The sequence below is a fragment of the Streptomyces sp. CoH27 genome (assembly GCF_020181035.1).
In the GTDB taxonomy this organism is placed as follows: domain Bacteria; phylum Actinomycetota; class Actinomycetes; order Streptomycetales; family Streptomycetaceae; genus Streptomyces; species Streptomyces camelliae.
The window spans coordinates 78,562-304,134 of the sequence record NZ_JAIQYY010000013.1; the positions used below are offsets into that span (position 1 = coordinate 78,562).

Annotated in this window: 211 protein-coding genes, 1 tRNA gene, 10 pseudogenes and 1 riboswitch; of the genes and pseudogenes, 106 read left to right on the top strand and 116 right to left on the bottom strand. The window is 71.6% G+C overall.

Annotated elements, in window-relative coordinates:
* The 5 genes from LE548_RS22980 to LE548_RS23000 form a co-directional block, all read left to right on the top strand.
* A partial coding sequence (locus LE548_RS22980) for a 4'-phosphopantetheinyl transferase superfamily protein (protein ID WP_225098830.1) occupies nt 1-1,623 on the top strand: 1,623 nt, incomplete at its 5' end.
* Nucleotides 1,624-1,736: 113 nt separating this feature from the next.
* Entirely contained in the window at nt 1,737-1,991 is a 255-nt protein-coding gene (locus LE548_RS22985; protein ID WP_225099021.1) for an acyl carrier protein, read from the top strand.
* Nucleotides 1,992-2,000: 9 nt separating this feature from the next.
* Nucleotides 2,001-2,795, top strand: coding sequence for an alpha/beta fold hydrolase (locus LE548_RS22990; RefSeq protein ID WP_263636473.1), 795 nt, complete (start codon nt 2,001-2,003; stop codon nt 2,793-2,795).
* Entirely contained in the window at nt 2,792-4,000 is a 1,209-nt protein-coding gene (locus tag LE548_RS22995; protein ID WP_225098832.1) for a glycosyltransferase, read from the top strand. Before LE548_RS22990 ends, LE548_RS22995 begins: the two co-directional genes overlap by 4 nt.
* On the top strand, nt 3,997-5,100 hold the full coding sequence (locus LE548_RS23000; protein ID WP_225098833.1) for a class I SAM-dependent methyltransferase: 1,104 nt from the start codon (nt 3,997-3,999) through the stop codon (nt 5,098-5,100). The genes LE548_RS22995 and LE548_RS23000 overlap by 4 nt, the downstream gene beginning before the upstream one ends.
* A gap of 7 nt (nt 5,101-5,107) precedes the next feature.
* Here LE548_RS23000 and LE548_RS23005 read toward each other — a convergent pair whose 3' ends face one another.
* Nucleotides 5,108-6,151, bottom strand: a complete 1,044-nt coding sequence (locus tag LE548_RS23005; protein WP_374116161.1) for a YbhN family protein — start codon at nt 6,149-6,151, stop codon at nt 5,108-5,110.
* 259 nt (nt 6,152-6,410) lie between these two features.
* On the opposite strand from LE548_RS23005, the gene LE548_RS23010 reads away from it, so the two are divergent.
* Nucleotides 6,411-7,058 (top strand): DedA family protein, encoded by a 648-nt coding sequence (locus LE548_RS23010; protein WP_225098834.1) that lies wholly within the window; start codon nt 6,411-6,413, stop codon nt 7,056-7,058.
* A 130-nt stretch (nt 7,059-7,188) separates the two neighbouring features.
* On the opposite strand, the gene LE548_RS23015 is transcribed toward LE548_RS23010, so the two are convergent.
* Entirely contained in the window at nt 7,189-7,716 is a 528-nt protein-coding gene (locus tag LE548_RS23015) for a gamma carbonic anhydrase family protein (RefSeq protein ID WP_225098835.1), read from the bottom strand.
* Between the two features lie 109 nt (nt 7,717-7,825).
* On the opposite strand from LE548_RS23015, the gene LE548_RS23020 reads away from it, so the two are divergent.
* A complete protein-coding gene (locus tag LE548_RS23020; RefSeq protein WP_225098836.1) occupies nt 7,826-8,590 on the top strand; it encodes an acyltransferase in 765 nt (254 codons plus the stop codon).
* A 191-nt stretch (nt 8,591-8,781) separates the two neighbouring features.
* On the opposite strand, the gene LE548_RS23025 is transcribed toward LE548_RS23020, so the two are convergent.
* Nucleotides 8,782-9,639: an EamA family transporter gene (locus LE548_RS23025; RefSeq protein WP_225098837.1), complete on the bottom strand. Its 858-nt coding sequence runs from the start codon at nt 9,637-9,639 to the stop codon at nt 8,782-8,784.
* Nucleotides 9,640-9,745: 106 nt separating this feature from the next.
* Between LE548_RS23025 and LE548_RS23030 the strand changes: the two genes are divergently transcribed.
* On the top strand, nt 9,746-10,318 hold the full coding sequence (locus tag LE548_RS23030) for a helix-turn-helix domain-containing protein (protein WP_225098838.1): 573 nt from the start codon (nt 9,746-9,748) through the stop codon (nt 10,316-10,318).
* A 32-nt stretch (nt 10,319-10,350) separates the two neighbouring features.
* Nucleotides 10,351-10,911 (top strand): YbaK/EbsC family protein, encoded by a 561-nt coding sequence (locus LE548_RS23035; protein ID WP_225098839.1) that lies wholly within the window; start codon nt 10,351-10,353, stop codon nt 10,909-10,911.
* Nucleotides 10,912-10,913: 2 nt separating this feature from the next.
* Here the strand turns inward: LE548_RS23035 and LE548_RS23040 are convergent, their stop codons facing one another.
* Nucleotides 10,914-12,074 (bottom strand): cation diffusion facilitator family transporter, encoded by a 1,161-nt coding sequence (locus LE548_RS23040; protein WP_225098840.1) that lies wholly within the window; start codon nt 12,072-12,074, stop codon nt 10,914-10,916.
* Nucleotides 12,075-12,136: 62 nt separating this feature from the next.
* On the opposite strand from LE548_RS23040, the gene LE548_RS23045 reads away from it, so the two are divergent.
* Complete coding sequence (locus tag LE548_RS23045; protein ID WP_225098841.1) at nt 12,137-12,490, top strand: metalloregulator ArsR/SmtB family transcription factor; 354 nt, start codon at nt 12,137-12,139, stop codon at nt 12,488-12,490.
* On the opposite strand, the gene LE548_RS23050 is transcribed toward LE548_RS23045, so the two are convergent.
* The 3 genes from LE548_RS23050 to LE548_RS23060 form a co-directional block, all read right to left on the bottom strand.
* Entirely contained in the window at nt 12,484-13,725 is a 1,242-nt protein-coding gene (locus tag LE548_RS23050; RefSeq protein WP_374116165.1) for a 4-hydroxybenzoate 3-monooxygenase, read from the bottom strand. The genes LE548_RS23045 and LE548_RS23050 overlap by 7 nt on opposite strands.
* Before the next feature lie 68 nt (nt 13,726-13,793).
* Nucleotides 13,794-15,434: an APC family permease gene (locus tag LE548_RS23055; RefSeq protein WP_225098843.1), complete on the bottom strand. Its 1,641-nt coding sequence runs from the start codon at nt 15,432-15,434 to the stop codon at nt 13,794-13,796.
* Between the two features lie 216 nt (nt 15,435-15,650).
* Nucleotides 15,651-16,100: a CoA-binding protein gene (locus LE548_RS23060; protein ID WP_225099023.1), complete on the bottom strand. Its 450-nt coding sequence runs from the start codon at nt 16,098-16,100 to the stop codon at nt 15,651-15,653.
* A gap of 174 nt (nt 16,101-16,274) precedes the next feature.
* On the opposite strand from LE548_RS23060, the gene LE548_RS23065 reads away from it, so the two are divergent.
* The 5 genes from LE548_RS23065 (at nt 16,275) to LE548_RS23085 (ending at nt 22,680) form a co-directional block, all read left to right on the top strand.
* Nucleotides 16,275-17,171, top strand: coding sequence for a hypothetical protein (locus LE548_RS23065; protein WP_225098844.1), 897 nt, complete (start codon nt 16,275-16,277; stop codon nt 17,169-17,171).
* Complete coding sequence (locus tag LE548_RS23070; RefSeq protein ID WP_225098845.1) at nt 17,168-17,713, top strand: histidine phosphatase family protein; 546 nt, start codon at nt 17,168-17,170, stop codon at nt 17,711-17,713. The genes LE548_RS23065 and LE548_RS23070 overlap by 4 nt, the downstream gene beginning before the upstream one ends.
* 75 nt (nt 17,714-17,788) lie before the next feature.
* The gene (locus LE548_RS23075; protein WP_225098846.1) at nt 17,789-18,418 is read left to right on the top strand and encodes a YigZ family protein; all 630 of its coding nucleotides are present in this window, start codon (nt 17,789-17,791) and stop codon (nt 18,416-18,418) included.
* Between the two features lie 105 nt (nt 18,419-18,523).
* A complete protein-coding gene (locus LE548_RS23080; protein WP_225098847.1) occupies nt 18,524-19,687 on the top strand; it encodes an exonuclease SbcCD subunit D in 1,164 nt (387 codons plus the stop codon).
* Nucleotides 19,684-22,680, top strand: coding sequence for an AAA family ATPase (locus LE548_RS23085; protein ID WP_225098848.1), 2,997 nt, complete (start codon nt 19,684-19,686; stop codon nt 22,678-22,680). Before LE548_RS23080 ends, LE548_RS23085 begins: the two co-directional genes overlap by 4 nt.
* Before the next feature lie 6 nt (nt 22,681-22,686).
* Here LE548_RS23085 and LE548_RS23090 read toward each other — a convergent pair whose 3' ends face one another.
* On the bottom strand, nt 22,687-23,133 hold the full coding sequence (locus tag LE548_RS23090; protein WP_023552479.1) for an Lrp/AsnC family transcriptional regulator: 447 nt from the start codon (nt 23,131-23,133) through the stop codon (nt 22,687-22,689).
* Nucleotides 23,134-23,227: 94 nt separating this feature from the next.
* Here LE548_RS23090 and LE548_RS23095 point away from each other — a divergent pair, with 94 nt between their 5' ends.
* Entirely contained in the window at nt 23,228-23,704 is a 477-nt protein-coding gene (locus LE548_RS23095; protein WP_225098849.1) for a rhodanese-like domain-containing protein, read from the top strand.
* Between the two features lie 26 nt (nt 23,705-23,730).
* The gene (locus tag LE548_RS23100) at nt 23,731-24,246 is read left to right on the top strand and encodes an immunity 21 family protein (protein ID WP_225098850.1); all 516 of its coding nucleotides are present in this window, start codon (nt 23,731-23,733) and stop codon (nt 24,244-24,246) included.
* Nucleotides 24,247-24,263: 17 nt separating this feature from the next.
* Here LE548_RS23100 and LE548_RS23105 read toward each other — a convergent pair whose 3' ends face one another.
* From LE548_RS23105 to LE548_RS23135, 6 genes are all read right to left on the bottom strand, one after another.
* Nucleotides 24,264-25,490 (bottom strand): cytochrome P450, encoded by a 1,227-nt coding sequence (locus LE548_RS23105; protein ID WP_225098851.1) that lies wholly within the window; start codon nt 25,488-25,490, stop codon nt 24,264-24,266.
* Nucleotides 25,491-25,524: 34 nt separating this feature from the next.
* Nucleotides 25,525-26,916 (bottom strand): NAD(P)/FAD-dependent oxidoreductase, encoded by a 1,392-nt coding sequence (locus LE548_RS23110; RefSeq protein WP_225098852.1) that lies wholly within the window; start codon nt 26,914-26,916, stop codon nt 25,525-25,527.
* Nucleotides 26,906-27,154, bottom strand: a complete 249-nt coding sequence (locus LE548_RS23115) for a ferredoxin (RefSeq protein WP_225098853.1) — start codon at nt 27,152-27,154, stop codon at nt 26,906-26,908. The genes LE548_RS23110 and LE548_RS23115 overlap by 11 nt, the downstream gene beginning before the upstream one ends.
* Before the next feature lie 120 nt (nt 27,155-27,274).
* Entirely contained in the window at nt 27,275-27,946 is a 672-nt protein-coding gene (locus LE548_RS23120) for a hypothetical protein (protein ID WP_225099024.1), read from the bottom strand.
* A gap of 684 nt (nt 27,947-28,630) precedes the next feature.
* Complete coding sequence (locus LE548_RS23130) at nt 28,631-30,325, bottom strand: DUF885 domain-containing protein (protein ID WP_225098854.1); 1,695 nt, start codon at nt 30,323-30,325, stop codon at nt 28,631-28,633.
* A 53-nt stretch (nt 30,326-30,378) separates the two neighbouring features.
* Entirely contained in the window at nt 30,379-30,864 is a 486-nt protein-coding gene (locus LE548_RS23135) for an Lrp/AsnC family transcriptional regulator (RefSeq protein WP_225098855.1), read from the bottom strand.
* Nucleotides 30,865-30,924: 60 nt separating this feature from the next.
* Between LE548_RS23135 and LE548_RS23140 the strand changes: the two genes are divergently transcribed.
* Nucleotides 30,925-32,166 (top strand): PLP-dependent aspartate aminotransferase family protein, encoded by a 1,242-nt coding sequence (locus LE548_RS23140; protein ID WP_225098856.1) that lies wholly within the window; start codon nt 30,925-30,927, stop codon nt 32,164-32,166.
* Between the two features lie 37 nt (nt 32,167-32,203).
* On the opposite strand, the gene LE548_RS23145 is transcribed toward LE548_RS23140, so the two are convergent.
* The 4 genes from LE548_RS23145 to LE548_RS23160 all read right to left on the bottom strand — a co-directional run bounded on the left by LE548_RS23145 (nt 32,204) and on the right by LE548_RS23160 (nt 37,173).
* Nucleotides 32,204-33,631, bottom strand: coding sequence for a GNAT family N-acetyltransferase (locus LE548_RS23145; RefSeq protein WP_225098857.1), 1,428 nt, complete (start codon nt 33,629-33,631; stop codon nt 32,204-32,206).
* 193 nt (nt 33,632-33,824) lie between these two features.
* Nucleotides 33,825-35,408: an alkaline phosphatase gene (locus LE548_RS23150; RefSeq protein ID WP_225098858.1), complete on the bottom strand. Its 1,584-nt coding sequence runs from the start codon at nt 35,406-35,408 to the stop codon at nt 33,825-33,827.
* A 148-nt stretch (nt 35,409-35,556) separates the two neighbouring features.
* The gene (locus LE548_RS23155) at nt 35,557-36,387 is read right to left on the bottom strand and encodes an alpha/beta fold hydrolase (protein ID WP_225098859.1); all 831 of its coding nucleotides are present in this window, start codon (nt 36,385-36,387) and stop codon (nt 35,557-35,559) included.
* Between the two features lie 132 nt (nt 36,388-36,519).
* On the bottom strand, nt 36,520-37,173 hold the full coding sequence (locus LE548_RS23160) for an NADPH-dependent F420 reductase (RefSeq protein WP_225098860.1): 654 nt from the start codon (nt 37,171-37,173) through the stop codon (nt 36,520-36,522).
* A gap of 204 nt (nt 37,174-37,377) precedes the next feature.
* Between LE548_RS23160 and LE548_RS23165 the strand changes: the two genes are divergently transcribed.
* Together LE548_RS23165 and LE548_RS23170 are read left to right on the top strand one after the other, a co-directional pair.
* Nucleotides 37,378-38,262, top strand: coding sequence for an RNA polymerase sigma-70 factor (locus tag LE548_RS23165; protein WP_225098861.1), 885 nt, complete (start codon nt 37,378-37,380; stop codon nt 38,260-38,262).
* Nucleotides 38,263-38,404: 142 nt separating this feature from the next.
* Complete coding sequence (locus LE548_RS23170) at nt 38,405-39,166, top strand: GntR family transcriptional regulator (RefSeq protein WP_225098862.1); 762 nt, start codon at nt 38,405-38,407, stop codon at nt 39,164-39,166.
* A 187-nt stretch (nt 39,167-39,353) separates the two neighbouring features.
* On the opposite strand, the gene LE548_RS23175 is transcribed toward LE548_RS23170, so the two are convergent.
* From LE548_RS23175 to LE548_RS23185, 3 genes are all read right to left on the bottom strand, one after another.
* A complete protein-coding gene (locus tag LE548_RS23175; RefSeq protein ID WP_225098863.1) occupies nt 39,354-40,508 on the bottom strand; it encodes an ROK family transcriptional regulator in 1,155 nt (384 codons plus the stop codon).
* A 101-nt stretch (nt 40,509-40,609) separates the two neighbouring features.
* Nucleotides 40,610-41,266 carry a response regulator transcription factor gene (locus LE548_RS23180; RefSeq protein WP_225098864.1) on the bottom strand — a complete coding sequence of 219 codons (657 nt, stop codon included), beginning with the start codon at nt 41,264-41,266 and terminating at the stop codon, nt 40,610-40,612.
* A gap of 14 nt (nt 41,267-41,280) precedes the next feature.
* Nucleotides 41,281-42,435: a sensor histidine kinase gene (locus tag LE548_RS23185; protein WP_225099025.1), complete on the bottom strand. Its 1,155-nt coding sequence runs from the start codon at nt 42,433-42,435 to the stop codon at nt 41,281-41,283.
* Nucleotides 42,436-42,551: 116 nt separating this feature from the next.
* Here LE548_RS23185 and LE548_RS23190 point away from each other — a divergent pair, with 116 nt between their 5' ends.
* Genes LE548_RS23190 through LE548_RS23200 form a run of 3 tightly spaced genes read left to right on the top strand, consistent with a single transcriptional unit; the run spans nt 42,552 to nt 44,670 of the window.
* Nucleotides 42,552-43,472, top strand: coding sequence for an ATP-binding cassette domain-containing protein (locus LE548_RS23190; RefSeq protein WP_225098865.1), 921 nt, complete (start codon nt 42,552-42,554; stop codon nt 43,470-43,472).
* Nucleotides 43,473-43,474: 2 nt separating this feature from the next.
* Nucleotides 43,475-44,185, top strand: a complete 711-nt coding sequence (locus tag LE548_RS23195; RefSeq protein WP_225098866.1) for an ABC transporter permease — start codon at nt 43,475-43,477, stop codon at nt 44,183-44,185.
* A 41-nt stretch (nt 44,186-44,226) separates the two neighbouring features.
* Nucleotides 44,227-44,670: a hypothetical protein gene (locus LE548_RS23200; RefSeq protein ID WP_225098867.1), complete on the top strand. Its 444-nt coding sequence runs from the start codon at nt 44,227-44,229 to the stop codon at nt 44,668-44,670.
* A 207-nt stretch (nt 44,671-44,877) separates the two neighbouring features.
* Here the strand turns inward: LE548_RS23200 and mug are convergent, their stop codons facing one another.
* The 3 genes from mug to LE548_RS23215 form a co-directional block, all read right to left on the bottom strand.
* Nucleotides 44,878-45,423 carry a G/U mismatch-specific DNA glycosylase gene (mug, locus tag LE548_RS23205; protein WP_225099026.1) on the bottom strand — a complete coding sequence of 182 codons (546 nt, stop codon included), beginning with the start codon at nt 45,421-45,423 and terminating at the stop codon, nt 44,878-44,880.
* Complete coding sequence (gene purB, locus LE548_RS23210; protein WP_225099027.1) at nt 45,420-46,871, bottom strand: adenylosuccinate lyase; 1,452 nt, start codon at nt 46,869-46,871, stop codon at nt 45,420-45,422. The genes mug and purB overlap by 4 nt, the downstream gene beginning before the upstream one ends.
* Before the next feature lie 85 nt (nt 46,872-46,956).
* The gene (locus LE548_RS23215) at nt 46,957-47,142 is read right to left on the bottom strand and encodes a hypothetical protein (protein WP_225099032.1); all 186 of its coding nucleotides are present in this window, start codon (nt 47,140-47,142) and stop codon (nt 46,957-46,959) included.
* Between the two features lie 269 nt (nt 47,143-47,411).
* Here LE548_RS23215 and LE548_RS23220 point away from each other — a divergent pair, with 269 nt between their 5' ends.
* The 3 genes from LE548_RS23220 to LE548_RS23230 all read left to right on the top strand — a co-directional run bounded on the left by LE548_RS23220 (nt 47,412) and on the right by LE548_RS23230 (nt 49,243).
* Nucleotides 47,412-47,645, top strand: coding sequence for a hypothetical protein (locus tag LE548_RS23220; protein ID WP_225098868.1), 234 nt, complete (start codon nt 47,412-47,414; stop codon nt 47,643-47,645).
* A gap of 306 nt (nt 47,646-47,951) precedes the next feature.
* The gene (locus LE548_RS23225) at nt 47,952-48,560 is read left to right on the top strand and encodes a hypothetical protein (RefSeq protein ID WP_225098869.1); all 609 of its coding nucleotides are present in this window, start codon (nt 47,952-47,954) and stop codon (nt 48,558-48,560) included.
* Nucleotides 48,560-49,243: a hypothetical protein gene (locus LE548_RS23230; protein ID WP_225098870.1), complete on the top strand. Its 684-nt coding sequence runs from the start codon at nt 48,560-48,562 to the stop codon at nt 49,241-49,243. The genes LE548_RS23225 and LE548_RS23230 overlap by 1 nt, the downstream gene beginning before the upstream one ends.
* Before the next feature lie 170 nt (nt 49,244-49,413).
* On the opposite strand, the gene LE548_RS23235 is transcribed toward LE548_RS23230, so the two are convergent.
* On the bottom strand, nt 49,414-49,824 hold the full coding sequence (locus tag LE548_RS23235) for a helix-turn-helix domain-containing protein (RefSeq protein WP_225098871.1): 411 nt from the start codon (nt 49,822-49,824) through the stop codon (nt 49,414-49,416).
* Nucleotides 49,825-49,899: 75 nt separating this feature from the next.
* Here LE548_RS23235 and LE548_RS23240 point away from each other — a divergent pair, with 75 nt between their 5' ends.
* The gene (locus LE548_RS23240; RefSeq protein ID WP_225098872.1) at nt 49,900-50,781 is read left to right on the top strand and encodes an alpha/beta fold hydrolase; all 882 of its coding nucleotides are present in this window, start codon (nt 49,900-49,902) and stop codon (nt 50,779-50,781) included.
* 194 nt (nt 50,782-50,975) lie between these two features.
* Here LE548_RS23240 and LE548_RS23250 read toward each other — a convergent pair whose 3' ends face one another.
* The 7 genes from LE548_RS23250 to LE548_RS23280 all read right to left on the bottom strand — a co-directional run bounded on the left by LE548_RS23250 (nt 50,976) and on the right by LE548_RS23280 (nt 59,609).
* Nucleotides 50,976-51,824: an SGNH/GDSL hydrolase family protein gene (locus LE548_RS23250; RefSeq protein WP_225098873.1), complete on the bottom strand. Its 849-nt coding sequence runs from the start codon at nt 51,822-51,824 to the stop codon at nt 50,976-50,978.
* A gap of 326 nt (nt 51,825-52,150) precedes the next feature.
* A complete protein-coding gene (locus tag LE548_RS23255) occupies nt 52,151-53,164 on the bottom strand; it encodes a hemolysin family protein (protein ID WP_225098874.1) in 1,014 nt (337 codons plus the stop codon).
* On the bottom strand, nt 53,161-54,504 hold the full coding sequence (locus tag LE548_RS23260) for a hemolysin family protein (protein WP_225098875.1): 1,344 nt from the start codon (nt 54,502-54,504) through the stop codon (nt 53,161-53,163). Before LE548_RS23260 ends, LE548_RS23255 begins: the two co-directional genes overlap by 4 nt.
* Nucleotides 54,505-54,663: 159 nt before the next feature.
* Entirely contained in the window at nt 54,664-55,089 is a 426-nt protein-coding gene (locus LE548_RS23265) for a GNAT family N-acetyltransferase (RefSeq protein ID WP_225098876.1), read from the bottom strand.
* Nucleotides 55,090-55,134: 45 nt separating this feature from the next.
* Nucleotides 55,135-56,022 (bottom strand): LLM class F420-dependent oxidoreductase, encoded by an 888-nt coding sequence (locus tag LE548_RS23270; protein ID WP_225098877.1) that lies wholly within the window; start codon nt 56,020-56,022, stop codon nt 55,135-55,137.
* Nucleotides 56,023-56,191: 169 nt separating this feature from the next.
* Nucleotides 56,192-58,759: an ABC transporter permease gene (locus tag LE548_RS23275; protein WP_225098878.1), complete on the bottom strand. Its 2,568-nt coding sequence runs from the start codon at nt 58,757-58,759 to the stop codon at nt 56,192-56,194.
* A 4-nt stretch (nt 58,760-58,763) separates the two neighbouring features.
* On the bottom strand, nt 58,764-59,609 hold the full coding sequence (locus LE548_RS23280; RefSeq protein ID WP_225098879.1) for an ABC transporter ATP-binding protein: 846 nt from the start codon (nt 59,607-59,609) through the stop codon (nt 58,764-58,766).
* Nucleotides 59,610-59,726: 117 nt separating this feature from the next.
* Here LE548_RS23280 and LE548_RS23285 point away from each other — a divergent pair, with 117 nt between their 5' ends.
* Nucleotides 59,727-59,972: a toxin-antitoxin system HicB family antitoxin gene (locus LE548_RS23285; RefSeq protein WP_225098880.1), complete on the top strand. Its 246-nt coding sequence runs from the start codon at nt 59,727-59,729 to the stop codon at nt 59,970-59,972.
* A 4-nt stretch (nt 59,973-59,976) separates the two neighbouring features.
* Nucleotides 59,977-60,351, top strand: coding sequence for a fic family toxin-antitoxin system, toxin component (locus tag LE548_RS23290; RefSeq protein ID WP_225098881.1), 375 nt, complete (start codon nt 59,977-59,979; stop codon nt 60,349-60,351).
* A gap of 25 nt (nt 60,352-60,376) precedes the next feature.
* Here LE548_RS23290 and LE548_RS23295 read toward each other — a convergent pair whose 3' ends face one another.
* The 4 genes from LE548_RS23295 to bioB are packed head-to-tail and all read right to left on the bottom strand — an operon-like array spanning nt 60,377 to nt 64,345.
* Nucleotides 60,377-61,069, bottom strand: a complete 693-nt coding sequence (locus LE548_RS23295) for a class I SAM-dependent methyltransferase (protein ID WP_225098882.1) — start codon at nt 61,067-61,069, stop codon at nt 60,377-60,379.
* 58 nt (nt 61,070-61,127) lie between these two features.
* Complete coding sequence (gene bioD, locus LE548_RS23300) at nt 61,128-61,844, bottom strand: dethiobiotin synthase (RefSeq protein ID WP_225098883.1); 717 nt, start codon at nt 61,842-61,844, stop codon at nt 61,128-61,130.
* A 1-nt stretch (nt 61,845) separates the two neighbouring features.
* The gene (locus LE548_RS23305; RefSeq protein WP_225098884.1) at nt 61,846-63,135 is read right to left on the bottom strand and encodes an adenosylmethionine--8-amino-7-oxononanoate transaminase; all 1,290 of its coding nucleotides are present in this window, start codon (nt 63,133-63,135) and stop codon (nt 61,846-61,848) included.
* Nucleotides 63,128-64,345: a biotin synthase BioB gene (gene bioB, locus LE548_RS23310; RefSeq protein WP_225098885.1), complete on the bottom strand. Its 1,218-nt coding sequence runs from the start codon at nt 64,343-64,345 to the stop codon at nt 63,128-63,130. The genes LE548_RS23305 and bioB overlap by 8 nt, the downstream gene beginning before the upstream one ends.
* A 147-nt stretch (nt 64,346-64,492) precedes the next feature.
* Here bioB and LE548_RS23315 point away from each other — a divergent pair, with 147 nt between their 5' ends.
* The gene (locus tag LE548_RS23315; protein ID WP_225098886.1) at nt 64,493-65,620 is read left to right on the top strand and encodes an 8-amino-7-oxononanoate synthase; all 1,128 of its coding nucleotides are present in this window, start codon (nt 64,493-64,495) and stop codon (nt 65,618-65,620) included.
* Between the two features lie 36 nt (nt 65,621-65,656).
* On the opposite strand, the gene LE548_RS23320 is transcribed toward LE548_RS23315, so the two are convergent.
* The gene (locus LE548_RS23320; protein WP_225098887.1) at nt 65,657-65,878 is read right to left on the bottom strand and encodes a DUF397 domain-containing protein; all 222 of its coding nucleotides are present in this window, start codon (nt 65,876-65,878) and stop codon (nt 65,657-65,659) included.
* Between the two features lie 15 nt (nt 65,879-65,893).
* Entirely contained in the window at nt 65,894-66,754 is an 861-nt protein-coding gene (locus LE548_RS23325; protein WP_225098888.1) for a helix-turn-helix transcriptional regulator, read from the bottom strand.
* 213 nt (nt 66,755-66,967) lie between these two features.
* On the opposite strand from LE548_RS23325, the gene LE548_RS23330 reads away from it, so the two are divergent.
* The gene (locus LE548_RS23330; protein WP_225098889.1) at nt 66,968-67,405 is read left to right on the top strand and encodes an ATP-binding protein; all 438 of its coding nucleotides are present in this window, start codon (nt 66,968-66,970) and stop codon (nt 67,403-67,405) included.
* A gap of 47 nt (nt 67,406-67,452) precedes the next feature.
* On the opposite strand, the gene LE548_RS23335 is transcribed toward LE548_RS23330, so the two are convergent.
* The 3 genes from LE548_RS23335 to LE548_RS23345 all read right to left on the bottom strand — a co-directional run bounded on the left by LE548_RS23335 (nt 67,453) and on the right by LE548_RS23345 (nt 69,465).
* Complete coding sequence (locus tag LE548_RS23335; RefSeq protein ID WP_225098890.1) at nt 67,453-67,926, bottom strand: C40 family peptidase; 474 nt, start codon at nt 67,924-67,926, stop codon at nt 67,453-67,455.
* Between the two features lie 3 nt (nt 67,927-67,929).
* Nucleotides 67,930-68,166: riboswitch (cyclic di-AMP (ydaO/yuaA leader) on the bottom strand.
* A gap of 341 nt (nt 68,167-68,507) precedes the next feature.
* The gene (locus LE548_RS23340; RefSeq protein ID WP_225098891.1) at nt 68,508-68,813 is read right to left on the bottom strand and encodes a hypothetical protein; all 306 of its coding nucleotides are present in this window, start codon (nt 68,811-68,813) and stop codon (nt 68,508-68,510) included.
* Nucleotides 68,814-68,820: 7 nt separating this feature from the next.
* Nucleotides 68,821-69,465: an ATP-dependent Clp protease proteolytic subunit gene (locus LE548_RS23345; RefSeq protein WP_225098892.1), complete on the bottom strand. Its 645-nt coding sequence runs from the start codon at nt 69,463-69,465 to the stop codon at nt 68,821-68,823.
* Nucleotides 69,466-69,552: 87 nt separating this feature from the next.
* Between LE548_RS23345 and LE548_RS23350 the strand changes: the two genes are divergently transcribed.
* From LE548_RS23350 to LE548_RS23385, 8 genes are all read left to right on the top strand, one after another.
* Nucleotides 69,553-69,840 (top strand): type II toxin-antitoxin system Phd/YefM family antitoxin, encoded by a 288-nt coding sequence (locus LE548_RS23350; protein ID WP_225098893.1) that lies wholly within the window; start codon nt 69,553-69,555, stop codon nt 69,838-69,840.
* 234 nt (nt 69,841-70,074) lie between these two features.
* A complete protein-coding gene (locus LE548_RS23355) occupies nt 70,075-70,377 on the top strand; it encodes an urease subunit gamma (RefSeq protein ID WP_225098894.1) in 303 nt (100 codons plus the stop codon).
* A gap of 11 nt (nt 70,378-70,388) precedes the next feature.
* Complete coding sequence (locus LE548_RS23360) at nt 70,389-70,700, top strand: urease subunit beta (RefSeq protein WP_225098895.1); 312 nt, start codon at nt 70,389-70,391, stop codon at nt 70,698-70,700.
* A complete protein-coding gene (locus LE548_RS23365) occupies nt 70,693-72,414 on the top strand; it encodes an urease subunit alpha (RefSeq protein ID WP_225098896.1) in 1,722 nt (573 codons plus the stop codon). The genes LE548_RS23360 and LE548_RS23365 overlap by 8 nt, the downstream gene beginning before the upstream one ends.
* Nucleotides 72,414-73,088 (top strand): urease accessory protein UreF, encoded by a 675-nt coding sequence (locus LE548_RS23370; RefSeq protein ID WP_225098897.1) that lies wholly within the window; start codon nt 72,414-72,416, stop codon nt 73,086-73,088. The genes LE548_RS23365 and LE548_RS23370 overlap by 1 nt, the downstream gene beginning before the upstream one ends.
* Nucleotides 73,089-73,130: 42 nt before the next feature.
* Nucleotides 73,131-73,808, top strand: coding sequence for an urease accessory protein UreG (gene ureG, locus LE548_RS23375; protein WP_225098898.1), 678 nt, complete (start codon nt 73,131-73,133; stop codon nt 73,806-73,808).
* A complete protein-coding gene (locus LE548_RS23380; RefSeq protein ID WP_374116166.1) occupies nt 73,805-74,563 on the top strand; it encodes an urease accessory protein UreD in 759 nt (252 codons plus the stop codon). Before ureG ends, LE548_RS23380 begins: the two co-directional genes overlap by 4 nt.
* A 141-nt stretch (nt 74,564-74,704) precedes the next feature.
* On the top strand, nt 74,705-76,303 hold the full coding sequence (locus tag LE548_RS23385; RefSeq protein WP_225098900.1) for an alpha/beta hydrolase: 1,599 nt from the start codon (nt 74,705-74,707) through the stop codon (nt 76,301-76,303).
* 66 nt (nt 76,304-76,369) lie between these two features.
* Here the strand turns inward: LE548_RS23385 and LE548_RS23390 are convergent, their stop codons facing one another.
* From LE548_RS23390 to LE548_RS23440, 11 genes are all read right to left on the bottom strand, one after another.
* Nucleotides 76,370-77,095 carry a 1-acyl-sn-glycerol-3-phosphate acyltransferase gene (locus LE548_RS23390; RefSeq protein WP_225098901.1) on the bottom strand — a complete coding sequence of 242 codons (726 nt, stop codon included), beginning with the start codon at nt 77,093-77,095 and terminating at the stop codon, nt 76,370-76,372.
* Between the two features lie 86 nt (nt 77,096-77,181).
* Nucleotides 77,182-78,411, bottom strand: a complete 1,230-nt coding sequence (locus LE548_RS23395) for a PP2C family protein-serine/threonine phosphatase (RefSeq protein ID WP_225098902.1) — start codon at nt 78,409-78,411, stop codon at nt 77,182-77,184.
* Nucleotides 78,412-78,507: 96 nt separating this feature from the next.
* Complete coding sequence (locus tag LE548_RS23400; RefSeq protein ID WP_225098903.1) at nt 78,508-80,964, bottom strand: SpoIIE family protein phosphatase; 2,457 nt, start codon at nt 80,962-80,964, stop codon at nt 78,508-78,510.
* 156 nt (nt 80,965-81,120) lie between these two features.
* Nucleotides 81,121-82,353 carry an ornithine--oxo-acid transaminase gene (gene rocD / locus LE548_RS23405; protein WP_225098904.1) on the bottom strand — a complete coding sequence of 411 codons (1,233 nt, stop codon included), beginning with the start codon at nt 82,351-82,353 and terminating at the stop codon, nt 81,121-81,123.
* Complete coding sequence (ddaH, locus tag LE548_RS23410) at nt 82,353-83,162, bottom strand: dimethylargininase (RefSeq protein WP_225098905.1); 810 nt, start codon at nt 83,160-83,162, stop codon at nt 82,353-82,355. Before ddaH ends, rocD begins: the two co-directional genes overlap by 1 nt.
* 161 nt (nt 83,163-83,323) lie before the next feature.
* Nucleotides 83,324-83,809 (bottom strand): Lrp/AsnC family transcriptional regulator, encoded by a 486-nt coding sequence (locus tag LE548_RS23415; protein WP_225098906.1) that lies wholly within the window; start codon nt 83,807-83,809, stop codon nt 83,324-83,326.
* Nucleotides 83,810-83,847: 38 nt separating this feature from the next.
* Nucleotides 83,848-84,036 (bottom strand): hypothetical protein, encoded by a 189-nt coding sequence (locus LE548_RS23420; protein WP_225098907.1) that lies wholly within the window; start codon nt 84,034-84,036, stop codon nt 83,848-83,850.
* Nucleotides 84,037-84,106: 70 nt separating this feature from the next.
* Nucleotides 84,107-85,057, bottom strand: a complete 951-nt coding sequence (locus tag LE548_RS23425) for a cytochrome c oxidase assembly protein (RefSeq protein WP_225098908.1) — start codon at nt 85,055-85,057, stop codon at nt 84,107-84,109.
* A 102-nt stretch (nt 85,058-85,159) separates the two neighbouring features.
* Nucleotides 85,160-86,185 carry a 6-phosphofructokinase gene (locus LE548_RS23430; protein WP_225098909.1) on the bottom strand — a complete coding sequence of 342 codons (1,026 nt, stop codon included), beginning with the start codon at nt 86,183-86,185 and terminating at the stop codon, nt 85,160-85,162.
* Between the two features lie 212 nt (nt 86,186-86,397).
* Nucleotides 86,398-87,126: a type 1 glutamine amidotransferase gene (locus LE548_RS23435; RefSeq protein WP_225098910.1), complete on the bottom strand. Its 729-nt coding sequence runs from the start codon at nt 87,124-87,126 to the stop codon at nt 86,398-86,400.
* A gap of 29 nt (nt 87,127-87,155) precedes the next feature.
* Complete coding sequence (locus LE548_RS23440; RefSeq protein WP_225098911.1) at nt 87,156-88,394, bottom strand: MurT ligase domain-containing protein; 1,239 nt, start codon at nt 88,392-88,394, stop codon at nt 87,156-87,158.
* A 149-nt stretch (nt 88,395-88,543) separates the two neighbouring features.
* On the opposite strand from LE548_RS23440, the gene def reads away from it, so the two are divergent.
* Nucleotides 88,544-89,089, top strand: coding sequence for a peptide deformylase (gene def, locus LE548_RS23445; RefSeq protein ID WP_225098912.1), 546 nt, complete (start codon nt 88,544-88,546; stop codon nt 89,087-89,089).
* Between the two features lie 4 nt (nt 89,090-89,093).
* Here def and LE548_RS23450 read toward each other — a convergent pair whose 3' ends face one another.
* A complete protein-coding gene (locus LE548_RS23450) occupies nt 89,094-89,738 on the bottom strand; it encodes a TetR family transcriptional regulator (RefSeq protein WP_225098913.1) in 645 nt (214 codons plus the stop codon).
* A gap of 181 nt (nt 89,739-89,919) precedes the next feature.
* Between LE548_RS23450 and LE548_RS23455 the strand changes: the two genes are divergently transcribed.
* Nucleotides 89,920-91,149, top strand: a complete 1,230-nt coding sequence (locus tag LE548_RS23455; RefSeq protein WP_225098914.1) for an acyl-CoA dehydrogenase family protein — start codon at nt 89,920-89,922, stop codon at nt 91,147-91,149.
* On the opposite strand, the gene LE548_RS23460 is transcribed toward LE548_RS23455, so the two are convergent.
* From LE548_RS23460 to LE548_RS23495, 8 genes are all read right to left on the bottom strand, one after another.
* On the bottom strand, nt 91,146-91,667 hold the full coding sequence (locus LE548_RS23460; RefSeq protein WP_225098915.1) for a cupin domain-containing protein: 522 nt from the start codon (nt 91,665-91,667) through the stop codon (nt 91,146-91,148). The genes LE548_RS23455 and LE548_RS23460 overlap by 4 nt on opposite strands.
* A 7-nt stretch (nt 91,668-91,674) precedes the next feature.
* Complete coding sequence (locus tag LE548_RS23465; protein ID WP_225098916.1) at nt 91,675-92,889, bottom strand: cytochrome P450; 1,215 nt, start codon at nt 92,887-92,889, stop codon at nt 91,675-91,677.
* Nucleotides 92,890-92,896: 7 nt separating this feature from the next.
* Entirely contained in the window at nt 92,897-94,009 is a 1,113-nt protein-coding gene (locus LE548_RS23470) for a type III polyketide synthase (RefSeq protein ID WP_263636487.1), read from the bottom strand.
* A gap of 309 nt (nt 94,010-94,318) precedes the next feature.
* Nucleotides 94,319-94,552 (bottom strand): DUF6213 family protein, encoded by a 234-nt coding sequence (locus LE548_RS23475; protein WP_225098918.1) that lies wholly within the window; start codon nt 94,550-94,552, stop codon nt 94,319-94,321.
* Nucleotides 94,553-94,577: 25 nt separating this feature from the next.
* Nucleotides 94,578-95,963, bottom strand: coding sequence for an NADP-dependent succinic semialdehyde dehydrogenase (locus LE548_RS23480; protein ID WP_225098919.1), 1,386 nt, complete (start codon nt 95,961-95,963; stop codon nt 94,578-94,580).
* Between the two features lie 75 nt (nt 95,964-96,038).
* Nucleotides 96,039-96,512 carry an NUDIX domain-containing protein gene (locus LE548_RS23485; RefSeq protein WP_225098920.1) on the bottom strand — a complete coding sequence of 158 codons (474 nt, stop codon included), beginning with the start codon at nt 96,510-96,512 and terminating at the stop codon, nt 96,039-96,041.
* Nucleotides 96,509-98,047, bottom strand: a complete 1,539-nt coding sequence (locus LE548_RS23490; RefSeq protein WP_225098921.1) for an ATP-dependent DNA ligase — start codon at nt 98,045-98,047, stop codon at nt 96,509-96,511. Before LE548_RS23490 ends, LE548_RS23485 begins: the two co-directional genes overlap by 4 nt.
* Before the next feature lie 179 nt (nt 98,048-98,226).
* Entirely contained in the window at nt 98,227-99,171 is a 945-nt protein-coding gene (locus tag LE548_RS23495; RefSeq protein WP_225098922.1) for an NAD(P)/FAD-dependent oxidoreductase, read from the bottom strand.
* A 64-nt stretch (nt 99,172-99,235) separates the two neighbouring features.
* Between LE548_RS23495 and LE548_RS23500 the strand changes: the two genes are divergently transcribed.
* The 6 genes from LE548_RS23500 (at nt 99,236) to LE548_RS23525 (ending at nt 104,452) form a co-directional block, all read left to right on the top strand.
* Nucleotides 99,236-99,811, top strand: coding sequence for a helix-turn-helix domain-containing protein (locus tag LE548_RS23500; RefSeq protein ID WP_225098923.1), 576 nt, complete (start codon nt 99,236-99,238; stop codon nt 99,809-99,811).
* Between the two features lie 97 nt (nt 99,812-99,908).
* Nucleotides 99,909-100,874 (top strand): NADPH:quinone oxidoreductase family protein, encoded by a 966-nt coding sequence (locus tag LE548_RS23505; protein ID WP_225098924.1) that lies wholly within the window; start codon nt 99,909-99,911, stop codon nt 100,872-100,874.
* On the top strand, nt 100,871-102,052 hold the full coding sequence (locus LE548_RS23510) for an acyl-CoA dehydrogenase family protein (protein ID WP_225098925.1): 1,182 nt from the start codon (nt 100,871-100,873) through the stop codon (nt 102,050-102,052). The genes LE548_RS23505 and LE548_RS23510 overlap by 4 nt, the downstream gene beginning before the upstream one ends.
* Nucleotides 102,049-103,122 (top strand): acyl-CoA dehydrogenase family protein, encoded by a 1,074-nt coding sequence (locus LE548_RS23515; protein WP_225098926.1) that lies wholly within the window; start codon nt 102,049-102,051, stop codon nt 103,120-103,122. The genes LE548_RS23510 and LE548_RS23515 overlap by 4 nt, the downstream gene beginning before the upstream one ends.
* A gap of 161 nt (nt 103,123-103,283) precedes the next feature.
* Nucleotides 103,284-104,156, top strand: coding sequence for a phosphatidylinositol-specific phospholipase C/glycerophosphodiester phosphodiesterase family protein (locus LE548_RS23520; RefSeq protein WP_225098927.1), 873 nt, complete (start codon nt 103,284-103,286; stop codon nt 104,154-104,156).
* 101 nt (nt 104,157-104,257) lie between these two features.
* Nucleotides 104,258-104,452 (top strand): hypothetical protein, encoded by a 195-nt coding sequence (locus tag LE548_RS23525; protein ID WP_225098928.1) that lies wholly within the window; start codon nt 104,258-104,260, stop codon nt 104,450-104,452.
* An 11-nt stretch (nt 104,453-104,463) separates the two neighbouring features.
* Here the strand turns inward: LE548_RS23525 and LE548_RS23530 are convergent, their stop codons facing one another.
* Together LE548_RS23530 and LE548_RS23535 are read right to left on the bottom strand one after the other, a co-directional pair.
* A complete protein-coding gene (locus LE548_RS23530; protein WP_225098929.1) occupies nt 104,464-105,654 on the bottom strand; it encodes a phosphodiester glycosidase family protein in 1,191 nt (396 codons plus the stop codon).
* Nucleotides 105,655-105,783: 129 nt separating this feature from the next.
* Nucleotides 105,784-106,143 (bottom strand): DUF779 domain-containing protein, encoded by a 360-nt coding sequence (locus LE548_RS23535; protein ID WP_225098930.1) that lies wholly within the window; start codon nt 106,141-106,143, stop codon nt 105,784-105,786.
* 104 nt (nt 106,144-106,247) lie between these two features.
* Here LE548_RS23535 and LE548_RS23540 point away from each other — a divergent pair.
* Nucleotides 106,248-106,979 (top strand): annotated as a pseudogene (locus LE548_RS23540) (amidohydrolase family protein); the annotation flags it as partial.
* A gap of 44 nt (nt 106,980-107,023) precedes the next feature.
* Nucleotides 107,024-107,068: pseudogene (locus LE548_RS46560) on the top strand (hypothetical protein); the annotation flags it as partial.
* 94 nt (nt 107,069-107,162) lie between these two features.
* Here the strand turns inward: LE548_RS46560 and LE548_RS23550 are convergent.
* From LE548_RS23550 to LE548_RS23565, 4 genes and pseudogenes are all read right to left on the bottom strand, one after another.
* On the bottom strand, nt 107,163-107,789 hold the full coding sequence (locus tag LE548_RS23550) for a DedA family protein (protein WP_225098931.1): 627 nt from the start codon (nt 107,787-107,789) through the stop codon (nt 107,163-107,165).
* Between the two features lie 445 nt (nt 107,790-108,234).
* Entirely contained in the window at nt 108,235-109,176 is a 942-nt protein-coding gene (locus LE548_RS23555) for a hypothetical protein (RefSeq protein WP_225098932.1), read from the bottom strand.
* A 97-nt stretch (nt 109,177-109,273) separates the two neighbouring features.
* Nucleotides 109,274-109,831, bottom strand: a complete 558-nt coding sequence (locus LE548_RS23560) for a hypothetical protein (RefSeq protein ID WP_225098933.1) — start codon at nt 109,829-109,831, stop codon at nt 109,274-109,276.
* A gap of 103 nt (nt 109,832-109,934) precedes the next feature.
* Nucleotides 109,935-110,884: pseudogene (locus tag LE548_RS23565) on the bottom strand (MFS transporter); the annotation flags it as partial.
* A 94-nt stretch (nt 110,885-110,978) separates the two neighbouring features.
* On the opposite strand from LE548_RS23565, the gene LE548_RS23570 reads away from it, so the two are divergent.
* The 6 genes from LE548_RS23570 (at nt 110,979) to LE548_RS23595 (ending at nt 116,889) form a co-directional block, all read left to right on the top strand.
* Nucleotides 110,979-111,386, top strand: coding sequence for a hypothetical protein (locus LE548_RS23570; protein WP_225098934.1), 408 nt, complete (start codon nt 110,979-110,981; stop codon nt 111,384-111,386).
* A tRNA-Arg gene (locus LE548_RS23575) sits at nt 111,377-111,449 on the top strand. The genes LE548_RS23570 and LE548_RS23575 overlap by 10 nt, the downstream gene beginning before the upstream one ends.
* Nucleotides 111,450-111,558: 109 nt before the next feature.
* Nucleotides 111,559-112,692 (top strand): gala protein, encoded by a 1,134-nt coding sequence (locus LE548_RS23580; RefSeq protein WP_225098935.1) that lies wholly within the window; start codon nt 111,559-111,561, stop codon nt 112,690-112,692.
* A complete protein-coding gene (locus tag LE548_RS23585; RefSeq protein ID WP_225098936.1) occupies nt 112,689-114,482 on the top strand; it encodes an ankyrin repeat domain-containing protein in 1,794 nt (597 codons plus the stop codon). The genes LE548_RS23580 and LE548_RS23585 overlap by 4 nt, the downstream gene beginning before the upstream one ends.
* On the top strand, nt 114,479-115,690 hold the full coding sequence (locus LE548_RS23590; RefSeq protein ID WP_225098937.1) for an AAA family ATPase: 1,212 nt from the start codon (nt 114,479-114,481) through the stop codon (nt 115,688-115,690). The genes LE548_RS23585 and LE548_RS23590 overlap by 4 nt, the downstream gene beginning before the upstream one ends.
* 11 nt (nt 115,691-115,701) lie before the next feature.
* Nucleotides 115,702-116,889, top strand: a complete 1,188-nt coding sequence (locus tag LE548_RS23595; RefSeq protein ID WP_225098938.1) for a VWA-like domain-containing protein — start codon at nt 115,702-115,704, stop codon at nt 116,887-116,889.
* A 100-nt stretch (nt 116,890-116,989) separates the two neighbouring features.
* Here LE548_RS23595 and LE548_RS23600 read toward each other — a convergent pair whose 3' ends face one another.
* Together LE548_RS23600 and LE548_RS23605 are read right to left on the bottom strand one after the other, a co-directional pair.
* Nucleotides 116,990-117,748: a FadR/GntR family transcriptional regulator gene (locus tag LE548_RS23600; RefSeq protein WP_225098939.1), complete on the bottom strand. Its 759-nt coding sequence runs from the start codon at nt 117,746-117,748 to the stop codon at nt 116,990-116,992.
* Entirely contained in the window at nt 117,739-118,674 is a 936-nt protein-coding gene (locus tag LE548_RS23605; RefSeq protein ID WP_225099028.1) for an aldo/keto reductase, read from the bottom strand. Before LE548_RS23605 ends, LE548_RS23600 begins: the two co-directional genes overlap by 10 nt.
* Before the next feature lie 42 nt (nt 118,675-118,716).
* Here LE548_RS23605 and LE548_RS23610 point away from each other — a divergent pair.
* Nucleotides 118,717-119,018 (top strand): annotated as a pseudogene (locus LE548_RS23610) (RICIN domain-containing protein); the annotation flags it as partial.
* 36 nt (nt 119,019-119,054) lie between these two features.
* Here LE548_RS23610 and LE548_RS23615 read toward each other — a convergent pair.
* The 3 genes from LE548_RS23615 to LE548_RS23625 all read right to left on the bottom strand — a co-directional run bounded on the left by LE548_RS23615 (nt 119,055) and on the right by LE548_RS23625 (nt 121,986).
* Nucleotides 119,055-119,480, bottom strand: a complete 426-nt coding sequence (locus LE548_RS23615) for an expansin EXLX1 family cellulose-binding protein (protein WP_374116162.1) — start codon at nt 119,478-119,480, stop codon at nt 119,055-119,057.
* A gap of 180 nt (nt 119,481-119,660) precedes the next feature.
* Nucleotides 119,661-120,965 carry a glycoside hydrolase family 6 protein gene (locus LE548_RS23620; RefSeq protein ID WP_225098940.1) on the bottom strand — a complete coding sequence of 435 codons (1,305 nt, stop codon included), beginning with the start codon at nt 120,963-120,965 and terminating at the stop codon, nt 119,661-119,663.
* A 55-nt stretch (nt 120,966-121,020) separates the two neighbouring features.
* Nucleotides 121,021-121,986, bottom strand: a complete 966-nt coding sequence (locus LE548_RS23625; RefSeq protein ID WP_225098941.1) for a glycoside hydrolase family 6 protein — start codon at nt 121,984-121,986, stop codon at nt 121,021-121,023.
* A gap of 277 nt (nt 121,987-122,263) precedes the next feature.
* Between LE548_RS23625 and LE548_RS23630 the strand changes: the two genes are divergently transcribed.
* A complete protein-coding gene (locus tag LE548_RS23630; protein ID WP_225098942.1) occupies nt 122,264-123,280 on the top strand; it encodes a LacI family DNA-binding transcriptional regulator in 1,017 nt (338 codons plus the stop codon).
* 264 nt (nt 123,281-123,544) lie between these two features.
* Here LE548_RS23630 and LE548_RS23635 read toward each other — a convergent pair whose 3' ends face one another.
* Nucleotides 123,545-124,588 carry a LacI family DNA-binding transcriptional regulator gene (locus LE548_RS23635; protein ID WP_225098943.1) on the bottom strand — a complete coding sequence of 348 codons (1,044 nt, stop codon included), beginning with the start codon at nt 124,586-124,588 and terminating at the stop codon, nt 123,545-123,547.
* A gap of 706 nt (nt 124,589-125,294) precedes the next feature.
* On the opposite strand from LE548_RS23635, the gene LE548_RS23640 reads away from it, so the two are divergent.
* The 3 genes from LE548_RS23640 to yicI are packed head-to-tail and all read left to right on the top strand — an operon-like array spanning nt 125,295 to nt 131,862.
* Nucleotides 125,295-128,186 carry a glycoside hydrolase family 3 protein gene (locus tag LE548_RS23640; RefSeq protein ID WP_225099029.1) on the top strand — a complete coding sequence of 964 codons (2,892 nt, stop codon included), beginning with the start codon at nt 125,295-125,297 and terminating at the stop codon, nt 128,184-128,186.
* Nucleotides 128,183-129,583 (top strand): GH1 family beta-glucosidase, encoded by a 1,401-nt coding sequence (locus LE548_RS23645; protein ID WP_225098944.1) that lies wholly within the window; start codon nt 128,183-128,185, stop codon nt 129,581-129,583. Before LE548_RS23640 ends, LE548_RS23645 begins: the two co-directional genes overlap by 4 nt.
* Nucleotides 129,580-131,862, top strand: coding sequence for an alpha-xylosidase (gene yicI, locus LE548_RS23650; RefSeq protein WP_225098945.1), 2,283 nt, complete (start codon nt 129,580-129,582; stop codon nt 131,860-131,862). Before LE548_RS23645 ends, yicI begins: the two co-directional genes overlap by 4 nt.
* 212 nt (nt 131,863-132,074) lie before the next feature.
* On the opposite strand, the gene LE548_RS23655 is transcribed toward yicI, so the two are convergent.
* Nucleotides 132,075-132,455: a hypothetical protein gene (locus LE548_RS23655; protein WP_225098946.1), complete on the bottom strand. Its 381-nt coding sequence runs from the start codon at nt 132,453-132,455 to the stop codon at nt 132,075-132,077.
* 713 nt (nt 132,456-133,168) lie between these two features.
* On the opposite strand from LE548_RS23655, the gene LE548_RS23660 reads away from it, so the two are divergent.
* On the top strand, nt 133,169-133,615 hold the full coding sequence (locus LE548_RS23660; protein ID WP_225098947.1) for an SPW repeat protein: 447 nt from the start codon (nt 133,169-133,171) through the stop codon (nt 133,613-133,615).
* A 96-nt stretch (nt 133,616-133,711) separates the two neighbouring features.
* On the opposite strand, the gene LE548_RS46565 is transcribed toward LE548_RS23660, so the two are convergent.
* Nucleotides 133,712-134,068, bottom strand: a complete 357-nt coding sequence (locus tag LE548_RS46565) for a uracil-DNA glycosylase family protein (protein ID WP_374116163.1) — start codon at nt 134,066-134,068, stop codon at nt 133,712-133,714.
* Nucleotides 134,069-134,321: 253 nt separating this feature from the next.
* Here LE548_RS46565 and LE548_RS23670 point away from each other — a divergent pair, with 253 nt between their 5' ends.
* The gene (locus tag LE548_RS23670; protein ID WP_225098948.1) at nt 134,322-134,684 is read left to right on the top strand and encodes a DUF488 domain-containing protein; all 363 of its coding nucleotides are present in this window, start codon (nt 134,322-134,324) and stop codon (nt 134,682-134,684) included.
* A 99-nt stretch (nt 134,685-134,783) separates the two neighbouring features.
* Nucleotides 134,784-135,118: pseudogene (gene acnA / locus LE548_RS23675) on the top strand (aconitate hydratase); the annotation flags it as partial.
* 52 nt (nt 135,119-135,170) lie between these two features.
* Here acnA and LE548_RS46570 read toward each other — a convergent pair.
* From LE548_RS46570 to xylB, 9 genes and pseudogenes are all read right to left on the bottom strand, one after another.
* A pseudogene (locus LE548_RS46570) lies at nt 135,171-135,341 on the bottom strand (SpoIIE family protein phosphatase); the annotation flags it as partial.
* Between the two features lie 26 nt (nt 135,342-135,367).
* Nucleotides 135,368-135,583: pseudogene (locus LE548_RS46575) on the bottom strand (SpoIIE family protein phosphatase); the annotation flags it as partial.
* Nucleotides 135,584-136,323: 740 nt separating this feature from the next.
* Complete coding sequence (gene adh / locus LE548_RS23685) at nt 136,324-137,847, bottom strand: aldehyde dehydrogenase (protein WP_225098949.1); 1,524 nt, start codon at nt 137,845-137,847, stop codon at nt 136,324-136,326.
* A gap of 57 nt (nt 137,848-137,904) precedes the next feature.
* The gene (locus LE548_RS23690; protein WP_225098950.1) at nt 137,905-139,212 is read right to left on the bottom strand and encodes a GAF domain-containing protein; all 1,308 of its coding nucleotides are present in this window, start codon (nt 139,210-139,212) and stop codon (nt 137,905-137,907) included.
* Between the two features lie 114 nt (nt 139,213-139,326).
* Nucleotides 139,327-139,986 carry an N-acetylmuramoyl-L-alanine amidase gene (locus tag LE548_RS23695; protein ID WP_225098951.1) on the bottom strand — a complete coding sequence of 220 codons (660 nt, stop codon included), beginning with the start codon at nt 139,984-139,986 and terminating at the stop codon, nt 139,327-139,329.
* Nucleotides 139,987-140,048: 62 nt separating this feature from the next.
* The gene (locus LE548_RS23700; protein WP_225098952.1) at nt 140,049-141,062 is read right to left on the bottom strand and encodes an acetamidase/formamidase family protein; all 1,014 of its coding nucleotides are present in this window, start codon (nt 141,060-141,062) and stop codon (nt 140,049-140,051) included.
* 90 nt (nt 141,063-141,152) lie between these two features.
* Nucleotides 141,153-142,637, bottom strand: coding sequence for an APC family permease (locus tag LE548_RS23705; protein ID WP_225098953.1), 1,485 nt, complete (start codon nt 142,635-142,637; stop codon nt 141,153-141,155).
* A 260-nt stretch (nt 142,638-142,897) separates the two neighbouring features.
* Entirely contained in the window at nt 142,898-144,106 is a 1,209-nt protein-coding gene (locus tag LE548_RS23710; RefSeq protein WP_225098954.1) for an ROK family transcriptional regulator, read from the bottom strand.
* Between the two features lie 34 nt (nt 144,107-144,140).
* Nucleotides 144,141-145,595, bottom strand: a complete 1,455-nt coding sequence (gene xylB / locus LE548_RS23715) for a xylulokinase (protein WP_225098955.1) — start codon at nt 145,593-145,595, stop codon at nt 144,141-144,143.
* 121 nt (nt 145,596-145,716) lie between these two features.
* Here xylB and xylA point away from each other — a divergent pair, with 121 nt between their 5' ends.
* The gene (gene xylA, locus LE548_RS23720; RefSeq protein WP_225098956.1) at nt 145,717-146,883 is read left to right on the top strand and encodes a xylose isomerase; all 1,167 of its coding nucleotides are present in this window, start codon (nt 145,717-145,719) and stop codon (nt 146,881-146,883) included.
* 203 nt (nt 146,884-147,086) lie between these two features.
* On the opposite strand, the gene LE548_RS23725 is transcribed toward xylA, so the two are convergent.
* Both LE548_RS23725 and LE548_RS23730 read right to left on the bottom strand, forming a co-directional pair.
* On the bottom strand, nt 147,087-148,427 hold the full coding sequence (locus LE548_RS23725; RefSeq protein ID WP_225098957.1) for an SWF or SNF family helicase: 1,341 nt from the start codon (nt 148,425-148,427) through the stop codon (nt 147,087-147,089).
* Nucleotides 148,424-151,297, bottom strand: coding sequence for a DEAD/DEAH box helicase (locus LE548_RS23730; RefSeq protein WP_225098958.1), 2,874 nt, complete (start codon nt 151,295-151,297; stop codon nt 148,424-148,426). The genes LE548_RS23725 and LE548_RS23730 overlap by 4 nt, the downstream gene beginning before the upstream one ends.
* Nucleotides 151,298-151,618: 321 nt before the next feature.
* Between LE548_RS23730 and LE548_RS23735 the strand changes: the two genes are divergently transcribed.
* Nucleotides 151,619-151,801, top strand: coding sequence for a hypothetical protein (locus LE548_RS23735; protein WP_225098959.1), 183 nt, complete (start codon nt 151,619-151,621; stop codon nt 151,799-151,801).
* 170 nt (nt 151,802-151,971) lie between these two features.
* Here LE548_RS23735 and LE548_RS23740 read toward each other — a convergent pair whose 3' ends face one another.
* Complete coding sequence (locus LE548_RS23740) at nt 151,972-152,850, bottom strand: hypothetical protein (RefSeq protein ID WP_225098960.1); 879 nt, start codon at nt 152,848-152,850, stop codon at nt 151,972-151,974.
* A 313-nt stretch (nt 152,851-153,163) separates the two neighbouring features.
* On the opposite strand from LE548_RS23740, the gene LE548_RS23745 reads away from it, so the two are divergent.
* Nucleotides 153,164-154,078 (top strand): oxygenase MpaB family protein, encoded by a 915-nt coding sequence (locus LE548_RS23745; protein ID WP_225098961.1) that lies wholly within the window; start codon nt 153,164-153,166, stop codon nt 154,076-154,078.
* A 135-nt stretch (nt 154,079-154,213) separates the two neighbouring features.
* Here the strand turns inward: LE548_RS23745 and LE548_RS23750 are convergent, their stop codons facing one another.
* A complete protein-coding gene (locus LE548_RS23750) occupies nt 154,214-154,813 on the bottom strand; it encodes a class I SAM-dependent methyltransferase (protein WP_225098962.1) in 600 nt (199 codons plus the stop codon).
* Nucleotides 154,814-154,963: 150 nt separating this feature from the next.
* Between LE548_RS23750 and LE548_RS23755 the strand changes: the two genes are divergently transcribed.
* From LE548_RS23755 to LE548_RS23785, 7 genes and pseudogenes are all read left to right on the top strand, one after another.
* Nucleotides 154,964-155,737, top strand: a complete 774-nt coding sequence (locus LE548_RS23755) for an MHYT domain-containing protein (protein WP_225098963.1) — start codon at nt 154,964-154,966, stop codon at nt 155,735-155,737.
* 49 nt (nt 155,738-155,786) lie between these two features.
* Nucleotides 155,787-158,351: a nitrate- and nitrite sensing domain-containing protein gene (locus tag LE548_RS23760; protein ID WP_225098964.1), complete on the top strand. Its 2,565-nt coding sequence runs from the start codon at nt 155,787-155,789 to the stop codon at nt 158,349-158,351.
* Nucleotides 158,348-158,785: a roadblock/LC7 domain-containing protein gene (locus tag LE548_RS23765; RefSeq protein ID WP_225098965.1), complete on the top strand. Its 438-nt coding sequence runs from the start codon at nt 158,348-158,350 to the stop codon at nt 158,783-158,785. Before LE548_RS23760 ends, LE548_RS23765 begins: the two co-directional genes overlap by 4 nt.
* Before the next feature lie 18 nt (nt 158,786-158,803).
* Nucleotides 158,804-159,217: a DUF742 domain-containing protein gene (locus LE548_RS23770; RefSeq protein WP_225098966.1), complete on the top strand. Its 414-nt coding sequence runs from the start codon at nt 158,804-158,806 to the stop codon at nt 159,215-159,217.
* A 197-nt stretch (nt 159,218-159,414) separates the two neighbouring features.
* On the top strand, nt 159,415-160,017 hold the full coding sequence (locus LE548_RS23775) for an ATP/GTP-binding protein (RefSeq protein WP_225098967.1): 603 nt from the start codon (nt 159,415-159,417) through the stop codon (nt 160,015-160,017).
* A 177-nt stretch (nt 160,018-160,194) separates the two neighbouring features.
* Nucleotides 160,195-160,608, top strand: a complete 414-nt coding sequence (locus tag LE548_RS23780) for a roadblock/LC7 domain-containing protein (RefSeq protein WP_225098968.1) — start codon at nt 160,195-160,197, stop codon at nt 160,606-160,608.
* Between the two features lie 126 nt (nt 160,609-160,734).
* Nucleotides 160,735-161,565: pseudogene (locus LE548_RS23785) on the top strand (DUF6397 family protein); the annotation flags it as partial.
* A gap of 450 nt (nt 161,566-162,015) precedes the next feature.
* Here the strand turns inward: LE548_RS23785 and LE548_RS23790 are convergent.
* Both LE548_RS23790 and LE548_RS23795 read right to left on the bottom strand, forming a co-directional pair.
* Nucleotides 162,016-162,882 (bottom strand): acyl-CoA thioesterase II, encoded by an 867-nt coding sequence (locus LE548_RS23790; protein ID WP_225098969.1) that lies wholly within the window; start codon nt 162,880-162,882, stop codon nt 162,016-162,018.
* Between the two features lie 40 nt (nt 162,883-162,922).
* Nucleotides 162,923-165,436 (bottom strand): RNA helicase, encoded by a 2,514-nt coding sequence (locus tag LE548_RS23795; protein ID WP_225098970.1) that lies wholly within the window; start codon nt 165,434-165,436, stop codon nt 162,923-162,925.
* A 145-nt stretch (nt 165,437-165,581) separates the two neighbouring features.
* Between LE548_RS23795 and LE548_RS23800 the strand changes: the two genes are divergently transcribed.
* Nucleotides 165,582-166,376 carry a metal-dependent hydrolase gene (locus LE548_RS23800; RefSeq protein ID WP_225098971.1) on the top strand — a complete coding sequence of 265 codons (795 nt, stop codon included), beginning with the start codon at nt 165,582-165,584 and terminating at the stop codon, nt 166,374-166,376.
* An 80-nt stretch (nt 166,377-166,456) separates the two neighbouring features.
* Here the strand turns inward: LE548_RS23800 and LE548_RS23805 are convergent, their stop codons facing one another.
* From LE548_RS23805 to LE548_RS23820, 4 genes are all read right to left on the bottom strand, one after another.
* Nucleotides 166,457-166,723 carry a type B 50S ribosomal protein L31 gene (locus LE548_RS23805; RefSeq protein WP_225098972.1) on the bottom strand — a complete coding sequence of 89 codons (267 nt, stop codon included), beginning with the start codon at nt 166,721-166,723 and terminating at the stop codon, nt 166,457-166,459.
* 42 nt (nt 166,724-166,765) lie between these two features.
* The gene (locus tag LE548_RS23810) at nt 166,766-167,233 is read right to left on the bottom strand and encodes a DUF5709 domain-containing protein (RefSeq protein WP_225098973.1); all 468 of its coding nucleotides are present in this window, start codon (nt 167,231-167,233) and stop codon (nt 166,766-166,768) included.
* A gap of 636 nt (nt 167,234-167,869) precedes the next feature.
* On the bottom strand, nt 167,870-169,651 hold the full coding sequence (locus tag LE548_RS23815) for an ABC transporter ATP-binding protein (RefSeq protein WP_225098974.1): 1,782 nt from the start codon (nt 169,649-169,651) through the stop codon (nt 167,870-167,872).
* A complete protein-coding gene (locus LE548_RS23820) occupies nt 169,648-171,453 on the bottom strand; it encodes an ABC transporter ATP-binding protein (RefSeq protein ID WP_225098975.1) in 1,806 nt (601 codons plus the stop codon). Before LE548_RS23820 ends, LE548_RS23815 begins: the two co-directional genes overlap by 4 nt.
* Before the next feature lie 313 nt (nt 171,454-171,766).
* On the opposite strand from LE548_RS23820, the gene LE548_RS23825 reads away from it, so the two are divergent.
* From LE548_RS23825 to LE548_RS23835, 3 genes are all read left to right on the top strand, one after another.
* Entirely contained in the window at nt 171,767-172,504 is a 738-nt protein-coding gene (locus LE548_RS23825) for a hypothetical protein (protein ID WP_374116167.1), read from the top strand.
* Between the two features lie 52 nt (nt 172,505-172,556).
* A complete protein-coding gene (locus LE548_RS23830) occupies nt 172,557-174,167 on the top strand; it encodes a peptide-N4-asparagine amidase (RefSeq protein ID WP_308030480.1) in 1,611 nt (536 codons plus the stop codon).
* A gap of 166 nt (nt 174,168-174,333) precedes the next feature.
* Nucleotides 174,334-175,710 carry a cation:dicarboxylate symporter family transporter gene (locus LE548_RS23835; RefSeq protein WP_225098977.1) on the top strand — a complete coding sequence of 459 codons (1,377 nt, stop codon included), beginning with the start codon at nt 174,334-174,336 and terminating at the stop codon, nt 175,708-175,710.
* Between the two features lie 64 nt (nt 175,711-175,774).
* Here the strand turns inward: LE548_RS23835 and LE548_RS23840 are convergent, their stop codons facing one another.
* Nucleotides 175,775-176,224 carry a MarR family winged helix-turn-helix transcriptional regulator gene (locus tag LE548_RS23840; protein WP_225098978.1) on the bottom strand — a complete coding sequence of 150 codons (450 nt, stop codon included), beginning with the start codon at nt 176,222-176,224 and terminating at the stop codon, nt 175,775-175,777.
* A 114-nt stretch (nt 176,225-176,338) separates the two neighbouring features.
* Here LE548_RS23840 and LE548_RS23845 point away from each other — a divergent pair, with 114 nt between their 5' ends.
* Both LE548_RS23845 and mltG read left to right on the top strand, forming a co-directional pair.
* Nucleotides 176,339-178,147, top strand: a complete 1,809-nt coding sequence (locus LE548_RS23845; RefSeq protein WP_225098979.1) for an ABC transporter ATP-binding protein — start codon at nt 176,339-176,341, stop codon at nt 178,145-178,147.
* A gap of 43 nt (nt 178,148-178,190) precedes the next feature.
* Nucleotides 178,191-179,087, top strand: a complete 897-nt coding sequence (gene mltG / locus LE548_RS23850) for an endolytic transglycosylase MltG (RefSeq protein ID WP_225098980.1) — start codon at nt 178,191-178,193, stop codon at nt 179,085-179,087.
* 69 nt (nt 179,088-179,156) lie between these two features.
* Here the strand turns inward: mltG and LE548_RS23855 are convergent, their stop codons facing one another.
* The 4 genes from LE548_RS23855 to LE548_RS23870 all read right to left on the bottom strand — a co-directional run bounded on the left by LE548_RS23855 (nt 179,157) and on the right by LE548_RS23870 (nt 183,194).
* A complete protein-coding gene (locus LE548_RS23855) occupies nt 179,157-180,236 on the bottom strand; it encodes an NAD(P)-binding domain-containing protein (protein WP_225098981.1) in 1,080 nt (359 codons plus the stop codon).
* A 142-nt stretch (nt 180,237-180,378) separates the two neighbouring features.
* Nucleotides 180,379-181,392, bottom strand: a complete 1,014-nt coding sequence (locus tag LE548_RS23860) for an ABC transporter substrate-binding protein (protein WP_225098982.1) — start codon at nt 181,390-181,392, stop codon at nt 180,379-180,381.
* A gap of 153 nt (nt 181,393-181,545) precedes the next feature.
* Nucleotides 181,546-182,319, bottom strand: a complete 774-nt coding sequence (locus tag LE548_RS23865) for an ABC transporter ATP-binding protein (RefSeq protein ID WP_225098983.1) — start codon at nt 182,317-182,319, stop codon at nt 181,546-181,548.
* Entirely contained in the window at nt 182,292-183,194 is a 903-nt protein-coding gene (locus tag LE548_RS23870) for an ABC transporter permease (protein WP_225098984.1), read from the bottom strand. The genes LE548_RS23865 and LE548_RS23870 overlap by 28 nt, the downstream gene beginning before the upstream one ends.
* A 434-nt stretch (nt 183,195-183,628) precedes the next feature.
* On the opposite strand from LE548_RS23870, the gene LE548_RS23875 reads away from it, so the two are divergent.
* Both LE548_RS23875 and LE548_RS23880 read left to right on the top strand, forming a co-directional pair.
* A complete protein-coding gene (locus LE548_RS23875) occupies nt 183,629-184,051 on the top strand; it encodes a secondary thiamine-phosphate synthase enzyme YjbQ (RefSeq protein WP_225098985.1) in 423 nt (140 codons plus the stop codon).
* A gap of 63 nt (nt 184,052-184,114) precedes the next feature.
* Nucleotides 184,115-184,576 carry a recombinase family protein gene (locus tag LE548_RS23880; RefSeq protein ID WP_225098986.1) on the top strand — a complete coding sequence of 154 codons (462 nt, stop codon included), beginning with the start codon at nt 184,115-184,117 and terminating at the stop codon, nt 184,574-184,576.
* Here LE548_RS23880 and LE548_RS23885 read toward each other — a convergent pair.
* Entirely contained in the window at nt 184,554-185,303 is a 750-nt protein-coding gene (locus tag LE548_RS23885) for a transposase family protein (protein ID WP_225098987.1), read from the bottom strand. The genes LE548_RS23880 and LE548_RS23885 overlap by 23 nt on opposite strands.
* Before the next feature lie 157 nt (nt 185,304-185,460).
* Here LE548_RS23885 and LE548_RS23890 point away from each other — a divergent pair, with 157 nt between their 5' ends.
* Nucleotides 185,461-185,895: a transposase gene (locus LE548_RS23890; protein ID WP_374116168.1), complete on the top strand. Its 435-nt coding sequence runs from the start codon at nt 185,461-185,463 to the stop codon at nt 185,893-185,895.
* Between the two features lie 80 nt (nt 185,896-185,975).
* On the opposite strand, the gene LE548_RS23895 is transcribed toward LE548_RS23890, so the two are convergent.
* A complete protein-coding gene (locus tag LE548_RS23895) occupies nt 185,976-186,503 on the bottom strand; it encodes an RICIN domain-containing protein (protein WP_225098988.1) in 528 nt (175 codons plus the stop codon).
* Nucleotides 186,504-186,855: 352 nt separating this feature from the next.
* Nucleotides 186,856-187,365 carry an RICIN domain-containing protein gene (locus LE548_RS23900; RefSeq protein WP_225098989.1) on the bottom strand — a complete coding sequence of 170 codons (510 nt, stop codon included), beginning with the start codon at nt 187,363-187,365 and terminating at the stop codon, nt 186,856-186,858.
* A 265-nt stretch (nt 187,366-187,630) separates the two neighbouring features.
* Here LE548_RS23900 and LE548_RS45530 point away from each other — a divergent pair, with 265 nt between their 5' ends.
* Nucleotides 187,631-190,000: a tetratricopeptide repeat protein gene (locus LE548_RS45530; RefSeq protein WP_263636458.1), complete on the top strand. Its 2,370-nt coding sequence runs from the start codon at nt 187,631-187,633 to the stop codon at nt 189,998-190,000.
* Nucleotides 190,001-190,249: 249 nt separating this feature from the next.
* On the opposite strand, the gene LE548_RS23915 is transcribed toward LE548_RS45530, so the two are convergent.
* The 5 genes and pseudogenes from LE548_RS23915 to LE548_RS23935 form a co-directional block, all read right to left on the bottom strand.
* On the bottom strand, nt 190,250-190,690 hold the full coding sequence (locus tag LE548_RS23915) for a recombinase family protein (protein ID WP_225098990.1): 441 nt from the start codon (nt 190,688-190,690) through the stop codon (nt 190,250-190,252).
* Nucleotides 190,691-190,706: 16 nt separating this feature from the next.
* The gene (locus LE548_RS23920; protein WP_225098991.1) at nt 190,707-191,924 is read right to left on the bottom strand and encodes an alpha/beta hydrolase; all 1,218 of its coding nucleotides are present in this window, start codon (nt 191,922-191,924) and stop codon (nt 190,707-190,709) included.
* Complete coding sequence (locus tag LE548_RS23925) at nt 191,914-192,801, bottom strand: hypothetical protein (protein WP_225098992.1); 888 nt, start codon at nt 192,799-192,801, stop codon at nt 191,914-191,916. The genes LE548_RS23920 and LE548_RS23925 overlap by 11 nt, the downstream gene beginning before the upstream one ends.
* Nucleotides 192,798-193,106 (bottom strand): PadR family transcriptional regulator, encoded by a 309-nt coding sequence (locus LE548_RS23930; protein ID WP_037663685.1) that lies wholly within the window; start codon nt 193,104-193,106, stop codon nt 192,798-192,800. Before LE548_RS23930 ends, LE548_RS23925 begins: the two co-directional genes overlap by 4 nt.
* A gap of 190 nt (nt 193,107-193,296) precedes the next feature.
* A pseudogene (locus LE548_RS23935) lies at nt 193,297-193,803 on the bottom strand (IS701 family transposase); the annotation flags it as partial.
* A gap of 665 nt (nt 193,804-194,468) precedes the next feature.
* Between LE548_RS23935 and LE548_RS23940 the strand changes: the two are divergent.
* The 14 genes from LE548_RS23940 (at nt 194,469) to LE548_RS24005 (ending at nt 209,082) form a co-directional block, all read left to right on the top strand.
* The gene (locus LE548_RS23940; RefSeq protein ID WP_225098993.1) at nt 194,469-194,714 is read left to right on the top strand and encodes a hypothetical protein; all 246 of its coding nucleotides are present in this window, start codon (nt 194,469-194,471) and stop codon (nt 194,712-194,714) included.
* On the top strand, nt 194,714-196,987 hold the full coding sequence (locus LE548_RS23945) for a cation-translocating P-type ATPase (RefSeq protein WP_225098994.1): 2,274 nt from the start codon (nt 194,714-194,716) through the stop codon (nt 196,985-196,987). The genes LE548_RS23940 and LE548_RS23945 overlap by 1 nt, the downstream gene beginning before the upstream one ends.
* On the top strand, nt 196,984-197,505 hold the full coding sequence (locus LE548_RS23950; protein WP_225098995.1) for a copper chaperone PCu(A)C: 522 nt from the start codon (nt 196,984-196,986) through the stop codon (nt 197,503-197,505). Before LE548_RS23945 ends, LE548_RS23950 begins: the two co-directional genes overlap by 4 nt.
* A 182-nt stretch (nt 197,506-197,687) precedes the next feature.
* Nucleotides 197,688-198,365 carry a hypothetical protein gene (locus LE548_RS23955; protein WP_225098996.1) on the top strand — a complete coding sequence of 226 codons (678 nt, stop codon included), beginning with the start codon at nt 197,688-197,690 and terminating at the stop codon, nt 198,363-198,365.
* Nucleotides 198,366-198,563: 198 nt separating this feature from the next.
* A complete protein-coding gene (locus tag LE548_RS23960) occupies nt 198,564-199,178 on the top strand; it encodes a sigma-70 family RNA polymerase sigma factor (protein WP_225098997.1) in 615 nt (204 codons plus the stop codon).
* A gap of 184 nt (nt 199,179-199,362) precedes the next feature.
* Nucleotides 199,363-200,442 (top strand): ABC transporter substrate-binding protein, encoded by a 1,080-nt coding sequence (locus tag LE548_RS23965; RefSeq protein WP_225098998.1) that lies wholly within the window; start codon nt 199,363-199,365, stop codon nt 200,440-200,442.
* A gap of 2 nt (nt 200,443-200,444) precedes the next feature.
* Nucleotides 200,445-201,518, top strand: coding sequence for an iron ABC transporter permease (locus LE548_RS23970; protein ID WP_225098999.1), 1,074 nt, complete (start codon nt 200,445-200,447; stop codon nt 201,516-201,518).
* Nucleotides 201,515-202,333, top strand: coding sequence for an ABC transporter ATP-binding protein (locus LE548_RS23975; protein WP_225099000.1), 819 nt, complete (start codon nt 201,515-201,517; stop codon nt 202,331-202,333). The genes LE548_RS23970 and LE548_RS23975 overlap by 4 nt, the downstream gene beginning before the upstream one ends.
* 54 nt (nt 202,334-202,387) lie before the next feature.
* Complete coding sequence (locus LE548_RS23980) at nt 202,388-202,552, top strand: hypothetical protein (RefSeq protein WP_225099001.1); 165 nt, start codon at nt 202,388-202,390, stop codon at nt 202,550-202,552.
* 131 nt (nt 202,553-202,683) lie between these two features.
* Nucleotides 202,684-204,135, top strand: coding sequence for an MFS transporter (locus LE548_RS23985; RefSeq protein WP_225099002.1), 1,452 nt, complete (start codon nt 202,684-202,686; stop codon nt 204,133-204,135).
* 16 nt (nt 204,136-204,151) lie between these two features.
* Nucleotides 204,152-205,978 (top strand): asparagine synthase (glutamine-hydrolyzing), encoded by a 1,827-nt coding sequence (gene asnB, locus LE548_RS23990; protein ID WP_225099003.1) that lies wholly within the window; start codon nt 204,152-204,154, stop codon nt 205,976-205,978.
* An 11-nt stretch (nt 205,979-205,989) separates the two neighbouring features.
* A complete protein-coding gene (locus LE548_RS23995; RefSeq protein WP_225099004.1) occupies nt 205,990-207,252 on the top strand; it encodes a cytochrome P450 in 1,263 nt (420 codons plus the stop codon).
* Nucleotides 207,253-207,402: 150 nt separating this feature from the next.
* Nucleotides 207,403-208,362 carry an L-tyrosine/L-tryptophan isonitrile synthase family protein gene (locus LE548_RS24000; RefSeq protein WP_225099005.1) on the top strand — a complete coding sequence of 320 codons (960 nt, stop codon included), beginning with the start codon at nt 207,403-207,405 and terminating at the stop codon, nt 208,360-208,362.
* 78 nt (nt 208,363-208,440) lie between these two features.
* Complete coding sequence (locus LE548_RS24005) at nt 208,441-209,082, top strand: superoxide dismutase (protein WP_225099006.1); 642 nt, start codon at nt 208,441-208,443, stop codon at nt 209,080-209,082.
* A gap of 534 nt (nt 209,083-209,616) precedes the next feature.
* Here the strand turns inward: LE548_RS24005 and LE548_RS24010 are convergent.
* Nucleotides 209,617-210,609, bottom strand: coding sequence for an ornithine cyclodeaminase (locus LE548_RS24010; RefSeq protein ID WP_225099007.1), 993 nt, complete (start codon nt 210,607-210,609; stop codon nt 209,617-209,619).
* Nucleotides 210,610-210,754: 145 nt separating this feature from the next.
* On the opposite strand from LE548_RS24010, the gene LE548_RS24015 reads away from it, so the two are divergent.
* From LE548_RS24015 to LE548_RS24025, 3 genes are all read left to right on the top strand, one after another.
* Nucleotides 210,755-210,979, top strand: coding sequence for an MbtH family protein (locus LE548_RS24015; protein ID WP_225099008.1), 225 nt, complete (start codon nt 210,755-210,757; stop codon nt 210,977-210,979).
* 79 nt (nt 210,980-211,058) lie between these two features.
* On the top strand, nt 211,059-212,063 hold the full coding sequence (locus tag LE548_RS24020; protein ID WP_225099009.1) for a hypothetical protein: 1,005 nt from the start codon (nt 211,059-211,061) through the stop codon (nt 212,061-212,063).
* A gap of 101 nt (nt 212,064-212,164) precedes the next feature.
* Nucleotides 212,165-212,497, top strand: a complete 333-nt coding sequence (locus tag LE548_RS24025) for a hypothetical protein (protein WP_225099010.1) — start codon at nt 212,165-212,167, stop codon at nt 212,495-212,497.
* A 523-nt stretch (nt 212,498-213,020) separates the two neighbouring features.
* Here LE548_RS24025 and LE548_RS24030 read toward each other — a convergent pair.
* Nucleotides 213,021-213,683: a hypothetical protein gene (locus LE548_RS24030; RefSeq protein ID WP_225099011.1), complete on the bottom strand. Its 663-nt coding sequence runs from the start codon at nt 213,681-213,683 to the stop codon at nt 213,021-213,023.
* 185 nt (nt 213,684-213,868) lie between these two features.
* Here LE548_RS24030 and LE548_RS24035 point away from each other — a divergent pair, with 185 nt between their 5' ends.
* The 3 genes from LE548_RS24035 (at nt 213,869) to LE548_RS24045 (ending at nt 219,420) form a co-directional block, all read left to right on the top strand.
* The gene (locus LE548_RS24035; protein ID WP_225099012.1) at nt 213,869-214,261 is read left to right on the top strand and encodes a hypothetical protein; all 393 of its coding nucleotides are present in this window, start codon (nt 213,869-213,871) and stop codon (nt 214,259-214,261) included.
* 282 nt (nt 214,262-214,543) lie between these two features.
* Complete coding sequence (locus LE548_RS24040; protein ID WP_225099013.1) at nt 214,544-214,933, top strand: hypothetical protein; 390 nt, start codon at nt 214,544-214,546, stop codon at nt 214,931-214,933.
* 119 nt (nt 214,934-215,052) lie between these two features.
* Entirely contained in the window at nt 215,053-219,420 is a 4,368-nt protein-coding gene (locus LE548_RS24045; protein WP_225099014.1) for a caspase family protein, read from the top strand.
* 103 nt (nt 219,421-219,523) lie between these two features.
* Here LE548_RS24045 and LE548_RS24050 read toward each other — a convergent pair whose 3' ends face one another.
* Nucleotides 219,524-220,324, bottom strand: coding sequence for an alpha/beta fold hydrolase (locus tag LE548_RS24050; protein WP_225099015.1), 801 nt, complete (start codon nt 220,322-220,324; stop codon nt 219,524-219,526).
* 72 nt (nt 220,325-220,396) lie between these two features.
* Nucleotides 220,397-220,759, bottom strand: coding sequence for a MerR family transcriptional regulator (locus tag LE548_RS24055; protein ID WP_225099016.1), 363 nt, complete (start codon nt 220,757-220,759; stop codon nt 220,397-220,399).
* Between the two features lie 76 nt (nt 220,760-220,835).
* Here LE548_RS24055 and LE548_RS46095 point away from each other — a divergent pair, with 76 nt between their 5' ends.
* A complete protein-coding gene (locus LE548_RS46095; RefSeq protein WP_308030495.1) occupies nt 220,836-221,018 on the top strand; it encodes a hypothetical protein in 183 nt (60 codons plus the stop codon).
* 47 nt (nt 221,019-221,065) lie between these two features.
* Complete coding sequence (locus LE548_RS24060) at nt 221,066-221,992, top strand: MFS transporter (protein ID WP_308030497.1); 927 nt, start codon at nt 221,066-221,068, stop codon at nt 221,990-221,992.
* A gap of 100 nt (nt 221,993-222,092) precedes the next feature.
* Here LE548_RS24060 and LE548_RS24065 read toward each other — a convergent pair whose 3' ends face one another.
* Nucleotides 222,093-222,680, bottom strand: a complete 588-nt coding sequence (locus tag LE548_RS24065; RefSeq protein WP_225099017.1) for a DinB family protein — start codon at nt 222,678-222,680, stop codon at nt 222,093-222,095.
* A gap of 5 nt (nt 222,681-222,685) precedes the next feature.
* Between LE548_RS24065 and LE548_RS45535 the strand changes: the two genes are divergently transcribed.
* Nucleotides 222,686-222,814: a hypothetical protein gene (locus tag LE548_RS45535; protein WP_263636460.1), complete on the top strand. Its 129-nt coding sequence runs from the start codon at nt 222,686-222,688 to the stop codon at nt 222,812-222,814.
* A gap of 15 nt (nt 222,815-222,829) precedes the next feature.
* On the opposite strand, the gene LE548_RS45540 is transcribed toward LE548_RS45535, so the two are convergent.
* From LE548_RS45540 to LE548_RS24075, 4 genes and pseudogenes are all read right to left on the bottom strand, one after another.
* Complete coding sequence (locus LE548_RS45540) at nt 222,830-223,156, bottom strand: G1 family glutamic endopeptidase (RefSeq protein WP_263636461.1); 327 nt, start codon at nt 223,154-223,156, stop codon at nt 222,830-222,832.
* Entirely contained in the window at nt 223,062-223,364 is a 303-nt protein-coding gene (locus LE548_RS46580; RefSeq protein ID WP_374116164.1) for a G1 family glutamic endopeptidase, read from the bottom strand. Before LE548_RS46580 ends, LE548_RS45540 begins: the two co-directional genes overlap by 95 nt.
* Nucleotides 223,349-223,801: pseudogene (locus tag LE548_RS46585) on the bottom strand (G1 family glutamic endopeptidase); the annotation flags it as partial. The pseudogene LE548_RS46585 and the gene LE548_RS46580, both read right to left, overlap by 16 nt.
* A gap of 266 nt (nt 223,802-224,067) precedes the next feature.
* Nucleotides 224,068-225,447 carry an IS1380 family transposase gene (locus LE548_RS24075; protein WP_225099018.1) on the bottom strand — a complete coding sequence of 460 codons (1,380 nt, stop codon included), beginning with the start codon at nt 225,445-225,447 and terminating at the stop codon, nt 224,068-224,070.
* Nucleotides 225,448-225,573: the final 126 nt, after the last annotated feature.

Genomic DNA, 225,573 nt, shown 5'->3' on the forward strand with positions numbered 1-225,573 from the left:
ACCACCACACTCCACGTCTCCCCCCGCACCATGCCCCACCTCCTGGACCACTGTTTCTTCCCGCAGCGGCCCAACTGGCCAGATGTGGAGGACCGTTGGCCGGTGGTGCCGGCCACCACGATCGTGCGGCACATGATGGACGCGGCGGAGGCCGCGGCCCCCGGTCTGCGGGCCGTCACGGTGCGCGGGGCCCGCTTCGACCGCTGGCTCACCGCCACACCGCCCGTCGACGTCCCGGTCACCGTCACCCCGGACCCGCTCCCCGGCCGTCCCGACCGCGTCACCGTCGCCTTCGGGCCCACGGCCCGGGCCGTCGTCGAACTCGCCCCGCACCACCCCGCACCGCCCCCGCCCGGCCCGCTCCCGGACGCGCCCGAACGCCGCCCCGAGCACACCGCCGCCCAGATCTACCGGGAGCGCTGGATGTTCCACGGCCCCGGCTTCCAGGGCCTCACCGACCTCACCGCGATCGGCGAGCGGCACATCCGCGGACGTATCACCGCACCCGCCGCCCCCGGTGCCCTGCTCGACAACGTCGGTCAGCTCCTCGGCTACTGGATCATGGCGACCCGCACCGAGCGAACCGTCGTCTTCCCCGTGCAGATAGGGCAGTTGAGCTTCCATGGGCCGCACCCGGCCCCCGGCACCGAGGTCGCGTGCCTCCTGCGGATCACGGCCCTCACGGACACCCTCCTGGAGGCGGACGCGGAGCTGACCGTCGGCGGCCGGGTGTGGGCCCGGATCACCGGCTGGCAGGACCGCCGCTTCGACAACGACCCGACGACCCGCCCCGTCGAGCGCTTCCCCGAACGCCACACCCTCTCCGCCGCCCGGCCCGGCGGCTGGGTACTGGTGCACGAGCGGTGGCCGGACCTCGCCTCACGCGAGCTGATCATGCGCAACTCGCTGGGCGGTGCCGAACGCGCCGCATACGCCGAACGCCCGCCGCGCGGCCGCCGGCAGTGGCTGCTCGGCCGGATCGCGGTCAAGGACGCCGTACGGCAATGGCTCTGGCAGCACGGCGAAGGCCCCGTCTTTCCCGCCGAACTCCGGGTTCACAATGATGAGTTGGGCCGTCCGTACGTCACCGGTACGCACGGGCGCACCCTGCCCCCGCTGGACGTCTCACTCGCCCACCGGGGCGAGGCAGGCGTGGCGATCGTACGGCCGCACCGGCCCCAGCCGGGCCCCGGCATCGACATCGAAGAGGTCGCCGAGCGGGACCCGGCGACCCTCGCCACCGCGCTCGGCACGGCCGAACTGCGGCTGCTGCGGGGCCTGCCGGAGGACGGCCCCGATCCGCAGGCGTGGTGGTTCACCCGTTTCTGGGCCGCCAAGGAGGCGGTCGCCAAGGCCGAGGGCGTCGGATTCGGCGGCCGGCCACGGGACTTCGAGGTGCTGGAGGCCGCCCCGGACGGCAGCAGGCTGCTGGTCTCCGGCCGTCTGGAGCGCGCCTACACCGTGCACTGCGCGCCGGTGAGCAATCCACCCGCTCTGCCCGGGCGGGAGTACGTGGTGGCCTGGACGACCGGGCCCGGAGCCGACGGCGCACGGCGCGACGACACACCGCCCGACGCCACCCCTGAACCCGAAGACGAAGCAGCCGAGGAGCACCCCCGATGAACCCCACCCAGCCGGTTCCGACGAACTCCCTCCCGCCGGCCCCCACGCAGCCCACCGTGCCCACCGCGGACACCGTGCCCACCGCGGACCGTGTGCTCGCCGACGTCACCGGCATGCTCCGCACCGTCCTCGCGGAGTACGGCGACGACGACGTGGTGATCGGCATGTCCACCACCTTCAACCGCGATCTGGAGCTGGAGAGCATCGACCTCGTCACCCTGGCCGGGCTGCTGGAGGAGCGGTACGGGCGGCGGGCCAACCTCGCCGAATTCCTGGCCGGCATGGAGTTCGACGAGATCATCGGGCTGACCGTGGGCCGGCTGGTGGAGTACGTGGTGTGGAGCCTGAAGACCACGCAGGCGGGCTGAGTCGTGGCGATGGTCGACGCCGGCGGGATCCGGCTGCACGTCCAGCGCACGGGGCCCACCGGCGACCGGTCCCCGCGCGCCACGGTCGTCCTGGTGCACGGGCTGCTCACCGACAGCCTGGCCAGCTACTACTTCACCGTCGCCCCCGCCTTCGCCGCGTCCGGACTCGACGTCGTCATGTACGACCTGCGCGGACACGGCCGCAGCGAGCGCCCGTCGCGGGGCTACACCCTCGACCACAACATCGACGACCTGGAGGCACTCCTCGACCGGCTGGGCGTCACCGGGCCCGTCCACCTGGTCGGCAACTCCTACGGCGGCACCATCGCCTTCGGCTGGGCGGCCCGGCACCCGGAACGCGTCACCAGCCTCACCCTGATCGAGTCCGAGCCCCCGACCCCGGCCTGGGCGGCGAAACTCGGCCGCATCCTCGACCGGGTCGTCACCCAGCTCGCCCACAACGAATCCGACGCCCTCGCCTGGATCACCGCGAACCGGGGCCACAACACCGCCCGGCTGGCCAAGGGCGCGGCCCGGCTCGCCCGCGAGACCACCCTCGGCCGGGACATCCCCGCCAGCCGCGTGCTCACCGAGGCCGAGATCAGGGCCGTACACTGCCCGGTCCTCGGGGTGTACGGCGGCGATTCGGACCTGGTCGACCTGGTGCCGCTGAAGCGGACGCTGCTGACCGGGTTCCGGGCGGTCGTGCTCCCCGGGCACGAGCACTCGGTGCTGGTGGAGGCGCCCACGGCCGTCGGCGGGCACATCCTGGACCTGATCCACGCGGGGGCGGGGGTCCGGTGAGCGCCTTCCTCTTCGTCGTACCGCCGCTGACCGGGCACATCAACCCGGCCGTCGGCGTCGCCGCCCGGCTGACCGCGCGCGGCCACCGGGTCGCCTGGGTGTGTGCCGACCCCGCGCTGGTACGGCGGCTCGCGGGCCCGGACGCCGAGGTGCACGGGTGCGCGGGCCCGGTGCCGGGCGCCGACGGCGCCGTACGGCCGCCGGAGCTGCGGGGCGCGGAGGCGCTGAAGTTCCTCTGGGAGCGTTATCTGCTCCCGCTCGCCGATGCGATGGCTCCGGGTGTGCGGGGGGCCGTCGAGGCGGTCCGCCCGGACGTGGTCGTGGCCGACCAACAGGCCTTCGCCGGCGCCCTGGTGGCCGAGCGGGCCGGGCTGCCGTGGGCCACCTCCGCGACCACCTCGGCCGAGTTCAGCGGCGCGTACGACGGTCTGCCGAAGGTCGCCGCGTGGCTGGACCGGAGCCTGGCCGGGCTCAGGACGCGGATCGGCGACCCGGCCGGCACCGCCGACCCGCGTTTCTCCCCGCACCTGCTGCTGATCTTCAGCACCCCCGAACTCATCGGTCCCCAGGCGCCGTTGGCCCCGCACATCCACTACGTCGGCCCGTCGCTCGCCGGCCGCCCGGCCGGGCCCGGCTTCCCCTGGGAGCGGCTCGACCCGGGCCGGGCGAAGGTCCTGGTGACCCTCGGCACGGCCAACGCGGACGTGGGCGTCCGGTTTCTCACCGAGTGCCTCACCGCACTGCGCGAACGCGCCGACCGGGTGCAGGCGGTGATCGCCGACCCGGGGGGCGTCCTCCCGGTGCCGCCCGGCGACAAGGACGTCCTGGTGCTGCCGTCCGTGCCCCAACTCCCCTTGCTGGAGCGGATGGACGCCGTCGTCTGCCACGCGGGCCACAACACCGTGTGCGAGGCCCTGTGGCACGGCGTCCCGCTCGTCGCCGCCCCGATCCGCGACGATCAGCCGGTGGTGGCCGGGCAGGTCGTGGACGCGGGTGCCGGCGTCCGGGTCCGCTTCGGCCGGGTCACCGCGGACCGGCTGGGCGCGGCCCTCGACACCGTCCTCGCCGACCGCTCCCTGCGGGCCGCCGCGGCCCGGATCCGCACCGCGTTCCGCGCGGCGGGCGGCGCCCGGGCCGCCGCGGCCCACCTCGAACACCTCGCGGACTTCACAGACTTCGCCGACTCCGAAGCGGAGAGCCGATGACCGAGCAAGAAGACAAGGGCGACACGGGCCGTGAGGCCGGCAAGGGTGACAAGGCGGCGCGCGTCGCCGCCCTGCGCTCCGCCTACCAGGACGACCTGGCCGCCGGCACGGACCGCTTCTTCGCCGCCCGCCGCACCGACTGCCCCTGGTGCGGCGCGAACCGGCTCACCCCGCGGCTGCGCACCACCGACCTGCTCCAGCACAAGCCGGGCCACTTCACCCTCGACCGCTGCGCCGACTGCGGCCACACCTTCCAGAACCCCCAACTGACGGAGGACGGGCTGGAGTTCTACTACCGGGACTTCTACGACGGCCTCGGCGAGCAGCGCATGAGCGGCACCTTCGGCGGCCGTACCGCCATGTACCAGGGCCGCGCCGAGGCGATGCTGCCGCACGACCCCACCCCGAAGACCTGGCTGGACGTCGGCACCGGCCACGGCCACTTCTGCGCGGCCGCCCGCAGCGTCCTTCCCGGCACCTCCTTCGACGGGCTCGACTTCACCGACGGCGTCGAACTCGCCGCCCGCGAGGGCCGCGTGGACCACGCCTACCGCGGCGCCTTCCCCGCCCTCGCCCCCGAACTCGCCGCCCGCTACGACGTGGTGAGCATGTTCCACTACCTGGAGCACAGCACCGACCCGGACCGCGAACTGCGCGCCGCCCACGAGGCCGTACGCCCCGGCGGCCACCTCCTCATCGAGGTGCCGGACCCGGAGAGCCGCTACGCCCGGCTGCTCGGCCGCTGGTGGCTGCCCTGGCTCCAGCCGCAGCACCTGCATTTCATGCCGGTGGCCAACCTCCGGCGGCGGCTGACCGAGCTGGGCTTCACGGTGGTCGCGGAGCAGCACGCCGAGCCGCACGACCCGGTCGACCTGCTGGCCGCCGTCTGGCTGGCCCTGGACCACACCGCCCCGCGCGAGGACGCTCCCTGGCTGCCCGAACCACCCGGCCCCCTGAGCCGCGGCCTGCGTGCCACGCTCCTCCTCGCCGGCGTCCCCGCCCTCATCACCGCCACACTCCTGGACCGCTTCGCGCTACGTCCCCTGTCCCACCGCCTGGGCCTGTCCAACGCATACCGTCTGGTGGCCCGCCGCGACTGACCGCCACTCACAGGATCTTGGCCCGGATCAGCGCGGACAGCACCACGGCGCCCGGCGCCAGTGGCACCCAGTCCGTCAGCATCCGGTATCCGATGACGGTCGCGGTGGCCACCGAGGGGGCCGCACCGAAGGTGATCAGCGTCCACACCAGCGCCGCGTCGACCGCGAGTCCGCCCGGCGCCGGCACCGCGCCGACGGCCGTGCCCGCCGCGAGGTAGGCGAGCATCACCTGCTCCCACGGCAGCTCCAGTCCGAGCGAGGCACCGACACAGGCCAGGGTGGCCGCCTGGAGCAGCGGCATCGCGACCGCCCCGCCCCACAGCGCGGCCACCCGGCAGGGCCGCGTGTGCACCTCCCGGGCGTCGGCGAGGGCACAGCGCAGCATCCCGGTCACCGGCCGCCTGAGCGGCCGTACGACCGTCAGCAGCACCCCGGCGACCGCGAGGGCCCCGCCCACGACGGCGGCGACCGGCACCAGCAGCCGCCCGTCCGGTACCAGCCCGCCGAGGTCCCGCCAGGCCGGAGACACGGCCAGGAACACGACCAGCACCACCGTCTTCGCGGAGGACTTCGCCAGCGAGTACAACCCGACCGACGCCGTCGCACGGGCCGGCGGCACCCCGCGCGCCCGCAGAAACCGCACCGTGACGGCATGGGCGCCGAGCCCGCCGGGAAGCGCGTGATTGGCCGCACCGGCGGCGAACTGCGAGGCCAGCAACTGCCCCGCGGGCAGCCGGTCGGGCAGCGCGCCCTGCCGGACGCAGGCGGCCGCCACCCAGTTCAGGCAGGTGAAACCGCCCCCGGCCAGCAGCCACCAGGGATCGGCCGCGACGAGCCGCCGGACCCCCTCGTACACCAGGGGCCGGTTGGCCATCGCCCAGCCGCCGGCCAGCAGCAGCGGAGCGAGGCACAGGGCCAGCCGCACGGGCCGGCCAGCCAGGAAAGACGAGGGCCGGGGCGTAGGGGTTGCCTCGGCGAGCGAGGAGAGGGCCCCCTCCCGCACGGGCGGGGACGCAGGGAGCGAGAGCGGGGACGGAGACGGTGCGGACACGGGCGTCGTCCTTCCGCGGCGGGTCCCGGGGCCGGGACCTGGGGGAGGCGGGTCGGGCGATACCGGGGAGCCTGCCCCGCCCGCGTGACACCACGGTGTCCGAAAACCCAAGGGCCGAGGGCGGGTCGGTGCCACCGGGGAGCCGGCGGGGAAGCGTGCGCTTAACCGCCGTTCACCGCCGACCAGGTAGCCTTCCCTTGGGGCGCCCTTTACATGCGGCGCCCGGGAGGCAAGGACAGCGACAGGGGAGGAACCCGCGGTGCACGTCCAGGAATGGCTCGACTCGGTGCCCGCGGCCGCCGTCTACGCCGTGGTGGCCCTGGTGATCGGTGTGGAGAGCCTGGGCATTCCGCTGCCGGGTGAGATCGTCCTGGTCTCGGCGGCGCTGATGTCCTCGCAGCACTCCGGCATCAACCCGATCGTCCTCGGCGCCTGCGCGACCGCGGGTGCGGTGATCGGCGACTCCATCGGTTACGCCATCGGCCGCAAGGGCGGCCGCCCGCTGCTGGCCTGGTTGGGCGGGAAATTCCCGAAGCACTTCAGCGAGGGCCATGTGGCCACCGCCGAGCGGTCCTTCGAGAAGTGGGGCATGTGGGCCGTCTTCGTCGGCCGCTTCATCGCTCTCCTGCGCATCTTCGCCGGCCCACTCGCCGGCGTCCTGCACATGCCGTACTGGAAGTTCCTGATCGCCAACGTCCTCGGCGGCATCTGCTGGGCGGGCGGCACGACGGCCGTCATCTACTACGTGGGCGTCGTCGCCGAGGGCTGGCTGAAGAAGTTCTCCTACGTGGGCCTGGTGGCGGCGGTCCTCGTCGGCCTGGCCTCGATGCTGCTGGTCAAGCGCAAGGCGAAGAAGGCTCAGGAGCAGGGCGAGCGGGAAGCGGAACCTGTCGGCGCCGCTGAGTGAAAGCGCCCTGAAGGGGCCGCGGGGCCGTATCGATGTGCGGCTCCGCCGCGCTGGCGGTCCCCCGGGTTCGAGCGAAGTCGAGAACACGGGGGAGCGGCAAAGCACGGATAACCGGTACTCGCCAGGCGGCCTATTCGTGCACCTCGCGATGCGCCTTCGCCAACTCCGCATACATGGTGCCGTTGAGGGTGACCCCCTGCCGCTCTTCCTCGGTCAGCTCGCGCCGCACCTTCGCCGGCACCCCCGCCACCAGCGAGCCGGGCGGCACCACCATCCCCTGCGGCACCAGCGCCTGAGCGGCAACAAGTGACCCGGCGCCGATGACGGCCCCATTCAGCACGGTCGCCCCCATCCCGATGAGGCAGTCGTCCTCCACCGTCGCCCCGTGCACCACCGCGTTGTGCCCGATGGAAACCCGCTCACCCACGCTCACGGGAAACCCGGGATCCGCATGCAGCGTGCAATTGTCCTGCACATTGCTGCTCGCACCGATCTCGATACGCTCGACATCGCCCCGCACCACCGCGCCGTACCAGACACTCGCCCCGGAGCGGAGCGAAACGTCCCCGATCACGGAAGCCGTAGGCGCCACGAACGCCCCGGGATCGACCTGGGGCTCCCTGCCGCCGATGCCCACGATCAGCGCCTGCTGCGTCATCACCGTTCTCCTCGTGTCGTCGTCCTCCGCACCGTACGACACGGGCTGGGGCAAAGATCACAGCAGGCAGGTCTCTCGCCGAAAGCGTCCGCTTAGTAACGTGACCCCCGTGCCCCAGCGGAAGAACACGTTCTCATCCTGGCGTCACCGTGCGGCGCAGCGCGCGGTGCACGCGGTCTGGGCCTGGGCGCAGCGCACGGGTTCGGTCAGCGCGGACCACCCCGGCCGCTTCCGGTTCGGCTCGATCGGCGAAGCCACCAGGCTGGCCTTCCCGCTCGGCACCGTCTTCGGCGAGCCCTGGATCCACCTCGGCTCCCACTGCATCATCGCCGAGCAGGTCACGCTGACCGCCGGTCTGATGCCGGACCTCGACCTCGGCCCGGACCCGATCCTGCGCATCGGCGACGGGGTCGTCCTCGGCCGGGGCAGCCATGTCATCGCGGACACGACGGTCACCATCGGCCGCGACTGCTACTTCGGCCCGTACGTCTACGTCACCTCCACCAACCACTCCTACGACGACCCGCACGAGCCCATCGGCAGGCAGTGGCCGCGGATGGAGCCGGTGGAGATCGGCCCGGGCTGCTGGATCGGCACCGGCGCGGTGATCCTGCCCGGCGCGCGGATCGGCCGGAACGTGGTCGTCGCGGCCGGTGCCGTGGTGCGCGGCACGGTGCCCGATCACGCCGTGGTGGCCGGTGCACCGGCCCGGGTGGTACGGCGCTGGACGGCCGAGGACGGCTGGCAGCCCCCGCTGCGGACCCCGGCGCCGGTGCCGATACCGGACGGCATGACCCCGGAGCAGCTGCGGGCGCTGGCGGAGCTGGACGAGGAGGCGGTGGCGCAGCTGGCCCGGCTGGAGCCCGAGGGCTGAGCCACGGTGCCGGTGCACGCTCGCCGGAGGTCAGCCGGCCGGGACGTCGCCGCAGACGCCGCCCTCGCCGGGGAGCATCACGCCGACGCGGTCATCGCCGGCCGGTGGCGGCCGAGAACCTGGTGCCCGATCGGCCTGCCCGCGGCTGTCCGGCCGGGGCGGCTTCGGCGGCGCGGGTCGCGGCGGAGGTGTCAGCCGGTCGCCAGCAGCAGCGTGCCGAGCAGGGCGAGCCCCGCGCCCGCCGCCTGGATCGCGCGCAGCCGCTCGCTGAGGAAGCCGCGCGCGGCCAGCGCGGTCACCACCGGGTACAGCGAGGCGAGGACGGCGGCCACGGTGACCGGCCCGTGCTGGGCGGCGATGGCGTAGGTGCCGTTGGCCGCCACGTCGGCCAGTCCGACGAAGGCCAGCGCGGGCAGCGAGGCCCAGGGGAAACCGCCCTCCGGTACGGCACGGCCGCCCCGCCGGACGGAGACCGCGAGCGCGGCCCCGCCGACCGCGACATTGGTCAGCCGCTGTACGAACAGGGCGAGGAACAGGCCGGTCACCGTGGTCGACGCCTCCGTGATCAGGGCGAAGACCGTGCCGAAGCCGAGCGCGGCGATCAGGGTGAGCAGGATCGTCTGCCGCTGGACGGGCGCGCCGCGCAGCTGTGGGCCGCCCGCGAGGACGACACCGGTGACGGCGACCGCGATGCCCGCGACCTGGAGCAGCCCCGGGCGCTCGCCGAGGACCAGACCGACGCCGACCGGGACGGCCACGCTGAGGGTGGCGAGCGGTGAGACGACTCCCATGGGGCCGAGCGCCAGCGCCTTGTAGAAGGAGAGCAGGGCGACCGGGCCGACCAGACCCGCGGCGAACGCGAACCACAGCCGGGGTCCGGCCTCGCTCCAGCCGCCCGTCGCGACGACGATCGCGCCGAGCACGGCCGCCGCGATGGCCTGCGAGACGACCACGACCGTCAGCGCGGGGCTGCGCCGGGTCAGCAGTCCGCCGCCGAAGTCGGCCAGCCCCCACAGGAGACTGGTGGTGAGGGCGAAGAATGCTGTCACGGCTGGCCTCGCAGTACAGTTTGCTGAACGATCGTGTGCACCCCACCGTAGTTCAGTGCATTGAACTCTGTCATCCTTTATAGTGAACTCTCTCGATGGACGTGATGTGTCGGACCTCGACCTGCTGACCCAGTCCCTGGCCCGCAACGTCAAACACTGGCGCACGGTGCGCGGCTTCACTCTGGACGTGCTCGCGGCCCGGGCCGGAGTCAGCCGCGGCATGCTCATCCAGATCGAGCAGGCCCGGACGAACCCCAGCATCGGCACCGTCGTCAAGATCGGCGACGCGCTCGGCATCAGCATCACCACCCTGCTCGACTACGAGCAGGGCCCCAAGGTCCGCATCGTCGCCCCCGAGCAGGCCGTACGGCTGTGGCACACCGACGCCGGCAGCTACAACCGCCTGCTGGCGGGCACGGAGGCCCCCGGCCCGGTGGAGATGTGGGACTGGCGGCTGATGCCGGGTGAGTCCAGCCCCTCCGAGCCGCACCCGGTGGGCACGGTGGAGCTCGTCCACGTCACCGCCGGCGAACTGACCCTCACCGTCGACGGCGTGGCCCATCGGGTGCCGACCGGCGCGAGCGCCACGTTCGAGGCCAGCACCCAGCACACGTACGGCAACGAGGGTGACGTACCGATGGAGATGATCATGGCCGTCTCGGTGCCACCCGTGCGCTGAACCGCGCGAGGGCGGGCTGTTAGCGTGCGGCCATGCGCGCACCCATCGGAGACTTCGACACCGCCACCCCGGTTCCGGACTGCCTGGACGAACTGACCGCGCCGGTCGCCGACGCCGTACGCACCTGGCGGGGCACGGTCCCCGCCGACCGCGTCCTCTACGTCGACACCGACCCGCGCTGGGCGGACACCGCCGTCTTCGTCGAGCACTACGGCCGCGAGCTGCTGGAGCAGTCGGCGAACTGTGTGGTGGTTGCGGGCAAGCGGGGCGGCGAGACCACGCTGGCCGCGTGTCTGGTGCTCTCCACCACCCGGGTCGACGTCAACGGCGTCGTCCGCCGTCATCTCGGCGCCCGCAAGGCCTCGTTCGCCTCGATGGACACGGCGACCGGTGAGACCGGCATGGAGTACGGCGGGATCACCCCGGTCGGACTGCCCGCCGGCTGGCCGCTGCTGGTGGACGCGGCCGTCGCCGACCTGCCCTACGTCCTCGTCGGCAGCGGCCGCCGGCGCGGCAAGCTGCTGGTCCCCGGCAAGGCCCTCGCCGAACTGCCCGGCGCCGTGGTGCTGGAGGGCCTCGGCATCAGCGTCTGACCTCAGGCCGTCACGTGATGGGCCAGCGCCAGGTGCGGGTCCGTCTCGCCCGGCGCCGGTGCCGGATCGGCGTGCACCAGGGCGGCCGTCAGCCTCGGTACCGCGTGCAGCAGCGCGTGTTCGGCCTCGACGGTGATGCCGTGGGCCTGTCGTACCGTCGCGTCGCCGTCCACCACCACCGCGAGTTCGGCCCGCAGCCGGTGTCCGATCCAGCGCAGCCGCAGCTCGCCCACCTCGCGCACGCCCGGCACCGCCCGCACCGCCCGCTCGGCCCGGTCCACCAGGGCCGGGTCCACGGCGTCCATCACCCGCCGGAACACCTCGCGCGCCGCGTCCCGCAGCACCAGCACGATCGCCGCCGTGATCGCCAACCCCACGACCGGGTCGGCCAGTTGCCAGCCGAGCGCGGACCCCCCGGCCCCCACCAGCACGGCCAGCGAGGTGAAGCCGTCGGTGCGGGCGTGCAGGCCGTCGGCGACCAGCGCCGCCGAACCGATCTCGCGCCCCACCCGGATCCGGTACCGGGCCACCCACTCGTTGCCGGCGAAGCCGACCAGCGCGGCCACCGCGACCACCGGCACCTGCGCGACCGGGCGCGGATCGAGCAGCCGGTCCACGGCCGCCCACGCGGCGAAGGCCGCCGAGGCGGCGATCGTCAGCACGATCACCAGCCCCGCGAGGTCCTCGGCCCGGCCGTAGCCGTAGGTGAACCGGCGGTTCGCCGCCCGCCGCCCCAGCACGAAGGCGATGCCGAGGGGGACGGCGGTCAGGGCGTCGGCGGCGTTGTGCACGGTGTCCCCGAGCAGCGCCACCGACCCGGAGACGGCCACCACGACCGCCTGCGCCAGCGCGGTCGCTCCGAGGACCCCCAGCGACACCCACAGCGCCCGCATCCCGCGCGCCGATGACTCCAGGGCGGAGTCCAGCTTGTCGGCGGTCTCGTGGGAGTGCGGGGTGAGCAGATGCGCGAGGCGGTGCCGGAGGGCGGCGGCGCGCGAGCGGGTGCGGGTGGGGTGGTGGTCGTGCTGGTGGTCGCGGGCATGCCCGTGCCCGTGGTCATGTCCGTGCCCGTCCCCATGTCCGCGCCCGTCCCCATGTCCGTGCCCGTGCGCGTGCTCATGCCCGTGCTCATGTGCGTCCTGGTGAGGGTGCCGGTCGCTCACGTGGGGTCCCCTTCCGGTGTGCGGGAGTGGACGGGTGGCGCCCACGGGACCATTATGTGCGTATGAGCGCACGCATGCACCTATCACCTGCGCACCATGCGCACCCGCGCACCCCGGGCGAGGAACAGTTCACGCTGGCCGCCGAGCTGCTGTCCCTGCTCGGCGACCGCACCCGCCTCACCCTGCTGCACGCACTGACGGCGGGGGAGGCCGATGTCACCACGCTCACGGAGACCTGCGGTGCGGCCCGCCCCGCCGTCAGCCAGCATCTGGCCCGGCTGCGGCTCGCGGGCCTGGTGCGGACCCGCAAGGAGGGCCGCCGGGTGGTCTACTCCCTCGCGCACGGGCACCTGCGCCGGCTGGTGGACGAGGCGCTGAAGACCGCCGACCACCACCTCGACGAGCGCGCTCAGTAGGCGGCGGCCGTACCGAGGTACTGCTCGGCGAAGGCCGCCGCGGCCGCGGGCGAGGAGAACAGCCGGCGCAGCCGGGCCAGCGTGGTACCGGCGCGGAACGGATCACCCGACGCGACGCCGTGGTAGATGTCCGACAGCCACTGGGAGAACTCCTGGTAGTCCCACACCCGGCGCAGACATGTGTCGGAGTAAGCGTCCAGGCCGGTGCCGTCGCCCGTCGTGACGTACGAGGCGAGCGCGTCGCCGAGCAGGAAGGCGTCGTGCAGGGCCAGGTTCATGCCCTTCGCGGCGATCGGTGCGACCAGGTGGCCGGCGTCACCGGCCAGGAACAGCCGCCCGTGGGCCAGGGGCTCGACGACGTAGTGGTGCATGTCCAGCACGCGCTTCTCGATCAGCCGGCCCTCGGTGAGCGGGGGCGCGCCGGCCGCGCCGAGCCGTTCGCGCAGCTCGGTCCAGACCCGCTCGTGCGGCCAGTTCGCCGGATCGTCACCCGGCGGGCACTGGAGGTAGAACCGGGTCACCTCCGGGCTGCGCGGCATCTGCCCGGCGAAGCCACGCGGATGGACGCCGAACAGTACGCAGTCCGTGGACGGCGGGACCTCGGCGAGCAGCGCCAGCCAGCCGATGCCGTCGTCCTGCCGGGCCGTTCGCCGCCGCTGCTCGGGTATCGCGTCCCGGGACACCCCGCGCGCGCCGTCGCAGCCCGCGATGAAGTCGCAGCGCAGCAGCCGCCGTTCACCTGTGTCCGGGCACCGGTACGACACCGCCGGCCGGTCCGTGTCCAGGTCGTGCAGGGCGACGTCCCGTACCCCGAAGCGGATGTCGCCGCCGCGCACGTCGACGTACTCCCGCACGAGGTCGGTCACCAGCAACGGCTGGGGGTAGACGTAATGGTGACGGCCCGTCAGTTCGGCGTAGGGGAAGCGGTAGCGCTCGCCGGCGAAGCGGAACTCGCAGGCGCTGTGCAGCTCGGCCCGCTGCGGCAGGTGCCCGGCCAGGCCCCGGCGGTCGAGTTCACGCACGGCCCATTCCTCGATGACGCCGGCCCGGGGCCGTGTCTCGATGAACTGCCTGCTCTCGGTCTCCAGGACGACGCAGTCGACCGAGGCGGCCCGCAGGATGTTGCCGACGGTGAGGCCGGCGGGTCCGGCGCCCAGGACGACGACCGTACGGCGCTCGTCCGTACGGCCTTCCCCGGGCGCGGAGTCGGAGTGGGGGGAGGGGGAGGGGGAGATCACCCCCGCATTATGACGGTGTCCCGTCAGCCAAGGCTCTGCTGACGGGACACCGGGAGGGGTGTGGCTCAGTGCGCGGGGGCGTCGGTGACCACGACCTCCTCGATGCTGCGCTCGATCGCCTCGGGCTGGGAGGCGGTCGCCTTGGCCCAGTAGTAGATGACGAGCGAGAACACCGTGACGACCAGCATGTCCCACCACAGCGGCAGGTCACCGTTGCCGCCGAAGGTGCTCAGGTAGGAGATCACGCCGATGCCCAGCAGGTAGGGGACCAGCCACTGCGCGGCCTTGAAGTCCAGCCGGGGAGCGTTGGGCAGGTTCTTGCTGATCGCGTAGGCGGCGTAGGAGCCGAGCAGCACGTAGCCGATCAGGATCGCGAAGCCCAGGCGCCACAGGGTGTCCCAGCCGGACCAGAAGATGATCAGGTTGGCGACCACGAAGGACAGCGGCGAGATGATGTTGCCGGCGGGCAGCTTGTACGGACGGTCGTGGTTCGGCAGCCGGTCCTTGAAGACGCCGTACGCCAGCGGAGCGCCCGCGTACATCAGCACGCTCGCCGAGGTGATGAAGCCGACCAGGGTCTGCCAGCTCGGGAACGGCAGGAAGCAGATCACACCGGTCACGAACGACATCGCCAGGCCGAACCACGGCACACCACGCGAGTCGGTCTTGGCGAAGATCTTCGGCGCGTAGCCGTTCTTGGCCAGGCCGTAGGAGATGCGGGACGTGGCGGTGGTGTAGATCAGGCCGGTGCCACCGGGGGAGATGATCGCGTCGGCGTACAGGACCCAGGCCAGCCAGCCCAGGCCGACCAGCGAGGCGAGACCCGCCCAGGGGCCGCTGATGCCGGCGTAGGCCAGGTTCGCCCAGCCCTTGGCGAAGGAGGCGTGCGGCAGGGCGGCGATGAATACGACCTGGAGCAGCAGGTAGATCGTGGCGCCGATGGCGACCGAGCCGAGCGTCGCGCGCGGCAGGTCACGCTTCGGGTTGCGGCTCTCGCCGGCCAGCTGGATCGCCTGCTCGAAGCCGAGCAGGGCGAAGATGATGCCGCTGGAGCTGATCGCGGTGAGGACACCCTTGGCACCGAACGGCGCGAAGCCCTCGGAGGTGAAGTTGGACGGGTGGAAGTTGCCGATGGCGATGACGAAGATCGCGACGAGCGGGACGGCGATCTTCCACCAGGTGGCGGCGCTGTTGGTGTGCGCCAGGACCCGGACGCCGAGGAAGTTGACCGCGACGAAGACCGCCATGAGGAGCACCGCGACGACGATGCCGCTGGTCGTGAGGGTGCCGTTGGCGTTCTGGAAGCCGTCGGCCCAGTGCCAGTGCTTGGCGTAGCCGATCATGGCCTCGACCTCGATCGGGGCCACGGTCGCGGCCTGGAGCCAGGAGAACCAGCCGAAGGACATGCCGGCCAGGCCGCCGAAGGCGTAGTGCGGGTAGCGCGCGGTGCCGCCCGCCACCGGGAACATGCCGCCCAGTTCGGCATGCACGAGGGCGAGCAGCACGATGGCCACGGCGCCGATCACCCACGAGATGATCGCCGCGGGTCCGGCCGCGACGACGGCCTTCTCAGCACCGAAGAGCCAGCCGGAGCCGATGATGGAACCCACCGATGCCCACATCAGACCGATGAGTCCGACGTCTCGGCGCAGACCACCACCGGTGTCGCTTGTGGCTACCGGTGGAGCCTGGTCGACATTCGCCATGTCAAGTGGCCTCTCAGATCGTAAACGCAGTATTGACGAGCAAGTGGGGCCATAGGCTAGGGGTGGGTTCCAGGCCGTTAAAAGACCGTTAACCAAATTTTGACCCTGGATCTTAGTTGTCTTGGGCCCACGCTCGGTCACGGCCTTGTCACAGCTCAGTTGCCCAGTGTGAATGTCAATATTCAGAGGCTAATTGTGAGTAGAAGGAGAGATTCGCTAGCGCAGGCGGGGAATTTCGATCGCCGGGCAGCGGTCCATGACCATGTCCAGACCGGCCTCCCGAGTCCGCCGGCCGGCGGCCGGGTCGACCACACCCAACTGGAACCACACCGCCCGCGCGCCCTTCGCCACGGCCTCGTCGGCCACCGCGCCGGCCAGCTCGCTGTTCACGAAGACATCGACCACGTCGACGTCGAAGGGGATGTCCGCGAGGGAGGCGTACCCCTGCTCGCCGTGCACCGTCTCGGCCTTCGGATGCACCGGCACGATCCGCTTGCCGAACCGCTGGAGCACCTGCGCCACGCCGTAGGCGGCCCGGTTCCGGTTGTTCGACAGGCCGACCACGGCCCAGGTGTCGCCCAGCTCGGTCAGGATCCTGCGGACGGTCGCGTCATCGCCGTACGCATCGGCGCCGTCTTCATCGCCGTTCATGTCGTCGTGGTGCATGGCCGTCATGGCCGCCTCCTCGGGGCGCGGGAACTCTCCGCCGGGCCAACAGCGCCGCGGGGTTCCGGATTCCCCTCCCGTTCCCGTCCCGCCGCCTCGTCATCATGTCCGGAATCGACACAAGATGCCTGCAAGATGCCTGCGCACGGCCGTCCGCCCGCCTACGCTCGCCCCGTGCTGCGCATCCTCGACGACCGAACCGGTGAGCCCGTCCCCGCCGCGCCCGCCCGCCGTGGCCTGACCCGTATCGAGGCCTACGCCTCCGGCCTGGACCCGACGGCCCTGCGGGTGCTCCTGACCGCGGACCTCCTCTCCCGCGCCCTGGAACTCTCCGGCACCCCGGTCTGGACGATCCTCACCGCCCCCCGCCGGCACGCCGAGCTCCGCACAGCCGCCACCACCCTCGCCATCCGCCCCTTCGAACACGACCGGGACCTGGCCTCGGGCCTGGGCGAGGCCCAGGCGATCCATGTGACGGCGGAGCCGGCGACCGCGTTCGGGGGCGGGCCGGTGCTGCGGGTGGCGCCGGTGGAGTGGGCGGGGGGACCGGGGGAGTGGGCGAGGGAGCCGACGGCTGAGGGGGCCGCTACGCCGGGCGCATCGGGCCGGCCTGCCCCCGGCGAGGTCTCCGGGCGGGGTTCCGGCCAGGGCGGCGAGGACGCGCATGGCCGGGTGTCCGGGTCCACCGCCCGTCCCACCCCGCACCCCGCGCTCCCGCCCCTTCTCCTCGCCGATCCGGAGGCCCTTCGGCTCGCCTTGCTGGCTGTCCCGCGGGGTGAAGCCGTGCGGCTGGACCCGGGTCGGCTGGACGATGCGGCCGGGTGGCTCGGGCGGTGGCGGGGGGCGGTGGCCGGGTGGGCGCGGCGGCCGTCCAGGCCTGTGCCCGAGGGGGTGCGGGGGCGATTGCGGTCCTCGTGGGAGGACGATCTCGATCTGCCCGGCGTTCTCGATGTGCTGCGGGACGTGGAGAACGATCCGGAGCTGCCGGACGGTGCCCGGTTCGAGACGTTCGTCTACGCCGACCGGCTGCTCGCCCTCGACCTCGCCCGTGACCTCGGGAAGCTCGCATGATCACGCGGGCGGGTGCGGCGGGCCCGTTGCGTCGGCTGGTGGTGCTGCGGCATGCCAAGTCCGCCTGGCCCGAGGGCGTCGAGGACCACCGCAGGCCGCTCGCGCAGCGTGGCCTGCGGGACGCCCCGGCCGCCGGACGTGCCCTCGCCGAGGCCGACTGCCTGCCCGACCTCGCCCTGTGCTCCACGGCCGTACGCGCCCGTCGTACCTGGGAGCTGGCCTCCGCCGAATGGGGCACCCCGCCGCCGGTGCGCTACGACCGGCGGCTGTACGCGGCCGACGTGGCCGACCTGCTGGACGTGGTCCGGGAAGTGCCGTCCGAGGTGGAGACCCTGCTGCTCGTCGGGCACAACCCCGGGCTGGAGGAGCTCGTCCTGGAGCTCGCCGGGGACGGTCTCGACGACACGCTGGAGCGGGTGCGGACGAAGTTCCCGACGTCCGCGATCGCCGTCCTCACCTGGCGCGGCACCGGCTGGTCCGCCCTGACACCCGGCGCGGCCCTGCTGACCTGGTTCACGGTGCCGCGCGGGCCGAAGGGATAGCGCCCCGAAGGGGGCGCGGGCTGGTCGTGGCACTTCACGTCCCGGCGCCACCGGCGGAGCGCATAGGCTGGCGGGATGCAGGACGAGTACCGCACAGTCGCCCGCGCGGGCGTGCACGAGACCGAGATCAACCGTTCCCGCTTCCTGTGCGCCCTCGCCCCGGCCGCCACCGAGCAGGAGGCGCAGGACTTCATCGCCTCCGTCCGCAAGGAGCACGCCGACGCGACCCACAACTGCTGGGCGTACGTCATCGGCGCCGACGCCTCCGTGCAGAAGGCCAGCGACGACGGTGAACCGGGCGGCACCGCCGGCGTCCCCATGCTCCAGATGCTGCTGCGCCGTGAGATGCGCTACGTCGTCGCGGTCGTCACCCGCTACTACGGCGGCGTCAAGCTCGGTGCCGGCGGACTCATCCGCGCCTACGGCGGTGCCGTGGGCGAGGCGCTCGACACGCTCGGCACGCTCACCCGGCGCCGCTTCCGGCTGGCCACTGTGACCGTCGACCACCAGCGCGCGGGCAAGGTCCAGAACGATCTGCGGGCCACCGGACGGGAGGTGCGGGACATTCGTTACGGCGCAGCCGCGGTCACCATCGAGATCGGGCTGCCCGACGCCGACGTGGACGCCTTCCGCGCCTGGCTCGCCGATGTGACCGCGGGCACGGCGGCGTTCGAACCGGGCGGCGAAGCCTACGGAGATGCCTGACGGTTCGGTGCCAATCGGGTATATGGCAATGAAGGTGTCAGCCGTGGCGGCCGGTACGGGAGTAACCGCCCGTGATGTCAGTCCTGGCCGTTAATCTCGGGGATCATGAGACTGCTGCACACGTCCGACTGGCATCTCGGCCGGGCCTTCCACCGGGTGAACATGCTCGGGGCCCAGGCCGAGTTCATCGGTCACCTCGTCACCACCGTGCGCGAGCACGCCGTGGACGCGATGGTCGTGTCCGGTGACGTGTACGACCGCGCGGTGCCCCCGCTCGCCGCGGTCGAGCTGTTCGACGACGCGCTGCACCGCCTCGCGGACCTCGGCGTGCCCACGGTGATGATCTCCGGTAACCACGACTCGGCCCGCCGCCTCGGCGTCGGCGCCGGACTCATCCGGCGCGCAGGCATCCACCTGCGCACCGACCCGGCCGCCGCCGGCACCCCGGTCGTGCTGAGCGACGCCCACGGGGACGTCGCCTTCTACGGCCTGCCGTATCTCGAACCCGCCCTGGTGAAGGACGAGTTCGCGGTGGACAAGGCCGGGCACGAGGCCGTGCTCGGCGCCGCCATGGACCGCGTCCGCGCCGACCTCGCCACACGCGCGCGAGGCACCCGCTCCGTCGTCCTCGCCCACGCCTTCGTCACCGGCGGCCGGGCCAGCGACAGCGAGCGTGACATCACCGTCGGCGGGGTGGCCGCGGTACCGGCCGGCGTCTTCGACGGCGTCGACTACGTCGCCCTGGGCCATCTGCACGGCTGCCAGACCATCACCGAACGCGTGCGCTACTCCGGCTCCCCGCTCGCCTACTCCTTCTCCGAGGCCGACCACCGCAAGACCATGTGGCTGATCGACCTGGCCGCCGACGGCTCCGTCACCGCCGAGCGCCTCGACTGCCCGGTGCCGCGCCCGCTGGCCCGCGTCAAGGGCATGCTGGAGGACCTGCTCGCCGACCCCGCCCTGGCGCGGCACACGGACGCGTGGGTCGAGGCCACCCTCACCGACCCGGTCCGCCCCGCCGACCCCATGGCCCGGCTCACCGAGCGCTTCCCGCACACCCTCAGCCTCGTCTTCGCCCCCGAGCGGGCACCGGACGACCCCGGGGTGTCGTACGCCCGCCGGCTCGCCGGCCGCAGCGACCAGCAGGTCGCCCAGGACTTCGTCGCCCATGTGCGCGGCGCCGGGCCGGACGACCGGGAGCTGGACGTGCTGCGCGAGGCGTTCGACGCCGTGCGCGCCGACGACGCCGTACGGGAGGTGGCCCGGTGAGGCTGCACCGGCTCGACATCACCGCCTTCGGACCCTTCGGCGGCTCCCAGGGCGTCGACTTCGACGCCCTCTCGGCCGCCGGCCTCTTCCTGCTGCACGGCCCCACCGGCGCCGGCAAGACCTCCGTCCTGGACGCCGTCTGCTATGCCCTGTACGGCGCCGTCCCCGGTGCCCGGCAGAGTGGCAGCGGCAAGGGCATGAACCTGCGCAGCGATCACGCGGAGCCCGGCACCCGCGCCGAGATCCGCCTCGACCTCACCGTCGCCGGACGCCGGCTGGAGGTCACCCGGCAGCCCGCGTGGGAGCGGCCCAAGCTGCGCGGCAAGGGCACCACGGTCGACAAGGCCCAGACCTGGCTGCGCGAGTACGACAGCACGACCGGCACCTGGAAGGACCTCAGCCGCTCCCACGAAGAGGTCGGCAGGGAGTTCGAGCAGCTCCTCGGCATGAGCCGCGAGCAGTTCTGCCAGGTCGTGCTGCTGCCCCAGGGAGACTTCGCCCGCTTCCTGCGCGCCGACGCCGAGGCCCGCGGCCGGCTCCTCGGCCGGCTCTTCGACACCCAGCGCTTCGCCGACGTCGAAAAGCGCCTCGCCGACCGCCGCCGCGCCACCGAGGCACGCGTGCGTGAAGGCGACGCGGCGCTGCTCGCCGACGCCCACCGCATGCAGCAGGAGGCCGGCGACGCCATGGAGCTGCCCGAGCTGGCGCCCGGCGACCCGGGCCTGGCCGAGGCGGTCCTCGGTGCCGCCGCCGTCGCCCGCGCCACCGCCCGCGAGCGCCTCACCATCGCCCACCTCCGCCTCGGCGCCGCCGAGTCCGCCCACACCGAAGCCCGCCGCGCCCTGGACGCCGTACGCGAACTCGCCCGGCTGCAGAACAGGTTCGCCGAGGCCCGGCAGCGCGCCGAGCGGCTCCAGCAGCACTCCGGGGCCCATCGCGAGGCCCAGGAGCGCATGGAGCGGTCCCGCAAGGCGGAGGCGGTCGCGCCCGCGCTGGAGCTGCGCGAGGCCGCGGAGGAGGAGCACCGTCGGGCCGCCGCGGCCGAGGCACGCGCGCGGGGGACGCTCCCCGACTCCTACGCCGACGCGGGCGCGAGCGGCCTGGCCGCCGCCGCCCGCCGGGCCGCCGAGGAACTGGGCGGTCTGGACGCCGCCCGCCGCGCCGAGCAGCGGCTCGACCGGCTCGCCGACGAACGCGCGGGACTCGACCGGCAGGAGCGTGCCGACGAGGAGGTGCTGCGCGAGGCCGAAGCCTGGCTCGACGGCTGGGACAGCGCCCGCGCCGCGCTCCAGGCCCGCGTCGACTCCGCCCAGGAAGCGGCCACCCGCGCCGAACAGCTCGCCGTGCGGCGGGAGCCGATGGGCAAGCGGCTCACCGCGGCCCGCACCCGGGACGCGCTGGCCGCCGACCTGGAGGACGCGCAGCGCCGGGCCCGCGCCTGCGAACAGCAGGCACTCGCCGCCCGCGCCCACTGGCTCGACCTCAAGGAACAGCGCCTGACCGGCATCGCCGCCGAACTGGCCGCCCACCTCACCGACGGCGAGCCCTGCACCGTCTGCGGAGCCACCGAACACCCCGCCCCGGCCCGCAGGACAGCCGGACACGTCGACCGCGAGACCGAGGAACGGGCACACCGGGCCTCCCAGGAGGCCGACCGGCGGCACGCCGAGGAGGAGCGGCGGCTCGGCGTCGTCCGCGAGGCCCTGGCCGCCGCCACCGCCGAGGCCGGTGACACACCCACCGCCCAACTGGAAGCGCAGGCGGGGGAGTTGGATCAGGAGTACGCCCGCGCCCGCCGCGAGGCCTCCGCCCTGCACGCCGCCCACGAGGAGCTGCGCCGCGCCGAGCACGAGCGCGAGCAGCGCCTGGCCGACCGCCAGCAGGCCGCCGTACGAGCCGCATCCCGGCTCACCCGGCGCGACACCCTGGAGCGCGAACAGGCCCAGCTCGAAGCGGAGTTGACACAGGCGCGCGGCACCGCCGGCAGCGTGGCCGCGCGCGCCGCACAGCTGGAGCGGCGCGTCGCGCTGCTCACCGATGCCGCCGACGCCGCCCGCACCGCCGAGGACACCGCCCAGCGCCTGAAGGACGCCGACGCCCGCCTCGCCGACGCCGCCTACCGGGCCGGCTTCGACACCCCGCAGGCCGCGGCCGCCGCCCTCCTGGACCCCGCCGCCCATCGCGAGCTGCAACACCGCCTGGACGCCTGGCAGTCGGAGGAAGCGGCCGTACGCGCCGTCCTGGCCGAGGCGGACACCGCGGCCGCCGCCCAGCAGCCGCCCGCCGACCTCGCGACGGCGGAGCGCACCGCGGCCGAGGCGGAGCGGCGCCTGCGCGAGGCCGCCTCCGCGCGCGACGCGGCCGCCCGCTGCCGCACCGAGCTGGACCGCCTCTCCGCGCGCGCCACCGAAGCCGTACGACGGCTCGCCCCGCTGCGCGAGGAGTACGACCGGGTCGCCCGCCTCGCCGCCCTCACCGCGGGCACCTCCGCCGAGAACGAACGCAAGATGCGCCTGGAGTCGTACGTCCTGGCGGCCCGCCTGGAGCAGGTCGCCGCCGCCGCGACCGCCCGGCTGCAGCGCATGTCGTCCGGCCGCTACACCCTCGTCCACTCCGACGACCGCTCCGGACGCGGCCGCAGCGGGCTCGGCCTGCACGTGGTCGACGCCTGGACCGGCCGCGAACGCGACACCGCGACCCTCTCCGGCGGCGAGACCTTCTTCGCCTCCCTCGCCCTCGCCCTCGGCCTCGCGGACGTCGTCACCGACGAGGCGGGCGGCGTCCGCCTCGACACCCTCTTCATCGACGAGGGCTTCGGCAGCCTCGACGACCAGACCCTGGACGAGGTCCTCGACGTCCTCGACTCCCTGCGCGAACGCGACCGCAGCGTCGGCATCGTCAGCCATGTCCCCGACCTGCGCCGCCGCATCCACGCCCAGCTGGAGGTCGTGAAGGGCAGGACGGGGTCGGTGCTGCGGCAGCGGGGGGTCTGACGGCGGTCAGCGGCCCAGTGCCCGCCGGGGCAGGGGCGAGGAGTACACGACGCTGGTGGTCACCGAGCCCAGCGCGCCGATCCTGCCGGAGATCTCCTCCAGATGGGCCATGGACCGCGCGGCGACCTTGATGACGAAGCAGTCGTCGCCCGTCACATGGTGCGCCTCCAGGATCTCGGGCGTGGCGGCCACCAGATCGTGGAACGGCTTGTAGTTGCCGTTCGGATAGCGCAGCCGCACGAACGCCAGGATCGGCAGCCCGAGCCGCTCCGGGTCGACCACGGCCGCGTACCCCTGGATCACACCCGCCTCCTCCAGCCGCCGCACTCGTTCGGTGACGGCGCTCGGCGACATCGAGACGGCCCGCGCCAGCTCGGCGTAGCTGGCCCGGCCCTCCCGCTGGAGGACCTCAAGGATGCGCCAGTCGGTGGCGTCCGGGGAATACACGGTCATCCCGGATGGATAGCAGGGGAATCCCCGGCCAGGCAAGGGGAACACCGTGGATCACCGCTTCAGGGAGGGCGCCCCGCGCCGTAGATTTTCAGTCATGATCAACACGACCTCCGTGAACCCCGTACTGCGCGTCGCGCCCGCCGCCCCTGCCGAGGCCGCCGCCTACTTCCGGGCGAGCCTCGCCTTCCACGCCGACGTCTCCGACGTGGCCGCCGCGCTCGCGGCCGGCGGCGACCCCGGCTTCGTCGTCGTGGACTGCCGCTCGACCGAGTCCTGGGACCAGGGCCACATACCCGGCGCGATCCACCTGCCCACCGCGCTCATCCCCGAGCAGGCCGGGCAGCTCCTCGACCCGTCCGTGCCCGTGGTGACGTACTGCTGGGGACCCGGCTGCAACGGCGCCACCCGCGCCGCCCTCGCCCTCGCCGAACTCGGCTACCAGGTCAAGGAGATGCTCGGCGGCTTCGAGTACTGGGCGCGGGAGGGCTTCGCCTACGAGACCTGGCAGGGACCGGCGCGCCGCGACGCCGACCCGCTGACCGCACCGGTCGAAGGCGATTGCGGCTGCTGACGGCGGCCCGTGTAGGTTCTTGGCCCATGGCTCGATACGCGGAACCAGGCGCGCTGGAGTGGGTGGAATCGGGCGGCGGCCCCCTGATAGCCGTACCCGAGACGGTGCTGCCGTTCTGGGCGGGTGCCGACAGCGAGGACCTCGCCACGGACTACGACCGGGCGTGCGAGGTCGACGGCTACGTCGGCCTGCTCCCCGTCGGCGACAGCGCGGCGCTGGTGTTCGGTGACGAACCCGCCTCCACCTCCTTCCTGCCGGAACACGCCGCCTTCGTACGGTGGTCCGCCGCGAACTCCGAGGCGGAGCTGCTCGCCGGAGTTCCGGCCGCACTCGACGCGGCGGTGTGGGGGAGCGAGGTCCACTGGCGGGTGCCCGGCCCGGTGCTCCTGTTCGACTCGGCCTGGCCCGGCCAGGCCGCCGGCCGCATCGAGCACCTCCGGGTGCCGCTGGAGGCGGGCACGTACGTGGTGCGCGCCGCCTATGCGCAGCCGGGGCCGGAGACCTGGGTCGGCCTGGTGCAGCTCAGCCGGCTCGGTCACTGACCGGACCGCCGGCACGGTCAACGCAGCCCGTCGAAGGCGATGTTCAGATGCCGGGGCCCGCGCAGCACGGCGTTCTGCCGGTACGGTGGCGGGTCCTCGACGAGGCGGGGATTCTCCAGCCGCCGGGCCAGTTCGGACAGGGCGATCTGGGCTTCCAGCCGGGCCAGCGGAGCGCCGAAGCAGCTGTGGATGCCGCTGCCGAACCCGAGGTGCTGGATGTCCTCGCGGTCCGGGTCGAAGCGCTCGGGGTCCTTGAAGCGCTCGGGGTCACGGTTGCCCGCGGCCAGCATCAGCCAGATGTGCGAGCCCTTGGGGATGGTGACCCCGCGCAGCTCGATGTCCGCGATACAGGTGCGCTGCGGCACGATCTGCACGGGCGGCTCGTAGCGCAGCAGCTCCTCCACGATCCGCACCGACAGGCCCGGGTCGTTGCGCAGCCGCGCCAGGACCTCCGGATGGCGCAACAGCGTGAGCATGCCGTTGGTGATGAGGTTGACGGTCGTCTCGTGGCCCGCGATGAGGAGCAGCACCGATGTGCTGAGCACTTCCATCGTCGTCATCGCGCCGTCCGGACCGCGACTGTTCACCAGGTCGGAGAGCATGTCGTCGCGAGGTTCCCTGGCGCGCTGCTCCACCAGTCCGTTCAGATACATGCCGAGCTGCAACCGTGCCTCCTGCGCGGTCCGCTCGGATTCGGCGCTCGTGCGGGTGTCAGGGTCCAGGCCGGCGACGATCGGGTCCACCCAGGCACGGAAGCGGGGCTCGTCCTCGCGCGGCACGCCGAGCAGCCTGCAGATGACGGTCACCGGGAAGGGGTACGCGAACTCGTCGACCAGGTCGATCTGCCGTGCGTCCCCGAAGCCGTCGATCAGCCCGGTGACGATCTCGCCCAGCTCGCCCCGCATGTTCTCGATCCGGCGCGGCCGGTGCGGTGGCCCGAAGGACCTGTTGGCGATCCTCCGCAGCCGGTCGTGCTCCGGCGGGTCGAGCCGGATGAAGCTGGGCGGCAGCCCCGTCGCCTCCGGCCCGGACAGCTCGTCGTCCCCGGCGGCGGTCACGTTGGCGGCGTCGGAGCTGATCCGCGGATCGTGGAGCAGCGCCTCGATGTCGTAGTACGAGCTGATGACGTAGGGGCCGTCCTCCTCGTGGAGGACCGGCGTCCTGCGGAGTTCCTCGTACAGCGGATACGGGTCGGCGCGGTTGGCGAAGTCGGTGATCTGACGGAACAGCGAGGCTTGCGGCATGACACGTCCTTGGAGCATCGGCGCCGGTCGGCGGTCAGTGGCGGGCAGGGTGGAAGACCAGCTGCTGGTCGGCCGGTGAGTAGCCGCTGAGGGTCACGGTCGGGCCGTGGGTCGGCAGGGACGGGTCGGGGAAGTCGGCCGCCACCGGCTGCCGGTGCTCGGGCCGCCGGTCGACCGTCGGGTACTCCACCGGGAACGGCGCGCCCCGCTCGATCTGCCGTGCGTAGAACTCCAGCCAGCGGGTGTTGTCGAAGCTCACGGCGGCGATGACGCGGCCCTGGTAGCCGTACACGCCGACGAACCGGCGCTCGGCCGGCGAACCCTGCGTGATCATGAGCTGGTCACCCATGGGCGGGACGCCGACCGACTTGATGTTCACGCCGAACATCGACGACCAGAACGCCGGCATCCACAGGTGCGGGCGCCGGTCGGCGCCCCGGCAGATCATGTTGTGCGCGGCCGTCTCCGCCTGCGCGACGGCGTTGCCCCAGTGTTCCAGCGACAGGAACTGGTAGCCGAACAGCGCGTGCGGGGAACGCGCCACGTCACCGGCGACGAACACGTCGTCCGTGACGATGCCCCGGAAGTCGAAGGCCCGGCAGCCCGCGTCGCACGCGATCCCCCGCGGCCCGGCGCCGAGCCCCGACCCGGTCAGCCACTCGGTGTTGCGCTGCGAGCCCAGCGAGACCACGACCACGTCCGCCTCGACGACGCTCTCGTCGGACAGATGGACCGCCCGTACCCGGCCGATCGAGTCACCCTCCAGCGAGGTCACCGTGACATGGGTGCGCAGGTCCACGCCGTTCTCGGTCTGCAGGTCGGCGGCGACCGCGCCGATCACTCCGCCGAGCGCGCCCACCAGCGGCGCCCCGGCGCGCTCCGCCACGGTGACCGGGATGCCCATCTCCCGGCAGGCCGAGGCGATCTCCGAACCGGCGAATCCGGCGCCGATGACGAACACTCGGCGCGGTCCCGCCTTCAGCCGCTGGTACAGATCGGCCGCGTCGTCCCGCGTCCGCAGCACGCAGACCCCGGTCAGCCGGGCCTCGTCCTCCTTCGGCCAGGGCCGGGCGCGCACTCCGGTCGCGATCAGCAGCCGGTCGTACTGCACCTCGTCCCCGTCGGCCAGCTTGACCCGCTTGGCCGTCAGGTCGAGACCGGTCGCCGGGACGCCGAGCCGCCACTTGGCGTCGATGTCCCGGCGGTGCGGCAGCTCGGTGCGGTGCGGGGACGCCATGCCCAGCAGGACGGACTTCGACAGCGGCGGCCGGTCGTACGGCTCGTAGGGCTCGTCACCGATCAGGGTCAGCTCGCCCGCGAAGCCCTCGGCGCGCAGCGTCTCCGCGGCGCGCAGGCCCGCGAGGGAGGCGCCGACGATCACGATCCGCCCTTCGCGCCTGAGCCAGTCCATGTAGTCAGCGGCCATCGGACGTCTCCCGGCCGGATCCGGTCCCCTGTTCACCCGCCAGGTCGTCGAGCCCGTCGGCCAGGATCGCCTGCACCGGGCAGGCGGCCACGGCGCGGGCGAGCCGCTCCCGCTGCTCCTCGGGTGCGCTCGGGTTGTAGACCAGCGACTCCTCGCCGTGCAGGGCGAAGATGTCGGGGGCGAGGAACGCGCACTGGGCGTACCCCTGACATTTGTTGAGATCCACGACGAGCCTCATCGACGCTCCGCCCTTCCCGCGGCCAGGTCCGGTGGGCGCCCCGCGATGGGTGCGGCCGTCCCGGACGGTGGTCATGTCCCGCTCGCCAGCATGAGAGCCGTACGGGGAACCCGCCCGTCTTCAGACCCCATCCGGGGGGCGGGCGCGACCGCTCACGGCCAGGATGTACCCGCTGAGCACCAGTGACCACGCGGGAAACACCAGTTCCGCCCAGGGCACGTTCGAGGCGGCGACGAGCAGGGTGAGGGCGGTGAGGAAGCCGAGCACGGTGAGCGGGCGGGGCAGCACACCGAGGCGCCGGCCCATCACCGACAGGGAGCACACGAAGACGGCCGCCATCCGCATGGCGTACTCGGTCAGCAGAACGTACGCGAGGTGGCGGCCGAAGTCCCAGGACACGGGGCCCGGCGCGGTGCCGCTGGGGTGCGTGACGGCGAGTACGGCACCGGCCGCGGCGGCGGCGCCGAACAGCGTGGCGGTGAAGACGAGCCCGCTGCCGAGGAAGACGGTGGCGAGGAACTTGTCCTCGACCGCGCCGACGTGCGCCCGTACGGCGCCGATGAACCAGAGGAAGAAGATCCCGGCGAACGGCACCAGCGCGAGGGCCGTGCGCACCGCGTTGCGCCGGGTGGAGTCCGTGAACCCCTGTGCGGTCATGGCGTCGGCCCCCTGCGGAATGCCCAGCCGTACGAGGACGATGGCCGCCGCCAGCAACAACGCGAAGACGACTCCCGCCAGCCCCGCGGCCCGAGGCGTCCGCAACGCCCCCCGCTCCACCGACCACTCCGCCATGCGGCCCCACCTCCTCCGCCACCAGGTAGCGACCCGCACGTCGGCGACGCCACCGGGGGTGGGCTGGACGGCGGAGCGGCGGGGGCGGGAGGCCGGGGCGAGGCCGGGCGCGCGGCCTCCCGCCCCACCGCGATTCGCTCGCGTGGTCGTACCGCGCTGGTCACCGGGGCCGGCCGGCGGGCCGGGACCGGGCGTGCTGCGGCCCGGTGGCCGGCCGCGTGGACCGACGCCGCGCTGCTGGACGCGCACGCGGCCGTCGGCGCCCGGTCGGTGCTGTTGCTCGTCCAGGCCTGTGCCCGCTCGCGCGCCGTACCGCCGGCGGGCGCTCCCGGCGGTACGGCGCGTGCTCATGACCGCCGGCAGGACATCGCCGACGGGATGCCGGGGGAGCTCGCCCACGCCCTGCGGAAGGGCGCGCTCGCCACGATCACCCGGTCCCTGGTGTCCCTGGCCGGGACGCTCGGCGACCGGGGGATCACTGCCGACGCCGTCCGTCCCGGCCCGCGGGCACCGGTCACGCCACCGGCGAGGCGCATGCGCCCGGCGCCGCCCGGTTCCCCGCCGGGCGCCGTGGCCTCCCCGACGGCCCCGCCCGCCTCATCGTCCGGCCGGCCACCGACGAGGCGCGCTGGATCACCGGGGAGGTCATCGACTCCGAGGGGGGGCCGGCGTCGACGCGGGGCGTCAGAGCTGGGACAGCTCGTCCACCAGGTCGTCCAGGCCCAGCGAGCCCTGCGACAGCGCGGCCATGTGCCAGGCCTTGAGATCGAAGGCGTCGCCGTGCCGCTCGCTCGCCTTCTGCCGGCCCAGCAGCCACGCCCGCTCACCGAGCTTGTAGCCGATCGCCTGGCCCGGGATCGTCAGATACCGGGTCACCTCGCTCTCCACGAAGTCCGCCGGCCGGCTGCTGTGCGAACCGAAGAACTCCTGCGCCAGCTCCGGTGTCCAGCGCTCACCGGGGTGGAAGGGCGAATCCGCCGGGATCTCCAGCTCCAGGTGCATGCCGATGTCCACGATCACCCGGACCGCCCGCATCATCTGCGCGTCCAGATAGCCGAGCCGCTCCTCGGGGCCCTTCAGATAGCCCAGCTCGTCCATCAGCCGCTCCGCGTACAGCGCCCAGCCCTCCGCGTTGGCGCTGACGATGCCCACCGTTGCCTGGTAGCGCGAGAGGTTCTCGGCCACGTGCGCCCACTGCGCGAGCTGGAGGTGATGTCCGGGCACGCCCTCGTGGTACCAGGTGGACACCAGGTCGTAGACCGGGAAGCGGGTCTGGCCCATCGTCGGCAGCCAGGTGCGGCCGGGGCGTGAGAAGTCCTCCGAGGGGGCCGTGTAGTACGGCGCCGCGGCGCCACCGGGCGGCGCGATGCGCGACTCCACCCTCCGCACCCGCTCGGCGAGTTCGAAGTGCGTGCCGTCCAGGTCCGCGATGGCCTGGTCCATCAGCCCCTGGAGCCAGTCGCGGACCTCGTCCACGCCCTCGATGTGCCGGCCGTGCGCGTCCAGGTGCGCGAGCGCCACCCACGGCGTCTCGGCGCCGGGCAGGATCTTCGCCGCCTCCTGCTTCATCTCGCCGAGCAGCCGGTGGAACTCCGCCCAGCCGTACGCGTACGCCTCGTCCAGGTCCAGGTCGGTGCCGTTGAAGAAGCGCGACCAGCGGGCGTACCGCTCACGGCCCACCGTGTCCGGCGTGCCCTCGATCGCCGGCGCGTACACGTCCCGCAGCCAGTCGCGCAGCTCCACCAGAGCGGCGGTCGCGGCGCGGGCGGCCTCGTCCAGCTCGGCGCGCAGCGCGTCCGGGCCGGCGGCGGCGAAGTCTTCGTACCAGCCGCGGCCCGAGCCGTCGGTGTCGATCCACTCGGTGAGCTGCTCGATGAAGGTGGCGGTCGGCCGCGGCGCCGCGAACAGCTTGCGGTCCAGGCCCAGTTGGAGTGAGGCACGGTAGCCCGCGAGCGCGCCGGGCACCGCGCGCAGCCGCTCGGTGATCGCCGCCCAGTCCTCCTCGGTCTCGGACGGGGTGACCGTGAAGACGTCCCGCACCGAGTGGCCGGGGGTGCTCATGTTGCCGATCGCGCGCAGATGCTCGTCGGCCTCGTGGACCGCGAGTTCGGCGGTCAGCCGCTCGCGCAGCAGCCGTCCGCAGCGGCGTTCCACGTCACTGTCCGCGCCGGGCTGCCGCTCCGCCTCGTCGAGCCGGGCGAGCGTGGTCCGCGCCAGTTCCGCGAGCGCCTCCTGGCCCGCGGGCGAGTAGTCGGGCAGCCGGCTCGAACTCTCCTTCACACCGAGATAGGTACCGGTGACCGGGTCGAGGGCGATGAGGTCGTCCACATACGCGTCGGCCACCTGGCGGGGCAGCAGCGGGCTCTTGGTCTCAGACATGCTGCCCATCCTCGTACGAGGACGATCTCCGCGTCACCCACGTTCGAGGGGATTCAGCTCTGGGCGTGGCCGGGCGGCAGCAGTGGCCCGCACTCCCACTGCTGGAAGATCAACCGGGTCTCCACCCGGGCCACTTCCCGCCGTGCCGTGAACTCGTCCAGCACCAGCCGCTGGAGATCGGTCATGTCCGCGACGGCCACATGGACCAGATAGTCGTCCGGCCCGGTCAGATGGAACACCGTGCGCGCCTCCGGCAGCGCCCGGATCCGCTCCACGAACGGCCCGACCAGCTCCCGCCGGTGCGGCCGTACCTGCACGGACAGCAACGCCTGGAGCCCGCGGCCCAGCCTGGCCGGATCGAGCTGCAGCCGGTGGCCGAGGATCACGCCCGAGCGGCGCAGCCGGGTCACCCGGTCCAGACAGGTCGACGGCGCGACTCCCACCTGCTCGGCGAGGTCGCGGTAGGTGGTCCGGGCGTCGTTCTGCAGCAGCCGCAGCAGATGGAGGTCCACCGGATCCAGTACGACAGATTCGGCCATTGGCCGAACGTAACACGGCATAGCATCCCGGGGAACCGTTCACTGTTCACCCTTCCGCGCATGGACACAGCGAGCATCGGTGCCTACGACGGCGTACGCACCGCACCAAGAGCGTCGGCCGCATCGCGAGCCCTGGCCACCGAGGCCGTGCACGCCGGCCGCGACGGCCTCGCCCGCCAGGGCCTGCATGCCCCGCCGATCGACCTGTCCACCACCTACCCCTCCTACGACAGCCGCGCCGAGGCCGCCCGCATCGACGCCTTCGCGACCGACGGCGCCGACCCGGTCGGACCGCCCGTCTACGGCCGTCTCGGCAATCCGACCGTCGCCCGCTTCGAGACGGCCCTGGCCCGCCTGGAGGGCACCGAGTCCGCGGTCGCCTTCGCCAGCGGCATGGCCGCGCTCAGCGCCGTTCTCCTCGCCCGGTCGGCCATGGGCCTGCGGCACGTCGTCGCCGTACGGCCGCTGTACGGCTGCAGCGACCATCTGCTGACCGCCGGGCTTCTCGGTACGGAGGTCACCTGGACCGACCCGGCCGGGATCAGCGACGCGCTGCGCCCGGACACCGGTCTGGTGCTGGTCGAGTCCCCGGCGAACCCGACCCTCGCCGAACTCGACCTGCGGGCCGTGGCCCACGCCTGTGGCTCGGTGCCGCTGCTCGCCGACAACACCTTCGCCACGCCCGTCCTGCAACGCCCGGCCGAGCAGGGTGCCCGGCTGGTGCTGCACAGCGCCACCAAGTACCTCGGCGGCCATGGGGACGTGCTGGCCGGAGTGGTCGCCTGCGACGAGGAGTTCGCGGGCCGGCTCCGGCAGATACGATTCGCCACCGGCGGCGTCCTGCATCCGCTGGCGGGCTATCTCCTGCTCCGGGGACTGTCCACGCTCCCCGTGCGGGTGCGGGCGGCCTCCGCGAACGCCGCCGAACTGGTCCGCCGGCTCTCCGCCGACCCGCGCGTGGCACGCGTCCACTACCCGCGGCTCGGCGGCGCGATGATCGCCTTCGAGGTGTACGGCGACCCGCACGACGTCATCTCCCGGGTCCGGCTCGTCACCCCGGCGGTGAGCCTCGGCAGCGTCGACACCCTCATCCAGCACCCCGCGTCCATCAGCCACCGCATCGTCGACGCCGACGACCGGCGCGGCGCGGGCGTGAGCGACCGGCTGCTACGGCTGTCGGTGGGCCTGGAGGACGTGGACGACCTGTGGACGGACCTGGACCAGGCGCTGGGCGCTCCGCCGGGGCGGCCGGCGGTGGGGAACGCCGAGCTGGGCACCGCCGGACAGCGCGTTCGTGGCTGAGCGCCGTCGCGGCGGATTCGGCTGAGCGGACCGCCGGTCAGTCGCGGCGGGCCCGCTCACCCCGCTGTGCGGAAGAGACCGCCGGGGCCGTGTCCAGGCGGGCCGTGATGACGAGCGTGCCCTCCTCGATCTGGTAGTCGAGGGGCAGCCCGAGGCCGCGCATCGCGGCGACCATGCCGGTGTTGGACGCCTGCGTGACGGCGTAGACGCTCGCGCAGCCGGCCTCCACGGCCATCGCCACGAGCCGGCCGAGCAGTTCGGCGCCGATGCCGCGCTGCTGCCAGTCGTCCTCGACCAGCAGCGCGACCTCGGTCTCGTCACCGTCCCACAGCAGATGCCCGAGGCCGACGATGCGGCCGGAGGCGCTCTGCGCGGCCAGCGTCCGTCCGAAGCGCGGGCTGAGCAGGTGGTTCAGATAGCGGTCCGCGTCGCCGACCGGGCCGTGGTAGCGCATGCCGAGGGTGCGCGGCGAGCACCGCTCGTGCATCGCCTTCGCCGCCGCCAGGTCACCGGTGTCCACCCGGCGGACGGTGATGTCGTCGCCCTCGGGGAGCGTCAGCACGTCCTCACCGCGCGGGATGCGCGGGCCGAGCCGGTTGTCCAGCTCCACCAGTGCCCGGGCCCGTGCGAACTCGGTCGGCGTGAACGGCAGATACGGCCGCTCCACGGTGAGCACGCCGCCCTCCGGAGCGCGCAGGCGCATCACGGTGTCCTCCAGCACCCCCTCGACCGGCACCGGCGCCGGCCCGCGGCCTCCGCCCGCCGGTGTCCCGGGCAGCGAGCGAATCGTGCAGCGGCCCAGCAACTGGCGCAGTGCCAACGGAAGTTCGGCCGCGTCCAGCGCGGTACGGGTGGCCAGGCCCAGCACCCGGGTGGGGGCGTCGACCAGGTCATGGGCGTCGGCCCGCTCGATCCAGGTGGAACTGCCCCCGGCCAGCGAGACGGCCCGGGTGATCTCGGCCGCCTCCAGCGTGCCCGGCGCCCGCAGCAGGAACTCGTCCACGGTGCCCTCGGCCAGCGGGTGGGTCTGCAGGCTGAGAATGTCGACCTGGCGTACGGCGAGCGCCGTGCACAGCGCCGCCAGCGAGCCCGGCTCGTCCTTGACGGTGGTCCGCATCCGCCACAGCGCCGTGGCGCCGGCCAGGTCGTCCGCGGCGGTGCCGGGCTGTTCGGCGGGCCCGGCCGACCGCGTCTCGGCGGCCGGCCGGGCACCGGTATCGTCGGCCGGCGGCGCGTGGCCGTGGCGCCGTGCCCACCAGGTGTGGAAGCCCGCCGTCGCGGCCAGCACGACTGCCGAGATCACCAGCAGGCCGGGGCCGCCGGGCCCGTGCCCGATCAGGTTCGCCACCCCGTCGGCGACCGCGACGGCCGTGAAGAGGGCGGCGAGTTCGACGACGTCGCGCCGCCAGTGGTGCACGGGGCGTCCGTGCTTCGCCCGGGTCACATCGGACATCTCTGGAGTCATGGACCCACTGTGAAGGAAGGGTGTTGCGTGATCACGAACGCTTTGTGACCGATGGGTAAAGCATGCTCCGCCCCGATTGTTCCGTTTTCTACGGTCCACACCGCCCTCGGGGTCACGGCGGCAGACCTTGCCGCGCTCCGGGGGATGACGCCGTAGCGCGGCACGGTGTGAAGTGAAGCGTACCCGCCGCTGCCTACTGGCCGACGCGGCCCGGCTGGAGGGTCTGCGTGAACAGCACGGTGCCGTCGTACTCGCGCAGCCGGACCGTCAGCTCGCCGCTGTCGCCGTCGATGTCGACCTCGCCGAAGAACTGGTAGCCCTGGGCAGGTGAGACGTTGGCCGTCGTCGGCGCCTTGACGAACACCCGGTCCGGGCCGAACGTGCCGTCCAGTGCGTTGGCCGGGAAGGCGCCGGCGTTGAGCGGGCCGGAGACGAACTCCCAGAACGGCTCGAAGTCCTTGAACGCGGCCCGCGACGGGTCGTAGTGCTGGGCGGAGGTGTGGTGTACATCGGCCGTCAGCCACACCGTGCCGGTGATCTTCCGGTGCTTGATGAACCGCAGCAGCTCGGCGATCTGCAGCTCCCGGCCCAGCGGCTGGCCGGGGTCGCCCTGCGAGACCGCCTCGAAGTTCGGCTTGCCCTCGACCGGGTCGGGCACGACCAGACCGAGGGGCATGTCGTTGGCGATCACCTTCCACACCGCGCGGGACTTGGCCAGCTCCCGCTTGAGCCACTCCAGCTGCTCGCGGCCGAGGATGCCGACCGGGTCCGTGGTCTGGTTGTCGGGGGAGTTGGCGTTGCGGTAGGTGCGCATGTCGAGCACGAACACGTCCAGCAGCGGACCGTGGTTGACGACGCGGTAGATCCGGCCGTCAGGGCGGCCGCTGATCGTGGAGATCGGGAAGTACTCGGAGAAGGCCTGCCGGGAGCGCAGTGCCAGGTCGTCGAGCTTCGTGCCCGCCGGGTAGGGGGTGCCGGTGCCGATCACCTCGCCCGGGTACCAGTTGTTGCGGACCTCGTGGTCGTCCCACTGGATGATGTTGGGTACCTGGGCGTTGAACCGGCGCAGCGCCTTGTCCAGCAGGTTGTAGCGGAAGTTGCCCCGGTAGTCGGCGAGGGTGGTCGCGACGTGCGACTTCTCCTCGGTGGTGACGTTCCGGTAGACGCCGCCGTCGGGCAGGGCGGCGGTGGCCGAGATCGGGCCGTCGGCATAGATGTTGTCGCCGCTGCACAGGAAGAAGTCCGGGTCGACCTTGGCCATCGCGTCGAAGATCCGGTAGCCGCCGATGGACTCGTTGATGCCCCAGCCCTGTCCGGCGAGGTCGCCCGACCACACGAACTTCACCCCGTGGCGCCGCTTGGCGGGCGCCGTGCGGAAGGTGCCGGTGACCGGCTCGCCGGTACGGCTCGGGTCGTCCGGGTCGGCGAGCAGCACGCGGTAGTGGATCTGCTCGCCGGCGGGCAGCCCGTGCAGCCGCGTGGTGCCGGTGAAGTCCGTGCCGGCGCCGAGCAGCGGTCCGTGCCATCTGCGCGGGTTGCGGAACGACTCGGTGGCCGCGGTCTCCACGATCATGCGGGCCGGCCGGTCCGAGCGCACCCACACCAGACCGGAGCCGGTGGTCACGTCGCCGGCCTGCACGCCCCAGTTCGCCTGGGGGCGTCCGGAGCGGGCGAACGCCGGGGCCGCACCGAGGCCCATGGGCAGGGTCAGGGCCGCCGATGTGGCGAGGGAGCCGCGCAGCACGCTGCGGCGGCCGGGGAACGGACGGTGGGACATGGCTGTGCCTCCAGGGGCGGGATCCGGCCAGTGTGCACAGCCACACCTACTGGGGCGTCGCGGCGCGCACGCGAACCCGAAGTGAACAACCGGCCGCGGGCCGGAGGTTCACCCGGGGTTTCCGTGCGCGCCGATTCCCTGGCCCTGATCAGCGGCTGCCGTCCAGGATGACCCGGGCCACCAGTGCCGGATCGTCGTTCATCGGGCAGTGGCCGCAGCCGGGCAGTCGCACCAGGCGGGCGTGCGGGATCATCTGCTTGGCGCGCACGCCCTGCCGGCGCACGAGGATCCGGTCCCGGGTGCCCCAGCCCACCGTGACGGGCAGGCCCGACAGCTCGTCGGTGAACCGGACCGCCCGGCCCGCCCGCAGCGTCGCGTCGAACCCGGTGGCGCCCACGAGCGCGAGCGTCTCTGCCACCACGGCCTCGGGCGCGCGGCGCGCGGGCCGGGCGTAGATCGTGCTCGTCAGCGCCGTACGCCCGGCCGCCGTACGCGACAGCCGCTCCACCAGCGGAACCGGCATCCGCTGGGCGACGGCCCGCATCGTGAGCAGCACCGTGAAGGCGTACCGGCGCTCGGCCTCGGTCCAGAACCCGGCGGGGGACAGGGCCGTGACGGACCGTACGAGCTTCTCCCGGCCCAGCTCCAGGGCGAGCAGGCCGCCCAGCGAATTGCCCGCGACGTGCGGGCGGTCCAGCTCCAGCACCTCGAACAGGGCGCCGAGCACGGCGTTGGTGGCGGGCAGGGTGTAGCCGAGGCCGTCCGGCAGGCCCGGCGAGGCGCCGAAACCCGGCAGGTCCACGGCGATCACCTCCCGCTCGGTGGCGAGGATGTCCACGACCGGGTCCCAGGCCTGCCGGTGGTGGCCGATTCCGTGCAGCAGGACCAGCGGTTCGCCGCGCCCCACGCGCGTGTAGGACACGGTCACGTCCTTCGGGCCGCGCGGACCGGGGACCGGGAAGGAGACGGTGGTGGACATGGGGGGTGCTCCTCGTCTGGGTGCTGACGGACGGTCGGGTTGCTGTCGACGGTCTGGGCGGATACCGGCGGACGCCGTAGACAGCTTGTCAGCAATTACTACCGGCCGGTAGCCCCCGGTGACCCCGAGCGATCAACCCGCCCGGCACACCTCGATGTTGAAGTCCGCACTGCCGGAGTTCCGGAACAACGTCAGCCACAGCGGCAGATACATCTCCACCGCCCGCGCCGACCGGATTCCGCCCAGGTCCAGCACCCGCGCCGCCGGCCAGCCGAACTCCCCGAGCAGCGCCGTCACCTGCGCCTTGGCCCCGGCGTCGTCACCGCTCACGAAGACGTTGTGCGCGCCCGGCACCCGCCCGGGATCCACCATCACCTGACAGTTGACCGTATTCAGCGACTTCACCACGCGCGCGTGCGGGAACGCCCGCTGGATCTGCTCGCCCACGCTGTCCGACTCCACCGGGTCCAGGCGAGGCTGCCCGTCCTCGAAGGCCAGCGGATTGGACACGTCCACCAGGACCTTGCCGTCGAGGTGCTCCGCGCCGGCCGCCCGCAGGGCGTCGAGCGCCACCCGGCCGCTCACCGCGTTGACGATCAGCTCGCCCGCCGCGGCCGCCTCCGCGAACGTACCCGCATGGGCCCGGCCCGCCGCAGCGGTGGCCCACTCCTGCGCGACCGGATTGTCCTTGGTGCGCGATCCGAGGGTCACCTCGTGCCCCAGCTCCACCAGCCGGCCCGCCAGCGTACGGCCCACCTCGCCCGTGCCCAGCACCCCGTACCGCATCGGCCACCTCCCGCACACCGGCCGCCGACCCCCGGCGGTCCGCGGTCATTGTGATCCGCACGGGCGCCGGACGGGCCGATTACGGCCGGACGCGCCGCGCGCGTGTCGGCGGGCCGACCGGACACTCGCGGCCGCGCGGGAGGGGGTGCCGCGAGAGGGAGGGGCGGAACCGGCCCCGTGCGGTGCGTGCCCGATGATGGTCCCGTGAGCGCCGACACCGCGACCGACGTCTTCGAAGAACACCGGCCCCTGCTCATGGGGGTCGCCTACCGCATGCTCGGCCGGATCGCCGACGCCGAGGACGTGGTCCAGGACGCCTGGCTGCGCTGGTCCGGCGCCGACCGCGCGGCGGTCCGCGAACCGGCCGCCTACCTCGTGCGCATCGCCACCCGCCTGTCCATCGACCGCCTCCACCAGGTGCGGGCGCGCGGCGAGGCGTACGTCGGTCCATGGCTGCCGGAGCCCTACGTCACCGAGTTCGGCGACACGTCCCCGGACGCCGCCGACCGCGCCCTGCTCGCCGACAGCGTGTCCTTCGCCGTCCTGGTCGTCCTGGAGTCGCTGTCCCCGCTGGAGCGCGCCGTCTTCGTGCTCAGAGAGGCGTTCGGCTACCCGTACGCCGAGATCGCCACGCTGCTCGACCGCGGCGAGCCGGCCGTACGACAGCTCGCCGGGCGGGCGCGCCGGCACGTCGAGGAACGCCGGCCACGCTACGAGGTCGACCCCGCCCAGCGGCGCGAGATGACCGAGCGTTTCCTGGTCGCGGCCTCGGAGGGTGACCTGGACGGGCTCATGGCGCTGCTCGCCCCCGACGTGCGCCTGGTCGGCGACAGCGGCGGCAAGGCCAAGACGCCGAGGCGGATCGTGTACACCGCCGACAAGGTCGGCCGCTTCCTGGCCGCCACCGTACCGACGGCCCCGGCGGAGATGTCGTACCTCTTCGTGGAGGCCAACGGCGGCCCGGCCGTCCTGGTCATGCACGGCGACCAGCCCGACAACCTCTTCCAGCTGGAGATCGCCGACGGCCGCGTCACGACCGTGTACATCGTCCGCAACCCGGACAAGCTCCGGCACCTCGCCGCGCGCTGACACACGGCACCGTCCCCGTCCGAGCCCGTGGATTGGTCTTGACCAAGGGTGACGGCCGCCCTATGGTCGCAGAGAAGTGCAACAACCTTTAATAAACAAGGGCGCTAAAAGCCGCCGGACCACGGCTCTTGCGGAGGACAGGGTGGGGACCACGCAGCTGGAATCGGTGCCGGAACCGAAGTACTGGCATCTCAAGACCGTGCTCAGCGAGGCACTGGACTCCGAGTTCTCGGTCGGCGAGATCCTGCCCAACGAGCGTGACCTCGCCGCCCGCTTCGGCGTGGCTCGCGCCACGCTCCGCCAGGCACTCGAACAACTGGAGCTGGAGGGCCGGTTGCAGCGCCGCCGCGGGGTCGGTACGACCGTGGCGCCGCCACGCGTCGGCGTGGCCGTCGGGACCGAGCAGCACGCCTGGCCGGGCGCCGCCGGAGACGCCTGGCAGACCGTCGACATCGAACGGTCGACCCCGCCCGCGGCTGTCGCCACGGCCCTGGAGACCGGCGCGGACGAGCCCGTCCACACGGTGCGCCGGACCCGGATGTCCCACGGCCAGCGGGTCGCCACCGAACTGCTCTACATCCCGGCGGCCTCGGTACCCGACCTCACCGCGATCGACACCCCGTCCGGCCCGGCACGCGCGCGTGCAGTGCTGCGCGAACTCCAGCACCTGGCCCTGGAGGGGCAGGACCGCTCCGTCGAACTGGGCTCCGCCCGTGCGGACGACGCCAAGGAACTCGATCGCCTCCCCGGCTCACCCGTCCTGGTCGTCACCACCCGATTCGTCGCCGAGGGCCGCACCGCCGCCCTGTCCGTCGCGACCTACCGCGCCGACACCTGCCGGCTGACCTTCGGGGACGCGGCGGGCGTGGAGATACACCACGACCCGGAGCGCAGGGCCTCCTGACCACCCGCGAGCCCCAGTTCCGGCTGGGGCGCGGGGATTCCCTCGTCCCGGGCATCTCGGAGGCGCCCGGCGCGGCCAACTCCCCACGGGGCGCGGGGCTGTATCTGACATGCGGCTCCGCCGCGTGGGCGCGAACGGCCACGACGGCGCCGCGCCGGCACGACGACCCGCACCACCACGGCGAAGCTCAACGCCGCGTCACCGAGCCGTCCACAGCAAACAGCTGCTCCTCCACATGCGCCAGAGCCAGCCGCAGCGCCCCCGTCGCCACAGCAGCCTCGCCCAGCAAGGACAACGCCACCTGAGGCGGCCGCAGGCAGTAGCGGGCCAGTTCGCGGCGCAGCGGCTCCAGGACGCCGTCCAGACCGGCCGCCCAGCCGCCGATCACGACCAGCTCGGGATCGAGCGCCAGCACCAGCGCGGCCACGTCGTGCACAAGCCGCTGGATGAACCGCTCGACAGCCGCCCGCGCCCGCTGGTCGCCCTTGCGGGCCAGCGCGAACACCTCGGCGACCGCCTGCTCGTCCAGCGGGTGCAACGGCTCGTCGGTGGTGGACAGCAACGTCTCCGGGGTCGCCTCCCGGCCCAGCAGATGCAGCGCGCCGATCTCCCCGGCCGCCCCGCCGTACCCCCGGTGCAGCCGCCCGCCGATCAGCGAACCCGCGCCCGGACTCAGCCCCGCCAGCACGAACACCACGTCGTCGGAGCCGGTCGCGACGCCCTTCCAGTGCTCGGCGACGGCCGCCGCGTTGGCGTCGTTCTCCACCAGCACCGGGCACTTGAAGGACCGGCTCAGCCGCTCGCCCAATTTCAGCCCGGTCCACTCGGGCAGCGCCGTGCCCAGCCGTACCGTGCCGTCCGTCTCCACGATGCCCGGCGTGCCCACGCCGACCGCCCGCAGCGAGCCACGCGCGACGCCGGCCCGGCGCAGCAGTTCGGCGACCGCGCCGCGCAGCCGGTCCAGCCGCTCGTCCGCCGGAGCCGTCTCGTCGACCCCCTTGGCCTGCGCGCCCAGCACCCGCCCGTCCAGGTCGGACAGCAGCGCGGCGACCCGGTGCGGCCCGATCTCCAGGCCCAGCAGATGCCCCGCCTCGGCCCGGAACCGGAACCGGCGCGCGGGCCGCCCCTGACGGCGCGCGGTGCCCTCGTCGGCGGCCGTCTCCACGACCAGCCCGCTCTCGATGAGCCCTTCGACGACGCCCTCGACGGTCGGCCGGGACAGTCCGGTGACCCGGGTGATCTCGGTGAGCGTCGCGCAGTCCGTGGCGCGCAGCGCGTGCAGCACCACCGCGGAATTGATCCTTCGCAGCAGCGAGGGATCGCCGCCGGTCAGCTGCGCCACCGTCCGTCCTTCCAGCTCGCGGGGGTGTTGGGCGGATCGTACTCGGCCGGACGCACCCCGGCGAGTGCCGGGGGTGCGCGCACCAGGGCCGCCGGCACGGCTCAGTCCGGCTCTACGAACCCCGTCTCGTAGGCCGCGATCACCGCCTGGGTCCGGTCGCGCGCGCCGAGCTTCGCCAGGACGCCGCTCACATGCGACTTCACCGTCTCCGTGCCCACGACCAGCCGGGCGGCGATCTCCGCGTTCGACAGGCCGCGCGCCATCAGCCGCAGCACCTCCGCCTCCCGTTCCGTCAGCCGGGCCCGCTCCAGCGCGGCCCGCGCCGGGCGCTCGCCGTCGCCGTACCGGGCGGCGAGGCGCCGTACGGACGCCGGGAAGAGCAGGGACTCGCCCTCCGCCACCAGCCGTACCGCGTGCACGATCTCGGCCGGCCGGGCCCGCTTCAGCAGGAACCCGTCGGCGCCCGCGCGCAGCGCCTCGTACACGTACTCGTCGTTCTCGAAGGTGGTCACCACGAGGATCTTCGGCGGATCGGCCACCGTGCGCAGCACCGCGCGCGTGGCCTCGATCCCGTCCAGCAGCGGCATCCGTACGTCCATGGCGACCACGTCCGGCCGCAGTTGCCGCACCAGCGGGATCACCGCGGCCCCGTCGGCCGCCTCGCCCACCACCTCGATGTCGGGCTGCGCCTCCAGTACGGCCCGCAGGCCCGCGCGGACGAGCGGTTCGTCGTCGACGAGGAGTACGGTGACCGGCATCCGGCCAGCGTAGATCACCTCAGCGGCAGCTCTGCCCGCACCTGCCAGTCGCCCTCGTCCGGGCCGGTACGGGCGCTGCCCCCGAGGAGGGCGGCCCGCTCGCGTATGCCGCGCAGGCCGCTGCCCCGGCCAGGGCCGGGTGTCGGGGCCGGCAGCGGATTGCGGACCTCCAGGGCCAGCAGGCCGTCGCTCACCGCGACCCGGACCCGCACGGGCACGGCTCCCGCGTGCCGCAGCACATTGGTGAGCGACTCCTGCAGGATGCGGTACCCCTCCCGGGACACCGGCCCCGGCAGGGCCGCGAGCGGACCGGTCACCTCGGCGTCGACCTTCGCCCCGGAGGCGCGCGCCGACTCCAGCAGCCGGCCGGCGTCGGCCAGGGTCGGCCGGGTGCTCACCGGCCGCTCGCTCTCCCGCAGCACGCCCAGCACCCGCTCCAGGTCCTCCAGCGCCGCCCGGCCGGTCTCCTCGATGGCGTCCAGCGCGCGCTCGGTGAACCCCGGATCGCCCGCCGCCCGTGCCGCTCCGGCCTGCACCACCGCCACCGTCAGGGCGTGCCCGATCGAGTCGTGCAACTCCCGGGCGATACGCGTGCGTTCCAGCAGCTGCTCGGTGCGCTCCTCCAGCGCTGTCAGCCGCTCTGCCGCCGACGGCCCCAGCAGGCGGCGCGCGCAGGCCGTGATCAGCTCGCCGAGCCCGACGACCGCGCCGTACAGGGCAAGCAGAGGAAGCGGCGTGAGCAGGGCCCAGGCGGGGTGCGGCGGCAGGGCGTCCAGCAGCGGCAACTCGGACGACGCATGACCCCAGGCGCAGCGGGCCAGTTCGAAGGCGGTGGCCGGCAGCCACACCGTGGCGAACATCGCCACCGCGCCCAGGAGCATCCGCAGTTCCAGCCACAGCACTGTGCGCAGCCGGTCCCGCCAGGTCGCCGACGGTGCCTCGGAGATGCCCGGCTCCGCCTCGCCCGGCGTGAGCAGCAGCCGCGCCTGCACGCCCTCGCCGTGCCGCACCGCGGGCAGCAGGCCGACCGGGACGAGGACCAACGCGGGCACCCAGGGAGTCGACATGTCGATGAAGAGCCAGACGCTGACGATCAGCATCGGCACCCACAGATGCAGCAGGCGCGTGTACGTCGTCCCCCGCAGCAGCGGGCGCAGGAAGCGGACCATGTGGACCATGCGGACATCGTCGCAGCCGGCACTGACAACGGGCCTCCCCCGCACGGGGGAGAGGTTCTCCACTGGCGGGGGAGGCCCCGGCGTCCCCGCATGGCAAGGCTGATGCCATGACCAGCATCGACGTACGCGACCTCACCAAGGAGTACGGCGGACGGCGGGCCGTGGACCGGCTCGGCTTCAGCGTGCGCCCCGGCCGCGTGACCGGCTTCCTCGGCCCCAACGGCGCCGGCAAGTCCACCACCATGCGCCTCGTCCTCGGCCTCGACCGGCCCACCTCGGGCACCGCCACGATCGGCGGCCGGGCCTATGGCGGACTGCGGGAACCCCTGCGCACGGTGGGCGCGTTGCTCGACGCACGCGCCGCGCACGGCTCCCGCACCGCCCGCGACCATCTGCGCGCCCTGGCCACGAGCAACCGCATCCCGGACCGCCGCGTCGACGCCGTGCTGGAGCAGACCGGGCTGGCCACGGTGGCGGGGCGCCGGGTACGGACGTACTCCCTCGGCATGCGCCAGCGGCTCGGCATCGCCGCCGCCCTGCTCGGGGATCCCGAGGTGATCCTGCTCGACGAGCTCGCCAACGGCCTGGACCCCGAGGGCATCGTGTGGATCCGGACGCTGCTGCGCCGACTCGCGGCCGAGGGCCGTACGATCCTGGTCTCCAGCCATCTGATGGGCGAGACCGCCGCCTTCGCCGACCACCTCGTGATCCTCGGCCGGGGCCGGCTGCTGGCCGACACACCGGTGCAGGACTTCATCCACGCGCGCGTACGGCCCCACGTCCGCATCCGCACCACCGACCCCGCCGCGCTGGACGACCTGCTCGCCCGCCACGGCCTCGACGCCGCCCGGGACGCGGACGGGACCCGGACCGTGCGGCACGCGCGCGTGGACGACCTCGGCCGGCTCCTGGCCGAGGCCGGCGTCCCCGTCCTGGAACTCGCCGCACAGGAGGCCACTCTGGAGGAGGCCTACCTCGATCTGACCGCGGCCGAGGCCGAGTTCACCGCACTGTCCCAGGAGGCCTGACCATGTCGTTCGCACCCGTGCTGCACGCCGAATGGATCAAGATCCGTACCCTGCCCTCGCTCCTCGGCGCTCTGGCCGCGATCCTCCTCGTCACCACCGTGTTCTCGGCCGTCGGAGCGGCAGGTGACGCCGACCCGGACCCGCTGTACTCGGTGTTCTTCGGCGTGAACCTCGGCCAGATCGCCGCGATCGCCTTCGGTACGACGGCCGTCGCGGCGGAGTTCCGGGGCGGCGCGCTGCGGCTGACGCTGTCGGCGGTGCCCGGTCGGCGGCGGTGGTTCGCCGCCAAGGTCACGGCGATCGCCCTGCCCGTGCTGGCCGCAGGCTTCCTGACCGGGCTGGTCACCGTGCTCGTCGGCAAAGCGGTCCTCGGCACCTCCGGGCCCTCGTGGACCGAGGGGCTGCGCGGCGCCGCCGGTTGCTGCCTCCAGCTGACGCTGATGGCGCTGTTCGCGGCCGGACTCGCGGCCCTGCTGCGCAGCGGTGTGGCCACGTTGTCCGTTCTGATCCCGTTCGTGCTGATCGTGTCCTTCGTCGTCGGCGACCTGTCCGCCGGCGTCGCCGACTTCCTGCCCGACCGTGCCGGTCAAGTGGCCCTGCACAGCGCCTGGGACGGTGCCCTCGGCCCGTGGAGCGGGCTCGCGGTGACCGCGCTGTGGGCGACGGCCGCGCTGCTCGCGGGCGCCTGGCGCCTCGACCGAGGGGACGCCTGACGGCCCGCCAATTGTCAGTGCCGCCCGTTTTACTGGAGCACATGGACATCGCGGAGTGCCTGACCGTCATCGAGTCGCTGTGCGCGGGGGAGTCCCTGCCGCAGGACGGCCGCGCGGAGCCGGTTCCGGCAGGCGCCGGTCACCGGACCGTGGAGTTAGCGACGAGCCATGGGACAGCGCCGGGCGACGCGGGGGAGCGGCAGCGGGCCGCGGAGGACCTCCAGGCGTACCGGGAGGCCATAGCGGAGCGGCTGCACGAGCGCTGGGGCCGGCAGGCTCCCTGGGGTCAGCTGACGGTGCGGCTGCGCGCGGGCCGGGGCGAGGAGATACCGGAGCCCTGGGCCGGTCTCAGCCTGCTCACCGACGAACTGGACGTGTGGCAGGCGCCGGGGACCGGCCGCTGGGTCGCCCTCGGCGTCGCCGACCGGGACGACGCGGACGAGATACGCCTCCTGGCCACGGTCACGGAGACACCTCCGCCGTGACCGTCGGCCGCGCGGTGCCGGCAGCGGGTCCGGCTCCTTCGCCCGGCCACCGTCGAGCAGACCCCGACGGTGACGCTGGGCCTGCGGCTGTGGCGCTTGGCCTGCGCGGCCGTGATGCTGGGCCTGGGGCCTGGGGCCTGGGGCCTGGGGCCTGGGGCCTGGGGCCTGGGGCCTGGAACCATGGCGCTGGGTGCGTGGCCGTGACCGTCAGGCGCGTGCGGCGGCCCGCAGCCGGGCGAACTCCTCCGCCATGGTCTGCGCCGTCCAGTGCGCGTTCAGCCCGCTCGGATTGGGCAGCACCCACACCCGGGTCTCCCCGAACGTCCGCTCCTGCGGTCCCACTTGAGCCGTGCGCTCACCGAAGGCCGCCCGGTACGCGGTCACCCCGACCACGGCCAGCCACCTCGGCGCCAGCCGCGCCACCTTCGCGGTGAGCAGCCGCCCGCCCTCGACGTACTCCTCGGCGGTCAGCTCGTCGGCCCGCGCGGTCGCCCGCGCCACCACGTTCGTGATGCCCAGCCCGTACGACAGCAGCTCGCCCTGCTCCGCCGGCTTCAGCAGCCTCGGCGTGAAGCCGGACAGGTGCAGCACCGGCCAGAAGCGGTTGCCCGGGCGGGCGAAATGGTGACCGGTCGCCGCCGTGAGCAAGCCTGGGTTGATTCCACAGAAGAGGATGTCGAGGCCGTCCGCGACGACGTCCGGTACGAGACGGTCGCGGGCGGCCTCCAGCTCCTCCCGGCTGAAGCGGGTCAGAGGATCGCCCCGGGGGTGTATCCGGCCGCCGCCGGGCGCTGCTTCACGATCTCCTCGATCCGGCCGACGACGACACCGACCTGGTCGGCGGCGGCGCCGGTGAAGGACAGCTTGTCGGCCATCAGCGCCGAGAGCTGCTCACGGTCGAGCGGAAGACGGCCGTCGGCGGCGAGCTTGTCGAGCAGGTCGTTGCGCTCGGCGCCCTGCTCGCGCATCGCGAGCGCGGTGGCGACGGCGTTCTCCTTGATCGCCTCGTGCGCGACCTCGCGACCGACCCCGGCGCGCACGGCGCCCATGAGCACCTTGGTGGTGGCGAGGAACGGCAGGTAGCGGTCCAGCTCACGGGCGATGACCGCCGGGAAGGCGCCGAACTCGTCCAGGACCGTCAGGAAGGTCTCCAGCAGGCCGTCGAGGGCGAAGAACGCGTCCGGCAGTGCGACCCGGCGCACCACCGAGCAGGACACGTCGCCCTCGTTCCACTGGTCGCCCGCCAGCTCGCCGGTCATCGAGGCGTAGCCGCGCAGGATGACCATCAGGCCGTTGACGCGCTCGCAGGAGCGGGTGTTCATCTTGTGCGGCATGGCCGAGGAGCCGACCTGGCCCGGCTTGAAGCCTTCGGTGACCAGCTCGTGCCCGGCCATCAGCCGGATCGTCTTGGCCAGCGAGGACGGCGCCGCCGCCAGCTGCACCAGGGCGGTGACGACCTCGTAGTCCAGCGAGCGCGGGTAGACCTGGCCGACCGAGGTGAACGCCTGCGCGAAGCCCAGGTGCCCGGCGATCCGGTTCTCCAGCTCGGCGAGCTTCGCCGCGTCGCCCCCGAGCAGGTCCAGCATGTCCTGCGCGGTGCCGACCGGGCCCTTGATGCCGCGCAGCGGGTAGCGGCCGAGCAGCTCCTCGACGCGGCCGTAGGCGACGAGCAGCTCGTCGGCGGCGGTGGCGAAACGCTTGCCGAGGGTGGTGGCCTGCGCGGCCACGTTGTGCGAGCGGCCGGCCATGACCAGCTCGGCGTACTCGCCGGCCAGCTTGCCGAGGCGCGCGAGGACCGCCACCGTACGGTCGCGCATCAGCTCCAGCGAGAGCCGGATCTGCAGCTGCTCCACGTTCTCGGTGAGGTCACGGGAGGTCATGCCCTTGTGCACGTGCTCGTGCCCGGCGAGGTCGTTGAACTCCTCGATCCGCGCCTTCACATCGTGCCGGGTGACCTTCTCGCGCTCGGCGATCGAGGCCAGGTCGACGGTGTCGAGGACGCGCTCGTAGTCGGCGATCGCCTCGTCCGGCACCTCGATGCCGAGGTCCTTCTGGGCCCGCAGCACGGCGAGCCAGAGCTGCCGCTCCAGTTTCACCTTCTGCTCGGGGGACCAGAGCGTGGCGAGCTCGGCGGAGGCGTAGCGTCCGGCGAGGACGTTCGGGATGCGGGGCTTGGCGGGCGCGGCAGAAGTCACGTGTATGGATTCTACTGGTGGTTTGTGCAGGCCAGCGCCAGGCCCCGGTTCGGCTGAAGCTACGAGAGGCCCGTCACGTCGTGGGCGGAGGCTACGTCTGGCCCTCGTACGGCAGCAGCTCCGGGCGCTTGGCCGGGCGGCCGTCGCCGGGTGGCGCGACAGCGAACCGGCGAACTTCGTCGACCAGGACGAGCAGGTCGCCCTGCTCACCTGATGCGTCAGTGGCACCGACCTGCCCGCCGACGTCCGGGCAGCCGGGGCACTCGTCCTGCTCCACGGCGCCAAGATCACCCGCATCTCCACCCTTGATGGGCTATTTGAATCTTGAATCCCCCCACCTGCGGTCGGCAAGACCGCCAAGACGATCGAGGCTGTGCCGTTTCCCCAGGCACTCGTTCCGCGGCCCTTGGCGTTGCTACGAGACGCCGATGCACCTACGGCCACGGCGGCCCTGTCTCACGGCACCGGCCGGCTGCCCACGCCGACTTCCGTATGCAGTCTTCCCGAAACGCTTGACCCGACAGGATTTGAACATGTTCAAATAGCATGCCGGGAGTCGAGAAGGAACTGCCCTCATCCGCGCGGCAGATCTCACGAGGAGGCACGGTGGGTTCGGGTGCGGTGGTCATCGCATACGCCTTCCTGATCTACACAATCCTGATGGCGCTGTTCTGCGTCTTCATCGGGTCCAGGACCTCCTGGAGGATGGGCTGGCTCATATCAGTTCCGGTGATCTTCGCGCCCTGGGGTTTGGTGCTGATCGGGTTCGCCGTCTACTGACCGGTCCCGGCGGCCGGGACCGGGGCGGCGGCCGACGGTGGGGGAGTAGGTGTGCCATCTCATCGCACGCCGCGCTCGGCGGCCGACCGCCCCTCGGCCGGACCGCCGGAAGCGACTACCGCTCACGGCAGGAGCGGAAGCAGGCCATCGCACGCTCGCCGGGCCGGAAGATCTCCTCATGCCAGGGCCGGTGCCCGGTGCACCAGGCATGCCACATCGCTCGGATCAAGGTGCTCATCGAGAGCGACGACTGTCGTCACGGACCCCACTCTTCAGCCTGACGACCCCGTTCGTCACACTGACGCCGTGCTTCGCATAGCCACCGCCACCTCGTCCCGGCAGGTCCGCCGCCTCACCACGATGGCGTTTTTCGGTCCGCCGGTGATCGTCGGGCTGTCGTTGCTGGCCGCCAATCCGGACTGGAGCGGGCTCGGACTGGCGCTCGGGACCTTCGCGCTGATCGCGACTCTCTCGCTGATGATCACCGCAGCGCCGAACGGGTGGTTGATCGTCGGCGGGGTGATCGTGGGGATCGCCGCGCTGTCCGGGCCGGGGCCGGTGCTGCAGGCGGAGGTGATGGCGCACCAAGGGCAGCGGGTGGAGGTGCGGGTCACCTCGGTGAAGACGTACCAGGGCAAGCACGGGCCGGAGTACATCTGCCATCTGGGGCGGGTGGACGGCAAGCCGCTCAAGCACGCCGAGCTGGGCAACGACTCCTGCGGCGGGCCGACGGAAGTCGGGCAGACCGAGGACGTGCTCGTCGACCCGCACGGCTGGACGGCGCCGCAGCCGGCCGACACGGACTACAGCGGGATCGACATCGCCGCGTGGGCCCTGCCGGTGGTACTGGTGCTCTTCGAGCTGCTGGTCTGGCTGTCCCGGCGGGTCGGGCTGCGCCGGTTCGAGGGCCACTGATGGCGCCCGGGTCCCGGAAGAACGTGGCCTGGCCGCCGCACGTGGTGCGCCGGCTCGCCCGCACAGCCGCGCTCGTCCCCCTGCTGATGGTGGGCATCGGCGTGCTCGGCACCAGCCCGGACTGGTTTCCGGCGGCGCTGATCCTCGGCCTGCTGACCGTGGCCCTCGCGATCGCGGTGCTGATGGCGACCGCAACGAAGGGGTGGGTGTTCTTCGCCGGGCTGATCATCGGACTGGTCGTCGAGCTCGGCTCTGGGCTGGTCTTCCAGATGCAGAGCCAGGGGCAGCGTACCGAGGTGCGGATCACCTCGGTGTACACCACCGAGGGCAAGACCGGCCCGATCTACCACTGCAGGCTGAAGCGGACCGACGGCAGGCCGATGGACCACGCCGACATCGTCGGCATGGGCTGCAACGGCACGGAGGACGCGGGCACCACCGAGGACCTGCTGGTCGACCCGAGCGGCTGGCTGGCCCCGCAGCCCGCCGATGCCGACTTCAGCTCCCTCCCCGTCGGCGTCGTGGGAGTCGGCGTCGCGATCGGGTTGTGGGAGCTGACTGTCTGGCAGACTCGCCGGACCGGCCTGCGCGAGGCCGCGGCGAACCCGACGGCGCCCGGCCGGTCGAGCGGTGCCAAGCCGAGCGCCGACAACCGGAGCAAGAAGAAGCGCAAGCGGCGCTAGTGCTGGAGTTTGCCCTGGAGGGCGAGAGGCAGGTGCCCTCGACGGCCGACTTGATGTAGCCGGCGTTGCGCCCTGATACCACGTCGCTTTGTCAGGCCGACGCCGGAGGAGGACTTCGACGCGAGGGTGCTGTACCCGAGCCACCAGTACTGAGCGCGGAATGGGCCTGCCTACCCCTCATCGGCCTCCTGGTCGGCGGCTTTGTTGGCGCGGTCGATCTCGGCCATGTGCTCCTCCGCCCAGGTCCGCAGCCCCGCAAGCGCGGCTTCCAGGGACAGTCCGAGTCCGGTGAGTCGGTAGAAGACGCGCGGCGGCACGGTCGGTTCGACCCGGCGCGACACCAGCCCGTCGCGGGTCAGGCTTCGCAGCGTCACGGACAGCATCTTCTGTGAGACGCCGGGCATCCGGCGTCTCAGCTCCGCGAAGCGCACCTCGTCCGGTGCGGCATCGGCGAGCGTCTTGACGGCCATGGACGTCCACTTCGTACCGATGCGGTCCAGCAACTGCCGCGTCGGGCAATGGGGATCGAACAGATCGCCGCGTACCCCGCGACCGGCGGCCCGGGCTCCTCGGGTGGTCACCTGTGGCTCACCACCTTCCCTGGAAGTGCCGTCTAGGAAGCTGTCGGACAGTTACCTATCGTGCTGTGGTCACCAATGGTAACCAGCCCGGGAGCGGTCATACCCGTCACCACCGCACACCACCTGCGTCGCATCGCGACGAACGGCGTCCAACTCAATGTCGCCATCGCCGGGGACGGACCTGCGGTTCTCCTGCTGCACGGCTTCCCGCACACCTGGCAACTCTGGAGCGGCATCATGGGCCGACTGGCCGGGCAGTACCGGGTCATCGCCCCGGACCTTCGAGGCTTCGGTGCCAGTGCACGTGCCGTCGAGGGTTACGACGCAGGCACCCTCGCCGCCGACGCCGAAGGGCTGCTCGACGCACTCGGCGAGCCCTCGGCAGCGGTGGTCGGCATCGACGCGGGCACCGCCCCCGCCGTCCTGCTCGCGCTGCGCCGACCCGGCCTCGTCCGGCGCCTGGTCGTGATGGAGGCACTGCTCGGCCGCCTGCCCGGAGCGGAGCACGTCGTCGCGGGCGGTGCCCCGTGGTGGTTCGGTTTCCACGCCGTCCCCGGCCTCGCCGAGACCGTTCTGGCCGGCAACGAGGCCCCGTACATCGACTGGTTCCTCGACTCGGGGACGCTCGGGCGAGGAGTACCCGACGACATCCGTGCGGCCTTCGTCCACGCGTACACCGGGGGTGAGGCCCTGCGCTGCGCGTTCTCCTATTACCGGGCCCTGCCCACCAGCGCGCAGCAGATCCAGGACGCCGTCGCGACGGCTCGGCTGACCATGCCCACCATGGCCATCGGCTCTCACCCCATCGGCACCGGGCTCGAACGCCAACTCCGTCCCATCGCCGATGACCTGGTCGGACACCATCTCCAGGACTGCGGCCACATCATCCCCCTCGACCGCCCCGATGCGTTGTTCGCGCTCCTTGCTCCCTTCCTCTCCGCCGATCTGCCGAAGTGACGGAAGCGGGCCGAAGGATCACGGTCGGCGGTTCGGGCGTTCGTCCCAGCGGTGAGTTGTCCAGGACCGCCGGATCAGGCTGCGCACGGTGATGATGGTGTCGGCGGGGTCGAAGAATGCATCAATGACAGTGACGTGACGCCCGTGGCACCGGGCGAGACGGTTCGGTGCATGGCAGCCGGGCCGGCTCCGGGTCAGGGCCCCACCCGTTGCCAGTCCGTCACAGGGCCGGGGTCTGTGTGGTCCACAGGGGTGACCCAGAAGGGTCTGCCCAGCTCAGGGCTGAAGTGGGCGCCTGTCCGGCCGTCCCCCGAGGAGCGGCCGGTCAGGCGGCGGCCGATCCAGGGCAGCAGATGCTGCCGGGCGAACCGGGCGTCCGCGACCCGGCGCGTGACCCAGCCGGGCGGGGGTGTGGCCGCCATCGGCACCCGCCACTCGGTGTCCTCCGGCTCGTACCCGAGGGTCTGCCACACCGCCTCGGCGACCCTGCGGTGCCCCTCCGCCGTCAGATGCAGCCGGTCCACGTCCCACAGCCGGGGATCGCCCAGCGCGGGCGCGCCGTACAGGTCGACGACGACCGCGCCGTGCTTCGCGGCCAGCTCCTCCACACAGGCGAACAGCTCCTCCATGCGCGGCCGGAACCGATCCAGCACCGGGCCCTGGCGGCCGGGGCTGCGCATCAGCACGAGCTGCCGGCAGGACGGTGCGAGGCGTTCCACGGCCTCGGTCAGCAGGCCCTTCACCCGGCCCATGTCGCACTTGGGCCGCAGGGTGTCGTTGAGGCCGCCGACCAGCGTGACCACGTCGGCTTCCATGGCCGCCGCCCGGTCCACCTGCTCGTCGACGATCTGCCCGATCAGCTTGCCGCGCACGGCCAGGTTGGCGTACCGGAAGCTGGGTGTCCGGGCGGCCATCCGCGCGGCGAGCACATCGGCCCAGCCCCGGTAGGAACCGTCGGGCAGCAGGTCCGACATGCCCTCGGTGAAGGAGTCGCCGACCGCGACCAGGCTGCTGTATGGCGGAGATACGGGATTCGTCTGCATGGCGTCAGCGATGCTATCCCGCCGCCATACCCGCCGGTCGGTCACCCCGGCAACCAGCCCGGTCCCGAGCCGACCGAGCCGACCGAGCCGACCGAGCCGACCGAGCCGACCGGGCCGACCGGGCCGACCGAGCCGACGGGACCGAGCGGATCGAGCGGGGGCGAATCGGACTGGCCAGGCACCGGCGGTCCGGCTGAACGCGCTCACCCCGTCCGGCCGTATCCGCCGGCCGCCCGCCGGTTCGGCGCCGAACGCGCTCGCCCGGTGCGGCCGTATCCGCCGGGCCCGGGCGGATAAGGCCCTCGGCGCCCGATGTTGCGGGAGGTTCAGGCCGGCTGGCCGAAGAGTTCTCGCAGTACGTCCTCCATGGTCACCAGGCCGGCCAGGCGGCCGTCGTCGCCGAGGACTGCTGCCAGGTGGGTGCGGCTGCCGCGCATCGCTGTGAGGACGTCGTCCAAGGGGGTGCTTTCGCGGACACGGGCGATGGAGCGCATGTCCCGGAGGCGGAACGGGATGTCCCGGGGAGAGGCATCCAGGGCGTCCTTGACGTGCAGGTAGCCCACGATCCGCCGGCCCACGTCGACCACCGGGAACCGGGAGAAGCCCGACTCGGCTGTCAGCCGCTCCAGCTCCTCCGGGGTGACCCCCACGCGCGCGTAGACGACCTTCGCCAGCGGCACCACGACGTCCCGTACCGGCCGGCTGCCCAGCTCCAGGGCGTCGTGCAGCCGCTCCTGGGCCCGGTCGTCGAGCAGACCGGCCTCGCCGGCGTCCTTGACGATCTCGGCCAGCTCGGCGTCCGTGAAGGTCGCCGCGACCTCGCCCTTCGCCTCCACCCGCAGCAGCTTCAGCAGGCCGTTGGCGAACGCGTTGATCGTGAAGATCACCGGCCGCAGCGCCCGGGACAGCGCGACCAGCGGCGGGCCGAGCAGCAGCGCGCTGCGCACCGGCTCCGCCAGGGAGATGTTCTTCGGGACCATCTCGCCCAGCAGCATGTGCAGATACGTCGCCAGGGTCAGCGCGATCACGAAGGACACCGCGTGGCCCGCGCTCACGGACACCCCGACCGCGTGGAACACCGGCCCCAGCAGATGCGCGAACGCCGGCTCGGCGACCACACCGAGGACCAGCGTGCACAGCGTGATGCCCAGCTGGGCGGCGGCCAGCAGCGCGGAGACGTGCTCCAGACCCCACAGCACGCTCTTCGCCCGCCGGTCGCCCTCCTGGGCCAGCGGCTCGATCTGCGAGCGGCGCACGGAGATCAGCGCGAACTCGGCGCCGACGAAGAAGGCGTTGACGACGAGCGTCGCCAGCCCGATCAGCAGCTGTACGGCGGTCATCGCGCCTCCCTCGGGCTCTCGTGGCTGCGTTCGTCGTCCAGCGGCGCGCGCAGCAGCACCCGGGCCGCCCGGCGGCCGGAGGCGTCCACCACGTCCAGCCGCCAGCCGGCGACCTCGACCGAGTCACCGGTCCGTGGTATCCGGCCCAGCCGGGTGGCGACCAGGCCGGCCAGGGTCTCGTACGGCCCCTCGGGCGCGCGCAGTCCCACACGTGCGAGCTGGTCGGTGCGGGCGGCGCCGTCGGCCGAGTACAGGGCCCGGCCGTGCTCGTCCGCGCCGGCCGCAGCGAGGTCGGGCGTCTCGTGCGGGTCGTGCTCGTCCCGCACCTCGCCGACGACCTCCTCCACGATGTCCTCCAGCGTGGCCACGCCCGCCGTGCCGCCGTACTCGTCGATGACGACCGCCATCGTGCGCCGGCCGCCGAGCCGGTCCAGCAGCCGGTCCACGGTCAGGGACTCGGGCACGAGCAGCGGCTCGCGCATCACCTGGAAGACCCTGCGGTGGCGCCGCTGGTCGGCGGGGACGGCCAGCACATCCTTGATGTGGGCGGTGCCGACGACCGAGTCCAGGGTGCCCCGGTAGACCGGGAACCGGGACAGGCCGGTGGCCCGGGTCGCGTTCGCCACGTCCTCGCAGGTCGCCTGCGCCTCCAGGGCGATGACCTGCACACGCGGGGTCATCACGTTCTCGGCTGTCAGGTCGGCCAGGTTCAGCGTGCGCACGAACAGCTCGGCGGTGTCCGGCTCCAGCGCGCCCTCCTTGGCGGAGTGCCGGGCGAGCGCCGCCAGTTCCTGCGGGCCGCGCGCGGAGGCCAGCTCCTCGGCCGGCTCTATGCCCAGCCGTCGTACGACATGGTTGGCCGTGTTGTTCAGGTGCGTGATGAAGGGCCGGAAGGCCGCGCTGAACCAGCGCTGCGCGTTGCCCACCCGCCTGGCCACGGCCAGGGGTGAGGAGATCGCCCAGTTCTTCGGCACCAGCTCGCCCACGACCATCAGGAACACCGTCGACAGCGCCGTACCGAGCACGAGCGCGACCGAACTCGCCGTACCGCCCGACAGGCCCATCGCGCGGAACGGTCCGGCGAGCAGCTTGGCGATGGACGGCTCGGCGAGCATGCCGACGACCAGGTTCGTCACCGTGATGCCGAGCTGGGCGCCGGACAGCTGGAAGGTCAGGTTCCGTACGGCCTTCAGGGCACCGGCCGCGCCCCGCTCGCCGCGCTCGGCGGCCCGCTCCAGCTCGCCACGCTCCACCGTGGTCAGCGAGAACTCCGCCGCCACGAAGGCACCGCAGGCGAGTGACAGCAGGATCGCCACGAGTAGGAGCAGCACTTCGGTCATCGGGTCACCCTCGTCCCAGCATCGGACAGGGCAGGACGGAACGCGCGGTGTCGCGGACTGGGAGGCTCGCCCATGGGCGGACGCTCACAACCTTTCATCGAGGATCGAGTGCTGACTGCTCCCTCAATGGTAAAGGATGAGCAAAGCATGCTGTTCGGCTCAGTCGGCGAGCGGCTTCACCCAGCGCCGCCACTGCTCCTGCGTTTCGTATCCGGCCGCACTCCACGCATGGTGCGCGGTCTCGTTGCGGACCAGCACCATGGCGTCCGCGCGCCGCCCGCCGAGCTGTACGAAGCGCTCCTCGGCGACGGCCAGCAGCGCCGAGCCAATGCCCTGCCGGCGCCGCTCGGGATGCACCGCGAGCCGGTACAGATGGCAGCGCCAGCCGTCGAAGCCGGCGATCACCGTGCCCACCAGTTCGCCGTTCAGCTCGGCGAGGATGAGCGCCTCGGGGTCACGGGCGACCAGACGCTCCACCCCGTCCCGGTCGTCGCTGATGCTGGTGCCCTCGGCGGCCGTCTTCCAGAAGGCGAGCACGGTGTCGAGGTCGTGCGGGAGGGCGGGGCGTATGCGCAGTTCGGTCATGGGAAGCATCGGATCACGCACACCACGCCCGCACGCCGATTTCCACTATGCGGACTCCGCGCGCAGCCGCTCCATCACCGGCGCGAACGCCTCCATGTACGGCTCCAGGACGGTCAGGTACGAGAACCCGAACCGCTCGCGCTGCGCCCGCAGCCGTGCCACGAGGTCGTCCAGCGGGCCGGCCAGCACGATGGGCAGGGACAGTGCCTGCTCCAGGGACAGCTGCGGCTGCCGTTCCAGCAGGGGCTTCAACACGGGCTCGGGGTCGTCGGTGACCGCCACCAGCTGAAGGAGCAGGTTCAGCTCCGCCTGCTCGGCCCGGCCCGCCGCCAGGTCCCGGTGGCGGGCCACCCGCTCGTCCAGTTCCTCGGCGGTGAGGGGCTCCAGCTTCCCGGGCGTGGCGGCCGGCCGGGCTCCGGTGAAGGCCGCGATGTCCGCGTGCTCGGCGGTCAGCCGCAGCATCCGGTCGCCGTTGGCGCCGATCAGCAGCGGCACCCGGGACTGGGCGGGCCGGGGCTGGAACTCGGCCGAGCCCAGCAGCCGGGCCACCTCGCCGGCCGTGTGCGCGAGATGGTCCACCCGCTCGCGCGCCGAGCCGTACGGCAGCCCGGCCTCCTCGTGCTCGGCCGGCACGTACCCGGTGCCGAGCCCGAGTTCCAGGCGCCCGCCGGTGAGCGCGTCAGTGGTCGCCGCCTCGCGGGCCAGCAGCGCCGGATTCCAGAAGCCCGCGTTGAGCACGAACGTGCCGAGCCGGGGCCGCTGCGTCGCCTCGGCCGCCGCGACCAGCGCCGGGAACGGCGCGACCATGCCGAGGTGATCCGGGACGAGGAGCACGTCGTACCCGAGCTCCTCGGCCCGACGGCACCTCGCCCGCCACTCGGCGGCGGACGCGGGCGTGAACAGGGTGACCCCGAAGCGGAACGGACGCAACATGAACTCTCCCCGACAGCAGACGACTTGAGCCTCCTCCCGCGATTCCATCACGCCGACGGCCCGCCTGGGCGGAGACGGTCGTCAGCCGTGAGCGATCACCGTCCGTGGGCGGGCGTGACCATCGCCCGGGGGCCACTCGGGGGGCAGGTAGGTGCCGCCCGTGGGGCCGTCACTCGTGGGCGATCGCCGCCAGCACGTTCATCCGGGACGCCCGCAGCGCCGGCAGCAGCGCTGCCACCACGCCGACCACCGCCGAACCGAGTACGACCGCGACGATCGTGGTCCAGGGGACGGCCAGTTCCTTCAGGCCGCGCAGGGCCAGCACCCGCTGCATGCACACGCCCCACACCAGGCCCAGCCCCAGGCCGAGGACCGCACCGAACACCGCGATCACCACCGACTCCAGCCGGATCATCCGCCGCAACTGCCGTCGCCCCAGCCCGATCGCGCGCAGCAGCCCGATCTCCCGGGTGCGCTCCACCACCGACAGGGCGAGGGTGTTGACCACACCGAGCACGGCGATGACGATCGCCAGCGCCAGCAGGGCGTACACCAGGTACAGCAGGACGGCGATCTGATCGTGGATCAGTTGCTTGTAGTCGGTCTGGTTGCGCACCTGCACCTGGGGGAAGGGCTTCAGCGCCCGCTCCAGCCGGGGGCGCAGGTCCTGCGGTTTCGTGCCGGCCGTCGCGTCGACGTAGAGCACGGAGTCCTGGCCGCTGGGCACGTACCTCTCGAACGTGCCGAGGCCGAAGTACAGGCCGCCCTGGGAGCCGAAGCCCTCCGCCGTGTCCTGGTCGGTCAGCGCCGCGACGGTCAGTTCGGTGTGCCGGCCACCGGGGAACTCCACCGGGAGCACGCTGCCCATCCGCACCCCGTGGTCCTTGGCGAAACCGGCGTCCATGGCGAGGTGACCGTCCGCCAGCGCGGCCGCCGAGCCTCCTCGCGCGTACGTGATGTGCACGACGTCGTCGAGCCCCGGCCCGTACCCGACGGCGGACGTCTCGACCCGGTCCCCGTCCGGCAGCCGTACCGCGACCGGGGTGAGCCGCTGGCGCACCACGAGCCCGACGCCGTGCATGCCGGAGGCGGTGTCCCGCACCTCCTTCGTGAACGGCGTGAAGTTGGCGTTCTGGATGATGAAGTCGGCGCCGAGCGTCCGGTCGATCTGCCGGTCGAACGACGCCGACATCGAGGCGCTCGCCACCGACATCCCGCCGACCAGGGCCAGGCCCACCATGAGCGCGGCCGCCGTGGCGCCGGTACGGCGGGGATTGCGCAGGGCGTTGCGCTGACTCATCCGGCCGACCGGGCCGAACAGCGCGGGGAAGGCCGCACCCAGCACCCGGATCACCGGCCGCACCAGCAGCGGCCCGGCGATCACGGTCGCGACCAGCGTCAGCACCACGCCGACGCCCAGCAGCGAGGCCGCCTGCGCCGTCCTCGTGGCCGCCGCGCACCCGCCCAGCGCCGCCGCCCCGGCCGCCCCCAGCACCGCGCCGACGACCGCCCGCACCGTGAGCGGCTTGCCGACACCGGCGACCTCGGCGTCCACCAGGGCCGCCATCGGCGACACCGCCGCCGCCCGCCGCGCGGGCAGATACGCGGCCACGAAGGTGACGCCCAGACCGACGACGTACGCGGCGACGGGCGTCTCCCAGCCGAGGACCATCTCCGTGGCCTTCAGGTTCATCCCGAACGCGCCCATCAGCCGGATCAGCCCCAGCGCCAGCCCGATCCCGGCACCGAGGCCGAGCGTCGAACCGACCAGCCCGAGCAGCAGCGCCTCGGTCAGCACCGAGCGCCGCACCTGCCGCCGGTCCGCACCGAGCGCCCGCAACAGGCCCAGCTCACGGGTGCGTTGGGCGATCAGCATGGAGAAGGTGTTGACGATGAGGAACACACCGACGAGCAACGCGACCCCGGCGAAACCGAGCATCACGTACTTGATCACGTCCAGGAACGGGCCGAGCGCGGCCGCCGCCGACTTGGCCTGCTCGCCCGCCGTCCTCAGGTCGTAGGTGCCGGTGCCGATGGCCCGGCCGACACGCCGCTTGAGTTCGGCGTCCGGCACCCCCTTCGCCGCGTCCGCCGAGACACTCGTCGCCAGGGCCTGGGAGCCGAGCAGCTCCCGGCCCGCCACCGCCGGGTCCAGGAAGACGAGGGCCGCGCCCGGGTTGGTCGTGGTGAACGTGGCGATTCCGACGACTCGCACGCGGAACGTACCCGGCTGCGCCTGCACCGTCAGCGTGTCGCCGATCCGTACGTGCTTCTTGCCGGCGGTGTCCGCGTCCAGCAGCGCCTCGCCCGCGCCCCTCGGCGCGTGGCCGGAGGTCAGCTCCACAGCGCTGTGCCGGGTGACGTACCAGGCGGTGGCGATGGTGGGGGCGCCGGTGGTCGGTCCGACGGACTTGTCGTGGCCGTCGACCACGACGACGTTCTGCACCTTGACGTCCGCACGGGCCGCCGTGACCCCGGGCACCCGCGCCACCCGGTCCCGCAGCGCGGCGGGGAGGGTCTGCACGGTGCCGCCGGGCACCGGGGACTTCAGGCCCTGCTTCGGCTGTACGGTCACATCCGCGGCCGTGGAGGCGAAGAGCCGGTCGAAGGTACGGGTGACGGTGTCGGAGAAGATCAGGCTGCCCGCGACGAACGCCACGGACAGGATCACCGCCAGCGCGGACAGGGCGAGCCGCCCCTTGTGCGCGAGGAAACTCCTCAGGGTCGCCTTGAGCACCGGGTCAGTCCTCCTGGGCGGCGGCACGGCCGTCGTCGAGTCCGTCCCGGACGACGTCGAAACCGGGGGGCTGGGGGTTCCCCTCAGGAAAAACGCGCATGCGGTCGAGTACGGCCTCCGCCGTTGGCTCTTCCATCTCGTCCACGATCCGCCCGTCCGCGAGGAAGAGCACCAGGTCGGAGTGGGCGGCGGCGCCGGGGTCGTGGGTGACCATGACGACCGACTGCCCGAGCTCGTCCACCGCACCGCGCAGGAAGCCCAGCACCTCCAGGCCGGCCCGCGAGTCCAGGTTGCCGGTCGGCTCGTCGGCGAAGATCAGCTCCGGCCGGGAGACCAGCGCCCGCGCGCACGCGACCCGCTGCTGCTGACCGCCGGAGAGCTGCGCGGGCCGGTGCTTCAGCCGGTCCCGCAGGCCGAGCCTGTCGATCACCTGGTCCAGCCACTCCTCGTCGGGTGCCCGGCCCGCGATGGCCATCGGCAGCGTGATGTTCTCGGCGGCCGTGAGCGTCGGGATGAGGTTGAACGACTGGAACATGAACCCGATCCGGTCCCGCCGCAGCCGGGTCAGCTCCCGTTCCTTCAGCCCGGTGATCTCGGTGTCGCCCAGCCACACCCGGCCGGCCGACACGGTGTCGAGGCCCGCCAGACAGTGCATGAGCGTGGACTTCCCGGACCCCGAGGGGCCCATCACGGCGGTGAACCGGCCGCGCGCGATGTCCACGTCCACCGAGTCCAGGGCGAGCACGGCCGTCTCGCCGGAGCCGTAGGCCTTGGTCAGCCCCCGGGCGCGGGCCGCGATCCCGCCGTCCGGCAAGCGGCCCGACGCGTGCTGCGCAGCAGGTGTGGACAAGACCGCCTCCCGTTCGCCGGAACCGCCGTCCCGGGCGAGCGTAGGGGACAGGCCGACCGGGCGCACTGATTCCGCGCGCCCTTGCCCTTGCTAGCATCTCGGCGCTAGCGTCGAAGCATGGCGAAGACCCAGCTGAACGTGCGCGTGGACGAAGGCACCGCCCGCGCGGCCCGCGAACGCGCCCTGGCCCGTGGCATCAGCGTCAACCGCTATATCGAAGAGCTGGTCAGACAGGACACCGGGGAGGCCGGCCGGACGTTCGTGGAGGCCGCCGCCGACTTCATGAAGCAGTACGAGACCGTGTTCGCCGAGGAGTTCACCGACCCCCGAGGCACCGGTACCGGCACCGGGGACGGCCGCTGATCCCTTGAACGAGCTCAGCATCGACCTCGCCTGGCTGCTCATGCTCGCCGAACAGCGCACCCCCGGGGACCCGCAGGTCACCGACTGGGGCGCGCTGATCGCCGCCGTCGCCCGGCACCGGGCCGAGATATTCGGCGTGCCCGTCTACGACGACCCGCACGCCCGCGCCGCGTCCCTGCTCCAGCTGCTGATCCACGTACCGGCGCTGGAACGCTCCAACGCGCTGTTCGCCTCCGCGGTCGCCTACGCCTACCTGGTCGCGAGCGGTGCCAAGGTCGTCACCACGGCGGAACAGGTGCGCGACCTCGCCCGGCTGGTGAAGGACGGCGGCGCCGACGTGGACGACATCGCGCGGGAGCTGCGGCGCTGGAGCATCTGACGAGGGCCGTACGACAGGGGGCCGGTCAGCGGGCCTCCGGCTCCCCCGGCCGCCAGGCGACGCCCAGCACCCCGTACGAGGTCGGCAGCTTCGGGCCCTTCTCCGGCAGCGACAGCCGCCGGTACGGCCCGAGTCCGAACCCGGCCTCGCGCAGCGCGGCGACCGGCTCGCGGGCCACATGACAGCCGCCGAACAGGGCGGGCCACACGGTGCGGTCCAGGGCCTGCTGGGTCAGCGTCATCGCCCGGCCGCCGCCCCGCCCGTGCTCGAAGAACCGCACCTCACCGCCGGGCCGCAGCACCCGCCGTACCTCGGCCAGCGTCCGCGCCACGTCACGCACGCTGCACAGCACCAGTGACAGCACGGCCGCGTCGAAGGCCTCGCTCTTGACGGGCAGCGCCTCCGCCGCGCCCGGTACGACGTCGACCGGCACCTCGGCGCGCAGCGCGGCCTGCCGGGCCAACTGCCTGAGCAGCGGCTCCGGTTCGAGCGCGACGACCTCGGCGACGGCGGCGGGGTAGTGCGCGAAGTTCAGCCCGTTCCCCGCGCCGATCTCGATCACCCGCCCGGACAGCCCGGCGAGCAGTCGCGTCCGCACCCCGGCCAGACCGAGCCGGGTCTCGGCGTCCACGCTGCAGCGGGCGTAGAAGCGGGCGAACAGCGGGTGGTGGACGGGACTCGGGGCCACCTTGGCAGACCCGGCCGACGTCAGTCGCATGGCACCTCCCGGAGGACGTTCTCAGGGGGATTGTCCCCCGGGAAGCACGAGGGCACCCCTACGGCGCTACGCGCACCCGGAACGCCTCCGCGTCCCACACCCCGTCCAGCCGAGGCGCGAGCCAACCCGGCGCGGCAACCCGGAAGTCGTCGGGCGGCACTGCTCCCGCCCCGGCGGGAATCGCCCCCAGCAGCGGAGCCCCCGCCACCTCCGGCAGGTCGGCCACGTTGCAGCGGGCGGCGAGGTCGGGGGAGCCGGGCCAGCTGCCGATGACCACGCCCGCCAACTCCAGCTCCCGGCGCCGCAGTTCGCGGGCCGTCAGCTCCGTGGTGTTCAGAGTGCCGAGCCCGGCCGAGGCCACGACCAGCACGGGTGCGTCCAGCAGCCGGGCCACGTCCGCCAGCGTGCCGCCGGCCGCGTCGAACCGGACGAGCAGCCCGCCCGCGCCCTCGACCAGCACCAGATCGTGCTCGGTGGCCAGCTTGGCCGCCCGGTCGGCCACCTCCCGCGGATGCACCGGAGCCATCCCGGCCCGCCGGGCCGCCGTACCCGGCGCCAACGGCTCGGGAAAGCGGGCCATTTCGGTCGCCGTGAGCGGACCCGCGAGCCGCGCGACCTCGTCGGCGTCCCCGCGCTCGTCCGGCCGTACGCCCGTCTGCGCGGCCTTCAGCACGGCCACCGAGCGCCCCGCCGCGAGCGCCGCGGCGGCGACGGCGGCGGTGGTGACCGTCTTGCCGACCTCCGTGCCCGTCCCCGTGATCACCAGTACCGGCATCTCAACCCTCCCGCGCCGCGGCGCACACCGCGCGCGCGATCCGTGCCACGTCCTCGTCCGAGGCGACGTACGGCGGCATCGTGTAGACCAGGTCGCGGAAGGGCCGCAGCCACACGCCCTCCCGCACCGCGGCGTCCGTCGCGGCCTTCATGTCCACCTCGTGGTCGAGCTGGACGACCCCGATGGCGCCCAGAACACGGACGTCCTTCACCCCCGGCAGGTCCGAGGCCGGCGCCAGTCCATCCCGCAGACCCGCCTCGATCCGCTTGACCTCCGACAGCCAGTCCTGCCCCAGCAGCAGTCCGACCGAGGCGCAGGCGACGGCCGCCGCGAGCGGGTTGCCCATGAACGTCGGGCCGTGCGCGAGCACCGGCACCTCGCCCCGCGAGATGCCGTCGGCGACCCGCGCGGTGCACAGCGTCGCCGCCATCGTCAGATAGCCGCCGGTCAGCGCCTTGCCCACGCACATCACATCCGGGGTGACGGCCGCGTGGTCCGCCGCGAACAGCGCACCCGTACGGCCGAACCCGGTGGCGATCTCGTCGAACACCAGCAGCACGTCGTGCGCGTCGCACGCCTCGCGCAGCACCCGCAGATAGGCGGGGGAGTGGAAGCGCATCCCGCCCGCGCCCTGCACCACCGGCTCCACGATCACCGCGGCCAGTTCGTCCGCGTGGCGTGCGATCAGCTCACGCAGCCGGTCCGCGTACGACTCCTCGTACTCCACCGGGGGCGCGTCGGCGAACACCTGGCGCGGCAGCACGCCGGACCACAGCTCGTGCATCCCGCCCTCGGGGTCGCACACGGACATCGGCTGCCAGGTGTCGCCGTGGTAGCCGCCGCGCCAGGTCAGCAGGCGCCGCTTGCCCGGGCGGCCGAGCGAACGCCAGTACTGGAGGCACATCTTCACGGCGACCTCGACCGACACCGAGCCGGAGTCGGCCAGGAAGACATGCTCCAGGCCCTCGGGCGACATGTCGACAAGGAGCTTTGCGAGCCGTACGGCGGGCTCGTGCGTGAGCCCGCCGAACATCACATGGCTCATCCGGCCGAGCTGCCGCCGGGCCGCCTCGTTGAGGACCGGGTGGTTGTAGCCGTGGATCGCCGACCACCAGGACGACATGCCGTCCACCAGCTCGCCCGAGCCGTCCGCGAGCCGGAGCCGGACCCCGCTCGCCGACTCCACGACGAGCGGTTCGACACGCCCGGGCATCGGTCCGTACGGATGCCACACGTGCCGCCGGTCCAGCTCCAGCAGGTCGGGCACGCTCGGGCCGGGCAGGTCAGGCATTGGGTGCGAGGTCCGTTCCGGCACCCCGGCGGCGGACGGCGACGAGGTCGGTGCGCGCCTCGTGTGCGGCGGGCGCCGCGGCCGTGGCCGCCGTACCGCACCCGTCCGCACCCTCGTGCGAGCCGCAGACGGACCCGCATCCGGCACCCTCGTGCGAGCCGCATCCGGCGCTCTCGTGCGCTCCGCAGCCGCCGGTGGCCGCCGTCGCGCGGTGCTCGGGCAGGGTCACCTCGCCGGCGCCCTCCACCTCGAACCCGGCGTCCGCGATCATCTCCAGGTCGGCCTTGCCGGCCTGGCCCTCGGTGGTCAGGTAGTCGCCGAGGAAGATGGAGTTGGCCAGGTGCAGGGCGAGGGGCTGCATCGTGCGCAGATGAACCTCGCGGCCGCCCGCGATGCGCACCTCGACGTCCGGGCACACGAAACGGACCATCGCCAGGATCCTGAGGCAGCGCTGCGGGGTGAGGTTCCACTCCTTGGCCAGCGGGGTGCCCTCGACCGGGATCAAGAAGTTGACCGGGACCGAGTCGGGGTCCAGCTCGCGCAGCGAGAAGACCACGTCGACCAGGTCCTCGTCGCTCTCGCCCATGCCCGCGATCAGGCCGGAGCAGGCGGACAGGCCGGCGGCGTGCGCCTTGTTCACCGTGTCCACCCGGTCCGCGTAGGTGTGGGTGGTGGTGATGTCCGCGTACGTCCCCTCGGACGTGTTGAGGTTGTGGTTGTAGGCGTCCGCGCCCGCCTCGCGCAGCCGCTCGGCCTGGCCGTCGGAGAGCAGCCCGAGGCAGGCGCACACCTCGACGCCCTCGTTCTGATCCTTGATCGCCTTGATGGTGCCGGCGACCCGCTCCACGTCACGGTCGGTCGGACCGCGCCCGGACGCCACCAGACAGACCCGCTTGGCACCGCCGGCCAGCCCGGCCGCCGCGGCCCTGGAGGCCTCGTCGGGCTTGAGCCAGGTGTACTTCAGGATGCCGGTGTCGGAGCCGAGCCGCTGGGAGCAGTAGGAGCAGTCCTCCGGACACAGACCCGACTTCAGGTTCACCAGATAGTTGAGCTTCACCCGGCGCCCGAACCAGTGCCGGCGCACCTTTCCGGCCGCGGCCACCACATCGAGTACGTCGTCGTCGGAGGTGGCCAGTACGGCGAGCGCTTCCTCGCGGGTCGGCAGCTCGCGCCGAAGCCCCTTGTCCACCAGCGTGTTCAGCAGGTCCATGAGGTCCGATCCTGTCCTACGGGACCGCCCCGGGCCAAGGAGAGTTTGCACAACACAGACGGTTCACCGTGTGGGTATTGCCACACCCTGGGCGGCTGGTCGTCCCGCTAGGGTCTGTCCGCTACCTACAAAAGCCCCGGAGGACCCATGGCGTTCGGCTGGATCGACGACCAGGCCGAGGCGCGCCGCCGCGCCGGACTTGTACGGACCCTGCGCCCGCGCCCCGCCGACTCAGCCCTGCTGGATCTGGCGAGCAACGACTACCTGGGCCTCGCCCACCACCCCGAGGTCGTCGAGGGCGCGGCCGGGGCGGCGCGGACCTGGGGCGGCGGGTCCACCGGCTCCCGGCTGGTCACCGGCACCACCGAATTGCACACCGAGCTGGAGCGCGAGCTGGCCGCCTTCTGCGGCGTGGAGGCGGCCCTGGTCTTCTCCTCCGGCTACGCGGCGAACCTGGCCGCGGTCACCACGCTCGGCCCGCACGGCTCGCTGATCGTCTCCGACGCGGGCAACCACGCCTCCCTCATCGACGGCTGCCGGCTCGCCCGCGGTGAGCGGCAGGTGGTGGGGCACGCGGACCCGGAGGCGGTGCGCAAGGCGCTGACCACGCACGCGGGCGAGGCGATCGTCGTCTCCGACACGGTGTTCTCCGTGGACGGCGACGCGGCTCCGCTGGCCGCGCTGGCCGAGGCGTGCCGGGAGCACGGGGCCGGGCTGGTCGTGGACGACGCGCACGGGCTCGGGGTACTGGGCGAGGGCGGCCGGGGAGCGCCGTACGCGGCCGGGCTCGCGGGCGCCGCGGACGTGGTGGTCACGGCCACCCTGTCCAAGTCGCTGGGCAGTCAGGGCGGGGTGGTGCTGGGACCGGCGCGGGTGATCGACCATCTGGTCAACGCGGCCCGGACCTTCATCTTCGACACGGGCCTGGCCCCGGCGGCGGCCGGTGCGGCCCTGGCGGCGCTGCGGCTGCTCGTGCGGGAGCCGGAGCGCGCGGCGCGGGCCCGTGAGGTGGCCGCGGAACTGCACGCACGGCTGACCGCCGCGGGTCTGGAGGCGGTGCGTCCGGACGCCGCGGTGGTCTCCGTGCGAGCTCCGTCCCCGGAGCAGGCCGTGCGCTGGGCGGCCGACTGCCGTACGGCAGGGCTGGCCGTGGGCTGCTTCCGTCCTCCTTCCGTGCCCGACGGCATCTCGCGGCTGAGGCTGACCGCCCGCGCGGACCTGTCCGGGGCCGAGATCGAACGCGCTGTACGGGTGATCGGCGAAACGCGACCATGAGTCGGCGTGACACGGCCGTGCTTCACCGGTTGCTGGTCAGATGGCGGTGAGGAACTCCGCCCAGCTGTCGGCCGAGAAGAGCAGTGCGGGTCCGGCCGGGCTCTTGGAGTCCCGTACGGCGAGCAGTCCGGCCGAGGGACCGGAGCACGGCCGCGCCGTCTCCACACAGTTGTTGGCTCCCGTGCTGTAGCTGCTGCGCAGCCAGCTCACGTCGTGCAGGTCGGTACTGGCAGGGACGTTCCGAGGCAGTGTTGACATGGGGGGTGTGCCTCCTTACGCGCCGTCACCTATCCCGGCGATGTAGTCCAACGATTCCTCGGGGGAAAGGGCGTGGAACTGAAGGGTTGTGAAGGCCTCGGAGTAGGCCATGAGGTCTTCTTTCCGCTCCAGGTAGAGGCTACTCGTCAACTGGTCGAGAACAACCACGTCCAGATCAGAAGTGCTCGGAAATGAGAAAATAACAAAAGGCCCGGTGAGGCCCACATGGGCGCCGGCCCCGAACGGCAGTACCTGAAGCCGGACTTGGGGTAGCCGGGCGGCCTCCAGCAGCCGCTCCAGCTGCCGGGCCATCACCTCGGGGCCGCCGACCTCGCGCCGCAGCACCGCCTCGTCCAGTACCGCGCACAGCGTCAGCGGCGGGTCCGAGCGCAGCACGTCCTGCCGGGCCAGCCGCACCTCCACCAGCGTGTCCAGGCGCTCCTCGTCCAGATCGGGCACGGCCGCCCGGGTCACCGCGCGGGCGTACTCGGGCGTCTGGAGCAGTCCCGGCACCACCGTGGTCTCCAGGGTGCGCATCGCGCTCGCCTGCGACTCCAGGCTGATGAAATCCCGGTACGTGGGCGGCAGCACCCCGCGGTAGGCGTGCCACCAGCGGTGCCGCTCGCCCGCCCTCTCGGAGCCCGCCAGCATCAGCAGCAACTCGCGCAGATGCCCGTCCCGCACCCCGTAGGCGTCCAGCAGCGAGCGCACATCGGCCGGTTTCACCCCGCTGGCACCGGTCTCGATCCGGCTCACCTTCGACTGGTGCCAGCCGACCAGCCGGGCCGCCTCACCGCTCGTGAGCCCAGCACCGGTGCGCAGCATGCGCAGTTCGGCGCCCAGTTTGCGGCGCCGCACCGCCGGACCGTTCTGCATGGGCTCCTCCTTACTCCTTCCGGGCCGCCCGAATACGGTCTCGCGTCGTAGAGTTCACCGCTTTGGGCGACAGATATATGCATATCCTGGTGGATCGCTCCCCGTGGCCGGTCCGGTGATGGCAGGCTGACGAGGAAGCACCAGTCCGGGACCGTACTCGAACCATCCGCTCCTTGTCGGACTGCGGTCCCGGGGGAAAGGGACGACGTCGCCATGGCAGACCATCTGGAAGCATCCGTCACTCTGCCGAGCGATCCCGCCTCGGTCTCCGCCGCCCGTTCGTACGTCGTGGGGACCCTCGCGGAATGGGGTCTGCCGTCGGACACCGAAGCGGCCGACACCGTGCGGCTCATCGTCTCCGAACTCGCCACCAACGCCGTACAGCACACCTTCGGCCAGTCACCCACCTTCACGGTCGACATCGCGCTGGACCGTGACGAACATCTGCGCATCGGCGTCACGGACAGTCATCCGCGCTTCCCGAAGAGACTGCCCGCCGCAGTCCAGCAGGACAATGGCCGCGGCATGGTCATCATCCGCTGGCTCACCGCCGAATACGGCGGCAAACTCCGTATCCGCCCGACCCGTGAGGGCGGCAAGACGGTCTCCATCGAACTGCCGTGGATGGTTCCCGCGGGGCAGCACCCCTGAGGGGCGGAGCGGCCCCTCTGCTGGAGCCGCCCGCTCCTGACGGTGGATCAGCTGACCCGGCCGTACCAGACGCTCTTGGTCCAGATCTTCTGGAGCCGCACCACGTCCCCGGTCTTCGGCGCGTGCCAGATCTTTCCCTGTCCGGCGTAGATGCCGACGTGGTAGACGTTCGAGCCGTAGTGGAAGAACACCAGGTCACCGACCCTGCGGTTGCCGGCCGAGATGTGGTGCGTCTTGTTGTACTGCCCGGCTGCGGTACGCGGCAGGGTCTTGCCCGCCTTCTTGAACGAGTAGAGCGTCAGCCCCGAGCAGTCGAAGCGGCGCGGTCCGGTGGCCCCCCACGCGTACGGGGCACCTTTCTTGGAGGCCGCGATCTGGAGTGCTTTCGCCGCGAGGCTCGCGGCCGAGGCGTCGGTGGCGAGACCCGGGACCACGATCGAGCCGCCGACGGCGGCCAGGGTGAGTGCCGAGGCCGTACCGGCCCGGGCCATGAGCGACGGGACACGATTGAGCGCAGTCATGCGCAACCCTTCGTCAGCCGCCTGTGAAGGATGACCTGTCGGATTCGGGCTGGCGAAGGTGCCCGGCCGCGTTGCCGCGGCTTCACCCCAAGGGCTGCTCGGAACCTCCGTCCGTCTGCCAGTGACGCACAGACGAACATCCGCTCCGGCGACCCGTCTTGCTTGGGTCCTCCACTCCTGCCGATCCACTCCTGTCGACCGGTCATCCGGTGCGGCGGCAGGATTCGGCGTCCGCCCGGATCGCCCCGCCGCGGTGGCGGGGGCTTGTCGTCAGTCAGGGATCTTGACTCACCGCTGTCCGAAAATCCCAATGGATCCGGGGATTTGTGGCGTTACTCACCACTCGCCCGTTCGGGTGGACAGTGCTGTGTTCGAGTCACCGTCAGTTCCCGTACGTAGCCCCCGACCTGGGACGAAGTGCCTGCGCGTGATCGTCGGCCCGGCGCCCTGCGCAAGTCGGAAGACCCCGGAAACGATCTGGATATACACCGGTCGGCGGTACGTCGTTCGGGCCGTTTGTGTCCCGCGCGAACGGTCACGTGTCGACACCGCTGCCCCATCGGCCCGTTCGGGCGTCCGGATCAGCGGACGCCTTCCGGCGGTAGCGCGACGCGCGCAGTACGGCGTTCACCGTCCAGCACCCGCAACGCCCGTGCCAGCGTGTCCCCGTGCAGCTCCGCCTCGCCCCGCTGGTGCATCAACGCGAGGGCGTCCCGCAGCTCTGCGGCCTTGCGCACCAGGGCCTGGGCCGCGCGCAGACCCCGGTAGGTGTCGCCGTCGAGGGCCGGGTTGATCCTGCCGAGCAGGTCGACCGCCTCCAGGTAACGGTCGATCAGATCGCCCTCGGCGCGTGTCAGCGCGGGCAGCGGCGGCAGCTCCGGAAGCATCGTCGGCTCACCCCGCGTCCGGTGCGCCGGGCGTGCTCCGCCGACTGGGCACGATGCCGTCCACCAGACCGTAGGCCAGTGCCGCCGGGGCGTCCAGCACCACGTCCCGTTCCAGGTCGGCGTGCACCTGCTCCGCCGTGCGCCCGGTGTGCCGGACGAGCATCTCCTCCGCCAGCGCCCGCATCCGGCCCAACTCCTCGGCCTGGATGAAGAGGTCGCTGGGCTGACCCTGCACCGGCGCGGCCAGCTGGGGCTGCGCGATCACCATGCGCGCGCCGGGCAGCGCGAACCGCTTGCCCGGGGTGCCGGCCGCGAGCAGCAGCGCCGCGTAGGAGGCGGCCTGGCCCAGGCAGTAGGTGGCCACGTCGCAGCTGACGTAGCGCAGCGTGTCGTAGAGCGCCGTCATCGCATGGAAGGTGCCGCCGGGGGAGTTGATGTACAGCGTGATGTCCCGCTCGGGGGCCGCGTGTTCGAGGTGCATGAGCTGCGCCATCACGTCGTTGGCCGCCGTGTCGTCGAGCGGGGTGCCGAGGAAGACGATCCGGTCCTCGAAGAGCTTGCCGTAGGGATCGAGGGTGCGCGCGCCGCTGCTGGTGCGCTCGGTGAATTCCGGCAGGACATAGCGGGCGTGGGCGGCGAATTGCCGGGACATGGACATACCCCTCTCGTGGCGCGGCCGGCGATGCGGCGCTGCTTCTGTAAAAAATGTACAGGACGTACGTGACGTTAGAATGGGGGTATGGCCTACGAGATTCCGGTGACACAAGCCAGGGCTGAGCTCGCCGACCTGATCAACCGGGTGGTGTACGGCGGTGAGCGCGTCGTCGTGACGCGGCATGGAAAGCCGCTGGTCGCGCTGGTCTCGGCCGCCGATCTGGAGCGCCTGGACGCGCTGGACGAGGCTGCCGGTGCGGCCGAGGAGCAGATCATCAGCTCTGTCTCGGGCGTTCGCGAGGCCGGTTCCGCTCCGCGCGAACAGCGGCGGTTCGGGATCGCCGCCGAGCATCGCGGGCCCGGGGTGTCCTGACCCGTGCGGGTGAACCGGTAAGACCCGTCCCGTCGTGCAGTCATCGGTGGATCAAGGTCTGGTTAACGTCGTTGAAACTCCGACGAACTAGCCTGCCGATCCACGCCACCAGGGGTTTTTCTGCCCGGATTCTTCTTGATCTTGAGAAATGTCCGTGTGTGAGACCTGACGCCGTCGTGGTGGCTGCGGCAACCGGACCCCGCACGGTCCGGAGCGAGGACTGTGAGGTGGGACGTGCAACTGACCCCGCATGAGCAAGAGAGGCTGCTCATCCACGTGGCGGCCGACGTCGCCGAGAAGCGCCGGGCCCGCGGGCTGCGGCTCAACCACCCGGAGGCGGTCGCCCTCATCACGTCGCACATCCTCGAAGGGGCGCGTGACGGCCGTACGGTCGCCGAGCTGATGTCCTCCGGACGCAAGCTGCTCACCCGGGACGACGTGATGGAAGGCGTCCCCGAGATGATCCACGACGTCCAGGTGGAGGCCACCTTCCCGGACGGCACCAAGCTCGTCACCGTCCACGAACCGATCATCTGACGGGGGCCGCCGTGATTCCCGGAGAGATCCTGTTCGCCGAGGGCCCGATCGTCTACAACGAGGGCCGTGAGGTCACCCGGCTGACCGTCCTCAACGCCGCCGACCGGCCCGTCCAGGTCGGCTCTCACTACCACTTCGCCGAGGCCAACCCCGGCCTGGACTTCGACCGCGCCGCCGCGCACGGCAAGCGGCTCAACATCGCCGCGGGTACGGCCGTGCGCTTCGAGCCCGGGATCCCCGTCGACGTCGAACTCGTCCCGCTCGGCGGCGCCCGTGTGGTGCCCGGACTGCGCGGTCAGACCGGAGGTGCCCTCGATGCCTGAGATCTCGCGTGCCGCGTACGCCGACCTGTTCGGCCCGACCACCGGCGACCGCATCCGGCTCGCCGACACCGATCTGGTCGTCGAGATCGAGGAGGACCGCTCCGGCGGGCCCGGACTCGCCGGTGAGGAGGCGGTGTTCGGCGGTGGCAAGGTCATCCGTGAGTCCATGGGCCAGTCGCGTGCTACGCGCGCAGACGGCACCCCGGACACGGTCATCACGGGGGCGGTGATCATCGACCACTGGGGGATCGTCAAGGCCGACGTCGGCATCCGCGACGGCCGGATCACCGGCATCGGCAAGGCGGGCAACCCCGACACCATGGACGGCGTCCACCCCGACCTGGTGATCGGCCCGGAGACCGAGATCATCGCCGGCAACGGGCGCATCCTGACGGCGGGCGCGGTCGACGCCCACGTCCACTTCATCTGCCCGCAGATCGCCGACGAGGCACTGTCCGCGGGTGTCACGACGCTGGTCGGCGGCGGTACGGGCCCGGCCGAGGGCTCCAAGGCCACCACGGTGACCCCCGGTCCCTGGCACCTCGCCCGGATGCTGGAGGCGATGGAGCAGTACCCGCTCAACATCGGCTTCCTCGGCAAGGGAAACACCGTCTCCCACGAGGCGATGCTCTCCCAGATCCGCGGCGGCGCACTCGGCCTCAAGCTGCACGAGGACTGGGGCTCGACCCCGGCGGTCATCGTCGCCTCGCTGACGGTGGCGGACCAGACGGGCATCCAGGTCGCCATCCACACGGACACGCTGAACGAGGCCGGATTCGTCGGCGACACACTAGCCGCGATCAACGGCCGCGGGATTCACGCCTACCACACCGAGGGCGCCGGCGGCGGGCACGCACCGGACATCATGAGCGTGGTCTCGCAGCCCAACGTGCTGCCCAGCTCGACCAACCCGACCCGGCCGTTCACCGTCAACACCGCCGAGGAACATCTCGACATGCTGATGGTCTGCCACCACCTCAACCCCGCCGTCCCGGAGGACCTGGCGTTCGCCGAGTCCCGGATCCGGCCGTCCACCATCGGCGCGGAGGACATCCTCCACGACCTCGGCGCGATCTCGATCATCTCCTCCGACTCCCAGGCGATGGGCCGGGTGGGCGAGGTGATCCTGCGCACCTGGCAGACGGCCCATGTGATGAAGCGCAGGCGCGGGGCACTTCCGGGTGACGGGCGCGCGGACAACCACCGGGTACGGCGCTATGTCGCCAAGTACACGATCAACCCGGCGCTCGCCCAGGGCCTCGCCGCCGAGATCGGCTCCGTCGAGACCGGCAAGCTCGCCGACCTCGTGCTGTGGGAACCGGCGTTCTTCGGGGTCAAGCCGCTCCTCGTCATCAAGGGCGGGCAGATCGCGTACGCGCAGATGGGCGACGCCAACGCCTCCATCCCCACCCCGCAGCCGATCCTGCCCCGCCCGATGTACGGCGCGATCGGCCGCGCCCCCGCCGCCAACTCGGTCAATTTCGTGGCCCAGTTGGCGATCGAGGACGGCCTCCCGGAGCGGCTGCGGCTCGGCAAGCGCTTCGTGCCGATCGCGTCCACGCGCCAGGTCACCAAGGCCGACATGCGCGAGAACGACGCCCGGCCGGACGTCCGGATCGACCCCGACAGCTTCGCCGTGCACATCGACGGCGAACTGGTGGAGGCGACACCGGCCGCGGAACTTCCCATGGCCCAGCGCTACTTCCTCTTCTGATGAGCAGGGCCGCACTGCTCGTCCTGGCCGACGGCCGCTTCCCCGCCGGAGGGCACGCGCACTCCGGCGGGGCGGAGGCCGCCGTCAAGGCGGGCCGGATCACCTCCGCCGCGAGCCTGGAGGACTTCTGCCGGGGCCGGCTGCACACCGCCGGGCTGGTCGCGGGCGCGCTGGCGGCCGCCGCCGTACTCGGCACGGACCCCGGTGAGCTGGACGCGGCGGCGGACGCCCGCACCCCGTCCCCCGCCCTGCGCACTGCCGCCCGCCGGCTCGGCCGGCAACTGCTGCGGGCCGCCCGGGCGAGCTGGCCGTCCCCCGAACTCGACGCGCTGGCACGGCAGTTCCCCAAGGGCGCCCATCAGCCGGTCGTGCTCGGACTCGCCGCACGGGCCGCCGGACTCGCCCCGCGGGACGCGGCCCACTGCGCGCTCTACGAGAGCGTCAGCGGACCGGCCACGGCCACGGTACGACTGCTCAGCCTGGACCCGTTCGACGCGACGGGCGTCCTGGCGAGGCTGGCCCCCGAGCTGGACCGGGTCGCCGACCGGGCGGTGGAGGCGGCGAGGCGGGTGGCCGAGGAGGGAACCGACGCGCTGCCCGCCGCATCGGCGCCCCTGCTGGAGGTGGGGGCGGAATGGCACGCCGACTGGCCCGTCCGCCTCTTCGCGTCCTGACTTTCCCACCCGTACCAGGCACACGGAACAACGGAGCCGTACATGCACCTCGATCACATCCACTCCGGCCCCGCCGCCGTCAGCGCGGACGCGCACCGGCCCGACGGCTCGCGCCGCGCCCTGCGCATCGGGCTCGGCGGGCCCGTCGGGTCCGGGAAGACCGCGACCGTCGCCGCGCTGTGCCGTGCGCTGCGCGACGAGCTGTCCCTCGCCGTCGTCACCAACGACATCTACACCCGCGAGGACGCCGAGTTCCTGCTCCGTGAGGCCGTGCTGCCGCCCGAGCGGATCACCGCCGTGGAGACCGGCGCCTGCCCGCACACCGCGATCCGCGACGACATCTCCGCCAACCTCGAAGCCGTGGAGGACCTGGAGGACGCGGTCGGACCGCTGGACCTGATCCTCGTCGAGTCCGGCGGCGACAATCTCACCGCGACCTTCTCCAAGGGGCTCGTGGACGCGCAGATCTTCGTGATCGACGTGGCCGGCGGCGACGACATCCCGCGCAAGGGCGGCCCCGGCGTCACCACCGCCGACCTGCTCGTGGTCAACAAGACCGACCTCGCCCCGTACGTCGGCTCCGACCTGACCCGGATGGCCGCCGACGCCAAGGCGCAGCGGGCCGAACTCCCGGTGGTCTTCCAGTCGTTGCGCGAGGAGCGCGGGGCCGCCGACGTCGCCGCCTGGGTGCGGGAGCGGCTCGCCGCGTGGACGGCGTGACCGCCACCGGCGTCAGGGCGCACGCGCGGATCGTCGCCCGGCCCGACGGTCGCGGCGGCACCGTGCTGCCCGTGCTGGACGGCGAGGGGCCGCTGGCCCTGCGCCGCACCCGGTCCGCCGGCGGCGAGGCCAGGGTGCTGGTCGTCGGTGCGATGAGCGGCCCGCTCGGCGGCGACCGCCTCGCGCTCACGGCGAGCGTCGCGGAGGGCGCCCGGCTGCACGTCGGATCGGCCGCCGCCACCATCGCCCTGCCGGGCCAGACCAAGGCCGAGGCCCGCTACGACGTCCGGCTCGACGTCGCCGACGGCGCCGAACTGCGCTGGCTGCCCGAGCAGTTGATCTCGGCCGGCGGCAGCGACCTGTGCGTCACCACCCACGCCGAACTCACCGCCGGCGCACGTCTGGTGCTGCGCGAGGAACAGGTGCTGGGCCGGTCCGGCGAGGAGCCCGGCCGGCTCACCAGCCGCCTGACGGTACGGATCGCGGGCCGGACGGTGCTGGACCAGGAGCTGGCCTGCGGACCTGGGGCACCGGGCGGCTGGGACGGCCCGGCCGTGCTGGCGGGGCAGCGCGCGGTGGGGCAACTGGTTGTCGTACGGCCGGAGTTCGCGCAGGAACCGGTCCGGGCGCAGGCCTTGGGGGAGTGTGCCGCGCTGATGCCGCTGGCGGGCCCGGCAGCACTGCTCGGCGCGGTGGCCCCGGACGCCCTGCGCCTGCGACGCATCCTGGACGAGGCACTGGCCAGGTTCGACTGACAGTTCGCGGCCCGAACATGATCGTCCGGTTATCGGATTGGTAAAGATGACCGGCGCCCCCCTGTTCTCAGGCTGCTCACAGCCGAGAGGATCCCTCGAACTGACCACTCGCAGTGATCCTGATGTAGGGGGAGGGCCCACTTGAGGGACAACAGACCGAAGAGCCGCCTGCTGGCGCTCGGTTCGGCCGGAGCACTCGTCACCGCCACCCTGATCGCCGGCGCCGTGTCCGCGCCCGCGGCCAGCGCCGCCGGCCGGCCCAGCCAGGACCGGGAGGCCAAGGGCGCCGCGATCGCCGCCGCCCGCGCGGCCGAGGCGGGCATCGACTGGCAGGACTGCCCGGCCGGCTGGGGGCTGGAGAAGCCCATCCAGTGCGGCTGGGTCAGTGTGCCCGTCGACTACGCCCACCCGTACGGCAAGCAGATCAAGCTCGCCGTCGACCGCATCGGCAACACGGGGACCAAGGCCGAGCGCCAGGGCGCGCTCGTCTACAACCCGGGCGGCCCCGGCGGCTCGGGTATGCGGTTCCCGCGCCGCGTCACCACCAAGAACCCCTTGTGGGCGAACGTGGCCAAGGCCTACGACTTCGTCGGCTTCGACCCGCGCGGCGTCGGCCACTCCGCGCCCATCTCCTGCGAGGATCCGCAGGAGTTCGTCAAAGCGCCGAAGATGGACCCGGTGCCGGACTCCGAGGCGGACAAGACGGCCCAGCGCAAGCTGGCCCGCCAGTACGCGGACGGCTGCCTGGAGCGCACCGGCCGTACGATGCTCCAGCAGATGACCACGCCCAACACCGCCCGCGACCTGGACGTCATCCGAGCGGCCCTGGGTGAGAAGAAGCTCAACTATCTCGGTGTCTCCTACGGCACCTACCTCGGCGCCGTCTACGGCACCCTCTTCCCGGGCCACCTGCGCCGCATGATCGTGGACAGCGTGGTCGACCCGGCCCGCGAGAACATCTGGTACCAGGCCAACCTGAACCAGGACATCGCCTTCGAGGGCCGCTGGAAGGACTGGGAGGACTGGGTCGCCGCGAACGACGCGGCCTTCCACCTCGGCACCACCCGCGCCGCCGTCCAGGCCGAGTGGCTCCAGCTGCGCGCCACCGCCAAGAAGAGCCCCATCGGCGGGGTCGTCGGCCCGGCCGAGCTGATCTCCTACTTCCAGAACGCGCCGTACTACGACTCCTCGTGGGTGCCGGTCGCAACGGTGTTCAGCAAGTACGTCGCCGGTGACACCAAGGCGCTGGTCGACGCGGCCGCCCCCGACCTGTCGAACACCGCGGGCAACATCTCCGCGGAGAACGGCAACGCCGTCTACACGGCCGTCGAGTGCACCGACGCCAAGTGGCCCACCAGCTGGAAGAAGTGGGACCGGGACAACACCCGGCTCAACGCGCAGTACCCGTTCATGACCTGGGCCAACGCGTGGATGAACCTGCCGTGCGCCACCTGGCCGGTCAAGCAGCAGACGCCGGTCCACGTCACGACCCACCAGGGCCTGCCGCCGGTGCTGATCGTGCAGTCCACCCGGGACGCCGCCACCCCGTACCCGGGCGCCGTCGACCTGCACAAGCGCTTCGCGGGCTCCCGCCTGATCACCGAGAAGGACGCGGGCTCCCATGGTGTGACCGGCCTGGTCAACCCCTGCATCAACCAGCGTGTCGACGCCTACCTGATCGACGGCAAGCTGGACGGCGCGGACGTGACCTGCGGCCCGCACGCCACGCCCAAGCCGTGACCGGTTCCGTACGGTGACCAGGGGCGGCCGGGATCTTCCGGCCGCCCCTCACTCGTGCAACGGCCGTCAACTGAGCGGCGCCCGCGGGAACCTGCGTTCCTTCTCACCCTTCTGCGCGGTCTGCCGGTCCTTGACGACGGCCGCGTACTCGTCGACGTACTCCTGCTCGGAGAGCGTCAGGATCGCGTACATGATCTCGTCGGTGACGGCCCGCAGGATCGCCTTCTGCTGTTCCATGCCGGCGTAGCGGGAGAAGTCGAGGGGCTTGCCGAAGCGGATGGTGACGGGGTGGACGTTCGGGATGACCTTGCCGGGCGGCTGGGCCTCGAACGTGCCGATCATCGCGCAGGGCACGACCGGCACGCCGGCCGTCAGCGCCATCACGGCGACACCGACCTTGCCCTTGTACAGCCGCCCGTCGTGCGACCGCGTCCCCTCCGGGTAGATGCCGAGCAACTCGTCCTTGCCCAGTACCTTGAGCCCCTCGCGGATCGCCGCCTGGCCCGCCTCCTTGCCCGAGCGGTCCACCGGGATCTGGCCGGCGCTGCGGAAGAAGAACGCGGTCAGCCGGCCCTTGAGCCCCGGGCCGGTGAAGTACTCCGCCTTCGCCAGGAACGTGATCCGGCGCTTGAGGATCGCCGGCATCAGGAAGTGGTCGGAGAAGGACAGATGGTTCCCCGCGACGATGGCCGGGCCCGACGCCGGCACGTGCTCCAGGCCTTCGATGCGCGGCCGGAAGACCAGCCTCAGCAGGGGGCCCAGCAGCACGTACTTGAGCAGGTAATAGAACACGGCTCGCCCCTCACTCCGCCAGGCGCAGTCATATGTGAGTCATACGTAACCGCCCCGCACCCCCCTCATGCCCGTCCGCGCGTCCGTCACAACCGCACGATGACCAGTGCCGTGTCGTCGGTGGCGCCCCCGGGCGGCAGCAACTCCAGCAGAACGGCGTCCGCGAGACTCTCGGGGTCCTCCTCGCGGTGGCGTGCGAGGGAGTCGGCGAGGCGGGCCAGACCGGCGTCGATGTCCTCGCCGCGCCGTTCGACCAGGCCGTCGGTGTAGAGGACGAGGGTGGCGCCCTCGGCGAAGTCCGTCACGGCCTGGGGGCGGGGCATCGGGTCGGGGCGGGCGTCGAGCGGCGGGTCGGTGGCCTGGTCGAGGAACTCTGTGCGGCCGTCGGGGTGGACGAGGACGGGCGGCGGATGTCCGGCGCTGCTGTAGCTGATCGTGTGGTCGTCGAAGTCGATGAACGTCGTGACGGCGGTGGCCGATTCGGCGCCGTCGACGACGCTCGCGTACCGCCCCAGGATGTTCAGGGCCTCGCCCGGCCCCATGGCCACCCGGGAGGCGGCGCTCAGCGCGCTGCGCAGCTGGCCCATGACCCCGGCGGCCGCCAGGCCGTGGCCGACCACGTCGCCCACGGACACCCCGATGCGGTTGCCGCCGACCAGGTCGACGAGGTCGTACCAGTCCCCGCACACGTTCAGCGCGCCGACCGCGGGCCGGTACCGCACGGCGACACGATGGTGGCCGACCTGCCGGCAGGCGGGCAGCATGGCCTCCTGCAGGGCGAGGGCCACCTCGCGCTCGCGGGCGTGGGCCTGGCGCAGCCGCTCGTTGAGCTCCTGCAGTTCGCGGGCGCGCGTGAACAGCTCGGCCTCCAGGACCCGGGTCCGGCCTCCGGTGGGACCGCCGCGGGCCCGGATCAGCTCGGTGACCTCCTCCACCCGGTGCACCAGCAGCGTCACCTTGCCCTCCGGGCCGAAGACCGGGGCGTTGACCGGGCTCCAGTAGCGCTCCTCCCACTCCCCGGGCCGGTCGGGGTTCTCGACGTCGTAGCGCTGCAGGGCCATGGTGTCCCGCTCGCCGGTGGCCGCGACCCGCGTCAGCGAAGCGGCCAGATTGCGCATGCCCGACGCGCCGGGGTCGTTCGGATTGTCAGGGAAGACGTCGAAGAGACGGCGCCCCACCACCTGATCGCGGGTGCGCCTGGCCGCCTTCAGGAACTCCGCGTTGGCGTCCGCGAAGACCAGACCGGGCGTCAGCAGCGCCACCATGCCCGGCAGCGCCTGGAACACCGCCGCGTAGTCGATGGCCGTGTCGTCCATGGCTGCCACCCATCCGCCGGAATCACGCCGGTTCCCGCCGTCTTCCTCTGCCAGCCGTTGTTCTCTGTCATACGGCGTCCCCGCGTGCCGCGCACGTCAGACGGGCGGCTCCGTCAGGGACTGCTCCGCCCAGATGACCTTTCCACCGGGTACGAAGCGGGTCCCCCAGCGCTGGGAGAACTGGGAGACCAGCAGCAGTCCGCGGCCGCCCTCGTCCGTGGCGCGCGGATGGCGCAGATGGGGCGCGGTGGCACTGCCGTCGGTGACCTCGCAGATCAGGGTCCGGTTCCTGATCAGCCGGAGCCGGATGGGGCCCTCGGCGTGCCGGATGGCGTTGGTGACCAGCTCGCTCACGACCAGTTCGGTCGTGAACGCCAGTTCCTCCAGGCCCCACTCGTCCAGTTGCCGGGCGGCGTCCTTGCGGGCCTCGGAGACCGCGGCCGGGTCGGGGGGCAGCTCCCAGTCGGCGACCCGGTCCGTGCCGAGCAGCCTGGTGCGGGCCAGCAGGAGGGCCACGTCGTCGTGCGGCCGGGCCGGGACCAGGGTGTCGATCACGGTCCGGCAGGCCTGATCGAGCGAGGAGCCGTACCGCTCCAGGGCGCGGCGCAGCCGGCCGCGGTCCGCGTCGGCCGTTCCGTTGTCGTACGCGTGGGCCAGCAGGCCGTCGGTGTGCAGGGCCAGCGTGCTGCCCTCGGCCAGGGACAGCTCGACCGCCTCGAAGGGGGCACCGCCCACCCCGAGCGGCGGCCCCTGCGGAAGATCGACGAAGCTGACGGCACCGTCGGGCAGGACGACGGCGGGCGCCGGATGGCCCGCGGCGGCCATCGCGCACTGCCCGGCGACCGGGTCGTAGACGACGTACAGACATCCCGAGCCCACCGACTCCGCACCGCCGGCCACCGTGTCCGCAAGCGGCAGGCCTTCCTCGTCGGCCGTGCGCGCCACCAGGTCGTCGAGATGGGCGAGGACCTCCTCGGGCGGCAGATCGAGCGCCGCGAGGGTGCGTACGGCGGTGCGCAGCCGCCCCATGGCCGCGGCGGCGTCGATCCCGTGCCCCGGCACCTCGCCCACGACGAGGGCGACGCGCGCACCGGACAGCGGGATCAGGTCGTACCAGTCGCCGCCGAGGCCGGTCAGCTCGTCGGCCGGCCGGTAGCAGGCGGCCACCTCCACCGCCGCCTGCTCGGGCAGCCGCTGCGGCAGCAGGCTGCGCTGCAGGACCAGGGCCGCGTCCCGCTCGCGGGTGTAGCGGCGGGCGTTGTCCACGCACACCGCCGCCCGGGACACCAGGTCCTCGGCGAGACTCAGGTCGTCCTCGTCGAACGGGTCCTGCCGGTGGCCCCGGAAGAAGGTGGTGACCCCCATCGTGACGCCCCGCGCGCTGACGGGCACGATCAGCACGCTGTGCAGGCCCAGGTCCAGGAAGGTCGCCGCCCGGCCGTCCGGGATGTCCGTGGCCCACTCCCTGGCCAGCGGATCGAGCCGTTCCTCGCGCCAGGAGCGGCCCGTGGTCAGACAGCGGATCGGGGGCGAGCCGGCGAAATAGGTGGCCACCTCGCCGATCCCGACGACGGACTCCGGGACCCCCGGGCTCACCGACTGTTGCCCGGCGCGCCGCAGCGGCACCCGGTCCGTGTCGCCCGGCTGCTCGGGCTCCGCGCCCCGCAGCACGGACTCCAGCAGGTCCACGCTGACGAAGTCGGCGAAGTCCTGCACGGCCACGTCGGCCAGTTCCTGCGCGGTGCGCACGATGTCCAGGCTGCGGCCGATCTGCTCGCCGGCCCGGTCGAGCAGGGCGAGGCGCTGCCGGGCCCGGTGCCGGTCGGTGATGTCGACGACGGTGTAGTACACGCCCATCGGGTGGCCCTGGTCGTCGTCCAGGCGGGTGAACGACATCATGTGCGCCGTCTCCCGGTGCGGCGCGGACCGCACCTGGCCCACATGCTCGTACCCGACCACCGGCCGGCCGGTCTCCAGCACGCGCCGCATCTGAGTCTCGATGCCGCCGAAGTCGATGCCCGGCTGAATCTCCCCCAGCCGCCGCCCCAGCCGCTCCCGCGGGGAGCCGCCGCCGTACCGCTCCAGGGCCGCGTTCGACCACACGCACCGCAGATCCGTGTCCACGATGGCGATGCCGACGGGGGAGTCGGTGACCATCTGCTCCAGCACCGCACGGCTCATGTCCCAGCCGCGTGCCCCGGAGACGTCGGAGAGCAGAACCAGCCAGTGCGGCGCGCCGCCGGGTTCCATCGCGGGAGTGACCCGCACCATCACCCGGACCGGCTGCCCGTCCTTGCGCCGCGCGGTCAGCAGCCCCGCCCAGCCGCCGTCCCTGCGGCACCGCGCGGCCAGTTCGGGCACCCGCGTGGCGTCCTCGGCGGACAGCAGACCGGTCACCTCGGTGCCCACCACCTCGGCCGCCGGGTACGCCAGCAGCCGCTGGGCATCGCGGGTCCAGCTCGTCACCACGCCCTGCGCGTCGAGCAGCAGGGGCGCGGCATCGGCCACGTCGAACCGCTGCCGGGCAGCGTCCCGCTTCTCGTGAGTGCCCACCGTCGGCCTCTCTGTCGCTGAGAGTGGTCTACCCCCTCCTGGCTCAATCTTCACCCTCGGGGCGCCGGGCGGGACGGGCAGTGGGCCACGTGGGACGGCGGGCGGAGGGCGGGACCGGAGCATGACAGGCGCCCGCCCCCGCCCCCGCCCCTCAGGTCACGAACCCAGCACCTTCGCCAGCGCCGCCAGCGCCGAGCGCAACTCCTCCGCGGTGACGGTCAGCGGGGGCGCCAGCCGGATGGTGGAGCCGTGGGTGTCCTTGACCAGGATCCCCTCCCGCATCAGCCGCTCGCTGATCTCACGGCCGGTGCCGATCGCCGGGTCGATGTCGACGCCCGCCCACAGCCCGCGCGCCCGGAAGCCGACCACGCCGGCGCCGACCAGCTCGGCGAGTCCGTCGCGCAGGACCACGCCCAGCTCGGCGGCCCGCCGCTGGAACTCGCCGGTCTCCAGCAGGCCGATCACGGCCGTGCCGACCGCCGCCGCGAGCGGGTTGCCGCCGAAGGTGGAGCCGTGCTCGCCCGGGTGCAGCACGCCCAGCACCTCGCGCCGGGCCACCACCGCCGACACCGGCACGATGCCGCCACCGAGTGCCTTGCCGAGCGTCAGCACGTCCGGCACGACGTCCTCGTGCTCGACGGCGAGGGTGCGGCCGGTGCGGCCGAGGCCCGACTGGATCTCATCGGCGATGAACAGGCAGCCCTTGCGCCGGGTCAGCTCGCGCACCCCGGCGAGATAGCCGGCGGAGGGGATGACGACGCCGGCCTCGCCCTGGATGGGCTCGATCAGCACCGCAGCCGTCGTGTCGTCGACCGCTTCCTCCAGCGCGGCCAGGTCGTCGTACGGCACGATCCGGAAGCCGGGCGTGAACGGGCCGAAGCCGCCGCGGGCCGTCTCGTCGGTGGAGAAGCTGACGATGGTCGTCGTACGGCCGTGGAAGTTCTCCGCCGCGACGACGATCGTCGCCTGTCCGTCCGGGACTCCCTTGACGTCGTACGCCCACTTGCGGGCCACCTTCACGGCGCTCTCCACGGCCTCCGCGCCCGTGTTCATCGGCAGCACCATGTCCAGCCCGGTCAGCCCCGCGAGCCGCTCGGCGAACTCGGCGAGCCGGTCGTTGTGGAAGGCGCGGGAGGTCAGCGTGAGCTGGTCCAGCTGGCGGTGCGCGGCCTCGATCAGCGCCGGGTGACGGTGGCCGAAGTTCAGCGCCGAGTAGCCGGCGAGCATGTCGAGGTAACGCCGGCCCTCGACGTCCTCGACCCAGGCGCCCTCGGCCCGGGCGACGACCACGGGCAGCGGGTGGTAGTTGTGCGCGAGGACCGGTTCCTCGGCGCGGATCAGGTCGGCGGACGTACGCGTCGGCGCGGATACACGGGTGGGCGCGGTCATCAGCGGATCTCCTGGGTGCAGCACTTGATGCCACCGCCGGCCTTGTGGAACTCCGAAAGGTCGACGGGGACGGGGACGTAACCGTGGTCGGCGAGACTGTCGGCGAGCGCCTCGGCCTGCGGGGCGATGAAGACATTGCGGCCGTCGGACACGGAGTTCAGGCCGAACGCCATCGCGTCGTCGCGGCCGGCGAGCACCGCGTCCGGATACAGGCGGCGCAGCACCTCGCGGCTGCCCGCCGAGAACGCCTCGGGGTAGTAGCAGATGTTGTCGTCGTCGAGGACGAACAGCGCGGTGTCCAGGTGGTAGAAGTACGGGTTCACCAGGGTCAGGCCGATCACCGGGTGGCCGAGGAACTCCTGCGCCTCCCGGTGCGCCTCGCGGGTGGTGCGGAACCCGGTGCCGGCGAGCACGTACCGGCCCGTCCACACCAGGTCCCCCTCGCCCTCGGTCACCGCCTCCGGGCGGTACACGTCGTAGCCCGCCGTCTTGAACCAGGTGTCGTAGTGCACCGACTCGGGGCGGCGCTCGGGTGCGTGGAACAGCGAGCCGAAGACCCGGCCGCCGACGACGAAGGCCGCGTTGGCGGCGAAGACCATGTCGGGCAGGCCGGGCACCGGCTCGATCGACTCGACGGTGTGACCGTGGGTGCGATAGGCGCGCATCAGCGCCTGCCATTGCTCCTGGGCGAGATCCACGTCGACCGGTCGGTCGGGATGCATCCAGGGATTGATCGCGTAGCTGACGGCGAAATGTCTGGGTTCACAGACGAGAAAACGCCGGGAACGCGGCACACGGCTTTCGGGCACAGAGGGTTTCCTCCGGTTCCTGTGTGTCACTGACGGGTGACACAACGGTAGGAACGGAGATCCACGGACGACAAGTGCGAAAAGCTGCGTGCATGCGCAGCATCGATGCGTCGTCGCTCGACATCACGCAGAAGTGCTGCGCATACTTCCGCGCCCGCGCCTCATTCCGGGGCCGGTTGGGTGGCGCCCGCTTCCGGGCTCTCCGGCAGGAGGTGGGACAGCACCATCACGCTGATCGTCTTCCGGATGAACGGCTCGGTGCGGATGCGCTCCAGCACCTCCTCGAAGTGCTCCACGTCCCGGGCCCGGACATGCAGCAGCGCGTCCGCGCCGCCCGTGACCGTCATGGCCGCCGTGATCTCCGGATGGTTCCGTACGACCTCCGCGAGCCGCCGGGGCGGGGCCGCGCCCTCGCAGTACACCTCGACGTACGCCTCCGTGCGCCAGCCCAGCGCCGACGGCTTGACCGTGGCCGTGAACCCGGTGATCACCCCGGTCTCGCGCAGCCGGTCCACGCGTCGTTTGACGGCGGTGGACGACAGCCCTACGTCCGCGCCGATCTCGGCGAAGCTGGTCCGGGCGTTCGCCATCAGCGCGGTGATGATCTTGCGGTCGAGATCGTCGAAGGAGGCGGTCCTGCTGTTCATGCGGGCACTGTAATCAGCCACGCCCGCCGCGAGACGGCCTAGGACGGCGTGATGACCATGGCGAGGGTCAGCAGACCCAGCACCACCCAGCCGAACCACAGCCAGCCGTTGCTGCCGAGCGCGACCGTGTAGGCGGTCACGGCGACGAGCCCGCCGACCGTGAGCGCCCCCATCGCCTTGGTGGAGCCGTTGGTGGAGCCGTTCGTACCGTTCGTGGAACCGGGCATCGCGACACCCTCCTCATGGTCCGTCCACGACCATGGTGCCCCGGATCCCGCCCGGAGGGGATGGCTCCGCCTAGCCCTTGCGCGCGTTCAGCGAGGCCAGGTAGGCGTTGTACGCCTCCAGCTCCTTGTCGCCGTCCCGGTCCGCGGCCCGGTCCGTGCGCCTGGCCTGCCGCTGCTCGGAGCGATACCACTGGAACAGCAGCGCGATCAGCACCAGCACGGACGGGACCTCGCTGAACGCCCAGGCGATGCCGCCCGCGGCGTTCTGGTCGGACAGCGCGTCGATGCCGAGCGAGGCGGGCGGGTGCTCGAAGGTGCTCACCATCGGCGCCGACGCCATCATCAGCGCGATGCCGAAGAACGCGTGGAACGGCATGCCCGCGAACAGCTCCAGCATGCGCATCACGTACCCGGGCCGGTGCGGGCCCGGGTCGACGCCCATGATCGGCCAGAAGAACACCATGCCCACGGCGAAGAAGTGCACCATCATCGCGATGTGCCCGGCCTTCGACCCCATCAGGAAGTCGAACAGCGGGGTGAAGTACAGCACGTACAGGCTCGCGATGAACATCGGGATCGTGAACGCCGGGTGCGTGATGATCCGCATGTAGCGGCTGTGCAGCAGCGCCAGCAGCAGCTCGCGCGGCCCCTTGCGGCCTTTGCCGGCGACGGGCAGCGCGCGCAGCGCCAGCGTGACCGGGGCGCCGAGCAGGATCAGTATGGGCGACAGCATGCTGATGATCATGTGCTGCACCATGTGCACGCTGAACATGACCATGCCGTAGTCGTTCAGCTTGGTGCACATCACCACCGCGACGGTCAGCACACCGACGGCGTACGACACCGTACGGCCGGCCGGCCACGCGTCCCCGCGCCGCCGCAGCCGTACGACACCCCACCCGTACAGCCCGAGCCCGAGCAGGCACGCGATGAGGAAGAACGGGTCGGCGGACCACTCCAGCCCCCGCCCCAGCGTGAACGGCGGCAGATCCATCATCATGCCGTGCCCGCTGTGATCCATCCGGCGGCTCCTGATTCGTGGGGGTTGTGCGAGTTGTCCGCCCCCAGAGTAGAACCGCCCCCGGTCACGGCCGTGACCGGGGGCAGGTTGTTCGCAGGCGAACTACAGCACGCACTCCGCCTCGTCGTACCGCTCCACCGGAACGGTCTTCAGCGTCTCCACGGCCTCCGCCAGCGACACCATCACGATGTCGGTCCCGCGTAGCGCCGTCATCCGGCCGAACTCGCCCCGGTGCACGGCCTCCACCGCGTGCCAGCCGAAGCGCGTGGCGAGCACCCGGTCGTACGCGGTCGGCGTGCCGCCCCGCTGGACGTGCCCGAGGATGACTGGCCGCGCCTCCTTGCCGAGCCGCTGCTCCAGCTCGATCGACAGCTGCCGGGCGATGCCGGCGAAGCGCTCGTGGCCGTAGATGTCCTTGCCGCCCTCGTCGAACTCCATCGTGCCGGTCTTCGGCTTGGCGCCCTCGGCCGCGACCACGATGGCGAACCGCTTGCCCGCCGCGAACCGCTCGCCGACCTTCTTCGTCAACTCCTCGATGTCGAAGGGCCGTTCCGGTACGACGACGGCGTGGGCGCCGGCCGCCATGCCGGAGTGCAGCGCGATCCAGCCGGTGTGCCGGCCCATGACCTCCACGATCAGCACCCGCTGGTGCGACTCGGCGGTGGTCTTCAGCCGGTCCAGGGCCTCCGTCGCCACGGTCACGGCCGTGTCGAAGCCGAAGGTGACATCGGTGACGGCGATGTCGTTGTCGATGGTCTTGGGCACGCCCACGATCGGCAGCCCGTTGTCCGACAGCAGCCGGGCCGCCTTCAGCGTGCCCTCCCCGCCGATCGGGATGATCGCGTCCAGGCCGAGCTCCTGGACATGGCCCTTGGCCCGCTCCACCCCGTCGCGCAAGTGCTCCGGGCGGACCCGGGAGGAGCCGAGGATGGTGCCGCCGCGCGCCAGGATGCCGCCCACGGCATCGAGGTCGAGCTTCAGATAGTCGCACTCCAGGAGGCCTTTCCAGCCGTCCCGGAAACCGATGACCTCGTCGCCGTGGTCGGCGACGGCACGGTGCACGACGGACCGGATGACGGCGTTCAGGCCGGGGCAGTCGCCGCCGGACGTGAGGACACCAATGCGCATAGCCCGAAATACCTTCTCAACGTGGGCCGGGTGACCGGACCACGTTGTCCGGCGGATTCCCGGCCACCCTACCGGCGTGAGGGGGTCGCTCCGTAGCAGGCGTCCGCCTGCTGGACGCGCCCGCGCATATGAGCGGACGGTCCGTCAGGCGGGCTCGGAACCATCGTGCCGACAGACGCTGGAAAGGCCCTGCAGTGTCCCTGGAAGGAGCCTTACGCAGGCTGCTGCGCGGCCGCGATGCGCTCGCCCCGCAGAGCCTCGTACCAGCGGTCGTCGATCGGCGGCAGCGCATTGACGTCGAGCGCCAGCTTGAGCAGCAGGTCGGCGATCAGCGGGTTGCGGGCGAGGACCGGGCCGTGCATGTACGTACCGAAGACGGTCCCGTTGTACGCGCCCTCCGTGCCGTCCCCGGTGCCGTTGCCCTTGCCGATCTGCACCCGGGCGAACGGGCGGGCGTTCGGGCCGACGTGGGTGACGCCCTGGTGGTTCTCGAAGCCGGTCAGCTGGGGCAGGCCGAGCTGCGGGTCGATGTCGGCGAGCACGTCACCGACGCACCGCTCGCCCTCGCCGCGCACCGACACCACGTCGAGCAGACCGAGGCCCGGCTCGCGCTGGCCGAGGTCGTTGATGAACTCGTGGCCGAGGATCTGGTAGCCGGCGCACACCGAGAAGACGATCGCGCCGTTCTGCACGGCCTGGTACAGATGCCCGTCCCGGCGCAGCCGCTCGGCCGCGAGCCGCTGCGGACGGTCCTCGCCGCCGCCGATCAGGTAGATGTCGCCGGAGGTCGGGATCGGCTGGTCGCTGCGCACGTCCAGGCGGGCCACGTCCAGGCCGCGCTGCCGGGCCCGGCGCTCCACGACGAGCGCGTTGCCCTGGTCGCCGTAGGTGCTCAGCAGGTCCGGGTAGACCCACACCAGCCGCAGTTGGTTGTCGCTCATGAGGTGATCGCCCTTCGAGGATCAGAAGATCAGTTGCCGACGCGGCGGCGCAGGTCCTGGAAAGCGGTGTAGTTCGCGATGACCTCGATCCGGCCGGGCGGGCACATCTGCACGGCCTGGTCGAGGGTGTCGCAGACCTGGAAGTGCTGGTTCGCGACCTCCAGACGGACGGCGAGGTCCAGCTTGCGGTCGCCGATCACGAAGATCGGGTGGCCGGTGAGCCGGGTGTAGTCGACGTCCCACAGCCAGGAGGTGTCGGTGCCGTCGGCCCCGCGGGCGTTCACGGAGAGGATCACCGGCGCGGGCGGCTGGTCGATCAGGGAGAACGTCTCCAGCCAGCCGGCCGGGTTCTTGGCCAGCAGCAGCCGCAGATCACGGTTCAGGAACTGCACGACGTCGTAGCGGCCGGCCACGGCCTGCACCTGGTACATCCGCTCCAGGGCGACCTGCGGCGGCACCCCGAAGACGGCGGCCACGGCGGCGGAGCTGGCCGCGTTCGCCTTGTTGGCGCGCCCCGGGAGCTGCAGATGGATCGGCCACGCGGAGCCGTGCGGGTCGAGGACGTGGTCCCCGGACAGCGCCCAGGTCGGCTGGGGCCGGCGGAAGCCGCACTCGCCGCAGTACCAGTCGTCGCCGGGGCGCTGCATCACGCCACCGCAGGACGGGCAGGACCAGGCGTCGTCCTTCCACATCTGCCCGGCGGCGACCCAGACCACGTTCGGGGAGGAGGAGGCGGCCCACACCACCAGCGGGTCGTCGCAGTTGGCGACGACGACGGCCTTGGAGCCGGCGAGGCCCTCGCGCCAGTTCTCGGCGAGCATCCGGGTCTCGGCGGCGCGGTCGAGCTGGTCGCGGGAGAGGTTGAGCAGGGCGATGCACTTCGGGTCGGTGTCCCGGGCCACACCGGCCAGGTACTTCTCGTCGACCTCGATGACCGCGAACTTCGCGTCCGAGCCGCCCGCCAGCGCGGAGGTGATGCCGGCCGGCATGTTGGCGCCGAGCGCGTTGGACACGACCGGGCCGGCGGCACGCAGCGCCTCGGCGATCAGCCGGGTCGTCGTGGTCTTGCCGTTGGTGGCGGAGACCAGGACGACGTCCAGGTTCTGGGCGAGCCGGGCGAGCAGGTCGGGGTCGAGTCTCAGCGCGACCCGGCCACCGATCACCGACCCGCTGCCGCGTCCCGCGGCGCGCGATGCCGCAGCGACCGCCTTGCCCGCGGTCACGGCCAGCTTGGCCCGCGGCGTGAGCGGGTCCGAGTTGCCTGCCATCAGTTCTCGATCCTCCTTGCGTACGCGCCGCGCCTGGGGCCATCCGGCAGCGTGGTGTGGACCTCAGCCTATCGAGATCCCTTCGCACACCCGAATCGCGCCCACACCTGGGCGAGGGCGTGGGTCGAACGAACCGTACCCTTGCGGCCATGCGACACGGTTCCATTCCGGGCGCCCGCGGGCGAGTCCGGCCCCTCACCCTGCTCGGCGAAGCGGCGCTGCGCGAGCAATGCCGGGAAGTCACCGAATTCGGCGCCGAGCTGGCGGACCTCGTGGAGGATCTGTTCGCCACGATGTACGCGGCGCAGGGGGTCGGTCTGGCGGCGAATCAGGTGGGGGTGCCGCTGCGGGTGTTCGTGTACGACTGCCCCGACGACGATGACGTACGTCACTTGGGCCACATCGTGAACCCCCGCCTGGTGGAGACGGACGGTGTGGTGATCCGCGGCCCCGAGGGCTGCCTGTCCCTGCCGGGGCTGGAGGCGGGGACGCAGCGGTACGACCACGCGGTGGTCGAGGGTGTCACGGCGACGGGGGAGCCGGTCACCGTGCACGGCACGGGGTTCTTCGCGCGCTGCCTTCAGCACGAGTGCGACCACCTGGAGGGCCGGGTGTACGCGGACCACGTCACGGGGTGGCGCAAGCGGAGACTGTCGAGGCAGATCTCCCGGGCTTCCTGGAGCAGGCAGGCCTGACCGCCTAGAACCCGGGACCGCCGATCCTGTCCCCGGCCGCCGCCAGACGGCCCCACAGCAGGTCCGCCAAAGACCGCACCAACTCGGCCCGGGCGCAGGGCCGTTCCCCCAGCCACCAGTCCCCGGCCGCGTGCATCATCCCGACGATCCCATGCCCCCACACCCGCGCGAGCTGCTGGCTGTCCGGACCGAGGTCCACCCGCTCCTCGATGACCTGGGCCAGCTCCTCGCCCATCCGCCGCAGCAGCGGAGCGGAGTGCTTGCCGACGTCGAAGCCCTGGTCGCCGCCCGTGCTGCCCTCCGCCGGGTGCATCAGGAACCGGTACACCTGAGGACGCGCCTCGATCGCGGCGAGGTAGGTGTCCAGCGTGGACTCGACCCGCTCGCGCCGGTCCGCGGGAGCGTCCAGCGCCGCCCGCAGGGAAGCGAGCAGCGCGTCCGTGTGCCGCTTGGCGAGGGCCGCGTACAGCCCGCCCTTGTCGCCGAAGTGGCGGTACAGGATCGGCTTGGTGATCCCGGCCTCGGCCGCGATCGCGTTCATCGACGCCTGCGGGCCGTCCCGGAGCACCACCCGGTCCGCGGCCTCCAGCAGCTCGCGCCGTCGGCGGTCGGCGGACTGCTGCTGCCCGGTCCGCTGTGTGGTGTCCATGTCTTCTCCCCACCCGTGCTGATTCGGTGACGCCTGCGCAAACTAACACTGACTGTGCCCCTGACATCGAACGGGATGCCGAGGCGTCATCGCCGGTTGACTTTTCCTACCCGTGGGTAACAGACTCGGGTTACCGCTAGTAACATCGCTGGTGAGACGTACTGCCGCCGCTGGAGGGGACATGGCCGAGTTCACCATGGAGCTGAACGACGAACAGAAGGAAGTCCGGGACTGGCTCCATGGCTTCGCCGCCGACGTGATCCGCCCCGCGGCCGCCGAGTGGGACGAGCGCGAGGAGACTCCCTGGCCGGTCATCCAGGAGGCCGCGAAGGTAGGCATCTACTCCCTCGACTTCTACGCGCAGCAGTACTTCGACCCCACCGGGCTCGGTATCCCGATGGCGATGGAGGAACTGTTCTGGGGCGACGCGGGCATCGCCCTCTCCATTGTGGGCACGGGGCTCGCCGCCGTGGGCGTGCTCGCCAACGGAACCGAGGAGCAGATCGGCACCTGGATCCCGCAGATGTACGGCGACCAGAACGATGTCAAGGTCGCCGCGTTCTGCTCCTCCGAGCCCGACGCCGGCTCCGACGTCGCCTCCATGCGCACGCGTGCCGTGTACGACGAGGCGAAGGACGAGTGGGTGATCAACGGCACGAAGACCTGGGCGACCAACGGTGGCATTGCCAACGTCCACGTCGTCGTCGCCGTCGTCGACCCGGAGCTGGGCTCCAAGGGCCACGCCTCCTTCATCGTCCCGCCGAGCACCCCCGGTCTCGCGCAGGGCCAGAAGTTCAAGAAGCACGGCATCCGCGCCTCGCACACCGCCGAGGTGATCCTCGACAACGTCCGGGTCCCCGGCTCCTGCCTGCTCGGCGGCAAGGAGAAGCTGGACGAGCGCCTCGCCCGCGCCCGCGAGAGGGCGAAGGCCGGCGGCGGTGAGCGTGTGAAGAACGCGGCGATGGCGACGTTCGAGGCGTCCCGCCCGGCCGTCGGAGCGATGGCGGTCGGCACCGCGCGCGCCGCGTACGAGGTCGCCCTGGACTACGCGAAGACCCGCGAGCAGTTCGGCCGGCCGATCATCGACAACCAGGGCGTCGCCTTCCAGCTCGCCGACATGCGGACCCAGATCGACGCGGCCCGGCTGCTGGTCTGGCGCGCCTCCTGGATGGCGGTCAACGGCAAGCCGTTCACCGCCGCCGAGGGCTCCATGTCGAAGCTGTTCGCCAGCGAGACGGCCAAGAAGGTCACCGCCCAGGCCATCCAGATCCTCGGCGGCAACGGTTACACCCGTGAATACCCCGTCGAGCGCATGCACCGGGACGCGGCCATCTACACCATCTTCGAGGGCACGAGTGAGATCCAGCGCCTGGTCATCGCCCGCACCCTCTCGGGCATGCCCCTGCGCTAACGGTGCTTGAGCGGCGTCAGCTGCTCGATGTCGTACGTGGCCCGCAGCGCCTCGATCGCCTCCTGGTCCGGCGGGCCCCCGTTCCCCAGGATCTCCAGCAGCTCCTCGAAGTAGCGTTCGTGATCCGGCGGCGGACTCGCCTGGAAGAACATCTTCGCCGGCGTGTCCGTCGGGTTCGCGAACGCATGGGGGCAACCGGGTGGTACGACGATCACCGTACCCTGGGTCGCCCGGACCACTCTGTTGCCCGAACTCGACTGCCACTTCTGCCAGTTGTCGGGCGTGCGGACGAGCGGCTCGAAGGCGAGGACGTCGAGCTCGCCCTCCAGGACGTAGAACAGCTCCTCGCTGCGCGTGTGCACATGCGCACCCACGTCGAAACCCGGCGGGACCTCCACCTCGAAGGTGGAGGCCATCCGCGAGTGCATGCCGGTGACCTTGAACGTCACCCGCTGGGCCGGTGTCTCGACGACACGGCCGTGGCCCGGCGGTACGAGGAGTCCCTCGGTCCAGGTCATCGGCTGCTCACCAGGTCACCGGTACGGCCTCGGGCCCCCGGATCAGCGCACCCTTCTTGAAGGGCACCTGCTCCGGCGGTACGGCCAGTCTGAGGCCCGGAATCCGGTCCAGCAGGGCGTCCACCATGAGTTCCTCCTCCAGCCGGGCCAGCATGTTGCCGGGGCAGAAGTGCGGGCCGAAACCGAAGGAGACATGGGGGTTGGGACTGCGCGAGAAGTCGATCGTCTCCGGGTCGGGGAAGACGTCCGGGTCGCGGTTGGCGGCCAGGTAGGAGTTGTACACCGCGTCGCCCGCGCGGATCCGCACGCCCCGGATCTCCACGTCCACCAGGGCGATGCGGGACAGGCCGACCGCGTTGCGGTGCGGGATCCAGCGCAGTAGCTCGTCGATCGCCTTCGGGCGGATCTCCGGCTCCGCGCGCAGCCGGTCCACCAGGTCGGGGCGGGTCAGCAGCAGATAGAACATCTGGCCGCTGTTGTTGGTGACCGCCTCGCCGCCGATCTGGAGCAGCCCGGCCAGCCCCACGGCCTCCTCCAGGGTGATCTCGCCCCGGCCGACGGCGGCGCCGAGCAGTGAGGTGACGTCCTCGCCCGTGCTGTTCTCGCGCAGCCCGATGAGGTCGGAGAAGTAGGCGGCCATCTCTCGCTTGGCCTTCTCGCTGACCTCCTTGCCGTTCGAGGAGGACAGGATGAGCTGCGTCCAGGTGTGCATGACGTGCCGGTCGGCGGCCGGGACGCCCATCATCTCGCAGATCACCGCGATCGGGAACGGGCTGAGGATCGTGGCCGTGAGATCGGCCGGCGGCCCGTCCTGGAGGAGTTCGTCGATCAGCTCGTCCAGCATGGCCCGGGCCTTCTCCCGGACCCGCTCCACGCCCTTGGTGGTGAACGCGGGCGCCACCGAGCGGCGCAGCCGGGTGTGGTCGGGCGGGTCGAGGAAGCCGACCGCTCCCGGGTCCGGGATGAAGTGCGGGGCCAGCCGGGTGACCGGCTTGTCCATGACGGCCTCGCGGCTGAAGCGGGCGTCGTTGGTCACCATGCGTACGTCGTCGTACCGGGTCACCAGCCACGCCCAGCCCTCGCCGTTGGGCAGCTGGATGCGGGTGACCGGTCCCTCGCTCATCAGCTCTCTCAGCACCGGGTCGAAGTCCGTCCCGGTCAGATCGAGCGCCGGCCAGTGCCGGATCGGGGGCAGGGTCTCGGTGAGCGTCTCTTCCGTCATGCCGTACTCATGCCGTTTCTCGGTCGGAGCCGCGCCAGCGGCCCAGCGCCATTTCCGCGGTGATGCCGGGTCCGAACCCGGCGAGCAGCCCGCGTGCCCGGTGCTCGGCGCCGCCCTCGTCGAACATCCGGCGCAGCGCGTCCAGCACGACGCCGGAGGCGATGTTGCCGTACTCGGTGAGGGTGGCCCGGCTGAACCGGAACGCGTGCGGGTCGACCCGGAGGAACTTGCTCAGGTCGTCGAGGATGCGCGGCCCGCCCGCGTGGACGATGTAGAAGTCCAGGTCGGACGCGTCCCAGCCGTGCAGGCCCGCGAGGTCCTGCAGCGCCGGGGCGAGCGGCTCCATGGTGGCCGGCACCCGCTTGTCGAGCAGGAAGTGGAAGCCGGTCGCACGGACGTCGTACATGATCCACTCTTCGGTCTTCGGGATCAGGTACGAGCCGTTGCGCTCCAGCTCGATGCCGGTGCCGCCCGTGCCGCGGACCACGGCTGCGGCTATGCCGTCACCGAACAGGCCGTTGGAGAGCAGCGAGCCGACGCCCAGGTCGGTGGGCTGGTAGCACAGCGAGCAGAACTCGCAGGCCACGATGAGCGCGTTGCCGTCGGGGTAGGCCGAGCAGAAGTCGTGGGCGCGGTTGATCGCCGCGCCGCCGGCCGCGCAGCCCAGCTGGGCTATGGGCAGCTGTCGCGTGGTGGGGTCGAAGTCCATTTCGTTGATCAGCCACGCCGTGAGCGAGGGCATCATGAAGCCCGTGCACGAGACGTAGATGATCACGTCGATGTCGGTGGTGAGGAGTTCCGCGTCGTCGAGCGCCCGCTGGATCACCGCGGGGACCCGGGCCTTCGCCTCGGCCTCGTAGAGCTTGTTGCGCTCCTCGAAGCCGGGGTGCTTGAGGGTCTCCTCGATGGGCTGCACGATGTGCCGGGTCTTGACGCCCGTGTTCGCGATCAGCCGTAGCGCGAGCGGCAGTTGTGGATGATCCGCGTGGCGGGAGCGCGCCAGCTCCAGCGTCTCCTCCATCGTGATCACGTGTTCCGGAACCGACACCGCCGGTCTGCACAAAGTCGCCATGAACCGTGCCTGCTTTCGCCGTCCGGAAGGCCTTCGCCCGCCGGTCAGAAGGTGGTTCACCTCAGGAGGTGGTCCACCCACGATCACCCGTCAGGGCGGCGATCTCTCGCCGGACTACTCCAGACCGGGGACACCATGTCGGGGTCGGAGAAGAAGCCGCACGTCGCGCGGGGGAGAACAGCGCGACGGACAGGGTGATCCCGGCCGGCCGCCGGGCCCCCGACGGACACGGTTGCGACCTGACGGCCGACGGACGGCGTCGGTGCGGGCAGCGACCGGCGGAGCAGGCTCTGGGCAGCCCCGAGCGTGGGCGCGACGAGTCACGGCGCACCTGCACCCGAAACGGGGTCGAAACCCCTACGGCGTCCCACTGCTGTGCGCGATGCACGCCACGTCGATACGATCCGCGAGCTTGGCCAGCTCGATGGTGAGCGCGGCGACCGTGTCCTCGTCCAGCCCCTGCTCCCCGGCCTCCACGAGCCGCAGCCACCGCCCGCCCACGGTCCGCAGCAACCTGCTCACGTCGGCGGCGGCCACCTGCAAGGTCCCGCGGTCGTCGACGATCAGAGGCAGAGTCACTTCGCGGTTCACGAATGGGATGGTAGCCCCGCAGCGCTCACAGCCCCTGCCAAACCGTGGTGATGTTGCAGAACTCCCGGATTCCGTGCCCGGACAGCTCACGGCCGTACCCCGAGCGCTTGACACCTCCGAACGGGAACGCCGGGTGGGAGGCGGTCATCCCGTTGACGAACACCGAACCGGCCTCCAGATCACGGGCGCACCGCGCCACCTCGTGCTCGTCCCGCGTCCACACGTTGGAACTCAGCCCGAACGGCGAGTCGTTGGCGATGAGCAGCGCCTCGTCCAGGTCACCGGCCCGGTACAGCGTGGCCACCGGGCCGAACGCCTCCTCCCGGTGGATGCGCATGTCCCGGTGGATGCCGGCGAGCACGGTCGGCGGGTAGTACCAGCCCGGTCCGTCCGGCCGTTGCCCCCCGCACAACACCTCGGCCCCGCCGCGCCGGGCGTCGTCGACCAGTTCCTCCAGATCGGCGCGCCCCTGCTCGGAGGAGAGCGGCCCGACCTCGGTGTCCTCCTCCAGCGGGTCACCGACCTTGAGCGCCTTCATGCCCGCGACGAACCTCTCGGCGAAGGCGTCGTACACGTCCGTGTGCACGATGAACCGCTTCGCGGCGATACACGACTGCCCGTTGTTCTGCACGCGCGCGGTGACCGCGACCTCGGCGGCCCGGTCCACGTCGGCGGAGGGCAGCACGATGTAGGGGTCGCTGCCGCCGAGCTCCAGCACCGTCTTCTTGACCATCTCGCCGGCGGTGGAGGCGACCGCCCGGCCCGCGGGCTCACTGCCCGTCAGGGTGGCCGCCTTCACCCGCTCGTCGCGCAGGATGTCGTCCACCGCGCCCGCCCCGATCAGCAGCGTCTGGAAGCAGCCCTCCGTGAAGCCCGCCCGGTGGAACAGATCCTCCAGGTACAGGGCCGTCTGGGGGACGTTGGAGGCGTGTTTGAGCAGGCCCACGTTGCCCGCCATCAGCGCGGGCGCCGCGAACCGTACGACCTGCCAGAGCGGGAAGTTCCACGGCATGACCGCGAGCACCGGTCCGAGCGGCCGGTAGCGCACCCGGACCCGGGACGCCCCGGAGTCCCGGGCGTCCGAGGCGGCGGGCTCCTCGTCGGCCAGCAGCGCCTCGGCGTGCGCGGCGTACCAGCGCATCGCCTTCGCGCACTTCGCGGCCTCCGCGCGCGCCTGCTTGACCGGCTTGCCCATCTCCAGGGTCATGGTCCGGGCGATCTCCGGCTGGTCCTCGTCCAGCAGATCGGCGGCCTTGTCCATCAGGCGGGCCCGCTCGGCGAACGTGGTCGTCCGGTACGTGCGGAACGTGGCCTCGGCGAGCTGGAGCCGGCGCTGAAGCTCCTCCTCGCCCATGGGCTCGTACGTCTTGAGCGTCTCGCCGTTCGCCGGGTTCACCGTCGCGATGGGCATGGCTGACCTCCCTGGGAGCGGGCTTGTCTCGACCTTCGCGCGCGGGCGTGCTGTCCGCAACGCGTGAGCCCCTCCTCAGCCCGAGTGCTCCGCCAGCCGGTCGAGAAACGCCGCCTGCGCGGTGATGATCAGCTCCCGGGCCCGGCCGAGGCCCAGCCAGGCCACCCGGTCCAGCTCGGGGAACTCCTGCAACCGGCCGGACCTCGGCGGCCACTCCATGGTGAAGCTGCCGGGGTCGAAACCCGACAGGTCCAGGTCCGCCGCCACCGCCCACGCCGTGACGATCTTTCCGCCCCGCTGCACGACCTCGCCCAGCGGTACGGCCTCCCCGTCGGGCGGCGCCAGCCCCAGCTCCTCCCGGAACTCGCGCCGGGCCGCCTCCCAGGCGGGCTCCTCGGGTGCGTACTCGCCCTTGGGGACCGTCCACGCCCCCGCGTCCTTCTTCGCCCACAGCGGGCCACCCATATGGCCCAGCAGCACCTGAAGTCCCTCATCGGTGTGCCGGAACATCAGCAGTCCTGCGCTGCGCTTCGCCGCACGCGCCGTCACGGTGTGACCTCCGGGTGGGCCGCCAGCAGAGCCTCCACCGTATCGGCCTCCTCGGGCCGTTTGTCCTCGCGGTAGCGGACCACGCGGGCGAAGCGCAGGGTGACGCCGGCCGGGTAGCGGGAGGAGCGCTGCAGGCCGTCGTAGGCGATCTCCACGACGAGTTCGGGGCGGACCCGGACCACCCAGCCGTCGTCCTCGACGGCCAGCTCCCGCAGCCGCTTCGTCTGCCAGGCGAGCATCACGTCGGTCATGCCCTTGAAGGTCTTGCCCAGCATGGCGAAGCCGCCGTCGGCGGTGCGGGCACCCAGGTGGAGATTGGAGAGCTTGCCGGTGCGGCGGCCGTGGCCCCACTCGGCGGCCAGCACCACCAGGTCGAGGGTGTGCACGGGCTTGACCTTCAGCCACGCGGCGCCGCGCCGGCCCGCGCTGTAGGGAGCGGCCAGCGCCTTCACCACCACGCCCTCGTGCCCGCGGGCCAGCGTCTCGGCGAGGAAGCGTTCCGCCTCCGCGATGTCCTCAGGTCCCCGCGCCACGGTACGACGCACCCGCATCGGCTCGGGCACCAGCCGCGCCAGCTCCGCGTGCCGTTCGGCGAACGGCAGGTCCAGCAGATCGCGGCCGGCGACGGCCAGGACGTCGAAGAAGACGGGGGAGACCGGGACCTGACCGGCCGCCTTCGCCACGTCCGTGCGCGACCCGACCCGGCCCGCGGTCTCCTGGAAGGAGCGCGGGCGGCCGTCCGCGCCGAAGGAGATCACCTCGCCGTCCAGGACGAACCGATCAGCCGCCAACTCCCGTGCAACGGCGGTCACTTCGGGCAGCCGGTCGGTGATGTCGTCCAGGGTGCGGGTGTGCACCCGGACCGCGTCGCCGTCCCGGTGGACCTGCACCCGGATGCCGTCCAGCTTCTCCTCCACCGCGCACGCGCCCAGCTTCCGCACCGCCTCGGCGACCGAGGACGCGCTCTGCGCCAGCATCGGCAGCACCGGCCGGCCGACGGTGAGCCCGAACCGCTCCAGCGCCCCCGGCCCCTCGGCGAGCAGTGCCCGGGCGACCGTCTGCAGCGAACCGGCGAGCATCACCGCCCGCCGCACGCCGGCCGGGTCCGCGCCGGTCGCCCGGGCGAGGCCCTCCACCGCGACCGCGTCCAGCGCGCCCTGCCGGACCTCGCCGGTGAGCAGCCCGCGCAGAAAGCGCTGCTCCTCCTCGGTGGCCGCGCCCATCAGCGCGCCGACGATCCGGGTCCGCTCCGCCTGCGCGCCCGGCCCGGAGACCGAGCCCAGCTCGGTGAGCAGGGCGTCGACCTCCTGGACGGTGAGGGCGGGCCCGGCGGCCGGCGGCACCGCGCGGCTCAGCACCCTCCAGCCGACACCGATCCGCCCCTGCGGCAGCCGTCCGGCCAGATACGGGATGACGATCGGCACGTCGTCCGCCGCCGCGTCCCGGAACAGCTCCGCGAGCAACTCCGTCTTACGGGACCGGGCCGCCGTCGCGGCGACGTCCCGGGACACCTGAGCGAGCCGGGCAAGCAGCATGGAGCCATCGTGCCTCAGCGCTCCGCCGGGTGCGCGGTCCTTGCCTGCGGCTGCGGCTGCGGCTGCGGCTGCGGCTGCGCGCCGCCGGGCGGGCCGCGGTGTCGTCGTTCGTCCGCGGCGCCGTCGGGGCCGGTCGCGCCCACGCGGCGGTAGCCGCATATCAGACACGGCCCGCGCCGTTACCGTCGGACCGCCGCGTCGAGGTCCGCCATCAGCAGCTCCCCGTTGATCGCCGCCCCCGCCCGGTACCCGCGGCTGGCCGCGTTGATCACCTGTTCGGCGAAGCCGCTCGCGTTGCCCGCCGTCCAGAGGCCGGGCACGGTCGTCAGGCCGCGTTCGTCGATCACCGGGTAGCTGCCGAACGGGGTCTCGCGCAGCTCGGCGCCCAGCCGCACGAGGAGGTCGTTCCGGGGGACGGCGCGCGGGGCGGTGTAGAGCACCTCACGGTCGTGGACCGTGCCGTCCGCCAGTCGGACCCCGGCGAGCCGGTCACCGGTGACGACGAGTTCCGCCACCTCGCCGGGCACGACCGCGACCCCGGCGGCGGCCAGCCGGCGCAGATCGCCGTCCGTCAGCTCCGACTCGCTCACCTGGTGCAGGAAGAACCGCACGTCCTTCGTCCACTGGGTCACCATCAGTGCCTGGTGCACGCTCAGCGGCGAGGTCGCGAGCACGCCGGTCGGCAGGTCGCGGGCCTCCCAGCCGTGGCAGTACGGGCAGTGCACCACGTCCCGGCCGAATCGGTCGGCCAGCCCCGGGACCTCGGGCAGTTCGTCCGTCAGGCCGGTGGCGATCACCAGCTGACGGGCCCGTACCGTCCGGCCGCCGGCAAGCCGCGCCGTAAAGCCTTTCCCGTCCCGGTCCGCGTCCACCACCCGGTCCCGGACCAGCTCCACGCCGTACCGGGCGATCTCCGCACGGCCGGCCGCCAGGAACTCCGCCGGGGACATGCCGTCGCGGGACAGATAGCCCTGCATGTGGGCGCTCGGCGCGTTGCGCGGCTCGCCGGCGTCGACGACCAGGGTGCGACGCCGGGCCCGGCCGAGGACCAGTGCGGCGGACAGCCCGGCGGCTCCGCCTCCGACGACGACCACTTCGTACGCGTACCTGTTGTTCTCCGTCATGCCGCGACCGTGGCTCGATCGCCGCGGTATTGACAAACGTATTTGCCGTTTCTGCAATAGAGGCATGAGCACTGACGACGTACTGGCGGAGGTGGGTGCCCGGCTGCGCCGCATCCGCAAGGAGCGGGAGGTGACCCTGGCCGTGCTGTCGGAGGCGACCGGGATCTCCGTGAGCACGCTGTCCCGGCTGGAGTCCGGCCTGCGCAAGCCCAGCCTGGAGCTGCTGCTGCCGATCGCCCAGGCGCATCAGGTGCCGCTGGACGAACTGGTCGGCGCGCCGCCGGCGGGGGACCCGAGGGTGCGGGCCAAGCCGATCGTGCGGGGCGGGCGCACCCACTGGCCGCTGACCCGCCAGCCCGGCGGCCTGCAGGCCTTCAAGGTGCTCGAACCGCAGCGCCATCAGGAGCCCGACCCGCGCACCCACGAGGGCTACGAGTGGCTGTACGTGCTCTCGGGCCGGCTCCGGCTGGTCCTCGGCGAGCACGACGTGGTGCTGGCGGCGGGGGAGGCTGCCGAGTTCGACACGCGCGTGCCGCACTGGTTCGGGTCGACGGGGGAGGGGCCGGTGGAGTTCCTCAGCCTGTTCGGGCCCCAGGGGGAGCGGATGCACGTACGGGCCCGGCCGACGTCCCGGAAGTGACGCAGTTCCCTCATGGGCGACTGTTCCCTGATCGGCAAGCGACCGCTTAGTATGCCGTCGGACCCGGTCAGACGAAGCAGTCCCGTGGAGGCCCCGCATGCAGGCATGGCAAGTGCACGAGAACGGCGAGCCGAGCGAGGTGATGCGCCTCGCGGAGGTGGACCCGCCCACGCCCGGCGAGGGCCAGGTGCTGCTGCGGGTACGCGCCGCCAACATCAACTTCCCGGACGCCCTGCTGTGCCGGGGCCAGTACCAGGTGCGCCCCCCGCTGCCGTTCACGCCCGGCGTGGAGATCTGCGGCGAGACCGAGGACGGCCGCCGGGTGATCGCCAACCCCGCGCTGCCGTACGGCGGTTTCGCCGAGTACGCCCTCGCCGACGCCCGCGCCCTGCTGCCCGCACCCGAGTCGCTGGACGACGCCGAGGCCGCCGCGCTGCACATCGGCTACCAGACGGGCTGGTTCGGCCTGCACCGCCGGGCACACATCGAGGCCGGCGAGACCCTGCTGGTGCACGCCGCCGCCGGCGGTGTCGGCAGCGCCGCCGTCCAGCTCGGCAAGGCGGCCGGAGCCACCGTGATCGGTGTCGTCGGCGGCGCGGACAAGGCCGCCGTCGCCCGTGAGCTGGGCTGTGACGTGGTCGTCGACCGCCGCAGCGAGGACGTGATCGCGGCCGTGAAGGAGGCCACCGGCGGCCGGGGCGCCGACGTCATCTACGACCCCGTCGGCGGCGAGGCCTACGCACAGTCCGCCAAGCTGGTCGCCTTCGAGGGCCGGATCGTCGTCGTCGGCTTCGCCAGCGGCACCATCCCGAGCCCCGGCCTCAACCACGCCCTGGTGAAGAACTACTCGATCCTCGGCCTGCACTGGGGCCTGTACGCCACCAAGAACCCGAAGCTCATCCTGCACTGCCACGAGGAACTGACCGCACTGGCCGCCCGGGGCGCGATCAAGCCCCTGGTGAGCGAGCGGGTACCGCTGAGCGAGGCCGCCCGGGCCGTGCAGAAGGTGGCGGACGGCCGGTCCACCGGCCGGATCGCCGTGGTGATGGAGGGAGCAGCATGACCGACGCCGACGAACTGGTCCGCCGCACACGCGAGTTGCTCGACCAGAACCCGCCCGCGAGCACCGACCGGCTGGAATTCCTGCGGGCCCGCTTCGACGCCGGCCTCGCCTGGGTGCACTACCCGCAGGGCCTCGGCGGACTGGGCGCCCCCCGCCACCTCCAGGTCGTCGTGGACGCCGAGCTGGAGGCCGCCGGCGCCCCCGACAACGACGCGCGCCGCAACGGCATCGGGCTCGGCATGGCTGCCCCGACCATCCTCAAGTACGGCACCGAGGAGCAGAAGCAGCGCTATCTGCGGCCGCTGTGGACGGGGGAGGAGGTCTGGTGCCAGCTGTTCAGTGAGCCCGGCGCCGGCTCCGACCTCGCCGCGCTCGGCACCCGGGCCGTCCGGGAAGGCGACAACTGGGTCGTCAACGGGCAGAAGGTGTGGACGTCCGGCGCGCACAACGCCCGCTGGGCCATCCTCATCGCCCGCACCGACCCGGCCGTGCCCAAGCACGCGGGCATCACGTACTTCCTGTGCGACATGACCGACCCGGGCGTCGACGTCCGGCCGCTGCGCCAGATCACCGGCGAGGCCGAGTTCAACGAGGTCTTCCTCACCGACGTCCGCATCCCCGATTCCCGTCGCCTCGGCGAGATCGGCGACGGCTGGCGGGTCGCCCAGACCACCCTCAACAACGAGCGCGTGGCCATCGGCGGCATGCGGCTGCCCCGCGAGGGCGGCATGATCGGCCCGGTCGCGAAGACCTGGCGCGAGCGTCCCGAGCTGCGCACCCACGACCTGCACCAGCGCCTGCTGAAGCTGTGGGTCGAGGCCGAGGTCTCGCGCCTCACCGCCGAGCGCCTGCGCCAGCAGCTCGTGGCCGGACAGCCCGGCCCCGAGGGCGCCGGCATGAAGCTCGCCTTCGCCCGCCTCAACCAGGAGATCAGCGGCTTGGAGGTCGAACTGCGGGGCGAGGAAGGCCTGTTGTACGACGACTGGACCATGCGCCGCCCCGAACTGGTCGACTTCACCGGCCGGGACGCCGGCTACCGCTATCTGCGCGCCAAGGGCAACAGCATCGAGGGCGGGACCAGCGAGGTCCTGCTGAACATCGTCGCCGAGCGCGTCCTCGGCCTGCCCGCCGAGCCGCGCACCGACAAGGACGTCGCCTGGAAGGACCTCGCCCGATGACCGATCTTCTCTACTCCGAGGAGGAAGAGGCGCTGCGGGCCGCCGTACGGGACCTGCTCACGGACCACTGCGCCCCGGCCGACGTCCTCGGCCGCGTCGTGTCGGACACCCCGCACGACCTCGCCCTGTGGAAGCTGCTCGCCGACGGCATGGGCCTGGCCGGCCTCCTGGTGCCCGAGGCACAGGGCGGCCAGGGCGCCTCGCATCGGGAAGTGGCCGTCGTCCTGGAGGAGTTGGGCCGCGCGGTCGCCCCCGTGCCCTACCTCACCAGTGCCGTCGTGGCCACCGAGGCCCTGCTGGCCTGCGGCGAGGCGGAACTGCTGAGCCGCCTGGCCTCGGGGCGCACCATCGGCGCCCTCGCCGTCGGACTGCACACGGCACCGGGCGCCGCCTTCACGGCCGTACGGCTCGAAAACGGCGTACTGCACGGCGAGTTGACCGGCATCGCCGACGCGGCCGTGGCCGACCTGCTGCTCGTCCCGGCCGACGACGGCGGCCTGTACGCCGTCACCGCCGACGCGGTGACCGTCACCCCGCAGGTCTCCTTCGACCTGACCCGCCCGCTGGCGACCGTACGGCTGGAGGGCGCCCCCGGCCGCCGTATCGGCGACGCCCAACCGGCCGTACGACGGGCCCTGCGCGCCGCCGCCGGACTGCTCGCCTCCGAACAACTGGGCGTCGCCGACTGGGCGTTGACCGAGACGGTCCGCTACCTGAAGGAGCGCAAGCAGTTCAACCGGCCGGTCGGCGGCTTCCAGGCGCTCAAGCACCGGCTCGCCCAGCTGTGGCTGGAGACGGTCAACCTCCGGGCGGCCGCGCGCGCCGCCGCCGACGCGCTCGCCTCCGGCGAGGACACGGAGATCTCCGTCGCCGTCGCCCAGGCGTACGCGGCTCCCGTCGCCGTCCACGCCACGGAAGAGGCCGTGCAGCTGCACGCCGGTATCGGCATGACCTGGGAGCACCCGGCCCACCTGTATCTGAAGCGGGCCAAGGCGGACTCGATCGCCTACGGCACGGCGGGCGCGCACCGGGAGGCGCTGGCCGGGCTGGTCGACCTCCAGACACCCTGACGTCACCCGAGCGAAGCCCGCCCCGCCTGGGGCGGGCTTCTTCACGTGCCTGCTCCGCGGAGGTGAACAACGCGCCAACTCCCCGCGAGACAGCATCCGTTGAGTGGCGAGTGCACGCATACTCTCCCCGGTCCCATCCGGCACCTCAAGGGAGGCAGAGCATGGCCCTCACCACCCGACGCAGAGCCCTCGGCACCCTCGGCGCCCTCGGCGCCGCCCTCGCCGGCGCGGTCGCGCTGCCCGCGGCACAGGCCTGGGCGGGCGGTTCCCAGCGGGGTCCGCACCCGCTGTGGAACGCCCACGCCCACAACGACTACGAGCACCCGCATCCCCTGTTCGACGCGCTCGGCCACCGCTTCAACAGCGTCGAGGGCGACATCTTCCTCGTCGGCGACCAGCTCCTCATCGGTCACGACACCTCCGAGCTGGACCCGTCCCGCACCCTCGAATCCCTCTACCTCGACCCGCTGGCCGCGCTCGTGAAGGCCAACCACGGCTCGGTGTACCGGGGTTGGCACCGGCCGCTGCAGCTCCTCATCGACATCAAGACCGAGGGCTCCTCGACCTACCTCGAACTCGACCGCCATCTGCGCCGCTACCCGCACCTGTTCACCCGGTACGACCGCGGCCGTGTCCACCGCGGACCCGTCACCGCCGTCGTCTCCGGCGACCGTGCCGCCCGCATCCCCATGGCGGCGCAGGAAGAGCGACGGGCCTTCTACGACGGCCGGCTCACCGACCTCGGCGGCACCGCCCCCGCCTCCTTCATCTCGCTGATCAGCGACAACTGGACCCAGAACTTCACCTGGACGGGGGCAGGCGCGTTCCCCGACACCGAGCGGCAGAAGCTGCGCGGCATCACCGCCGCCGCGCACGCGCACGGGCAGCGGGTGCGGTTCTGGGCCACCCCGGATGCCGCGGGCCGGGCCCGCGACGCCCTGTGGACGGAACTGCTCTCCGCCGGCGTCGACTACCTCAACACCGACGACCTGGCCGGCGCGGAGACCTTCCTGGACGCCCACCCCTCCGCGTAACACCACACGATCGGGGGACACGTCAGCTGCCCGGACGAACCCTCCGCTACGCCACACTTGCGGCCGAACGCCGTCAAAGGGCGCGGCGGAGGAGGTTCCCGATGGCCGTTTCCATCTCTGTGGTGCTGTTGCTCACGATCCTGGCCGTGATCTTCTTGCGCAACGGCGGGCTGAAGATCTCCCACGCGCTGGTCTGCATGGTGCTCGGCTTCTTCCTGGCCGGCTCCAGCATGGCGCCCACCATCAGCAGCACGCTCACCGCGACCGCCGACCTGGTCAGCAGCCTGCGGCCCTGAGCCGTACACCCTCACCGATCGGAGAAGACGCCGATGCCGTTCGCGACGGGACGCTCGGCACCGCCGCTCGGATGGTTGCGGACCGTCACGGCGCGCGCGCCCGCGTTCCGGGTGACCAGCTCCGTCGAGCCGCCGCCGTCGAGGTTGAACGCGTCGGACGCGCCCAGCGAGCGCATGGTGGCCGCCTCCTCCGCGACCGTCATCCCGGTGCGATAGGCGGCGGCGCCGTCCAGCGCGAGGATCAGCATCTGCCGTCCGCCGTCCTTGAAGCCCACGACCGTGCGCACCGCCGAGGTGCCGTCGTCCAGGCCGGACAGCGCCGTGCCGTCGCGCAGCACCGGGAAGCCGCCGACCGCGAACGCGTACGGCACCCCGGACGACGCCGCCACCAGGGTGTGCGTGACCGTCACCGCGTCCCCGACACCGAGCTTGCGCAAGCGCCGCGCGCCCTCCTCGCGGCCCAGCAGGACCGTGGTGCCCGCCGGGATCGAGCCGCTGCCCGGGGTGTCCGCGGCCGAGACGACCCGGCCGTCCCGGACCTGCACCTCGTAGGTGTCGGTGCTGCACGGCGCCGAGCGCCGGGTGTCCGTGCCGCAGACGGCGCGCTCGCGGGACGCGCTGCCCCAGCGGGAGGTGAAGGCGCCGACGGAGTTCTCCGGCAGCGCGTACTGGTTCAGGCCCTTCAGGGTGAGCCGGCCCTCCGGTGTGGTGACGGTGCCGGCGAGGGAGAGCCGGTCCAGCCGGGCCCGCCCGTCCGTGCCGACGCCGAAGACGTCCTGGGTGTTCGTCCCCTGGGGCAGCGTGGGCCCGAACCGCTGGCCGTCCGGCACCGCCGCCTTGAGCACGTGCCCGTCCGCGATCGCCGGTCCGACACTCGCGCCGGTGGCCTCCACACCCGGATGCTGCGTCTCGGTGATGTTGAAGAAGTCACCGTTGACCCCCGCGACCGCTCCGGCCGAGTCCGCCATCCGGGAGACGGTGGCCCGGGCCGCCACCGCGCCCGGGTACAGCAGATCGACGCGGACATGCGGATCGCCCAGGTCGACCGTGAGGAGATGGGCGTGCGCCGGGCCCGCGGCCGCGGCGACGTCGAACTGCCGGTACGTGACCCCGGGCGCGATCCGCCGGCCCGCCGGTACGGCACCGGCCGGCGCCGCCCCCGCCAGGGCCGCACCGGCCAGCACACCGAACGCAGTGACCACCGTGAGAACCGCTCTCGCCGCTGCCGTACGCCTGCTGCGTCCTGTCACCGTGTCCCCTGATGTCTCGTCAACTGTCCCTGGACAAGGGCCTAGGGGCAGTTGAGCAGACGGGGACGCACGGCGGGCCGACTAGGCGTCGACTACGCGAGAACGAGTGAGAAAACGCACCCCCTCGGGTGCCTCCAGCGAGAAGCCGCTGCCGCGCCCTGGTACGACGTCGACGATCAGCCGGGTGTGGCTCCACGCCTGGTACTGGCTGCGGGACATCCAGAAGGTGACCGGTTCCGCCACGCCGTCCACCGTCAGCTCCGCCAGCAGCACGTCCGAACCGCCGGTGCGGAACTCACCGTCCGGGTAGCACATGGGCGCGCTGCCGTCACAGCAGCCGCCGGACTGGTGGAACATCAGCGGACCGTGCTCGGCACGCAACTTCCGCACCAGCTCCGCGGCCCGCGGGGTGAGTTCGACGCGGGGGACTACCTCTTCCATGGTCACCGTCCTGGAGAGCCGGGGGCGCGGGGCGCCGGACCCGGTCCAGTCTCACGGCTCGTCACCGAGGCGTCCAGAAGGCGGTGTTGTGTCCCTCGAACGGGTGGCTGCGCGGCTGGGGCCTGGACCCCAGCGCCTTCGGCAGCGCCCCGGTCGGCACCGCGGCCCTCGCCCCGGTTCTGGACGGCGTACCCGCCTTCATCGATCTGTTCGACGCGCACTCGGCGCCGGCCGGCGAGCGCGCGCTGGAACGCGCCGGCATCGACGGCCCGCGCCGCTTCGCGCAGGGCTCCGAGATCGTCTGCGATGCCGCCGGCCGGCCCACCGGACCGCTGCTGGAGGACGTGGCCTGCGCACTCGTCGAGGCCGTCGCCTCCCGGCCCACCGAGGCCGAGGTGCGCGCCCGCTCCGCCGAGGTGCTGCGTGCCATGGCCGCGTCCGGCCTCACCGGCCGGCACGCGATGGACGCCGACGGGGACAGCCTCGCCGGTCACGCCGCGCCGGAGGCCCAGGACGCCCTGCCCCTGCGGCCGCGCATCGCGCCCTGGTGCCGGCCGGAGACGGACGACGCCGCCGTGGCCGAGCTGATCCGGCTCCAGGGGACCGGCGGCACGCTGTGGCGGGTGGCGGGCGTGAAGCTGTTCATGGACGGCACCATCGACAACGGCACCGCCTGGCTGGAGACCCCCGACTGCCACGGCGCGTCCGCTCACGCCTACTGGCCCGACCCGCAGCGCTGCACCCAGGTGATCACGGCCCTGCACCGCGCCGGTGTGCCGACGGCCGCGCACGCCATCGGGAACGCGGCCGTGCGCCACGTGCCCGACCCGGTGGAGCCGCGGGGGAGGAGGACCGCGCGGGCCGGGTCGCCGTCGGATACCGGGCCGACCTGACCGTGCCGGCGGAGGATCCGCCGAGGGTGGGGGACACGGATCCGGCGGCGGTGCCGGTCGTACTCACGGTGGTCGGGGGCCGGGTCATTCATCAGGGGACGGGGCGGTACAGCCCCCCCGGCACTCTCAGCGGCGTTCCCGACGTCGGCGCCACGCCTCGATCAGCAACGGCAGCATCGACACCACGACAACCGTGGCCACCAGCGGCAGCAGATAGTCGTCGACGTTCGGAACCGACGACCCCAGGCTGTACCCGGCGAGGACGAGGGCCTGTGACCACAGCACACCACCCACGGTCTGCCACAGGGTGAAGGTGCGGACAGGCACCTCCAGCGCACCGGCCACGGGATGCAGCACCGTCCGCAGCAGTGGCACGAACCGGCCGATGACCAGTGCCTTCCCGTAGCCGTACCGCGCGAGCAACTCCTCGGCGCGGGCGGCCGCCGCCTTCACCCGGCGACTTGAGGTGCGCGCCAGCAGCGCCCGGCCGCCCTGCCGCCCGATCAGATACCCGACCTGTCCGCCCGCCACCGCCCCGACGGCCGCGCACACCAGCACCTGCCACAGCGCGAGCCGGGGCGGCTGGTGCGCGCCGCCGGCGCACAGCACTCCGGCCGGGAACAGCAGGGTGTCGCCGGGCAGGAAGAAGCCGACCACCAGCAGACCGGACTCCGCGAAGATCACCACCAGGACGCCGAGCGCGCCGAAGGCGGCCAGCACCGAGGCGCTGTTCAACGGATTGACGGCGATCACCTGGGCGCGCCTCCTGGCCTTCTCGCAGCCTCGTCGCGGGCCGCTTGCTCACCAGGATCGCCCGCCCGGCACAAAACCGCCCGCGTCCCTTCGGACGCGAGCGGTGTCTGCCCTCCTCTCCGGCCGGTCAGTGCGCGTGACCGCCCGCTCTCCCTGTGGCCGGACCCGGGTGTCTCGCCGGCGGCCGTCGCACCGTCCGCGTGGACCGCGAACGCGGCCGTGCCGTGAAGGAGACCTCCGGACCGGGCTCGGTGCCGCCGTCGCCGGGCTCGCCTCGACGCGGCGGACGCCTTCCCATGCGCCGCCGAACTACGGCCACTCTCCTGCGCGTTGCTGCGGCGCGGGCCGGGAGCCGCCGTCGTGCCGGGTCAGGACGGGGACACCTTCGTCATCGACTCCGACGACCCCCTCCTGACCCGCACCTTCGTCCATGCCCGTCGGGCGCTCAGCCGACGTGCAGGGTGAGCGCCGCCGTGTGCAGCCGGTCGGCCGTCCGGAACTGCAGGAACAGCCGCCAGTTCCCCGACTGGGCGAACTCGGCGTGGAAGGTCAGCGCCGGCCCGCCGTGGTCGCCGTCGACCTTGCTCTCCGGGTGCAGATGCGCGAAGGCCAGGTCGCCCTGGTGGAACGCGGTCAGGTGGGCGTAGGTGTCCAGATAGGGCTGGAGGTCGGTGACCGGCTTGCCGTCCTTGGTGACAGTGGCGGTGAGCTGATGGGCCATGCCGGCCATCGGGGCGCCCTTGACGGTGATCGTGTAGCCGTCGACCGTCGTGGTGCCGGACGGCTTGGCCAACGGCGTGGTCATCGCCATGCCGGGCACCTTCACGGTCCGGCTGAGGACGAAGTCCTTGCCCTTGCCCGAGCCGCTGTCCGGGACGAAGGAGGCGTACAGCCGCCAGGTGCCCGGCTGCAGCGCGGCCAGCGGCGCGGTCCAGGTGCCGTCCGGGGCCATGGCCGGGTGCACGTGCTGGAAGCCGGAGAGGTCGGAGCGGATGGCGTAGAAGTGCATGCGCTTCGTCTGGTCGACGGCGAACGCGGTGACCGGCTTGCCGTCCGGACCGGTGACGGTGAAGCGGTAGCCGGTCGCCTTGCCAGCGGTGAGGGTCGCGGCGGAGGAGGCCATCCGATAGCCGTCCTTCGCGTCGGCCAGCCCGTTGCCGGTCGCGGCGCTGTTCATGCCGGGCATGTTCGACATGTCGCCGGACGACGCCGACGCCGAGGAGGAGGGGGTGCCGCTGTGGTTCATGCCGGTCATGGAGCCGTTGTCGGAACCGGAACCGGAACCGGAGTCGGAACCGGAGCCGCAGGCGGTCAAGGTGAGGGCGAGGGCCGCGGTGGCGGCGGCCGCCGCGAGAGCGTGACGAGTCGTCCGGTGAGCCTTGGACATGGGTGTGTCTTTCCAGGTGGGCGCCGTACTGCGGCGCGGGTGAACGTGGGTCCTGGCCGGGCCGCGGCGCTTGCCGCACCGGGGCCCGGGGGACACGTCACGTCCGCGCGACGCACACCTGGAGCAGGAGGTCCCGTCCGCCGGCCGGCGGCCCCCGCCGCCGGGCCTCGCCGTACGCCCGCCGGGCCCACGGGAGCAGGGCGGCGGCGGGCAGTGCGCAGGCGAGCGCGCTGAGTGGGGGCAGTGGGAACGTGGAGCGAGGGGTGGTGGCGAGGCACAGCGCGCCCCGCATGGACTCGGCGAGGTGTGTGCCGGCCTTGGCGGCCACGGCGCCGGGGGTGTGCGCGGCGGGCGTCGACGGCATGACAGCCGCGCTCGCGGCCATCGCGTCCGGCGCCGATCGCGTCACAGCCGTGTGTGTCACGGCCGTATGCGTTACTGCTGTGCGCGTCCCTGCCGTGCGCGTCACGTCCGCATGCGTCATGGCCGCATGTATGGGTGCCGTGTCCGGCATGGCCCCGTGGCACCCGCCGTCGGCCGCGGCCGGGCCGCCGTGCATCAGGAACAGCCCGAGCAGCACCGCGACCAGCACGCAGGGACGCACCAGCCGCCGGCGGGCGCCGGCTGCACCGGGGGCGGACTGCGGGGCAAGCACGGCATCACCCTACCGGGCCCACTTCGCCGACACGCGGTACTGCTGCTCCGGTGTCCGCGGCCGTGGCCCGCACTGAGCGGTCCTGCCGGGCCCGGACCCAGGCCGCGACCGGCTCGGGCCGCGGTGCCGTCACCCGGCCGCTCTGCGCCGGCGCGGCCACGGCCGAGGCGCACGCCACTCCCGTCGCCGTGAGCGCCGCCCAGGCCGGCCAGTGGGTGCCGTGGCGCAGCGCAAAGTCCCACAGGGCGCCGACGACCAGGTTGCCGAGGGTGATGCCCAGGCGGAGACGGTGTTGGAGAGGCCGTAGTGCGTGGCGACGAGGCGGTTGCCGGAGAGGGCGACCACGGTCTCCATCCCGAAGGGGTGGACCACCGCGGAACCCGCCGCGAGGAGGACGACCGCCGCCACCAGCGAGCCGAGCAGCGCCGGGGACGACACCGGCGGCGCGAACACGAGCGGAAGGAACGCCGGCCCCATCGCGAGCAGCCCCCGCACCAGCACAGCTGCCCGGCCACGGCGACGGCGGCCGAGACGACGAACAGGCCGCTCGTGACCGCCGTACCGCCGGACCCGAGGGTGTCGGCGGCGGCGAGCGGCAGCGCGCGGCAGACCTGGAAGGTCAGCACGTAGAAGCCGGTCGTCGCCGTGGCGAACAGCAGGAACGGCTGTTCGCGACGACAGTGCGCCACTGTTCCGCCACGCCGCCGTTCCCGAGGCCGGCCGGGTGGCCGTGGCGAGCGGGCAGGGCCCGCCACCGGAGCAGGGTGAGCGCGGCGAAGACGGCCGCGGCCGTCGTGCACTCGAGACGGAAGTCGGCCGTTGGCAGGGCGAGTCCGACGAGCGGACCGAGCAGCATGCCTGCCTGGCGGTGGACGTCGAAGACGGCGAACGCGTCGACAGGCCGTTCACCACCCTCGGCGGCCAGGCCGGTGCGGATGGCGGGGTTGAACAGGCGCCCGCGAAACCGGTCGCGGCAGAGGCGATGATCAGGGCGGGCAGGGAGTCTACCCAGCCGAGCAGCCCGAAGCCGACCGTGCGCAGCAGGCAGCCCGCCCAGGCCGACGGGCACGTGAAGTGACGAGCCGTCGCGGAGGTCCGCAGCGTCACCGAGGCCGAGTGCATCGACCGGCCTGTCCAGCCCGCGGCAGTGGCTGAAGCGCAAGCCCGGTCGAGGGCCTTCGCCGTGGCCACCGCCGACGGCATCCGCAGTCTCCCGCCGGAGTTGCTGCGCAGGGGCCGGTGCGGCGAGCTGTTGTTCGCCGGCCTGCCGGACGGCGTGGACCGCAAGGAGATCATCGAGCTCTCCTCCCACCGCTGTCCGAAGACGGACCCCGAGCCGGAGCAGGTGGACCGGCTCCTGCTCGACGCCTTCGCCGACACGGTGGCCCTGTGCCGCGTCGACCCCGAGCAGGCGCCCCACCGTCGCGGTGGATCGTCTTCATGGACGAGTGACCACCACGACCTGGCACCGCCCGCTGTGCGCCCTCCGCTCGCGGCCAACTGGGGTTCGAACACAGGGGCGAGAGCCGCTATGATCTCCGCGGCAAGGCTGTAGCGCAGAGGTCGTCGCGCCCAAGCATCGAGCTGGAGGACGTCGGTTCGAATCCGACCAGCCTTGCCGCCCTTGTCGTGGAGGAAAGTCGATTGGCGTCGGTTCGTCCTGGGCGGGCGGAGGGCGATGCCGCCCTCGGCGAGCCGGGCACCGGCGATGGACCGGTGGAGTGGTGATGACGCAGCCGACACCCGTACGCTGCCCCGCGATCGAGCACCCGGACATCCCGCTCAGCGATCCCACCGCGCTGGAGCCGCTGCTCGACCGGCTGCGGTCCGCCCAGCCGGTCGAGGCCGACGAGACCTTCCCGCTCGGCACCGTGCGCGCGGACGGGCGTATCGACCTGTGCAAGCAGGGTCTCGGAGCGGCCGGCGCCGCACGGCTGATGCCCGTGGCCGCCGCCTCCGCGCACGCCGCCCATGTCCTGCTCGGCACCAACGCCATCGGCGACGACGGCGCCCGCACGGTCGGCGACGCGCTCGTCGACGGCCATGGCCTGCACACGCTCTACCTCGGCTGCAACCGCATCGGCCCCGAAGGCGTCACCGCACTCGCCGACATGCTGACCACCGACGGCACCGTCCGCGCCCTGTGGCTCAAGCGCAACCCGGTGGGCGACGACGGCGCCCGCGCGCTCGCCGCGCTGCTCCGCCGCACCACCACGCTGCGCACCCTCGACCTGGTCAACACCGGTCTGACCACCGACGGACTGCGGGCCCTGTGCGACGCCCTCACCAGTCGGCCCAGCCCCGTGGAACGCCTCTTCCTCGGCGGCAACGGCCTGACCGCCGCCGCTGCCCCGCTGCTGGCCGCGCTGATCCGCGAGGCGGGCGTGCGCGAGCTGTACCTTCCCGCCAACCACCTCGGCGACGAAGGCGCCGCGATCCTCGCCGCCGCCGCCGACCCCGCCCGGCCGGTGCGTCTCGGCCTGGGCGGCAACGGCATCGGCCCCGCCGGAGTCCGGGCCCTCGCCGGCTCCCTCGACGGGATCGAGGCACTCGACCTGGGCCGGCCGCTGTCGGAACGCAGCCTCGGTGCCCCCGGCAACACCACCGGCGACGAAGGCGCCCACGCGCTGGCCGCCGCCCTGCCGGGCAGCCCGCTGCGTCGGCTGGAGCTGCGCCACACCGGCCTGACCGGCCGGGGCGCGAAGACACTGCTGACGGCGGTGACCGACAACTCGCCCCTGGAGTACGTCGGTCTGGGGCCCGGCCTGCCCCGCAAGGTGAAGCGGTCCTTCAGCCGGCGGCTGAGGCCCCTCGGCAGGACGCATCCCGACCTGCGCGCGATAGGGAGTGTCTACCGTTGAGCGCTCGTGGTGAACTCCGCTGCTTCCCCCGGGACGAGGCGGCGAGCATGCGCCGGATCCGCCGGTACGCGGTGCCCCGCTGGATGATCGAGCGTGCGACCGCGTGCCGTCTGGCCGGTGACTGGCAGGGGGCCTGCGCGGCGGCGAACGTCGACGTCACCTTCGACCTGGCCGAGGTCGCCGAGCACTGCGACGACGACGTCGCCGCCGCCCTGGTGGACGACCTCCGCCATTTCGCCCCGGACCTGGTGCGCTGGCACTTGCCGCGCGTGCTCGGCGGGCGGACCACGCTCGCCACGGGCACGACGGTCGTCCTCGCGCGCTACCGCCCGAAGACGGCGGGCGAGGGCCGCCTGGCCACGCCGTATCTGCACGTCACCACTCCCGCGATGGTCGACGGCCCGCAGCGGATCGCCCTGCGGTTCAGCACGGTCGAGAGCGAGCAGACCGCGGGCGTCTTCGGGCAGTTCACGCAGGACTGGCGGTCCGCGCGGCACCTGTGGGACGCACGGCACGCGGCCGAGCTGCGCGAACGGTGCGGTGGTGGCGCGGACCGGCCGCCGTACTTCCATGCCGACGCCACCCCGCGCGGCACGGACGAGCTGCCGACGGCCGACCCCGGCGACAGCGACCCGGCGGCGCGGGCCGAGTGGGCCACGCTGCTGCACCAAAGGGGCGAGACACAGGCCGCCTTCGCCGCCGCCGGCATCGAACTGGACCTGACACCCCCGCAGCAACAGGGCTGGTACCACGCGGACCCGGAGCAGCTCGTGAGCGGGCTCGCGCTCGACCACACCCGCCTGGAGCCGGAAGTCCGCCGGCAGGTGGCCGAGGGCGTCGGCGACCGCTTCCTCATCGGCGCGCACTGGCGGACGTTCATCCTGCTGGAGCCGAGGGACGCAGGCGGGCTGCTGGCGCGAGCCGTGGACCGAGGCGAGGTCAAGGGCGAGCCCTTCCTCGCCGAGGCCTTGTGGCGCAGGCTTCCCGACCTCGACCTGATGCGTGCCGGAGGCGTCGCGGCGCAGGATCTGCATCCGCTCGTCCGCGAGGCGCTGTTCCCCGCCCTCCAGGTCCCGCAGGGCCCGGTCGGCCCACCCGGACCGGCGGTTCCGCCGCCCGTGCGGGTCCGGTGCCGCGGGGAGTGGCACGAGGTGGCCTTCCGGCCCGGCGATCTGCTGCGCATGCCGCACAGCGACGAGGAACAGCAGCGCGAACGCGCCATGCGCGCCTTCGGCGGTGCCGTCGCGGGTTGCTTCGCCGTGGAACAGACGTGGACCTCCGGCGAAGGCCGCCTGCCCAAGGCGCTGCGGGCCGGGCGCCAGGAACTGTTCCTGCGCGCCCAGCACGGTGACACCCCCGGCGTGCTGGAGCTGCTGGACGCCGGTGTCGATCCCCGGGTACGGGACGCCTCCGGGCGCACCCTGCTGCACGTACTGAACCTCCTCGACCACGAGACGCTGCTGCCCCGGCTGCTGGCGGAGGGACTCGACCTGGAGGCCCGCGACCGGCGGGAGCGCACCCCGCTGTTCGTGGCGGTCAACGACCTGGGTTCGAAGGCGCTGGTGGAGGCGCTCGTCGCCGCCGGCGCACGGCTCGACGTGACCGACCAGGACGAACTGTCCCTGGCCCAGCTCGTGCGCCGATACAAGCGGCCCGACCTGGCCTTCCTCCGGGAACGCGTCGAGGCGGAGCATCCGGGCGTCGGCGCCGAGTGGTGGGACGAGTACCTGGACGAGCAGGAGCAGTACGCCGAGGACGACGCCGACGACGAGGAAGAGCTGTCCCTTTGAGCACCGACCGCACCGCAGCCCCCACCGCGCCGGCCGGCCCGCTGGCGGCCGCGGACGACCTCAACCGCAGGCTGCGGACGCACCGGACCGAATCCGCCGTGAACCCGCAGCTGGAGGCGCTCGCCCTCGCCGTGACCGCCAATCAGCCCGTGCTGCTGTGGGGCGAGCCCGGCATCGGCAAGTCGGCCGCCCTGGAGCAGCTCGCCGCCGGGCTCGGTCTGCCGCTGGAGACGGTCATCGCCAGCGTGCACGAGCCGTCCGACTTCGCCGGCCTGCCCGTCGTCGGTGACGACCCGGCCGTGACCGGGGTGCCGATGGCCCCGCCCGACTGGGCGGTCCGCCTCGCCCGGGCCGGGCAGGGCCTGCTCTTCTTCGACGAGCTGTCCTCCGCACCGCCGGCCGTGCAGGCGGCGCTGCTGCGGGTGGTGCTCGAACGGCGGGTCGGCAGCCTGGTCCTGCCGGAGGCGGTGCGGATCGTCGCCGCCGCCAACCCGCCGTCCAGCGCGGCGGACGGCTGGCATCTCAGCCCGCCGCTCGCCAACCGCTTCGTGCACCTCGCGTGGACCCACGACCCCCGGACGGTCGCCCGCGGCATGGCCGGCACCTGGCCCGAGGTGACCGTGCCCGTCGTCGCCGCCAAGGTGCCCGGTGCGGTCGCACGGGCCCGCGGCGCGATCTCCGGCTTCCTCACGGCCCGGCCCGGCCTGGTCCACCACATCCCCGGCGACGCCGAGAGCCGGGGCCGGTCCTGGCCGTCCCCCCGGACCTGGGAGATGGCACTCCGGCTGCTCGCCACCGGGTTCGCCGCCGGCGCCGGCCGCGAGGCGCTGGCCGCCGCGCTCACCGGCGCCGTCGGGGACGGCGCGGGCATCGAGCTGCTGTCCTACCTCGAACACCTCGATCTGCCCGACCCCGACCGGGTCCTCGCCGACCCGGACGCCTTCGCCCTGCCCGACCGCGGCGACCGGCAGCTGGCGTTCCTCATCGCCGTGGTCGCCGCCATCCAGAGCGACCTCACCCGGCCCCGGTGGGAGGCCGGCTGGGCGGTGCTGGCGAAGGCCGTGGACGCGGGCGTACCGGACGTGGCCGCCCGGGCCGCCACCGACCTCGCGGCGATGCGGCACCTCGACTGGCCCGTACCGCCCGGCATCGACGGGTTCCTCGACCTGCTGCAGATGTCCGGGGCGCTGCCCGGCGGCAGCAGGTGAGAGGGGCGCGGATGACGGACGACCCCCGCCGCGCCCTGGACATGACCAAACTGCTCGCCGCCCGTTACCGGGCGGCGAACGACCGGCCGTACCTGGCGTCGGCGTTGTACGCCCTGACCGTCGTACCGAGCACAGAGGTGCAGACGATGGGGGTCGACCGGCACTGGCGCTGTTATGTGTCCCCCGCCTTCGTCGACGCGACGCCGGTGCCCGAGCTCGCGGGCGTCTGGGTGCACGAGGTGGCGCACCTGCTGCGCGACCATCACGGCCGAGCGGACCGGCTCCCGGCCGCCGCCCAGCGCGACCGGCACCGCGTCAACGTCGCACAGGACTGCGAGATCAACGACGACCTGCTCGCCGACGGCCTGCGCCTGCCCGAAGGCCGCATGGAGCCGCGCCTCTTCGGCCTCCCCGAGGGCCAGTTGTTCGAGGTCTACCTCGACCGGCTGCCACCGCAGGTGCGGGCGCCGGACTGCGGATCGGGCGCCCACGGCCGGCCCGCGCCCTGGGAACTCCCCGACTCCGCCGGCCCCGCCCGGCTCGGCGAGGTCGAGGCGCAGGCCCTGCGGCGGCAGACCGCCGAGGCGATGCGCGCCCATCAGCGCACCCGCGGCACCCTGCCCGCGGGCTGGCAGCGCTGGGCCGAGGAGACGCTGGAGCCCACCGTGGACTGGCGGCGCGCGCTGTCCGGCGCGGTCCGCGAAGCCGCCGCGTGGGCCGGCGGAGCCGTCGACTACACCTACCGCCGTCCCTCGCGCCGGACCTCGGCGCTGCGCGGTGTCGTCCTGCCGAGCCTGCGCCGGCCGCTGCCGCGGGTGGCGGTCGTCATCGACACCTCCGGTTCGATGGGCGACGCCGAACTGGCCGCCGCCCTCGCGGAGGTGACGGGCGTGCTGCGCGAGGTGGGGGTACGGGGCAATCGCGTGACCGTGCTCGCCTGCGACGCCGATGTGCACGCCGTGTCCTGGGTGGCGGCCACCGAGCAGATCACCCTGGGTGGCGGTGGCGGCACGGACATGCGTGTCGGCATCGAGGCGGCGCTCGCCACACCTGACCGCCCGAGCATCGTCGTCGTCCTCACCGACGGCCACACCCCCTGGCCCGACGAGCCCCCGCCCTGCCGCATCATCGCGGCCCTGATCGGCTCCACCGCCCCACAGCCGCCCGGCTGGGTGGAGACGGTACGCATTCCCACCTGACGCCACCGAGGCAGGGCCCCCACCGGGTCGCGGTCACTGCCCCGGACGGCCTCCTGACCCACCGGGTGCGGCCGGCCGGACGCTGGCGGCCGGGAACTCCTCACCCCTCCGCGTGGCGAGGCTTCGCCGGAGCGCCCGGTCGACGCCCCGCTGTACCGGCGATGGGTGATTCCGAGGAGCGCAGGTGTTCCCTCAGCCACTGCTCGGTGTTGTTGACGTGCAGGAGGGCGGCGGCCTGGCTCAGGAAGGCGTCGCGGGTGGAGAGGGCCGAGAAGATCGCCTCGTGTTCGGCGAGGGTGCGGCCCGCGGCCTGATCGTCGACCAGGCCGCGCCAGATCCGGGCGCGCAGCGTACGGCCCGAGACGCCTTCCAGGAGCGTGAGCAGCGAGTCGTTGCCCGTGGCGGAGACCACGGCCCGGTGGAAGGCCGCGTCGTGGGCGTTGAGCTGCTCGACGTCGTCGCGGGCCTCGCGCATGGCGTCCAGATGGTGCTTGACCTCCGCCAGCTGGTCGTCGGAGATCCGGGTGGCGGCCAGCGCGGCGGCCGCCGGCTCCAGGAGCCGACGGACCTCCATCAGGTCCAGCAGCGCGGCCGAGTCGCTCTGGAGGAGTTCCACGGCGCCGCCCAGGCCCTCGAACAGCAGGCTGGGCTCCAGGCTGGTCACGTACGTGCCGTCACCTCGCCGGACATCCAGCACACGGGCGACGGCCAGTGCCTTGACGGCCTCGCGCGCGAGATTGCGGGACAGGCCCAGCTGGGCGGCGAGGTCCGCCTCCGGCGGCAGCTTCGACCCCGGAGGCAGCGCACCGCTGCGGATCAGCTCACGGATGTGCTCGATGGCCTTGTCGGTCAACGACACCGCGCGCTCCTCCCGCGACCGGCCCGCGCCGGCACGTCCGCCCTGATCAGGCCCCGAGCGCGAAGATCGGCCCAGAGTCCGTCGGGAACGGGCCGATGGCGAAGCTCCGCGTTCCGCTCGACCTGTTCGAGGTTCCGCATGCCCAGGGTGACGTTGATGATACTGGGATGCGTCCGGGGGAAGGCGATGGCAGCAGCGGGCAGGCTCGTCCCGTGCGCCACGCAGACCTCGGCGATCTCCCGGGCGCGCGCGACCCGCTCCGGAGGAGCCTCCCGGTAGTCGTACTTCATTCCCTCGGTGGGCCGGTCGTGGGAGTCGTGGGAGAGCAGCCCGGAGTTGAACATGCCGACGGCGACCACACTCTTGCCCAGTTCCCGCGCGGCGGGCAGGTCGTCCAGTGCCGACTGGTCCAGCAGCGTGTAGCGCCCGGCCGGCATCACCACGTCGGCGGCGGTCTCGCGCAGGAAACGGGCGAGCATCGCCGACTGGTTCATGCCCGCGCCGATCGCGCCGATCACTCCCTGCGCACGCAGCTCCGCCAGGGCGGGCATGGCCTCCTCGGCGGCCTGCCGCCAGTGGTCGCGGCTGAAGTCCCACTGTCTGCGCAGGTCGTCCCGTACGGCGAAACCCTCGCTGTCGACACCGCGCGGCTGCTCGTCGGGCACGAGGAGCCGGCCCGCCTTGGCGGACACCACGTACTCGGCGCGCGGCAGGTGCCGCAGTGCCGCGCCCCGGCGGCGCTCGGAGAGGCCGAGACCGTAGTGCGGCGCGGTGTCGAAGTACCGGATGCCGGCCGTCCAGGCCGCCTCGACCGCGGCAGCCGCGTCCTTCGCCGGGGTGACCTCGTAGAGGTTGCCGATGACGCAGGCTCCGAAGCCGAGTTCGGTCAGCTCGACCGTGGTGTTCCCGGTCTTCCGGCGCCCGATGGGCCACCTGAAGCGCTTCGGAGAGTCGGTCTACGCGACCCGGCCCTGGACAGCGGCGGCAACGTGGCCTCCGGGTCCGACCTCAAGCAGTGGACCTGGGACGGCAGCCCGAACCTGCAGTGGCGGGCCGAAGAGGTCGGTCACCGGTCAGGCAGGCGCCGTGGAACGGCGGTACGAACCAGCAGTGGACGATCACCCACCGAGGCGACGGCCGCCACACGATCGCCAACCGCACCACCGGCCTCGTCCTCGACGGCGGCGGCAACGTCGCCTCGGGCTCCGTCACCAAGCAGTGGACGTACGGAAGCAGCACGAACCTGCTGTGGACCTTCACCGCTGAGTGACGGGAGGGCTCGCGAGGGCTTTCGCGGGCGGCGCGATCAGTGCCGGGCGAACTGGAGACCGGTCGGTTGCACGACGTTCGGCCGCAGCGCGATCCCGCTGACGGTCAGTTGCTGACCGTAGAGGTCCGTGATTCTGATCGCGTCGCCGCACCCGCTGCCGTCGGCGGAGATGAAGGAGTTGTAGCCGGTACGGGGGGGGGGCAGCTGCCGCCAGCCCCCTGCGGTGCGCACCTCCAGCCCGGCGAGCGGATTGCGGTGTCCGATCGCCGGGATGCCGCACCAGTAGGGGCTGGAACCGGTCTTGTACCGGATGGAAATGGTGCCGGACGCACTGGGGCTCAGCAGGCTCCAGGTGATCGGGATCCGGCCGGCCTTGAGGTCGGCGAGTTTCGCGAAGGCCTGCCGGCTGAGGTCGAGTTGCCCGGGTGCGCAGGGCAGCGGGCACTCGTTGGTGATCCGCACCTGACGGAGGCGCCGTTCGCCGCGCGGACGAGCGGAGTGCGACGGCCGCGGCGGCAAAGCCGTCGGCCGCGGAGACCCCGCGTCCCCCACGCACTGCGCAGTGGCCACAGGAAGCGAAAAGGTTGCCTACGAGTCCCTGCGAAGCCCGTGCCGGACGCGAACGGAGGTGTCCGGCAGGGCTCAGCGGTTGAACGTCAGGGGCGGTGCCGCGTTGCGGGCCAGCGCGTGGGCCTGGTCGGGCCACCAGGCGCCGGCGGGCGGGTCGACGATGCCGTACTCGGGGTCGATCGTGCCGCCGGTGTTGCGCGTGCAGCTGCCGTCGGATTCACCAGGGGTCTTGATCCACAGATAGGCATCGACGAGCGGGACGCCGGTGTGGGCGGTGGGGCGTGGTCCGAGACCGCGGCCTGGCGCGTTGCACCAGATCTCCGGGTCACCGCTGTACTTGCCCGGCGGCGGGGTCCAGGCGCCCCGGCCGTTGCGGCTGGTGTCGATCACGAAGTGACGCAGCTCGTCGGCCGGCGGGTTGCCCACGTTCTGGTCGAACCAGGCGTCGGTCCACCGCCAGGTGGCGGGGTCCGTGGGGGAGACGGCGTCGCCGGGGGCGCCGTCGTTGGGGGCGGCGGACGAGTAGTACTGGCTGGCGCACCAGTCGGTGTGGCCGCGCGCCTGCTCGGGACCCTTGGTGGCGAACCAGAGGCACTTGGCGATCCAGGTGCCGTATCTGGCGTTGTGGTCGGTGGGGTGGTTGTTGGAGACGTTCAGGGCGAAGCCGTCGCCGTACTGGACCCCGGCGTCCTGCAGTCGCTGGGCGATGTCGCCGACAGACCGCCACTGTACGTTGCCGGCGTCCAGGTAGACCGCGGTGCGCGGCCGGGCCTTCAGGGTCTTGACGGCGTACGCGAGGTCGGCGATGCGGGCGGCGGTGAGTTCGCCGCTCGGGTCCGTGGTGGGCCCGCAGTCCTTGGGAAGGTTGGCCAGGCCGTCGGGCTCGACGACGATCACCGCCTTGTCGTCGCCTATGCCGGCGGCGAAGGCGTCGATCCACTGGCGGTAGGCGGCGGAGGATGCGGCTCCGCCGCTGGAGTACTGGGAGCAGTCCCGGCCGGGTATGTCGTAGGCGACCAGGACGGGGGTCCGGCCGACGGCCCGGGCCCGGCGGACGAGTGTGTGCACCTTGACGCGCACCTCGTCGGGCGTGCCGTCGGTGAACCATTCGGCCTGCGGCCAGCTCGCGAGCCTGGCCATGTTCGTGGCGTCCTCGATGTCGCCGTTTCTGAAGTCGACGAGGGCCTGCTTCGCCGCCTTGCTGTGCGGGTCCACATAGAACTTCGTGGCCGGGGTGACCACGTCCTGTGTGGGTGTGGGTGTGGGTGTGGGTGTGGGCGTGGGCGTGGCCTGAGCCTGCGTCGCGGTGAGGGCGGCGCAGACAGTGAGCGTCGCGATGACGGCGGCCGCGCGGCGCCTCGGGTTGCGTGGTTTCATGACTGCTCCTGAGCGGTGGATGGATGAGGGGGGCGTCTGCCCCAGGACGGTCCGATCAGTAGCCGTAGATCATCTTGTAGGCGACCTCGGGGAGGAACTGTCCGGCCGAGGAGCCGGTTCCGACGCCGCAGTTGCCGTCGGACTCGCCCGGGGTCTTGATCCACAGCAGCATCTCGGCACCTCCGCCCGTCTGGGTCGGGGTGCCGATACGGCGGCCTGAGGGGTTGCACCACTGGCCGTTGGAGCCGTTGCCGTTGCGGCTGGTGTCCACGACGAACGGCTTGGTGTAGCCGTAGCGGGCGCTGAGTTCGCTGTTGACGGCGTTGCCGTAGGCGATGTTCTCGGCCGTGGTGTAGTAGTTCGAGATGTTGAGCGAGAAGCCGTGGGCCTGTCGCAGGCCGGCTTCGTGGAGGCGCTGGGCCATGGTCGCCGGGCTCGCCCAGCCCGGGTTGCCGGCGTCCAGATAGACCCAGGTGTTGGGTGCCTGGCGGTTGAACTGCGTGAGGGCACCGGTGATCATGCCTTCGCGTTCGTCGATCTGAGCCCGGGTCATGCAGCCGTAGTCCGCGAGGGAGTCCGGTTCGAGGAGGACGACGGCCGGGCGGTTGGCGATACCGCCGGCGAACTGGGCGATCCAGCTCGCGTAGGCGGACGGCGAGGCGGCTCCGCCGGCGGAGTGTCCGCCGCAGTAGTCGCGGTTGTAGATGTTGTACGCGACGAGGACGGGCAGCTTGTGCTGGTGGTCCGCCGCGCCTGTGTAGGCGCCCGTGGCGGTGCCGATGGTGCCGCTCCAGGAGCCGAACCAGTGGGCCATCGGGGTGTTGGCGATGGAGGCGTTGATCGCGGGCGCCCGGCCGTCGCCGGGGTTGGCGGCGACCCACCGTTTCACGCTGGAGTCGGGGTCCACGTAGAACCCGCTTGTCATGGTGGTCGGGTCGGCAGCGTGGGCGGACGGTGCGACGGCGAGCGCCAGCGGCAGGGCGAAGGACGCTGCCACGAGGGCGCGCAGTCTGCGGCGCATGACTGTACCTCGACTTCCTGACGGAGATGCCCCGCACGCTCTCGTCCCGGGACGGACGTGCGACGCCGAATATGTGGGAGCGCTCCCATTTGGAAGCGGTACCAGATGCTGGAGGGAACCTTGGGGTGTGGCCGGTATCGTGTGATGAGCTGTTCGAGCTGTCAAGGGAGTTGTGCAATGCTCCCTTCGCATGGCGGAAAAGAGGCTCTACAGTCTTGAAAACTGGAAGCGCTACCAGCCGCTTGCCGTCCGGCTGAGAGGGAGAGGCTCACGGTTCATGGCAGCAGATACGCCACGCCGGCAGTCGACGCTCGACGAGGTGGCCGAACTCGCCGGCGTCTCCCGCTCGGTGGCCTCCCGCGTCCTCAACAACGCCCCGCACGTCAGCCGCGTCAAACGCGAGGCGGTCGAACGGGCCGTCCAGCAGCTCGGTTACGTACGCAATCCGACCGCCCGCGCTCTGGCCAGCCGCCAGACGGGAGCGGCCGCCCTGGTTGTCGCGGGAGAGGAGCCGTCGATCTTCGCGGACCCTTTCTTCGCCCAGGTGATCGTGGGGGCGTCGGCCGCTCTGGAGGAGGCCGACCTGCATCTGATGCTGTGCCTGGCGGCCTCCGACCGGGGCCGCAAGCGAGTGGAGGAACTCCTTCGGTCCAAGGGCGCCGACGGCGTCATGCTGATGGCACTGCGCGAGAACGATCCGCTGGCCCGTATGGCCGAGGAGGCGGAGATGCCCGTCGTGTTCGGCGGACGCCCGGCCGCTTCGGCTGCTCCCCGGTGGTACGTGGACGTCGACAACGCCGGCGGAGCGCGCGAGGCCACCGAGCATCTGATCTCGCGTGGCCGGACTCATGTGGCGGCGATCTGCGGGCGTCTGGACACCGAGGTCGGGCGCGCCCGGTACCGCGGCTACCGGGACGCCGTGCTGGCCGTCGGCCTCGAACCGTACCCGCCGCAGGAGGGGGACTTCACCGAGCCCAGTGGAGCCGCCGCCATGGCCGCATTGCTGGCGAACCACCCTGAGGTGGACGGCGTGTTCGCCGCCAACGACAACATGGGGGCGGGAGCGCTGCGCACGTTGCGTACGGCCGGCCGACTGGTCCCCGACGACGTCGCGGTGGTCGGTTTCGACGACCTGACTGTCGCCCAGGTCGCCGATCCGCCGCTCACCACCGTTCATCAGCCCATAAAGGCCTTCGGACGAGAGATGGCGCGCATGCTCGTCGCGCTCATCAACGGACAGGAGCCCACCCCGCTGATCCTGCCCACCCGCTTGGTCACCCGCTCCAGCTCCTGACGGCCGTGATCCCGACGCCCGGCGTGGTTGCCTTGCCTCTGGACGAAGAACGCCAAGAACACGGCCGACACGGAGCCGATCAGCAGTCGCCCACGCCCGTCCAGAACGCAAAGGCCGCCGGCCGGGGAGCGGGCGAGGGGCACCAGGAGACCTTGTATCCATCGGACTCGGCGTACGTGACGAGGGAGCCCTGTCAGGCGGACAGCATCGAGACGACGGTTCCGCCCTGGGGCAGGCGGCGCTGCGCAAGGCGCCACACAGTGATCAGCGCATCGCGCGATCGACTCGCGACGGCCGGCCGGTGGGTGCGGCGGCTGTACTGGAGCGCAGCGAGATCGGCGGGGTCAACAGGATGTGCCGAGGCGGGGTGTTCGGCGCGGCGATGCGTTCCATCAGCAGGGAAACGGCCTTCTCCCCCATGTCCAGGGCCGGTACGTCCGCCGCCGTGAGCGGCGGACGGAAGTCTTCGGCCCAGATCCTGGCCGCGACTCCGGTGACGGAGAAGTCGTACGGCACTTCGAGGCCGCTGTCCGCCAGCGCGCGCTCGATGCCGGGCAGCGCGGCCTCGTTGATGGTGGTGACAGCGGTGAGGTCCGGATGGCTGCGCAGGAGCGCTTCGACGCATTCCTGGCCGGAGCGGGCATCGTCCCCGCACGGCACTTCGATGCCGTCAAGACCGCGTTCCGCCACGGCCGCTTCGAAACCCTCACGGGCCCTGTGTGCGGGACCGTAACCGGCCGAGATGAGTTCCCTGGAACGCGTGACCAGGGCCACCCGGCGGTGCCCCAGATCGGCGAGGTGCCGCACACAGTGCTGGACCAAGCCGGCATAGTCGACGTCGATCCAGGACATCTGGTGATCGCCGGCTGTGTGCCCGATGCCGACGAAGGGCAGCCCCGCGGCCTGGAGGCGACCCACACGAGGGTCCTCCAAGCGGATCTCCATCAGAATGACACCGTCCACCCGGCTCCCGGAGACCAACCGCTCGAAGGAACCGTCGTGAACCCCGCCGGACGGGGACAGCAGCACGTCCAGATCGACCCGGGCGGCGGCGTCGACCACGCTGGCGACGAAGTCCAGCTGCATGTGGGTGAGCCTGTTGCCGGCCGGCGGGATGACGAGACCGATCGTCCGGGTCCGGCCCTCCTTGAGTGCCCTCGCGGTCGCGTTGGGGCGATATCCCAATTCGTTGATCACGTCTTGGATGCGTCTGCGGGTGCCGGCCGAGACCGGTCGTTTGCCGCTGAGCGCGTAGGACACCGTGCTGCGTGACACACCGGCGCGCCGAGCGATCTCCCCGATGTTCATGCAGCTCCCCAAGCACTTACCCGCGATCGTCAGGGTACCCCGCGCGCATCGGTTTGCCATGGGGTCGGGAAGGGCGTGAGACGTCAGGCCCTGGAAGGCGGCTGCCGCCGGAGTACACGGTGAGTTCGTGGGAGGCGCTCTGGGACCAGATCTGGTTCGCCGCGCCCGTGCAGTCACGGATCTGCGTACGCGTACCTGCCCTCGTGGATGCGCTCGGCCGTCGGTGCGGCTGTTGGTCTCGACGCCGATCACGATGAAGCCGAAGGACGACAGCGAGGCGATGTCCGGCTTCACGGGAGTACGCGGCACACAGGCCGGCAGCGCCCCCTTCAGGCCCGCCTTCGTGTTCGTACCCGTGTGCTGCTGTCCGCCACCCCCGCAGGCGGACAGCGACGGAGCCAGTGCGGCCGCTCCCGTGCGGCCGCTCCCGCGACCGAGGCGGCTGCGCCGACGAAGCTTCTGCGATTCACCTCGTTCGCCATGGTGGCGGCCCCTTCCCCTGAGAGAGCGTTGAAGCGCTTCACTTGGCAGGCGAAGTTGACGGAGATGTCTCGTGCGAAACGTGAGTGCGAGCACCGGAGAAGGTTTCTTTTCGCAGGTCCATTGACAGCCTGTCATGACGGTGGCAGCGTCGATGCGCTTCGACATTCCGACCTTCGACCCGACATCCACCTGCGCCTGTTGAGGGGTCTGACTCGTGGGATCTCTGGGATCTCCCTCCCTTTCCGCCACCGCCCGGCTGCCGTTCCGGGATCCCGCGCTTCCGCTCGGAGAGCGCGTCGACGACCTGCTGGACCGGCTCACCCTGGACGAGCGGCTCGCCATGCTGCACCAGTACGTGCCGCCCGTCCCCCGCCTGGACATCGCCTCGTTCCGCACCGGGACAGAGGCGTTGCACGGCGTGGCCTGGCTGGGGGTGGCGACCGTCTTTCCCCAGGCCGTGGGGCTGGGAGCCACATGGGACGAGGATCTGGTACGCGCCGTCGGGGAGGCGGTGTCGGTCGAAGTGCGGGCCTTCCACCGGCACCGGCCGACTATGACCGGGTCCGGCACCAACAGCCTGCAGACCTGGTCACCCGTCGTGAACCTGCTGCGCGACCCGCGATGGGGTCGCAACGAAGAGGGCTACTCCGAGGACCCGTTGCACACCGCGCGCCTCGGTACCGCGTACTGCCGGGGCCTGGCCGGAGATCATCCCGACTTCCTGCGCGCCGCCCCGGTGCTCAAGCACTTCCTCGCCTACAACAACGAGAACGACCGCTGCGTCAGCTCCTCCGGCCTGCGCCCCCGCGTGCTGCACGAGTACGACCTGGCCGCCTTCCGCCCGGTCATCGCCTCCGGCGCGGCCACCGGCGCGATGGCCGCCTACAACCTGGTCAACGGTCGCCCCTGCCACGTCAGTCCGCTCATCGAGGACGAACTGCGGCGCTGGGCACGGCAGGCGGGCCAAGAGCTGTTCGTGGTCAGCGATGAGGAAGCGCCCTGCAACCTGGTGGAATTGGAGCACTACTTCGAGGACCACGCCGCGTCCCACGCCGCCGCGCTGAAGGCCGGCATCGACAGCTTCACCGACCACCGCGAGGACAGCGCGACCGTGATCGGCCGGCTCCGCGAAGCGCTGGAACGCGGACTGATCGAGGAGGAGGACGTGCGTCGGGCGGTGCGCCGCCAGCTGCAACTCCGTTTCCGGCTCGGTGAGTTCGACCCCGATCTGGACCCGTACGCCGGCATCGGCCCGGAGATGATCGACTGCCCCGAGCACCGCGCCCTGGCCCTGCGCGCCGCGACCGAGTCGGTGGTTCTGCTCAAGAACGACGGCCTGCTGCCCTTGGACGCGGAGCAAGCACCCCGGATCGCCGTCGTCGGGCCGCACGCCGACGCCCTGTACGAGGACTGGTACAGCGGCACCCCGCCGTACCGCGTGAGCATCGCGACAGGTCTGCGCGCCGCGCTCGGAGACGGCGGCGGCGAGGTGGTCTGTGTGCCGGGCGCCGACCGGATCAGGTTGCTCTCCCGTACCTCCGGCCGGCCACTCGGCGGGACTTCGTTCGACGTCCAGGAGTGGGGCGACGGCGTCCTCACTCTGTGCGACGCCGGCACCGGCCGCTACCTCGGCCTGAAGGACGACGCCTCGCTCGTCGCCGACCGGACGCTGCTCAAGTCCTGGTTCGTCGATGAAACCTTCCGTCTGGAGCCCGACCCGGACGGCGAGGCCGACACCTACCTGCTCCGCAACGTGCGCAGCGGTCGCTACGCCGCACTCGATCCCGCCGACGGCCAGGTGCGCGTCACCGCCGAGAGCCCCGAGACGGCCGAGCGCTGGCAGCGTGAACTGCTGCGCGACGGCACGGCCGAGGCGCGGGCCGCCGCCGAGGAGGCCGATGTGGCGATCGTCGTCCTCGGCAACCACCCGATGATCAACGGCCGGGAGACCGAGGACCGTACCGGAATCGGCCTGCCCGAGACCCAGGAGGCGCTGCTGCGCGCGGTCGCCGCGGTCCGCCCGCAGACCGCGCTGGTCGTCATGAGCAGTTACCCCTACGCCGTCGACTGGGCCGACGCCCGCCTGCCGGCCGTGCTGTGGACCTCCCACGGCGGACAGGAGACGGGCCGGGCCCTGGCCGCCGTCCTGCTCGGCGCGGCCGACCCCGCCGGACGGCTGCCGCAGACCTGGTACCGGGGCGAGGACACACTGCCGCACCCGCTCGACTACGACATCATCAAGGCCGGCTGGACGTACCAGTACCACCGGGCCGCGCCCCTCTACCCCTTCGGACACGGCCTGTCCTACACCGACTTCACCTACCGCGACCTGCGGCTGTCCACGCCGGACATGGCCCAGGACGGCGCAGTGGACGTCTCTGTGACCCTGGCCGACGCGGGCACCCGGTCCGGGAGCGAGGTGGTCCAGCTCTACGTCCGGGCGGTCGGCGCCCGCTACGAGGCCCCCCGGCTTCGGCTCGCCGACTTCCGCAAGGTGCGGCTCGCACCGGGGCACAGCCAGGAGGTGACCTTTCGGCTGCCGGCCGAACGGCTGGCGCACTGGGACGTCACCACGGGCGCCTTCACCGTCGATCCCGGCCGCTACGAGGTGCTCGCCGCCCGCTCGGCCGAGGACATCGTCCTCAGCGCGCCGGTCACCGTGACCGGTGCCCCACCCGCACCGCGCGCATGGGTGGGCCGACGTACCCTCGCCGCCGATTTCGACGACTACGCGGACATCACCCTGGTCGACGCCACCCGCGCCAGGGGCGATGCCGTCGCCCCGGCGGATCCAGCTCACCCGGCGACCCTGCTGTTCCGCGGCGCGGACCTCACCGGTGCCTTTCGCTTCGAGGCCGAGGTCGCCCGCGAGACCGCCGGACCGGGTGAGGCGCGGCTGGAGGTGAGGGCGGGAGACCGTCTCCTCGCGGAGACTGCCGTACCGGTCACCGGCGACCGCCACACCTGGGCGACCGTCACGGCCGTTCTGGCGACGCCGGCCGATGGCCACCACGATCTGCGGCTCACCCTGCGGGGCGACTTCCGGCTGGCTTCCTTCCGGTTCACCCCGCCCGATGAGGCACCTGCCCGGCGCGGCGAGGAGGGCGCCGAGTGAGCGCCCCGCCTTTCCCGACGCTGCCCGCCGGGTTCCGTTTCGGCGCCGCCACGTCCGCCTATCAGATCGAGGGCGCCCACGACGAGGACGGCCGCGGGGCCTCCATCTGGGACATCTTCAGCCACACACCCGGTCGGACGCGCGCGGGTGCCACCGGCGACACCGCTGCCGACCACTACCACCGCCACCGCGAGGACGTGGCTCTGCTGCGCGGTCTCGGCGTCGACACCTACCGCTTCTCGATCGCCTGGCCCCGTCTGCTGCCCCAGGGCACCGGCCCGGTCAACGCCAGGGGCGTGGACTTCTACGACCGCCTCATCGACGACCTGCTGGCCGCCGGCATCGCTCCCGCCGTCACCCTCTACCACTGGGACCTCCCGCAGGCTCTGGAGGACCGAGGAGGCTGGCGCGTGCGGGAGACCGCCGAGGCGTTCGCGGAGTACGCGGCCCTCGCCGCCGAGCGCTACGGCGATCGGGTGGACCACTGGATCACGCTCAACGAGCCCTACTGCTCGGCCTTCGTGGGCTACGCCGAGGGGCGGCACGCGCCCGGGGCCGAGGAGGGCCGTGGCGCGCTGGCGGCCGCCCATCACCTGTTGGCCGGTCACGGCCTCGCGGTGCGGGTGCTGCGTGCCGCAGGCGCCCGGGAAGTCGGGATCACCCTCAATCTGGACCGCATCCACGCCGCCTCCGACCGGCCCGCGGACTGCGCCGCCCGCCTGCGCGCCGAGACCCTGCACAACGACATCTGGACGGAACCGCTCTTCGCCGGACGCTACCCCGCGCACGAGGCCGAGACCTGGGCCGGGCTCGCCGACGGCCCCTGGCGGCTGCCGGGCGACCTGGACCTGATCGGTGCCCCGCTGGACTTCCTCGGCATCAACTTCTACCGGCCGCTCACCGTGGCCGCCGTACCGCATCGCGTGGCCGACCCCGAACAGCGCACCGCCGTGGACATCGGCGTGGCCGAGCTGGACCCGTACGGGACCCGGCACACCACCATGGGCTGGCCGGTCGTCCCGTCCGCCCTCACCGAGCTGCTCTGCGACGTCCATGTCCGCTACCCGCAGTCGCCGCCGATCTGGATCACGGAGAACGGCTCGGCGGAGGCCGACACCATCGCACCCGACGGCCGGGTCCACGACGGCGACCGTATCGGCTACCTCGCCGACCACCTCACCGCCGTGGCCGAAGCCGTCGCCGCCGGTGTGGACGTACGCGGCTACCACGCCTGGTCGCTGCTGGACAACTTCGAGTGGGCGCGCGGCTACGACCAGCGCTTCGGCCTGGTCCACGTCGACTACGCCACCCTGACCCGCACCCCCAAGGACAGCTACCACTGGTACCGGGGTCTGATCACCGCGCACCGTGCGCGCACGGAGGAACCTGCCCGATGAAGTTCACGGACGGCTACTGGCTCATGCGCCCCGGCTGCACGGCCCGCTATGCCACCGAGGTCGCCGACGTCCGCGCCGACGATCACCGGATGACCCTGTACGCGCCCGTGAAACACGTGAGTCGGCGCGGTGACACCCTCAACAGCCCGCTGCTGACCGTGGAGTGCTGGTCTCCGGCCGAAGGGGTCATCGGTGTGCGGACGACCCACCATGCCGGATCGGTGCGCCGGGGACCGGAGTTCGCGTTGCCCGGCGCCGGCGCGGACGCCGGCAAGGTGCGCCGGGACGGGGCGGTGCTGGAGCTCGTCTCCGGCGAACTGGCGCTGCGCGTGGACACGGAACAGCCGTGGCGGCTGGAGTTCGCCGCCGGCGGTCAGGTGCTGACCTCCGCCGGTGAGCGCGGCACGGGGTTCGTCACCGACGCCGAAGGCCGCCATCACATGCTCGCCCAGCTGTCGCTGGGGGTGGGAGAACTGGTCTACGGCCTGGGGGAGCGCTTCACCCCGTTCGTCAAGAACGGGCAGGCGGTGGACATCTGGCAGGCAGACGGCGGCACCAGCAGTGAACAGGCTTACAAGAACGTCCCGTTCCACCTGACCAACCGTGGGTACGGCGTCTTCGTCAACCACCCCGGGAAGGTCAGCTACGAGGTCGGCTCGGAGGCCGTCGGCCAGGTCCAGTTCAGTGTCGAGGACCAGTCACTGGAGTACTTCGTCGTCCACGGCCCGACCCCGAAACAGATCCTGGAGCGCTACACCACGCTCACCGGCCGCCCGGCCCTGCCGCCGGCCTGGGCGCTGGGCCTGTGGCTGACCACGTCCTTCACCACCGACTACGACGAGGCCACGGTGGGCCGTTTCATCGACGGCATGGCCGAGCGCGGGATCCCGCTGAGCGTGTTCCACTTCGACTGCTTCTGGATGCGTGCCTACCAGTGGTGCGACTTCGAGTGGGACCCCGAGACCTTCCCCGACCCGGCGGGCATGCTGGCCCGGCTGAGGCAGCGAGGACTGCGCGTCTGCGCCTGGATCAACCCGTACATCGCCCAGAAGTCGCCGCTGTTCGAGGAAGGCATGCGCGAGGGCCACCTCGTACGCCGTCGGGACGGCAGCGTGTGGCAGTGGGACCTGTGGCAACCGGGCATGGCCTTGGTCGACTTCACCAACCCGGCGGCCCGTGACTGGTACACCGGCAAGCTGCGCAGACTCCTCGCGCAGGGTGTGGACTGCTTCAAGACCGACTTCGGCGAACGCGTTCCCACCGACGTCGTCTGGCACGACGGCTCCGACCCGGAGCGGATGCACAACTACTACACCCACCTCTACAACCAGGCCGTCTTCGACCTCCTGCGCGAGGAGCGCGGCGAGGGCGAGGCGATGCTGTTCGCCCGCTCGGCCACCGCCGGGGGCCAGCAGTACCCCGTGCACTGGGGCGGGGACTGCGGCTCCCACTTCAGCGCCATGGCCGAGTCACTGCGCGGCGGGCTCTCCCTCGGCCTGTCCGGGTTCGGCTTCTGGAGCCACGACATCGGCGGTTTCGAGGGCACTCCCACCCCGACGGTCTTCAAGCGCTGGGTGCAGTTCGGCCTGCTCTCCTCGCACAGCCGACTGCACGGCAGCAGGTCCTACCGCGTCCCGTGGGACTACGGCGAGGAGGCCGTCGAGGTCACCCGCGCGTTCGCCCTCCTCAAACACCGCCTCGCCCCGTACCTCCAGCGCGCCGCCCAGCAAGCCCACACCACCGGCGTCCCGGTGATGCGGGCCATGGTCCTGGAGTTCCCCGACGACCCGGGCGCGGCGGCACTCGACCGGCAGTACATGCTCGGCGACGACCTGCTCGTCGCCCCCGTCTTCACCGACGACGGCACGGTCGAGTACTACGTGCCCGAGGGCGCGTGGACCAACATCCTGACCGGTGTCCGGGTCACCGGCCCCCGCTGGGTGCGCGAGCAGCACGGCTTCCACACCCTGCCGCTGCTGGCCCGCCCCGACTCAGTCATCCCCTTCGCCGCCGACGACCAGCGCCCGGTCTCGGCCTGGGCGGACGGCGTCGAGCTGAGGCTGCACGCCTTCGCGGACGGTGCTCGCCGCACGGTCGTGATCCCGTCTGCGAACGGCCCCGGCGAGGCGGCCCGCTTCGACGTCCGCCGCGAGGGCGACCGCCTCCGCGTCACGACCGACAGCCCGTACCCCTGGCGGCTGCGGACGGGCGGCCCCGACGGCACCCTGCACACGAACATCGCGGGGCCCGCGACGACCGAGTTCCGGTACGAGGAGTGATCCTTCCGCGCATGTCACACGGCCGCGAGACGATCGCACGAGCGGGGAAGGCCCCTGATCGCCTTCGTAGCAGGTGCCGGCGGAGCGGCGGCTGAGGGAGGGGTCGTTCGCGTTGCAGTGCTGGTTGACGTTGTCCCGGCTGTCGGTCCCGGTGCTGCCGCAGTCGAAGCAACAGCCCATGACGGCGCGGAGTCCCCAGTGCTCAGGTCCCGTCACGCGGCGGGTGCGTCGTGGTGGAGGATCCTGGCCAGCCAACTGCGCCGCCGAAGCCGTGGCAATTCGCCGGCCAGCAGCAGGCGAACAGTCTCCTCGGGGCTCAGGACCGTTCGGCTGCCATGGCGGTGCCAGTAATGGGCGAGTCTGCGTTCCAACTCCCGCCGGTCGTGGGCCTCGGTTCGCAAGGCGACCACCGGGCCGTTGGCCTCCTCGGAAGTGAGCAGGTCCACGACCCGGCCGTCGGTGGTGTACGCCGCATAGGCGCTGCTCGCGACGCCCGCTGGTTCAAGCCGTTCCTCTGCCACCTGCAACGAGTCGAACACCATGAGTTCCTCATCCCGGTCGAAGACCAGGATGACGTCGGCTGGATGAACCACAGTTCTCGCCCTCCCGATTGATGCGTGGGAAACCGCCAGGACGCCTACGACCAGGCAGTCGGGGCGTTGGCGAAGTCGGTCAGACGATCTTTCCGCGCCATCGTGGAACGACGCGCTCCCAGTCCTCCTCCCACCGGCGTGGACGCCGACGATCCAGCAGCGCATGGCCAGTAGCGCATGAACAGTCTCCACACGTGGCGGTGAGACGACCACGCGTGTCCAGGCACACAGTGACCCGGCCACCGGCCTTCGCGGTGGTCTCGACCTCAGCCCGGCCACCTGTGGACGGCGCAGCCCTTTCCCATCCAGCGCACCGTCGCCCACGCCGGCGGGTCCTTCTGCGTCCCGCTCCCTCGCCGGGGTCTTGACGCTGTCGAGGAACCCCGTCGCGACGGCATCCCCCACCACGCCGCACACCCGCACGACGAGCATGAGCCGAGCCTCGTCCACATCCGTGCGCCGCCTGAGCGGATTGTGCCTCCACTGCCACCGGCGCACTGTTCCGCTTCTTCCGGGGTTTCCCCGTCCTGGGCGAACAATCGCTCTCACGCTCAGGCTGCTCGCCACCCGTGAGAACGGTACGTCGCCCCGGACCGGGATCTGGTGACGGAGCTCACACTGCACCGGCCAGATAGAGCCGACTAATGACCCCAATGGAGGGAAAGTCGATAAAAGAAGCATAAATCCCTCTCGCGGAGAGGAGGACGGCAGCAATGTCGTATCCACAGCAACCCACTGGCATGACGGGACACCCCGAGATTGCAGAGATGCGGGAGCGACTGGAACGCACAGCCTCCACGGGCAGGGCGATCGCCCTTGAGGGGCTGATCCTCCTGGCCGGTGTGTACGCCGCGATTTCGCCCTGGGTCGTCCACTTCTCGGCACAGCCCGATATCACTGTCAGCAACCTGATCGTCGGCATCGCCGTCGGCGTGATCGGGCTCGGCCTGACCCTCGTTCCGGAGCGGATGTTCCGCGTGGCGTGGACCATCGTGCCCCTCGGTGTCTGGCTTCTGATCTCCCCCTGGGTAGTCACCGCCACGCACGGCGCCCGGGCGGGCATCATCTGGAACAACTGCTGGCTCGGCGCTGTCACCATCCTGCTGGGCCTGGCCGCGATGGGCCTCACCATTGGGATCACCCGCGGAACCCATCGCTGAATCCATGATCGTCGCTACACGGCAAACGCCGGCCAGGGTCAGGTGATCACCTGGCGACGGCACGAGCACCCCAGCCGTTGCCCGTCCGCCGGCGGTTCACGATCGACCGGGCCTGGGCGGCCGGCGGGATCTGCACGCCGAGCTGCAAGCCCCCGTCCGAAAGTGAGGTCGGCAGGCGGTGGCCAGTGGCAGGGCGGCGTACAACGCGTCGGCGGACGTGTCACCGGTGAAGATGCGCCCGGTGCAGTTCCCGCCGTGCGCGGCCGGAGCCAGACCGACGATCACCAGCGGCGCCTCCGCCGGGCCGAAACCGGGCACGGGACGCGCCCAGCACTCCCGGCCCCCCCAAAAGCCCTGCGTCTGACCCGCGCGGGCCTCCTCCCACCACGTCACCAGGCGCGGACACGCCCGGCAGGTGACCACCGCCGCGTCCAGTTGGCTCGGTGAACCCATTCGGGGGCCGTCCGCGCGGGAAACACGGGTGACTCGGACGGGGGATGTCTGCTGGGCACGCCGCGTTCCTCATCGCTACGCCGGACCGCACCGGGCGGCGGCTGCGGTGGCAGACCGGACACAGTCCTGACGGGTTCGCATGAGCTGTCCCCGATAAAATGGGGGAGTCGGGAACATCCGCTTCGCAGCAGAGGACGAAGCCGTCCGCCCGTCGGCGGGCCGAAGCGGCCGACCGATCTGGAAGGGCACCGCCATGGCCAAACAGATCACCTACCGCAGAGTCTACGAGGAGACCGCGCCGAAGGACGGCAAGCGCGTGCTGGTCGACCGGGTCTGGCCCCGAGGCATGCGCAAGGAGGACGCACATCTGGACGAGTGGCTGCGCAGCATCGCCCCGTCCAGCGAACTGCGCAAGTGGTACGGCCATGAGCCCAGCCGCTTCACCGAGTTCCGCCGCCGCTACCTCGCAGAACTGCGCGATGCCGGGCACCGCGAGGCGGCTGAACATCTGCGTGACCTGGCGGCACACGACAAGCTCATGCTGCTGACCGCCACCAAGGATGTGGACCACAGCCAGGCCGCTGTCCTCGCCGAGTGGCTGACCAAGAGCCGGTGACCATCACGCGGGACACCAGCGGTGACGGTCACCTCATCCCGCGCCAACTGGTCCGTGGCAGAACGCGAACCGGGTACGGGTGACCGTCTCCGCCGCACCGTGATGATCCGCGGCACGTTCGCCGACATCCGGCTGCGCAACCTGCCCGCCCCGGCACCGAGGACGGCCTCACCTGCCACCTGTCCGACGAGCAGCAGACCAGCTTCCTTGACGCCGCCCTGCGCTACGCCGATGAGGGCGTACCGCTGCTCGTCATCGCAGGGAACGAATACGGCTCGGGCCTCCAGCGACCGGGCCGCCCAGGGCACCGCCCTGCTGCGCGTGCGCGCTGCTCGCCGAGTCGTACGAGCACATCCACGGCTCCAACCGCATAGGCCTGTGCGTCCTGCCCCTGCGGTTCGCCCCCCGGGCAGAACCGCGAATCCCTCGGCCTGGCCAGGCGGGCGGCCCGCTCGGCCAGGTCGCCCAGTCCATGTCGATGTCCTGGCCGCGGCACTCGACCAGCCCATCGGTGAACAGCAGCAGGGTGCCGGCGGGCGGGAAGGAGTGTTCGTGGCTGAACCGGGAGACGGGCGCGTCGATGCCCAAGGGGATCCCGTCACGGGTGGGTGCCAGGTAGCGCGTGCCGCCGTCGGCGCCGACCAGCAGCGGCGGCAGACGCCCCGGCGTCCCTCTCCACGGCCGCGCTCGATGCGGCCGAGCACCAGGGTGGCCGTGGGCGGATCGGCGAACGTCAGCGTGTGGTCCAGCCTTGACATGATCAGGTCGGGCGGTCCGTCCCGGTCGAGGGCGATGGCTCGCACCATGTTGCTGATCAGTCCCATCAGCGGGGCGGCCTCGACGTCGCGGCCGGTCACGTCACCCACGACGACGCAGGTGGCGCCGTCGGGCAGAGCCATGGCGTCGTACCCCTCGCCGCCCAGCCTGAGCAGTTCGGAGGCGAGTTCGTACCGGGCCGTGGCCGTCGCCGGCGCAACGCCCCTTCCCTGGGCTTCATGTCCTCCGGCTACAGTTCCAGGACCGGCCACCCGCTGCCCGCCGCACAGCGCGTGGACGACATCCTCGCCTCCTGCGCGCGGAGCGGTGGCCGGCCGAGGCATGGGCGAAGGCGCTGAAGTTCGACGAGGTGTCCGTGGGGGACGACTGATGACGGCTGTCCCGGGGCGCCGAGTGAGCCGAGGGTCGTCAAGCCGGTCACTCGCCTCAGGCAACCCTGTTGTTCCTCCTCCTGACCGCCGCGCCGTACGCGTCATGGCTGACCGGTGCAAGCCCGAAGCCCTCCTGGTCGGGCAGGTACCGGGTGATCCTGAGCCCGGGCCTGTCTGGATCAGGCCCACCGCAACGACCGTCAGAGCTTCGTAGAAGGCTCCTTCTTGTCGGCGTCGGCGGCTTGGATGCCGTGTGCGAGGTCTCCAGGTCTGTCAGCGATCTCCTGTGTCTGGTCGCGGTGAGCGGCGGGTGCATCGTCTGCTGTGACCGACCCGGCCGGTCCGAGGGCAGCGGAGGCGCGCCCTTGCGTGCACGTCCTCCGCTGCCCTGCCTCTGGCGATTGACTCGGCGCTCCCAGTTGCCCGCTGTCTGGTCGGTGACTGGTCCGGAAGGGCGGGGAATTCCCAGCCCAGCGCCGACTTCGAGCGCCCTAGAAGAATCCAAGCTTCTTGGGCGAATAGCTACAAAGAACGTTCTTGGTCTGCTGGTAGTGCTCCAGCATCATCTTGTGCGTCTCGCGCCCGATTCCGGACTGCTTGTATCCGCCGAACGCCGCGTGTGCCGGGTAGGCGTGGTAGCAGTTGGTCCACACGCGGCCGGCCTGGATCGCGCGGCCCGCCCGGTAGGCGGTGGTGGTGTCCCGGGTCCACACGCCCGCTCCGAGCCCGTACAGCGTGTCGTTCGCGATCTTGATGGCGTCGTCGAAGTCGTCGAAGGAGGCCACCGAGACGACCGGGCCGAAGATCTCCTCCTGGAAGATCCGCATGCGGTTGTCGCCCTCGAAGATGGTCGGCTGGACGTAGTAGCCGCCCTTCAGTTCACCGTCGTACTCGATGCGCTCACCGCCCGTGAGGACCTTCGCGCCCTCCTGCCGGCCGATGTCCAGGTAGGAGAGGATCTTCTCCAGCTGGTCGTTGGAGGCCTGGGCGCCGATCATCGTGTCGGTGTCGAGCGGGTGCCCCGGCTTGATCTGCCGCGTGCGGGCCACCGCCGCTTCCAGAAAGTCCGCGTAGTGGCCGCGCTGGATCAGCGCCCGGGACGGACAGGTGCAGACCTCGCCCTGGTTGAGCGCGAACATGGTGAAGCCCTCAAGCGCCTTGTCCCGGAAGTCGTCGTCGTGCGCCCACACGTCGTCGAAGAAGATGTTCGGGGACTTGCCGCCGAGTTCGAGGGTGACCGGCTTGATGTTCTCCGAGGCGTACTGCATGATCAGCCGCCCGGTCGTGGTCTCCCCGGTGAACGCCACCTTCGCCACCCGCGGACTGGACGCCAGCGGCTTGCCGGCCTCGACACCGAAGCCATTGACGATGTTCAGTACCCCCGGCGGCAGCAGGTCCGCGATCAGGCCGACCCAGTAGTGGATGGACGCCGGGGTCTGCTCGGCCGGCTTGAGGACGACCGCATTACCCGCGGCGAGCGCCGGCGCCAGCTTCCAGGCCGCCATCAGGATGGGGAAGTTCCACGGGATGATCTGCGCGACGACCCCGAGGGGCTCGTGGAAGTGGTACGCCACCGTGTCGTCGTCGATCTCGCTGAGCGAGCCCTCCTGCGCCCGGATCGCCCCCGCGAAGTACCGGAAGTGGTCGATCGCCAGCGGGATGTCGGCCGCCAGCGTTTCCCGGACCGGCTTGCCGTTCTCCCAGCTCTCCGCCACGGCCAGCGGCTCCAGATGGGCTGCCATACGGTCGGCGATCTTCAGCAGGATGTTGCTGCGCTCCGCCGCCGGCGTACGGCCCCACGCGGGCGCGGCCTCGTGTGCCGCGTCCAGTGCCCGCTCGACGTCCTCCGCGGTACCGCGCGCGATCTCGGTGAACGGCTGCCCGTTGACCGGAGACGGATTCTCGAAGTACTGCCCGCGCACCGGCGGCACGTACTCCCCGCCGATGAAGTGGTCGTAGCGCGCCTGGTAGGAGACGATCGCGCCTTCGGTGCCCGGCGCCGCGTAACGAGTCATGCTGGTCTGCCTCCCGGTGCAGCGCTGCCCGCCGTTGGGCAGCTGTCGGGCGCGAGGCTAGGCAAGCCGACGTTGCAAGTACGTTGCGTCGCAGGCCGGCGGGGACAGCCGGGTGCTGGGTGCCGTCAGTTCGGTCTCCAGCGCCGCCAGCCGGGCCCGCACCGGGGCCGTGGGCCGCACCGCGGCGAGCGCCCGCCACACCACCACGTCGTCCTCACCCCAGGGCGCGTGCACCCAGTCTGCCAACAGGTCCGGGTCGCGGTGCGCGATCAGCGCCGTGCGCAGCCCGTCGGCGAGCCGCTCCCGCAGCAGTACGATCGCCGGCGCCTGCGAACCGGGCAGCAGCGGACCGGTGTACGCCTCCGCCGCCACCGTCAGCGCCCCCGCCTCCAGCCGCCGCTCCACGACGATGACGTCCGACTCGACCGCGGCCGTGAGCCGGTACGGCCGTGAGGCGAGCAGCCCCGGCCCCAACAGCCTGCGCAACCGGGCCAGTTCGGCCCGCAGGGTCACCGGGGTCACCGACTCGTCCGCGTACAGCGCACACAGCAGCTCGTCACCGCTCAGCCCCTCGGGATGCTGCGCGAGCAGAACGACGATTTCGCTGTGCCGGCGGCTGAGCCGGGTCCGGCGGCCGTCCAGGACGAGTTCGGCCTCGTCCCGGCCCAGCGCGCTGAGCATCGGCGTGTCCGTGCTGCTCCGCGGCGGCGCGAGCAGCGCGAGCTGGGCCTCGGCGGCCCGCGCCACCGCCTGGACGAACCCGAGACTGTGCGGATGCGCCAGCCCGTCACCACCGGTGATGTCGACGGCGCCCAGCACACGGCCGGTGCGCGGATCGTGCACCGGAGCGGCCGCGCAGGTCCACGGCTGCACCCGCCGTATGAAATGCTCCGCGGCGAACACCTGCACCGGCCGGTCCACGGCGACCGCGGTACCCGGCGCGTTGGTGCCGACCGCGGTCTCCGACCAGCGCGCCCCCGGCACGAAGTTCATCCCGTCCGCCCGGCGTCTCGTCGCCCGGTGGCCCTCGACCCAGAGCAGCCTGCCGTGCGCGTCGCACACCGCCAGCAGATGCTCGCCGTCGGCGGCGAAGGTGCCCATCAGTTCACGGAACAGCGGCATCACCCGGGCCAGCGGGTGCTCCGCGCGGTAGGCGCCGAGATCGCCGTCGGCCAGCTCCACCTTGGCGGCGCCGTCCGGTCCGACACCGGCCCGGGCGCTGCGCCGCCACGACTCCGCCACCACCGACCGCACCGGGCGGGGCACCGTACCCACGGTGGTGAACGTCTCGTGCGCCCGGCGCAGCGCACGGACCCGCTCGGCGGGGTCGGTCCCCGGCTCCAAGGCCAACCACGGATCGGTCAACTCGGCCTCCCCGGACGGTGAAAGGGCGGTGGTACGGCTGGGACCATCGTCACTCGCAGTGTTCTTGCGGACAACCTGTCCGGCGTTGGTTCGGCTTGGTTTCGGCGCTCTCCGCTAGGCGAAGTTGACCAGTCGGATGTAACGCACCCAGTCCCAGTACGGCCCCGGGTCGGTGTGGTCGGTGCCCGGCACCTGGTAGTGGCCGATGATGTGCTCCCGGTCCTTGGGGATGCCGTACGTGTCGCAGACTGCCGCGGTCAGTCTGGCCGACTGCTCGTAGAGGGCGCTGGTGAAATAGGACGGCTGGTCCACCCACCCTTCGTGCTCGATGCCGATGCTGCGGGTGTTGTAGTCCCAGTTGCCGGCGTGCCAGGCGATGTCGGCCTCGTGCACACACTGGGCGACGTGCCCGTCCGCCGAGCGGACCAGATAGTGCGTGGACACCTTCTTCGCCGGGTTGGCGAAGATCGCCAGCGTGTTGGCGTACGTCTCCTGAGTGACGTGGATGATCACACGGTCGATCGCATAGCTGCCGGGCCGGTCGGACGACGTGTAGTTGGAACTGCTCGCAGGCTGCCACTCGGCGGGCGGGTAGTCGACGGGCTCGGTCTGTGCGCCGGCCCGCGGATCCGGGAGCAGCGTGTAGGGGATGGCGGCGAGCGCCGCGCCCCTCAGGAGCCGGCGTCGGCTGAGGAGCGACGCGGCCGGGCGGGCCGGGGGTGTTGGCCGTGCTGGTTTGTCCGGCTCTGCCGGGCCGGCCGGATCCTTGTCCATCGTCGGATGCCTTTCAGGAGTCGTGAAGAGCGGGGAGAGGCCGGTCGGGGGCGGCGCCGGTGTCAGCCGCGCAGTGCTCGCGCGGTCTCCCGCAGCCGCGCGTGCACGCCGCGGTATGTCTCGCGCGTGGGCAGCCATTCCTTACGGAGCTTGGCCACACACGTGTAGTTCGTGTCGCACACGTTGGCCAACGGTGATTCCACCGCTTGGGTTGCGAATTGGTACGCGTCCGGCTCACTGAATCCGTAGTCACGGACCAGCCAGCGCACCAGGTCGAGCTGCGATATCCGGAACGCGTCCTCCAGCGGGCGGGCCGAGCCGGTCGAGATGAGGTGCGTGTCGGACTCCAGCCGGGGCCACGGGGTGGCGACGTCCTTGAGGAGGTCCACGATCGCCACGGTGTTCATGGCGCACTCCACGGCCACCCCGCAGGTTTCGCCCTCGCCCTGCCGGGCGTGACCGTCACCGAGGCTGAGCAGCGCGCCCTCGACGTTGACCCCCAGGTAGCAGGTGACGCCCGCCCGCATCTCGGGCGTGTCCATGTTCCCGCCGTGCGCGTCCGGTACCAGGGCCGAGCGCACCTCCAGGTTGGCGGGGGCCACGCCTACCGTGCCGTGCATCGGGTCCATGGGCAGCTCCACCTCGATGTCACTGTCACGTGCCTGGAACAGTGCGGTGCGCCGAGCGCGGTCCAGCTGCCAGATCCACACCCGCTCCGCCAGCGGGGGCTGGAGTGTGGCCGTCGTGTGGGTGGAGGTGAGCGCACCGAACAGCGGCACCGTCGTCGACGCCGCCCAGTCGCGGGCCGGTTCGATCGACACGAAGTGCACGGCCACGGTGTCGCCGGGCTCGGCGCCCTCGATGTGGAAGGGGCCGGTCTGCGGATTGAGGAACGGGAACTCACAGACCTCGGAGACGAGATCCTTCTCGGAGCGGACCCGTCCGGCGAAGCAGTCCTCCGTGAACAGGTCGAGCACCGTGCCCGGCGCGATCCGGGCGACGGGCGCCGCTCCGCCGAACGTCCAGGCGTACTGGTCCGGTTCCGGGCGCACGGTGAGGATCCGGGGTTCGGTCATCGTGGCGGTGGTCCCTTCTGGCAGGATGCGGTCGTGAGAACGGGGAGCCGAGGAGGCTTCTGCCGGTGAAGAGAAGCGGCCCGTTGCGGGTCAGCCGGGCACAGTCCCCTCCTGCCGGTGGCCACCCGGGTCGTACTGGTCGAGGTGGACCCGCGCGGTCTGCGCTATTCGCTCGGGGTGACGCCATATCAGCAGGAGCAGCACCGCCACGCCTGCCGCCATCCAGACGCCGACGACGGGACCGGCGTAGGACACCGGAGCCGTCAGCGCGGTCACGAAGTCGAACACCGGGAGGCCGGCGGCCGTCAGCAGGGCCGGGACGAACGCGGCGATGCCCAGCAACGGGAAGAGCAGATGCCGTACCGGCTTGATGGCGGCCCGGCCGGCCCGCAGGAAATGGCCCGCGCAGGCGAGGTTCACGACGATGTAGACGCCGACCAAGACCGTGACGATCACGGTGGCGAGGAGGAGGAACGCAGTCATGGAGTCATAGGCGAAGCCGAGCCCCAGCACGGCTCCGACCGCCACGACCGTCTGCGCCGCGACACCGGCCACGGGGGAGCGGTGCCGGGGATGGAGGGTGGCGAGGAGGCCCGGCAGGACGCGGATGCGGGCCAGGGCGAAGGCCGTGCGGGTCGAGACGTTGGCGCACGCGTTGGCGTTGGCGATCGTGGAGTTGATCACCGCCAGGAACACCAGCACCCAGAAGAGGCCGAACGAGGCCCGGGCGACGCCCTCCCACGACGCCGCACCCGACGCGCCGAATTTCGCGAAGCGGTCCGGGCCGTAGTAGACGGTCATCGCATAGGTCGTGATCACATAGAACAGGCCGATCCCCAGAGCCGCTCCGAGCACCGCGCGGTGCATGGTCCGGCGGGGGTCGCGGGTCTCCTCGGCGAGCGGCGCCGCCGCCTCGAACCCGGCGAACGCCAGGACCGTGTAGACGGAACCGGCGAACACGCCGCCGAACCCGGCGTAACCGTCAGCGGTGTGTGAAGTGCCGAACACCGACAGAGTGTTGGCGCTGCCCGCCTTGCCGATGAGCAGGCCCGCGAACACCAGGAGGACGACGATTTCGAAGATGCCGAGGGCGGTCCCGAAGCGGGCCGAAGCCCGCACGCCGAGGTAACCGGTGACGGCGATCACGACCGCACCCGCCAGGGCCCAGGGCCACCACAGGCCGGCCGGATACGAGGACCACTCCCCGTGCAGTGTGCCGGCCGCCGTGAAGCCCAGTTGCAACAGCAGCAGGGGCGGGACGAGCATTTCCACGAAGACGTAGCCCCAGCCGACGAGGAAGCCGACGGCCGGGTGCAGCCCCCGTGCCGCGTATGTGGCCACAGAGCCCGCAGCCGGTAACTCCCGGGCCAGCTCGGCCACGCACGACGCGGTGAACAGGCAGGCCACCAGCGCGATCAGTACCGCCAGCGGCAGGCTGCCGCCCGCGAACGCGGCGCCGGACGGGATCGACGCGGCCACCGCGGCGGCCGGCGCCATCGCCGTGACGCTCTGGAACAGCACCTCGCGCAACCCGATCGCGTCGCGTCGCAATTCCCCGCTCGTCTCCCCGTGCATACCCGTCCCCCGATACGTGTCGGCCCACTGCCACCCGACGTGTGTGAAAGACCGTCATCTCGCCGGCGCGCGCCACCGTCCATGACGGCCCGCCGGCAGCGCCTCGCGTGAATTCACGGTACGGCGCGGGCGGGTCGGGCAGAAGGGTGCGCGGGGGATCCGTGGACAGCTCGCCGCCTGTGGAAAACTCGGCCACTCGATCGGGTGATTTCAGGGCATCGACGGGGGGAGTACGGGCCGTCGGAAGCCCACGAGCAGCCTCAGGACCGCTCCGCCACGACCGCCGGATCGTCCAGCACGGACCGGACGACCGAGTGCGCCGCACCCAGCAGCGGGCCCTCCGGACCGAGCCGGGACACGGACACCGGGCAGGCCGGGCCCGCCGTACGGCCCGTCAGCTCCGTCTCCAGGGACGGCAGCAGCCAGGGGGAGAGGCCGGCCAGGGCGCCGCCCAGGACCACCGTCTCGGGGTCGAGCAGATTCACCGCCCCGGTCAGCGCGATGCCGAGCGCGGCGCCGGCGTCGCGCAGGGCCGCCCGCACGCTCTCGTCGCCCTCCTCTGCGCGCCCCGCGAGCAGGCCCACCCTGTCCTCGCGCGGCTCCAGTCCCGCCGCACGCAGCACCGCCTCCTCGCCCGCATACTGCTCCAGACAGCCGCGGCCGCCGCACGGGCACCGCGGCCCGTCCGGCCGTACGGGCACATGACCCAGCTCGCCCGCGAAGCCCCGGGTCCCGCGGAGCAGTCCGCCGTCCACGACGACCGCGGCGCCGATGCCGATCTCGGCCGACACATGCAGGAAGTCGCGCGGAGTTTCCTCACCGAGCCACAGCTCCGCAAGGGCGCCGTAGTTGGCCTCGTTGTCCACGGCCAGCGGCCACTCGCCGGGCAGCAGGGCGCCGATGTCGGTGTCGTGCCAGTCGAGGTTCGGGGCGCGGACGACCGTACGGCCGTCCCGGGCCACGAGTCCGGGGACGGCGACGGCGAGCCCGGCGGGCCACAGTTCCTCTCGCTCCGCCTCGACGACGACCTGGCGCACCAGTGCCGTCAGCTCCGCCGTCACCGCCTCAGGCGCCCGGCCCCGGTTCGCCCCGCGCCGCACGGCCCGGGTGCGGACCGTGCCGCGCAGGTCGACCGCGCACACCGCGAGGTGGTCGACGCCGATCTCGGCGCCGATCCCCGCCGGACCGCGGCCGCTCACCGCGAGCGCCGACCCGGGCCGGCCCACCCGGCCCGGCCGCTCCGGGCCCAGCTCCTCCAGCAGACCCCACCGGATCAGCTCGTCCACCAATGTCGACACGGCCGCCCGAGTCAGCCCGATGCGTGAGGCGACCGCCGCCCGGGACAGCGAACCCTCGGCGCTGACCGCGTGCATCACGCGGGCCAGATTGCGCCGGCGCATGCCCTGCTGGGTGTCCGGCAGGGCGCGGCCGGTGCCCGGCGGGCGTGCCTTGTGCAGCGGTGCGGTCATGCCTGCGTCAATCCTCGGTGTCCGCCGCCCGACGTCACGCCTGCGGCCCGGTGTCCGTCCCCCGCGCCAGCAGCGGGGCCGCGTCGGAGAGTACCCCGCTGATCCTCTCCAGCGTGGCCTCGTCCCGCTCCACCGCCTCCAGCACCGGGCCCGCGGCTGTGTTCCAGCGACGCGCCACCGCGGCCGGATCCTCGCCGGTGAGCAGCCCCGCGGCCTGCGCTGCGGCCCCGAGGGCGACCAGTTCCCGGGCCTCGGGCACCTGGACCGGCCGTCCCGACAGCCGCCGTACCGTCTGCTGCCAGGCCGTTCCCCGGGCCCCGCCGCCGATCAGCAGCAGCGGGGTGCTGCGGTCCGCGTCCTCGTCCAGGACCAGGTCGAGAGCCCCGAGCAGCGCGTGCACGGCACCGTCGTACGCGGCCTGGAGCAGCTGGCCCCCGGTCGTGTCGTGGCGCAGGCCGTGCAGCAGCCCGGAGGCGTGCGGCAGGTTCGGGGTGCGCTCGCCGTCCAGGTACGGCAGCAGGGTGACCGAGCCGCCCGGCTCCACCGCCTCGCGCTCCAGCCCCAGCAGCGCCGCGACGCGGTCCACGGCGAGCGTGCAGTTCAGGGTGCAGGCCAGCGGCAGCCAGTCCCCGTGCGCATCGGCGAAGCCCGCCACCGTGCCCGTCGGATCGGCCGGGCGGTGCGTGGAGACGGCGTACACCGTGCCGGACGTGCCGAGGCTGAGCACCGGGGTGCCCGGGCGCAGACCGAGACCGAGCGCCGCCGCCGCGTTGTCGCCGGTGCCAGGGGCGACCAGTGTGCCCTTGGAGAACGGCAGGTCATGGCTGTCACGCACGGTGCCGGCCACCTCGCCCGGCCGCACCAGGCGGGGCAGCAGCGCCGGGTCGAGACCGATGTGCGCGAGGGTCTCCTCGTCGTAGCCTTCCGTTCCGGACGCCCACCAGCCGGTGCCTGAAGCGTCGCTGCGGTCGGTGGTGCCCTGCCCGGTCAGGCGCTCGGTGAGGTAGTCGTGGGGGAGCCGTACCGCCCGGGTCGCGCGGACCGCCTCCGGCTCGTGCTCGGCCAGCCACGCCCACTTCGTGACGGTGAACGACGCGCCGGGCACGCTGCCGGTGCGCTTCGCCCAGGCCTTCGGCCCGCCCAGTTCGTCGACCAGCCGGCGGGCCTGCGGCGCCGAGCGGACGTCGTTCCACAGCAGCGCCGGACGCACCGGCTCGCCCCGCTCGTCCAGGGTGACCAGGCCGTGCTGCTGGCCGCCGACCGACACCGCCGCCGCTTCGTGCGCGGCGTCACCGCACTGGCTGAGCGCCTCGCACAACGCGTCCCACCATTGACGCGGATCACTCTCCCGGCCCGCGCCCGAGGACACGGTGTGCGGCGCCTGGCCACTCGCCACCACCTGCCCGGTCGACGCGTCGACGACCAGCGCCTTCGTGGACTGGGTGGATGTGTCCACGCCGACGACGAGCGGACCCTCGGCTGCTGACATCGGGCTCTCCTCTTCCGCGGATGTGCGGTATCTGCATCTTGTCTCTTCCCAGCGGTGCGCGGGCATACTAATTTGTAAACGGCCATGACGAAATAGTCGCAACGCAGCAAGGAGCCGCGGCATGAGCTACCAGCCCACCCCCGAGGACAGGTTCACCTTCGGCCTGTGGACCGTCGGCTGGCAGGGAAGGGACCCGTTCGGCGACGCCACCCGACGCGCCCTCGACCCGGTCGAGACGGTCCAGCGCCTGGCCGAGCTGGGCGCCCACGGGGTGACCTTCCACGACGACGACCTGATCCCCTTCGGCGCCTCGGACACCGAGCGCGAGTCGCACATCAAGCGGTTCCGGCAGGCCCTGGACGCCACCGGCATGACCGTCCCGATGGCCACCACCAACCTCTTCACACACCCCGTCTTCAAGGACGGCGCGTTCACCGCCAACGACCGCGACGTACGCCGCTACGCGCTGCGCAAGACCATCCGCAACATCGACCTCGCGGTCGAGCTGGGCGCCAAGATCTACGTCGCCTGGGGCGGACGCGAGGGCGCCGAGTCCGGCGCCGCCAAGGACGTACGCGCGGCCTTGGACCGCATGAAGGAGGCCTTCGACCTCCTCGGCGAGTACGTCACCGCCCAGGGCTACGACCTCCGGTTCGCCATCGAGCCCAAGCCGAACGAGCCGCGCGGCGACATCCTGCTGCCCACCGTCGGACACGCCCTGGCCTTCATCGAGCGGCTGGAGCGCCCCGAGCTGTACGGCGTCAACCCTGAGGTCGGGCACGAGCAGATGGCCGGCCTGAACTTCCCGCACGGCATCGCGCAGGCCCTGTGGGCGGGCAAACTGTTCCACATCGACCTCAACGGCCAGTCCGGCATCAAGTACGACCAGGACCTGCGGTTCGGCGCGGGTGACCTGCGGGCGGCGTTCTGGCTGGTCGACCTGCTGGAGAGCGCCGGCTACGCGGGTCCCCGGCACTTCGACTTCAAGCCGCCGCGGACCGAGGACCTCGACGGCGTGTGGGCGTCGGCGGCGGGCTGCATGCGCAACTACCTGATCCTGAAGGAGCGTTCGGCCGCCTTCCGGGCCGACCCGGAGGTCCAGGAGGCGTTGCGTGCCTCCCGGCTGGACCAGCTGGCGCAGCCGACCGCCGCCGACGGCCTGCAGGCCCTGCTCGCCGACCGCACGGCCTTCGAGGACTTCGACGTGGAGGCGGCCGCCGCACGCGGCATGGCCTTCGAACGGCTCGACCAGCTGGCGATGGACCACCTGCTCGGGGCGCGTGGCTGAACGGCCCCACGCGCGCGTGCCGTTACCGGGGCGTGAGAAGGGGCCGGGGGCGAACGGCGGTGACGTGAGCCGCTCGCTCCCGGCCCTCATCGAGTTCCGCGGAGCCGCCGGAAAACCGGTCACAGCCCCTCGGGCCCGTGCCGGGTCAAGCGCCTTCGCCCGCGCGGAGACCTGCACGCGCGAAGGCAGTCCGGCGACGACAGTCAGAATTCGTTGTCCACCGCCGACTTCGTGCCAGACGGCGCCACGGCCGGAGCGGCCTCCGGGTCCGTGCCGGTACGAGCCACGGTGAGAGCGGCGGCCGGGTCGTCGTCCGGCCCGCTCACCGGGATCCAGTGGCCGGCCTCGGCGCGATACGGCCACCAGCGGCCGTCGGCGTCCAGGCGCAACTGAACGCCTTCGCCGGCCACGGTCCACCGGTTGCCGCTCCGGTCGAACGACGGCTCCTCGCCCTCCTCCCAGGCCGCGTCCAGCACCACGCGTGCGCGTGCGAGCGCCGCGCCTTCCACCGGCCGCTCCTCGTCGAGCACGGCCAAGGCCACCGCACCTCCGGCGCGCCAGGCCCGGACCGCGGCCGTCAACCCTTCGCGGCTGCGCCCTGACCCTTCGGCGAGCCGCTCGGTGACGGCACCGACGGGCGCTTCGCAGGCAAGGCGTACGGCGTCCTGTGCGGCGGTTGCAGCGGTTGCGGTGGTGGTGGAGCCGCCCTGCGGGTCGCCGCGAAGGATCTCGGCGAGCAGCCGGTATGCCTCCACGGCAGTGCGGCCCGCCAGGTGCCCCAGAGCCACAGGATCGATCGCGGGTGGCGCTGCCGCACCGGTGTCGAAGGATGGCGGCGTGCCGGGCGTCCGGGGCAGCCCGGGCAGCTCGGGCAGCGGTGGCAGGATGTCCCCGGCCGCCCACGCCCGCGCCGCGTCCACACCCTCGGGTCCGGGCGGGGTGACTTCGGCGTGGGGTGCGGTACTGCGCACCTGCAGCTCCGTCAGAAGCACATCCCTTTCCCGCCCGCGCAGCAGCAGGAGCAGCAACGGATCGTCGTCCAGCAGACGCGCGACCTGGTGGCACAGCGCTGCCGTGTGTCCGCAGTGGTCCCACGTTCCGCAGTCGCAGGCGGGCTCCAGCTCCCCGAGGCCCGGCAGCAGCTCGATCCCGCTCACCGCGGCGTCCTCGATCAGGTGCCGGGGAAGCTCCCGGTCGAACAGCGCGGCCATGTGCCCGGCCTCCTCCACGGCCAGGTCCAGGAACCGCGCCCACTCCTCCTCGGACAGCACCGGCACCAGGACGTCGGCCCGGTGGGCGGCACCTCCGGGCTCCCGTACGACTGCCGTGACCCGGCCCGGACGTACGGTCGTCGCGCCGACGCCGCCCGCGCGCGCGAGCCGGCGTCCCGCCTTGACCGCCGCGCCGTCCAGGGCTGCGTCCTCCAGGGCCCGCAGCCAGGCGCGCCCCCACCAGCTCCGCGCGAATCCGCCCCCACGCACCGGGGGTTGCGCGGCGAACGTGCGACCGGCCACGCGCGTGTGCTCGTCGTCGTAAGGGCTCATCGCGCCTCCCCGCGCAGTTCCACCAGTGCCGCCAGCTCCGCGTCCGTCAGCTCCGTCAGCGCCGTTTCACCGGTGGTGAGCACCGCGTCCGCCAACTCCCTCTTGCGGGCGAGCATGTCCGCGATCCGGTCCTCCAGAGTGCCCTCGGCGATCAGCCGGTGGACCTGCACCGGACGGGTCTGCCCGATGCGGTAAGCACGGTCGGTCGCCTGCGCCTCGACCGCGGGGTTCCACCAGCGGTCGTAGTGCACGACATGCTCGGCCCGGGTGAGGTTCAGGCCTGTCCCGGCGGCCTTCAAGGAGAGCAGGAACACCGGCACTTCACCGTCCTGGAAACGCCGTACCAGCGTCTCGCGCGCGGGGACCGGGGTCCCGCCGTGGAGCAGCAGCGACGGCACGCCGCGGGCGGCCAGATGGCGTTCGAGCAGGCGGGCCATGCGCACGTACTGCGTGAAGACGAGCACGCCCGAACCCTCCGTGAGGATCGTGCCCAGTAGTTCGTCCAGCAGCTCCAGCTTTCCCGAACGGCCGGCGAGCCGTGGATCGTCCTCCTTGAGGAACTGCGCCGGGTGATTGCAGATCTGCTTCAGGCCGGTCAGCAGTCGCACGATCAGGCCCCGGCGGGCCATGGGGTCGGCAGCCGCGATCCGGTCCAGCGTCTCGCGGACCAACGCCTCGTACAGGCCTGCCTGTTCGGGCGAGAGAGGGACCGGGCGGTCGCTCTCGGTCTTCGGCGGGAGCTCGGGGGCGATGCCGGGGTCCGACTTGCGCCGTCGCAGCAGGAACGGTCGCACGAGCTTCGACAGCCGCTGCGCGGCGGCCGGGTCGAGGCCCCCCTCGACCGGCTGCGCGTACCGGGCTCGGAAGGCGCCGAGGCGGCCGAGCAGGCCGGGGGTCGTCCAGTCGAGGATCGCCCACAGCTCCGTGAGATTGTTCTCCACCGGAGTGCCGGTGAGGGCCACGCGCGCGCGTGTGCCGAGGGAACGCAACGCTCGCGCGGTCGCCGAGTAGGGGTTCTTCACATGCTGCGCCTCGTCGGCCACGACCAGGCCCCAGGGCACCCCGGCGAGCCGTTCGGCGTCCAGACGCATCGTGCCGTACGTCGTCAGCACGAACTCCCCGGCCGCGACGGAGCCGAGATCGCGCGCGGGCCCGTGAAACCTGCGCACCGGCAGGCCCGGGGCGAACCGCTCGATCTCGCGCTGCCAGTTGCCGAGCAGGGAGGCCGGGCAGACGACGAGCGTGGGACCGGCGGCCGAGGCATCCGTCTGCCGGTGCAGATGCAGGGCGATCAGCGTGACCGTCTTGCCGAGACCCATGTCGTCGGCCAGACAGCAGCCCAGACCGAGGGACGTCATGCGCGCCAGCCAGTCGAGACCGTGCAGCTGGTAGTCCCGCAGTGTGGCGGCGAGGCGCGGGGGCGGTCCGACGACGCGCACCGGTTCGCTGTCCGTGAGCCGTTCCCGCAGCTGCTCCAGCCAGCCCGTCGAGCGCACGCCGACCTGCTGTGCGTCGGCTTCCGCCGAGCCCGTCAGAGCGGCGGCCAGCGCCTCGACGGCCGTGACGGGACGGTCCTGCCGCATCCGGGCGCGGTCTGCCTGCCGTGGGTCGACCAGGATCCACCCGTCGTGCAGCCGCACCAGGGGCCGCTCGGCCTCCGCCAGCCGGTCCAGCTCCGCCCGGGACAGCTCCCGCCCGCCCAGCGAAAAGCCCCACGAGAACGCGACCGTCGTGTCCGCCGACAGGAGCGCCGAGGGAGCCGGGGCTTTTCCGGGACCGGCCGTGCCGTCGTCCCGCGGTCCGATCGTCGCGTGCACGGTGAGGTCGCGGGACAGCTCCCTCGGCCAGTGCACGTCGACCCCCGCCGCGGTCAGCGCCCGGGTGCCCTCGCCCAGCAGTTCGACGATCTCGTCGTCGGCGAGGTCCACAGCGTCCGGTACGGCGGAGGAGAGCAGCGGCGTCAACGGCGGCCAGGCGCGGACAGCGCGGCGCAGCGCCAGCAGCGCGTCCGCACGCGCGCGTGCACCGTACGTCTCGTGCGTGTGCCCGGCACCGGTCCACAGGCTTACGGCGTCCAGGACGTCCGTCGCCCCGCTCGGACCGTGCACTTGCAGTACCGCGCGAAACCGGACTCCGCCGTCGTCCCGCGCGGTGGCGTCCTCGTCGAGACCGGAGATCTCCATGCGCAGCGACAGCCTTACGCCCGCGTCGTGGCCGGCGGCGATGTCGTCCGCCCAGGCCCGCAGCTCGGGCAGGCGCAGCGGCTCGGTCGCCGCGTACGCGGGGCCGCCGGTCACCAAGGGGGCCGCGGGCGAGCGCGGGAGTACGTCGGCGAGCGCGTCGAGGAAGGCGCGCAGCAGCCGCTCCGGGTCGGGCAGCCGGGTCGGCTCCGCGGCCGTGAGCGGTACCGCGTGAGCCTCCGGTGGCATGGCGGCGGCGAGTTCGCGGACCAACTCCGCGTCCCGGGCGGACAGTGGGCCCACCCGCCAGGCGTCGTGATCGCCCGGGGAGAGACCCGGCAGAATCAGGCCCCGCGCGAGGAAATGCAGGGCCAGTTCCCAGGCGGCGCGCCAGAAATGGGCCGAGCGGTGCCCCTGCGACAGCGCACGCGTGCGCGTGAGCATCGACAGGGCACTGGGTATGGGCAGCAGAAGCGCGGTCGTACGGACCTGTTCGACACTGCCGTCCGCCGCGGGCAGCGCGATGTCCAGCTCCGCCGCGCAGCCGTCGGCGACGGCGGGCAGGGCTTCACCGTCCCAGCGCCAGAAGGCGAACCGGCCCGCGCGAGCCGGGTCGGACGGCAGGAACACGGCGCAGCAGCAGGCCAGTTCGGCCAGTTCGGAGGGCGGTTCCGTGGGAAGAGTCTGCACAGGGATGGCGCACTCCTCAAATTTGACTACCTGTCTCGGAGTCGCCGAGGGTACAGGAAACGCCCAGCGCAACCCCTCATGCCGATGCCGTGATCCGCGCCACTTCACAATCTGTTCGACCGGTGGCCGTCGTCAGCGGACGACATCGCATCGCGCGGCCGACAACGGGCTCGTGGCGGAGCGGTACTGCGAGCAGAGCCCAGGCGCGACCATTAGGGGGCGGGCCTCGGGGATGTCTCAGGGTCGGGGCCCGGAACCGCGGGGAGCCCGGGGCCGTTTTCTGAGCAGAGAGCGGCAGTGGCCGCGAAGGAGGCGACGCTCATGTCCAAGAACGCGAAGATCGCTGCTGGAGGTGTGGCGGTCGGGCTGATCCTGCTGATATGGCTGCCCTGGTGGGTGGCGTTCCTGATCGTGGTCGGAGTCCCGGTGGCCGCGTATCTGGCCCTGGACCCCTCACAGCGGCGCAGGCTCCGCAGGGTGACGCGCAAGGAACTCGGCCGCTGAGGCGTTCGGCGGCGGACGGTCCACCACACCGGCTCGCACGGATGCCGGCGGCAGGAGCGGGTTGCACGACCCCCCGGCACGGCCCTGACGGCCCCGTGGCCGCGCTGTCCCGCAGCGCGGCCACGGGGCGGGTGAGCGCGCGACCGGTGGCAGCCGAGGGCTGCCCGGTTTCAGCTCGGCCGGACAGCCATCTTGTCGAGGGCTTCCAGCAGCCCTGGCAGCTCGGGGCCCCGGCCCACCGGCAGCACCTCGCCCGGCTCGTCGTCCAGCAGGACGAACGCGATGTCGTCGGTTCGGGCCACGAGCGACCAGCCGGGGCCGTCGGCGCGCAGCGTCCGGGCGTCACCCGGGGCGAACGACGAGCGCACCCGGCCGAGCGGCGGCGGCGAGTCGACGTAGGCGCGCGCCTCCGCGAGCACCCGCCGGACCCCTCGGTGGCCACTGTGCGGCACGTTTCCGCCCTCCACCAAGGGCTCGCCGGTCTCCTCGGTCTCCCTGCTCTGCCGGGAGGCTTCCGCGGCCTTTGCCGACGGGCCTGATGTGGTGAACTCCTCGTCGTTGATCTGCTCCCGCCATGCCGCCCATTGCAGAGCGATCTCGTCGGCGCCCAGACGGCGCTGGGCCGGCCCCCAGATGCCGGTGTCCGGAGGGCTCAGCGGGGGGCCGTCGGCCACGTCGGGAGCGGGATCGTGCGGTGCAGGGACGCCGGGTGCCGCGACGGCGACCGCCAGGGGCCAGCCGGGCAGGGCGGCCACGACCGCGCGCTCGTCCGGCGACAGCTCGTACTCCATGCCGCAGTCCCAGGACGCGATCGCCACGGCGACCAGCGAGACGTCGTCGATGACGACCGTCCAGCGGGCACCGGCGTGGTCCTGGCCCAGCACCAGGCCGTACCCGTCGGCACGGGGCGCGAGTCCCAGTGCGGCACATGCCTCCGGATAGTCGTCGCCCAGAACGCTCGGAAACTGCGCCGGCGTCAGCAGTACCGCCGTCAGCACGTACAGCGCATCGTCTGCGGCGGCGACGGCCTCATCATCCGTCCCGGCCATCCCAGCCTCCCAGTGGTTCGTCCAACGGCGCGCACCCTAGTGCGAGCGGAAGCCCGTTGTCACGATCCTCACACCAAGCGGAGCTGCAGGTTTCCGCCTGGACGGGGGCGAAACGTCCATGATGGACGCACGGTGTCCGGTGGCGTGTGGACGGCCTGAGGAGAGCACGGATCCCAGTACCACTGCCTCGAACACTTTGTGCGCACGCCCCTCCCGCTGCCCTGATCGAGCCCAGAGCCGCCGTCGCCGACGATTCACGTACCGTCACTCACCGTAGAGTTGACTCTCCTTCGGGAGAAAGGAGGACGGCAGGGTGAAGCGGTTCGAACGGCTCGGCAGGATCCGCCGACTGGACCCGGTGGCGGACGCGGTGGAGATCTACCAGCTGAGTACGGCCTTCGAGTTCCCCTGGGACTACACGCGTGCGCTCGAACTGGCCCTGTACCGCACCTATGCCGTGCCGAGCATCGGCCGGCTGCTCGCCGAGACGGCGGAGCTGACCGAGCGCACGCAGAAGCGGTACGACGACACGGTGCTGCTCCTCGACACCATCGTGGAGCACGGCTTCGCCGCCGAGGAGGGCCGCACGGCGATCCGCCGCATCAACCAGATGCACCGCAGCTACGACATCAGCGACGACGACATGCGCTATGTGCTGAGCACCTTCGTCGTGGTGCCCAGACGATGGATCGACGCCTACGGATGGCGGCGGTTGTCCCGGCACGAGATCGTCGCCGCGACCGAGTACTACCGCACCCTGGGCCGGCACATGGGCATCCCCGGCATCCCCGGGACCTATGAGGAGTTCGAGGCACTCCTCGACGCCTACGAGCGGGACCACTTCGGCTGGGACGAACAGTGCCGGCAGGTCTCCGACGCCACCCTCGACCTGATGGCGTCCTGGTATCCGCGCCCGCTGGCACCGGTGCTGCGTACGGCGACCCTCGCCCTGCTCGACGAGCCGCTGCTGCACGCCTTCCGCTACACGCCGCCCGGCGCGGCCACCACCGCACTCGTGCGCCGCGCCGTACGCACGCGTGGCCGGCTCGTCCGGCTGCTGCCGCCGCGCCACGCCCCGCACTTCGCCCGCCAGAACCGGGAGATCAAGGGCTACCCGAACGGCTACCGAGTCGACGGCCTGGGTACCCGCCCGGTCCCCGGACTGAGTGGCTGCCCGGTACGGCACAGGGACCCCTCGGCGGCCGAAGCGGCTGAAGCGGCCGAGTGAGGCGAGGGCATCGCGCAGCCGGCGCCGGCAGGAAGGCCGGCCGGCGCCGTGGCACGGCTGCCCGGCGGACCGGCCCCACCGGCGGTTCTCAGCCTGCGCGGCACGGCGCGAGGGGTGTCCGCATCGGCGTGCCGCTCAGTTCTCGCGCGTCGCGAGCGCGAGAAAGCGCGCGTCCTCGTCGACGTACGACGTCATGCGCCATCCCGAACGGGCCAGGAGCGGACCGAGTCTGGCCTCGGCGCGCAGGTCGTCGGGGGTGACCTGGCGGCCCTGCCGGGCCGCGAGGGCGGCCCGCCCGATGGGGTGGAAAAGCGCGAGCGTGCCGCCCGGCCGCACCACGCGCGCCAGTTCCCGCAGGTTGTCCACCGGGTTCGGCAGGTGGGCGATCAGACCGGCCGCGAAGACGGCGTCCAGCGTCTGCGGCCGCAGCGGCAGTGCGGCGACGTCGGCGAGCAGTAGCCACCCGTCCCGCTCCCGGCCCGCCCGCACGGCGGCCTGGAGCATCTCCGGCGTCAAGTCGGCACCCAGCACCACCCCGGAGGGGCCCACGGCGGCCCTGAGCGGCGGCAGGGCACGTCCGGTGCCGCAGCCCGCGTCCAGCACGCGGTCACCCGGCCGCAGCCCGAGGTCGTCCACGGCGGCCGCGTAGGCGGGGCCGTCGTCGGGGAACCGGCTGTCCCAGTCGGCGGCCCGGGCGCCGAAGAATTCCTGCACATGTGTGTGGTCGTCGCTCATGTTCCGCATGATTCCTCACCGTCACGAGGGATATGTAGGCGCACATGTTCGGGCCGGACCCGATCGTTCCGTCGCATCCACCTGTCATATTCCACCAGCTTTCGAAATGCGCCCCCTATGTGCGCCCGTGCCCCCTAGCGTCCCTTGGCCATGGGACACCTGGACCACGCCGCCTTCGGCTGGCTGACCCCCGTGCTGTCATACGTGATGGCCTGTACCGGCGCCGCACTCGGACTGCGCTGCACCGTCCGCGCGCTCGCCACCACCGGCCGCTCGCGCCGCAACTGGCTCGTCACCGCGGCCTCCGCGATCGGGACGGGCATCTGGACCATGCACTTCGTGGCCATGCTCGGCTTCCGCGTCAGCGGCACCGACATCCGCTACGACGTGCCGCTGACCATCCTCAGCCTCCTCGTCGCCATGGTCGTCGTCTGCGCCGGCGTCTTCGTCGTCGGCTACAGCCGCGCCCGCAACCGAGCGCTCCTGATCGGCGGACTCACCACCGGGCTGGGCGTCGCCAGCATGCACTACCTCGGCATGGCGGCGGTCCGGCTGCACGGAGACGTCCGGTACGACCCCGTCCTCGTCGGACTGTCGGTGTTGATCGCCGTAGTAGCGGCGACAGCGGCCCTGTGGGCCGGCCTCAACATCAAGTCGCCCCTCGCGGTCACCGTCGCCTCCCTCGTCATGGGAGCGGCCGTCAGCAGCATGCACTACACCGGGATGTTCGCGGTGAGCGTGCATGTGAACCCCTCCGGCGAGGCCCTGCCCGGGGCCACGGCGATGCAGTTCATCTTCCCCCTCGCCGTCGGCCTCGGGTCCTATCTCTTCATCACCTCGGCCTTCGTCGCCCTCTCACCCACCGCCGACGAGCGTGAGGCGTCCGCCTCCGCCCAGCGGCCCGTCGAAACCGTCGCCCGTTAGCGGGAACCCGGCCCGAGCGCCCCGACCCCACGTCCCGAGCGAGGAGGCCATGCGCCCACCCCGTACCTCCCCGAAAGCCGGTGCCCCGGAACGCCCTCCGCGGGGCCGCCGTGCGCACGCCGGACCGCCGGCCGCCGAGGGCACCGACCGCCTCCTCAGCGCGTCGCCGACCACGGCACGCGCGCGCGTGAATCGCCGGCACCTGCGCCCTCGTACCGTGCGCGCCAAGGTGGTCAGCCTGCTGATGGTGCCTGTGGTCTCCCTGCTCGCGCTGTGGGCGTACGCCACCGTGAGCACCGCCCAGGACGTCGCGAGGCTGCGCCAGTCCGAGCGGGTCGACGCCGAACTGCGCGCCCCGGTGGCCGCGGCCGCCGCCGCCCTGCAGGCCGAGCGCACCGCGGCCGTGCGCCACGCCACCGCACCGGGCGCGGACGACGGCAGCGACCTCCAGGGCCTCGCCGCCCGCACCGACCGGGCCGTCGCCGCACTGCGGCTCGGCAGCGACAGCACCGTCGCCGACAGCGAGGAACTGCCCGCCGCGGTCTCCGGCCGCCTCGACGCCTTCGTCACCGGCGCCGAGCGGCTGCGCACGCTGCGTACGGCCGTACTCGACAACAAGGCCGGCTGGGACACGGTGTATACGCAGTACACGAAGACCATTTCAGCGGCCTTCGCCGTGGACGGTGCCCTCACCGGCATCCAGCAGGCGGACGTCGGCTCCGACGCGCGCGTACTGCTCGAATTCTCCCGGGCCGCCGAGGCACTGGCCCAGGAGGACGCATTGCTCAGCGGCGCGCGGACAACGGAGGGTCTCCGAGGCGAGCGACTGCGGTTGTTCAGCGCCGCTGCCGCCGCGCGCCGCAGCCTCACCGAGACGGCCGTCGCCGATCTGCCCACCGCCCAGCGCGCTGCCTGGCGGGACCTGGCCGACAGCGGCTCCTACGCCTCACTCGGCAGCGCAGAGGACAAGATCGTCACCGCCGTGCCGGGCGCCAGGCAGGCCGGCGCGGCTCCGCAGGCCGTCTGGAACGCCGCCCACGCACGCGTACAGGACGGAATGCGGGACATCGCGACGGACACGGGCCGGGCCGTCGCCGGCCGCGCCGATCCGGTCACGCGCGGTCTGCTCAGCCCCGCCGGTGCCGCCGTGCTTCTCGGCCTGGCCGCCGTCGTCGCCTCGCTGGTCATCTCCGTCCGCATCGGACGAGGGCTCGTGGTCGAGCTCGTCAGCCTGCGCAACGACGCCCTGGAGATCGCCCGTCGCAAGCTGCCGGAAGCGATGCGCAGACTGCGCGCGGGCGAGGAACTCGACATTCAGGCGGAGGCCCCCGCGGGACCACCGGCCGAGGACGAGACGGGCCAGGTCTCGGAGGCCTTGACCACCGTCCACCGGGCGGCCCTGCACGCCGCCGTGGAACGCGCCGAGCTCGCCAGCGGCATCTCCGGAGTCTTCGTCAACCTCGCCCGCCGCAGTCAGGTGCTGGTCCACCGTCAGCTCAGCCTTCTCGACAGCATGGAACGCCGCTCCGACGATCCCGACGAGCTCAGCGACCTGTTCCGTCTGGACCACCTGACCACCCGGATGCGGCGCCACGCCGAGAGCCTGATCATTCTCTCCGGGGCGGCACCCGGCCGGGCCTGGCGCATGCCCGTCTCGCTCACGAATGTCGTACGCGCCGCCGTATCCGAAGTCGAGGACTACGCGCGCGTGGAGGTGCGCCGGCTCCCCGAGGCCCACGTCATCGGTGCCGCCGTCGCCGACCTCACCCACCTCCTCGCCGAACTCGTCGAGAACGCAGCCCAGTTCTCTCCGCCCCACACGCGCGTGCGCGTCACCGGCGAGCCCGTCGGCAACGGCTATGCCCTGGAGATCGAGGACCGGGGTCTAGGCATGAGTGCCGAGACCCTCGCGGAGGCCAACCGGCGCATCGAACAGTCCGAGGCCCTCGACCTGTTCGACAGCGACCGGCTCGGGCTCTTCGTGGTCAGCCGGCTCGCCTCCCGGCACGACGTCAGGGTGCACCTGCGGACTTCCCCGTACGGCGGCACCACCGCCGTCGTCCTGCTTCCCACGGCTCTGCTCCACCGGGGCTCGGCCGACACCGCGTCCCAGCAGAACGAACAGGCCCACGACGAGCAGGAAGGCGCGTACGCGCACGTGCCCGGCACGACTCGGCGCCAGGAGACCGCCCTCGCACGGCCGGACCGTCCCGCCCTCGCGGCCACCGCTCCCGGCCCGCACGACACGCCGGAGGGGCCGGAACGGAACGACGTGGTCAGCGAGTCGGTACGACACGGCATGAGCCACGAGACCCCGCCCCCCGGAGTCACCGCCTTGAGGCCGCACCGCCCGCCACACGACTCCGAGCCCTCCGACGACCTCCCACGCCGTGTGCGCCAGGCGAGCCTCGCCCCTCAGCTCCGGCAGCAACGGCCCGAAGAGCCGGCCCCGGCACGCACGCGTGGCGAGGACCGGCGCACCCCCGAACTGGTGCGGGACCGCATGACGGCCTACCGCGACGGCTGGGCGCGCGGCGGCGGCAGGCAGTCCGGCCGCGGTGCCGCCCCGGAACCCGAAACGGCCAGTGACAGCAGCGAAGGAGACCCGGCATGATCCAGGACCCCAACACGAGGGCCGGGCAGCGATCCGGCGAACTGGACTGGCTGCTCGACGACCTGGTGACGCGAGTGAGCGAGGTACGGCATGCCGTCGTGCTCTCCAACGACGGGCTGGCCGTCGGCGCCTCCACGGCCCTCGCGCGGGAGGACGCCGAGCATCTCGCCGCCGTAGCCTCCGGTTTCAACAGCCTGGCCAAGGGTGCGGGACGGCACTTCGGAGCAGGCGGTGTGCGGCAGACCCTGGTCGAGATGGACGACGCGTTCCTCTTCGTGGCCGCCGCGGGTGACGGTTCCTGCCTCGCCGTGCTCACCGCCGTCACCGCCGACATCGGCCTCGTCGCCTACGAGATGGCGCGCCTGGTCAAGCGGGTCGGCGAGCACCTCTACACGCCACCTCGTGTCAGCGCACAGCCGCCCGCGGCCGGATGAGCCGGAAGGCCGGTACCGATGACCGAGAACCCGATGGACGGCCCGCCGGAGCCGGGCAGCCAGTGGTACGACGGCGAGGCCGGGCCCCTCGTCCGCCCGTACGCCATGACCGGCGGTCGCACCCAGCCGGGGCCCACCGCGGTGCGCTTCGACCTGATCGCCCTTGTCACCCTCGTCCCCGAGTCCCCGGCGCTCGACGACGACACCCCGCTCGGCCCCGAACACCGGACTCTGATCGAGCTGTGCCGCACGGAGACACAGTCCGTCGCCGAACTCGCCGCGGACGCGGATCTTCCTGTCGGCGTGATCAGGGTGCTCCTCGGGGACCTCCTGGAACTCGGCTGTGTCTCCGTCAGCCGCCCCGTACCCCCGGCGCACCTGCCCGACGAGCGGATTCTGCGCGAGGTCATCGATGGATTGCGAGCGCTGTAGATGACCATGCCGAGCAAGACGAACGCTCTCCCGCATCCCCATCCGTGCGCACTGTGCCACCGACCGTACAGAAATCGGTCAGATCAGGTTCATTTCGTTCCAACCAGCCGCGTAGATGCCTCATTTGTCATGATGTCGACTTCACACCCGAAGTGTGCGGACGCCGGCTGCAACCGGTCCACCCGAGAGAAGTGATCATGGTCTCCGAGCACTCCGACGCCACCGGCGACACCACCGCGCTGGCGCTGAAGATACTGGTCGCCGGCGGATTCGGCGTCGGCAAGACGACCCTGGTCGGGGCCGTCAGCGAGATCCGGCCGCTACGTACCGAGGAACTGCTCAGCCAGGCAGGGCAGTTGGTCGACGACACCGACGGTGTGGACCAGAAGGTCACCACCACCGTCGCCATGGACTTCGGGCGCATCACGATCCGCTCCGGCCTGTCCCTCTACCTCTTCGGCACCCCCGGACAGGACCGGTTCTGGTTTCTCTGGGACGAGTTGTCGCAGGGCGCCCTCGGTGCCGTCGTCCTCGCGGACACCCGGCGCCTGGAGGACTGCTTCCCCGCCGTCGACTACTTCGAGCACCGGCGCATCCCGTTCGTGGTGGCTGTCAACTGCTTCGCGGGCGCCCGCGCCTACGGCGCCCACGACGTCTGCCGCGCTCTTGACCTCGACCGCGGCACCCCCGTGGTGCTGTGCGACGCGCGCGACCGGGACTCCGGCAAGGAAGTCCTGATCCGGCTCGTCGAGTACGCGGGGCGGATGCACATCGCCCGGCTCCTCGACTCGGTCGGCTGAGCCGGCGGGAAAGTGGACTGGTTGCCGGTATGTGTGCCGTCCGGGACGAACGCCCGACATCACCCGTCGGTCATCTTCTGCGCCATGCGTCCGTCCGGCTTGCCCGGGCGCCGCTCGTGGTGAAGGCTGGCGGGGAGTTCCTCCAGCCAGGGGGAGACATCGCACGGGGAGACGGAGATGGCGCAGAACCAGGGACTCGGGTGGCTCCTGGACGATCTGACCGAGCGGGTGGACCATGTGCGACACGCGCTCGTCCTGTCGAACGACGGGCTGGTCACGGGCGCGAGTACGGGCCTACGCCGTGAGGACGCCGAACATCTGGCCGCCGTGGCGTCCGGGCTGCACAGCCTGGCCAAGGGTTCGGGACGCCACTTCGGCGCGGGCAGGGTGCGCCAGACCATGATCGAGTACGACGACGCCGTGCTGTTCGTGACTGCGGCGGGCACCGGTAGCTGTCTGTGCGTGCTCACCGGGGTGGAGGCCGACATCGGCCAGATCGCCTACGAGATGACCCTGCTCGTCAACCGCGTCGGCGAACACCTCGGCGTTGATGCCAGGCAGCCCGAGAGGGCGCCCAACACAGATCTCTGACCTGCGAGTTCGCCCGCCTTCGTAGAGTTATCCACAGGCTCGCCACGAGATGCGTGAATCCGGCTACGGTGTGTGCACGGCTTGCGCACAGGGCGTGAGCCTCCACTCCACGGGGGAGTTACAGCCATGTCGGGAAGCATCGTCAGTCCGCCCCGGCCCGTCACCCCGAGCCGCGCCGCTCGGGAACTGGGCCTCAAACGAAGCGAGTTCGACCTCGCTGTGCACCTCGGGCACGTCCGCACCGTGCCCGACGAGGGCGGGGGAGGAGCCCGCCGCGTGGAGCGCGCGGAGATCGACCGCCTTCGTGCGCAGGACGATTTCCCGGAAGTCCTGCGTGAGCGTGTGCGGGTGGTGGGGACCGCCGAGGGCGCGGCACTCATGGAGATCCCGGCCGGCCGCTTCACCCGCCTCGCCCGTCTCGGGCTGATCGTGCCCGTGAACTGGTATTTGAACCGCTACCGCGCTGTGGTCTGGCTCTATCTGGCGGAAGACCTGCGGAACTTCACCAGGGGCCCCGAGAACGCGCACCTGCTCAAGGGACGCACGCCGGACCCCCTGCGCGGCCAACTGGAGGCGGGAGTGGACCTGCGCGCCCGCAACTGGCGCGGACGTCATCTCGGTTCACTGCTGCGGCGGTCCGAGGAGTCATGGGCACGTGCCGGAGCCGTGGCGTCCTTCCTCGCGCCTGTCGAGATCGCCGACGTCGTCAAGGACCCGTACGAACGTGCCTACCTGAACCGGTTCCGGCCCACGCCGCCCGGTCAGGGCACCCCGGGATCGCCCGCGGCGCACCTCGCCGAGCGGATCGCGCTCGCGCAGGACGCCGACGAGATCGACTGGCTGCGCGGCGAACTGGGCCGGTCCGTCGAGGAGGCACGCGCCGAGTCCCCCGCCCCGCGCCCGGCCACCCGCCGCCCCGTGCCGACGGTACGTGCGGTCGCACGGCCCATCCCGCCTATCGCGCGAACGGTCACACGGCACACCGAACCGGCGGCGCGGACGGCGGCGGAGGAATCGCCTGTCGTACGGGTGCCTGAGCCGAACGGGGAGCCGGGGCTGGAGACGCCCGAGGTCGAGACCGAGCCGATGCCTGGGACGCCTGAGGCGCAGGGCGAGCCGATGATCGTGGCACCCGTGCAGAGCGGTGAGCAGTCGGCTTCGGCGCCCGAGCTGGACGACGGTCCGGTGTTCGGGGCGCCCTGGCCGGACGGTGGGGCGGCGGGCCGAGAAGCCGAGTGGCACCGTGGGGCGGTCGGACGGCCGCCCGGCTCACCGACGCGCCGGAACCGCCGGCCCGAGCAGGACCGGAGCCCGGCCGGTCGAGGTCTGCGCGGCTGGCTGTGGCGCAGAAGCCCACGGCCCGCGCCCATGTGATCCCGCTCGGCCGCAGCCGCGCCGATCCGCCCGCTACAGGGCCCTGAACAGACCCTCCTGGACGACCGAGACGAGCATGCGCCCCTGCTGGTCGTAGATGCGCCCTCGCGCCAGACCGCGCCCGCCGGTGGCGATCGGCGATTCCTGGTCGTACAGGAACCACTCGTCCGCGCGGAACGGCCGGTGGAACCACATGGCGTGGTCCAGCGAGGCCAGGTCGAAGTTTCGCGGGCCCCACAGGGGTTCGACCGGGATGCGGACCGCGTCCAGCAGGGTCATGTCGCTGGCGTACGTCAGCGCGCACGTGTGGACCAGCGGGTCGTCCCCCAGCGGTCCGACCGCGCGCATCCACACGGCGCTGCGTGGCTCAGCGCCCTTGATTTCCTCGGCGTTCCAGCGCAGCCGGTCGACATAGCGGATGTCGAAGGGCTGGCGGCGCGCCATCCGCTCCAACTGCTCGGGCAGAGCGCCCAGGTGCTCGCGGATCTCCTCGGAGACCGTGGGCAGCGATTCCGGGTCCGGCACATCGCGGGCCGGCGGCAGCTGGTGCTCGAACGATCCTTCCTCAGGCTTGTGAAAGGAGGCGGTCAGATTGAAGATCGTGCGGCCCTGCTGCACGGCCGTGACCCGGCGCGTCGTGAACGATCTGCCGTCGCGGACCCGCTCCACCTGGTACACGATCGGCACGCCCGGACGGCCCGGGCGCAGGAAGTACGCGTGCAGCGAGTGCACGGGGCGGTCGCCGTCCGTGGTGCGGCCGGCGGCGACCAGCGCCTGGCCCGCCACCTGGCCGCCGAAGACGCGTTGCAGGGACTCCTGCGGGCTGCGGCCACGGAAGATGTTGACCTCGATCTGCTCCAGGTCGAGCAGGTCGACCAGTCTCTCGGCCGGATTCGTCATCGGCGGGTCTCTCCTTGGGTCACACCTGGTCGGAAGGGGCTCACAGCTGGCCGACTTCCGTGACGCGGACGACGGCACGGCCCTCGGTGTCCGAGGCCGCGAGGTCGACCTCGGCGCTGATGCCCCAGTCGTGATCGCCGTTCGGGTCGTCGAAGATCTGGCGGACGCGCCAGAGGCCGTTCTCCGGCTCCTCCTTGATCACCAGCAGCTTGGGGCCGCGGGCGTCGGGGCCGGTGCCGAGGTCCTCGTACTCGTCCCAGTACTTGTCCATCGCCTCGCCCCAGGCCTCGGCGTCCCAGCCGGCCCCGGCGTCCAGCTCGCCCAGTTCGTCGACCTGGTCGAGCGCGGCCAGCTCCACGCGGCGGAACATGGCGTTGCGGACCAGCACCCGGAAGGCACGCGCGTTGGTGGTGACGGGCTTGACCTCGTCGGCCTTCTCCTGGGCCTCCTCGGCGGTCATCTCCTCCGGGTTGGCCAGCTGCTCCCACTCGTCCAGCAGGCTGGAGTCCACCTGGCGCACCATCTCGCCGAGCCACTCGATCAGATCCTGCAGGTCCTCGGACTTCAGGTCGTCGGGGATGGTGTGGTCGAGGGTCTTGTAGGCGCTGGCCAGGTAGCGCAGGACGATGCCCTCGGTGCGGGCCAGCTCGTAGAAGGACACCAACTCCGTGAAGGACAGCGCCCGTTCGTACATGTCGCGGATGACGGACTTCGGGGACAGCGGGTGGTCGCCGACCCACGGGTGGCTCTTGCGGTAGGTGTTGTACGCGTGGAAGAGCAGCTCTTCCAGCGGCTTCGGGTACGTGATGTCCTGGAGACGCTCCATGCGCTCCTCGTACTCGACGCCGTCCGCCTTCATCGCGGCCACGGCCTCGCCGCGCGCCTTGTTCTGCTGGGCGACGAGGATCTGGCGCGGGTCGTCCAGCGTGGACTCCACCACGGACACCATGTCGAGCGCGTAGGACGGCGACTCGGGGTCGAGGAGTTCGAACGCGGCGAGTGCGAACGTGGACAGCGGCTGGTTGAGCGCGAAGTCCTGCTGGAGATCGACCGTGAGCCGGACGATGCGGCCTTCTGCGTCCGGCTGGTGGAGCTTTTCCACGATCCCGCCGTCGAGCAGCGATCGGTAGATCGCGATGGCCCGGCGGATGTGCCTGAGCTGCTGCCTGCGCGGCTCATGGTTGTCCTCCAGAAGATGGCGCATCGCCTCGAAGGCGTTGCCCGGACGGGCGATCACCGACAGCAGCATCGTGTGTGTCACCCGGAAGCGCGAGGTCAGCGGCTCCGGCTCGGAGGCGATCAGCTTCTCGAAGGTGTTCTCCGTCCAGCCGACGAAGCCCTCCGGTGCCTTCTTACGCACCACCTTGCGGCGCTTCTTCGGGTCGTCGCCCGCCTTCGCCAGAGCCTTCTCGTTCTCGATGACGTGCTCGGGCGCCTGCGCCACCACGAGTCCGGCCGTGTCGAAGCCGGCCCGGCCGGCCCGGCCCGCGATCTGGTGGAACTCACGGGCGCGCAGGGTGCGCACGCGGCTGCCGTCGTACTTGGTCAGCGCGGTGAACAGCACGGTGCGGATCGGCACGTTGACGCCCACGCCGAGCGTGTCTGTGCCGCAGATGACCTTCAGCAGACCGGCCTGCGCGAGCTTTTCCACCAGGCGGCGGTACTTGGGCAGCATGCCGGCGTGGTGCACGCCGATGCCGTGCCGGACGTAACGGGAGAGGTTGCGGCCGAACGTGGTGGTGAAGCGGAAGTTGCCGATCAGCTCGGCGATCTGGTCCTTCTCCTCACGCGAGCACATGTTGATGCTCATCAGCGCCTGTGCCCGCTCCACGGCCTGGGCCTGGGTGAAGTGGACGATGTACACCGGGGCCTGCCTGGTCTCCAGCAGATCGGTGAGCGTCTCGGTGAGCGGGGTGAGCTTGTACTCGTAGGAGAGCGGAACCGGGCGGGTGGCCGAGCGGACCACCGAGGTGGGGCGGCCCGTGCGGCGCGTGAGGTCCTTCTCGAAGAAGGACACGTCACCCAAAGTGGCCGACATCAGGATGAACTGCGCCTGGGGGAGCTCCAGAAGCGGGATCTGCCAGGCCCAGCCGCGGTCGCCCTCCGCGTAGAAATGGAACTCGTCCATGACGACCTGGCCGACGTCCGCGTTCTTGCCGTCGCGCAGCGCGATCGACGCCAGTACCTCGGCGGTGCAGCAGATCACGGGGGCGTCCGCGTTCACGGAGGCGTCGCCGGTGAGCATGCCGACGTTCTCGGTGCCGAAGAGCTTGCACAGTTCGAAGAACTTCTCCGACACCAGTGCCTTGATCGGGGCGGTGTAGAAAGTGACCTCGTCCCGGGCCAGGGCGGCGAAGTGCGCGCCCGCGGCGATCATGCTCTTGCCGGATCCGGTGGGCGTCGAGACGATCACGTTCGCCCCGGAGACCACCTCGATCAGCGCCTCCTCCTGGTGGGGGTAGAGGGTGAGACCGCGCTCCTGCGCCCACGACTCGAAGGCTTCGTACAGGGCGTCGGGGTCGGCGGTCGGCGGCAGCTGATCGATGAGGGTCACGCCCCCATCTTGCCTGGCCTTGTGCCCGAGAGGGGAATCGGCTGCGGGGACGAAGATCATGGCAGCTACGCTGTGTCGCCGACGGGGCGTCAGTGCACCGGGGCAACTGGACAGCGGCGCATGAGGAATGGGGCGGGAAGCAGCCATGATGGGACCAGCACACTCACTGTCGGGGGCCGCGGCCTGGCTCGGTGTCGGAGCGGCCGCCGCCGCGGCCGGGCACCCGATGCCCTGGCCCGTTCTCCTCGTCGGCGCGCTGATCTGTGCCGGTGCCGCACTCGCCCCGGACCTCGACCACAAGGCCGCGACCATCTCGCGTTCCTTCGGGCCCATCTCCCATGGGGTCTGCGAGATCGTGGACAAGCTGTCCTACGCCGTCTACAAGGCGACGCGCATGAAGGGCGACCCGCGCCGCAACGGCGGCCACCGCACGCTGACGCACACCTGGGTCTGGGCGGTCCTGCTGGGTGCCGGTTGCTCTGCGGCGGCGATCACGGGGGGCCGCTGGGCGGTGCTGGCGATCCTCTTCGTGCACATGGTGCTGGCGATCGAGGGTCTGCTGTGGCGGGCCGCCCGGGGTTCCAGCAGCGATGTCCTGGTCTGGCTGCTGGCCGCGACCAGCGCATGGATCCTCGCGGGAATACTGGACAAGCCGGGCAACGGCTCCGACTGGCTGTTCACCGCGTCGGACCAGCGGTACCTGTGGCTGGGGCTTCCGATCGTCCTGGGCGCGCTGGTCCATGACATCGGGGACGCGCTGACCGTGTCCGGCTGCCCGATCCTGTGGCCCATCCCGGTGGGCCGCAAGCGCTGGTACCCGGTGGGGCCGCCGAAGGCGATGCGGTTCCGGGCCGGCAGCTGGGTGGAGCTGAAGGTGCTGATGCCCGCGTTCATGCTGCTCGGCGGCGTCGGCTGTGCGGCAGCGCTCAATGTGATCTGACCTGCCGGCCTCGGCCGCGGGACGCTCCCTGTGGTCCGCCTCGCCGCTCCGGCCCCCGGGGGCTGAGTGATCGCTCCCGGTCAGCCGGCCTCGCCGGGCTCGGCCCCGCCGCCGTACCGGCGCTCGAAGCGGGCGACGCGGCCCTCGGTGTCGACCGTCCGGGCCTTGCCCGTGTAGAAGGGATGGCTCTCCGAGGAGATCTCCACGTCGATCACCGGGTAGCTCTCGCCGTCGTCCCACTCAATGGTCTGTTCGCTCTGCGCGGTCGACCGGGTGAGGAAGGCGTATCCGGCGGCGCGGTCACGGAAGACCACGGGGTGGTAGTCGGGGTGCTTGTCCTGCTGCATGGCGGCTCCTCGTGCGGGGCGGTCGGACCGGCGGCGGGCGGTTCAGCCGGACAAGGAGTCCTCGTCGACGATGTGCATCGCGGCTTCCTCGGCGGAGGCGGCGGCGCCGTCGATGCCGACATCGGTGGCGACCAGGGCGGCCTCGTCGTCCTCGTGCGCCCCCTCGTCCGGGGCGACCAGGCGGCCGGAGCGGAGGTTGCCGACCTCGTTGTCCAGGAGTTCCCCGTCGATGTCGCGGTCACCGATGTCGTCGCCGTCGGGTACGACGAGGTCGGGCTGTTCTTCGGCCAGCCGCTGGTCCAGGGTCTCGCCCGCCTGGCGCTCGGCCGCCGTGACACCGGTGTGTTCCACCGCCCACGGTCGTTCAGGAGGGGACCAGCCGCGGTCGAGCGGGTCGTCGACGCCGTCGGACTCCAGTGTGTCCTCGACGTCGAGGAGTCCCGAGTCCTCCCGGATCTCCGAGGAATCGGGCTGGTAGACGTCGTCCCCCCAGCTGTCGGCGCTGTCCACGAGTACCTCCGGGTGATGAGGACGGCCGCATACCACCGCGCCGGGCGATGGGCCGCCGGCATGCGCGGCACGGGTGTCACACACCGCGAACCGGACGGTCCGCCGGCGCTCCCCGAACCGGTGCCGCTCTCCAGCCTTCCACTCCGGCTCGGGAAGACGCAACGGCACGACCTCTGGCAAGGACCTGCGCATGGGTACGGGAACCCGGCGGGGCGCACCGTGATGCGGCTCGTCGGGCCCTGGTCGCGGCACGCTTCGGCCAGGGAAGTCCCCAGGGCAGGCCGGCGTGACGGGACCCGGCCGATCCACCCTGCGACTGCGGAAGCCTCCGCGCAGGACCGGTCGGACGAGGCAGGGGCGCCTCGTGTTCCGGCGGCCGGAGGCACCCCGGTACGGCGGATCCCAGCCAGTCGCGGCATCGCGATCCCGCTGCGCCGTGTTGCCACCGGCTCAGCCGCCGTGACCATCCTGGCCGTGGTGACCATCCTGGCCTTGGTGGCCTTGGTGGCCTTGGTGGCCTTGGTGGCCTTGGTGGCCTTGGTGGCCTTGGTGGCCTTGGTGGCCGTGGTGGCCGTGGTGGCCGGCGGCGGCAGGTCCTCCACCGCCGTACCGGCCACCGTCAGGCCCGGCGGACCCTCACCCGTGCCAGGACCGCCACAGCGCCGCGTAAGCCCCGTCAGCCGTGACCAGCTCGTCATGGCTGCCCAGCTCGCTGATGCGGCCGTTCTCCACGACGGCGATCACGTCGGCGTCATGGGCGGTGTGCAGGCGGTGGGCGATGGCGACCACGGTGCGGCCGTCCAGGACGCGGGCCAGGGAGCGTTCCAGATGGCGTGCCGCGCGCGGGTCGAGGAGCGAGGTCGCCTCGTCCAGGACCAGCGTGTGCGGATCGGCCAGCACCAGCCGGGCCAGCGCGATCTGCTGGGCCTGGGCGGGGGTGAGCGCCAGGCTGCCGGAGCCGACCTCGGTGTCCAGGCCGTCGTCCAGGGCCCGCGCCCAGCCGTCCGCGTCGACCGCGCCCAGGGCCGCCCACAGCTCGGCGTCTGTGGCACCGGTCCGGGCCAGCAGGAGGTTGTCGCGCAGCGAGCCGACGAAGACGTGGTGCTCCTGGTTGACGAGGGCGACGTGCGAGCGGACGCGTTCGGCCGGCATCCGGGACAGTTCCGCGCCGCCCAGCGTGATCCTGCCCTCCCGGGGCGCGTAGATACCGGCGAGCAGCCTGCCCAGCGTGGATTTGCCCGCTCCCGAGGGACCGACCAGGGCCATCCGGGTGCCCGGCGCGACCTCCAGGGACACCTTGCGCAGGACGTCGACACCGTCGAGGTAGCCGAAGTGCACCCGCTCGGCGGACACGTCCCGCCCGTCGGGGGCCAGCGAGGCGTCCCCGGCGTCCGGTTCGATGTCACGCACCCCGACCAGGCGGGCCAGCGACACCTGGGCGACCTGCACCTCGTCGTACCAGCGCAGGATCAGGTTCACCGGGTCGACGAGCATCTGCGCGATCAGGGCTCCGGTGGTCAGCCGGCCCACCCCGATCCAGCCGTGCAGCACGAACACGCCGCCGACCATCAGGACCGAGCCGAGCACGATGACGTGGACGGCGTTGATGACCGGGAACAGCACGGACCGCAGCCACAGGGTGTAGCGCTCCCAGGCCGTCCACTCCTTGATCCGCCGCTCCGACAGGGTGACACGGCGGGCGCCCAGGCGGTGCGCTTCGATGGTGTGGCCCGCGTCCACGGTCTCGGCGAGCGCGGCGGCGACGGAGGCGTACCCGGCGGCCTCGGAGCGGTAGCCGGAGGGTGCCCGCTTGAAGTACCAGCGGCACCCGGCCACCAGCACCGGCACGGCGAGCAGCACGGCGGCCGCCAGCGGCGGGGCCGTCACCACGAGCCCGCCGAGCAGCAGCAGCGCCCACACGACACCGATCGCCAGCTGCGGTACGGCCTCGCGCATCGCGTTGGCCAGGCGGTCGATGTCGGTGGTGATGCGGGAGAGCAGGTCACCGGTGCCCGCCCGCTCCAGCACGCCCGGCGGCAGGCCGACGGACCGGACGAGGAAGTCCTCGCGCAGGTCGGCCAGCATCCGCTCGCCGAGCACCGCGCCCCGCAGCCGGACCTGCCGTACGAACACGGCCTGCACGGCCAGCGCAAGCACGAACAGCCCGACGGTCAGGCCCAGTTGAAGATCACGGGACCGGTCGGAGACCCGCTCGACCAGGCCGCCGAGCAGGTAGGGACCCACCATGGAGGCGATCACGGCCACCGTGTTCACCGCGATGAGCAGCAGGAACGCCCGCCGGTGCCGGCGGAACAGCTCGGTGACGTAGGCCCGCACGGTCGCGGCCGCGCCGACGGGCAGGGTGGTGGCGGTCGTCGGGGCCGCCGGGTCGTACGCCGGTGGCGCAACGCCGATCATGCGCTCTCCTCGATCTCTTCCAGCTCCTGGAGGGCGTCCAGCAGGACCCCTTCGTCGGCCGCGGCCAGTTCCTCGTCCGTCTCACGCGTCACCACGGCCCGGTACCGTGACTCGCCGTCGACCAGTTCGCGGTGCGCGCCGACCGCCACGACCTCGCCCTGGTGGACCAGGACGACCAGGTCCGCGCGGTCCAGCAGCAGCGGCGAGGAGGTGAACACCACTGTCGTCCGGCCCGAACGCAGCCGGTGCAGCCCGTCCGCGATGCGGGCCTCGGTGTGCGAGTCGACCGCGGAGGTCGGCTCGTCCAGTACCAGCACCTCGGGATCGGTGACCAGCGACCGGGCCAGTGCCAGCCGCTGGCGCTGGCCGCCGGACAGGGAGCGGCCGCGCTCGGTGATACGGGCGTCCATCGGGTCGGTGGCGTCCAGCGATCCCTGGACGAGCGCGTCCAGGACGTCGTCGCACTGTGCCGCGGCCAGCGCGTCCGTGGCCGCCACGGCTCCGGAGGCGGGCACGTCGAGCAGCTCGCGCAGCGTGCCGGACAGCAGCACCGGGTCCTTGTCCTGGACGAGGACGGCACTGCGGGCGCTGTCCAGCGGGAGTTCGTCCAAGGCCACGCCGCCGAGCAGCACCGACCGGCCCGGCTCGGTGGGGTGGCCGCCCAGCCGTTCCGCGAGCCTGCCCGCCGCGTCCGGGTCGCCGCAGACCACGGCGGTGAGCCGGCCGGTGGGAGCCAGCAGACCGGTCTCGGGGTCGTACAGGTCCCCGGTCGGCACCTCGGCCTCGCGGGTACCGTCGGTGGCTGTGGCACGCTCCAGCGACAGCACCCGGGCCGCCCGTTTGGCCGACGGGCGGGAGAAGGAGTACGCCATGGCGATCTCCTCGAAGTGCCGCAGCGGGTAGTTGAGGATCATGACAGCGCTGTAGACGGTGACGAGTTCGCCGACCGTGATCCGGCCCTGACGGGCCAGATGGATGCCGTGCCAGACGACGGCGATGAGCAGCAGTCCGGGCAGCAGCACCTGGACGGCGGAGATCAGGGACCACATCCGGGCGCTGTGCACCGCGGCGTGCCGCACCTCCTGCGAGGCCCGGCGGTAGCGGTCGAGGAACAGTTCCTCGCCGCCGATGCCGCGCAGCACGCGCAGCCCGGCGACCGTGTCCGAGGCCAGCTCGGTGGCCCGGCCCGCCTTCTCCCGCTGGAGGTCGGCGCGGCGCGTGGCCCGGGGCAGCAGCGGCAGCACCGCGAACGCCACGACGGGCAGCCCGATCGCGACGATCACGCCGAGAGCGGGCTGGTAGACGAGGAGGCCGACACCGACCACCACGACCGTGAGCGCGGCCGCGGTGAACCGGGAGACGGCCTCGACGAACCAGCCCACCTTCTCGACGTCACCGGTGGACACGGCCACGACTTCGCCGGCCGCGACCCGCCGGGTCAGGGCGGAGCCCAGTTGCGCCGCCTTGCGGGCCAGTAGTTGCTGGACGCGGGCGGCCGCCGTGATCCAGTTGGTGACGGCGGCCCGGTGCAGGAAGGTGTCGCCGACGGCGATGCCTGTGCCGCAGAGCAGCATCAGACCACCCGTCAGGGCGAGCCGGGTGCCGGACCGGTCGACGACCGCCTGCACGGCGAGGCCGACACAGAAGGGCAGGGCCGAGACGGAGACGAAGTGCAACAGGCCCCAGGCGAGTGACTTCAGCTGCCCGCCCAGCTGGTTCCGCCAGAGCCACCACAGGAATCGGGGGCCCGAACGTACGTCCGGGACGCCCGGATCGGAATACGGAAGGTCTTGAATCTGCATGACGTCCCAGTGGCTCGTGTCAGGGAGGGGGAGACGATGAGGAGAGGCAGCAAGCCGTGAAAGGTTCGCGTTGGAGAGTGGTGAATTTCAAACGGTTTTCCTGAGGGACCGGCCGCATCCACCGGCTTCCGGCCATCGGTTTCACGAGGACTTGACCGATGCCGGCGCTCGCACCAGGACTCCGGCCGGCGTCGGCGGCCGGGTGACCCCGCTCCGCGCAGGTCACCCCGGCGATGCTGTCAGCCAACCCGGTGAAATGCCCAGATAAGTCACATTGTCGTTCGGTGCGTGATGCCACCATGGACGTGTGGCGATCTACAGTGTGCGGCATTGTGCAGTCGCGGTCACGGCGTTCGGAACTCTCCTGACGACCCTGTCCGGGTGCGGCAGCGATGGATCCGGCCCTGTCGACGCCGAGGGCGCGCAGGGCCCCCGTCACCCGGTGGTGTCGGCCATCCCTGCAACCGACCCGACCCGTATCCCGGGCGTCGGCGACCGTCTGCATCGGTGGATCCCTCGTAACTCCAGTCAGGTCGTCGCCGTGTACGGCAAGGGCGAGGACTCACCCGACTCCACGGTCGTGCTGTACATGAAGGAGGGACCGGAGTGGCGGCCGGTGGCGCGTTGGGCCGGCCACAATGGCCGGAACGGCTGGACCACGGACCATCACTCGGGTGACGAGCGCAGTCCTGTCGGCGTGTTCGGACTCTCCGATGCGGGTGGTGTGCTCGACGACCCGGGCAGCATGCTGCCGTACGACCAGGACGAGTACGCCTACGCGCCGACGATCGACACCGAGGCGTACGAGCATGTCTTCGACTACGTCATCGCCATTGACTACAACCGCCTGCCGGGCACGCCTCCGCACGACCCTACGCGCCCCGACGGCGACGACAAGGGCGGCGGCGTCTGGCTGCATCCCGACCACGGTGACGGCACGGCCGCCTGTGTCAGCGTTCCCAGGGGAGCGATGAAGTTCCTGCTGCGCACGCTCGACCCGGCCCGGCATCCGGTGATGGTGATGGGGGACAAGGAGGCACTGCGCGCCTGAGGCGACGAGGCGTCATTGCGGGGCGGGCCCGACTCCCCGTAGAACACGGGCCATGAGAAGACGGATAGTCATGTCCATGCTCGCGGGGGCGACCCTCCTGGCGAGCGCGCTCTTCGGCACGGGGGCCGCTGCCGCCCAAGCGGCCGACGTCCCCGGCGAGTTCGGCACGGACTGGCACGACCCGGTGACCGCGGCACCGCCCGTCGACCGGCCGCACACCAAGTCCTGCCAGGTCACCTTGGCCGACGCCCAGTTCCGCGACTTCACACCCTATCGGGGGACGTACACCCCGCCCAAGGGCTGCGGCGATCGCTGGAGCAAGGTCGTCCTGCGCCTCGACGGCAAGGTGAAGGGCCGCCAGTACGACCGTCTCGGCTATCTGCACATCGGCGGTGTCGAGATTCTGCGCACCTCCACCCCGGAGCCCTCGCCCGACGGCATCGCGTGGCACGTCGAGAAGGACGTCACCCGCTACAGCGACACCTTCCGCAGCGCGCGGGACGTCGAGATGCTGATCGGCAACGTCGTGGACGACACGTACACCGGCGTCATCGACGTGCACGTCACGCTGACCTTCTATGCAGGCCGCCCCGCCGAGCGCACCCCCGACCGCGTCCTCACGCTTGCCGACACGCCCGACGGCACGACTCTCACCACCCCGCGCAACAGCGAGCGGATCGTCGCCGAGGTGTACGCGACCGGATCCGGGGGCGGCTGCGAGGAGTTCTGGTACCTGACCGTGGCCGACCCGGCGTCGTACTCCTGCAAGGCCGACCACGGCCCCTACCGCGAGGTGCAGATCAAGGTTGACAGCCGGCTCGCCGGGATCGCCGCGCCGTTCCCGAACGTCTGGACGGGCGGCTGGTCCAACCCCTTCCTCTGGTACGTCGTCCCGGCCCCGCACGCCTTCGACGTCCGGCCGATCGAGTACGACCTCACGCCCTTCGCCGGCCTCCTCGACGACGGCCGCCCGCACCGCGTCGAGGTCTCCGTCGTCGGGGTGCCCGCGGGGCAGCCGGGCTGGAGCGCGCCGGTCAATGTGCTGGTCTGGCAGGACGCCCACCGCGCCCAGGTCACCGGAGCGCTCACCGCGGACGACGCGACGAACCTCGCCAACTCCTCCAGCTACACGCCGGGTTCGGAGAACCGGGTGAACACCGAGGCCGGACACCGGCTCACCGTCTCCGGATACCTCGACACCTCGCACGGCCGCGTGACCACCACGGTCACCCGCTCGCTCGCCAACACCTCCGTGCACCGCTGGACGGACGGTGAGAACACGGACGGGCTGGACGCGACCTGGACCGACGACCAGACGGTGACCGTCGGCGGACACGGCCCCGCGCGGACGACGCGGACGCAGCGGACGTACACCATGGACGGCGCGACGACCATCGGTACGGACAACCGGCTGCGTACGGTGCTGACCCTGGGCGACCGCGCGTCGATGACGGAGCGGCGGGACGGCCGGCGCACCGCGTGGTCCCGGCTCGACGACACCTACAGTGGCGACGCGGCGTACACGATCAACGTCCCGCGTGACCAGCGGCATGCGGTCGGGATCTCCCGTGAGCGCTACCGACTGGACGGCTCCGACGGCTGCTACGGCCGGTCGTTGGCCACGGCTCAGGGGGTGCTGACGGAGGATCGCGAGGGCTGTTGAGCGTGGCGCTGGGGGATGCGCCACCGGCGGCGTGATTTACACGGCTGTGACACGGGCGTCTCAGAAGGGATCAACGGCACCTCCAGAGTGATCGGCACGGAAGCCGCTTTCCGTATCGCAGAAGTCCCGCTCGGCTTCCGCACGTCGACATCCCCTAGGAGTGCCCGTGCCGCAGTCCGTACCGTCCCTGCCGCGACGCGTCGCACGCATACTGCGTACCTCCCTCTTCGCGCAGGTCGCCTGCGCGCTCGTGCTCGGCATCGTCGTCGGGAGGCTGTGGCCCGGCGTGGCCACGGATCTCAAGCCGCTCGGTGACGGTTTCACCCGTCTCATCAAGACGATCATCTCCCCGCTGGTGTTCTGCGTTGTCGTCGTGGGCATCGCCAAGGCCGGTGACCTCAAGGCGTTCGGCCGGATCGGGCTCAAGGCCCTGATCTGGTTCGAGGTCGCGAGTACGGCGGCGCTGATCATCGGGCTGATCGCCGCCAACGTCGTCCAGCCCGGCTCGGGAATGCACGTCGACCCGTCCGCGCTGAGCGCCAAGGCGGTCGACGCGAAGACGGGCGGCGGATCTCTGCCCTCGACGACCGAGTTCATCGTGAATGCGCTGCCCACCAGTTTCATCGGCGCCTTCGCCGAGAACTCCCTGCTCCAAGTGCTCATCCTGGCCTGCCTGGTGGGCGCCGCGCTGCTGCACCTCGGGCACACCAAGGTGCCGCAGGTGTTGCCCGCCGTCGAGCAGGCCCAGGAGATCATCTTCGCGATCGTCGGCTTCGTCATGCGACTGGCGCCGATCGCGGTGTTCGGCGCGATGGCCGTCCTGATCGGCCAGTACGGGCTCGGCGTGATCGAGACGTACGCCAAGCTGATCATCCTGTGCTACGCGGCTGCGGCGCTGTTCATCGTGCTGCTCGCCGTCGCCCTGCGCGTGGTCACCGGGCTCAGCCTGTGGAAGTTCCTGCGCTACATCCGTGAGGAGATGCTGCTCGCGCTCGGCACCGCCTCCACCGAGTCCGTCATGCCACGGGTGATGCAGAAGCTCCGCAAGGCCGGCGCTCGCGACGACGCCGTGGGTCTGGTGCTGCCCACCGGCTACTCCTTCAACCTCGACGGCGCCTCGCTCTACCTCTCCATCGGCACCCTCTTCATCGCGCAGGCGGTGGGTGTCGACCTCAGCCCCGGCCAGCAGCTCACCGTCGTCCTCGTGCTCATGCTGACCAGCAAGGGGATGGCGGGCGTGCCCGGTTCCGCCTTCCTCGCGCTGTCCGCGACCGCGACCTCGCTGGGCGTCATCCCCGCCGGAGCGGTCGCCCTGCTGCTCGGCGTCGACCGGATCATGGACTCCATGAGGGTCACCACCAACCTGCTCGGCAACTGCGTCGCCGTCTTCGCGGTCTCCCGCTGGGAAGGTGCGCTGGACACCGTGCGGGCGAAGAAGGTGCTGGACGGGGAGATCGCCTTCGTGCCGGAGGAGGGGCAGGAGGCCGGGGCCGCGACGACGGTACGGCCGGCTGTGCAGGAAGCCGCTTCCGAGGCCGGCTGACACCGCCTCCATCGGGTGCGCGCGGCCCCCTCTGCCTCCTCGGCGGAGCGGGGCCGCGCCGCGGTCAGCAGGTCTTCGCCGTGTCCCCGTCGATCAGCGTGTCCAGCAGGACCCCCAGCACCTTGCGCTCCTTCTCGGTCAGCGGAGCGAGCATCTCCTCGGCCGCCGACCGGCGGGCGCCGCGCAGCTCGCGCAGGGTCGCGCGCCCCTCGTCGGTCAGCTCGATCCGGGTCACGCGGCGGTTCGCCGGATCCGCCGCCCGCCGCACCTTCCCGCTCGCCTCCAGGCCGTCGACCAGCGTCGTCACCGCGCGCGGCACCACCTCCAGGCGCTCGGCCAGGTCGGCCATGCGCGGGGGAGAGGGATAGTGCGCGAGGGTGCGCAGCAGCCGGGACTGGGCCGGGGTGATGCCCAGGTCGCGCTGTTCCAGATGGCGCTTCTGGATGCGGTGCACCCGGCGGGTGAGCCGCAGCAACTGCTCGGCGAGCAGGCCGTCGGAATCTGGGGTGCTCATGCGGGAACAATATCAGGATGCCGTTCATTGTGAATATAGGTAACAATGAGCTACGATCCGTCAGTCATCGTCGGCCGACCCCTGACCGGCGCCCGTTCACCTCCGTAGGAGCCCATGCATCCCGACCGTGAAACGTCCTGGACCCCGCCTGCCGACGCCAAGGAACAGCCCCGGCAGGTGCGCCGCATCCTGAAGCTCTTCCGCCCCTACCGTGGGCGGCTCGCGATCGTCGGCCTGCTCGTCGGCGCCTCTTCGCTGGTCTCGGTGGCCACGCCGTTCCTGCTGAAGGAGACCCTCGACGTCGCGATCCCCCAGGGCCGCACGGGCCTGCTGAGCCTGCTCGCGCTCGGCATGATCCTCAGCGCGGTCCTCTCCAGCGTCTTCGGCGTCCTGCAGACGCTGATCTCGACCACCGTCGGCCAGCGCGTCATGCACGACCTGCGCACCGCCGTCTACGGCCGGCTGCAGCGCATGTCGCTCGCCTTCTTCACCCGCACCCGCACCGGCGAGGTGCAGTCCCGCATAGCCAACGACATCGGCGGCATGCAGGCCACCGTCACCTCCACGGCCACCTCCCTGGTCTCCAACGCCACCAGCGTGGTCGCCACGATCGTCGCGATGATCGCCCTCGACTGGCGGCTCACGATCGTCTCGCTGCTCCTGCTGCCGGTGTTCGTGTGGATCAGCCGCCGCGTGGGCAACGAACGCAAGAAGATCACCACGCAGCGGCAGAAGCAGATGGCCGCGATGGCCGCCACGGTCACCGAGTCGCTCTCGGTCAGCGGCATCCTGCTCGGCCGCACCATGGGCCGCTCGGACTCGCTGACCGCCTCCTTCGCCGAGGAGTCGGAGCGCCTGGTCGACCTTGAGGTGCGGTCGAACATGGCGGGGCGCTGGCGCATGGCCGTGATCACGATCGTCATGGCCGCGATGCCCGCCGTCATCTACTGGACCGCGGGTCTCGCCCTGCAGTTCGGCGGCCCGAAGGTCTCCCTCGGCACCATCGTCGCCTTCGTCTCGCTCCAGCAGGGCCTGTTCCGTCCGGCCGTGAGCCTGCTCGCGACCGGCGTCCAGATCCAGACCTCCCTCGCGCTCTTCCAGCGCATCTTCGAGTACCTCGACCTGCCGATCGACATCACCGAGCGCGAGCGGCCCGTTCGGCTCGACCAGATCAAGGGTGAAGTCCGGCTGGAGGGCGTCGAGTTCCGCTACGACCAGGACGACAAGGCCCGCCCCGTCCTCGACGGCATCGACATCACCGTGCCGGCGGGCGGCAGCCTCGCCGTCGTGGGCCCGACCGGCGCCGGCAAGTCCACGCTCGGCTATCTGGTGCCCCGGCTCTACGACGTCACCGGCGGCCGGGTCACGCTGGACGGCATCGATGTCCGTGACCTCGACTTCGACACCCTCGCCCGCGCGGTCGGCGTCGTCTCGCAGGAGACGTACCTCTTCCACGCCACCGTCGCCGACAACCTCCGTTTCGCCAAGCCGGATGCCACCGACGAGGAGCTGCACGCGGCGGCCGAAGCGGCGCAGATACACGACCACATAGCCGCGCTGCCCGAGGGCTACGACACGGTTGTCGGCGAACGCGGTCACCGCTTCTCCGGCGGTGAGAAGCAACGGCTCGCGATTGCCCGCACCATCCTGCGCGATCCGCCGGTTCTCATCCTCGACGAGGCGACCAGTGCGCTCGACACCCGTACGGAGGCCGCGGTCCAGGAGGCCATCGACGCCCTGTCGGCCGACCGGACGACGATCACCATCGCGCACCGTCTGTCCACGATCCGCGGTGCCGACCAGATCGTGGTGCTGGACTCCGGCCGGGTCGCCGAACGCGGCTCGCACGACGAGCTGCTGGAGCAGGACGGGCGGTACGCGGCCCTGGTACGCCGGGACGCGCAACTGGAGCCGACAAACTGAACATATGCCACATTTATGGGGTTATGCGTATTAACGTTCCCGCATGCAGACGAACATTCCGCCACGGAGCACGATCCGACTGACACGCCGGGGCAGACTCGTCCTCGGCGTGGCCGCCGCCGTCGTGGCCGGTATCGCCGTGGCGGTGCCGCTGCTGATGCAAGCCGACGGCTCTGCGGAGTCCCGGACCGCCGCGCTGGTCATCCCCGAGGGCTGGCGCGCGAGACAGGTGTACGACGCCATCGACAAGGCCCTCGAACTGCCTCGGGGCAGCACCCGCAACTCCCTGGGAAAAGCGGGTCTGAAGCTGCCGAGCGACGCCCGGGGCAACCCGGAGGGCTACCTCTTCCCGGCGACGTACCCCCTGGGGAAGGGAGCGACCCCCGAGTCCCTGCTGCGCTCCATGGCCGACACGGCCGACAACAGGTTCAAGGCGGCGCCGATCGCCGCCGGGGCACAGCGCAATGCGATGAACATCTACCAGGCCGTCACCATCGCCAGCATCATCCAGGCCGAGGCCGCGACGAAGGCGGACATGGGCAAGGTCGCCCGGGTCGTCTTCAACCGGCTGGAGCGCGGGATGCCGTTGCAGATGGATTCCACCATCAACTACGCGCTGAACCGCGACACAGTCCGCACCAGCCAGGACGACACCCGCATCGGGAGCCCGTACAACTCCTACCGGCGCATGGGGCTGCCGCCGACACCGATCGACAACCCCGGCGAGGAGGCGATGCGTGCCGCGCTGAACCCGACGCCGGGCGACTGGCTGTACTTCGTCACGGTCAAGCCGGGCGACACCCGCTTCTCCGCCGACTACACGACGCACATGCGTAACGTGGCGGAGTTCAACGCCCTCCACCCGGGCACCGGTCAGGGGCAGACGTCCGGTCGGAGCCCGGCCCGGTCCTCGGTCCCGGCGCAGCCCTCGGTCCGCTGAGCCGGCGGGACTCACGGGCCCGGGTGGCGGCTTTCGCCCGCACGCGGACCCGGCGACGCGGTGACCGGTTCAGGCGGCGACCGGCTGCTCCTCGGCCAGCAGCCGCCTGATGTCCCGGACGGCGGCGCGTCCGGCACGGTTGGCGCCGATGGTGCTCGCGGAGGGGCCGTAGCCGACGAGATGGACGCGTGCATCGGCGACGGTCCGGGTGCCCTCGACGCGGATCCCGCCGCCCGGCTCGCGCAGCCGCAGCGGGGTGAGATGGTCCAGCGCGGGCCGGAACCCGGTGGCCCACAGGATCACGTCGGCGTCGACGTGGCGCCCGTCGTTCCATGCCACGCCGTCCGGGGTGATCCGGTCGAACATCGGCTCCCGGTCCAGGACCCCGTCCGCGAGGCCCTGCCGGACGGCATCGTTGAGGGGCAGCCCGGTGACCGAGACCACACTGCGCGGCGGCAGCCCCTGGCGCACCCGCTCCTCGACCAGCGCGACCGCCGTACGGCCCGCCTCCTGGTCGAACGGCCCCTCACGGAACACCGGAGGCCGCCGGGTGACCCAAGTGGTCGCGGCCGCGTACGGGGCCAGTTCCAGCAGATGCTGGGTGCCCGAGGCGCCGCCGCCCACGACCACGACCCGCTGCCCGGCGAACTCCTCGGGACCGCTGTACTGCGCGGTGTGCAACTGCCGCCCGCGGAAGGTCTCCTGGCCGGGGTAGCGCGGCCAGAACGGCCGGTCCCAGGTGCCGGTCGCGTTGATCAGCGCCCGCGTGGACCAGTTGCCGGCGGAGGTCTCCACGGTCAGCCGGCCGCCGTCCCCCTCCCGGACGGCACGTACGTCGACGGGCCGCCGCACCCGCAGGTCGAAGGCGCGCTCGTACCGGTCGAAGTACTCACCGATGACCTCCGCCGACGGCCGCGCCGGATCGGCGCCCGTCAGCTCCATGCCGGGCAGCGCGTGCATCCCGTGCACCTTGCCGTACGTCAGCGAGGCCCACCGGAACTGCCAGGCACCGCCCGGCGCGGGGGAGTGGTCGAGCACCACGAAGTCGCGGTCCGGCTCGAAGCCGGTGCGTCGCAGATGGTAGGCGCTGGACAGCCCGGCCTGACCAGCGCCGATGACGACTACCTCGACCTCGCGCGATTCGTTCACGCTTCTACTAACCGGGGGGAGGGGCCGGATCTTCCCGCAGGCCGGGCCCTGACCGGAGCCGGTCCCCAGTCGGAACGGGCCGTCGGCCGGGGTCACCCCTTGGCCGGGTCACTCCTCGGGCGGGGTCACCCCTTGGCCGGGGTCAGCCTTTGACCGGTGTGGTCGACGGTGGGAGGGCGTCGTTGAAGCGGGTGTCCACGAAGGCGCCGAAGTCGACCTTGTTCGGGATCAGCTTCAGCTCGGTGAAGGCGTCGGCGATCTGCTGCTCGGACGCGACGAGCGGCTTGTCGACGGCGACCGCGAAGCGCGTGGAATTGGTCCGCTTCACCGAGTCCAGCGCCACGTCGTACGGCAGCCCGGTGTCCTTGGCCCACACCGTGGCCCACTCCTGCTGATGGTCGTGGACCCAGGCGGTCGCCCGCCGCAGCCGGGCCAGATAGTCCTTGATGGCGGCGGCCTTCTTCGGGTCCTTCAGCGCGGCGGGCGCGGCCACCTGGAAGGTGAGCCCGTTGGTGATGCCCTCGCCGGTGGTCAGCACGCGGCCCTGCTTGGCTCGCAGGATCTGGGAGGTGTACGGGTCCCAGACCGCCCAGGCGTCGACCTTGCCGGAGGTGAACGCGGCCAGCGCGTCGGCCGGCTGGAGGTACTTCACCTTGACGTCGGCCAGACTGAGTCCGACCGCCCTGAGCGAGGCGATCAGCTGGTAGTGCGCGGAGGAACCCTGTGCGACGGCGACGGACTTGCCCTTGAGTTGCTTGGGCCCGGTCAGCGAGGAGCCGTTGGGTACGAGGATGGCATCGCCCTTGGACATGCCGTGCCAGGCGGCCACGACCGAGATCTTCGAACCGGCGCCGGCCGCGAAGACGGGCGGGGTGTTGCCGACACCGCCGATGTCGACGGCCTGTGCGTTGACCGCCTCCAGCAGCGGCGGGCCGGAGGTGAAGGTGGACCACTTGATCTTGTAGTCCAGATTCTTGAGCTCGCCAGCGGCACGCAGGATGGCCTCTGAACCGCCCTTCTGGTCCCCGACGTCGAGGGTGACGGATCCCTGTCCGTCGGTGTCGCTTCCGGTGCTCGCGGACGAGTTCCCGCCGCAGGCGGTGAGCAGGAGCGCGAAGGGGAGGAGAACTGCGGCGGGGAGGAGGCGTCGTCGCATGACGGTTCCGTTCATGTGCGGGAGATTCGAGCGGTACAGGGACTTCGGGACGGGCTTCGGGGGACGGGCTTCGAGGGAGGAGCTTCGAGGGAGGAGCTTTTAGGGCGGAATGCCGAGGCAGGGGTGTCGGGGGGGGAGTTGGCGGAAGGAGGGTCAGGCGGCTTCCGCGGCGGTGTGGACTCCGAGCCGTTCCAGCAGCCCGGCGCGGAGTGCGGCGAAGCGGGGGTCGGTGATCTCACGCGGCCGGTCGAGGTCGATGCGCTGCTCATGGGCGATCCGGCCACCGTCCATCACCAGGACGCGGTCGGCGAGCAGTACCGCCTCCTCGACGTCGTGCGTGACCAGCAGTACGGCGCAGCCGCGCCGCTGCCACAACTCCCCCACGAGGCGCTGGGCCTTGATCCGGGTGAGCGCGTCGAGGGCGCCGAACGGCTCGTCGAGCAGCAGCAGATCGGGTTCGCGCACCAAGGCCCGGGCGAGGGAGGCACGCTGGGCCTCGCCGCCGGAGAGGGTCCTCGGCCAGGCGTCGACGCGGTGGTCGAGGCCGACCTCGTTCAACGCCCGCTCGGCGACGGAGCGTTCGGGCCTGCCGGGCAGACCGAGCAGAACGTTGCGCCACACCTTCTTCCAGGGCATGAGTCGGGGCGCCTGGAAGGCCACGGCCCGGCGGCGCGGGACCAGCGCGGTGCCCTCGATGTCCCGGTCGAGGCCGGCGAGGATGCGCAGCAGCGTCGACTTGCCGCAGCCACTGCGGCCGAGCAGGGCGACGAACTCGCCCGGCGCGATGTCGAGGTCCAGAGCGTCGATGACCGTACGGCCGTCGAAGGAGCGGGTCAGCCCCTCGACGTGCACAGCCGTGGGCACGGTGGACTCGGGGGACCTGGTGGAACTCGTGGGGCTCACCGGCCGGTGAACGTCGGTCGCCATTGCAACAGCAGCCTTTCGAGGGAGCGGACGATGAAGTCGGCGAGCAGGCCGAGGAAGGCGTAGACGATCAGGCAGACCACGATCACGTCGGTCCGCAGGAAGTCCCGCGCCTGCACCATCAGGAAGCCGATGCCGGCGTCGGCGTTGACCTGCTCGGCGAAGACGAGCGCCAGCCAGGCGATGCCGAGCGAGTAGCGCAGCCCGGTCAGCGCGCCGGGCAGCGCGCCCGGCAGGACGACGTGCCGTACCAGCCCCCACCGGGACAGGCCCAAGGACTCGCCCGCCTCGATGAGTTGGGCGTCGACGCCACGGATGCCGGCGTACACGTTGAGATAGAGCGGGAAGGTCACGCCGAGGGTGATGATGGCGATCTTCGGGGCCTCACCGATGCCGAACCAGATGATGAACAGTGGGATGAGACCGACGAACGGCACCGTCCGCAGCATCTGCACCGGCGCGTCCACCAGGTCCTCACCGATCCGGAACAGCCCGGAGACCAGGGCGAGTCCGGTGCCGGTCAGGGTCCCGAAGAGCAGTCCGAGAGCGACGCGCTGGAGCGAGGTCCCCATGGCCGACGGCAGCGAGCCGTCGCTGATCAGATCCCAGCTGACCTGCGCGATCCGGCCCGGAGAGGCCAGTACGTCGGCCGTCAACACGCCGGTGGCACTCAGGAGTTGCCACAGGGCAAGCAGCAGGATTGGGCCCGCGGTACGGCGCAGCCAGCGCGGAATGTGCAGGGAACGGGAGGAGGCGGGGACGACGGGCTGGAGGTCGGGGACGGTGAGGGTGGAGCGCCCCCTTGCGGGATCCTCGTACTTGGATATGCCAGAAATATCGGGTTCTGGAGAGTTGGGCGGGGCGTGGCTGATGCTCATGGATGCTCCGCGGAGAGGGGGTCAGCGGGGTGGCGGTGAAGCGAGGGGCGGCTGAGGTGGGTGGGGTGAAGCGGGTGTGGGGTGAAAGGAGAGCGGAGGGGCGGCGAACGGCGCACCGCCGCGTCACGCCTGTCTCAAGGGCCGGTCACGGCTGTCCGGGAACGGCTGGTCACAGGCGTACGGGAGCGACGGCGGGACGCGCCGGAAGAGTGAGGGCGGGAAAAGGGCGTCAGCAGCCGCGGCGACACGCGGCGGAGGCCACCCACAGCAGGTCGATGTGACCGCGCGTGGTGAGCAAGGCTGAACGCAACATGCGGCAGAACGTAGCCAGCTGGGTGGTCCACGGTCAATGGTGTCTCGCGTTGTGGACCTCGGATATCGGCAGGCGGTCGTGCCGCCGAAGGGAAGCCTGGCGTATGGGTCAGGATGGGGGCATGCCAGATGCCTTCACCACCCGTACGCTGCACGTCTCCACCGGTTCCCGGGAGCGCGTCGTCGATCTCACCGCCGACTGCGACGACTTCCTGCGCGAGGCGGCGGCCGGCCGCGACGGGCTGCTCAACATCTTCGTCCCGCACGCCACCGCTGGGATCGCCATCATCGAGACGGGTTCCGGCAGCGACGACGACCTCCTCGCCGCCCTGCACACCCTGCTCCCCGCCGACGACCGCTGGCAGCACCGCCACGGCAGCCCCGGCCACGGCCGCGACCACGTCCTGCCGGCCGTCGTCGCGCCGCATGCGACCCTGCCCGTCATCGGCGGACGCATGGAACTGGGCACCTGGCAGTCCGTCTGCCTGGTGGACACCAACATCTCCAATGCCAACCGTCAGGTTCGACTGAGCTTCCTGGGCTGAGCAAGATCATCCTGGGTGTGGCCGCCAAATCTCCGTAGCTTGCGTGCTCGAAACGGAGAAGTCTTGCGCCGTACGGACCTGAACATGATCGAACGCCCCTCCGCCGGATGCGGGAAGTGCCTGCTCGGCGTGCGACGGCTGTCGCGGATGAAGCTCGCCACATCGTCTCCGGAGCGGCAGCGCGAGGACGTGCTGACCGTCGCCGCGTCTGTCGGGGGCCACATCATCGGCTGGGCCGACGACTGGGAGGTGTCGGGCGCCACCGACCCGATGACCCGGCCGAAACTGGGCCCCTGGCTTTGTGACGAGAAGGGCCCGTACGACGGGTTGGTGGCTGGAGCTGTGGACCGGCTCGGCCGCAACGTCGTGGACGCCCTGAACACCGGCTACAAGATGCGCGACGAGGGGAAGCTGCTCGTCACCTACGGCCATGACGGTCCGTGGGATCTGGATGACCAGGCCGACGAGAACCGCCCGAACACTCCTGGTCCAATGAGCTTCTTCAGCGTTGCCGCTCCAGGGTGAGGATGGCTTTGGCGATTGACGTCATGCGGTTGGGGCTGCATCGGGACCTGCGGAAGATCCGCCAGGACTTCAGGCGGGCGACGCCGCGTTCGACGGGTGCCCGTGTCACGGCCAAGGCACGGTTGCGGGTCTTGTCGGTGGGGGTGAGTTTCTGCAGGGGCCTGCGTTTGATGCCAGTGGTCAGCCAGGGACCGGCGCCCTGGTAGGCGAGATCGGCCACGATGGGAACGCCCTGGCGCTCGCAGATTCGGATGATCCGGTGGGTGCGGGCGGCGGTCAGGTCGTGGGTGCGGCCCGGCATGGCGGGCGAGAGCCACAGCAGTCGGCCGCCGGGATCGGTGACCACCTGCACGTTCACACCGTGGCGCCGGTGTTTGTGGGAGTAGTCGGCCCGGCCGTCGCCGACCCGGTCGCACTCGGCGAGCGTCCCGTCGAGCAGGACGAAGTCGGGATCATGCTCGCGCAGCGTCTTCAGCAGACCCGGGGCACGTGCGGCGAGCAGGTCGACGACCGCGCTGGTGTAGGCGTGGGCGGTGGACTCGCTGATCCCGAACCCGGCGGCGATCTTCGCCAGCGTGGTGTGTTCTCGCAGGTACGCCAGTGCCACCATCGCGCGCTGGGACGGACGGAGCTTGCAGCGCCGGTCGCCCTCACGGGTGACGATCAGCATGGTGACCCACTCCACGAGTGCATGCGGCAGGTCAAGTGCGGCAGAATGGATGACCAACAAGGCCCCCGAGCAACGTGATTGAGACGTCAGACATCTCGATCAACAGCCCGGGGGCCTCGCTCGTTGCGCGTCACGGCCCATCACCCGTTCGGTGGCCAACTCGAAGAAGCTCAATGATCCAGTACGCCGCACCGCGGCCGGGATACCCGAGACGGTGCAGTTCGCCACCAAACCCCGCCTGGCCGATCAGATGATCGAGGCCGCGCTGGACGCCGGGATCACCGCCTCCTGGGTGACCGGCGACGAAACTTATGGCCAGGACCCTCAGCTCCACGCCGCCCCTCAAGGCGCGCGGCATCGGCTGTGTCCTGGCCGTCGCCTGCTCGACACGGGTGAGAATCAACCACGGCCGCACTCCCGCCCGCGCCGACGCCCTCGCTGCAGGACCGAGCGGGCCGAGGATGGACGCCCGGGCAGCCTTACCGAGGGCGTCAACACGCGAACCAAGCGGATCACGAGAAGATGCACGGCAGGGCCGGGTTCCCCCTGCTCCGCCATTGCATTCTCCTCCGCTGATCACCACACAGCGCTGCCACCGATTACGGGACAGAGCCTTTGGCTGGACAGACCCCGGAATCGAAATACCTGAGGTTGAAGATCCTGCGGCTCCCTCTTGGGGAGCCGCAGGATGCGTAGAAGTTACCGCCTCATCTGCGGCCCGCTGTAGTGCTACGGCACGCTGATGACGGACCAATACTGGTCCGGGTAGGGGCCGTAGGGATATATGTTGATGGGTGCGACGTCGGTTCGGGCTCCAGGGACGGACATGGACCAGCCCTGCATGGTGGCAAGTTCTCCGCTGTTGTAGTCGTAGTGCCAGAGCTGCGTGTTCGTATTCCCGTTTGCCGCGTTCACGCCGCAGTACTGGAGCGTGATCTCAGCGGTGCTCCCGGGCACGTAGGTCGCGCACAGGGTGTTGTTCTGCTGAGGCTGAAAGTAGAACCAGCCGGAGTGGCTGCTCGAAGGTTCCTCATACCAATACTGGTCCGGGAAGAGACTGTCGTATTCGCACGTGTACTGGTTGATCGGCGCTCCAGCATAGATCTTGTCACCAGGCACGGACATGCAGAAGTTGGAGTTGTTGTTCTCGACTATGACGCGCCCGCCGGTGGACGCAGAAGCGGCGGCCGTGCTCATCCAGGGCGCAATGAACGTGAGGAGAACGACCACAAGGGCGTACCGCTTGCGGCTTCTCATCCATGCAACGAGTGTTGTTGACATACGAATCCCTTAAGAGAGAGGGCGCGGCGCGAGAACGCGTCATGGACGCTCGCCAGGTACAGCTTCACGGTCTTCACGCTACGAGGGAAACCTCAGAGCACCAGTTGAGGAAACGTCGCAGATCCTGATCAGGGTCACAACGACCCGCCTGAACGCACTGGCGGGGACGGGCGAGGATGCGTCCAGGGTCTGCCATGGCCGAGTTCGTGCACTCAATATTGCAACCGGTCAGATCACGACCATGCTGAGGTACTCCCGAATCACAACCGGCGGCGGTGGTGATCATTTCCGTTTCACTGAGAGATCACCGCCGTCGCCAGCTGAACGGTCAGGATACGAAGAACTCCTGGTTCAGGTCGCCCCACGCGGGCCATAGCTGAAGCCCGCGGTTGGCGCCCGACGAGTCATAGTCCAGCACCAGGCCGGTGGCAACGTTGACGATCTGGGTCTTCCCGTCGGACAGCCCCTTCAGATACCACTGCGAAGAGCTGTTATTGCAGACGTTGTTCCCATTGGTGACCACCACCGGCGAGGCTTGCTGATTCCAGTTCGGGATAAGGCAGCCGCCGTTGGGGACCCACATGAACCGGTACCTCCACCGGCCCGAACCGTCTTGTTGCGCGTCCGTGAATGTCCAGTGGTTGGAGTAGCCGTCGCACCCATACGCGTGAACGCTCACCCCCAAGTTCCAGTACGAGTCCGGCCGGAGGCACGGACCGCCGCCCCAGGGGGTCCGGAGGTTGAACGTTGCGCCCGCATGCGCCGGCAGGGCCTGCACTGACAGCAGCGCCAGGGCTGCCGCCGGAAGCAGCAGCAGGCGTCGAAGGATTTTGCTCATGGTTGTGCGTCCTCCCGTGAAATCGCGGGGCCACGGGCCCCGTTCACCCCTCCTCGAAGACCTCTACGGGGTCGGCCGAGTCGAGGTTCGATGAACCCGCAATCGTCTGTATCGGCCTTGCGCGGTGTGGCAGGTCCAGGCTGGCCGGGGCGCTGGAGCGCAGTCACGTTTCCCGTACGAATCCGTACAGCCCGCTTGTAGACTCTCTTTGTCAGGAGCACGGCTTCACGGGGGAGTGAGCGTCGTGGGTGGGCAACGGGGGACCATGCCGGATCCGGGCAGAGCGGCTGATCTTGCGGAGTTCGTCTGTTTGCTGGGTGAGTTGCGGGCCTGGGCGGGGATGCCGTCGTACCGGGTGCTTGCCAAAAGGGTCGGGCCGCTGATGCGGCCGGCACGGGTTGTCTCACTGTCCACGGTGGTGGACGCTTTCAAGACCGGACGCAGTCGCCTGGACCTGGACCTGGTCGTGGGAATCGTCCGGGCGCTGGGGGCAGATGAACCCGCGGTCGGTCTCTGGCGCACGGCATGCATCAAGGTCCACGAGCTGGCCAGGACCGGCGGCCCAGCCGGGGTCTTCAGTCAGCTGCCCACGGATCTGGCGACGTTCACCGGGCGCCGTGAGGAACTCGCTCGCCTGATCGCGGCCGCGACGCAGCATCACGACCGCAGCGGTGCGAACACGGTCGTGATCTCCGCGGTCGAGGGCATGGCCGGGGTCGGCAAGACCCAGCTCGCGATCCATGCCGCCCACAAACTCGTACGCGCCGGGCACTTCACCGACGTGCAGCTGTATGTGAACCTGCGCGGATTCGACCCCGAACTCCCGCCCGCGGACCCCTCCGCGGTGTTGGGGGCGTTCCTGCGGCAGCTGGGAGTAGCCGCGCAGCAGATCCCCGAGAGTCGGGACGAGCGGGCGGCGATGTACCGCGACCGAATGCGGGATCGTCGTGCCTTGGTACTGCTGGACAACGCCGCCACCGAGGACCAGGTCCGCGGCCTCATCCCAGCCGGACCCACATGCCTGGTCCTGATCACCAGCCGCCGCAGTCTCGCTGGACTCGACGGTGCCACCCCGCACCTGATCGACACTTTCACCGAAACCGAAGCACTCGACCTGCTCGTCCGGATCGCCGGACACGACCGTGTGGCCGCCGAACCCGAAGCTGCCGCACGCGTCATCGAGTACTGTGACCGCCTCCCACTCGCCTTGGCGCTGACCGCCGCCCGGCTCCGCTCCCGGCCCGCCTGGTGCCTGGCCGAACTCGCCGACCGGATGCAGGCCGGGCGTCTGGAGGCGATCAGCGCCGGCGGCCGCGCCATACGCCCTGTGTTCGACGCGTCCTACCAGGCACTCCCGGACAGGGCACAGCAGGTGTTCCGCCTCATCGGCCTTCACCCCGGCCCGGACTTCAGCGCAGCGGCCGCCGCCGCACTGGCGGGCATCACCGCCAGCGAGGCCGCCGAGGTACTGGAACTGCTCCTGGACGAACACCTGCTCCAGCAAAAGCGCAGCGGGCGCTTCGAACTCCACGACCTGCTGCGCGCCTACGCCCATGAGCAGACCAACATCATTGACCCCGACCAGGAGCGCCGCGCCGCAGTGCACCGGATGCTGGATCACTATGTGCACACCGCGCACGACGCCGCCTCGCTGGTCGAACGGGGCCGGGACCCGCTGAACCTGCCCCCGCCGCAACCGGGGGTCTGCTTGGAACACTTCGCCGATCACGAGCGGGCACTAGCCTGGTTCACCACCGAACATGCGGTGCTTCTCAACGCCGCAGGCCACGCCGCCGCCACCGGTTTCCACGCCCACACCTGGCAGCTGGCCCACGCCCTCGCCACCTACCTCGATCGGCGCGGGAACTGGCACGATCTTGCCGCCGTCGGCAACACCGCAATAGTGGCCGCCGACCGGCTGGCCGACCCCCTCGGGAAGGCCATCGCCTGCAATATCGTCGCCCGCGCCCACCGCCGCCATGGCAAGTTTGAGGACGCCCAGCATCACCTACGCCACGCCCTCGACCTGTTCCGCCGGATCGGTAACCTGGATGGGCAGGCCGATACGTACATCGAACTCGCCAGAGTGGAGGCATGGCAGAGCCCTCCCGCCGTTGCCGAAGCACTTGCGCTCGCCCGTCAAGCCCACGCCTTGTACCAGTCCCGCGGCCACCGGCTGGGGCAGGCCCAGACTCTGACCGCCATCGGCTGGTCGCACGCGCGCCTTGGCGACCCTGCACAGGCCCTGGCCTGCTGCCGACAGGCTCTGCCCGTCCTTGAAGAATTCGACGACCGTGAACGGCAAGCCCATGCCTGGGACAGCATCGCCTACGCCCACAGCTCCCTGGGTCAGCACTCCCAAGCCGTCGCCTGCTACAGACGCGCCCTTGATCTGTGCCACGACCTCGGCGACCGCCCGCTGGAAGCAGACATCCTCAATCGCTTCGGCGACGCCCACCACGCCGCGCACCACCCCGATGCAGCCCACGAGGCTTGGCAACACGCCCTGGACATCCTCACCGAACTCGATCACCCGTACGCCATCCAGATCCGCGGCAAGATGGGTCTGTACGGTGACCGGCGGGCAATCCCGCACAGGGGGCGCGTCAGAGGCCGGTACGAGCTTGACGTTTAATCCTCCAGTGCGGTGTCGTGATCTATCCAGCGGGTTCGCTGGCGGTGCGTCGTCGGGAGTGGCTGCGTCGGGCTATTGCCTGGTGGCGTCTGCGCCAGTTGGACGTTGGACGCCATAGCGGAGGGACCGCCCGACAACCGGCCAACTCCAAGGGAAGGGCGAGCAGTCCAGGGTTGGTGACGCCGAGGAGCTTGGCGACAGAGGTGATCGAGTGCTCGGGGTTGGGGAGCATGTGGCGGGCGGCGCCGATCAGGTCGGCGGTGGCCTTGGTGGGCGCCCGCCGACCCGGCCGCGGGGACGGGCGGCGGCCAGGCCCTCGTTGGTGCGGATGACGATGAGCTCGCGGATGAACTCAGCCAGCGCGCCGAAGACGTGCAACACCAGGCGTCCGCCTGGGGTGGTGGTGTCGAGGCGCTCATGGAGCGAGGTGAAGCCGATCTCGCGCTGGCACAGTTCACTGACCATGGTGATCAGATCCTGCAAGGAGCGGCCGTAGCGGTCGGGGGAGGGGACGATGAGGGTGTCGCTGGCGGTGAGGAAGTCGTGGCATGCCGTCAGTTCCGGCCGCAGTGCGGCCTTCCTCTTGTCGGCGAAGATGTGCCGGCAGCCCGCGGCGGTGAGGGCGTCGATCTGCCGGGTTTTTGAAGGCCTTGGGTGTCGATGTCCGGAGTCGGCTGCACGGATATCCAAACTCCTGTGCACAGGCTCACGACGCGGTGCGCTGTACCTCGACCTGGAGGTACGGCGAGGACCGGCCGGCCAGCAGCGGTTCCGGCAGGCCGCGGGCCACATGGTCGACGAACGCGGCCAGGTAGGCGTTGGTGATGGTCAGCGCGTCGTCGCTGTCGATCGACCCGAGCCCGACCACAGACCGGATCGGCGCGGCCAGGTAGTAGGCGCCGTAGTCGCTGAAGTTGAAGTGCTCGGCCCCGTTGAGCCGGTAACTCCAGACGGGCCCGGTGCTGGCTGCCAGCAAGGCGCGGGCGGCGTCGCGTTCGGATTGCTCGTCGCCATTGCTCGGCCGGCAGGTTCCGGTGATGCAGGAGCTCTGGCTGGCCAGCAGCATCATCGGTTTGCCGAGTCCGGAGTGGACGACCGTGCCGAACTGGGTTCCGTCCAGGTCGGCTGCTCCGGCGCAGTGCGGGTCGTCGTGGCAGGCTTGCAGCGCGGCGGCTCCGCCGAAGGAGTGGCCCAGGTACATGGTGGTGGCCGCGTCGACGTGCCCGGCGAACCGGCCGGTGGCGTCCAGCGCGGCGACCCGGGTTGCGGCGAAGCGGTCGTCGGCCGCCCATACGCTGACCAGCCGGTCGTTGGCCGGGCGCATGGCGGCCGCGTCGGAGTCCTGCGGGTCACCGGCGGGTGTCGCGCTCACCGGCCGTCCGTTCAGCACGGTCAGGTTCGCGCTGTAGGTGGGGGTGATCCCGGCGACCAGGTATCCGTGGCTGGCCAGGTTCTCCGCGAGCGTGGTGTACTGCGGCGCGGCCAGACCCAACCCGGGTTCGAGCACCACCACGGGGAACCGGCCGGTGGCGACAGGGGCGTCGGCGACGGCGTGCACCCGGATGTCGTCGAAGCTGGTCTCGCCCAGCCCGGGCAGGCCGCCCATGTGCAGTCCCGACCATGGGCCCGGGGCGTAGGGCGCGGGTGGCGTGCCGGGGGCGGGTGCGGCCGGGTACCACAGCCACGCGGACAGCTCCCGCGGCATGCCCGGGTGCGGGGCGAGTGGATCGGTGCGGGCGTGGTCGGTCCAGTCGGCCGTGGTCCGGCCGACTGGATAACGGCCGGTCGGGGCGGGCAGGGTCACCTGCTGCCGCTGCCGGACCGCCACATAGCCGATGTAGCCGCCGAGCGTCACCACCAGCACGATCGCCAGGACGAGCAGGGTCTTCAGGGTTCGGCGTAGCCACCGACGGTCAGTGCGCATCGACGCTGCCTTGGGTACGTGCGATGGCGGCCCGCAGGCCGCGTGCGGAGGAGGTCGCCGCGACCACCAGCGTGACCGCCATGACCGTGCCGTAGCCGGTCAGTGCCGTAAACCCGGGCCGGTCGGCGAAGGTGACCAGGCCCCAGCCGACGCTGGCGGTAACGGCCACCGCCATGAGTGTCGTGGCGACCGCGCCGGCCACGGTGGCGACGCGTAGCCCCGCACCGCTCGGCGTGACGTGCCGCAGCGCGGCGGCCGGTCCGGCGGCGCAGGCGGCACCGGCGAACAGGCCGAGCCCGACCAGGACCAGAAACCCGGTGGGGCCGACACCCACCCCGTGGGTGATCATCCGGAGAACCGCCGCAGCGCCCAGGAAGGCCGATACGGCGACCGGTGGGATGAGCAACAGCCGGCGGGCGCGGCGGCGTCCGGGATGGCGTTGCGGGGCGCGGAGGACGGCGACCACCGGGGGCAGCCAGCCGACCGCGATGGCCAGCGCCGACGTGGCCGAGGCCAGCGCGTAGACGTTGTACCACCCTGCGGCCGGGTCGGTGTGCCCGGTGACGTACCAGGCCCCGTCCCGAGTGGTCTTGGCGAACAGGACGGCGCCGGCCGCCAGCGCCGTCCACGCGCACAGGGTCACCGCGACGGTGGTGCGCATCCGTCCGGTCCGGTCGTGCAGGTGGGTGCTGGGACGGGCCCAGACGCGCACCGCCGCGGCCGCGACGTCGACCACCTGCCGAACCCCGACGCCCCCGTCCTCCAGCAGGGCCGCGAACTCCGCGGCGTAGCGGCGGCGCCATACGGGCGGATACAACCCGACCAGCACGCGCACCCGCCAGTCGGGCCTGCCCTCGGCGGAGTTCGCGATTTTCACGGCATGGCCCCTGCGGCCCGGAGCCGGCGTAGCCCCAGATCGGCCACCCGCTGCATCTGTTCCGCCTGCTCGGCCAGCGTGCGCTGGCCGAGACCGGTGATCCGGTAGGGGCGGCGACGCCCTTGCGCGGGCAGCGCCTCGATCAGCCCGTCAGCTTCCAAACGGGCCAGCACCCCGTACAGGGTGCCGGGGCCGAGGACAACACCGACCGAGTTCGCGATGTCCTGGGTGATCGCGTAACCGTGCCTGGGTTCGTCGGCCAGACTCGCCAACACGAGTACGGCCGGATCGGTCTCGGACGCCATGATTTCCCTCTCCGTCGACCTTCACGGGAGGATATAACGCGTCACGATGTATCGCCAAGCATGGTAAGCGAGGTCGCGTCGGCTACGAGGGCGGTCAGGAAGCACTCCTCGACGCTCCAGCGGGCGCCGGTGACGCGGACCAGTTCGGACAGGGGCACTTCGGACAGGGGCACTTCGGTGGGTGACCGGCCAGGCGGGGCTTGGTGGCGAACTGCACCGTCTTGGGTATCCCGGCCGCGGTGCGGCGTTCTGGATCATTGGACCAGGAGTGTTCGGGGAGATGGAGACGTCGGTCGATCAGGGCCCGTCCTTGGCCGGTGGCCAGGGCGAGGAACACGCCGACCTGGGCGTTTTCGATGCGTCCCGCGGTGCCGGTGTACTGCCTCTGCACTCCCGTCGAGGACCGGCCCTTCTTCAGGAAGCCGGTCTCGTCGACAACGAGAACGGCGCCGTCGGCGCCGAGGTGTTCGGCGGCGTAGGCACGCAGGTCGTCGCGGACAGCATCGGCATCCCAGCGGGCGTAGCGCAGCAGACGTTGCATCGGCCCGGGCCGCGTACGGCCCGCCTGTTCGGCCGGCTGCCGGCAGTTCTTCCGTTCGACGCTCGACAGCAGCCCGAGCAGGTAAGCGCGGGTCGCGGCCCGGGGCTCAACTCGCCTGAACCGGCCCGCGATCCGGGCCATGATCTGGTCGAACATCGCCCGCCGGCGGGCAGGGTCTACGCTGTGGCCTGCGGCCACCGCACGATCTTCAGGAGTCCACACAACCCCCGATGATCACGCGGTGGCCGTACCCGTTCCCAGCCCGGTCCGCGACAAGATCGCGAAGTGAGACTGGAGTATGAGAGGCGTAGCCCTGGTTGGCCTCGGGTGATGTGTGAGGGGCGGCACCCCAGGTGCGAGCGCCGTGTCGGTGCTCGTGAGCCTGCTCGGCGTAGCGGATCAGACCCACGAGCTGCGCCCGCGAAGAGGTGACGCCACGTGAGCACATGTGAAGCTTGGGCTCATTGCGTAGCAGGCGCATAGCCAGTACGGAACCGTCGGCATGTATGGAGACGGGACCGTTCCAACGCGGAGCCCAGGTCTCGTGTGGGCCGGTCGTCGGCGTGCTGGGCCTGGCCGCGGCGGCCTTTGCCGTCGTGCGCGGCCGTTCCGCCGGGTCCCGGGCGGAGTAGCGCACCTGCCCTGCCGGCGGCAGCCGTCGGCAGGGCACCGTTCCGTCGCCGCGACCCCCGGCACAGTTGTCCCTCACGTGACGGGGACCACAACGTTGCTCCGGAACTCGCTCCCCGGAGGCCCCGACTCCTGATGCAGTACGGCGCGATCCGGCCGACGCCCTACGACGTGATCTGGAGACGCGGTTGATGGACGAGTCCCGGCAAATCTCCTCCGGCGCGGGTGCGGTGTTGCGGAAGCTGGTGCCTCCGCCTGCCCTGTGCGGATTCCTTGTCCTGCTGGCGCTGATGTTCGCGGTGTCGTACGCCGTCGGTGTCGACGCAGGGCCCGTCGCGCCCGGTATGCACGGCACCGGCACGAGCCGGGGTGTCGGCGATTCCGGAGGGGGCGGTGGCACGGACGAGATGGGGGACATGCCCGGGGGTGGCCACTGATGGGCGGGGAACCGGTGGCTGTCGACCTGGTGACGACCGACCTGACCGTCGGCGGCATGACCTGCGCGGCCTGCGTGGGGCGCGTCGAGAAGAAGCTCGGCAAGCTGGACGGGGTGACGGCGACCGTCAATCTGGCCACCGGGCGGGCGCGTGTGAGCCACCCGCCGCGGATCAGCCCCGAGGAACTCGTCGTCGCCGTCGAGAAGGCCGGCTACACGGCTGCCCTGCCCGAACCGCCCAAGCAGCCCGAGACGCGCGAGGGCAAGGGTGCGGGCGAGTCCGAGGAAGCTCGCCGGGAGCGGGATCGGCTGCTGATCACCGCGGTGCTCGCGGTGCCCGTGCTCGTGCTGTCGATGGTGCCCGCGCTGCAGTTCCGTCACTGGCAGTGGCTGTGCTTCGCGCTGGCCGCGCCGGTCGCGGTGTGGGGCGCGTTGCCCTTCCATGTGCATGCGGCGCGTGGGCTTCGGCATGCGGCGGCGACCATGGACACGCTGGTGTCGTTGGGTGTGGTGGCGTCCTTCTCCTGGTCTGCGTACGCGCTCTTCTTCGGTGGTGCCGGGGAGCCCGGCATGCGGATGCCGTTCGCTCTGGTGCCCTCGGCTTCGGACGGCGCGGCGCACCTCTATCTCGAAGCGGCCGTCGGTGTGCCGCTGTTCGTGCTGGCGGGGCGGTTCCTGGAGGCCCGGGCCCGGCGCGGGACCGGGGTCGCGCTCAGGTCACTGGCCCGACTTGCCGCCAAAGAGGTGACGATCCGCGAACGCAACGACGAACGGCTCGTTCCCATAGAGTGGTTGAGGCCGGGGCAGGTCTTCGTCGTACGGCCGGGGGAGCGCGTGGCCACCGACGGGCAGGTGGTGGAGGGCAGTTCCGCCGTGGATCTGTCCCTGGCCACCGGGGAGAGCGAGCCCGTCGAGGTCGGGCCGGGTTCAGCGGTGGTCGGCGGCGCCGTCAACGCCGGCGGGCTGCTCCTGGTGAAGGCCACAGCCGTCGGTGCCGACACCCAGCTCGCCCGGATCACCCGGCTGGTGACCGAGGCCCAGGCCGGCAAGGCACGGGCGCAGCGGCTGGCCGACACGGTGGCCGGGGTTTTTGTCCCCGTCGTGCTGACGTTGGCCGTCACCTGTCTCGGCTTCTGGCTCGGTGCCGGGGCCGGTCCGCAGGCCGCCGTCACCGCGTGCGTGGCCGTGCTCGTCGTGGCCTGCCCGTGCGCGCTCGGCCTGGCCACGCCGACCGCGCTGATGGCCGCGACCGGCCGCGGTGCTCAACTGGGCGTCCTGGTCAGCGGGCCCCAGGCGCTGGAGGGGCTCCAGCACCTCGACACGATCGTGTTGGACAAGACCGGCACGCTCACCTCGGGTCATATGACCGTGGCCCGGGTCACCTCCGTACCGGGCGGGCTCGGCAGGGAGGCGGTGCTGCGGCTGGCGGGGGCCGTCGAGCAGGGCTCGGAGCATCCCCTGGGCCGGGCGATCGTTTCCTACGCCCGGCGGGAACTCCCCGAGGGGCCGCTGCCGGACGTGAGTGAGGTCGCCGCCCTGCCGGGGCGGGGCGTGCGCGGCCGGGTCGAGGGCCGGCGGGTTGAAGCCCTCGCCCCGGACGGCGCGGTGCCCACCGCCCTGTCAGACGCGCTGTCCGTGGCTGAGGCCGCCGCTCACACGCCTGTCCTGGTCCGGGTGGACGGTGTGGCCGAGGCCCTGATCGAGGTCGGGGACGTGGTGCGGCCCGGAAGTTACCGGGCTGTGGACCGGCTGCGGCGCCTCGGCGTGCGGCCGGTGCTCGCCACCGGTGACCGTGAGGCACCGGCTCAGGCCGTGGCGGCAACTCTGGGCATCGACGAGGTACACGCCCGCTGCACCCCCGAGTCCAAGGCCGACCTCGTACGGGACCTGCAGGAGCAGGGCTACCGCGTCGCGGTCATCGGCGACGGAGTGAACGACGCCGCGGCCCTGGCCGGCGCCGACCTGGGCATCGCCATGGGCAGCGGCACGGACATGGCCATCGAGGCCGCCGACGTGACGCTGGTCCGCGGGGACATCGAGGCGTTGGCGGACGCGGTCCGGCTCGCCCGGCGCACGCTGGGCACGATCCGGGCCAACCTCGTCTGGGCCTTCGGCTACAACGTCGTGACCGTGCCGCTCGCCATGGTCGGCCTGCTCAATCCGATGCTCGCCGCTGCGGCGATGTCGGTGAGTTCGCTGCTGGTCGTGGGCAACAGCCTGCGGCTACGCGCCTGGCGGCCCTCGCCCGCTTCCGCCCGGAGGCGTACCCGATGACCGAGCAGAATCCCTGGCGGCCTACTCGTCGCCGGCTGACCGACACCTTCCTCGCCGCGCTCGCGCCCGTGGCCGCGTGCAGCCTCGCCCTGGGCGGGCTGACGACCTGGGCCGGGGCCGGGAAGGCGGGCAGCCCGGCCCGGATCACCGTCTCGAACGGGCGGGTCCTCCTGCCCTACGGGGACAGCACGGACACCGCGGCACTCTTCGACATCGCCAACGTCGGTGGTGCGGACGACCGGCTGGTGAATGTGACGTCCACGGCCACGCACGGCCGGATCGCCCTCAGCGGGCACCGCATGCTGGGCGGCCGGGCCGCGTACAAGGTCGACGTGACGTCGGCCGGCGTTCCCGGGGGCGGCGTGCTGTCCATGTCGCCGCGCGGTGTGGACGTGACGCTGCGGGCCGGGGCCGGCTGGCGGGCGGGTGACCTCGTGCCGTTCACGCTGCACTTCGAGCGCAGCGCGCCGGTCGAGACGATCGCGGTCGTGATCCGCCCGAGCGACAGCGGACCGTGATCGCCCGCCCTGACGGCGGTAGTCCTCCCGGTGGAGTCCTCTCCTGGACGTCGGGGCAGAGTGTCGTCGAGTCCCAGCCGGTAGGCATGGGCTGGATCACACCCTGCGGACTGAGTACGGTCCCCCGTGGATGTCCGTACCCACGCATGACGACCGAAGCCCGGATGCGAGGATGAGGCGCCATGACAGCAGGGTGGTGTGCTCGCGCGATACGGGCCGCGGTGTTCGCGGCCATGTGCGTGCTGCTCGCTGCCCTGGGCCACGTCCTGATGTCCGGCACCGACGTGCCCGCGTGGGCGCTGGCCGCCGGCGGGGCCGCGACCGGTGCCGTGGGCTGGTGTCTGGCGGGGCGTGAGCGCGGCCTGCCGTTGATCGTGACGGTCGTGGTCGCCGCCCAGACGGTGCTCCACGAGGCGTTCTCCTATGCCCAGTCGGCGTCTGGCTCGGCCGGCGGCTCCGCCTCCATGCACATGAGCGGCATGAGCGGCATGAGCTCTATGGACAGCTCCCTCGATATGGGCGCCATGCATATGGACCACACGGGCATGAGCCCCATGGATCACATGGGGCACTCCATGGACGGCGGTTCGTCGTCGTTCGGCATGCTCGCTGCCCACCTGCTCGCCGCGGTGCTGTGCGGCCTGTGGCTGGCGTACGGCGAGAAGGCCGCCTTCCGGATCCTGCGGGCGTCGGCCGGATGGCTGGCGGCGCCACTGCGGCTGCTGCTTGCCCTGCCCGCTCCCCCCGATCGCCCGCGCGTCCGTCTGCGGCGCCGCCACTCGGACCGGGCGCCGCGTCTCCTTCTCCTCGTCCACGCGATCACCTCTCGGGGTCCGCCCGTGGGAACGGCTGTCGTCTGAAGACAGCTGGTTTCCCGAGGCTGCCCGGCTCCCCGTGTGCGCCTCGGGCCACGGCCGTACGACCGCTCAGGGGCTGTACGCCGGCACAGGCGCTGTAGCGCTACAGCGACGCCGTAGGGCCGTCTCTCCCACTTTCACCGGACCGCGCGCTGTGGCGCGCCCTGGTCCGACTCACGGTTGACCCGAAAAGGACACCAGGTGATCACCTCTGCCCTGCCCACCTCGCGCGCCAAGAGCTACAAACCGGCGGCGCCCGACGAATCGATCACCGCGTGGGCGCTGGCCGCCCGAGGCGGTGACGCAGACGCGGTCGAGCAGTTCGTGGGCGCCCTGCACCGGGACGTCCAGCGCTACGTCGCCCATCTGTGCGGCGATCCCCAGGCCGTGGACGATCTGGCGCAGGACACGTTCCTGCGCGCGCTCGGCAGCCTGCACCGCTTCGAGGGGCGTTCCTCGGCCCGGGCCTGGCTGCTGTCCATCGCCCGCCGAGCGGTGATCGACAGTTACCGGTACGCCGCCGCCCGCCCGCGCCTCGCGGACGTACCGGACTGGCAGCTGGTTGCCGAACTGGCCCAGCCGTGCGACCTGCCCGGTTTCGACGACGGCATCGCGTTGCTGGATCTGCTGGCCTCACTGCCCGATGACCGTCGGGAGGCGTTCACCCTCACGCAGCTGCTCGGTCTGCCCTATGCGGAGGCCGCCGAGGTGAGCGACTGCCCGATCGGCACGGTCCGCTCCCGCGTGGCCCGTGCGCGCGCGACGCTGATGGACCTGCTGGACGAGGCGGACCAGCCCGACGCGCTGGCGGCCTGACGCTCCGGGAGGGTGCCGGTGCCGGCTGGAAGAACGGCACCGGCGCCCTCGCGGCTGGAGTACCGGGAGCGGTTCACCTGGGCCGGATGGCCAACTGCCCGGGAACTCAGGGCACCTTCGCTCCGACTACTGGAGCGGGTGGCGAAGGCTCGCCCGTGTACCGAGTGGATCCGGGAGTTGTTCGATGCGTTCTCGTGTGTGGGGCGGTACCACGGCCGTCGTACTCGGCGGCCTGCTGGTGGCGGGCTGCGGCGGCGGGGGGAAGGACACGGCGGACGGGAGCGCGGGGCAGGCCGGGAAGGCGGTTTCCGGCGGCTACCCGGTGTCCGTCACCGACTGCACGGGCGCCAGGACCACCTTCTCGGGCGCCCCGAAGAGAATCGTCACCAGCAACGCCTCCAGCCTGGAACTGCTGCTCCGCCTCGGCGCCGGCAACCAGGTGATCGGCACCGGCTTCCCGCCCGGCAAGGGCACGCTGCCCGGCGCCCTCGACGTACAGGCGCAGAAGATCAAAGTGCTCGGCCAGACCGTGATCCCCAAGGAGAGGCTGCTCGGCTCCGGCGCCGACCTGTACATCGACACCTTCGCCGCCATGGGGAGCATGGGCGGCGGAGGGATGGGGGACGCGCCGACGCCGGAGGAATTCAAGGCTGCCGGAATCAGGCACATCTACCTGAAGTCCACCGCCTGCGCCGCCCAGAGCAAGACCCCGGTGACCGACCTGTCCGCTGTCGAGGCCGACATCATCTCCCTCGGCGCGGTCACCGGCACCGGTGCGCAGGCGCAGAAACTCGTCGCCGGGATGAAGGAGAAGGTGGGCGCCGTCCAGAAGGCGGTCGGCGGTACGGCGGAGAGCAACCGGCCGACGTACTTCCTCTTCGACTACGACGCCGGTACGAAGCAGCCCTCCGTCATCTGCAACCGTCAGGTCGCCAACGCCGTGATCACCCTGGCCGGAGCCCGCAACGTCTTCGCCGACTGCGACGGCGACTACAAGCAGGTCGGCTGGGAGGACGTCATCGCCAAGAACCCCGACTGGATCCAGCTCGGCGTCCGCAACCGCGGCAGCGAGACGGCGAACAAGAAGGCGTTCGACGAGGCCGAGCAGTGGCTGAAGTCGAACCCCGCCACCAAGGGCCTCAAGGCGGTCGAGGAGGGCCACTTCCTGCGCATCGGCTCCGAACAGACCACCATCGCGGGAGTCGAGAACGCCGACACGGTCGAGGCCATCGCCAAGACCCTCCACCCGGGCAAGGTCGCCTGATCGTGGCCTTCACCCTGGTGCGCCGGAAAGCCGCGGCCGCGGAGGAGCGCGGCAGCCTGCCCGCCGCTCCACTGGCGGCGGTTCTGGCCGTGGCACTGCTGGCCGCGCTGACGGCAGCCGTGGCCTGGGGCTCGACATCGATCCCGCCCGGCGAGGTGTGGAGCGTGGTGTGGCGGCGGCTGTCCGGCGAGGCGCCGCGCCCCGGCACGGACGACCTCATCGTCTGGCAACTCCGAGTCCCTCGCGCCCTGCTCGCCGCTCTCGTCGGCGCCGGTCTCGGTCTCGTCGGTACGGCCGTCCAGGCGCTGGTGCGCAACCCGCTGGCCGACCCGTACCTGCTGGGCATCTCCAACGGCGCCTCCCTCGGCGCGGTCGGTGCGATCGTCCTCGGCCTGGGCGCGGGCGGGGCACTGGGCCTGGGGTTGTCCGGGGCGGCTTTTGCCGGCGCGCTGGCGACGTTCGCGCTGGTGTGGGCAGTGGCCCGGCGCGGTGGCGGGTTCGCGCCGCTGCGCCTGGTGCTGGCCGGAGTCGCGATCGGCCAGTTCCTCTCCGGGTTCACCAGCTACCTGGTGTTGCAGGCCGGGGACGAGCAGCAGACCCACAGCGTCCTGTTCTGGCTCATGGGCAGCCTCAGCGGCGCGACGTGGGAACTGCTCGCGGTGCCCGCCGTCGCCATACCTGCCGCGCTGCTGTGGCTCCAGGCACGCGCCCGGGGCCTGAACGCCCTGCTGATGGGCGACGAGACGGCGGCCGGACTCGGCATCGACGTCACCCGGCTGCGCCGCGAGCTGTTCACCGTCACCAGCGTGCTGACCGGCGTCCTGGTGGCGGTCTCCGGCGCGATCGCGTTCGTCGCGTTGATGGTGCCGCATGTCTGCCGCCTGGTCGTGGGGGGTGACCACCGACGCCTCCTGCCGATCTCCGCGTTGTTCGGCGCTCTGCTGCTGGTCGCGGTCGACATCGTGTGCCGTACGGCGATGGACACGCAGGAGCTGCCGGTCGGCGTCGTCACCTCTCTGCTCGGGGCTCCGGCCCTGCTGTATCTGCTGGACCGGCGCCTGGGGAGCGGCAGTTGAGGATCGACATCGAGGACCTGCACGTCGCCTACGCAGGCCGCACGGTGGTTGCGGGCGCCCATCTCGTCGCCGCCGAGGGCGAGACCACCGGCCTCGTCGGCCCGAACGGCAGCGGCAAGTCCACGCTGCTGCGCACCGTCTACCGGCACCTGAAGCCCACCGCCGGGCGAGTTCTGCTCGCGGGCACCGACCTGCGGGAGCTGACCCCGCTCCAGTCGGCGCGGCACGTGGCGGCCCTGCCGCAGGAGCGCGGGAGCGACTTCGAGCTGACCGTGCGCGAGGTCGTCGCCATGGGCCGTACGCCCTACAAGCGGGCCTTCGCCGGGGAGGACGCCGCGGACCGGGACATCGTCGTGCAGGCGCTCACCGACGTCGGCATGGCGGAACAGGCCGGACGCCGTTTCACGGCCCTGTCCGGCGGTGAGCGCCAACGTGTCCTGCTGGCAAGGGCGTTCGCGCAGAATCCGGATATCCTGGTGCTGGACGAACCGACCAACCACCTCGACATCCGCCACCAGGTCGGCCTTCTCGCCCTCCTGCGTGCACAGCGCCGTACGACCTTGGTGTCACTGCATGACCTGAACGCCGGCGCCTCCGTCTGTGACCGTCTCCACGTCCTGCACGAGGGAGCGGTCGTCGCCTCCGGCCCGCCGCGGGAAGTCCTCACGCCCGCGCTGATGGCGGAGGTGTTCGGGGTACGAGCGGCGGTTGTCGACCATCCCCTGACCGGTGACCCGCTCATCGCCTTCGACCACCGCACGCCGGCGGACGAGGCACCGACAGCCGTGCCGCCGGAGACGCCCACCCGGAGATGAACGGGCTGGTGAACGGGCTCGGGCAGGACGACGGTCGCGTCCTTCGCGGCCACCGTGGCCGTTCTCGTAGCCGGTTACGGCTGGCTGGGATCCTTCGTCGATGGAGCGTTCGGCGCGGTTGTCGGCTGTGCCGCCGGGCTGGTCCTCTGCGGGCTGCTGTACCTGCTGGTGGAGTCGGCCGTGTCGGGCAAGCCGACACGCGGCGGCCGCCGCGACTGACCGGCGCGAGCCGTTTCAGCCTGCTCGCCATGATTTTTGGACGCGCCCGGGAACTCGTGTGCGATCCCTGCCGACTTGTGGGATGAGGCTGCCGTCCGGCAGCCCACCCACGACCGTGAGGGGCGGCAACGGTGACAGGCCACAGTCCCGGTTCGGAACAGCCCGGCCACATACCCGTCGGCGGCGAGGACCGCTGGCTGCTCGTTGCCGTGGCCGGCCTGCTGTCGTTCGTGGCGATGCTCGACATGAACATCGTCAACGTGGCCCTGGCGGACATCGCCGACGGTCTGCACGTCTCCGCCGCTACCGCCCAATGGGCGGTCCTGGGTTATCAACTGCCCGTGGTGGCCCTGCTGTTGCCTGTCGGCCGGTGGCTGGACGGGGTCGGGATGCGCTCCGCGCTGCCGGTCGCGACCGCGGGCTTCGGTTTGTGCAGCGCGCTGGCGGCTGTCGCACCCTGGGCGTCCTGGCTGATCGGCGCCCGCCTCGCGCAGGGCGCGTTCGGGGCCGTGCTCTTCGTGCTGATGCCGGTTCTCGCCCTGCGTTCGGTACGGCCGGAACTGCGCGGGCGGGCCATGAGTGTGCCCGCGACGCTGGGCCCGTTGGGCGCGGTGACCGGTCCGGCGGTGGGCGGACTGCTGCTGGACCACCTGGGTTGGCGGGCCGTCTTCCTGGTCAAGATCCCTTTCTGCCTGCTCGCCCTGGTCGTGGCGTGGCGGGCGATGCCGAGGGACGGCGGCCTGCGCCCGCCCGACCGACGGGCGGCGGCGGATGCGCTGCTGGTGGGTTCCGGGGTGGCCGCCCTGCTGCTGGCGCTGACCCTGGCGTCGGGAAGCCCTGGGTGGCTGGCGCTCGCGCTTGTCGCCGTACCGCCGTTGTGGTGGTGGCTGCGGGGACCGGGCGGCCGCCCGGTCGTCGGCGCACTACGGGCGGCGCGGCTTTTCCGAGCGCATACAGCGGTGCTGGCGCTGGCGGCCGGTTTCGCGGCGATGCACTACGTCGTCGCCCTGCACCTCCAGCGCGACGACGGCGTCAGCGCCACCATGACCGGTCTGACCGTGCTGGCTTTCCCGCTCGGCATGGGGCTGGCCGGCCCGGTCGGTGGTCGCCTCGCCGACCTCCCCCACGCTCGGCTTCGCTCGCGCGGGGGGACCCCCACCGGGGCTCGGCCAGTGGCGGTCATCGGCGCCGCCCTCACCTCCGCCGGTCTGCTCCTCCTCGTTCCGCTGGGGAGCGACTGGTCGCCGGTGGACGTGGCCTGGCGGCTGGCGCTGGCCGGCCTCGGCATGGGCCTGAACGGCGGCCCCACCCAGGCCCTCGTCATGGGCGCCGCCCCGGCGGACCGCACGGCGACCGTGGGCTCCTCCGTACAGCTGGCCCGCAGTCTCGGCTTCACCCTCGGCCCGGCCCTGGCCACTGCCGCCTGGGGCCTGGCCGGAGGCGACGACGGCGTGACCGCCGGGCTGACCCTGGCGGCAGCCGCCGCCTGTATCGCCGTACCCCTGCTCGCACTGCACGGACGCAGGCCGGCAGGTGTGCAAGAGATGTCCACCGACGCGGCTCCCGCCGCCCACCACCCCTGACCCCGGAGTCCTCCCCATGTGCGGAATCACCGGCTGGGCGTCCTTCCACCAGGACGCCCGCACCCAGGCCCCGGTCATCGAGGCCATGACCGCCGCCCTCACCCCCCGCGGCCCCGACGCCGGAGGCGTCTGGCTCGGCGAGCGGGCCGCGATCGGCCACCGCCGACTGGCCGTCATCGACCTCGAAGGCGGCGCGCAGCCGATGACCGACCGGCCCGAGAAGCCGGACCTCGTGCTCACCTACAGCGGCGAGGTCTACAACCACCACCACCTGCGGACCGAGCTGCGTGGCCGGGGCCATGCCTTCCGCACCCGCAGCGACACCGAGGTGGTGCTGCGCGCCTACGAGGAGTGGGGCGAAAGCATCGCCGACCACCTGGAGGGCATGTTCGCGTTCGCGCTCTGGGACGAGCGCGCTCAGCGGCTGGTGCTGGTCCGTGACCGGCTCGGGGTGAAGCCTCTGTTCTGGGCGGCCGTCGACGGTGGCCTGGCCTTCGCCTCCGAGCCCAAGGCCCTGTTCGCCCACCCCGAGATACGGCCCCGCGTGGACGCCGACGGGCTGCGGGAGGCGTACAGCCTGCTGTTCGACACCGGCCCGACCGTGTGGTCCGGAGTCAGGGAGGTCGAGCCGGGCGGCGTGCTCGTCCTGGACCGGGGCGGCGTCCGTGAACGCCGCTACTGGCAGTTGGAGGCCACCGACCACACCGACGACCAGGACGCGGCCATCGAGCAGATCCGCGCCCTGGTCGGTGCCGCGGCACGCAGCCAGCTCGAAGCGGACGTCCCGCTGTGCAGTCTGCTCTCCGGCGGTATCGACTCCACTGTCCTGACCGCCCTGCTCGCCGACGAACTCCGCCTGCGCGAAGGCCCGGACGCCCGGGTCCGCTCCTACGCCGTCGACTACAGCGACCAAGCGGAACAGTTCACCGGCGACGTCCTGCGCACCGGCCACGACACGCCCTACGCCACCGAGGCCGGCACGTTCATCGGCACCGACCACAGCACCGTCATCCTCGACCCACGCGCCCTGCTCGACCCCGAGCACCGCAAGGCCGTCGTCGTGGCCCGCGACTCACCCATCGGTGTCGGCGACATGGACACGTCGCTGTACCTGCTGTTCGGGAAGATCAGCGAGCACTCCACCGTCGCCCTCTCGGGCGAGGCGGCCGACGAGGTCTTCGGCGGCTACCCCTGGTTCCACAACCCGAAGGCGCTGGCCGCAGAAACCTTCCCCTGGCTGCTGGTGACCGGGGACGAGGCTGCCATGCCTCTCAACCCCGAACTGGATCTGCGCATCGCCGAGTTCCGCGACGACACCTACCGCACCGCGCTGGCCGCCGTACCGCACCTCGACGGTGAAACCCCCGCCGAACAGCGGCAGCGCGAGATGCAGCACCTGTCCCTGACCCGCTGGCTGCGCCAGCTCCTGCACCGCAAGGACCACCTGAGCATGGCCCAGGGGCTGGAGGTGCGGGTGCCGTACTGCGACCACAGGCTCGTCGATTACGCCTTCAACGCGCCTTGGGCACTGAAGAGCTTCGACGGCCGCGAGAAGAGCCTGCTGCGCGCCATCGGCACGGGACTTGCCCCGGAGTCGGTCCTGCATCGCCCCAAGAGCCACTACCCGGCCACCCACCACCCCGACTACAACCGCGGCCTGCAGCAGATGGCCCGAGACGCGCTCGCCACCGAACAGGTCCGGACTCTCGCCGACGAGACCCGCATCAAGCCCTGCCTCGACACTCCGCCCGACCGGCTGCAGTGGGGCCACCGCCTGCGCCTCGAACGCGTCGTCGACCTCTTCCTCTGGCTGGACCACTACCGGCCCGAAGTCGCCCTCTGAGGAGACTCCCCATGACCCTCCAGGAACAGCAGCCAGTCGTAGATCCGGGCACCTTGCCCGCCCCGGTGCCGCTGATGGGCTGCCCGTACAAGAGCAACCCCTACCCCCTCTACGAGCAGATGCGCCAGGCCGGTCCCGTCCACCGGATCCTCTTCCCCAGCGGCGTCCGAGCCTGGCTCGTCACCGGCTACGACGCCGCCCACGCCGCGCTGAACGACGAGCGCCTCGGCAAGAACCACGACCGCGGCAACGACCGCTGGCGCGCCCGCGCCTCGATCATGCCCGAGCCGCAGCACTCCCAGCTCCAGGTGCACCTCCTCCACCAGGATCCGCCCAAGCACACCCGGATGCGCCGCTTCGTGACGGACGCCTTCACCCCGCGCCGCATCGAGCAGTTCCGCCCCCGCTTCCAGGAACTGGCCGATGCCCTTGTCGACGCACTGCCGGAGCACGGCCCGGCAGACCTCGTCACCGGGTTCGCCGCCCACTTCCCCTTCCAGGTCCTCGCCGAAGTCATCGGCCTCCCGCAGGAACTCGCGGCCCGCTTCGACCGCGACTGGGGCAAGGTCGTCCAGCCCGTCGGCCCCACCGACCCCGGACGCCCGCTCTACGAGGCCCGCCTGCACGGCCTGCAGAGCTACATCGCCGAGGTCGTCACCCACAAGCGAGAACACGGGGACGACGACCTGCTGAGCCGCCTCGTCGTGGCCCGCGACCGCCGCGAACTGTCGCAGGAAGAGCTGGACTCGATGATCTTCCAGCTCCTCGTCGCGGGCCAGGAACCGGTCACCAACCAGATCACCACCGCCCTGATCGCCCTGTTCCGCAACCCGGACCAGCTCGCCCGCCTACGCGACGACCCGGACCTGCTGCCCCGCGCCGTCGAGGAACTCCTCCGCTACGACAGCGCCTTCGAGCTCACCACCTGGCGCTTCTTCGACAAGGACAGCGACCTGCACGGCACCGAGGTCCCGGCCGGCGACTCCGTGATCGTCTCCCTCTGCGCGGCCAACCGGGACTCGCGCCGCTTCCCCGACCCGAACACGCTCGACTTCGACCGCTCGCCCAACCCCCACCTCGCCTTCGGTCACGGTATCCACTTCTGCCCCGGAGCCGCCCTCGCCCGCGCCGAACTCCAGATCGCCCTGGGCACCCTGCTCACTCGACTGCCCGGCCTCCATCTGGCCATCGGAGACGAGGACATCGAGTGGATCCCGGCCGTCCTCGGCCGAGGCACCAACCACCTCCCCGTCGGCTACGACCACCGCCTCTGACACCGAAGCAGCGCTGACCGGGTCAGGCCACATCAGCCGACCCGGCTCCGGCTGACCCACGCCGACCGACCCCAGGCGCCTGGCTTCTCGGCCCGCCACGGCGCCATGTCGACGTGCCCGCGCACGCCCTCGTACTCCAGGAGGAACGACATGCCCCTGACGACCGCGACGGACACCCTCGCCACCCGCATCGGCATCGCGATCCTGAACCTCCTCCTGCCTCATCACCGCACCAGCGACCGGACCCCCGCGACAGCCGAGGCGTTCCCGCATCAACTGCGGCGCATCTCCGCCTTCGTACGCGACGGCTCGCCTGTCGTCTTCACCCTGCCCGGCTTCCCCTGCAAATCCCCCAACCCGGCCAAGGTCCTCGGGCACCTCCCCGACCAGGGCGAACGCCTCTCTCTGACCTTCCTGAACACCCTGTGCACCGAGGTCGAGCGGATCTACCCGCCCGGCGCCCGCGTGATCATCTGCTCGGACGGCCACGTCTTCGGCGACCTCATCGGTGTCTCCGACGACCACATCGACGCCTACGCCGACGACCTACGCATACAGATAGGCCGGATGGGCCTGCACAGACTGTCCGTCTTCGATCTCCGCGACGTGCTCGGCGACCTCCCGCACGACACGAAACGCACCCACATCCACGAGCGCTACGCCCCCACCCTGGAGGCTCTACGCGCCGAGACCCGCGCCGACGACCAGACCCTCGCCCTCTACCGAGGCATCACCCGCTTCCTCGTCGAGGACACCGCCGACTGGACCGGCACCCGCTCCGCCCTCCAACGCGCGTGCCGCCAACGCGCCTACGGCGTTGTCCAACGCAGCCGCGCCTGGGGCGCCCTGATCGCTGAACAACACCCCCGTGCCGTACGCCTCTCCATCCACCCGCAACCCATCAGCGCCCCGAAATTCGGCCTCCGCCTTCTCGACGCGCCGGATGCCTGGACCACTCCCTGGCACTCCGCCGCCCTGCGCCGCGCCGACGGCAGCTGGACCCTCATCCCCAGGGCAAGGGCTGCCCAGCAGGGACGACTGGTACACCAGGACGGCAGGGCCAGTCACTTCGACCAGAACGGGACGGCGTGTCTGTCTCGGGTTCGGTGAGGGTGCACCGGCAAGACAGATTTCTGCCTCTAGTATGTAGTTGCACATTGGTCGCAATTATCTCGGAGGACGTTGGACATGCCGGTGTACACGCTCCCGGAGCTTCCGTACGACTACTCGGCGCTCGCCCCGGTGATCAGCCCCGAGATCATCGAGCTTCACCACGACAAACACCACGCGGCATACGTGAAGGGCGCCAACGACGCGCTGGAGCAGCTCGCCGAGGCCCGCGACAAGGAGTCATGGGGCTCCGTCAACGGTCTGGAGAAGAACCTGGCCTTCCACCTGTCGGGCCACATCCTGCACTCGATCTACTGGCACAACATGACCGGCGACGGCGGCGGTGAGCCGCTGGAGAAGGACGGCGTGGGCGAGCTGGCGCACGCCATCGCCGAGTCCTTCGGCTCGTTCGCCAACTTCAAGGCCCAGCTGTCCAAGGCGTCCGCCACCACCCAGGGCTCCGGCTGGGGTGTCCTGGCGTACGAGCCGCTCAGCGGCCGGCTGATCGTGGAGCAGGTCTACGACCACCAGGGCAACGTCGGTCAGGGCTCCACCCCGATCCTGGTCTTCGACGCCTGGGAGCACGCCTTCTACCTGCAGTACCGCAACCAGAAGGTGGACTTCATCGAGGCCATGTGGCAGGTCGTCAACTGGCAGGACGTCGCCAAGCGCTACGCCGCAGCCAAGGAGCGCGGCGACAGTCTCCTGCTCGCGCCGTGACCCGGTGGTGCACCTGAAGCGTCCTGCCTCGTGATCGTCTTCTCACCCTTCACAGGCAGGCGGCACAACGGAAGGCTCCTGCGAGGACGTGCTCGCGGGAGCCTTCCTGCTGCCGGCGCAGCCCTCGTGTGCAGCCGTACGAGGTCGGCGGGTGCCAGGCGCAGGCGTCGCGGCCATGTCCACTTCACCGTGCCGCAGGGCGGACCTCTGCGCGGCGCGGAGCGCCTCCCGTGCGAGCTCCAGACGGGTCAGCTCGCGTACGCAGGCGAGCAGAGGCGAGCAGGCAGGTGGAGTCGGTGCGCTGCCGGCCCCGGGTGCCGGCTGCCGCCCGCACGGCCGACAAGGCGTGGTTGCCGGCAGGTTCGCCTTGCGGTCTTTGTGGCCTGCTTGGGGTCTTCGCCGCGGCGTGATCAGCAGCCCGTGCGGTGGAGGACCCGGTAGGAGATCAGCCGAGTAGTCGACCAGGATCAGCGGCACAAGAAACCCCCTGAGAGAAGGAAGAGACAGACGGTCGTGACCGGCGGCTGACAGAGCTCAGGCGGGCAATGTGACGCCCAGGCCGTCCTGTCGGGCGATCGCGGCGATGCGCGCGGCCAGCGCCACGTCGAGAATGCCCATGCCGAACGGGTTGCTCAGGATGATCTGGTCCTCGTCGGTGCGGCCCGGCCGGCGCCCGGCGAGAACGTCGGCCGGCGTGCCGTCGACTCGGCGGGCGGTGTCCTGCGGTGTGCCGAACCCTTCGCCGTCCGGGCTGAGCAAGGTGCCCGCACGGTACATCCGCCCGAGCAGGCGCCGGTCGTCGTTCCGTACCAGCGGCCAGTCGTCGACGACGACCAGGCCGGCGTGCCGGACGACATCCGGCTCAACGCCGTCCAGCGACACGTGCGCGATCAGGGCACCGGGGGAAAGCCAGTCGAACGGCAGGTACGAGTCGGTCGTCGTGGTGGCGGTGACCACCACGTCCGCCTCGGCGACGGCCTGCTTCGCGGAGTCGGCGGGGCGGCAGCGGATCCCGGCCCCGTCGAGCGTGCCGAGCATGGCCCGGAGGCGTGCGGGCACCTCGTCGTAGAGCACGAACCAGGCCTCCGGCAGACCGGGGGCGATGAGCCGGGCGTGGCTCTCGCCGAGCGTTCCGCAGCCGATGATCGTCACCTTCTGCGGCTCCTTGCGGCCCAGCGCCTGGATGGAGAGCATGGTGTAGGCGCTGGTGCGCAGCGCGCTGAGATACCCCGCCTCCATGAGCGCGGTCGGACGTGCGGTCTCCTGGTCGAACAGCATGGTGAGGCCCTGCGCCCGGGGCAGCCCGCGGTCCGGGTTGGACAGACTGCTGTTGATGACCTTCAGCCCGATCGCGGCACGGTCCCCCCAGACGGCCCCGGGCAGCGCGAGGCTTCGGGCGAACGCACCCGGCTCCGTGGTCCAGGGCAGATATGCCTCTTCGGGCAGGGTGGTGGCCTCGGTCGCGTGCAACATCAGCGCGGCGCGGACCTCCTCGACGGGGTCCAGGGTGCCCGCCGCCCGGATCACCTCCGCCCTGGTGAGATACCGCAGAGGTGTGCAACCGTCCGGCGCGGGCGGTTGCACAGATGCCCGTGCTCCACAGCTGCTTGACCCTGCGGGAGACGCGTCCTCAGGTTCACGCCGGATGGCCTGATTCCCTTGGAGGACCGTCATGTTCGACGACGAGAATGCGCCCTACCTGGTGGTGGTCAACGATGAGGAGCAGTACTCGATCTGGCCCGACGGGCGGGAGGTTCCGAACGGCTGGTACACGGTCGGGGAGGCTCGTTCGCGCGAGGAGTGCCTCAGCTACATCGAAGAGGTGTGGACGGACATGCGGACCAGGAGCGTGCGTCTGCTGATCGAGGCGGCAGAAGCGGAAGGCGCCTCCGCCTGACGGCAGTCGGCTGACGTCCCGTCAGTCGAGGCCGGATCATGGTCTCGACCCGTCAGGCGGTTCACGGGATCATGCTCGGATGAGTGTGCTGCCCATCGAAGTGGCCTGCGACGAGTCCGGATCCGAGGGCGAGAAGCTGGTCGGCGGAAACACCGACGTGTTCTGTCACGCCAGCGTCCGGCTGACCGCCGCGGAGGCCGCGGACTGCGTGCGTGAACTGCGCGCCCTCATCCGCTCTCCGGCGGTGGAGTACAAGTCGGGCCACCTGCTGCGCGAGAAGAACCGCCACGCGCTGGAGTGGTTCCTCGGCCCGGCCGGACCCGTCGGCGGCCGGGCCAACGCCTACCTGGTCGACAAGAGATGGCTGCTGCTGCTCGCTTTGGCCCGCCGGCTCCTGGATACGCCTCCGTTCGCCGACGATGCGGACGTGGCCGGCCTCGGAGCGCAGGGCGTTGCGTCCGCGCTGTACCGGGCGAGCCGGGCAACCGTGCGGCCAGGGCTGTGGACGCGGTTCCTCACCGTGCTCAACGACCTCATGCGGTTCGGAGCGGCCGGTGACGCCGTCTCGACCTCCGACCTCGTCGAACTGGCCGAGGAGCTACGGCGGATCGAGCCGCTTGCCGCGGTCGACGGTCTGCTCGGGGTGTTCGACCGGCATCGAGCGGGCCTCGACGCCTTCCTGCGGACCCGCCGCCGACCGGACCCCCTGCTGCCGCTGGCCCTTGATCCGCTGTCGCCGGCGATCCTGCGCGCCATCGAGCACTGGAGCGCCGACGGTGCGCCGGTCTCCATCGTCCACGACCGCCATGTGACCCTGACCGAGGCCCGGATGGCGCGGATCGCGGAGTTTCACACCGTGTCCGGCCTGGGCGGACGGCTCAGCGCGATACGGCTCGTCACCTCCGGTGCCGACCCGCGCGTGCAGGTGGCCGACTACCTGGCCGGGGTGGCCCGCAAACTCGCCTCGGACGAGCTCCTCGGTACGGCGGACCCCGCCCTGACCGGACTGGTACGACAGCATGTCGACCCGCGCTCGATCTGGGGCGACGCCGAGAGCCGCGCCCGAGTCTGCCGCCCCGTGTGACAACCCCCGCACCCCGGTGCACGCGTTGACCACCCGAAGCGGCGATCCATACAGTCGACGCACTTCCCCGCCCATGACCTTCGCAGGACTGGAGATCGCCTGTGCGCTGGGACGACCTGTACGTCAACTCGTGTGCCATGGCGCTGGGAGCCAGGGAACCGGTGGAATCCGCGGTGGCGGACGGTCGCTACGATCCGGCCTTCCACGAGGCGCACGACTACGTGTCGATCTCCGTGGCCAGGAACCGCGACGCTGCGGCCCTCGCAGTGGACGCGGCCCGGACGGCGATCGCACGGTCCGGTGCGGCCCCGGACGGCATCGGCGCGTTCATCCACACCTACACGACCGCGCAGGGCCCTGACGGCCTGCAGCCCGCCCTGTACGTCCAGGGGAGGCTGGCCGACGGCAGGGCGCGGGCGACCGCGCCGAGCTGAAACAAGGCGTCGACGGCCACGCAAGCCAAGACCTTAAAGTCCCGGTAGTAGACCGTGACGGCGGTCGACCATCTCGGCGCGGCGGCCGCCCGGAAGTCGGCCCGCCGCGTCAGGGCGCCGTGCCTCGGCTCGGTCTGGAGCACGGTGGATGTGAACCCCTGGGCTTCCATAGCCACGGCCGCCTGCTCGTGGCTCATACCGAAACGCAGGGTCCCACGCTCACGAACGGGGTGCAGTCCCACCGTGCCCGGTCGGCCTCGTCGACAACCGGCCACACCGGGCACCAGCCCCCTTCGTTCCAAGCCCCCTTGTTGTTCCGAAAGACCAGCACCCTGCAGCTCGCAATGCCGTGTGCTGCACAACCCCAGCTTCACTCGAAGCGAACCGCACCCAACTTGGTTGCATAGTGAACGGAGGGGGTGGATCCGTCCGCCAGCTGAGGTTTGGACGCCTCCTTCCCGTCAAGGGCGCCTACGGCGTCATGTATCCGCTCTGACCGCCGGTACGGCGTGGCATTGCCGCTCTACCGCTCGGCGGTGTCGTACTCACCGTCAATCTCGTAGATCCGCTCTTGAAGCCGTTCACCGACCCAGTCCAGTCCGACGCCCAGGTCGAACCAGTACCGATCTTTGCGGACTTCGGGCTGTGAGAGGTTCACCGCCGCCCAGGAGAACACCCCCAGGAGGATGGAACGCCCGTGCTGCGTTGTGCGCACGGACAACGCAAACGGCGCGGCGAGTGCCGCGCGGGTGACCAACATGACCTGTTCGACTTCAGAATGTCGACGCCCACCCGTGAGAAACCGGGGCGTTTCAAGGATCTTGACCCACTCGACCACGGCGTCCGCCACCTGGGCGCGCAAGGACTCTTCGATGCCCTGCCGGACGGCGGTCGCGGGATCATCGCCGAGCCAGCCAAGCCAGTGATCAGGATCAGTGAGCTTGCCGAAGTCGTCCTGCGGCACCCCGTGACGGGGATTCTCCTGGCACTCACCTGTCAGTTTCCCACTGCTGTCCACCAACCACGCGCCGCGGATCGCCTCGGCAGGTACGTAGCCGTTCGGGTCGTCAATATGCGTCGGGTCGATCTCGGCGACGCTGCCACCCGGATTCTCAGCAGCCGCAGCCAGCAGCGCCGGCTCGTTCGGTATGCTCCTGCGTCGGCTTCGCCAGCCAAAACGCCCCACGTTCCCACCCCCACCGTTGCCTGCCCAGTTGACCGCGATTGTGCCGCACCGGTCAGGACCGCATGAGGGGGGTGTGCGTGACGTCGACAGGTGGGTGGGGAATCTCAGCGAGCAGGTCTGCCCCACCCCCGAGCAAAGGGTGCGGTTTTTTCAAAGAACGTCATCATCATCCCCAGCACTCGCACGTGATCGACGGCTGCAAGGCCTGCGAGGCCCGCGCGAAGGGCCGGAGTGTCACGGTGGGCGGCGAGGCCATCGCCCCTCGCACCGGCCGCCCCGACCTGGTCTACATCACCAGCGACCGCGACTACGCGCGGTTCTACGCCTCCCGCTACTGGTACGGCGATCTCTACACTGTCGATCCGGTCGGAAGGCTGGAACCCTCCACCGAGGACCCGTTCCCCGCTCGGTGCGTTCCCTTAGCCCGCGTCGTCGCCGTGTTCCTCACCCCGGCCAGAGCCACTCCCTGCTGTGCCGCTGGTTCCACGCCGACATGGCGCGCGCCCGATGAGGCGGGCCTGAAGAAAGACGCCGTTGGGTGCAGTTCCTCTCGAAGGAAGTTCCCGATCAGACGGTGAGCCGGCCGTGGTGCTGGTCAGGCCACGGATAGAGGCGTTGGTGCTTACTTTCGAGGCGAAGCGCCCGGTACGAATCGGCGTCGCATTGTCGACGAGCGCGCGGAGTTCGAAGATGGCTTCCACACCATCCAGGCCCCATCTCCTCGATCGCGTGGAGTTGTCGTATCCATACCGAGGTTCGATGGTGCGGGGTCTGTGCCGAGTCACGCCGATCGCCCCTCTGACTGTCAGCCCCTCTGCCATGATGGCCAAGGCTATGGGCGGGATTGACGGGAGGCCTGAGTGGACGAGCGGTTAGTGGTCGAGGTCGTCGGCGATCGGTCTGCCGACGAGCTTCGTTCGCTGCGTGACTGGCTGGTCGCCGAGGAGGAACTGCGCGGCCGGGTGCGGCTGGAGTTGCCCCCGCCGGAGCCGGGTGCACTGGGCTCCGTCGTGGCAGCACTGACCGTCGTGCTCGGCCCCGGGGGCGTGGCGACGGCTGCCGCGAGCGTACTGATTTCCTGGCTGCGTCGGCGTACTGGCAACGTCTCAGTCAAGTTGGTGCAGCCAGACGGGACATCGACCGAATTCAGCGCCACCAATGTCAGAGGCCTGGACGCGATGGAGGTACAGCGGATCACCGCTGAACTGTCCCGTTCCCTCGACCCCGTCCGCGATCGGGAAAATCGGTGACGCAGGCTGACCTGCCCGGTGCGTCCTTGACGACAGGGCTTGGCGCGCCCGGGACTCGTGCGCTGCTCATCGGCACAGGACGTCACCTGCCTGGTTCTCAACTACCGGATGTTCCCGCGGTGTCAGGGACCATCGAGGAACTTGCTCGAACCCTGGTCGACAACTGTGGGCTGCGGCCAGAGAGCCTTCTCCCGCCGCTGCTCGATCCGAGAGATCCGATCGAGTTCGGTAACGCCGTCGTCGCGGCCGCCAAACAGGCCGAGGACGTCTTGCTGCTCTACTACGTTGGCCACGGATTGGTGAGCCCGGGCAACGAGCTGTACTTGGCTACGGCAGCGACGGACGACCTGGCCGAGGGGCTGGCGTTCAAGGCGCTGCCGTATCAGGCAGTGCGCGATGCCTTCAGCAACTGCCGGGCGCGCTCCATCATCGTGGTGCTGGACTGTTGCTTCGCCGGGCGTGCACACGGCTCCTTCGGTACTGCCGCTACTGATGCGTTCGCGCTGGCCTCGCTCAGCGGCAGCTACGTGCTGGCTTCTGCCTCGCGGGACGAGCAGGCGCTGGCGATGCCGGAAGAGCCGTACACGGCGTTCACCGGTGAGCTGCTGCGCTTCCTGCGCGAGGGTGATCCGGGCGGCCCACCAGGACTCACCCTTGAGGGCGCCTACCGGCATCTGCGCCGTGTCCTGCCGCTTCGGCACCTTCCCGCACCAGAGCGACACCTCAGTGGCCGGGCCGGTGACCTGGTGCTGGCTGCCAACCCAGTTGCCGCACCTCTGCACACGCCGCCAGCAGCCCATGCACCGCCGGAGCCACTCGCCGAACAGGTCTGTCCGTATCCGGGCCTCGATCCGTTCACCGCCGACGACGTCAGGTTCTTCTTCGGCCGAGCCGAGGTCACCGCCGAGTTGCTCGCGAGGCTGACCGATTGGTCGCAGGACGATGGTCCGGTCGCGCTGGTGGGGCTTTCTGGCGCCGGGAAGTCCTCGCTGCTGCGCGCGGGTCTGCTGCCCGCCGTCAAGCGCGGCGAACTCCCTCTGCCTGGGGCCGGCACCTGGCCACAGTTCATCCTTACCCCCGGCGAACATCCGCTCGACAGCTTGGCGGGCCAACTGGCCGACCCGACCGGATACTCGAAAGCCGAGTTGACCGCCGAACTGCGTGCAGACCCGACCTGCTCGGCTGACCTGATTCGTCGCGCGTTGCACCGGCAGAACGGCGGTCAGGAGGTGCCGGGCGGCCGGCTACTGCTCGTGGTGGACCAGTTCGAGGAAGTGTTCACCGTCTGCCAGGACGAGGGCGAGCGGAGGAGCTTCATCATTGCGATCTGCTCAGCCGCAGCCGGCGGCGGAACTGCCGTCAGCGCACCGGCCCTGGTCGTGCTCGGAATCCGAGCGGATTTCTACGCCTCCTGTCTTGCGTACCCGGAGTTGGTCAGTGTGCTCAAGCACCGCCAGTTCCCCATCCAGCCCATGACGCCGGAACAGCTTCGCCAGGCGATCGAGAAACCCGCTGAAGTGGCCGGGCTGGAGCTGGAAGCCGGTCTGACCGACACACTGCTGCGCGACCTGCGTGCCGACCGCGAGTTCGCCGGCGGCACCCTCCCGCTGCTGGCCTACGCGCTCTGGCTGACCTGGGGCCGCCGCGAGGGCCGCACCCTGACCCTCGCTGGGTACGGCGCAACTGGCGGGATCTGGGAAGCGATCACCCAGCAGGCCGATCTCACCTACGACAGCCTGACCCCGGATGCCCGGCGAGCCGCCGAGCTGATGCTGCTCCGCATGGTCCGGATCAGTGAGAGCACCGAGGACACACGTAGACGGCTCAATCTCACCGACCTGCTGGCCCAACGCCCGCCGGACGAGGCCACCGCCATCGCTGCCGCCCGGGACGCGCTCGCCGGCGCGCGCCTGATCACCCTTGACGGCGACAGCGCCCAGATCGCCCACGAGGCGCTGCTCCGCGCCTGGGACCGACTGCGCGGCTGGATCGACACCAGCCGTGCCGACCTGCTGGTCCAGCAGAGGCTCCTGGACGCAGCCGAGTCCTGGGCGAGAGCCGGACGTGACCCGAGTGGTCTCTATCGCGGAAGCCAACTGGAACTGGTGCGCGATCAGTTCGCTGGCACCGGTGGTCGTGACAGCCGACTCGGCGAGCTGGCAGTCGAGTTCTTCACCGCCAGCGAACTAGCCGACCGGCGACGCCGCCGCTTGCGGACGGGAACTGCCGTCACGCTGATCCTTTTACTGGTGGCTTCACTGATAGCGACCGGCTTCGCCGTGAAGGGCCGCAGAGACGCACAGCGACAACAACGTTCCGCGGTCGCAGAGGCATTGGTACGCGACGCGGACTCCGCCCGAGGCAACGATCCGCAGCTGGCTCTACAGCTCGGAATCGCAGCCGACCGACTGGATCACAGTCCCGCGACAACCGCGAACCTCCTCAGCAGCCTGTTCACGCCCTATGCCAGCACCTTGTCGAAACAACACACCGCCGCGGTTGTCGGGGCAGCGTTCGCGCCCAGCGGACGGACACTGGCCACCGCAAGCCAGGACGGCACCGTCATCTTGTGGGACACCAGCGCCCCCCAACACGCCCAAATGCTCGGGCAGCCACTGCCGGGCCCCAGCTACGGGGTGTTCACAGTGGCATTCAGCCCCGATGGGCGTATCCTTGCGGCCGGTGGTACCGACCGAGCTGGGAACACCGTACAGATGTGGGACGTCAGTTCCCCCGGAAAACCGCGCCGGCTCGGCGAGCCGTTGACTGGCCCGGCCGACGTCCACACGATGCGCTTCGCACCGGACGGACGCACTCTGGCGGCAGGTGCCGCGGACGGCAAAGTCTGGCTATGGGACATCAGCGACCCCGGACACGCTCACTCCCTCGGACAGCTCCTGACAGCCCCGTACGCAGACGTCTCGTCCATGGCGTTCAGGCCCGATGGGCACGTGCTCGTAACCGGCAACACCAACGGCACCACGGTCCTGTGGGACGTAGCCGATCGCGCTCACCCCCGGCGATTGAAGAGCCCGATCAGCCACTCAGGAGGGGTGACCGCCCTCAGCTTCACCCCCGACGGTCGCACGCTCGTCACCGGCGGCGGGGACGGAAATGCCGACCTCTGGAACGCCAGTGATCCGAGCCACCCCAGATGGGTGAGCCAATTCTCTCCCGGGGGTGCCCCGGTGAAGGCACTGAAAGTGTTCCCCCACCAGATCGACGTTGCACTGGCCGACCACTACACGACCGTGTGGGACACGTCGGATCCAACCGCTCCCCGCATGACCGGCAGTACGATCACCGGTGCATCCAACTGGACCAGCGCAGTGGCGTTCTCCCCGAAGGCCGACCTGCTCGCCACCGGCAGCGCAGATAATTCGGTGATCTTGTGGGAGGGCAAGGCCGACAATGGGAGCATTCCTCTCACCGCCCGCCTTACAGGCAACGCCGGGGGCGTGCAAGCCATGGCGCTCCGCTCAGACGGCCGTGCGGTGGCCACCGGCGGAGTGGACGGCAAGGTGGCACTGTGGGACGTGACCGATCCGAAGCATCCCGTAGAGACCTCGCCCAAGACCGCGGGGCATGCAAACAGGGTGCTCGGGATGGCGTTCAGTCCCGACGGACGCATCCTGGCCAGTGGCAGCCTGGACCGCACCGTGATCCTCTGGGACACCAGCGACCTGCACCAGCTCCGGAAGATCACACAGTTCACCGCCAACAACGGCGGCGTCGACGGGCTGGCCTTCAGCCCCGTGGGGCATACCCTCGCCACCGGCGGAGGGGATCCCGCGATCACGCTCTGGGACACATCAGACCCGTCCCGTCCCCAGCAGATCGGCCAGCCGCTCATGGGCCACCGCGCAGGTGTGGACGCGGTCGCATTCAGTTCCGACGGGCGAACCCTGGCCACCGGGAGCTGGGATGGTACGGCTCGACTATGGAACATCGACAACTTGGCCCAGCCGCACCAACTGGGCGACCCACTCGCCGGCCACACCAACTGGGTCTCCTCCGTGGCCTTCAGTCCCGACGGTCACACACTGGCAACCGGCAGCCTGGACTCCAGCATCATCCTCTGGGACATCACCAACCCGGCCAAGGCACAGCACCTCGGCCCGCCACTCGTCAAACACAACAGCTGGGTCCTCGGACTGGCCTTCGGCCCTGACGGCCACACCCTGGTCTCCGGCAGCGCCGACCAGACAGCGATCCTCTGGGACGTCACAGACCCAGTCCACCCCTACGACCTCGGCGCGGTCGCCAGCCACCACACCGACGCGGTCACGTCCGTGGCAATCAGCGCCGACAACAAAACACTGCTGACCGCCTCCGCAGACGGCACCGTCAACCTGAACAGCCTCACGGAACTCAACGATGCGCGCACGCACGCCCTCAGCCTCGCCTGCACCCGGGCCGCTCAGGGGTTGAGCGCCGAGCAATGGGCCCGCTACGTTCCCAGCCTGAAGTACCAGCGCACCTGCTGACGGTTCCCAGTCCCTCGTCGCGCCACTGGGGTTGCCGCCGACATGACCGCCCCGCAGGCATTGGCTCCCTCTGCCGGACTTGCCCCATCGCATGCCGAAACGATCAGTAAGGGCGCGCGAGCCCGTCGAGCCAGTGCCCAACCAGGCCCCGTACGGTCTCGGCGCACTCCACCTGAGGGTTGTGCCCGGCGGCATCAAGAACCGTTGCCGCCATCCGGGGGTAGTGGTCGAGCAGGGCCAGCTGGTCGCGCCAGCCCACCAGGGCGTCCTGCCGGGTGGTGACCAGCAGATGGCGCCCGTGGTGCGCGGGGGCCTGGTGCTCCGGCCAGTGCGGCAGCAGGAAGTCGGTCTCCAGCTCGGCGGCGGCCGCCTCGTCGTGGGCCCGCCGGCCGGGCAGCACGTATCGCTCGAAGAGCTCCCACCTGGGCTTGTCCAGGCGGGCCATGACGTGGCCGAAGAGCTCGCGGTCGGCGGCCGGGAGGCGGTCGAGCAGTTCCTCGTCGCGTTCCAGTACCGTTTCCCCGGGCAAGGTCCGGTCGCCGCCCCAGCGCACCACCGGCACCAGCAGCGCCGAGCCGAGCACCTGCTTCCCGTAGCGTGCCGTCACCGCCCGGGCCAGTTGGCCGCCGAAGGACTGCCCGACCACCGCGAACGGCCGGTCGCCAAGCTCGGCGTCGATCCATTCGAAGACGGCTTCGGCCAGGGCGGTCGCCGAGGTCGGGCCCGGCAGCCGGGGGCTGGCGCCGTGGCCGGGGAGGTCGAGGTAGAGGCGCCGCCAGCCGGGGCGGTCGGTGAAGGCGGGTTCGAGCGGGAGCAGGACGTGGTGGTCGACGGTGTAGCCGTGGATCAGAACGAGCGGAGTGCCGTCGCCGAATGCGGTGTGCCGGATGGCGGAGTTGGTCATGGCCACAGCCTCCGACCTTGACACTCGTGTCAGGGTCAAGCGGGCAGTTTCGAGCCGTCCCCGGCCGGGAGGTCAGGCGAGCGCTCTGACCACCGAGAGGTACTCGATGATGGCGTCCCGGTTGCGGGTCAGGCACTCGATCCGGCGGGTCATCCGCTCCGTCTCGGTCTCCAGGGTGTCGAGCATCTCCGGGGTGGCGTCGGCGAAGTGGATCGTCCGCGGGGTGTCCAGACAGGGCAGGATCTGCTTGATGATCCGGGTCGGCAGCCCCGCGTCCAGCAGCCCCCGGATCTGCAGCACCCGGTCCACCAGGTAGTCGTCGTAGTCCCGGTAGCCGTTCGCCTCGCGGCGGGGGGTGATCAGGCCCTGCTTCTCGTAGTAGCGCAGCAGGCGCGGAGTGCTCTCCGTCAGCCGAGCCAGTTCGCCGATTCGCATGTGACCGCCCTCACGTCCTGGCCGGGCCGCCCCGGGCTGGACCTTGACATCCGTGTCAACGATAGACGATCGGCCCATGTCGACGAACGAACTCCGTTCCCCCACCTGTCCGATGGCGCCGCCCCCGAGCTCGCCCCGACTGCCCTGGCCGGCGCTGCTGGCCCTGAACACCGCCGGGTTCGTCACCTTGATGACGGAGGCCCTGCCGGCAGGTGTCCTGCCTGCAATGAGCACGGACCTCGGCGTCACATCCCGCTGACCGCCGCCACGGCCGGCTGGCCGCGCAAGCGGCTGCTGCTCCTGGCTGTGAGCGGCTTCGCGGCGGCCAACGCGGTGACCGCCGTCTCCGGCAACTACCCGCTCACCATGGCCGCGCGCTTCGCGGCGGGCCTGGTCGCCGGGCTGCTCTGGGCTCTCCTGGCCGGGTACGCCCGCAGCATCGTGGTGCCGGAGCAGCGTGGACGGGCGATGGCGGTGGCGATGAGCGGCTCGACCGTCGCCCTCTCGGTGGGGGTGCCGGCCGGCACCCTGCTCGCCGGTGCTGCCGGGTGGCGGGTCGCCTTCGGGCTGATGAGCATGATCGCGCTGGCCCTGGTCGGCTGGATCGCCGTCAGCGTCCCGGCCGTTCCCGGCCGCGACGAGCACGACCGGCCGCCACTGCGGAGGGTGCTGCGGAGTCCCGGCGTGGCAGCCGTCCTGGGCGTCACCGCGGCCTTCGTCCTCGCCCACAACCTGCTTTACACCTACGTCGCCGCGCTGCTCGAACCCCTGGACCTCGAAGGGCGGACCGACACCGTGCTGCTGATCCTCGGCCTGTCCTCGCTGGTCAGCATCCTCGCCACCGGGGCGCTGATCGACCGGCACCTGCGCACCCTGACCCTCGCCGCCTGCGGGCTCCTCGCATTTGCCAGCACCGTCCTCGCCACCGCCCTGCTCACCTCGGTGCCCTGGCCCGTCTACGGCGCCGCCACGGTCTGGGGCTTCGGCTTCGGCGGCGCCGCCACCCTGCTGCAGACCGCCGTCGCCGACGCCGCGGGCACCGCCGCCGATCTTGCCCAGTCCCTCCTGGTCACCTGCTGGAACCTCGGCATCGCCGCCGCCGCATTTGCCGGCGGCCTCCTCCTCGACCACACCAGCCCGGACTCGCTGCCCTGGTCGGCCCTGGCGCTGCTGGCCCTCGCCCTGACCGTCACGGCCACTGCCCGCCACCACGGCTTCCCGACCCGCCGATGACCTCGTTCGCATGACGACCGCAAGGGCGGGCAGGTTGCCGACGCCACGAGTGCAACGGCATCATCTGCCGCCGGCGATACCGGACGGCATTCTGAAACGATCAGTAAGCCTTGATTGGTGCGGCCGACCTGGCGGCCTGCTCGATCTTCGCGCAGTAGGCTGCACGGGCTTCCTCGTCGATCTGCTTCTCGTGTTCGGGGCGCACCCCGGTCCGGCCGTCGAGGCCCTCCCGCAGGATATCGGCGTGCCCGGCATGCCGGTTGGACTCGCCGAGGACATGGACCATGACGGCGAACAGGTTCGTGTTGGGATAAGGCTCCGGCCACCACGGCACGTGGCCGGGGGCGTCGAGGGGAAGCTCGTTGATCGTCGCGTCCGAGTGTTCCCACGTGCGCCGGTAGAACCCGATGATCTGATCGCGGGTCTCGTCCTCGGTCGCCCACAGATCGCTGCCGTTGTAGTCCTGCCATCGGGGCAGCGGTTCCGGGGAAGGGCGGTCGAAGACCTCGCCGAAGTACCTGGCCTCGATGGTGGCCACGTGTTTGACCAGGCCGAGGAGGTTGGTCCCGGTCGCTGTCAAAGGCCGGCGAGCGTCGTATTCGGACAAGCCGTCGAGTTTCCAGAGCAGCGACTTGCGGTCCCGCCGCAGTCTCCCGTGCAGGTTGTCTTTCGCGAATTCATCGATCATGCGGCATGAGCCTGCCATGGGCTGCTCGTGGTCTCAAGATCCCGTACGTCGTCCGCAACGACTGGCAGAGCCGAGGCCTGGCCATGGCCGCCGCCCTGACCTGCTACGAGAAGCTGGCGAAACCTGCCACGTGAGACAACCTCTGAGTCTTAGGGGTATGGAGTGATGCAGCGACCCAACTCGATGTTGTCCCGCCAGACGCATGTGACGATTGGCGCCGATTCGACGGTTTCAGAGATGACTCTGTCGTCGTTGTTGATCATATCGACCACGAATCTGGGAGCGTGGTCCGGCCCGATGGTTTGCTTGTTTTGGGCGTGGATGCAGTCGAATCGGTCACCCATTCCGGCGATGGCCGTATCGAACGAAACTGTGCCGTAATTAGCCAGGCACGAATACATCCCCTGTCGGATAGGGCGTTCGACGATCCACTCGGCGCAAGTGCCCCCCCAGTACCGGATGATGTGGCGCTCCATCTGACTTAACGTCAAATGACGTCGTAGGTCCGCCGGATTTGGAGATATACATTCTTGCGCCGAGCTGGGATGTGACACAGATCAGGGCGGTGATCTGGTCGCCCGGTGAGACAGGAAAGTTATCGATCTTGTACTCGGGGTCCGTGAACCATTGCCACCAGAGATAGTGATCCTGTCTATGCTGTTGCTCGTGCGCACTGCACTGCATTCGGTGCCGGTCTGCAAGACATCGGAGGAACCGCTTGGGGGAGTGCCCCAACCGTCGATGCCTACCCAGTGGGATGAATAGTAGTCGCCGAGGGGGGCGGGTGGTTGCGCATCGGGGACCGTCCATCGACCGTGCACGTAGTTCATCACGCCTGATGTGCGGAACACCACAGTTCCGGACCAGCCGTGCGATGTGAGGGCAGTGATTTGAAGCGGCCCGTGCTGTATGTCGGGCACCTCAGTGAAAGACGGTTCAATGTAGTGGATCGGATCTCGGAACGCCAATTCCCAGAGATGCTGAAGCGATTCCTCGGTCGGTCGGGGAGGCAATCCGTACCGGATCAACAGTTCGTCGTCCGCCTTGATCGGATCGAATTCCTGAGGTGGTGGCGGGAAGGTTCGCACCCTCAAGCCGCTGGAAAGATGATGGATCGGCATATCGCGCTCCTAGCCTCGATCTTGCATGAGTCCCCGTCAGCTTGCTGACGGGGACGTTGTGTCTGTGGGGTGGGTGTCTCTTCGGGNCCTAGCCTCGATCTTGCATGAGTCCCCGTCAGCTTGCTGACGGGGACGTTGTGTCTGTGGGGTGGGTGTCTCTTCGGGGGTGGGGCAGGCTGAGGGCCCGGCTCTCGCGTCGGGTGGGCGCCGGGTTCCACGTCGCCGGTGCGGTGGTGCGGGCTTGTCGGGACGGTCGGAGTCGCTGGTCAGCCGGGGTTCGGGAGGGTGTGGAGCCTGTCGATCGCGTGAGTGATGACGTCGGTCCAGGGCCATCGGGCGGTGAAGCGGAGCCAGTGGCGGCGTCCGGTGTTCACGAGCTGGGCGGCGGCGGAGAACAGGCGCAGGCGGAGCTTTTTGGGTTCCCAGCGGCGGGTGTCGCCGGTCAGGGCGAGCATCGGCATCCAGGCGAGGAGGTCGAGTGCGAGGGAGACGATCTCCAGCCAGATCTGGTTCTGGGCGGTGTCGTGCAGGGGCAGGTTGCGCAGGCCGGTGTCGCGGGCGTTTCGGATGCGGTCCTCGCAGCGGGCCCGTCTGCGGTGGCGCAGTTCGAGGTCGGCGAGCTGGCCGCCCTTGGTGTTGGTCGCGAAGCAGGTCAGCCGCAGCCCGTCGAGGTCGGTGAAGCGCAACTGGGCGCCGGGGTGCGGGCGTTCCTTCCTGGCGATCAGCCGCATGCCCTTGGGCCAGGTGCTCAGGTCGGGGATGTCGGTGATCTCCGCGACCCAGGCGCCGGGCCGCTCGGTGCCACCGGCGTCGTAGGCCGGCGTCCACGCCTTCTTCGGGATCTTCAGCACGGCCTGGTGGAGGGCGTCGGTGATGGTCATTCCGACGGAATACGACAGCCACCGGCCCCGGCGGGAGAGCCAGTCGAGGAAGGCGTGGGTGCCGCCGCCGGAGTCGGTCCGGATCAGTGTCTGCCGTCCCCGCCGCAGGTGTTCGGGCAGTTGGGTCAGGGCGAGTCGGGCGGTTTCGATGTGGTCGGCGGCGGTGTTGCTGCCTGCGTTGCCGGGACGCAGCAGGGCGGCCACCGGTTCCCCGGACCCTGCCTGGCCGTGGTCGACGAACGCGACGAGGGGATGGTGCCCATAGGTTTTCTTCCAGGTCGCGGTGGCGTCCTGCTTCTCGGAGTGAGCGAGCACCAGTACGCCGTCGATGTCCACGATCACCTGGCCGTCGGCGGCCGGACTGCTCGCACCCGCCAAGTCCCAGACACGCCCGCGTACTTCGGAGCGTGCGCCCCGGATCGCCGCGAGGGCCTTGGGGCCGGACGCGGCGAGAGTGTCGAGGAGACGGGAGACGGTCGGATCGGAGGCCACCAGGCCGAACACGCCCGGCTCGGCCCGCAGCATGCCCACGTCCGCGAGGCAGTCTCCGCCAAGTGCGACGGCCAGGGCCACATCCAGCAGGATCTTGCCCGGGTCGTGCACCGCCCGCGGCTTGCGCCACCGCGACAGAGCCGCCGATATCGCGGTCTCCAGGCCGGACTTGCGGACCGTCTCGACCAGCAGCACCGACCCGGCCTGCGAGACCACCCCGCGGCCGCCGCCCTCGACACGGACACGCGGATACAACCCGCTACGCTTCTTCACCTGGAGAGTGCTTCTTTCCTTGCAGCTGACAGGACCATCGACAAGTCCCATCGTTGCAGGTCAGCGGTACTCTCCGCTTATTTGATCAAGACCCGGACAACCCCACTCGCGAAAGCGCGAGGCTAG

Coding starts and splice junctions, on each gene's coding strand:
- LE548_RS22985 (WP_225099021.1), top strand. CDS start 1,737: ATGCTCCGCACCGTCCTCGCGGAGTACGGCGACGACGACGTGGTGATC.
- LE548_RS22990 (WP_263636473.1), top strand. CDS start 2,001: ATGGTCGACGCCGGCGGGATCCGGCTGCACGTCCAGCGCACGGGGCCC.
- LE548_RS23000 (WP_225098833.1), top strand. CDS start 3,997: ATGACCGAGCAAGAAGACAAGGGCGACACGGGCCGTGAGGCCGGCAAG.
- LE548_RS23015 (WP_225098835.1), bottom strand. CDS start 7,716: ATGACGCAGCAGGCGCTGATCGTGGGCATCGGCGGCAGGGAGCCCCAG.
- LE548_RS23035 (WP_225098839.1), top strand. CDS start 10,351: ATGCGCGCACCCATCGGAGACTTCGACACCGCCACCCCGGTTCCGGAC.
- LE548_RS23045 (WP_225098841.1), top strand. CDS start 12,137: ATGAGCGCACGCATGCACCTATCACCTGCGCACCATGCGCACCCGCGC.
- LE548_RS23055 (WP_225098843.1), bottom strand. CDS start 15,434: ATGGCGAATGTCGACCAGGCTCCACCGGTAGCCACAAGCGACACCGGT.
- LE548_RS23060 (WP_225099023.1), bottom strand. CDS start 16,100: ATGCACCACGACGACATGAACGGCGATGAAGACGGCGCCGATGCGTAC.
- LE548_RS23070 (WP_225098845.1), top strand. CDS start 17,168: ATGATCACGCGGGCGGGTGCGGCGGGCCCGTTGCGTCGGCTGGTGGTG.
- LE548_RS23075 (WP_225098846.1), top strand. CDS start 17,789: ATGCAGGACGAGTACCGCACAGTCGCCCGCGCGGGCGTGCACGAGACC.
- LE548_RS23080 (WP_225098847.1), top strand. CDS start 18,524: ATGAGACTGCTGCACACGTCCGACTGGCATCTCGGCCGGGCCTTCCAC.
- LE548_RS23090 (WP_023552479.1), bottom strand. CDS start 23,133: ATGACCGTGTATTCCCCGGACGCCACCGACTGGCGCATCCTTGAGGTC.
- LE548_RS23095 (WP_225098849.1), top strand. CDS start 23,228: ATGATCAACACGACCTCCGTGAACCCCGTACTGCGCGTCGCGCCCGCC.
- LE548_RS23100 (WP_225098850.1), top strand. CDS start 23,731: ATGGCTCGATACGCGGAACCAGGCGCGCTGGAGTGGGTGGAATCGGGC.
- LE548_RS23105 (WP_225098851.1), bottom strand. CDS start 25,490: ATGCCGCAAGCCTCGCTGTTCCGTCAGATCACCGACTTCGCCAACCGC.
- LE548_RS23110 (WP_225098852.1), bottom strand. CDS start 26,916: ATGGCCGCTGACTACATGGACTGGCTCAGGCGCGAAGGGCGGATCGTG.
- LE548_RS23115 (WP_225098853.1), bottom strand. CDS start 27,154: ATGAGGCTCGTCGTGGATCTCAACAAATGTCAGGGGTACGCCCAGTGC.
- LE548_RS23120 (WP_225099024.1), bottom strand. CDS start 27,946: ATGGCGGAGTGGTCGGTGGAGCGGGGGGCGTTGCGGACGCCTCGGGCC.
- LE548_RS23130 (WP_225098854.1), bottom strand. CDS start 30,325: ATGTCTGAGACCAAGAGCCCGCTGCTGCCCCGCCAGGTGGCCGACGCG.
- LE548_RS23135 (WP_225098855.1), bottom strand. CDS start 30,864: ATGGCCGAATCTGTCGTACTGGATCCGGTGGACCTCCATCTGCTGCGG.
- LE548_RS23140 (WP_225098856.1), top strand. CDS start 30,925: ATGGACACAGCGAGCATCGGTGCCTACGACGGCGTACGCACCGCACCA.
- LE548_RS23145 (WP_225098857.1), bottom strand. CDS start 33,631: ATGACTCCAGAGATGTCCGATGTGACCCGGGCGAAGCACGGACGCCCC.
- LE548_RS23150 (WP_225098858.1), bottom strand. CDS start 35,408: ATGTCCCACCGTCCGTTCCCCGGCCGCCGCAGCGTGCTGCGCGGCTCC.
- LE548_RS23155 (WP_225098859.1), bottom strand. CDS start 36,387: ATGTCCACCACCGTCTCCTTCCCGGTCCCCGGTCCGCGCGGCCCGAAG.
- LE548_RS23160 (WP_225098860.1), bottom strand. CDS start 37,173: ATGCGGTACGGGGTGCTGGGCACGGGCGAGGTGGGCCGTACGCTGGCG.
- LE548_RS23180 (WP_225098864.1), bottom strand. CDS start 41,266: ATGCCGGTCACCGTACTCCTCGTCGACGACGAACCGCTCGTCCGCGCG.
- LE548_RS23185 (WP_225099025.1), bottom strand. CDS start 42,435: ATGGTCCGCTTCCTGCGCCCGCTGCTGCGGGGGACGACGTACACGCGC.
- LE548_RS23190 (WP_225098865.1), top strand. CDS start 42,552: ATGACCAGCATCGACGTACGCGACCTCACCAAGGAGTACGGCGGACGG.
- LE548_RS23195 (WP_225098866.1), top strand. CDS start 43,475: ATGTCGTTCGCACCCGTGCTGCACGCCGAATGGATCAAGATCCGTACC.
- LE548_RS23200 (WP_225098867.1), top strand. CDS start 44,227: ATGGACATCGCGGAGTGCCTGACCGTCATCGAGTCGCTGTGCGCGGGG.
- LE548_RS23220 (WP_225098868.1), top strand. CDS start 47,412: ATGCCGGGAGTCGAGAAGGAACTGCCCTCATCCGCGCGGCAGATCTCA.
- LE548_RS23230 (WP_225098870.1), top strand. CDS start 48,560: ATGGCGCCCGGGTCCCGGAAGAACGTGGCCTGGCCGCCGCACGTGGTG.
- LE548_RS23240 (WP_225098872.1), top strand. CDS start 49,900: ATGGTAACCAGCCCGGGAGCGGTCATACCCGTCACCACCGCACACCAC.
- LE548_RS23250 (WP_225098873.1), bottom strand. CDS start 51,824: ATGCAGACGAATCCCGTATCTCCGCCATACAGCAGCCTGGTCGCGGTC.
- LE548_RS23255 (WP_225098874.1), bottom strand. CDS start 53,164: ATGACCGCCGTACAGCTGCTGATCGGGCTGGCGACGCTCGTCGTCAAC.
- LE548_RS23260 (WP_225098875.1), bottom strand. CDS start 54,504: ATGACCGAAGTGCTGCTCCTACTCGTGGCGATCCTGCTGTCACTCGCC.
- LE548_RS23265 (WP_225098876.1), bottom strand. CDS start 55,089: ATGACCGAACTGCGCATACGCCCCGCCCTCCCGCACGACCTCGACACC.
- LE548_RS23270 (WP_225098877.1), bottom strand. CDS start 56,022: ATGTTGCGTCCGTTCCGCTTCGGGGTCACCCTGTTCACGCCCGCGTCC.
- LE548_RS23285 (WP_225098880.1), top strand. CDS start 59,727: ATGGCGAAGACCCAGCTGAACGTGCGCGTGGACGAAGGCACCGCCCGC.
- LE548_RS23295 (WP_225098882.1), bottom strand. CDS start 61,069: ATGCGACTGACGTCGGCCGGGTCTGCCAAGGTGGCCCCGAGTCCCGTC.
- bioD (WP_225098883.1), bottom strand. CDS start 61,844: ATGCCGGTACTGGTGATCACGGGGACGGGCACGGAGGTCGGCAAGACG.
- LE548_RS23305 (WP_225098884.1), bottom strand. CDS start 63,135: ATGCCTGACCTGCCCGGCCCGAGCGTGCCCGACCTGCTGGAGCTGGAC.
- bioB (WP_225098885.1), bottom strand. CDS start 64,345: ATGGACCTGCTGAACACGCTGGTGGACAAGGGGCTTCGGCGCGAGCTG.
- LE548_RS23315 (WP_225098886.1), top strand. CDS start 64,493: ATGGCGTTCGGCTGGATCGACGACCAGGCCGAGGCGCGCCGCCGCGCC.
- LE548_RS23320 (WP_225098887.1), bottom strand. CDS start 65,878: ATGTCAACACTGCCTCGGAACGTCCCTGCCAGTACCGACCTGCACGAC.
- LE548_RS23325 (WP_225098888.1), bottom strand. CDS start 66,754: ATGCAGAACGGTCCGGCGGTGCGGCGCCGCAAACTGGGCGCCGAACTG.
- LE548_RS23330 (WP_225098889.1), top strand. CDS start 66,968: ATGGCAGACCATCTGGAAGCATCCGTCACTCTGCCGAGCGATCCCGCC.
- LE548_RS23335 (WP_225098890.1), bottom strand. CDS start 67,926: ATGACTGCGCTCAATCGTGTCCCGTCGCTCATGGCCCGGGCCGGTACG.
- LE548_RS23340 (WP_225098891.1), bottom strand. CDS start 68,813: ATGCTTCCGGAGCTGCCGCCGCTGCCCGCGCTGACACGCGCCGAGGGC.
- LE548_RS23345 (WP_225098892.1), bottom strand. CDS start 69,465: ATGTCCCGGCAATTCGCCGCCCACGCCCGCTATGTCCTGCCGGAATTC.
- LE548_RS23350 (WP_225098893.1), top strand. CDS start 69,553: ATGGCCTACGAGATTCCGGTGACACAAGCCAGGGCTGAGCTCGCCGAC.
- LE548_RS23365 (WP_225098896.1), top strand. CDS start 70,693: ATGCCTGAGATCTCGCGTGCCGCGTACGCCGACCTGTTCGGCCCGACC.
- LE548_RS23370 (WP_225098897.1), top strand. CDS start 72,414: ATGAGCAGGGCCGCACTGCTCGTCCTGGCCGACGGCCGCTTCCCCGCC.
- ureG (WP_225098898.1), top strand. CDS start 73,131: ATGCACCTCGATCACATCCACTCCGGCCCCGCCGCCGTCAGCGCGGAC.
- LE548_RS23395 (WP_225098902.1), bottom strand. CDS start 78,411: ATGGACGACACGGCCATCGACTACGCGGCGGTGTTCCAGGCGCTGCCG.
- rocD (WP_225098904.1), bottom strand. CDS start 82,353: ATGACCGCGCCCACCCGTGTATCCGCGCCGACGCGTACGTCCGCCGAC.
- LE548_RS23415 (WP_225098906.1), bottom strand. CDS start 83,809: ATGAACAGCAGGACCGCCTCCTTCGACGATCTCGACCGCAAGATCATC.
- LE548_RS23420 (WP_225098907.1), bottom strand. CDS start 84,036: ATGCCCGGTTCCACGAACGGTACGAACGGCTCCACCAACGGCTCCACC.
- LE548_RS23425 (WP_225098908.1), bottom strand. CDS start 85,057: ATGGATCACAGCGGGCACGGCATGATGATGGATCTGCCGCCGTTCACG.
- LE548_RS23430 (WP_225098909.1), bottom strand. CDS start 86,185: ATGCGCATTGGTGTCCTCACGTCCGGCGGCGACTGCCCCGGCCTGAAC.
- LE548_RS23435 (WP_225098910.1), bottom strand. CDS start 87,126: ATGAGCGACAACCAACTGCGGCTGGTGTGGGTCTACCCGGACCTGCTG.
- LE548_RS23440 (WP_225098911.1), bottom strand. CDS start 88,394: ATGGCAGGCAACTCGGACCCGCTCACGCCGCGGGCCAAGCTGGCCGTG.
- def (WP_225098912.1), top strand. CDS start 88,544: ATGCGACACGGTTCCATTCCGGGCGCCCGCGGGCGAGTCCGGCCCCTC.
- LE548_RS23450 (WP_225098913.1), bottom strand. CDS start 89,738: ATGGACACCACACAGCGGACCGGGCAGCAGCAGTCCGCCGACCGCCGA.
- LE548_RS23455 (WP_225098914.1), top strand. CDS start 89,920: ATGGCCGAGTTCACCATGGAGCTGAACGACGAACAGAAGGAAGTCCGG.
- LE548_RS23460 (WP_225098915.1), bottom strand. CDS start 91,667: ATGACCTGGACCGAGGGACTCCTCGTACCGCCGGGCCACGGCCGTGTC.
- LE548_RS23465 (WP_225098916.1), bottom strand. CDS start 92,889: ATGACGGAAGAGACGCTCACCGAGACCCTGCCCCCGATCCGGCACTGG.
- LE548_RS23480 (WP_225098919.1), bottom strand. CDS start 95,963: ATGCCCATCGCGACGGTGAACCCGGCGAACGGCGAGACGCTCAAGACG.
- LE548_RS23490 (WP_225098921.1), bottom strand. CDS start 98,047: ATGCTGCTTGCCCGGCTCGCTCAGGTGTCCCGGGACGTCGCCGCGACG.
- LE548_RS23495 (WP_225098922.1), bottom strand. CDS start 99,171: ATGACGGAGAACAACAGGTACGCGTACGAAGTGGTCGTCGTCGGAGGC.
- LE548_RS23500 (WP_225098923.1), top strand. CDS start 99,236: ATGAGCACTGACGACGTACTGGCGGAGGTGGGTGCCCGGCTGCGCCGC.
- LE548_RS23505 (WP_225098924.1), top strand. CDS start 99,909: ATGCAGGCATGGCAAGTGCACGAGAACGGCGAGCCGAGCGAGGTGATG.
- LE548_RS23510 (WP_225098925.1), top strand. CDS start 100,871: ATGACCGACGCCGACGAACTGGTCCGCCGCACACGCGAGTTGCTCGAC.
- LE548_RS23515 (WP_225098926.1), top strand. CDS start 102,049: ATGACCGATCTTCTCTACTCCGAGGAGGAAGAGGCGCTGCGGGCCGCC.
- LE548_RS23520 (WP_225098927.1), top strand. CDS start 103,284: ATGGCCCTCACCACCCGACGCAGAGCCCTCGGCACCCTCGGCGCCCTC.
- LE548_RS23525 (WP_225098928.1), top strand. CDS start 104,258: ATGGCCGTTTCCATCTCTGTGGTGCTGTTGCTCACGATCCTGGCCGTG.
- LE548_RS23535 (WP_225098930.1), bottom strand. CDS start 106,143: ATGGAAGAGGTAGTCCCCCGCGTCGAACTCACCCCGCGGGCCGCGGAG.
- LE548_RS23555 (WP_225098932.1), bottom strand. CDS start 109,176: ATGTCCAAGGCTCACCGGACGACTCGTCACGCTCTCGCGGCGGCCGCC.
- LE548_RS23580 (WP_225098935.1), top strand. CDS start 111,559: ATGACGCAGCCGACACCCGTACGCTGCCCCGCGATCGAGCACCCGGAC.
- LE548_RS23595 (WP_225098938.1), top strand. CDS start 115,702: ATGACGGACGACCCCCGCCGCGCCCTGGACATGACCAAACTGCTCGCC.
- LE548_RS23620 (WP_225098940.1), bottom strand. CDS start 120,965: ATGAAACCACGCAACCCGAGGCGCCGCGCGGCCGCCGTCATCGCGACG.
- LE548_RS23625 (WP_225098941.1), bottom strand. CDS start 121,986: ATGCGCCGCAGACTGCGCGCCCTCGTGGCAGCGTCCTTCGCCCTGCCG.
- LE548_RS23630 (WP_225098942.1), top strand. CDS start 122,264: ATGGCAGCAGATACGCCACGCCGGCAGTCGACGCTCGACGAGGTGGCC.
- LE548_RS23635 (WP_225098943.1), bottom strand. CDS start 124,588: ATGAACATCGGGGAGATCGCTCGGCGCGCCGGTGTGTCACGCAGCACG.
- yicI (WP_225098945.1), top strand. CDS start 129,580: ATGAAGTTCACGGACGGCTACTGGCTCATGCGCCCCGGCTGCACGGCC.
- LE548_RS23660 (WP_225098947.1), top strand. CDS start 133,169: ATGTCGTATCCACAGCAACCCACTGGCATGACGGGACACCCCGAGATT.
- LE548_RS46565 (WP_374116163.1), bottom strand. CDS start 134,068: ATGGGTTCACCGAGCCAACTGGACGCGGCGGTGGTCACCTGCCGGGCG.
- LE548_RS23670 (WP_225098948.1), top strand. CDS start 134,322: ATGGCCAAACAGATCACCTACCGCAGAGTCTACGAGGAGACCGCGCCG.
- adh (WP_225098949.1), bottom strand. CDS start 137,847: ATGACTCGTTACGCGGCGCCGGGCACCGAAGGCGCGATCGTCTCCTAC.
- LE548_RS23695 (WP_225098951.1), bottom strand. CDS start 139,986: ATGGACAAGGATCCGGCCGGCCCGGCAGAGCCGGACAAACCAGCACGG.
- LE548_RS23700 (WP_225098952.1), bottom strand. CDS start 141,062: ATGACCGAACCCCGGATCCTCACCGTGCGCCCGGAACCGGACCAGTAC.
- LE548_RS23705 (WP_225098953.1), bottom strand. CDS start 142,637: ATGCACGGGGAGACGAGCGGGGAATTGCGACGCGACGCGATCGGGTTG.
- LE548_RS23710 (WP_225098954.1), bottom strand. CDS start 144,106: ATGACCGCACCGCTGCACAAGGCACGCCCGCCGGGCACCGGCCGCGCC.
- xylB (WP_225098955.1), bottom strand. CDS start 145,595: ATGTCAGCAGCCGAGGGTCCGCTCGTCGTCGGCGTGGACACATCCACC.
- xylA (WP_225098956.1), top strand. CDS start 145,717: ATGAGCTACCAGCCCACCCCCGAGGACAGGTTCACCTTCGGCCTGTGG.
- LE548_RS23725 (WP_225098957.1), bottom strand. CDS start 148,427: ATGAGCCCTTACGACGACGAGCACACGCGCGTGGCCGGTCGCACGTTC.
- LE548_RS23735 (WP_225098959.1), top strand. CDS start 151,619: ATGTCCAAGAACGCGAAGATCGCTGCTGGAGGTGTGGCGGTCGGGCTG.
- LE548_RS23740 (WP_225098960.1), bottom strand. CDS start 152,850: ATGGCCGGGACGGATGATGAGGCCGTCGCCGCCGCAGACGATGCGCTG.
- LE548_RS23750 (WP_225098962.1), bottom strand. CDS start 154,813: ATGAGCGACGACCACACACATGTGCAGGAATTCTTCGGCGCCCGGGCC.
- LE548_RS23755 (WP_225098963.1), top strand. CDS start 154,964: ATGGGACACCTGGACCACGCCGCCTTCGGCTGGCTGACCCCCGTGCTG.
- LE548_RS23760 (WP_225098964.1), top strand. CDS start 155,787: ATGCGCCCACCCCGTACCTCCCCGAAAGCCGGTGCCCCGGAACGCCCT.
- LE548_RS23765 (WP_225098965.1), top strand. CDS start 158,348: ATGATCCAGGACCCCAACACGAGGGCCGGGCAGCGATCCGGCGAACTG.
- LE548_RS23770 (WP_225098966.1), top strand. CDS start 158,804: ATGACCGAGAACCCGATGGACGGCCCGCCGGAGCCGGGCAGCCAGTGG.
- LE548_RS23775 (WP_225098967.1), top strand. CDS start 159,415: ATGGTCTCCGAGCACTCCGACGCCACCGGCGACACCACCGCGCTGGCG.
- LE548_RS23780 (WP_225098968.1), top strand. CDS start 160,195: ATGGCGCAGAACCAGGGACTCGGGTGGCTCCTGGACGATCTGACCGAG.
- LE548_RS23790 (WP_225098969.1), bottom strand. CDS start 162,882: ATGACGAATCCGGCCGAGAGACTGGTCGACCTGCTCGACCTGGAGCAG.
- LE548_RS23800 (WP_225098971.1), top strand. CDS start 165,582: ATGATGGGACCAGCACACTCACTGTCGGGGGCCGCGGCCTGGCTCGGT.
- LE548_RS23805 (WP_225098972.1), bottom strand. CDS start 166,723: ATGCAGCAGGACAAGCACCCCGACTACCACCCCGTGGTCTTCCGTGAC.
- LE548_RS23815 (WP_225098974.1), bottom strand. CDS start 169,651: ATGATCGGCGTTGCGCCACCGGCGTACGACCCGGCGGCCCCGACGACC.
- LE548_RS23820 (WP_225098975.1), bottom strand. CDS start 171,453: ATGCAGATTCAAGACCTTCCGTATTCCGATCCGGGCGTCCCGGACGTA.
- LE548_RS23830 (WP_308030480.1), top strand. CDS start 172,557: ATGAGAAGACGGATAGTCATGTCCATGCTCGCGGGGGCGACCCTCCTG.
- LE548_RS23840 (WP_225098978.1), bottom strand. CDS start 176,224: ATGAGCACCCCAGATTCCGACGGCCTGCTCGCCGAGCAGTTGCTGCGG.
- LE548_RS23845 (WP_225098979.1), top strand. CDS start 176,339: ATGCATCCCGACCGTGAAACGTCCTGGACCCCGCCTGCCGACGCCAAG.
- mltG (WP_225098980.1), top strand. CDS start 178,191: ATGCAGACGAACATTCCGCCACGGAGCACGATCCGACTGACACGCCGG.
- LE548_RS23860 (WP_225098982.1), bottom strand. CDS start 181,392: ATGCGACGACGCCTCCTCCCCGCCGCAGTTCTCCTCCCCTTCGCGCTC.
- LE548_RS23865 (WP_225098983.1), bottom strand. CDS start 182,319: ATGGCGACCGACGTTCACCGGCCGGTGAGCCCCACGAGTTCCACCAGG.
- LE548_RS23870 (WP_225098984.1), bottom strand. CDS start 183,194: ATGAGCATCAGCCACGCCCCGCCCAACTCTCCAGAACCCGATATTTCT.
- LE548_RS23875 (WP_225098985.1), top strand. CDS start 183,629: ATGCCAGATGCCTTCACCACCCGTACGCTGCACGTCTCCACCGGTTCC.
- LE548_RS23895 (WP_225098988.1), bottom strand. CDS start 186,503: ATGAGAAGCCGCAAGCGGTACGCCCTTGTGGTCGTTCTCCTCACGTTC.
- LE548_RS23900 (WP_225098989.1), bottom strand. CDS start 187,365: ATGAGCAAAATCCTTCGACGCCTGCTGCTGCTTCCGGCGGCAGCCCTG.
- LE548_RS45530 (WP_263636458.1), top strand. CDS start 187,631: ATGCCGGATCCGGGCAGAGCGGCTGATCTTGCGGAGTTCGTCTGTTTG.
- LE548_RS23920 (WP_225098991.1), bottom strand. CDS start 191,924: ATGCGCACTGACCGTCGGTGGCTACGCCGAACCCTGAAGACCCTGCTC.
- LE548_RS23930 (WP_037663685.1), bottom strand. CDS start 193,106: ATGGCGTCCGAGACCGATCCGGCCGTACTCGTGTTGGCGAGTCTGGCC.
- LE548_RS23940 (WP_225098993.1), top strand. CDS start 194,469: ATGGACGAGTCCCGGCAAATCTCCTCCGGCGCGGGTGCGGTGTTGCGG.
- LE548_RS23945 (WP_225098994.1), top strand. CDS start 194,714: ATGGGCGGGGAACCGGTGGCTGTCGACCTGGTGACGACCGACCTGACC.
- LE548_RS23950 (WP_225098995.1), top strand. CDS start 196,984: ATGACCGAGCAGAATCCCTGGCGGCCTACTCGTCGCCGGCTGACCGAC.
- LE548_RS23955 (WP_225098996.1), top strand. CDS start 197,688: ATGACAGCAGGGTGGTGTGCTCGCGCGATACGGGCCGCGGTGTTCGCG.
- LE548_RS23965 (WP_225098998.1), top strand. CDS start 199,363: ATGCGTTCTCGTGTGTGGGGCGGTACCACGGCCGTCGTACTCGGCGGC.
- asnB (WP_225099003.1), top strand. CDS start 204,152: ATGTGCGGAATCACCGGCTGGGCGTCCTTCCACCAGGACGCCCGCACC.
- LE548_RS23995 (WP_225099004.1), top strand. CDS start 205,990: ATGACCCTCCAGGAACAGCAGCCAGTCGTAGATCCGGGCACCTTGCCC.
- LE548_RS24000 (WP_225099005.1), top strand. CDS start 207,403: ATGCCCCTGACGACCGCGACGGACACCCTCGCCACCCGCATCGGCATC.
- LE548_RS24005 (WP_225099006.1), top strand. CDS start 208,441: ATGCCGGTGTACACGCTCCCGGAGCTTCCGTACGACTACTCGGCGCTC.
- LE548_RS24015 (WP_225099008.1), top strand. CDS start 210,755: ATGTTCGACGACGAGAATGCGCCCTACCTGGTGGTGGTCAACGATGAG.
- LE548_RS24020 (WP_225099009.1), top strand. CDS start 211,059: ATGAGTGTGCTGCCCATCGAAGTGGCCTGCGACGAGTCCGGATCCGAG.
- LE548_RS24050 (WP_225099015.1), bottom strand. CDS start 220,324: ATGACCAACTCCGCCATCCGGCACACCGCATTCGGCGACGGCACTCCG.
- LE548_RS24055 (WP_225099016.1), bottom strand. CDS start 220,759: ATGCGAATCGGCGAACTGGCTCGGCTGACGGAGAGCACTCCGCGCCTG.
- LE548_RS46095 (WP_308030495.1), top strand. CDS start 220,836: ATGTCGACGAACGAACTCCGTTCCCCCACCTGTCCGATGGCGCCGCCC.
- LE548_RS24065 (WP_225099017.1), bottom strand. CDS start 222,680: ATGATCGATGAATTCGCGAAAGACAACCTGCACGGGAGACTGCGGCGG.
- LE548_RS45535 (WP_263636460.1), top strand. CDS start 222,686: ATGAGCCTGCCATGGGCTGCTCGTGGTCTCAAGATCCCGTACGTCGTC.
- LE548_RS45540 (WP_263636461.1), bottom strand. CDS start 223,156: ATGGAGCGCCACATCATCCGGTACTGGGGGGGCACTTGCGCCGAGTGG.
- LE548_RS46580 (WP_374116164.1), bottom strand. CDS start 223,364: ATGCAGTGCAGTGCGCACGAGCAACAGCATAGACAGGATCACTATCTC.